The sequence below is a fragment of the Ruegeria sp. C5 genome, from assembly GCF_056537605.1.
In genome coordinates this window covers 1-225,250 of the sequence record NZ_JBQFRX010000005.1, presented here as the reverse complement: position 1 = coordinate 225,250, position 225,250 = coordinate 1, and the positions used below count along the sequence as shown (strand labels likewise).

Below are 225,250 nucleotides of genomic sequence, written 5' to 3'. Positions count from 1 at the left end.
GCCTCGCTGGGTCATCGCCTGGCGGAATCTACCGCAGCCCTGATCGTGGGTCTGGCCGATGGGTACGAGCATATCGTTGCCCCTGCCACCACCGACGCCAAGAACGTGATGCCGCGCGTTGCAGCTCTGCTGGACGTGATGGTGATTTCGGATGCATCCGGCGTGGTCGATGCCACGACCTTCGAGCGTCCGATCTATGCGGGTAACGCGATCCAGACCGTGAAATCGAACGACGCCAAGAAAGTCGTGACCATCCGGACCGCCAGCTTCGATGCGGCGGGCGAAGGTGGTTCGGCGGCGGTCGAGACCATCTCAGTCGGTGAAAACCCCGGCCTGTCGTCGTGGGTCGAGGACAAGGTTGCTGAAAGCGACCGTCCTGAACTGACTTCGGCTGGTGTTGTTGTTTCGGGTGGCCGTGGTGTTGGCTCGGAAGACGACTTCAAACTGATCGAAGGCCTGGCCGATAAGCTGGGAGCCGCCGTTGGTGCCTCACGCGCCGCAGTTGACTCGGGCTACGCCCCGAACGACTGGCAGGTGGGTCAGACCGGTAAAGTTGTTGCCCCTGACCTGTATGTTGCAGTCGGCATCTCGGGTGCGATCCAGCACCTGGCGGGCATGAAGGACTCCAAGGTCATCGTTGCGATCAACAAGGACGAAGAAGCGCCGATCTTCCAGGTCGCAGACTTCGGTCTGGTCGCAGACCTGTTCCAGGCCGTGCCGGAACTCACCGAAAAACTCGGCTGATTTCAGACAAAGATTTCTCGACGAAAAATCTTAGAAGGCCCGCCACTGGCGGGCCTTTGCTGTTTATACGCCCAGGTCGTTGATCACTTGGGCAAGTGAGCCAGCGATATTGCGATGTGTGGCTGGGCCGATCATATGCTCGGCAATCGGTTGTTGCAGGGTGCCAAACAACATGTCTTCAAGCTCATCGGATACGCCGGACACCTGAACCTGCAAGGACAAAATATCCGTACAATGGGGCCCCAAAGGCTCAATCATCTCGGGGTTGATTGCAAAGCCGACACCCGGTGTCGAATCCAAATCGCTTCTCTCCACTTGCAGATGCAAAAGCAGGACGGGCGGGCCTACTTCTGCAAGAAACTTGCCGAGCTTTTCGATCCAGACATTGCGCAACTCTTGTTCCACAAGTTCAATACGGGCATCCGAGCGTGACGACAGGCGGTTCAGCAAGTGCTGTACAAAATGGACATCCGTAAAATCTTCTTCGGGATACAGCGCAACCAGATCGGTATTTGGCGCAACGAAACGGTCATTGCGTCGTGGGTGCACCCGGTAGAATCGGTTCGATAGCCCCAGCATGCCGGGTAACTGCAGGACGCAGACATCAGACCGGTTTGCGATCTCCAGTAGCCCTTTGTCCTGCGTCAACGCTTCGACACCGCAGAACAGGCTGCCAAGGTTGAGGCATCGACGATCCAGACGACGTTCCAACTCATTGGGAAAGGGGGTTTCTACGAAACGGCCAAAAGTCTCTTCGCCCCCCAAACATGCCACATAGGGGTTGTTCAACGCCCTTTGAGGGCCCCTGAAACGTAGTTTGGAATTTTCATATTCGCACGTCGTTTCCTCGGAATGGACCGCATTGATCGATTGATAGCTCATCACACTCACCCAAATATTCACCCAACCGCCATTTTGCCGCCGCAAGTCTTGAGAAAGTCCTAATGCGCGCATTTGAAGCGAAATTGACTGTCCCCGTCCCCTTGCCGCCCATAGGGAACTGCCGATAATGTCGCCATATTCTGCGAACAAGGGCATCGAACAAATGGACGTAAAATCAGTCGGAGTGATCGGCGCTGGACAGATGGGCAACGGGATTGCTCATGTTATGGCGTTGGCAGAGTATGATGTTCTACTGAACGATGTCAGCCAGGACGCGCTAAACAGCGCGATGGCAACCATTGAAACCAACCTGGCGCGTCAAGCGTCGCGCGGCAAAATCTCGGATGATGCAGTGAAATCCGCGTTGGGTCGGATCACGACGACGCTGAATCTGCCGGATTTGGGGCAGACCGATCTTGTAATCGAAGCCGCGACCGAGCGGGAAACGGTGAAACAGGCAATCTTTGAAGACCTGTTGCCGCACCTACAGCCACATACGATCCTGACATCGAACACTTCGTCGATCTCAATTACCCGGCTGGCCAGCCGCACCGACCGGCCCGAACGTTTCATGGGATTCCACTTCATGAACCCGGTCCCTGTGATGCAGCTCGTCGAGTTGATCCGGGGCATCGCCACCGATGAAGCAACCTTTAATTCCTGTAAAGCCGTAGTGGACCGGCTTGGCAAAACCTCAGCCAGCGCCGAAGATTTTCCGGCCTTTATCGTGAATCGCATTCTGATGCCCATGATCAATGAGGCGGTTTACACATTGTATGAAGGTGTCGGGAATGTGCAGTCCATTGACCAATCGATGAAGCTGGGCGCAAACCACCCTATGGGCCCATTGGAACTAGCGGACTTCATCGGCTTGGATACCTGTCTGGCGATCATGAACGTGTTACATGACGGACTGGCAGACACCAAGTATCGTCCCTGCCCGCTGTTGACGAAATATGTCGAAGCCGGATGGCTGGGACGCAAAACCGAACGCGGGTTTTATGATTATCGAGGCGAGGTTCCGGTACCCACACGGTAGAATCTGAGAGGGCCAGCCCTCTCTTGAGCCTATGGCTCAATTCACTCCCGAGATATTTTTGGCCAGATGAAGGGGCGGATCAGGATTTGAGCGTCTTGCCCAGCGCCATGGTGTGATCACGGAGCCATGCCATGAAACCGCGGGGGTCGCGTTCCAGCAGGTCCATGTCTTTATCCGAAATCGGGTCACCGATCACCGGCGACTGGGGCCTGTTGCAGGATCGGACGATTTCGTGCAGCAGTAGGCCCTGGCGCAGGATGGGCGATATCCGGTTGGCAATTTGATACCAGCGCGAGTTGCTGCCAGGGAAGAAGATCGGCACGACCTTGGCACCCGACCTACGGATCATCTTCGCGGTGAAGACATTCCACTCCCGCTCGATGGCTGGTCCGAACCAATCATCCGAAGACATCACAACACCTGACGGGAATAACGCGACAACGCCCCCATCTGCCAGATGTTTCATCGTCTTGCTGCGCATCTCGAGCATCTTGGCCTGCGCTTCAGGATCATGCGGGAACGGCACCGGGATCATGAATGAGGTCGCAGCTTCATCCAACCCAGTCAGGACTGAGCGGGTCAGGATGCGATAGTCACTGCGGACCCGACCGATGAGTTCAGCGAAGATCATGCCATCAACCATGCCGTGCGGATGGTTCGCGACGACCACTACGGGGCCTTCTTTTGGGATGCGGGCGATCTGTTCGGCTGGGGTTGTCAGCTCGATACCCATGGTCTTGAGCGCACCGCCCCAGAACTTCTGACCTCGATAGCGTTCGTTCTGCTTCTCGAACTTGTTGACCATGCGCAAGATGGTCAGCTTGCCTGTGCACCATTCGATGGCGCGAATGGCCGTAGACGTCCAGGCATCGTCAAACGAGTTGGCGTAGGTCAGGGTTCTGCGGTCGTAGATTTCACCCTGATCGGTGTCGTGATCCACTACAGGACCTGTCTTGGTATCGTGCGTGGTTTCCGCCAATTGCCTTGTCTTTCCGTCCTTGGTGTCGTGGCTGTCAGAACCCTTCGCCGAACTTATCGTTCACCAATGTTTCCAAAGCCTCTGCCAACGCCTCAGCATCCGGGCCGGACGTCTCGACGTCAATAGTGCTTCCGCGCGACGCTGCCAACATCAAAAGGCCCATGATACTGTCGCCCGAGGCAGAAAGCCCGTCTCGTGACACCTCGGCGCGCGCATCAAAGCCTTCGACCACCTCGACCAGCTTGGCAGAAGCGCGGGCGTGAAGGCCCTTTTCATTGATAATTTTCAAACTCTTGGTCGTCATATGAATCTATCCGGTGTCAATCCAATGTCACATTTTGCGCATTGATGTACTTTCGTCCAGCTTCCAAAGCCAAACGCACGGCCTCGGCCAGTGGCAAGTGGCGACTTTTGGCCAGTTTGATCAGCATGGGAAGGTTGGCCCCGTAAAGGATTCGCCGGTCTTGTGGCGCACATGCGCGCAGGCTCAGATTCGAGGGGCTGCCGCCAAACAGATCGGTCACCACAACGACGCCATCGCCCATATCGACCTCGTCCGCCGCGCGGCAGATTTCAACTTGTTTCGCTTCGCGATCATGGTCGGCTTCTATCGGGATGGCCACCAGTCCGGGTTGCTTTCCAACCACATGCTGCGTGGCCGCAAGATACTCCTGAGCCAACCCACCATGTGCAACAATAACGATCCCGATCACTCCGGCCTCACATTCAACGCGCGTCGTTCCATTTCGCGATGCCTAATTGCCACCTGCTGCCCCCCTTCTGCAAGGGCCTTTGCAACTGCTTCAGCCACCGCGACCGAGCGGTGCTGCCCTCCGGTGCACCCAAATGCGACTGAAAGGTGCGCTTTGCCTTCCTCACGGAAGGCCGGAAGCAGTTCGATCAGCAGGTCGACCACCCGGTCAAAGAAGACGCCATAGTTTGCATCTGATTGAACATAGGCCGCCACATCCGAGTTTCGACCATCCGCATCCCGCAGTTCAGGCCGCCAGTATGGATTGGCCAGAAACCGGCAATCGAACACCATGTCCAAACCGCGCGGCAAGCCCCGCTTGTACGAGAAGGATTCGATCGACACCGCCAGATGCCGCCCGCCCTTTGGGGCGAACCAGCGTTCGACCTCTTCCCGCAGCTGATGCACATTCAACGCGCTGGTGTCGATCAGCGTGTCGGCAAACTCGCGAATTGGGGCTAACAATTCCTTTTCCTGACAAATGCCGGTTTCCGGGCTGGCATCAGTCGCAACCGGGTGACGGCGGCGGGTCTCCGAGAAGCGACGCAGCAGCACCTCGTCACTGCAATCCAGATAGAGGATTGTCAGGTCGACATTCTCCATCCGGCCCAGTTTGGCGGCAAGTTCGATAAACCCGGTGGTTGAAAAATCGCGATTGCGCGCGTCGATACCCAAAGCCATTGGGCGCGCAGGCTCCGAATTGTCGACGAGGCGAGCCAGCAACCCCATCGGCAGGTTGTCAATCGCCTCGAACCCCAGATCTTCAAGCACATGAATTGCGGTCGATCGCCCTGCACCGGAAGGACCTGTTATCAGAACGACGCGCTGTTGTGCTGTCATGTATTCGGCCATTCCGGGGCTACGCGCCCCATTTTCACAAGTTGAATAAGTCCTGCAGCCAAATTGGGCACGCCAGCCCCCCGAAGCAAGGGAACAGTTTGCTTCAGCACAAAAATTTCAGTGGGTTCAGGCAGCCGCGCAGGCTCGGCTTGGTCCATATCCACAACAAATGCCAATCGGACCGGCCTCGCGGCTTCAGCTCGCAGCAACCCAATGCCGCGCGCTTCAATCAGGCCGCGGATCTGCGGAAGTCCAGCTGCCATCACGTGATCGGCCTGTCCGGTCAATTCGACCCGGTCATCAGCGACAAGCTGCGCCCCAAGCGCCATCATCTGTAGCGCCAAAGAAGATTTGCCAGTACCCGAGGCGCCAATGATCAATAAGCCTTTTTCCTGAACCGCAACACAGGTCCCATGAATGCAGGCCGACCCTTGATCCGCTATCTCAGAAAGTGGGGTGGTCCTCATAACCTAGACGGGAAGCCCGACAACAAACCGCGCACCTAGCGGGTCCGAGGTGATATCGGCTTCGGTCGGACGGATGTTTTCTGCCCAGATCACACCACCATGCGCCTCGACGATTTGTTTCGAAATCGCCAATCCAAGGCCCGAATTGTTGCCGAAATGCTCTTCGGGGCGTTCGGAATAGAAACGCTTGAAGATCTTGGTCAGCGCCTGATCAGGAATGCCGGGACCGGTGTCTTCAACCACCACGAGCACGCGGTTGTCACGACGGCGGACCCAGACCCGGATGGCGTCTTTGTCTTCGCAGAACGAAATCGCATTGGTGATCAGGTTGACAAAGACCTGCGCCAGACGCGCCTCGAGCCCGTTGACCACGATGGGGTCCGAGGGAAGGTCTGTGATATATTCGATGCCTTTCGAACGGGCATCTTCACCCAGAAACTGGCTTATGTTCCCAAGCAAATTGAGCAGGTCAAAGGGCTGCTCTTCTTCTTTCACCAGTTCCGCGTCCAGCCGCGATGCGTTCGAGATATCGCTGACCAGTCGATCCAATCGCCGCACATCATGCTCAATCACGCCCAATAGCTTTTCGCGCTGATCATCGCGTTTGACCATGCGCATAGTGCCCACGGCGGATTGCAGGCTGGCCAACGGGTTCTTGATCTCATGCGCGACATCGGCCGCAAATTGTTCGTTCGCGTCAATGCGGTTATAAAGCGCCGTGACCATCCCGCGTAAAGCCTGGCTCAGGCGGCCGATTTCATCCGGACGCGCACTGAGATCCGGGATGCGGATACGTCCGGGGTTCACTCCGGCTCCGCGGTCCTTGCCCATCTCGGCAGCGGCGGCCAGATCAGCAAGAGGATTGGCAATCGTTGAGGCCAAAACGAGGCTCAGACCGATCGAGACCAGAAGTGCCACCACAAACATCTGAAGGATCCGCTCTTGCTCCTTGCGGGCCAGCGCATCGATCTCGCCTGCCGGGCCCGCCATAGCAACGGCACCCACAGGCGTATCGTCCAATAGGATCGGGGCCACGGCGACAATCACCGTCTTGCCTTTATCGTCGTGCACGGCCTGTACTTGCAATCCGCCGTTCAGCGCCTGCGGGATCATTTCCTGCACCCGTTGCGCCAGCGTCGGAGCCTCGCTTTCGGAAGAACCGCTAAAGACCGCAGACACACCATTCCAAACCGCATTCAATGCGTCGCTGATCAAAGTGCTTCCCGTGGCGCTATCGGCGTCCTGATGCAAAAGGCTGGGCAATTTGTCGGCCATGGACGCCCCGCGTGTCCAACCGATCAGAGTGCCCGTGCCGTCATAAACAAAAACCTCGCCGCCTTCGGGCAAGCTGAGACCCGCTAGCGTATCACGGACATCCAATGTGCCTGCACCATTGGCAGAGGGTTGACGCAGCTGGGTTTCAAAAACGTTGCTGACAAGTTGCGCATCACCGACCAGGTTCTGCGCGGTCTGTTGAACCCGTTCTTTTCGCGTGTCGTCCAGATACAGCAGCCCTGCAACCAAAATGACAAGGGCAATGAGGTTGAAGGTGATAATCCTGCGCGCCAGGGGCGAATAGCGCATCGAAAACAGGTTTCGTCGCGAACGCTTGGCCTGTAGCTCGGCAGCATCAGGGTCTTGGGGGATGACCCAGTCATCCCCAAGAACGACGTCTGCGTCGTGCACTTGGTTGGCTTGTTCAGTATCGCGCACGAGACCCCTTCGGCTTGATAAAACGGCCGCGCCTATTCTTCGTTATAACGATACCCGATACCGTACAGCGTTTCTATCGCCGAAAACTCGGGATCGGCTGCGCGCATCTTCTTACGCAGTCGCTTGATATGACTGTCAATGGTGCGGTCATCCACGTAGACCTGATCATCATAAGCGACATCCATCAGCTGATCGCGGCTTTTGACAAAGCCCGGACGTTGCGCCAAGGCCTGCAGCAGCAGAAACTCGGTAACTGTCAGCGAGACATCATTGCTTTTCCAGCTGACTGCGTGGCGCAGCGGGTCCATCCGCAGCTCGCCCCGCTCCATCACTTTTGTATCGCCCGAGGCCGCGTTGGTCACATCACCATCGACCGCTTCCTGACGGCGCAACAAGGCGCGAATCCGTTCAACCAGCAGCCGCTGAGAGAATGGTTTTTTGACGTAGTCATCTGCACCCATGCGCAGACCCAGAACCTCGTCAATCTCGTCATCTTTGGAGGTCAGAAAAATCACGGGCATCTGGGTTTTCTGCCGCAGCCTTTGCAGCAGATCCATGCCGTCCATCCGCGGCATCTTGATATCCAGTACGGCCATGTCTGGCAGCTTTTTGTTGAAAGCGTCCAGCGCAGCCTGACCATCGTTGTATGTTTCGACCTCAAACCCTTCGGCTTCGAGTGTCATGGACACAGACGTCAGGATATTTCTGTCGTCGTCCACCAGTGCAATCTTTGACATCGGGTTCACCCCTATTCCTGCTCACTCGCGCAATAATACGCTTTTTTGTAAGGCATTGTTGGCGGTTTTGAGCCACCGAATCAACTCGTAACCTCGAATCGTGCCATTCTTGCGGCAGGTATGCGGCAAATTTGCCTTGCTGCGCCCAAATAGCTGCCTTGATTTACGGCAGACAAATCGTGATGGCGCTAAACCTCAACTTGGTTGCGCTAACTACCCCCAACCCTCCTGTTCATGTCCCAAAATACCGTGATAAGAGGCGCTTGACCGCCGGCTCTTTCCGGTATCCGCCCCAATGGTGCACCCGGCCCAAGGCCCTCGCGCCGCCACAGGAGAAGACACACATGACATCTGGACGGGTTAACCCGCAATTCCGCCTCGAAGATCAGGGCATCGAGGGTCTGGGCAATGTCTATTACAACTTCATGGAACCGGCGCTGATCGAAGAAGCGCTGAAGCGCGGCGAAGGCACCCTTGGCAATGGCGGCGCCTTTCTGGTCACCACCGGCAAATTCACTGGCCGCTCGCCCAAGGACAAGCATGTCGTCAAGACAGACAGTGTTGCCGACAGCATCTGGTGGGAAAACAACGCCGCCATGAGCCCTGAAGGTTTTGACGCGCTCTATGAAGATATGCTGACCCATATGAAAGGCCGCGACTACTTCGTGCAGGACCTCGTGGGCGGGGCTGATCCCAGCTACTCGATCAATGTGCGCATGGTAACCGAGCTGGCGTGGCACAACCTGTTCATCCGCCACCTGCTGCGCCGCCCGGATCGTGAGGATCTGGATGATTTCACGGCTGACTTTACCATCATCAACTGTCCCAGCTTCCACGCGGACCCCAAAAAGCATGGCTGCCGCAGCGAAACGGTGATTGCACTGAACTTTGATCGCAAGCTGATCCTGATCGGCGGCACCGAATACGCAGGCGAGAACAAGAAGTCCGTCTTCACACTGCTGAACTACATGCTGCCCGAAAAAGGCGTGATGCCGATGCACTGCTCGGCTAACCACGCGGTTGGCAACCCGGTCGACACTGCCGTGTTCTTCGGCCTGTCCGGCACCGGCAAGACCACCCTGTCCGCCGACCCGTCGCGCACCTTGATCGGTGATGACGAACACGGTTGGTCGGATCGAGGCACCTTCAACTTTGAAGGTGGTTGCTATGCCAAGACCATCAACCTGAACGCCGAAGCCGAACCAGAAATCTACGCCACCACCTCGAAATTTGGCACTGTGATCGAGAACATGGTTTTTGATCCCGAGACCAAAGAGCTTGATTTCAACGACGACTCGCTGACCGCGAATATGCGCTGCGCCTACCCGTTGGAATACATCTCCAACGCGTCGAAAACTGCATTGGGTGGGCACCCTAAGAACATCATCATGTTGACCTGCGATGCGTTCGGCGTTTTGCCTCCGATCGCGCGGTTGACGCCTGCGCAGGCGATGTATCACTTCCTTTCCGGCTTTACCTCGAAGGTCGCCGGGACCGAACGTGGCGTGACTGAACCGCAGCCCACCTTCTCGACCTGCTTTGGCGCGCCCTTTATGCCACGCCGCCCCGAGGCTTATGGCAACCTTCTACGCGATAAGATTGCTCAGCATGGTGCGACCTGCTGGTTGGTCAACACCGGCTGGACTGGAGGTGCCTACGGCGTGGGCAGCCGCATGCCAATCAAGGCCACCCGCGCGCTGCTGACGGCTGCGCTGGAAGGATCACTGACCGATGCGGAATTCCGCAAGGACGCCAATTTCGGCTTCGATGTGCCGGTCTCTGTCCCTGGTGTGCCCGAGGTCTTGCTGGATCCGCGCCGCACCTGGGACGATCAGGAAGCGTTCGACAAACAGGCGGAAAAGCTGGTGCACATGTTCGCTGAAAACTTCGAGCAGTACCTGCCCTTCATCGACGAAGACATCAAAGCTGTCGCGATCGGTTGATCGAATTCAGGGGCCATCATGGCCCCTGACCCACCAAAGCTTACGCTTCGGCACCTTGTGTGCACACAGACAAGTTCATTGCGATAACGTGCAACATGCGCTATCGCAATTTACCCAAGACGCTTCGAAGCCCGGCGTCCTTTGGCAGCGGCTTCTGTTAAATTTGAACATCGGGCGATCCGGGCTAGCTTACTCACATCATGTCTCGGGCCGTTCAACAAGGTAATGATTATTTCTACACGGGGATGGGTGTCGGCGTGATGTGTTCCAAAGGTCAGCCTTTCGAACTGCCTCGGTCCGTCACGGAAACTATAGGCAAGTAATGACTGAAATCTCAAAACTCACCGAACTGCGCAAATTGATGCAAAGCATGGAGCGCACTCTTGGGCTGGAAGAACTCTCACCGGTCGAGCGCGACATCTACTATGCCGCCGAAGAACTGTCGAAAGATGATCGCGAAGTACGCACCTTTGGTCTGATCGAACACACGCTGGTCAAAAGCGTATCTCGCCCGACATTTTTCCGCGCGCTGAAGTCTCTGGTTCAAAAGGGTTATCTGTCGCAAAGCGGCAGCGCCAATCGCGGACGGTATCTGGTTCATGCGCCCAGGTGATCGCCACCCCAGATCTGTAATCGGCTGACCCCGTGCGCAGATGGGCCTCTGAAACATTCTATGCCTCTTTGGCCTATGTCGCTGCATCGTTCCTAACATTCCAGGTGCTGATGCCGCTTCAGAACGTGTTTTTTCCCGCATACCCCAGCTATGCCAGCTTATTGTTCCTGCCGCACGGCGTGCGGGTTCTGTCGGCTTGGTTGTTGGGATGGAGGGCGATATTCGCACTGTTGCCCGGCGTTGCCATCGTCTTTGCCCTTGTGGGCGGTTGGGATGTTCTTCTGCCCAGCAGATTGCTGGCGATCACTATCGCGGTCACCACAGTTCCAGCGGTTTTTTATGTCTGCAAGGCGTTGGGCTGGGATTTGTTTCCGCGCGTCGATCGGAAGCCATGCTGGCTGTGCGTGATGGGCGTTGGAATCATCACATCGGTATTGGTGTCCGTTCTCACCAACATGGCCTTCGGCAGCGCAACGGCCGAGTATATCGCCTATCTGATCGGTGATATCTCAGGTCTTTTCTTCCTAATGTTGGGCCTCTATTTCGCCTTTCGGTTTGCTGAAAGACGCAATTAACCCAAAAGACCCCTGCGCAGCAGGTTCAGCCCTGCAATCAGCAGTACAAGCAGAGTGAGTTTGCGGAACTGTGCCTGATCGATACGATCCTGCAGAAACTGACCGCCGCGCATTCCCAGCAAGGCAGGGATAATCAGCAGCGCTGAGAACACCGCTGTGTCAGTCCTTAGAATACCCGAACCCAGATGCGCCACAATAAGCGCTACAGCGCCCAGACCGTATATCACGCCCTGCACCCGCATCTGATCCTTCTTCGGTGTATTCAAGGCTGTCAGATAGGCCACGGTTGGTGGTCCCCACACGCCCGAGATGCCGCCGACAGCACCGGCCACCGCACCCACCATAGCCTCAACCCGCATTGAGGGCGCTTGCAGCGTCAGTTTCAGCCCCAGTAGTTGCATCAGAGCAAAGAACGAAACTGGTGCGCCTAAGATCAACAGAAATGCCTTGGGCGACAAGATGTTGATCAGCTGCGCGCTGGCCAATAGACAGACCAGTCCAACGCTCAGAAATACCTTGAACTTTCGAACTGACGCCACCGCCGCAGGTAAACCTTCCCGCAAGGCCTGCACCCCATTGGTCACCAGCGTGGGCAAGATTAGACCTGCCAGCGCCAGCTCAGGCGGCAGCATCATGCTAAGACCAGAAACAAGCACCATTGGCATGGCAAAACCGACCATGCCTTTGACCCAGCCCGCGACGAAGGCAACGACCAAAGCCAGACAGAAATCCTGCGGCGACATAAGTGAAAACAGTCCCATCGACCCTTCATACCAGTCCAAAAAATTTCTGCACTGCAAAAGTCACTAAGCAATTTTTGAACTTTTTATGGATGATTTGCGTATTTTTGTTGCGCTGCATGTGCAGCATGATATGACCAGACAACCCAGCAGAGGACGTGATTCATGGCCCATGACGGACAGGATGTGACGAACATGACGCAGCCAGCGGTTTTGCCCGATCTTCTATCACTCAGCGCAGCAGCCCTGCCCGGCGTTCAAGCGGTATTCGATAAGGCGGTCGAATCGGTTCGCGCGCAGGTGACAAGCGAAGGTCGCATATCGGGCGCACTGATCGAGGCCAATCAGACAGCCGCACATGGGCTGGCTTGGCTGGCCACATACCACCAGTCGCTGCAGCAGATGCAGCGCTGGGCCGAGGCGCTTCAGGCCGAGGGAAAATTCGGCGAGATGGAGCAGCTGTTGCATCAGATCGCCTTTGGGGAATACTTGCATCAGATCGCCGGTGGTATTCCGATGAACCAGGGCGAGGTTGTACGTTTGCAGGATCTTGGCCTTGGCTGGGATGCTCTGTCGGGATTCCAATGCAGCGAAGTGCAGACACTAATGGCGCAAGCCAACTCTCAGGCCGCGCGCACGCGTCTGGTTGAGTTGATGCAGGACCAGTCCGGTGCCACCATGTTTGGTGCGTCTGGTCTGGACGAAGAACTGGAGATGATCCGAGACCAGTTTCGCCGCTATGCCGTTGAAAAGGTTGAGCCTAATGCCCATGAATGGCACCTGAAGGACGAACTGATCCCAATCGAGATTATCGAGGAACTGGCCGAGATGGGCGTGTTCGGTCTGACCATCCCCGAAGAATTCGGCGGGTTCGGCCTATCCAAAGCCTCAATGTGTGTGGTCTCGGAAGAGCTTTCGCGCGGGTACATCGGCGTGGGTTCTCTGGGCACACGGTCCGAAATCGCCGCAGAACTGATCATCGCGGGCGGTACGGATGAACAAAAGGCCAACTGGCTGCCAAAACTGGCCAGCGCCGAGATCCTGCCAACCGCTGTTTTCACTGAACCCAATACCGGATCGGATTTGGGCAGCCTGCGTACGCGGGCCGTCAAGAGTGAAGATGGTAACTATAAAATAACAGGAAATAAAACATGGATCACACACGCGGCGCGCACCCATGTGATGACCTTGTTGGCGCGGACTAATCCCGACAGTACCGATCACCGTGGGCTGTCCATGTTCCTGGCTGAGAAGACACCTGGAACCGACGAGAACCCCTTCCCCACGCCCGGCATGACTGGTGGTGAGATTGAGGTGTTGGGTTATCGTGGCATGAAGGAATACGAGCTGGGATTTGACGGCTTCGAAGTGAAGGGCGAAAACCTGCTGGGCGGCGAAGAAGGTAAAGGTTTCAAGCAGTTAATGGAAACCTTCGAGTCTGCCCGCATCCAAACGGCTGCCCGCGCCATCGGCGTAGCGCAGAGTGCTTTGGACATTGCCATGCAATATGCACAAGACCGCAAGCAGTTCGGCAAATCTCTGATCAATTTCCCTCGCGTCTCGGGCAAGCTGGCGATGATGGCGGTCGAGATCATGATCGCGCGACAGCTAACTTATTATTCTGCTTGGGAAAAAGATCACGGTCAACGTTGCGACCTTGAGGCCGGGATGGCCAAGCTGCTGGGCGCTCGAGTTGCTTGGGCTGCGGCGGATAACGGGCTGCAGATTCATGGCGGCAACGGCTTCGCTCTGGAATACAAAATTAGCCGCGTGCTTTGTGACGCGCGCATCCTAAATATCTTTGAAGGCGCCGCAGAAATACAGGCGCAAGTCATCGCGCGTCGATTGCTGGGCTGACGCCCGAAGCGACGCGGTTTCCCCAACTGAACCCGGCCTTGCGCCGGGTTTTCTTTTTCTTCCGTGTTGTACGGACCTTCAGGCCTATTTCTTCCGAGTTGTACAACTCGGTTTCAGGGCTTAATGGGCGAAACTTCCCCCTCGGATCGAGCGCAGAAATCGGGTAAAGGGCGTCAACCAAACCCAGCGCCCAAGCTGGCCAGAGGAGAATCGAGCGTGAAGATCATCATCGCAGTTTTGGCCACCTGCATGGCCCTTGCCGGATGCGCCATGGCACCAAACACCGGGCCCGATGATGTGGACCAGTTGGCACAAGCGATCCAGCAGCTTGACCCCAAGGTTGACCCTGCCGAGGCGCGGCGTGCAGCCGAGATATCTTATGCCTATTCCAATCAACTGAAACAGGACTGGAACGTCACCGATCCAGCCATCATCCACAACGCAAAGGTCATCAACGGATTTCGCGAAAAAGGTCTGTGCAATGATTGGGCGCAGGCCATGACCACGCGTTTGAAGCAAGAGAACTTTCGCACGCTGGACCTGCACTGGGCCACGTCGCCTCCAACTGCGTTCCGGATCATCCACCATTCGGCTCTGATCAGCGCTAAGGGAGATTCAATGTATGAAGGCATCATCCTTGACCCGTGGCGCAACAGCGGGGTGCTTTACTGGGATCAGGTGCGCGAGGACACCAAATACAACTGGCGCCCCCGCCTTGAAGTGCGCGAAGAGTTAATCAGCGGTGTGAACCCCTACTGACAGGATATTGCGATGTTACGTCTGGCCTTGTTCCTGCCCCTTTTGACCCTGTTCCAATGCGACAAGGATGAGACTGTCGCCGCCTATGGCGCAGCGGATCAGACATGGGCTTTGCAAGAGATCGACGGGCAGCCTTTTGAGGCCAGCGCCCTTTTGCGATTCCCCGAAGAGGGTCGGATTGAGGGCAATGCCCCGTGCAACACTTATTCAGGTACACTGTATGCACCCTACCCGTGGTTTGAGATCACCGATCTTGTCGCCACCCGCGCGGCTTGCGCCGGGCTTGAAGCCGAGGGGTTTTATTTCGCCGCACTGATGGCGATGACCCAGTCCGAGGTGTCCGGCGATGTGCTGATCCTGCGCAATGAGGACGGGCACGAAATGGTGTTCAAAGCCGCCGAGTAAACTGCGCCACAAATCGCGCGCGTGCGTCCGGCAACGGCGTATGACCCAGCGACGGAGCCAGATGGTTTTCCAGAAAATACCCGGTTGTGCGTAAGGCTTCAGCAATCTCGGTATCCGGAGCCGCGCCTTCGCCGCGCAGGCAGGGGGGCAAAGGCAGCAGCTTATCGGCCCAGTCCCCTGCCCCCGCCGCACTGACCGCGCGACCGGTTTTCGGAGAGACATAGACCAACCCCTCGGTCGCCCCTGTCACTGCGCAGGCCGAAAGATCCAAGCCAAAGCCCAGCTCTTCCAGCAGCGCCAGTTCCCAGCGCAGATAGGCCAGTGGCCAGACGTCATCCTGCCCCAGCAGGTCCATCAACTGTTCTGTTTGCTGATAGATCGCCGGATGAGGCTCGCGTTCGGGCAGGCAAAAGGACAGCAGCGCCACCACCGCATTTAATCCGGCCAGCGCCAGCCGCCCTGAAAACGCCGCTGCAGCGCGCGAACGCAGGGGTTCGACCTGAAAGGTGCCAAGATGTTCTTCGAGCCGCGCCCGCCAGAGCACGTCCAGCTGCGCGCCGGGTTGCAGGATCGGGGCGATCTTGCGGCTGGTGCCACCGCGCACAATGCCGGCGTGACGACCATGGGCTTCGGTAAAGACCTCGATAATCGCCGCTGTCTCACCATGACGGCGAGAGGTCAGAAGAATGCCGTGATCACGCCAGTCCAAGTTTGGCCTCGTTAGGTCACCAGATATATACGCAGGAAATCTTATGGCCGTTGCAGGTTCAAGGTAGAAACGCGTTAGGTTGACCCTGTGGAACACCAAAAACACGTTGCGTGACATCTGTTCACGCAATAGTGTTCACTTTATGTTCTACACGGAGGAATTTAAGAAATGTCACTTAACTATGTCATGATCGGTTCAAATGATGTCGTCAAAGCGCGAAGCTTTTACGATGCGGTTGTACCCAAAATCGGCGGCAAGGTTATTGCTGAATATATGCCCCACGCTGTTTGTTACGAGCTGCGGGGCGGTGGGTCCATGTGGGTCGCGACGCCCTTTGACAAAGAGGCCGCGACGGTTGGAAACGGTAACATGGTTGGCTTGCTTTGCGAAAGTGAAGCGGAAGTTCGCGAGGTGCATGCCGAGGCTCTTGCCAATGGCGGAACAAATGAAGGTGATCCCGGAGATCGACCTCAATATGGCCCGAACTTCTATGGCGCTTATGCGCGCGATCCTGATGGCAACAAGATGAGCTTTGTCTATTTTAGCGATGCAGGCTGATCGCGCGCCCTAGAACGTCATACCTGCGTGAATCAGAATGCCGATAACCATCAGCAGGTTCAGCACCATTGAGATACCGTTGCCCACATAGATGGGCAACTTGCCCACCACCAGCCCATAGGCGAACCACAAAAACGACAGCCCAGCATACAGAGACCAGGACAGCAGCGACTGTCCGGTCGCGTGTTCGGAGTGGGTGAAATAAAGCTTGATCAGTTGTGGAAGCGTGGCGAAGGGGCCAACGACGCCGATGAAGACCATGAACCCCTCGAACCGCTGCATCCAGTGACCGAGATTTGAGTTTTCCAGTTTCTGGGCAAGCGTTTCAGCCACTCAACCCCCTCCTGTTCCTGCGGCCTCCGGAAGATTGGGCCGTTTCATTCAGCCGGTTGCAAAGCAAAATAGTCGCTTTGCGCCGTACGTCCAAGATCATTTGGCGCGGGTTAATCCAGACCTTCTTCACCCAGCAGGTGCCTGCCTCGGCGGTCTTCCACCTCGATCACCCAAAGGTCGGGGTCAAAACTGCGTTGGCGGGTGATGGCGGCATCTACGTCTGCCTCTTCGCCGGATGAGAGCTCCACCCATTTGCGCTCGCCGCTCATCAGATCAAAACTGCGCTGAAAGGCTGCGGCCCGCCCGTTGAGTGTGTTGAGTTTGATAAGCACCGCCCCTGCGGTGTCATCCCCATGCGCCACAACAAAAGCCGGTATTTCCTGAAACCGCAGCCGCGCCAGATAGGCATGCACCCAGAATTCAGCCGTCAACCGGGTCATGGTTCTGACCTTTCCGTAGGGGTTGAGAATTTTCGACGAAAATTCTTGGCCCGGGTCATGCGTTGCCGTCTTTGAAATCCAGACCCATTTCCGAGTAGCGCTCGGATTCCTCCAGCCAGTTGGGCCGGACTTTCACCTGCAAGAACAGGTGGATCTTGCGGTCCAAAAACTCTTCCAGCTCGGCACGCGCCGCCTGACTGACGGCCTTTATGGTCTCACCACGTTTGCCCAGCACAATCCCTTTGTGGCCATCACGCATAACATAGATGACCTGATCGATCTTGGCCGAGCCGTCCTTGCGCTCTTCCCAGTTCTCGGTCTCGACGGTCAGCTGGTAGGGCAGTTCCTGATGCAGGCGCAGGGTCAGTTTCTCGCGCGTCATCTCAGCCGCGATCATGCGCAGAGGCAGATCCGCAATCTGGTCTTCTGGATAGAGCCACGGGCCTTCGGGCAGTTCCGAGGCGAGCCATTTGCGCAGGTCGTCGACACCGTGGCCTTTTTCGGCCGAGATCATGAAGGTCTCGGCAAAGGGATAACGCGCATTCAGGTCACTGGTCAGCGCCAGCAGCTTTTCCGAGGGCACCTTGTCGATCTTGTTGATCGCAAGTGCGATGGTGCGGCCCTGTCCGATCTCTTCCAGGCCTTCGAGGATGCGTTCGACACCTTCGGTGATACCGCGATGCGCCTCGATCATCAGCACGACCACATCCGCATCTGCAGCCCCGCCCCAAGCGGCGGCTACCATGGCACGGTCCAGACGGCGGCGCGGTTTGAAGAGGCCCGGCGTGTCGACAAAGACCAGTTGCGCATCGCCCTCCATCGCCACGCCACGGATACGAGCACGGGTGGTTTGCACTTTGTGCGTCACGATCGAGACTTTGGCTCCGACCATGCGGTTCAGAAGGGTGGATTTGCCTGCGTTGGGCTCTCCGATCAGGGCGATAAATCCGGCGCGTGTGCTCATGTGTCCTGCGATCCTGTTTGCAAGTGCGCACCCCTATAGCAGAATGCGCGGACGGGCCAGAGGGATTTGTCGCATTGCGGATATCAGTGAGCGAAGGCCAGTCTGCGGCCCATAGGGCGACGCTGCCCGGTCGACCGGTGCCGGCATTGGCCGGGCTTGATCGCGCGATCAGGTTGTAGTGTTCAACGCCAGAACTTGGTTCGGATGGGCTTGGTCCCCGATCCGAAAATCTGTGACTCCGACCTGCCGGAACCCTTTGGCTAGATAGAAGTCGATTGCGGGCGTGTTCTCGGAATTGGTTGTCAGCCAAATCGACGGGCGCCCTTTTTCACGCATGTAGTCAATCGCGATGTCGAGCAGCGCTGAGCCGATGCCTTTACCTTGATGGCGGTGCTGGACATAGAACGTCACGATTTCTAGGTCAGAAAGCCCGTCCACGGGTGCGGCGCGACTTTCCGCAAGCCGAATATAGCCGTCGATCCCGTCTTCGTTTTCGGAAACCATCAAGAGGTCTTGGCCGTCCTCCAATATGGCTTCGAACCGGGCGGTCGTGAACTCGGACAGTGCGAACTCGGCAAGGAAGGCGTTCACACCACGCTTTAGATATGTTCCGATCCAGGCCTCAATCGACAAGGCGGCGAGGCTGGCGGCATCGGATTTCTGGGCGGGTCTGATCTTCATGATCTGGCCGCAAAACGGATCAAGACAACTGTCCCAACAACGCCTTTGCCGCGGCTTGTTCGGCTTGTCGCTTGGAGCCGGCGGTAGCCTGCGCCTCGGTCCCGTCCTGCAGGCGCGCGGCGATGGTGAAGATCGGAGCGTGGTCGGGGCCGGTGCGTTTGACCTCGACATATGCAGGGGGTTTCTGACCGCGGGCCTGCGCCCATTCCTGAAGCGAGGTTTTGGCGTCGCGGGCGTCGGCCTCGACCTTGTGGATGCGATCGCCCCAGAGGGCGAGGATCACGTCTCGGGCAGCCTCGAACCCTGCGTCGCGGTAGATGGCCGCGATGACCGCCTCCATCGCGTCGCCCAGCAAGGCCTGCTTGCGACGACCTCCGGACAGCATCTCGGACCGGCCCAGTTTCAGCACCGCACCCAGATCAATCTGGCGGGCCACATCGGCGCAGGCTTCCTTGCGCACCAGCGCGTTGAAACGGGGGGCCAGTTGGCCTTCGGAAGCTTTCTTGTCGGCCTCAAGCAAAGCAGTGGCCATGACGAGACCCAGGACGCGGTCGCCCAGAAATTCAAGACGCTGATTGTCGGGGCGCGTGGCAGAGGACACTGAGCCGTGGGTCAGCGCACGCACCAGCAGTTCAGGGTCGGAAAACTCATACCCCAAGCGCTGCTGGAACGCCTTTATCTCAGCCGATAGCTTCAATTGACCGCCTTGAAGAAACGATCACCGCGCCATGTCCAGAAGAACAGCATCGAGCGACCTGCGGAGGAGAACATGATCCGGTCGGCGCGACCGATCAGGTTTTCGTAAGGAACATAGCCCACGCCACCGGCGGATTGCGGCAAGCGGCTGTCGGCCGAGTTGTCGCGGTTGTCGCCCATGAAGAAATAGTGGCCCTCGGGTACAGTATAGACCCCGGTATTGTCCGATCCCTGATTGCCGATGTTCAGCACGTCGTAGGACACGCCATTTGGCAGGGTCTCGATCAGGCGGTTCTTTTCGCAAACACCGCCGATCCCGACGGGACCGTTGGAACAGCGCGGGCGCAGGCCTTGTGGGCCCTGCGGTTCAGCAACTTCGGTGAACACACCGTCGGGTTGCTGCGGCACAGGAGTGTCGTTGAGGATGATTTGACCTTCACGAATCTGGATACGATCACCCGGCAGACCGATCAGTCGCTTGATATAGTCGCGCCCTGTCACCGGATGGCGGAAGACGATGACATCGCCGCGCTCGGGATCGCCACCCAGCAGACGGGAGTTGTCATCACCCTGCATCCAACCGCACACATCCTCGGCATCGATGTTCAGGCCGACGCTGGGGATGATCAGGCTAGGGCAGGACGCGTAGGAATAGCCATAGGCCATCTTATTGACGAAGAGGAAATCACCGATCAGCAGCGTCTGCTTCATGGAGCCTGAGGGAATCCAGAACGGCTGAAAGAAAAGCGTGCGGAAAACGCCCGCGATCAGCAGGGCGTAGACGATAGTTTTGATCGTCTCCCAGACGGCGTTTCCGGATTTGGCTTCCTCGGCCATACTGCTCTCTCCAGTCTATGCGTGGTTGGGGTGCTACATGCGTGTCGGGTGGAGGCAAGTCAAGGCTGCGCGGGTGCTTCTTGCAGCGGACGGGCCTCGATCACCACAAAGGCCTGCGCCCAGGGGTGATCATCGGTCAGGGTGACGTGGATGATCGCCTCGTGGCCTTCGGGAGTCATTTCTTTCAGACGCTCGGCGGCCCAACCGGTGACATGCATGACGGGCTGGCCGGTGCGCAGGTTGGTCACCGCCATGTCTTTCCACGCGATCCCCATCCGCAGGCCGGTGCCTAACGCCTTCGAGCACGCCTCTTTCGCGGCCCAGCGTTTGGCGTAGGTGCCCGCAGTATCGGCGCGACGCTCAGCCTTGCGCTGTTCGGTTTCAGTGAAGACACGGTTACGGAAGCGGTCGCCGAACCGGTCGAGCGTGCCCTGAATGCGATCAATATTTGCGAGGTCGGTGCCGATGCCGAGGATCATGTCAGACCTCCAACACAACGGTCCCGAGCTTTTGCCCCGCCTCGACCATTGCGTGTGCATTTGCCGCATCCATCAGCCCTCCGCCAGGGACGACGGCGTGGGACAGTGCGCCTTGTTCCAGCCACTGGCCCAACTGCGCCTCGCCACGACGGCGGGCGGCGGCGTCGAGTTGGTAGACGATCAGCATATGCAGGCGGATGTTCTTGAACATGAAGCCATAGAAATCCAGTTCGGGCTTCATTTGCGAAGCCGAGGCATAGCTGGCGATGGTGCCACCGGGGCGGATCATAGAAAGGGAAGCGGGTTGGTTGGCGGCGAAATCAACCTCGACAATGCGGTCTATGCCTGCGCCGTTGGTCATGTCCATCGCCGCCTCGGCCACGTCTTGCGTGCGGTAGTTGATCCATTCGGACGCGCCGGAATGGGCGGCTTTTTCATCTGAACTGACCGTTGTGATAACGCGTGCGCCGCCCAGTGCGGCCATCTGGCAGGCGTAGCGCCCGACCGTTCCCGCACCGCCGGTCACAAGCACGGTCTGGTCGGTGATCGGTCCGTCACGATAGAGCGCGTACCATGCAGTCAAGGCGGGGATACCAAAACACGCGCCCTCGGCGAAGCCGGTCGTATCTGGAAGGAATACGGCCTGTTCGGAAGGTAGTGCGATGTATTCGGCCCCAGTGCCAAAAGCGCGTTGCCATTGGCCGTTCCAGATCCAGACACGTTCGCCGACGCGCGCGGGATCGACCCCTTCGCCTACGGCCTCAATCACTCCGGCCCCGTCCGAGTGGGGAACAACCATCGGGTATTGCATCACAGCGCCAGGGCGCGCGCCGCCGCGCAGCTTGACGTCGGAGGGGTTGATGCCGCTGGCATGGACCCGGACAAGAACGTCGCCTGGGCCGGGGTTGGGCGTGGGCAGATCGACCAACTCAAGGACATCCGCCGCCGCACCAAATCCGCGATAGGTGATTGCTTTCATGACATTCCCTCGTCTCCTATTGGTCAGCTATTGGTCAGCCGCGTCGGGCGTTTCCAGATCGAACACCAAGACGCCCTCGGCCCCATCCACGCACAGCGCGACAAGCCGCGCGCCAAGTTGCTGGTGGGTTTCGTCACTGGCATAGCGCTGTAGGTCGGCCTGAGCCGCGAAATCCAGTGTGAAGCCGTAGGGATAGCTTGGGGATTTTGCCTCAAAGTCGCGGTTGGGGCCGTGGATGAAGCCACCGCAGCCCGACAAACGGTCTGCGACCGCGCCCAGCCCATCCATCACAGCGGAAAGCTCTGCGGTGTCGTGATCGGGCTCGAGTCGCAGCATCACGCAATGTCGGATCATCCTTGCACCTCAGAGGTCATGACAGGCGCACCGTGAGGATCTTGTAGCTGGCCACGCCAAAGAAACCCGCGAAGGCAAAATCAAACCAGCGGCGGGCGCGGCGATAGGCGTTGACCATGCGCGCAGACGAAAACAAGAAGGCGTAGCCGATGAAGATCAGCAGTGAACCCGCATAAAGCATGGCGAAATAACCCAGCAGCATAGCAAGGCTGGCGTCATTTGGCGCAACTATGGCGTAGATCGAGCCCCAGCTGAGGATCGCCTTGGGGTTGGTCAGGTGGATCGCCGCACCTTTGGCAAATATCGTTCCCAATGAGCCGGTGACCGGATTGCCCAGCGCCACTTCATCCGAAGTCAGCGCGCGACGTAGCGCCTTGAGCGCCAGCCAGCCCAGATAAGCGACGCCGATATAGCGGATCACCTCGAACACCCAGACATTGGCCAGCATGATCGCCGACAGCCCCAGTGCGGCGGCGATGCCCCACGCGGCGGACCCGGCGCAGATGCCCAGCGCAAAGGCCAGACCGGCGGTGCGGCCTTCGTTCATGGCGGTTCCGGCGATGCCCATGGTGGCAGGGCCCGGAGAGCCTCCGGCCATGAGCCATGCAAACCAGATCGCCACAAAGCCGGGTGTGATCATGCCCGCGCCTCGTCCATCAGGCGGCGCATTTCGTGAACCGCAGGGGTGAGGCCGCGAAAGATGGCCTCGCCGATCAGGAAGTGGCCGATATTCAGCTCTCGCACTTCAGGGAAGGCCGCCACCGGTTGCACGGTGTCGTAAGTCAGCCCGTGACCCGCATGAACTTCAAGACCCAGCGAATGGGCATAGGCGGACATCTCGCGCAGGGCTTCCAGTTCGCGCGCGGCGTCGTCCAGTTTGCCTTCGGCGTGGAAATCGCAATAGGCACCGGTGTGCAGTTCGATCACCTCAGCCCCAATGCGGTGGGCGGCGTCGATCTGGCGCTGGTCGGCGGCGATGAAGATCGACACGCGGCAGCCCACATCGCGCAAGGGCGCAATGAAATGGGCCAGCTTATTTTCCTCGCGCGCGACTTCTAACCCCCCTTCGGTTGTGCGTTCCTCGCGCTTTTCGGGAACGATGCAGACGGCGTGCGGCTTGTGGCGCAGGGCGATTTTCTGCATCTCGTCGGTTGCGGCCATCTCGAAGTTCAGCGGCACCGACAGGATCTCCATCAACCCGTCGATATCGGCGTCCGAGATGTGGCGGCGATCTTCGCGCAGATGTGCTGTGATGCCGTCGGCCCCGGCCTCTTCCGCGATCCGGGCGGCGCGTAGTGGGTCGGGATAGGCCCCGCCGCGCGCATTCCGCACGGTGGCTACGTGGTCGATATTCACGCCCAGACGCAAACGGTTGTCAGACATCTTTCGAATCCTTCATTGTCCCTGAGGTCGAGCCTAGTGGTTTTGTCGGGGGAACGTCAGCCTCTGCCTGAGCAAGGCGTTTGATTTGTTCAAACTTCGCTTTGATTCTGGCGCGGCGGCGTTGCTGATAAGTACGGATAAGCGGCAGGCTAAGATAGGCGCAGATCACTCCGGCCACGATGCCTGGAATGACCCCGCCGATCATATAAGGAAAGAACACATCGTCATAGAACCGGCTAAGCCCGTGCCAGTCCGCCTCGCGATGGGTGAACATGGCGATGCAATTGTCCTTGAGATCGCCCATCGCATCCGCAAATTTCCCCATCAACCCATCGGTATCGTCTTTGCGGAACTTGGTCCCCAGCAGGAAATGCCCGGTTTGCAGGCTTATGACCGCGATCGGCACATAGGTCAGGGGATTGCCAAAGAACGTGCCGCTGAGCGCGGCAAGAATGTTGCCGTTCAGCAGCCGCGCCAGCACGGCGGCGACCAGGAAATGCAAGCCATAGAAAGGCGTGAACGAGGCAAACACCCCTGCCCCGATGCCACGCGCGATGCGTTCCGGGCTGTCAGGCAGGCGCCGAACCCGATGTTTGACATAGTGAAAGGCACGGGTCCATCCGCCGCGCGGATAGACGAACTCTGACGCGACTTGGACAGGCGAGCGGCGATCTCGGCGCTTGAAAACCACTCGTGATCACCCCTTCTCAGCCAGCCGCAACGGCGGGTTTCGCACTTTCCCGGTACCGTTCGACCGCAGCAACGTCGCTTTCAGCCTCGAGCATCAGCATCAGCGAATGCAGCTGTTCAAGATCGCGAAGTTCGACATTGATCATCAGCCGATAAAAATCCGGTTTGCGGTCGACAAATTCGAGGTTCGAGATATTGGCCTTTTTCTCGCCGATCAATGTGCAAATACGCCCCAGCACCCCGGCATCATTGCCGATGGTCAAATCCAGCGTCGCGCCATAGACGGCGGGGTGGGTGCCCGAATGCCAGTGCAGATCAACCCAACGCTCGGGTTCATTTTCAAACTCGGTCAGGCGATCGCAGTCGATGGCGTGCACGACAACACCCTTGCCGCGATATGTAATTCCGACGATGCGCTCGCCCGGCAGTGGCTGGCAACAGGGGGCACGATCGAATTTCTGGCCCGGTTCAAGCCCGATCACAGCGCGACGGGGCGAGATCGCGTCGCCATCATCCTTGGTGAGTTCGGGATATACCGCTTCGACCACCTCATGGGCGGTCAACTCGGCACTGCCCAGACGGGCCAGCAACTCGTCCCGATCTTTTAAACGCAGGTGTTTGGCAGCGGTTTCCAGCGCCTTGTCGGTGGCTTTGCGGCCCAGGTTTTCGAACCCGGCGCGGGCCAGTTCCTTACCCAGCTTGATGAAGCGTTCCCGGTCGACCTCGCGCAAGGCGCGGCGGATCGAGGTGCGGGCTTTGCCGGTAACCGCGATCTCAAGCCAAGTGACCTGCGGGCTCTGGCCATCGGCGGTGATGATGTCAACCGATTGACCGTTCTTGAGCCGGGTCCAGAGCGGCACACGAATGCCATCAACCTTGGCCCCCACGCAGGCATGACCAATGCGGGTGTGGATTGCGTAAGCAAAATCAATCGGCGTCGCCCCACGCGGCAGTTTCACCACATCGCCCTTGGGGGTGAAGCAGAACACCTGGTCCGAATACATCTCGAGCTTCACAGCTTCGAGGAAATCCTCATGATCATCCTCACTGTCGAATTGCTCGGTCAGGTTTGCGATCCACTTTGCCGGGTCGACCGCAAAGGGGTTTTCGGACCGCACACCGTCGCGATAGGACCAGTGCGCTGCAACACCGGTTTCGGCCACATCGTGCATCTGACGGGTGCGGATCTGGACCTCGACCCGTTTGCCGTCGCGCCCCGAAACTGTTGTGTGGATCGAGCGATAACCGTTCGATTTCGGTTGGCTGATATAGTCCTTGAATCGCCCTGGCACCGCGCGCCAGCGCTGGTGGATGGCACCGAGTGTGCGGTAACAGTCTTCCTCGGTCTGGGTGATGATGCGGAACCCGTAGATGTCGGACAAACGTGAGAAACCCTGATCCTTTTCCTGCATCTTGCGCCAGATCGAATAGGGTTTCTTGGCGCGACCAAAGACTTCGGCTTCAATGCCCGCCTTTTCCAATTCGTGCCGCATGTCGCCGGTAATGCGATGGATCACGTCGCCGGTTTCGCGTTGCAGAGTGATAAAGCGGCGGATGATCGACTGGCGGCCTTCGGGGTTCAGGACGCGGAAGGCAAGGTCTTCGAGTTCCTCGCGCATCCATTGCATCCCCATCCGGCCCGCAAGCGGCGCGTAAATATCCATTGTCTCACGCGCTTTTTGCACCTGCTTTTCAGGGCGCATCGCCTTGATCGTGCGCATGTTGTGCAGGCGGTCGGCGAGCTTGACCAGAATAACCCGAAGGTCCTTGGACATGGCCATGAACAGCTTGCGGAAATTCTCGGCCTGTTTGGTCTCACGGCTGGACAGCTGCAGGTTGGTCAGCTTGGTGACGCCATCGACCAACTTGGCGACCTCATCCCCGAACAGTTCGGTAACCTTGCCATAACTGGCTTTGGTGTCTTCGATCGTGTCGTGCAACAGGGCCGTTATAATGGTCGCATCATCCAGACGCTGTTCGGTCAGGATGGCGGCAACGGCAACGGGATGAGAGAAATAGGGCTCGCCGGAATGGCGGAACTGGCCTTCATGCATCTGTTGGCCAAATTCATAGGCCCTTTCGATGCGGTCGGCATTTGTCTTGGGATTGTAATTGCGGACCAGCGCAATCAGGTCTTCTTCTGAAATCATCCGGTCCGCACCTTTGTCGCTTGGGTTACCCCTGGCCCTGGGCCTCCATCAGAGCGCGCAGGAGCTTTTCTTCCGACATGTCGTCATCCGCAGGCTTGTCAGATTCCGCACCCATCAGCAGGGCCATCTGATCTTCTTCGGGCTCATCAACCTCGATCTGGGTCTGGTTGGCTTCGATCAGACGCTCGCGCAGCTCATCAGCGCTTTGGGTTTCGTCGGCGATTTCGCGTAGCGAGACGACAGGGTTCTTGTCGTTATCGCGGTCAACGGTGATCGGGCCACCAGCAGAAATCTCGCGCGCCCGGTGGGCTGCAAGCATCACCAGTTCGAACCGGTTCGGGACCTTGTCTACACAATCTTCGACCGTAACGCGGGCCATGGGGCGCTCTCCGTAAATGAATCCGTGGCAGGAAGGGGTTTATCTAAGCGCGAATCCCCGCCTTGACAAGCAAGAAATGCCGCAAATGCGAGGATCACAGAGGCTTGACCTCTGCCACCTCATCGGGCGGCAAGGCTGCAACCATCTGCGTCACTGTCCGGTCCAGAACGGGATGGCGCCAATCGGGGGCGACATCCATCATGGGAACAAGCACAAAAGCGCGGTCCTGCAAGCGCGGATGGGGCAGGATTAGGTGTTCCGGCGCAGATTTGGTCTGATCTTCGGGGGGAAGGGTCAGCCAGCGCTGGTATTCGGCGTCATCCGGCAGCACAAGTTCATCCCAAAAGACCAGATCGAGGTCCAGAGTGCGCATGCCCCAACGCTGTTCACGGGCGCGCTCAAAATCATGTTCGATGCGGTGCAGCAGGTCCAGAACACCCTGTGGCGTGAGGTCCGATTCGATCAAAACCGCTGCGTTGACATAGTCCGGCCCTGCCCCTGCCGGAAAGCATGGGGTGGCAAAAAACCGGCTTGTCTTGCGAATCACCAAGCCCGCCTCGGCCATCGCGATCAGCGACCGCTCAAGTGTCACCTTGGGCCCACAACCTCTCAGACTGAGATTTGCCCCTAGGGCAATGACCGCTTTTGACAAGGTTTTGTCCACTTCAGACCCCATATTCGGACCAGAGAATACTTGCGATAAAGCCTAAAACACCTATTTTAAGGACACCATTGCACTGACCTATTACTTTATCACTCACGGAGCTCACGGTGCGGTGGCTTATACCGGAAGGACCATTTTATGTTTTACAAGGACGAACGGCTAGCGCTGTTCATCGACGGCTCGAATCTTTATGCAGCCGCCAAAGCACTGGGGTTTGACATCGACTACAAGTTGCTGCGTCAGGAATTTATGCGCAGAGGCAAACTGCTTAGAGCTTTCTACTACACAGCGCTACTGGAAAATGACGAGTATTCCCCGATCCGGCCTCTGGTGGACTGGCTGCACTATAATGGCTTCACCATGGTCACCAAACCGGCCAAGGAATACACCGACAGCATGGGGCGTCGGAAGGTCAAGGGAAACATGGATATCGAGCTTACCGTCGATGCCATGGAACTGGCACCACGCGTTGATCATATCGTACTGTTTTCGGGCGATGGGGATTTCCGCCCGCTGATCGCAAGCCTGCAACGGCAGGGCGTACGTGTTTCCGTTGTTTCGACCATCCGTAGCCAGCCGCCGATGATCTCGGACGAACTGCGCCGCCAGGCCGATAACTTCATCGAGTTGGAGGATCTGCGCGACGTGATCGGCCGCCCTCCGCGCGAGATGCCGACTGAACCCCGCAGCGTCGCAGCTGCAGGCGGGCACTGACCCCACCAAACCCCACCACTCACCAATGGGGGTTGGCAAGAATATGCGCGGCCAGGGCCAGAAGCCCTGGCCGCGCGACTTTAAAGGTATAGGTGCTGAAAACACCCTTGTGCTAACAGCGATTCATGTCAGTGAAATGACGCAGTGCTGTCTGGACCATGGCAATGAAAAGACCTAGGTGTTCGGTCCAGGAGATCGCCGAATGACAAAGCCGCCGCTGACATTATATCTGGCCGCCCCGCGCGGGTTCTGCGCCGGTGTGGACCGTGCCATCAAGATTGTGGAAATGGCCCTTCAAAAATGGGGGGCGCCTGTCTATGTGCGCCATGAGATCGTTCACAACAAATTCGTCGTCGACGGTCTGCGCGCCAAGGGTGCCGTGTTTGTCGAGGAGCTGGACGAATGCCCTGATGATCGCCCCGTGATCTTCTCGGCCCACGGTGTACCCAAATCGGTACCCGCCACAGCAGCCCAGCGCGAGATGATATATGTCGACGCCACCTGCCCGCTTGTATCCAAGGTGCATGTCGAAGCGCAGCGCCACGCGGATGCCGGGCTGCAGATGATCATGATTGGTCACAAGGGCCACCCCGAAACCATCGGCACCATGGGGCAACTGCCCGAGGGCGAGGTGCTGCTGGTTGAAACGGTCGAAGATGTGGCGCAGGTCGCTGTGCGTAACCCCGAAAAGCTGGCCTTTGTCACCCAGACAACCCTATCGGTGGATGACACCAAGGACATTATTGCCGCGCTTGAGGCCCGCTTCCCCGCCATCGTCGGGCCGCACAAGGAAGACATTTGTTATGCCACCACCAACCGGCAGGAAGCGGTGAAAGCCGTCGCTCCGAAAGCCGATGCCTTGCTGGTGGTGGGTGCGCCGAACTCATCGAATTCACGTCGTCTGGTCGAGGTCGCCTCGCGCGCCGGATGCAGTTATGCGCAGCTGGTGCAGCGCGCGACCGAGATCGACTGGCGTGCGCTGGAAGGAATTTCCAGCATTGCGGTTAGCGCCGGGGCATCCGCGCCCGAGGTGCTGGTGAACGAGGTGATCGATGCATTCCGCGACCACTACGATGTCACCGTCGAGCTGGTCGAAACCGCTGTCGAGAATGTCGAGTTCAAAGTTCCCCGCGTATTGCGGGAACCAGCATGAGCGGCATCCCCCGCGCGCCGTTATTCCTTGGTTTGACTGGGCTGATCCCGTTTGTCTGGGGCGCGCTGACTTATCTGAACGGTGATTTGAACGATTGGGGTCGGCAGACGCTGGGGTCGCGCTTCGTGGGGCCGTATATTCAGCTATTCTATGGCTCGGTAATCCTGAGTTTCATGTCGGGCGTGCTGTGGGGCTTCGCCACCAAAACCTCAGGCAGCAAAGCTGCGGCCTGTTACACTTTGTCGGTGTTGCCTGCACTTTGGGCATTTTTCACGACCGGCGGCGGTCCGGTGAATGCGGGCACCAACCTGATGTATGGGTTTGCGGGCTTGCTTTTGCTGGACGCCATGTTCTCATATTGGCGGTTGACCCCGGTCTGGTGGATGCGGCTGCGCGTCCTGCTAACCGCTGTCGTGCTGACCTGTCTTGCTGTGGGAGTTTACCTGTGAGTGATGAACGGACCATCAAGGCCTACACGGATCGCGTTGCGGATTACCTAAGGATCCCCCTGCCCGCCGAGCAGCTAGAGGCGCGTCAGGCTTTTGTAGATGCGGTCCGCGAGGGTGGATATGTGCTGGATCTGGGCTCGGGTCCCGGATCAGACAGCGCGTTTTTGATGCGGCAAGGGCTGAAGGTACGGGCGCTGGATGCAACCCCTGCCTTTGTTGAACATGCGCGGAGCAACGGTGTTGACGCCCACCTTGGCACCTTCGATGACGTCACAGAGGTGGCAGAGTATGACGGCGTCTATGCCAGTTTCTGCCTGCTGCACGCCCCGCGCGCCGATTTCCCGCGTCATCTGAACGCGATCCACACCGCACTGAAGCCGGGCGGGCAGCTGTTTCTGGGAATGAAGCTGGGCACAGGCGAGCATCGCGATGATTTGGACCGTTACTATACCTATTATTCAGAGACCCAGATCAAGGACGCCCTGACCTCGGCAGGTTTCACCATTGATCGTACCGTGCAGGGAATGGGGAAAGGTTTGGCCGGGTCTTACGACGGGTTCATTCTGGTATTCGCTCATGCCTGATCTCTTTGCCTATACCGATGGTGCCTGTTCCGGAAATCCCGGCCCCGGCGGCTGGGGCGTACTGCTGCGCGCGATGGATGGCGAGACCATCCTGAAAGAACGCGAGCTGAGCGGAGGCGAAGCCGAGACAACCAACAACCGGATGGAACTGCTGGCTGCAATCAGTGCTTTGGAGACGCTGGAGCGGCCCTCGAAACTGACTATCGTCACCGACAGCGCTTATGTGAAGAACGGCGTTACGGGATGGATTTTCGGGTGGAAGCGGAACGGCTGGAAGACGTCGAACAAGAAGCCGGTCAAAAATGTCGATTTGTGGCAGCGGCTGGATGAGGCGCAAGAGCGGCATCAGGTGACCTGGGAATGGGTCAAGGGCCATGCGGGCCACCCGGAGAATGAAAAGGCCGACGAACTGGCGCGCGCCGGCATGGCCCCATTCAAACCTAAGAAGGCGCAGGCGTGAGCGGGCTTGCCCTGCTGGATTACGCCTCGGTTTTGGTCTTTGCGCTGACCGGTGCGCTGGTGGCCAGCCGAGCGCAGCTTGATCTGGTCGGGTTTGCCTTCATCGCCTGTCTGACGGCAGTGGGCGGTGGTACCGTACGCGACTTGCTGCTGGACCGACATCCGATCTTCTGGGTCGGTCAGCCCGCTTATATCCTGATCGCTTGCGGCGCTGCGGTGCTGGTATTTTTTACCGCTCATCTGGTCGAAAGCCGGTATAATTGGCTGGTCTGGTTGGACAGTTTCGCCCTGTCCATCGCGGTCGCTGCTGGCACTGGTGCAGCGTTGTCACTGGATCAATCCGGCATCATCGTAGTGCTGATGGGGGTGACCACGGGCTGTTTGGGCGGCTTGATGCGTGACGTGGTGTGCAACGAGGTGCCGCTGGTACTGAAACAGGGTGAGCTTTATGTATCCTGCGCCTTTATCGGGGCCTTGACCGCTGTGTTTGCCACTCGCCTCGGGCTGGAGGGCCTGCTGGCTTTGGGCTTATGTGCATTGATTTGCTGGGCGTTGCGCGCCGGATCTCTGCTGTTCGGTTGGCAGTTGCCGGTTTACAAGGCCCGACCGCCTCGGCAATAGGGTAGAAACGGACAAGAGATCGCGATGACCTACAGACTTTCGTTTCTGGCCACGGCACTGCTGCTAACGGCATGCGCAGGGCAATACGCCCCGGTCAGCTTCACAGCAGTGGGCAATCAGATCGTCGCGTCCGGAACGATCGACCATACAACGCTCAGCGCGTTTGAAGAAGTGATGGACGAGAACCCCGAGATTAAGACGCTGGTGCTGCAAAATATCGAAGGTTCGGTCGATGATGACTCGAATGTGGTCTTCAGTCGCGTAGTGCGTGAGGAAGGGTTCGACACGGTGGTTCCATCAAACGGGCTGGTGGCCTCGGGCGGCACTGATTTGTTTCTAGCGGGTAACCGGCGCGTGCTGGAACCCGGCGCCTGCGTGGGGGTCCACAGCTGGGGCGGCGGCGGCTATGTCGCTGCGGAGCTACCCGAAGATCACCCCGAGCATGACCGGTATTTGAACTATTTCGAAGATATCGGCGTCGATCCCGACTTCTACTGGTTCACGCTGGATGCAGCATCCGAGGAAGAGATGCACTGGATGACGGCGTCCGAGGCGAACCGGTTCGACATGACTACACGGTCCGCCCCTCGCCTTGGCACTGCCGCAATCTGCGACGAACGTTAGCGCGTCAGCAGTCGCGCGCCGATTTCCTTGACGAATTTCGCCGCCACCATGGCGGTCATGCCATAGGGGTCGCGATGCGGGTTCAGCTCGACAATATCCGCGCCAATCAACTGGCCCTTAAACCGGTGGATCAGCTCGATCACCTCACGCGTGCTGAGGCCACCGGGTTCGTGATGCGACACCCCGGGGGCAAAGGCGGGGTCCAGCGCGTCAAGGTCCAGTGATAGATAAACCGGGCCATCAAAGCTGATCTCAAGATCGGGGCTCCAGTTGCGCATGTCGATTACCTCGACCCCGAACTTGTCGGCCTGTTCCTGTTGGTGCTTGTTCATGGTGCGGATCCCGACCTGCACCAGACGGTTGATCTTGCCGGTTTCCATCACGCGGGCAAACGGGCAGCCATGGCCCAGCGGGCCGATCTTCTGACTGTCATAGAGGTCGGGGTGGCTGTCGATATGCAAGACATTCAGCCCCTCATACCGGTCCGCGTGGGCCTTGATCAGCGGATAGGCGACCGAGTGATCACCGCCCAATGACAGCAGCCGTGCGCCGGTTTCAATCCGGGCGGCGGCCCCTGCCTCGATCCGGTCGATGGGTTCCTGCCCCATCATCTCGAACACATCCAGATCGCCGGTATCCTTGAAACGGTCGGTTGCGCCCAGATCAGTGCCATCCTCGGCGGTCAGGTTGGCCGCGCCGGAATGCAACGCCTCGCGGATGCGACCCGGGGCAAAGGCGGGGCCTTGCAGGAATGAGGAATGCAGGTCCAACGGCACACCCATCAGGGCGACGTCTCCGGCGGTCAGATCATGCGACATGAGAGGCCTTTCAACAAAGAATTGACGGGACATTGGTCGCAGATCACGGTCGGGTCAAGCGATCAGCGGCGGATATATGTCTGCCAAATCCATATCACCAAAAGCGCGCCCAGAACGGCGCCGATAAACCCTGAGAGCCATCCCATCACGGTGATGAGCGTGCGTAGGACCAAACCGCCCACCAAAGCGCCGACAATGCCGATCAGCATGGTGGTTGGAATATCGGCCTCGATCCGCATTAGGCGGGTGGCGAGGAAACCTGCAGCGGCTCCGACGATGATCAGGGCGATGATCGGCATATCATTTCCTCCAATGCGTGGGAACGATGATCAGCGCACCGATCGAGGACAGCACCGCGTCCAACCCCGGCGGGCCAAAGCTGATGCCGAACATGATGCGCACGAAATAGAACAGGAAAGCACCACCCACGCAGATGATGATCGACTGCAGATAGCCGTTATGGGTAAAGCCAGTCTGTTCAGACAGATAGCCTACGATCCCGGCAATCACGACCGTGCCCATCATGATCATGATCATGTACGCCTACTCCGATGACAGGCGGGTCCCGGCCGACATGGGCCATCCCCGCAGAAAAGTTTCCCTATCCTGCGCGCCCTTGCCTGCCCGTTGCAAGCGCAGCAACTCAACTGCGCCTTCGCCGCAAGCCACGCGCAGGTGGTCGTCCAGCACCTCGCCCGGAGTGCCCCGTCCTTCGGCCAGCCGCGAAGCCAGCAGTTTGATCCGATTGCCCTCGACCTCGGTCCATGCGCCGGGGAACGGGGAGAGACCGCGGATTTTTCTGTCGACTTCGGACGCGAGGGCCGACCAGTCGATCCGCGCCTCGGATTTGTCGATCTTGGCGGCGTAGGTTACGCCGACCTCGGGCTGCGGTTCGGGGGTCAGGCTCGGCAGCGTGTTCAGCGCCTCAACGATCAGCGCCGCACCCATGCCCGATAGGCGGTCATGGAGTTGCGCCGTGGTTTCCTCAATCCCGATCTCGGTGGCCTCGCGCAGCAGAACGGGGCCCGTATCCAACCCGGCCTCCATCTGCATGATACAAACACCGGTTTGCACATCGCCTGCCATGATCGCGCGGTGTATTGGCGCGGCCCCACGCCAGCGCGGCAACAGGCTGGCGTGAATGTTCAGGCAGCCATGGGTTGGCGCGTCCAGAATAGGTTGTGGCAGGATCAGGCCATAGGCGACGACCACCGCGATATCGGCATTCAGCGCTGCAAAGCTGGCCTGTTCTTCGGGTGATTTCAGCGAGGTCGGATGGCGAACGTCTAAGCCCAGCGCCAAGGCACGCGCGTGCACCGAGGTTGGACGGTCTTTTTTACCGCGACCGGCGGGGCGTGGCGGTTGGCAATAGACGGCGGCGATTTCGTGCCCGTCACGGACCAGCGCATCCAGCACCGGCACCGAGAAATCTGGCGTTCCCATGAAGATGATACGCATCCGTCCCTCCGTAGGATGGGGTTTCACCCCTTCTTCTGTGCTTTGCGCAGCAGCATGTCGCGTTTGACCTTGCTGAGCCGGTCGAAATACATCCGCCCGTTCAGGTGGTCGATCTGATGCTGCACGCTGGTGGCCTCGATGCCGACAAAATCACGGCGGTCGATCTGGCCCTGTTCGTTGAGAAATTTCACGGTCACTGCGCGCGGTCGCTTCACCTTGGCGGACACGCCGGGCAAGTTCGGGCTGGCCTCGTCATGTCCACGCAGCTCAACCGAGCTGTGCAGAATCTCGGGGTTGGCCAGTCGCACAGCTTTGCCTCGCTGGGTCGAGCCATCCACGACAGCCAGCCGCAGCATCACTCCGATCTGCGGCGCAGCGAGGCCAACACCCGGCATCGCCTCCATCGTATCGATCATATCGTCCCAGATGGTGCGGATGTCGTCGGTGATTTCCGTGACATCCTCGGCCTTGGTGCGCAGGCGCTTGTCGGGCCACGGCAGGCAGGTCCGCACCGTCATGTACGGGCCTTTTCGCGCTTGAGCTTCTGCATTTTGCGCGTGATCATCTGACGCTTGAGCGGTTTGAGATAGTCGATGAAGAGCTTACCGTTCAGATGGTCGATCTCATGCTGCACACAAGTCGCCCAGAGATCATCAAAGGTTTCCTGCTGCAGATTACCGTCACGGTCCAGCCAGGTGACATCAACCGTCTTCGGGCGCGTGACTTCGGCATATTGCTCAGGGATCGACAGGCAGCCTTCTTCGTATACGTTGGTCTCGTCCGAGGACGCGATGACCTCGGGGTTGAACATCACCAGTGGGCGTGGGGCCTCGCCTTCTTCTTTGACGCAGTCCACCACGATCAGCCGGTCGAGCACACCGATCTGCGGCGCAGCAAGGCCAATGCCGGGCGCGTCATACATCGTCTCCAGCATGTCATCGGCCAGTTTGCGCAGATCGTCGGTGATGTCGGCCACCGGCGCGCAGACCTTTTTCAGGCGGGGATCGGGGTGGATCAGGATATTGCGTTTCATGGGGCTGATTTAGGCCATCGCGCCCGCCTCCGCAACGGCCCCCTTGCACCTTATGGATTTGTGGTTAGCTTTCGCCTCGACAGATGGAGATGACATGACTTTCAACGACCTGATCGACCGCCGGGGCACCAACTCTTCAAAATGGGACAAGATGGAGCAGCTTTACGGTGTCGCCCCCGAGGATGGGCTGGCCATGTGGACGGCTGATTCCGACTATGCCACGGCCCCTTGCGTGATCGAGGCGGTGCGGGAAGCGGCCGATCATGGCGCGTTTGGATATTCATGGATGCACCCGGATTATCTGAATGCAATCCAGTGGTGGATGAAGACACGCCACAACTGGGAGATCGACACCGATTGGATTCTGACCTCACAAGGGTTGGGCAATGCGATTGCCCTGTGTCTGGATGTTTGGAGTGAACCGGGAGATGGCGTCGTGATCTTCACGCCCGTCTACCATGAGTTTGCCCATAAGGTGAACAAATCCGGCCGCCGCGTGGTGGAATGCCCGCTGGTGCGCGATGGCGACAGCTATGGGCTTGATCTGGACGATGCGCAGTCGCGGTTGGACGGATCAGAAAAGCTGCTGCTGTGGTGCTCGCCGCAAAACCCGTCAGGTCGGGTCTGGACGCCGGATGAACTGCGCGCTGTAGCGGCGTTTGCGGAGCGCAACGGGCTGATCCTTGTGTCGGACGAGATTCACCATGATCTGGTTTATCCGGGCAATACCTTCGTACCGATGGATACGGCCGCCCCCGACGCGCGCCCGTGGACGGTGACACTGACCGCGGCGTCGAAAACATTCAACATCGCCGGTCAGCGTACCGGCAACATGATCATTCCCGACGCCAAGCTGCGGGCCGAGATGCGGCACCGGATCACCACGCTGGACTATGACCCCAGTGCGTTGGGTGTGGCGATGATCACTGCCGCCTATTCGCCGGAAGGTGCAAAATGGGTCGATGAACAAATTGCCCACCTGGACGCGAACCGGAAGCTGTTTGATGCTACCATAGCCGAGATACCGGGCCTGTGGTCGATGCCGCTTCAGGCGACCTATCTGGCATGGGTCGATTTTTCGGGCACGGGTATGAGCCACGATGAGTTTGTCCGCCGCCTACGCGAAGATGCGCGGATCGCGACATCCTCTGGCCCCGGTTTCGGCACCGGTGGAGAAACCTTCGAGCGCTTCAATCTGGCCACCCAACGCGAGCGGGTTGAAGAAGCCTGTGCGCGATTGAAAGCAGCCTTTGGCGATTTGCAATGAACCCCGTTCAAAAATAAACGGAGGCACGTCATGCCCAACCACCTTTTTACGCTTCCGGACATCCCGAGCATCCCGGTGCAGGGGGAACAGGCGACCTATCCGATCGGGCGGATTTTCTGCGTGGGCCGCAACTATGCGGCCCACGCTGCCGAGATGGGGCATGAGGTGGATCGTCAGGCGCCGTTTTACTTCACCAAATCCGCGCCCAACGCGGTTTTGACCAGAGCGCATGTGCCGTATCCGGCAGGGACCGAGGATTATCATCATGAAATGGAACTGGCCGTTGCCATCGGCAAGCCGGTTTTTCAGGCCACAGCCACTGAGGCCCGCAACGCGATTTTTGGCTATGGCTGTGCGCTGGACATGACGCGCCGCGACCTGCAGATCCGCGAGCGCAACAAACAGCGCCCCTGGGATCTGGGCAAGGATGTGGAAAACGGCGCGGTCTTCGCTCCGCTGACCCGCGCCGATGACTGGAGCCCATCTGATGACAAGCGCATCTATCTGAGCGTCAATGAGCGGGTCGTACAAGACGCCACATTGTCAGAGCTGGTCTGGAAGATCGATGAACTGATCTCCCATCTATCGGGTTTCTACCATTTGCGCCCCGGCGATCTGATCCTGACCGGCACACCCGCCGGGGTCGGGCCTGTGGTCGCCGGAGACCGAATTGAAGGCGGCATCGATGGTTTGGCTCCTGTGCACCTGACCCTGACGGCCTCCGACTAAACCGTCCGGCCTGATCCCTGAGAATCTTGAGGCCCCATTACCGCCCGAGCGCCGGTGGCGCGTCGGTGCCAAAGATCAAACGGTGCGCGCGTCAGTCGCGGTTTTCAAGCAATGCGATCGGTGCATCCGGGGCGCGGTAGAAATCCAGTGGAGCCTTGTCCGTCGCCACAGTGTTACGCTTGAACTCATAGCGCATTTCACCCACCGCTTCTTCGTCTGCGATTATCAGGCACTGATACATGTGGTTGGCACCGTCATAGATATCGACGAGCCCACGCAGGCGCGGCGTGGTTTCGGCCTCGACGGTGAAACCATCCTTCCACAATGTCAAAATTTTGAAGCTATTGTCGCCAACCTCCACCCGCAAACGGCTGGATTTCTTGAGGGTAGCGATTCGGGCCGCATCCAATTCGGCGCGAATTTCCTTGGAAACATAGGTACTCATAATAAACTTCCCCCCTTAACACTCATTAGTCTGACGCGATTCCTGTAAAAATCCAGTGAACGGCGTCACATAAGTTTTGGCATTGCGGTTCTGGTGCCCAGACACCGCATCCCACCTGTGCGCGCATGCAGGCCTGATGCGCGCCCGGTGAAATAGGATCGTGGCGCAAGACGGCCTATCTTTGACCCAATCGCAATGCGAAAGGAATAACGATGGGCCTGCTTGTCGACGGCGAATGGCATGACACCTGGTATGACACCAAATCCACAGGCGGGGCGTTCAAACGCTCGGCCGCACAGTTTCGCAACTGGATCACCGCCGATGGCGCGCCCGGCCCCTCGGGGCGCGGCGGGTTCGAGGCGGAATCGGGGCGCTATCACCTTTATGTCTCGCACGCCTGCCCTTGGGCGCACCGCACACTGATCTTTCGTGAGTTGAAAGGGCTGAGCGACCACATCTCGGTCTCGGTCGTGCATCCGGATATGCTGGATAAAGGTTGGACCTTTGAGACCGACGACCATGGCGCGACCGGCGACAAACTGTTCGGATCAGAATTTGCCCATCAAATCTACACCCGTGCCGACCCTCACTATTCGGGCCGCGTTACGGTTCCGATCCTGTGGGACAAAGTTGAGAAAATGATCGTGTCGAACGAAAGCTCGGAAATCATCCGCATGTTCAACTCGGCTTTCAACGGGATCACCGGCAACACAGACGACTACTGGCCCGAGGCAATGCGGGACGAGATCGAAGAGGTCAACGCGCGCATCTATTCCGATGTCAATAACGGGGTCTACAAATCCGGCTTTGCCACCTCGCAAGAAGCTTATGACGCCGCGGTTGAACCTCTGTTCGACACGCTGGACTGGCTTGAGGATCGTCTGGCCCGGAACCGCTATCTTATGGGTGACCGCGTGACTGAGGCCGACTGGCGCCTGTTCACCACATTGATCCGGTTCGACCCGGTTTATCATTTACATTTCAAGTGCAACAAGCGTCGGTTGGTGGACTACCCGAACCTCTGGGCCTTTACGCGGGAGCTATATCAATGGCCCGGCGTGGCGCAGACAGTGAACATGAACCACATCGTGCGCCACTATCACTTCAGCCATGACAGCATCAATCCGCACCGAATTATTCCAGTGAATCCAACGTTGGACTATTCAGAACCTCATGGACGAGATCAGCGCCCCGCCGCGTAGTGTTCGACCATGGCCGCCAGATCCTCGGGCGGGGTCGAGCTTTGGACATAGGCGCAGGCATTGGCGCTATGGGCAAAGATTGATCCGTCCGAGAAGAATGTGGTGTTGGTGACGAAGATCACTCGCGCCTCGGGCCTGCGATAGCTTGCGAAATCGGCAACCGCCAAGGCGCTGCCGGTTTCCAGAACCAGATCCAGCACGATGATATCGAATGCGGTACCATACAGTGCCAGGATCGCGGCCTCTTGCGTTTCGACCAGCGTGACTTCGGCCTCCTGCCTTTGCAGATGCCGCTGCCAGACCCGACCTAGATCGGGGTTACTCTCAACAATCAGTACTTTCATTTGCAACAACCTCGGCACGTGATATGGGTGAGTGGTGCCGACCCCTGTTGTCCGTGATCACGCGATTTCCTTAACAAAGTGTTAACAAGGCCCGCACAGCGCCGTGATCGGGCGGATTCGCTTGTAAGAACGGCAAAAATCCGCTTGAAGCATGAGAAATAGGCGATTCCGGCTGGGGCAGATGGTTGGACAGGATGACAGATTGAACCCTCGGGCTGCGCGCGATCATGGCGGAGGGCTGGATGGCGCGATGACGCGGTTTGGGGGCACGCGCGCAGGCTGGATCGATCTGTCCACGGGGATCAATCCGCATGCTTATGAGGTCTCGGGCCTGCAGCCTCCGGACTGGATGGAACTGCCGGATCATGGCGCGTTCGAACGCCTCTCGGACGCGGCGCGGGTGTTTTGGAACGTGCCTGATGGGGCCGAGATTCTGCCATCGCCTGGTGCCTCTGCGGTGATTGCCCGCGTGCCCGCGCTGACCAAAGCCGGCCGCGTGCAGATCACGATGCCCACTTATAACGAACATGCCGCTGCATTCACCGCTCAGGGTTGGACGGTGCACGAGAACGGCCCGGCTCAGGCACGTGTCATCGTACACCCCAACAATCCCGATGGGCGCATCTGGCAGGACGCGGATGTCGACGCGTCGCTGACGGTGATCGATGAAAGCTTCTGCGACGTAACGCCCGAAGCCTCGCTGATTCATCTGGCCCAGCGGCCCGGCATCGTGGTGCTGAAGAGCTTTGGCAAATTTTGGGGGTTGGCCGGGTTGCGACTGGGTTTTGCAATTGGCCATCCCGATCTGATTGCACGATTGAACGACCTGACCGGACCATGGGCCGTATCCGGCCCGGCACTGCGGATCGGCGCGCAAGCGTTGCACGATGTAAAATGGGCTGATGAAACGCGCATGCGTCTGGCAAATGAAGCAACACGGTTGGATCAGCTTTTAACGTCCAAAGGTGCGCGGCTGATTGGCGGCACCAGCCTGTTCCGCCTCTACGACGTTGATGGCGCGACCGCCTGGCAAGACCGATTGGCGCGGGCGCATATCTGGAGCCGAATTTTCCCCTATTCCCGGACCTACCTGCGCCTTGGATTACCGCCAGCAGATGGTTGGGCCCGGTTGGAAGCAGCGCTGTGAGCACCGCGTTCCTATTGGTCTGCGCTATGTGTCTGGACGCAGCATTGGGTGAGCCGGATTGGCTGTGGTCGCGGATTCGCCACCCTGCCGTACTGATGGGCAACGCGATTGGCTGGCTGGACAACCGGCTGAACCATGGGGCGTATCGCCGCCTCAAAGGGGTTGCGACGGTACTCATCCTGGTTGCGGTGGCACTCATCCTTGGCCGGTTGCTAGCGCTGCTTGGTCCGATCGTCGAGATCGTGGTCTGCGCCATCCTTCTGGCCCAGAAATCCCTGATCACCCATGTTCGCGCAGTTGGCGAAGGCCTGTTGACCTCGCTTGCCGAAGGGCGCGCGCAGGTCGCCATGATTGTCTCGCGCGATACGCGAGATATGACCGAGGCGCAGGTGGCGCGCTCGGCCATCGAAAGCGCCGCCGAAAACTTGAGCGACGGGGTGATTGCCCCAGCCTTCTGGTTTCTGGTCGCAGGTCTGCCGGGGCTTCTGGTTTACAAGGTCGTCAACACCGCCGACAGTATGATCGGTTATCGCAACGACAAATACCGCGCCTTCGGCTGGGCAGCAGCGCGGCTGGATGATTTGCTGAACCTTGTCCCGGCACGCCTGACCTTCGTAATGATCGTCGCGCTGTCCAGCCAATGGTCGCGCTGGGGAGAGATGGTTGAGGATGCACGCCGCCATATCTCACCCAACGCAGGCTGGCCCGAGGCCGCGATGGCACGTGCGCTTGATATCGCGCTGGCAGGACCGCGCAGCTATGACGGGCAGATGCGGGATCTCGCCTGGGTGAACGGGAATGCCCGGCAAGAAATCGACGCGGCGGAGGTTTTTCGCGCATCAGACATGCTCTGGCAGGTATGGGGGCTTGCGCTTGGGCTCGTGTCGGTGTGGGTTGGGTTCAACTTCATATTCTGACGGATCAGTCTTATGCGTTTCCTTTCCGGCCTTATTGCCGCCGCCCTCTTCGCCTCGCCTGCACTCGCCCAATGCGGCGGTGGGTTCAATGCCTTCGTCAAAGGGCTGAAAGCAGAAGCCATTCAGCAGGGTAACGACAAATCCACCGTCAACAGCTTTTTCAAGGGCGTGCAGCAGGACGGAGCCGTTCTGAAAGCCGACCGCGCGCAGGGCGTATTCCAGAAACCATTCATCGACTTCTCGCGGCGCCTGATTTCACAGAACCGGATCGACCGGGGCAAGGCCATGTCGGGCAAATACGACGCGGTGTTTGACCGGATTGAGCAGGAATACGGCATTTCGCGGGGTGTGCTACTGGCATTTTGGGCGTTCGAGACCGACTACGGGTCCTTTCAGGGTGATTTCAACACTCGCAACGCGCTGGTGACGCTGGCCCACGACTGCCGCCGCCCCGAGTTGTTCCGCCCGCAGATTTTCGCCGCGATCGAGCTGTACAGCCAGGGCAATTTTGACCCCGCCCGCACCACCGGGGCTTGGGCCGGTGAAATCGGCATGGTCCAGATGCTGCCCCGCGACATTCTGGAAAACGGCGTGGATGGGGACGGAGACGGCAAGGTTTCGCTAAAAACCTCGGCGCCGGATGCACTGATGTCCGGGGCCAAGATGCTGTCGCATCTGGGTTGGCAACCGGGTCAGCCATGGTTGCAAGAGGTCACCGTGCCCGCGCAGATGGACTGGTCTCTCTCTGGCCCCGGCAAGCCCCGCTCAGTGTCCGAATGGCAGGCGATGGGCGTGCAGGCGCGCAGTGGGTCGTTGGCAAATCTGCCTGCCTCGCTGATCCTGCCACAAGGGCACAAGGGCCCCGCCTTTCTGGCTTACCCGAATTTCGACGTCTATTTCGAATGGAACCAGAGCTTCGTTTACGTCCTGACCGCCGCCTATTTCGGCACACGGCTGGAAGGCGCGCAGATTTACGATGCAGGTAATTCTGCGCCGGGGCTGACGGGCGCGCAGATGAAGCAGTTGCAGAGCAAACTGCAGGCGCGTGGGCACGACGTGGGCAAGATCGACGGCATCCTTGGGGCCGGAACGCGTGCGGCTGTGCAGGCTGAACAACTGCGTCTGGGTTTGCCAGCCGATGCGTGGCCAACGACACAGCTGCTGAAGCAGCTATAAGGGTCAGCGCCTAGGCAACCTTTGCAGGTTCACGTTTCACTGACGGATCAAACGCATGGATAGATACCAGCGAGCCTTCTGTGACGATGGCGGTATTGGGCTGTATTTCAACCCAGCCGTCACTGTCTGCATCAAGCGGTTCGGACGATATCACTATCCCGTCTTCTGAGGTTCGGTAATGCAGACTGGGTGCATAACGATCAGACGCATAGCGCGCCGCAAATACACGCTTGCCGTCTGACCAGCACGCAGCAAACCGCATATAAGGCGACGATCCGCATTGACGGGACAGCGCTTCCACCCGCCCCACGGCCCGTGCCATTGCGTCGATCGGATTTGAATCCAGACCTTCGCCATGAGCAATCAAAAAGATCGCTTCACTTTCTGTCGCACCCATTCGGTGCCCGTATAAATGTGCCGGGATCATAGCATCGAGCTGCTGCCGGATTTGGTCATGCCCTCCAGCCTGGCCATTGTGCATGAAGCTCCATTTGCCAAATCCAAATGGGTGACAGTTGTTGCGCGAGGTCGCAGTGCCTGTCGACGCTCTTACATGGGCCAAAAACAGTCGTGATCGTGTGTGATGAGCCAGTTGTTTGAGATTTGCATCGGACCATGCGGGATGAGTGTCCTTGTAGAAACAGGGCGTTTCGCGATCAGAATACCAGGCCAGTCCAAACCCATCGGCATTGATTGGTGTCTTCCCAATCAACGCGTTGCGGCTTTGAATGACAAGCGATTGCTCTTGCTCCTGAATCAATTCATCCAGATATCGCTGCTCCCCAACCCAAGCCAAAAAACGGCACATTTGGCATCCCCATCAGTTTTTCGATCCAGGGCATTCTACAACTTGATTTGACGATGATTATCCCGTTTTCTTCCGTTTTTACTCAAAGCCTCTATCAAATTTACCAATTGATCGGGAAAAACAGATCAATTACTCGCTCTGACCGGGTAGCGATCGCCTTTCTCGTCGATCAGGATCAACCGCTCACCACTGCGGACATATAGGTCGCATCGGCTGAACCCATTGCGATACGCTATGCAAACACTGCCGTCCCCGGCGATGGAATAGGTGCCAAAGGCGGATTCTCCGCTGGCATAGGTATAAGAATAGGCCCCTCCAGCCGAGTATTTGGACTGGCCGTCGTCGTAGAAAGTGAGAGTGCGGCCGGCCAAAGCCTCCAATTCTTCTGGCGTCAAGGGGACGTCACCGGGTTTCGTGGGCCATTCGGCAGCCCAGAGGGGGTTGGCCGCGAGCAATGCGAGGGTGAAATATCGGATCATGATGCTAGCCTACCCTCATACACGGGTTATGGCTCATAACGTTGCAGTGATCGATCAAGCGACCATCTGCTCGGCCTTTTTCAGATCGACCGAAACCAGTTGGCTGACACCCTGTTCCTGCATCGTCACACCGAACAGCCGATCCATCCGCGCCATGGTCACCGCGTGGTGGGTGATGATCAGGAAACGCGTATCGGTCTGGCGGCACATCTCGTCCAGCAAGTCGCAGAAGCGGGTGACGTTGGCATCGTCCAGCGGGGCGTCGACCTCGTCCAGCACACAGATCGGGGCGGGGTTGGCAAGGAACACGCCAAAGATCAACGCCGTCGCGGTCAGGGTCTGTTCGCCGCCCGAAAGCAGGCTGAGAGTCGAGAGCTTTTTGCCCGGCGGCTGGCACATGATCTCAAGGCCCGCATCCAGCGGATCGTCGCTTTCGACCATGACCAGATTGGCCTCACCGCCACCAAACAGGTGCTTGAACAGCATGGCGAAGTTGGAATTCACCTGCTCGAACGCGGTCAGCAGGCGTTCGCGACCCTCGCGGTTGAGGCTGGCGATGCCGCTGCGCAGGGCCTTGATCGCCTCTTCCAGATCGGCCTTTTCGCCGTTCAGCGTGTCGAATTCTTCCTGAACTTCTTTGCTGTCCTCTTCAGCCCGTAGGTTCACTGCGCCCATGGCGTCGCGCTGACGCTTGTGGCGGTTCACTTCGGCTTCAAGTGCGTCGGCGGCGGGCATCTGGTCAGGGTTCACGTCCAGTTGGTTCAGCAGCTGGTTCGGCGTCAGTTGCTGATCCTCGGCAATGCGTTCTGCTGCGGCGACTACGCTTTCCTTGGCGGCGTCGCAACGCGCCTCAGCCGCCGCGCGGCTTTCGCGCGCCTCCGAGGCCAGACGTTCGGCTTCGCGCTCGGCAAGAACCACCTCGCGCTGCTGGGTCTCGGCCTCGGCCAACTTGTCGGCGGCTTCGGCGCGCCGAGACTCAGCGGTTTCGATCAGCTCGTTCAGTTCTTCCCGTGCCTCGGCGATTTCGCTGGGGGCCGCCATCGCCTCGGTCAGTTCTTCTTCCGAGCTTTCCTTGCGTTCGGCCAGTTCCGATATCCGCTTTTCCGCCGTTTCCAGACGATGCCGCCAACCGCTGAGGTCCTTAGTCACCTCCTGCGTGCGCCGGGTGCGCGCCTCGCCCTCGCGGCGCAATTCATCATGCGTCGAGCGGTGGGTCAGCATGGTGATCCGCGCCGCCTCGACCGTCTGCTTGATGTCCTCGACCTGCGCGCGGGCGCTGTCGAGATCGCCCAGGCCAGTCAACGCGCCTTCAGCCTCACGCAGTTGTGCGCGGGCGGACATGGCGTCTTCCTTATGACGGTCGACCGCGAGGGTCAGTGTTTCCAGCTTGCCTTGCGCCAGATTTCGATCCGCCTCAGCCCGGCTGAGCATCCGCGCGGTTTCCGCCATGCGCTGATCCGCGGCACGGCGGGCCTCGCGGGCGCGGCGGTCAGCCTCGGTTACATTGGCCAGTTGCTGTGACAGCGCTTCATGCGCGGCGCGCGCGCCGTCGGCCTGCGCCTCGGTGCGTGTCAGTTCCTGTTTCAGCGCCTCAAGCTTGTTGAGCTGTTCCAAACGCAGGGCGGCAGCGCTTGGTGCATCCTCGGCCCAGGCGCGGAATCCGTCCCAGCGCCACAGATCACCCGAGCGCGACACCAGTCGTTGACCCGGTTTCAACGACGCCTGCAGGCGCGCGCCCTGATCCGCATCGACCAGACCGATCTGCGCAATACGGCGACTTAGGCGGTCGGGGCCGGACACATGCAACGCCAGCGGCTCGGCCCCATCGGGCAAGGGCTGGTCGCTGTCATAGCCCGCTACCTGCACCCAACCTGAAGGTCCGTCGCCCTCGACCAATGGTGCACGCAGGTCATCCGCCAGCGCAGCCCCCAACGCCTTTTCAAAGCCCGTTGCCACCCGCAGCATGTCGAGCACTTGCCCACCCTCAGCCGTGTCGCGTTCGACCAGCTTGGCCAGCGCGGTGGTCTCGGCCCTTATCGCGCCCAGTTCACCCTCAGCCTCGGAGCGTTTGGCGCGGGCCTCGGCCTCACGCGCCTGCGTGTCGTTGCGCAGCTCGTCGGCGGCGGCCAGTGCTTCTTCCGCTGCCTCAGCAGCTTCGCGGGCTTCTTCCTCACCCTCTTGCGCGGTCTCGAACGCCTCGCTGGCACGGGAAAGGGCATTGCGCGCCTCGTCCACGGCGGCGCGGGCCTTTTCTTCCTCGCCCTCGGAACGAGCCAGTGTCTTGCGGCTGTCTTCAACCAGTCGTTGCGCCGATTGGTGGCGAGCCACCAGACGGGCCATGTCTTCGGTTTCCTGCGACAGGTGATCTTCGCGATCCTGCAACACCGACGCGGCCTCGCGCGCAACTTCAGCAGCTTCAGCGACCTTTTCGTCATAGCCATCGGCGGCTTTGGCAAGCTCGCGGGCCTCCCATTCGAGCCGTTCGATCATCTCGCCCGCGTCCCGGTTCAGACCGGATTCGCGTTCGATGTCGTTGCCCAATTGCTGGATACGGTTGGTCAGAGTCTCGATCGTCTGGCGTGCGCGGGTTTCCTGATCCGACAGCTGATCGCGCTGCACCTGTTGGCGTTGCAGGACGGCGGCAGCGATGGCCTCTTCCTCACGCAAGGGCGGCAGGGTTTCCTCGATCTCGGCGCGTTTGGCGGCGGATTCACGGGCGGATGCCTCGGCGCGAGAGGCTTCGGTGATCCGGTCGCGTAGCTTTTCCTCGGCCGCCTGACGGGCCATGTCGGCCTCTTTCCAACGGCGATAGAGCAGCATCCCTTCGGCCTGACGCAACAGCTCGCCGATCTCGCGATACCGCGCCGCCTGCCGGGCCTGACGGGCGAGTTGTGCCAACTGCCCGCCCAATTGTTCCAGCACGTCATCCACGCGGGTCAGGTTGGCCTCGGTGCCTTTCAGTTTCAGTTCTGCCTCGTGGCGGCGTTGATAAAGCCCGGAGATGCCGGCGGCCTCTTCCAGAATGCGACGTCGTGCGCGGGGTTTGGCGTTGATCAGTTCGGCAATGCGGTTTTGCCCCACCAGCGCAGGCGAATGCGCACCGGTCGAGGCGTCCGCGAACAGCATTTGAACGTCGCGGGCGCGCACGTCCTTGCCGTTGGTCTTGTAGGCACTGCCCACATCGCGGGTGATGCGGCGGACAATTTCCAACTGGTCGCTGTCGTTGAAGCCGGATGGCGCCAAACGTTCCGAGTTGTCCATCGTCAGGACCACCTCGGCAAAGTTGCGCGCAGGCCGAGTGGCAGCGCCCGCAAAGATCACATCCTCCATCGCGCCACCGCGCATGGATTTGGGACGGTTTTCACCCATCACCCAGCGCAACGCTTCCAGCAGATTGGACTTGCCGCAGCCATTCGGACCAACCACTCCGGTCAGCCCGTCCGCGATGATCAGATCGGTCGGGTCCACGAAGCTTTTGAAGCCGGTCAGTTTGAGTTTGCTAAAGCGCAATGGCTGCTCTTGGTATGATTCCTATGGGTAAGAAGTCTGCGCAACGGATGGGGGAGGTGTCAACGTGATTGCGCAGGATATGGGAGATTGGACCAAGTTATCCACAACATCTTGGCAAAACTACGCGGAGTCCCGCGTATCTCAGTAAGGCGAGCATTCAAAGACCTGATATCCGTAGTCTTCGTAATATCCGTAATCAACGCATTCATAGGGACGGCGAAGGAGTGCGCCGAAAATCAGTTTTTCCCCCAGTTCCTGGTCGCAGCCCAGCACGCCCACAGTGACGGCCGCATCGCCAAGAACATCCAGAAGCGGACAGCCCGAGACCTGCGCCATGGCCAGCGCAGCCCGATCGCGGATCGGACCCAGACGCGGCGCGTATTGCGGGTTCACGCGGACGGCCTCGGCCAGTTCATTGCGGACGCGGACGTCGAAGATACTGCCATTCACCGCGACGCGCGTTGCGGGCAAGTCGCGAAAATAGGGTGTACCACCCGAGCAGGCGGCGAGGCACAGGAAAGCGAGCACGCGGATCATGCTGCTTTATTAGCGACAATATGGTTAATGAAACCTTTCCCCGGTTCAGGCGCGCAACACTTCTCCTAACCGGCGTATACCCTCGCGGATCGTGTCCTCATCCGAGTTGGAGAAACTCAGTCGAATGGTATTGGACCCGCTGTCGTCGGGATAGAAAGCCTGACCGGGGACAAAGGCCAACTTGACCGTTTCCAGCGCCCTCGCCAGCAGGTCGGCGCCGTTCATTCCCTTGGGCAGAGTGACCCAAATGAACATGCCGCCCTCGGGTCGGGTCCAGTCGACGCCATTGGGCATGTGTTCTTTGAGCGCCTCAAGCATCGCATCGCGGCGCGCGGCATAGGTCTGGCGCAGCATGGGGACATGAGTGTCGAAGCGATCCCGCGCCACCTGATAAACCGCCATCTGGTTGATCGTAGAAGAATGCAGATCAGCCGCCTGTTTCAGAAGCACCAGTTGCGAGATCACCGGTTTTGCTGCAACCACCCAACCCAGCCGCAACCCCGGTGAAAGAGTTTTCGAGAAGCTGCCGCAATAGATCGTCCGGCAGTTCTCGATCGATCCCTTGCGCGCATGTTCTAACGCGAGGATCGGAGGGATCGGATCGCCGTCATAGCGCAGCGCCTGATAGGCTCCGTCCTCGATCACTGCGCAATCCAATTCATCTGCCAGATCGAGCAGCGCCTCCCGGCCCCGCAGATCGACCGTCTCACCAGTCGGATTTGCAAAATCGGCGGAGAGATAAGCGAATTTGATCGGGCTGTTGCCGGCGGCGGCCTGGTATTCGGCAGCCCCACGATTGCCATTGATGCTAAGCTGGTCAAAGCGCGGCTCATAAGCGTCAAACGCATTGAGCGCGCCCAGATATGTGGGCCACCCAACCAACGCAGTATCACCCGGTGACAAGAACAACTTACCCAAGTAATCCAGCGCTTGCTGCGAGCCCGAGGTGATCAGGATGTTGTCGATGCCGCATGTAACGCCGATCCCACGCATATGGTCGGCCAGCCATTCACGCAGCGGGGCATAGCCTTCGCTGACCGAATATTGCAGCGCCTGCGCCTGTTGATCTGGGCCAAGCGCATTTTGAAACGCTTCGGCGAAAGCCTCTGCTCGAAACAAAGCGGGGTCGGGAATACCGCCTGCGAAGGAAATGATACCGGGCTCGCCCAGCAGTTTCAGCAATTCGCGGATTTCGGAAGCCTTCATCCGAGCGGTTCGGGTGGCGTAGAGCTGATCCATCGTAGGGGGCCTCCTCCGCCCTTGGGTCGCAGATTAGGCAATGCGCCTCTTATGTCAATAATTCTGACCTAATGTTTCAACCTCTGTGAGCGACTTGAACGCCCCTTACAAACGTGGTCAAGTGACTTGACCAATTCCAAGTGATAGCCAGATGCCTTTTCAAAAAGTTCAAACCGAAAAACTGTCACTGGCTGTTGTGCGCCAGATCGAACTGCTGATCCTGCGCGGCATTCTGCGCCCCGGAGAACGCCTGCCCTCAGAACGGGAGCTGGCCGAGCGGATGGGCGTGTCGCGCCCGTCGCTGCGCGAGGCAATCTCGGACCTCCAGGAGCAGGGATTGCTGACTGCCAAGGCCGGATCGGGCATCTATGTGGCCGAGGTTCTGGGCTCGGCCTTCGCGCCAGCTTTGATCCGGTTGTTCGGCAATCACGACGAGGCAGTGTTCGACTATCTCTCATTCCGGCGTGACATGGAGGGTCTAGCGGCTGAGCGTGCCGCTCGCATGGGCTCGGGCAGCGATCTGAAGGTGGTGCAGACCATACTGGACAAGATGGAAGACGCCCACGCCCGCAATGCAGCCGAAGAAGAGGCGCATCTGGACGCCCAGTTCCATATGGCGATCATCGAGGCCAGTCATAACGTGGTGATGCTGCATATGATGCGGTCGATGTTCGATCTGCTGCGGCAGGGCGTATTCTACAACCGACAGATCATGTTCCAGCAACGCACCACCCGCGACGCAATTCTGGACCAGCACCGCGCCATCAACACAGCCCTGCAGGACCGCGACCCGAGAGGGGCACGGAAGGCGGTCGAAGATCATCTGAACTTTGTCAAAAGCTGCATGGCCGATCAGCAGAAGGCCCTGCGCAATGAAGAGATCGCGCAACAGCGTTTGAAGCACGAGACTGGAGAGGTCTGATCCTTCAAACTGGGAGCCACAAAAAGAAAAAACCCGAGAGCCTGAGGCCCTCGGGTTTTTCAAATCATATGATCCAGGCGATCAGTGTAGCTTTTCACCCACATCCGCGATGGATGCATCGATCAACTTATTCGCCTGCGTTGCGGTCATCTGTTTGGCCAGCACGGCGTTGGCTGCCGAAACCGCTACGGTGATGGCCTGATCGCGAACTTCTTTAACTGCAGAAGCCTCGGCCGATGCGATCTGATCCTGCGCCGCGGCCAAACGGCGCGCGATGGATTTTTCCAGATCAACCTTGGCCTGCTCTGCCGCCAAAGCCGCATCTTCTTTGGCTGCGGCTACGATGGCGTCTGCCTGAGACTGCACTTCACGCTGCTTGCGCTCGTACGAGGCCAACAGGCTGCGTGCTTCTTCATGCAGGGCGCGGGCTTCGTCCAGCTCGGCTTGAATACCTTCGGCGCGATTGTCCAGCGCACCACCAATCATACCGGGGACCTTGAAGTAGAACAGGACCGCGATAAAGACGATGAAGCCCAGAGTGACGACAAAGTCAGTGTTGGCAAGCGAGAAGAACGGGCCGCTTGCGGCCAGCGCGGGGCTGGCGGCACCAACGGTCAGGATAAGGGCAAGAGTGTTCCGCATGTCACTTATCCTTTCGTCTGCGCATCTACTGCACTGTTGATGGCTTTGGCATCCGCCTCGCCGCCCAGTGCTGTGACCAGTTCAGCCGCCGTATCCTTGGCAACCACTTGAATGCTTTCCAGCGCACCGGCACGGATTTCGGCAATTGCCTTTTCCGATTCAGCCGCCTTTGCAGCGATTTCCGCATCCGCCTTGGCAATCGCGTCATCCAGACCAGACTGGATTTCGGCGCGGGCTTCCGCTGCGATACGCTGAGCCTCAGAACGGGCATCGGCCAGCGCTTTGTTATAGGCCTCTTCGGCCTCGACCGCTTTGGCCTTCAGATCTTCGGCCGCAGCCAGGTCATTTGTAATGGTCCCCTGGCGTTCAGCCAGGATTGCCGCGATGCGGGGCAGAGCCACGCGGGACAGGACCAGAAAGATGACGACCAGCGTGATGACCAGCCAGAAAATCTGGTTGGGGAACCAATCGAAGCAGAGCTGCGGCATCCCGACGGCGTAGCCGCTGGAATCAACGCATGTGCCTACTACTTCTTCAGCAATGGGTTCAGTCGCCATGATGTCCTCCGTCGGAACGTTGTCTTTACAACAGATGGGCCGCTATGGCTTGGGCCCACCTGCGCGTAAGGATCAGGTTCCGCAGATTATACGGCGAACATCAGCAGCAGCGAGACCAGGAATGCGAAGATGCCCAGCGCTTCTGCGAACGCGATACCGATGAACAGGGTTGCGGTCTGCGAAGCAGCCGCCGAAGGGTTGCGCAGGGCGCCGGCCAGGAAGTTGCCTGCAACGTTGCCCACCCCGATTGCGGCTGCGCCGGAACCGATTGCTGCCAGGCCTGCGCCGATGTGTGCGAGATCGCCTTCCATGAGAATTCTCCTTACGATTTGGAAGTTTCGATGTTGGGGGTTCGGACCTTAGTGCGACGGATGCAGCGCATCTTTCAGATACACACAGGTCAGAATGGTGAAGACGTAGGCCTGAATGAAGGACACGAGAACCTCAAGGCCATACATTGCGGTGATCGCCAGAACCGACACGGGCGAGATCACGGCAATCGCGGCAAAGCCTGCGAACACCTTGATAACCGCGTGGCCTGCCATGACGTTACCGGCAAGACGAATGGAGTGGCTGACCGGGCGCACGAAGTACGAGATCAGCTCAATAATCGCCAGAACAGGGCGCAGCGCCAGCGGCGCGCTGGAGACCCAGAACAAGCCCAGGAACGCAGCGCCGTTCTTGACGAAACCCAAAACGGTCACGGTCAGGAACACGGCCAGCGCCAGCGGGATGGTCACGGCGAAATGCGATGTGGTGGTGAAGGACATGGGCAACATGCCCAGGAAGTTCGCGCAGACGATGAACATGAACAGGGTCATGACATAGGGGAAGTACTTGACGCCTTCCTTGCCGCAGATGTCTTCCAGCATCTTGTAGATGAAACCATAGGCTAGCTCGGCCACCGACTGCATCCGCGTCGGAACAATGGCGCGCTTGGACGTGCTGAGAACCAGCAGGGCAAAGATCGCCGCAATCGCCAGGAACAACCACAGGGTCACGTTGGTGGGCGTGTACCAGGCAATCGCACCGTCGCCGAACAACGGCTTGACGATAAACTGGTCCATTGGATGGAAAGCCAGGCTGCTGCCTTTTTCTGCGGTGGTCTCGGTTGCCACGTTCAGTCCCTCTCGTCCTTCTCGGTCGCGCTTGCGGCCGCTTGTTTCTCTTGAACCTCTTTCGCGCTGCGGAGCATAACCTTCACGCCCGCGACAAGGCCCAGCAATGTGAACAGCACCAGAAAGATCGGGATCGTCCCGAGCAGGCTGTCCAGCCCGTATCCGATGCCAAATCCGATCCCCAGACCGGAAACCATTTCGATGACCATCCTCCAGGCAAGCTCGCCTCCGGATACGTCAGCATCCGCACGAGGTTTCGGCGCTTTGGCCTTTTTCGCCGCTTCGATCTTGGCCTCCAGCTGCGCCATACGCTGCTTTTGGTCATCTTCGGTCACGGGCGTTTCCCTCGCACAGTCTTGGGTAGGGTGCTAAGGGGCTGAAGGCGCAGAGTCAACGGCAATGAAGCCGCAGCATGAACGTCGCTAAGTATATGATTTTTATAATAATATTACAGACCACGCGAAACCTGCCGATGGCGTATAATTCGCTGACCGGGCGGATAAGCCTGAATCCGCATATTCAACCAAATGGTTGACCAAACTCACAGGCTATGGTTCAGCGGAACCATGTCCAACGACCTCGACACTGTCTTCGCAGCCCTCGCCGATCCCACCCGCCGTGCCATCTTAGCGATGCTGCTGGAAGATGACATGGCCGTCACCGACGTGGCCGAACCGTTCGAAATGTCGCTGGCCGCGATTTCAAAGCATCTGGTGATCCTGACCAAAGCAGGTCTGATTTCTCAGGAAAAACGCGGACGGGTGAAGTGGTGCAAACTTGAACCCGACGCGCTTCGTGCGGCCTCGGTTTGGATGCAGGGGTTCGGACAGTTCGAACCGGTCAATCTGGATGCGTTCGAGCGGTTTCTAGAAGTTGAACTGCCCCCGGATGAGGCCTAACGCACAACTAAGACCGACATGCTGGCGTGTTTGGCCAGATATCCCGCGTGGCTGGACAGGATATAGTCTGTGATCCGGGGTGCGTGGGTTCCCACAACAATCAGATCGGCCCCCATTTCCTCTGCTGCGTGGGTCAGGTCCTTGTCGATCTCGACCGCGACATCAACCGAGTGAATGTTGCGTGTGTCCACACTTGTGCCGCTTTGCATCGCAATTTCACTGGCGCAGGTCAGCAATTCTTGTTTGATCGCGTCTGTTGTCAGGTGGCTATCCCCAGGCTGCGGGCCGGTGACGCTGACGATGGTCACTTTGGCGCCCTGCCATTTGGCCAATTGCGCCGCAACCTCGGTGGCTTTCTTGACCTCGGGCGGCAAGTGCAGGTCGACCGCGACCATGATGTGTTTGAACATATTGGCGTCCTCCTGATCCTGAGATATGTCGACCCGGGCGGTTCGCCAGTCTGACCCGTCGGGACGATCCAAACGGCAGGCTCAGCCCTCGCGGCTATATTCCACCCCGGTCACAACCCCCGTTGGGTCGGCACGACAGAGCCACGGAGCCTCGGCCCCCGCCACGAATACGCTAGTGACCGAGCCTGTCGGGCTGGACTGGGTCGACATCGCTTTGACACCATCAGGCCCTGTGCCGGTTTCGGCGCCTACCAGAGCTTCGCAGCTGGCTTGCAGGTCCACCTCTGCAGCGTCTTTCGCGCCACCGGGGGCACAGGCGGACAGCGCCAGCAATGCGGGAATAAGTGACAGTGTTTTCATGGCCCAGCTCCTTGGTGGTGACAGGCAGGCTGCCACATCAGGTAGAAATCACAAGCTTCAATTCGAGCGCACAGGAGTATTTGCAGGCGCGTCTTCTCCTTTCAGCAGCAACAACAGCGCAACAGCGGTGAGCCCGGCACCAACCAACACCAATGCCGTCGGCGCAGGACGTCCCAGGGCGATTTCCCACAGGATCACCCAGCTGGGCGTCAGGTAAGTGTAGGCCATGACCTTTGCCGCGGGCAAACGCAGGGCTGCAAACTGAACCAGTACAAAACTGGCGGCGGTCGCAAACAACGAGATATAAAGCAGCGTCACCCAGACAATCCCGGGAAGGTTGCCCCAATCTACTGCACGTATATCGGACCAGCCCCAGACCGTCAGGATCAAACACCCCGCAACCAACGTACCGAAGGTGAACACCACCGCAGGCTCGCCCCGGTTCAATCGCCGTATCATCGGCGTATAGACGGCGTGCGCGGCGCAACCCCAGAAATAGATGATCTCGCCGCCTCCGATCTCGAAGGCCTGAAAGGCTTGCCAATCCGCTCTGAAGATCACCCACAGCGCACCGACCGCACCGACCGTCAGGGCCAGCGCCATGCGTGGGGTGGTGATCTGGCGCAGCAGCACCCACCCGGCCAGCGCCGACATGACCGGGGTCAGCGTAAAGACCGCCGCCGCGCTGACCGGGGGAGCGGTTTTCAATCCGTAGAACATTAGGACAAAGTAGGCTCCGAACAATCCGCCAAGAACCAGATAGCGCCATGGTGCCCGAGCCGCGCTGCGCGGAATGCCCGTTGTGGCAATCGCAGCGATGCCGATCACAACCGCCGCAATCGCAAAGCGCGCTGCCGTGATCGCCGACGGTGCGATCTCATTTGCCGCCATTGAGCCAAGCGAGAAACTGCCCGCCACCAAAGCCGAGAATGTTAGCATGGCCAGATGGCCGCGCGCCTGCGGTGTCACGGCAGCCAGCCCTTGGATTGATCTTTCAGGAAGGATAGGAAAGCCTGCACCTTAGTGGTCCGGTGCAGATCCACATGAGTCACCAACCACAGCTTGCCAGACCACTCGGGCAACGGTGCCATCACCTCGACCAGATCGGGATCGCGCGCGGCCTCCCAACGGGCCATAAAGCCGATGCCTGCACCGGCCAGAACAGCCTCTCGCATACAGAAATTATTGGTGCAGCGGAAAGTGATCGCCTGCTCCGGCGCGTTGGCACGCAGCCAGCGGGAAAACGGCGCGCGGCTGTTTTCGTCATCATTGCCGACGAAGTGGTGATTGGCGAAATCTGCAACGTCCGCGGGTTTGCCGTGGCGCGCGAGATAGGCCTTGCTGGCGAATAGTCCGACCTCTTGTGGAATGAACGGCTGCACCACATTGTCCGGTTGATCCGGCGCGGCCCCGGCGCGGATCGCCACATGCGCCTCGCCATATTCCAACCGGAACAGGCGGTCGCCGGTCAGATAGCGCACGATCAATCCCGGGTGGGTCTGCTGGAACTCGGTCAGCGTCGGTACGATGAGCGGGGCCAGTGAGGCCAGTGAGGTGACCACGATCTCGCCCGAGACATCGTCTCCGCGCCCCTTCATGCGACCGACCAACTGGTTGAATTGATCTTCGGTTGCCTGCGCGACCCGCAACAGGTCCTCACCCGCTTCGGTTGGTGTGTACCCACGCGCGTGACGCTGGAATAGTTTGACGCCCAGCCGTGCCTCGATCGCATCGATATGGCGGATCACGGTGGCGTGGTGCACACCCAGCACATCCGCCGCGCCGCTGACCGTTCCCATGCGCGCCACCTGATAGGCGGTTCTCACTTCATCCCAATTGTCCATTGCATCTGATCCAATGTGCAAATTCTAACAATGCTTGTTGATATATCCGAGTTTTGTTCATGCACGCAACAGCCATATTGGGGCAACAGAAGGTAATTCCGCAACAAAGGACGCCCCGAAATGACCAAAACCATCCTGCATATCGACGCCTCGGCCCGCCGCACTGGATCTGCCACCCGCGATCTGTCCGACCGCGTGGTTCGCCACCTGAACGCCAGCCGCATCATCCGCCGCGATCTGGCCACCCCCCTGCCCCTGCTGACCGAGGACTGGATCGGCGCCAATTTCACCCCCGCCGACCAGCGTGACGCGGTACAGAAAGACCTGCTGGGCCTGTCGGACGAATTGGTGTCCGAGTTGCAAAAGGCCGACACGATCGTCATCGGCCTGCCGATCTACAACTTCTCGGTTCCCGCCGCGTTCAAGGCCTGGATTGATCTGGTCGCCCGTGCCGGTCTGACATTCTCCTATTCCGAAGAAGGACCGAAAGGTCTGCTGGAAGGCAAACGCGCCATCCTTGCTGTTGCATCGGGCGGTACGGCGGTGGGCTCCGAAATCGACTTTGCCACCACCTATGCGCGCCATGTTCTGAGCTTCATCGGCATCCATGATGTCGAGGTCATCGCCGCAGATCGCATGGCACTGGACCCCGAAACAACCCTGTCCAATGCGCAGAAAGCTGTCACCAAACTGGCAGCCTGATTGACCTGACCCCCTTGAACCGTCCAGTCTGCGCCGAGGCAAATCGGCAGACTGGGCGTTTCACATGAAAAAGATTGGAATATTGGGCGGTGTTGGCTGGGCCTCAACTGTCGACTACTACCGGGCGATCGCTGAAGGCGCGGGTCGGTATTTTGCTGAGCGCGGCCACGGATCGCCGCTGCCCATCCCACCCATGACCATCGAATCCGTCACCCAAGCCAAAACCCGCGCCTTGCGCGGCGTGGCCGGTGACGAAGACAGCTGGGCCGCTTTCGACGCAGTGTTCCGCGAAGCGCTGCTGACTTTGGAACACGCAGGCTGCGATTTCGGCATCATCGCATCCAATACGCCACACGCGCGGCTTCACGCGATCCGCGAAGGCGTCTCCATGCCTATTCTCAGCATTTTTGACGCAACCGCCGACGCGACCGCCTTGACCGGTGCCACCAATGCTTTGGTCCTTGGAACCGCAGTCACCATGCAGGCCACAAACTATGCAGACCGGCTGGCCGCCGAGGGTATCACGGCAAACACACGCCTGCCCGAGCCCGAGATCGCCGAGATGCAGGCGATGATCGACAGTGATTTCTACGGCGGCGCATCCGACACCGCACATGCGCACCTGCTGGCCTTCTGCAACAAACACGCCACACCCGGAACGGCTATCTTGCTGGCGTGTACCGAGTTGCCTCTGGCCTTCCCCGATCATCTGGACGATCCGGTGTTCGAGGCGGACGGTCACCTGTTCGTCAACCCCTCTGCCGCCCATGTCGCTGCCGCATTGAACGAAGCGCTTGAGGGGTGATCACGGCAGCCAGTTTATCTCGCACCCGATCTTATCAAAGAACACCATCAGGTCTTCGCGCGACAAAACGACGGTTCGGTCGTTGACCAAAGGGTGCATGTTGATGACATCGGCCTGTTGCGCGGCGGCGTCCATAAAGAACTTAACGTTGTTCTCAACGCCGTTGATCATCGCCAGCGGACTGACCGCGCCAGGGCGAATGCCGAGGTTCTGGAACAGCCGATCCGCCGAGCCGAAGGACAGGTTGCCAACCCCCAACTCCGCGCCCAGCGCCTTGAGGTCGATCTCGCGGCTCTGTTCCAGCGTCACCAGATAGTTCCGCTTTTTCTTGTCGCGCAGATACAGGTTCTTAAGCCGCAGTGTGTTTTCACCCGGCACCATGAACTGGCACTCCACCCCTTTGGCATCCTCAACGGTGCGCAGCAGGATATGAGTATGCAACCGATAGGGCAGCCCCCATTCATCCAACTGCGCCAAAAGCGCATCCGAGCTGAGCGGCAACGTATCCTGAAAGACAGATGATGCGTCCATGGGAACCTCCTCGTATGGCGCGCTCATCGCCCAACCGACAGGTAAATTCAAGCCACGACAGGCGCGGCATTCGGTGCTAGCGTGCCGCCATGAAAGTCACGCGTAACACTCCGAGCCAACTGATCCTGTCCAATACGCCATGGTTCATCGGCATCACGCTGGTTTTCTTCATTCTGGCATTTGTCGGCGCGGGCGTCTTCTTGGCCAGTGAAGGTGGCGAGGGTATCTTGTTCGGCATTTTCTTCGCACTATTCGGCGGAGGCATGGGTTTTGGTGCATTTTGCGCCTTCGTCCGCCGCGTGCAGGTCATACTGGATCGTAACAAAAACAGCATCCTGATCCGCAGACAGTCCGTATTTGGATATGATGCGGTGGAACATGAGCTGTCGAACCTCTCGCACGCGGAAACCGAAAGCACGACCTCACGTAGTGACAATGGCACATCGACCCTCTATCGCCCTGTCCTGATTCTGGATGAAGGCATGAGCGCCGGGCGACATCCCATTGTCGAGGCTTATTCCAGCGGGCGCGGCGCGCATCGGCTGGTTGATGCGATCAATGACTGGCTTCCGGCGCGCAAGGTTGACTCTGCCAGCCAATCGGCCTAAATCGCCGCCAACATCCGGAAGCGTATGATCTTCCGGTCCCTTGAGTCGTTCAGGGATCGCCCCCCACCAGCGAGTTTCGCCCGTGGGGGCGTTTGTGCATTTAACCGGCGCGTCCTATCTAGGGCACGCAACCAGATAACCGGCTAAGGAGGCCGAAGGCATGTTTGAAAATCTATCCGAACGCCTCTCTGGCGTCTTTGACCGGCTGACCAAACAGGGTGCCCTGTCCGAAGAAGACGTCAAAACCGCCCTGCGCGAAGTCCGCGTCGCCTTGCTTGAGGCCGACGTTTCGCTGCCGGTGGCGCGTGAGTTCGTCAAGAAGGTGCAGGAACAGGCGACCGGTCAGGCGGTGACCAAATCGATCACGCCCGGCCAGCAGGTCGTCAAGATCGTGCATGACGCGCTGGTCGATACACTGCGTGGCGAAGAAGACCCCGGCGCGTTGAAGATCGACAACCCGCCTGCTCCGATCCTGATGGTCGGTCTGCAGGGCTCGGGTAAGACAACCACCACCGGTAAGCTGGCGAAACGCCTAAAAGAGAAAGAGGGCAAGAAGGTCCTTATGGCCTCGCTCGACGTCTATCGCCCGGCGGCGATGGATCAGCTGGCTGTGCTTGGGACGCAGGTTGGTGTAGACACGCTGCCGATTGTGCCGGGCCAATCGCCGGTCGATATCGCCAAACGCGCCAAGCAGCAGGCGACGCTGGGCGGCTATGACGTCTACATGCTCGACACGGCGGGCCGTCTGCATATTGACGAAGTCCTTATGGGCGAGGTCGAACAGGTCCGTAATGTGGTTGACCCACGCGAGACCCTTCTGGTCGTCGACGGCTTGACCGGTCAGGTCGCCGTTGAGGTCGCCGAGGAGTTTGACGCCAAGGTCGGCATTTCTGGCGTAGTCCTGACCCGGATGGACGGTGACGGGCGCGGCGGTGCGGCGCTATCGATGCGCGCGGTCACTGGCAAGCCGATCCGTTTCGTCGGCCTGGGCGAGAAGATGGACGCGCTCGAAACCTTCGAGCCGGACCGGATCGCCGGTCGTATTCTGGGCATGGGCGACATCGTTGCTCTGGTCGAAAAAGCCCAGGAAACGATGGAGATGGAACAGACCGAGCGCATGATGAAGCGCATGGTCAAAGGTCAGTTCAACATGAACGACCTGAAAATGCAGCTAGAGCAGATGATCCAGATGGGCGGCATGCAGGGCATGATGGGCATGATGCCGGGCATGGGCAAGATGGCCAAGCAGATGGATCAAGCAGGTCTGGACGACAAGATCCTGCGCCAGCAGATCGCCATGATCCAGTCGATGACCAAACGCGAACGCGCCAACCCGCAGTTGCTGCAAGCCAGCCGTAAGAAACGGATCGCCGCCGGTTCGGGGATGGAGGTCAGCGACCTCAACAAGCTGCTCAAAATGCACCGGCAGATGTCGGACATGATGAAAAAGATGGGCAAGATGGGCAAAGGCAAGATGCTGAAACAAGCCATGAAGGGCATGTTCGGCAAAGGTGGCCCCAGCCCCGAGGAGATGGCTGCCGGCATGGACCCCAAGGCGCTGGAACAAGCCGCCAAAGCGATGGGCGGTAAGATGCCCGGCGGTCTGCCCGGACTGGGTGGCGGCATGGGCCTGCCCCCGGGGTTGAGCGGTTTTGGAAAGAAAAAGTGACGTCAGCACGCTGCACCCAGCCCCCGTCCGGAAAGGCGGCGATGGCAGCAGCGCAGTATCGCGCGGCCCTGCCGGTCATTGAGACCCGGCGGCTGGTTCTGCGTGCACCCACTCTGGACGACCTGCCGGTGTGGACATCGATCTGCAAGGACAGCTTTGGCGATACCGAGCAAGACGCCTGGACTGAGTTTTCCTACTACACATCAGGCTGGCTTTTGCATGGTCACGGCTTGTTCACCGTCACGTTTAAAGACGATGATCAGGTCATTGGCTTCGTCATTCTGGGCCTCGAATGGGACGATCACGAGCCCGAGCTTGGCTATATGTTTGATAGCAAGTTCCGCATGCAAGGTTACGCGACCGAAGCGTGCAGCGCCGTTCGCGATTTTGGGCTTGATCTGCTCGGATCCGGCCAGTTCGTAAGCTACGTTTCGCAGTCCAACGCTCGTTCGAACGCATTGGCACAGCGTCTGGGTGCAACGCGCGACGCCGTTGCCGAAAGCGCCTTTGGTCCAACACAGCATGTCTGGCGATACGGCGAGGTGCAGGCATGACACTTGCCATGGCCATACCAACGCTGGAAACCGAACGCCTGATCATGCGGGCCCCCTGCGAGGCCGATTTTGAGGCTGAGGCAGAGTTTTTTGCCAGCGACGCCTCGAAATTCGTCGGCGGCCCGAAACGCCCGGATGAGACATGGCGCGCTGTTGCGATGCTGTTAGGCCACTGGGCGATGCGGGGATATGGCTTCTGGGGTGTCGAGGAAAAAGACACGGGCACCTATGTAGGCCATGTTGGCTTGTGGAACCCGCATAGCTGGCCCGAGCCCGAAATTGGCTGGACCCTGATGAACCACGCCACCGGCAAGGGTTATGCGACCGAAGCGGCACTGGCTGCACGTGCACATGCCTATGACGTGCTGGGCTGGGAAACCGCAATCTCGCTGATCGATCCGGATAATCTGGGCAGCAAGGCTGTCGCGGAACGGCTGGGCGCGCAGTTCGAATATATGTTCGAACACCCGGCTTTCGGGGCGATGCAGGTCTGGCGTCATTCTGCGCCTGCCGATCTGGTAAACGGTGGCGTGGAGGCATACGCATGACCTCGTTCACTATACCCACCGTCGAAACCGATCGCCTGATCCTTCGCGCGCCGCATCTGGACGATCTTCCTGCGATGACCGCGTTCTACGCGACCGAGCGCAGCCATATGGTTGGTGGTCCCAAGGACGCGCTTGGAAGCTGGAGCTCTCTTTCGAACAGATTGGGTCATTGGGCGCTGCGCGGTTATGGTCTGTGGCATTTGACTGAAAAGACCAGCGGCGCATTCGTGGGATGGGCAGGCATGATCTACGTACCCGGCTGGGCGGAGCCCGAGCTGGGCTGGACGCTGATGGCCGAGGCCGAAGGCAAAGGTCTGGGCTTTGAGGCCGCCGCGGCTGCACGCGACTATGCAGCGCAGCATCAGGGGCTGAACGGTGTGATTTCTTACATCGCCCATGCCAATGATCGCTCGCGCGCGCTGGCCGAACGGCTGGGCGCAACGCTGGAGATTGAGAGAGCCGAACTTTTGGGCAAACACGCCCAGATCTGGCGTCATCCGCAGATTGAATTGACCACCGAAAGGACCGGCCAATGAACAACCCCGTGACACAAGCTGCCGCGCTGTTGAAGGATCACCGCGAAAGCATCGACCGGCTGGATGCGATCCTGGTCTATACGCTGGGCGAGCGGTTCAAGCACACGCAGGCCGTTGGCAAGCTCAAGGCCGCACACGACCTTCCCCCGTCCGATCCGTCGCGCGAGGCTGCGCAGATCGCACGGTTAGAAGACCTGGCGAAAGAGGCCGATCTGGACCCCGATTTCGCCAAGGCTTTTCTGAATTTCATCATTCAGGAAGTCATCCGACACCACAAGAAACACCAGAACTAAGCCGGTCTAGCACCGGATACGCCATTCAAAGGAGATACCACCATGGCAATGAAAATTCGTCTCGCCCGCGGCGGCTCGAAAAAGCGTCCCTTCTATCGCATTGTTGCGGCTGACAGCCGTATGCCGCGCGATGGTCGTTTCATCGAAAAACTGGGCACCTACAACCCGCTGCTGCCGAAAGACAGCGAAGAGCGCGTGAAAATGAACATGGAGCGCATCCAGTACTGGCTGGATCAGGGCGCACAGCCCACCGACCGGATCGCACGTATGCTGGAAGCTGCCGGCGCCCGTGACAAGGCCGAGCGCAACAACCCCAACAAGGGTACTCCGGGCAAGAAAGCTCAGGAACGCGCGGAAGAGAAAGCTGCCAAGGCTGCTGAAGCTGCCGAAGCGGCTGCTGCACCGGCTGAAGAAGCTGCTGCAGAAGAATAAGCAGTCGGGCGCGTGCAGGATCAGGCCTTTTCCGACGATTTTCGCACGCAGTTCGATCTGTTGATGCGGCTCCGGCGTGATGTGCGCCGGTTTCGCACCGATGCAATTGACGAGGCAGTGCTTACGCGCTGCCTCGACGCGTTTCGACTGGCCCCTTCTGTTGGGCTCAGCGAACCCTGGCGCGTGATCCGCATCGAAAGTCAGGCCGCGCGCGACGCGGCGCTGAAGAATTTCCAAGCGGCCAACGAGCGGGCGCTGAGCGGGTATTCCGGCGAAAAGGCGCAGCTGTACAGCCAGCTGAAACTGTCCGGGATGGAAGAAGCTCCGGTGCAGCTGGCCGTGTTCTGCGACGATGCCACCGACAAGGGTCAAGGTCTGGGCGCAGGTACTATGCCCGAGATGCGGCGCTATTCTGTGGTCTCTGCCATCACCCTGTTCTGGCTTGCCTTACGGGCAGAAGGGCTGGGGCTGGGTTGGGTCTCGATCCTCGACCCGGACCAGATGGTGCGCGATCTGGATGTCCCCGAGGACTGGCGGTTGATCGGATATTTCTGCTTGGGCTGGCCCGAGGCCCAATCCGATACGCCGGAGCTGGAGCAGGTCGGCTGGGAATGCCGCGACGCCTCTCTGCCGATCGAGGTGCGTTAGTCATGTTCGGTTTGTTACGGCTTCCCATCCTGCTGGCGATCGCATTTATTGTGGGCGTATTCTTCGAACGCTCGAACCAGCGCGAGGCGTGCGAGGTGATCGGACAATGGCGGGACGGGCTATGTGTGACGGATGGTCGAAATGAGTGATCTGATCTGCGTAGGCAGCATCGCGGGCTCGTATGGGGTGCGCGGCGAGGTGCGGCTGAAAAGTTTCTGCGCCGTCCCCGAGGATATCGAAGGCTATTCGCCGCTGACAGACGAAGAAGGTAAAGAGCGCTATCCCGTAGTCCTGACCCGCGCGATCAAGAACGGCTTTGCCGCCCGGCTGGGTGGCATTGAGACGAAGGAAGCGGCGGATGCGCTGAATGGCCTGCGCCTTTACGCGCGGCGCGATCAATTGCCGTCGCTGCCGGACGATGAGTTTTACCACACCGACCTTATCGGGCTTGAGGTTTATGACACCGGCGGCACCCTGCTGGGTCGGGTGAAATCGGTTCAAAATCACGGCGCGGCGGATCTGTTGGAACTGCACGGTCCGGGCTTAAAGGCCACCGTGCTGCTGCCGTTTACACTCGAATCCGTTCCGACCGTTGATCTGGACAAGGGCCGCATCATCGCCGACCCGCCCGAGGGCCTGCTGTAATGCGTCGCGTGTTGCTGCATCTGGGTCTGCACAAGACCGGGACAACGGCGGCACAGTCCTTTCTGTTCGAGAACCGGTCACTGATCTGGCCGCACCATGCGCTGGTGTTGCCCTATCGGACCCGCAAAACAGGCTTGTCCGAGGCCGCCACGCGCTATTCCGTCTACGGCACCCCCGGCGCGATGAGCGATTTCAAGGATCAGATGCGGCACTTTCTGAATTCGCTGGAATTCGGCCAGAAACGCGGGCTGGTTCTGAGCGAAGAGAATTTCTCAGGCCTGCGCCCCAGCCGCAATGTCGCGGTGGGATATGAGGCCGCGCCCGAGCTCGCCTCGTGCCTTGTCGGCCTGATCCGCGACCGGTTTGCCGGGGAAGAGGTGCATATCACGATCTACTACTCGCTGCGCCAACGCGGAAGCTGGCTGCGCAGCCTGTGGGCACATGATCTTCAACGCTCGCGCCTAATTCAGGATTTTGAGACTTTCCGCGCCCGGCTTGAACCGGTGCCGTCGCCTCAGATTGCTGCTGCGGCTGTGCGCGACCGTTTGCCCTCGGTCTCGGTCCGCACCGAATGGCTGGAAGACCTGCAGGGCCAGCGACATGGGCTTGGAAGCACTTTTGCTGAATTCCTTGACCTGCCTGCGGACAAAGCCGCCGAATTGGTAGGCCCGACCCGATCAAACCCACGCCTGCCCGAGGATGTCTTGCAGCAGATGCTGGAAATGAACCGATCCGATCTGGACGATGCTGCGCTGATCGATCAAAAGACGGCTTTGGTTCAAAGCACCCAGAATGATCTGATCGGCTCGAGATGACAGATAAACCCGGAAAGTCCCATGGCCGCAAAGCCATCCGTCCAACGTTGAAGCCGCGCGAGTTGATGACGCCGACGCCCGATCTGCACGGGGTGTGGAAGGCCAAGATCATCACGTTGTTCCCATCTGCCTTCCCCGGTGTTCTGGGCGAAAGCCTGACCGGCAAGGCCCTGCAAGAAGGGCTATGGCAGTTGGAAACTGTGGATTTGCGCCAATTCGGGATCGGCAAGCACAGCAATGTGGATGACACCCCGGCGGGCGGCGGTGCAGGCATGGTCCTGCGTGCCGATGTGCTGGGTGAGGCCATTGAGCATACGATGGCGGGCATCCGGGGCAATTGGCCGTTGATCTACCTCAGCCCGCGTGGGCGTCGGATGGATCAGAAAATGATGCAAAACCTGGCTCGCTGCGATGGCATGACCCTGTTATGTGGTCGTTTCGAAGGCGTCGATGAGCGCGTGCTGGAGCACTACGGCGTGCAAGAGATCAGCTTGGGTGATTTTGTCATGACCGGGGGTGAAATCGCCGCACAGGCCCTGATCGACGCCACCGTGCGGCTGATCCCGGGCGTTCTGGGCAACCAGGCCTCAGCCGAGGAGGAGAGCTTTTCCTCTGGCTTATTGGAGCATCCGCAATACACCCGCCCCGCCGACTGGAAAGGCCGCCCGATCCCCGAGATCCTGATGTCAGGCCACCATGGACGCATTGCGGATTGGCGTCATGAAATGTCGGAACAGATCACCCGCGAACGGCGGCCCGATCTGTGGGACGCCTATCGAAAATCAGAAGATAAGGGCTAAGACTAACGGGTTGCCTTCCACAACGCCCAGGTTTCCGGTGTGCCGTTGAAGGTGTTGATGTCCACCTTACCCTGAACCCCCGGCACCAGCCCGGTGCCGGTGTATTGCCAGAACCGCCAGACCGAGCCTGGATAAACGTTGCGCGGGTGGCCCGCGACCGAGCGCAGCCAGAACTCAGTTTTGGGAAGTCGTCCGATATCGGTGTCGCCGTAGAAATCTACCGTCGTGTAGACAATCGGGCGTCGGCCATAGTGGCGCTCGAGAATATCAAGGAACCGCTGCGCCTCGGCCCGAACGGTTCGGCCATCAGGGCGCAGGGTGCAGGTTTTGGAATGGGGCGTCCATTCCATATCCAGCACATGCGGCAGGTCGGCCCCTTTGGGCACGTTCTGGATGAACCAACGCGCCTGTTCATGGGCCGGACGGCAGAAATAATAATAGTGATAGGCCCCCCACGGCACTCCGGCAGCTTGTGCGCCGCGTCGATGCTCGTCGAACATCGGGTCGGTAAAATCTCCGCCCTCGGTGGCTTTGATGAAGGCAAAGCTGACACCGTTCTTCTGCGCGGTGCGCCAATCAATCGGCCCCTGCCAACGCGAGACATCCAGCCCATGCACCGGGTAATGGCCGGGATGACGTCCCTCCCACGGGTGCGGGTCAGCGTCACCAAAGGCGGGGTAGATGATCGAAGGCGGGGTCGTGTCCGCGAAGGCCTGCGGCTCAACCACCTGAGGTTGCGGGCCGCGGCGACCACATGAGACAAGTGCAAGCGCCATAACGGCCAACAGAAGTGCTTTGCGCATCTTATGATCCTGTATCAAATATCTGCTCTTATAATTAATCCCAGAATGCCTGATCTGGTGAACAAGGCAACGGTGGATTTGACGGGTGGCAAAAACTCACCTGTTTCACCAAGAATAAGGCTTGATCCCCGCCCGCAAAGCCCGTAAAGCAGCGCAATCCGGTGTGGCTTTGCGCGACTCCGGTGTTTTTGGTTTGCATCCTGACGTGACGCCCAGCTTTCTTCGGCACCGGCGCGACAGGGCGGACCGGACCAAAAGGAACATTCGATCTGACCTCTGGCGGGCTGTACGCAGGACCCGGTGAAGACCAAGAGCTCTCAGGCCGTGCCCAAACTTCGTGGACCAACCACGAGCAGATAGGAGTAACTGCGATGGACCTGATCGCACAGCTTGAGGCGGAACAGATTGCCGCCCTGGGGAAAGACATCCCCGATTTCAAAGCCGGTGACACCATCCGTGTCGGCTTTAAAGTGACCGAAGGGTCGCGTACCCGTGTGCAGAACTATGAAGGCGTCTGCATTGCGCGCAAAGGTGGCAGCGGTATCGCCGGTTCGTTCACCGTTCGCAAGATTTCGTTTGGCGAAGGCGTGGAGCGTGTGTTCCCGCTGCATTCGACCAATATCGACAGCATCACCGTTGTCCGCCGTGGCCGCGTTCGTCGCGCCAAACTGTACTACCTGCGCTCGCGCCGTGGTAAATCCGCGCGTATCGCAGAAGTCACCAACTACAAGCCCAAGGCTGGCGCCGAGGCGTAAGGAGCGGAAAGATGAAAAAAGACATCCATCCCGATTATCACGTCATCAACGTCAAAATGACCGATGGCTCCGTGGTTCAGATGAAATCCACCTGGGGCAGCGAAGGCGACCAGCTGGCTCTGGAAATCGACCCTTCCGTGCACCCCGCATGGACCGGTGGTTCGTCGCGCCTGATGGACGCAGGCGGCCGCGTGTCGAAGTTCAAGAAGAAATACGAAGGTCTGGGCTTCTAATCCCGACCTGGTTGAAATGCGAAAGGCCGTCCATTTGGGCGGCCTTTTTTTTATTCTCCTGCCGTGATTACTGCAGGCTCAGAAATCAAACCCGGTCTGGACGGGGGGCGTGTAAGGCTCGATCATGTCCTCACCCTCGGCCCCGCGCTTGATGGGTTTGACGGTGTGATATTCGAACCGGCCTTCGTACTGCGTGCCCAACGACTGCTGCGCCTCTTGCGCAGTTGTGACGCCCGATAGCCAGTTTTCGATCTCATCCGGGCTCAGGATCACCGGCATTCGGCTGTGAATATGCGCGATCTGAGGGCTGGGTGGCCGGGTCAGGATCGTACAGCTATGGCTGCCGTCATCAGTCCTGTAAAACCCCGCAAAAAACATCACCGGGGCATTGCGCTGAACCGTGATGTAGACCGGGCAATCATGGCCCTGGTCCTTGGGCCACTCGTAATATCCCAGTGCCGGAATTAGACAGCGCCCCTTGTTCCAGTATTGCTGCCAGAAGCTGACATTTTCGATCTTCGAATTGATCATCGGCTTCTTGCTGCGCGGATCCTTGATTTGCCAGCGCGCAGTAGCCAAATCGGCCTGATCGCCGTCCCAACGGACCATGCCAACCCGATTGGTCGGAGACACATTGTACCCACCCGAAGGCAGCTGCTCGGGCAGATCAGGCGAGACCTTGCCGTAGAGAAAATACTCGGTAATCGCCAGCATTTCCCGCTGCGTCAGGTTACCGGCTGCAAACTTTCCACACATGACAAAAACCTAGGCCGATTGAGTGCCGGTCACAAGTGGCCCCACCGACGATCAGTCCCTTGTCAGATCAACCGCGCTGTGCGGTGGAGGCACCGGGCCTCGCAGCATTACGGCAGCCAGGATCATCCCCAAAAGCGCAGCGATAGCGGCGACAAGCATGGCACTGTTAAATGCATCATCCTGCAAATCCCGCAGGGCACGCGCCAGCGTTTCGCCTGTGGTCGGATCAAGCCCAGCGATAAGCTGTTGCACCTGACTTGCAGTGCCATGTGTCAACGCATGGGCCAGATCAGCCCGTTGCTCGGACCCGGTGGGCAAGGCGTTGATCACTTCGGTCAGGCCGCGCCGGGTGGTGATCGCTTCAGCCAACCCGCCGACAACCGCACCAAGCGTGGCCCCAAAATAAAGGAACGCATTCACTACGCCCGAGCCCTGCCCCATATGTTCTTCCGGCAACAAGCGCAGCCCGAGACGCGGCAATAACGAAAAACCGATGCCAAGCCCGATCCCGATAATCACCAGCTTCCACCAAATCGCACCCATGCCTGTTGTGTTCGTCGTTGTCGTCAACAGCATGAACCCACAGGTCATGAACCCCATGCCCAGGATCACCGGCCATCGAAAACTGTAAGGTGCAAGAAAACGCGGAGCCACCACGGACACGACGAACATACTGAGGCTCAACGGCAGGATCGCCACCCCCGCCCCAACAGCGGACAGGCCAAACGCATCTGGCGATTGCACGAAGACGTTGAAATAGACGAAAAAGCTGAACAGCGCGAAGCCGGTAATGAACATCCCTGCCGCCGCCATGAAATAACGGGGGTGGCGGAAGTAGCGCAGCTCGATCAGAGGGTCCGCGCTGCGGCGCGAGGTGATGATCAGTGCAATCACCGCTACAGCCGACACGGCAAGCGGGATCAGGGTCGATCTTGTGGCCCATCCGTGGCTTTCTCCATTGCTGAGGGCGAAGGATAGCGGGCCAAGCAGCAGGACCAGTGCGACTGCACCCGCAAGATCGAACTTTGCGCCTGCAAGACGGGTGTCGGGGACGTAATGCTCTTTGCTGACCCGCAACCCGACCGCAAACGCCACGATCAGCAGCGCCAGATCTGTGGCAAACACGCCCCGCCAGCTGAGGTAATGCGCAAACGCGCCGCCAACGATCGGACCAACACCAATTGCCAGCCCGACGATCGCGCCCCAGGCACCGGTGACGCTGGCCCGTTGTTCCTCGGGCGTGGCGGCAGTTAGCAGCGAAAGCGAGGTGCCAAACAGCGCTGCCGCCCCGGCACCTTGGGCCCCGCGGCCTGCCAGCAACATGGCTGCATCCTGCGAAAACAACACAAGGGCCGAGCCAAGACCGAACACGATCATTCCGGCAAAGAAGACGCCCATCTTGCCGGTGATATCGCCAAGTCGGCTGACGATGGTAACGAGGGTCGCGCTAACCACCGTATAGATCGCCATCACCCATTGCAGGCTGGAAGGCGACAGATCGAACTCGGCCTTCAGATTTGGCAGGATCGTCGCAACGGCGGTTGTGTTGAAGCCAACAACCATCATGCACAGCGCGGTCATCACCAGAACCAGACGTGCCCCTCCCGCGCCGGATATGTCGTCAGTGACGTCTTTTGGCATCTGCCTGTCCCCCGTTCAGGAATAGCGCGCTGGCCCTTCGGGCACCGTGTTGTGCCTATTATTAAACGGTTTTTTGCTGATAGATACTGTTTTTAGCGCGCTGCGCGCGCAGCGCCTATTAGATCCAGTAGGACAGCGCCAATGGCAGCACCAGGATCGTGGACAGAGTCGAAACCAGAATGAACCCGGCCACATCGGGTCCGTATTCCGGCACATGCTGATCGATGAACAAATAGGTCGCGACAGAGGAGGGCATCAAACAGCACAGGATCACCGCGCCCCGCTCAGCCCCGGTGAAGCCGAAGCTCCAGACCAACGCGCTGGCAATCACCGCAGCCATCAGCAGGTGCAGCGCTGTCAGCAAAACGGCTCGGCCAAGGCTTTTGATCCGCAGGGTCGCCAGCGTGTGGCCCAGCGTCAGCAACATCAGCGGGATTGAAAGACCGCCCAGAATATCAAAGGATTTGGCCACCGGTTGCGGCAGGCTGGTGCCCGTCGCCATCAACACCAGCGACAGTGCGACCGCGTAAATAATCGGCGAAGTCGCCAGTTTCTTGGGTGAGAACTCTCCGGCCGGAATCCACATGCCGATCGTGAAGATACTGATCAGCACAACCACCACAAATGCCATCGTATAGGCCATTCCCGCATCGCCCAGCGCCAAAAGGGTAATGGGCAGGCCGATATTGCCGACATTGCCATGCATCAGTGGCGTCAGAAATGCCCGCACCGGCAGCCGCATCAGTTTGAGCGCGACAAGCCCCAACAGCCCAAAACCTGCAATCGCCAAAGCGGCGGCCATCATGACATCAAGAAAGGTGCCGACCGCAATCTGGGTGGTTGAAAGGTGCGAGATAATCAGCGTCGGATACCCGACCCGCGAGACGATCCCGCCAATGACCTTGTTGTCATAGGGGGCCTTGATCAAAGCCAGAGCGTAACCGATTCCAGCGCAAATCAGGACAGGCAGAACCACGTTCAAAACGTTCAGAAACAGATGATCCAATGGCTGCCCTCGATCACAAATCCATAGGATGGACAGTGAAACAGGGGTGTGTGTTTGGCAAGGATTTACCCTAACCCCCAAGTACCAAGCACTTTTCCAATTTGAGGCTTGATAATACCGCTCAAGACGGCCCGAGGTTCTTCCCTTCCCGGCCTACACAACATATAGTGGCTGCCAACAACGTGTAGGCAAACACGGCGGGACTTGGGAATACAGGCATGGCACATATCATTGTGGTCGGGAACGAAAAGGGCGGCGCAGGCAAATCAACCGTGTCGATGCATGTGGCCACTGCATTGGCACGGCTGGGGCACAAGGTCAGCACACTCGATCTTGACCTGCGGCAGCGCAGTCTGGGTCGTTATTTCGAGAACCGCTTGAACTTCCTGAACGGCTCGGACCTGTCTCTGCCCAGCCCACGCCACCACGACCTGCCCGAGATTGACGCCAGCGCTCTGCAACCCGGTGAAAACATCTATGACCACCGCCTTTCGGCCGCCGTGGCCGAACTGGAAAGCGATAGCGATTTCATCCTGATCGACTGCCCCGGTTCGCACACTCGACTCAGCCAGGTTGCACATTCGCTGGCCGATACGCTGATTACACCGCTGAACGACAGTTTCATCGATTTTGACCTGCTGGCGCGGATCGATTCCAAAGGTGAGAGAATCCTTGGCCCCTCGGTCTATTCCGAGATGGTCTGGAACGCGCGCCAATTGCGTGCACAGGCCGGGCTGAAACCCATCGATTGGGTAGTGGTGCGCAACCGGGTCGGGACCCAGCGCATGGTCAACAAGGAGAAGATGCAACGCGCGATCGAAATGCTGTCACAGCGCATCGGCTTCCGCGTCGCCTCGGGCTTTTCCGAGCGAGTGATTTTCCGCGAGTTGTTCCCGCGCGGACTGACTTTGCTGGACCTCAAGGATATCGGGGTCAAGCAGCTCAATATCTCCAACATCGCCGCACGCCAGGAATTGCGCGACATGATGAAGGAACTGAGCTTGCCGGGTGTTGAGATCGATTTCTGAGCGACCACAGCTCGAATTACCCAACATATCCGCCCAAGACCCCGGAAAATTTAAAAGTTTCCGGATCGATTTCATTCTATGAAATCGTGCGCAGCAGCAGTCGCACGCGTTGGCACGGGTGTCAGTGATCGGTTAGCCCGCCGTTCTGTAAATCGTAAACAGCTCTTTCGGCTCTGCCACGCCCCGCAACATATAGCGACCGACCGAGATCAGATCCTGATCGCAGGGATGGGCCGCGCGGGCTACATCGTCGGAAATCAGGATGCGCTGCCCCAGTGACCTGTGCATTCCCGCGATTCTCGAAGTCTGGTTGACCGCCGGACCAATTACCGTGAAATCCAGCCGACTTTCGGAGCCGATGTTTCCATAGAGGATCTCACCAGAGTGCAATGCCAGCGTATAGTTCGAAACCGGTTGCCCCCGTGAACTCCGCTGAGTGTTCAATTCGGCCATGCGCTCTTGCAGCATGGTCGCCGCAGCCAGCGCGGCGCGGGCATCGGCATCGATCTCGCCGACATCAAACATCGCCATGACACCGTCGCCCATGAACTTCAGGATGTTGCCTTCGCATTGATGAACAACATCGACCACCACACCCAGGTAGTCATTCAGCATATCTATGACTTCGATCCCTGGCATCTCTTCCGACAAGCTGGTGAACCCTTCCAGATCGAAGTTCCAGATCACCGCATCGATCTGCTGCAGTGACCCGCGACGGATTTCACCGGACAAGACCCGACGACCGGCATCGCGCCCCAGATAAACCCGCATCAAATCTTTCGACACCCGCGCGTTCGAGGCTGACTTCAGAGCCAGCCCCAGATGCGGTAGCGCCGTATTGATCACGTCCAGATCATCGTCGCAGAATCCTTCCGGCGCATTGCTGGACCAGGACATTAAGACACCGTCGATTGCCTCTTTCGCATCATAGGGGTTGCGTTGAGCCGGCACATCAAAGCTGATGCCAGTCGCGTAATAGTCCGTGGCTCCGTTTTCCCGCAACTCGTTTAGCAGGGGAAAACGGCTGGGTTCGTTCTGGTCGACCAGCCGTTCACGGATAGCATCGATATCTTCGTGCAATACGGCATACAGCGGACTTTGTGTCCAAACTTCACTGGGCTCTTCGGAATACTCGAAGGTTTCCAGATTACTTCCTTTGCTGCGGTACCAGCTATAGCCCGTTCCGCCATAGACGGGATGCAAGGCCGGTTGCGCCGCATGAAAGCGCATCAAGGGCACACCAAGATCAACTAAACGGGTGCAATACCCGTCCAGAAGTTCTTGTTTGTCGGCCCCTTCCAGGCCTCGGGTCACCAACCAATCTATCAGATCATGGGATTTTGCCGTTGGGGAATCCGGCGCTGTCATGTGTCGTTCCTGTGTCCGTTATGACGTTGATCTGGGGGCAGCTGTACCGGATTACCAGTACCCTAATCCATTCCGGCCAGACGTCGCAGCATCATGCGCAGCAAAGCGGCCTCACCCGTGGTGAAACGCGATGCCAGTTTCTGATCATAATCCTGCGCGATACCGCTTAGCTCACGATAAACCTTCTGGCCAGCCGAGGTCAGCGATAGCCGCTCAACCCGCCGGTCATTTTCATCCCGCAACCTTTGCAAATATCGGCGCTGTTGCAATCGGCTGACCGCACGGCTGACCTTGGTTTTGTGGATTTTGGCACGCTCAACAATGTCGCGTGCGGTCATCTCACCATGATTGCCCAGATGAAACAGCACCCTCCATTCGGTGCGCAGCATTCCGTAGCGATCCTTGTAAACGCGCTGAAACTCAAGCGAACTTTCCTCGGCCGCCTGATTCAACAGGAACGGCAGGAAATTTCGCAAATCAAACTCATCTTTTTGGTCATTTTTAGGCTGGGTCATCCTTGTTAGTTACAAAATCAACTATTATTCGACAAGTAACAAGTTGAAGGATCACCGGAGACGAGATGAGTTTTGATATCTGGATCACCTATGTGGCGACGGTGTTGCTGCTGATGAGCACACCGGGGCCAAGCCAGTTGCTGATGCTGTCGAACTCGGCAACCAATGGGCTGCGGCGAGGTTTTTTTACCGCTGCGGGTGATTTGACGGCCAATTTCTTTCAAATGTTGGCCGCCGGTCTGGGTCTGGCTGCCCTGATCGCCACGTCCGGGACCGCCTTTACCGTGATCAAGTGGTTGGGCGTGGCCTATCTGGTCTATCTCGGCGTCAAGCAAATCGTGAAGGCACGTGTTGCCGAAACCAACGATGCGCCACGTGCCAGCCGAAAGGTGCTCTGGATGCAGGGCTTCATCACCTCTGCCGCGAATCCCAAGGCGGTGGTGTTCTTCGCCGCTCTGTTTCCGCTGTTCATCGATGGCGCGCTGCCATTCTGGCCGCAATTCGCCATCCTCTCGGCCACATATCTGATCATAGACGGGTTGTTTCTGATGGCCTATGGCTCCACTGCCAGTTGGCTGGCCCGGCGCCTGCAGGGGCCGGCAAGGCTTTGGCTCGACCGGATCGGTGGCAGCTTCATGATATTGGCGGCAGCCCTGCTGGGCTTCAAATCCCTGCGCGCCGCCTCGTAACCGAAAGACATAAGGACGCAATATGCCTTTGAAGAAATCCTGGGTCGCATCAGCCAATTCCGCCGACCACCCCTTCCCGCTGAACAACCTGCCTTATGGCGTGTTCTCGACCGAAACCACCGAGCCCCGCTGCGGCGTTGCCATCGGCGACATGATCTTCGACATGACTGCTGCCGAAGCTGATGGATTAATCGCGCTTTCGGATGAGCCGCTGTTCGATCTGCCCTTCTGGAATCCGCTGATGGAAGAAGGCCCTGCCGTATGGGCTGCATTGCGCGACCGCCTATCTACGCTATTGGCTGAAGATTCGGACGAACAGCACAAGATTGAAGGTCTGCTGATCCCGCAGGACGAGGCCGAGATGCACATGCCCTTTGCCGTCAGCGAGTACACCGATTTCTACGCGGGCCGCCACCATGCCCAGAACGTGGGCACCATGTTCCGCGGCCCGGAAAACGCGTTGCCGCCGAACTGGCTGCACATCCCCATCGGCTATAACGGCCGCGCGTCGTCTGTTGTCGTTTCAGGCACGGATATCCGTCGCCCCTGGGGTCAGTTGAAATCGCCCGATCAGGACCTGCCTGCTTTCCTGCCCAGCCGTCGATTTGATATCGAACTAGAGATGGGTGCAATCGTGGGCACACCGTCTGACGGTCCAATTTCAGTGCAGGAAGCCGATGACAACATCTTTGGCTATGTCCTGCTAAACGACTGGTCCGCACGCGATATTCAGGCCTGGGAATACCAGCCGCTGGGGCCATTTCAGGCCAAGGCGACCGCGACCTCGATCAGCCCCTGGATCGTGACCAAAGCGGCGCTGGAACCGTTCCGCTGCGATACGCCCGACCGTGAGTTTGCCCTGCTGGACCACCTGAAGGATTGCGGCCCGATGCTCTATGACATCGATTTGGCCGTGACGATGGCGCCCGAGAATAAAGACGCCACGACCATCGCACGGACCAATTATCGCGAGATGTACTACTCGGCGGCGCAGCAGTTGGCGCATCACTCGACGTCTGGGTGTCCGATGAACACGGGCGACCTGTTGGGGTCCGGCACCATTTCGGGACCGAACAAGCCAGAGCGCGGATCACTTCTGGAACTCAGCTGGGGCGGGAAAGAGCCGCTGACGCTGGACACAGGCGAGACCCGCACCTTCATCGAGAACGGCGACACGCTGACCCTGACCGGCGCAGCCAAGGGCGACGGCTATTCCATCGGGTTCGGCGATTGCACCGGCACTGTGCTGCCCGCACTCGAAAATCCATTCGCCAGAGATTGATGCAGGTCCAGTCCGCATATTCAGAGCGCGCTCTGCCAGTCCTTAACGGCCTCGATGGGATAAAGCAGCATCAGCACGTTCAGCGTCAGACCATCGCGGATCAGCGTGGTGGTCAGGATCTCGAATCCCAGCGCAATGGTGACCGTCATCCAGATCGGCAGGCGACGCGCCAACCAGAACCCCAGCATCATCGCGCCAATATCGGCGATCGAGTTGACGACACTGTCGCCGTAGTAATCCAGCGAGATCGTAACCGCGCGGTAATGTTCGATCACGGCATTGGTGTTCTCGGAAATCTCCCACGCGACTTCTATCAAGGTGGCGATGAACAACCGCCAGCCAACCGCAAGGCGGCGCGCCACCAGCCACAGAAGACCGTAAAACAGAAAGCCATGAATGATGTGGCTGGGCGTGTACCAATCGGTCAGATGCTGCGAGCTTTCGGAACTGAAGGTTTCACCATGCCACAGCTTGACATAACCGCATTTGCAAATCGGTTCGCGGCCCATCCACAGCAGGATGATGGCGCAGGCAATGACAACACAAGCGGTTGCCCAATAAGGCAAAAATCGACGTTCAAACATATGGCGACAACATCATCAAAGCCAGTCGCTGTCCAGAAGGGAAATCACTGATATGGCCAAGGCATTTGCGTCCCAGGGGGACATGTCGGAAAAGAAAATCAGCTTCACTGAGGTGGGCGAAGGGCTCTATGCCTTCACCGCCGAAGGCGACCCGAACTCGGGCGTGATCATCGGCGATGACAGCGTGATGATTGTCGAGGCGCAGGCGACCCCGCGTCTGGCCAACAAGGTGATCGAATGCGTGCGGTCGGTGACTGACAAGCCGATCACCCATGTGGCGCTGACCCATTACCACGCAGTACGCGTGCTAGGTGCCAGCGCCTTTGGTGCGCAACAGATCCTGATGTCGGATATGGCGCGCGCCATGGTGGTTGAACGTGGTCAGGAAGACTGGGACAGCGAATTCCAACGCTTCCCGCGTCTCTTTGAAGGACACGAAAGCATCCCCGGCCTCACATGGCCCACCACCACCTTCAGCGACACAATGACGGTTTATCTGGGCAACCGCCGGATCGACCTGATGCATCTGGGCCGTGCGCATACCGCTGGCGATATCGTCATCCACGTGCCCGATCAGAATGTCATGTTCACCGGTGACATCGTCGAATACCACTCGGCCTGCTATTGCGGCGACGGGCATTTCAGCGACTGGGGCGATACGCTGGATGAGATCAAGTGGTTCGACGTAGACGCTATCGCGCCGGGGCGCGGCGACGCTCTGGTCGGTAAGGACATGGTCAACGCGGCCATCGAAAACACCCGCGATTTCGTGGAAAGCACCTACCGCCCGGCAGCAAAGGTCGCGGCGCGTGGCGGTTCGCTGAAAGAAGCCTGGGACGCCGTGCGCGCAGAATGCGACCCAAAATTCGCCGACTATGCGATCTACGAACACTGCCTGCCCTTCAATGTTGCCCGCGCCTATGACGAGGCCCGCGGCATCGACACGCCCCGTATCTGGACCGCCCAGCGCGATCTGGAGATGTGGGAGGCCCTGCAGGGCTAAGAATTCCGGGCCGGATTTGATCCAGATCGTGGCGGCCCGGATTTGACGGTGAAACTCTAACGCAAGACCTCCGGCGCAACTGTGCCGGGGAACAGATGAGGTGCGCCCGATGCGCCAGAAATGGGAGAGAGAGAGTGAACAAGATCTTTGAAGTTCCACTTTATGCCTACGAGGCCAGCCCGGATCAATCCGCGCCAGCGCCCGTGCGCCACAAGGTCATCGTTGTTGGGGCCGGTCCGGTGGGTCTGGCCGCCGCCATCGATCTGGCCCAGCAAGGGGTCGAGGTGCTGGTGCTGGACGACAACGACAAGGTCAGCTTCGGCAGCCGCGCCATCTGTTTTGCCAAACGCCCGCTGGAAATCCTCGACCGTCTGGGTTGCGGGCAGCCGATGGTGGACAAGGGCGTTCTTTGGAACAAGGGCAAAGTGTTCTTCGACGAACGTCAGGTTTACGAGTTCGACCTGCAGCCCGACAGCGGCGATCAGCGCCCGGCCTTCATCAACCTGCAGCAATACTATTTCGAGCAGTTTCTGGTCGACCGCGTCCGCGAATTGCAAGCGCAGGGTGCACCGATCGAAATCCGCGGCCGCAACAAGGTCGAAGCCGTTGGAACCCACCCCGATCACGTCAAGCTTGAGGTCGAAACGCCTGAGGGTTCATACACCATCGAGGCGGATTGGGTCATCGCCTGCGACGGCGCGGGCTCACCCATGCGCGCCATGATGGGTAAGGATTTTGTGGGCCGCGTGTTCGAAGACAACTTCCTGATCGCTGATGTGATCATGGAGGCCGATTTCCCTTCGGAACGCTGGTTCTGGTTCGATCCGCCGTTCAACAAAGGCCAATCTGCGTTGCTGCATAAACAACCCGATGGCGTTTGGCGCATCGATCTGCAACTGGGATGGGATATCGACAAGGAACGCGAAAAGCGCCCGGAAAACGTGATCCCGCGCCTCAAGGCCATGCTGGGCGAGGAGGTAAATTTCGAGCTGGAATGGGTCAGCATCTACACCTTCCAGTGCCGCCGGATGGAGCAATTCCGCCATGGCCGCGTGATCTTTGCCGGTGACAGTGCCCATCAGGTCAGCCCGTTTGGCGCACGGGGCGCAAACTCGGGCGTGCAGGATACCGACAACCTGTGCTGGAAACTGAAACTGGTGATCGATGGCAGCGCACCTGAATCTTTGCTGGACAGCTACGATCAGGAACGCATTCACGGCGCGGACGAGAATATCCTGAACTCGACTCGCTCGACCGATTTCATCACCCCGAAATCGCAGATGTCACGCATCCTGCGCGATGCGGTGCTGGACTTGAGCGAGCACTATGACTTCGCCCGCCCGATGGTGAATTCTGGCCGCCTGAGCGTACCTTGCGTCTATGACGGCTCGTCGCTGAATTCGGCGGATGCGTTGAACGGGCCGACGCAGACGCGTCCCGGAGCGTCCTGTCCCGATGCGCCTTTGGGTGATGGCTTTCTACTGCCTAAACTGGCTGGACAGTTCACGCTGCTGACCATCGACGCCGATGCACCAGATGAGATCGAGGTCGATGGCATCATCGTCAAACGCCTGGCACTCTCGGTCAAAGACGACCCGACCCTGACGCTGAAGCGCCGCTATCTGGGCGATGCCAGCGGAGCGGTCTATCTGATCCGTCCCGATCAGCACGTGGCCGCCCGCCGCGACACCTACGAAGAAAATGCATTCCGGCACGCGGTGCGCCGCGCCACAGGCAAGGAGTAAGCGACATGGCTGATCTGATCCTCTCATCCAATCTGACCCAGGCAGACGATTTCTATGCCGATCTGGTGGCCGCCCATGAAGGGCTTGAGAAAGCCGAAAGCGATGCGTTCAACGCGCGCCTTGTGCTGGTTCTGGCAAACCACATCGGCGACAACGCGGTGCTGAAGCAGGCGTTGGACGCCGCAGCCCTGAAACAGGAGTAAGCCCATGAAAATCGAACAGATTCACCACGTCGCCTATCGCTGCAAGGACGCGAAAGAGACCGTTGAATGGTATGGCAAGATGCTGAACATGGATTTCATTCTGGCGATTGCCGAAGACCATGTGCCCTCCACCCATGAACCTGATCCCTACATGCACCTGTTTCTGGATGCCGGAAATGGCAATGTGCTGGCGTTTTTTGAGCTGCCTACCAAGCCGGAAATGGGGCGCGATCCCAACACGCCGATTTGGGTGCAGCACATCGCATTCAAGGTGAAGGACCGTGATGAGCTGATCGCATTCAAGGACCATCTCGAAGCCAACGGCGTCGAGGTTCTGGGTGTCACGGATCATTCGATCTTTCATTCGATCTATTTCTTCGATCCGAACGGTCACCGGGTGGAACTGGCTTGCCCCGACCCCGAGGAAGAGGCCATGCTGGCCCGGCTGGATTCGGTCAAATGGGATATGCTCGAAGAATGGTCGCGCACCAAACGAGCCCCTCAGCATGCCGACTGGCTGCATGCCAAGGAACTAAGCAAAGGCTAACCATCGTATGTCCGAAGTGGTTCTGTTTGATTACTGGCGTTCGTCCGCCAGTTACCGGGTGCGGATTGCACTGAATCTGGCTGGGATCACCTACCGCCCGGTCGTCGTGGATCTAGTGAACGGGGCGCATCGCGCCCCGGATCATTTGGACCGCAACCCGCAAGGTCTGGTCCCGGTGCTGGATATCGATGGGGTTCGGTTGACCCAATCGCTGGCGATCATCGACTATCTGGATGAGACCCGCGAACTGGGTCTGCTGCCAACCGATCCGGCCAAGCGAGCCGCGGCGCGGGCATTGGCGCACAGTATCGCGGTGGATATCCATCCGGTCTGCAATCTGTCGGTTGCCAAACATGCCACCGCGCTCACCCAAGGTGCAGGCGACATGCCCGGCGACTGGATGCGTCACTTCATCCGGCCGGGTCTGCTCGCGTTTGAATCGCTGCTGGGCGGCTTTGATCAATCCCCGTTCTGCACCGGTGAAACGCCGGGTCTGGCCGATATCTGCCTGATCCCACAGCTTTATAATGCGCGCCGGTGGGAAGTTGATCTATCCGATATGCCACGCCTGACAGCAGTCGAGGCCGTCTGCGCCGAGCATTCGGCCTTTGCCGCAGCCCATCCTGACCTGCACGCTCCGCTCTGAACCGGCGCACAGAGTCTGTGTGGCGGTGCGGGTGCACAAATCCTCGCGCCGTCCTTAGGTTTCTATGCAACGACAGATGGAGAACCCCATGCCCAAGATCACCGGCTACCACGCCCATGTCTATTTCGACGCCGACACTCAGGACACGGCACGGCAGGTCTGTGAAGAGGCCGCGCGCCTGTTTCCCGCTGTCCAGATGGGCCACATGCATGCGCGTAATGTTGGCCCGCATCCGCGATGGAGTTGCCAGCTGGGCTTTCCCGCCGAAGCCTTTGATCAGGTCTTTCCCTGGCTGATCCTGAACCGGCAAGGGCTGACCATCTTTACGCATCCAGAAACCGGCGATCACTTGGCTGATCACCGGGATCGCGCTATCTGGATGGGCGAGATGCTGCCGCTTGATTTGTCGATCTTCGATTAACCCAATTCACGCGCCCGGTCGCGCAGGATGAACTTCTGAATCTTCCCCGTCGACGTCTTGGGCAACGCCCCAAACACAACCGTCTTGGGTGCTTTGAAATGGGCCATATGATCCCGGCAGAAAGCGATGATCTCCGCCTCATTCGCCTCTGCCTGCGGTTTCAACTCAACAAATGCACACGGCGTTTCACCCCATTTCTCATCCGGGCGGGCCACCACCGCCGCCTCCATCACAGCCGGGTGTTTATACAGCGTATCTTCGACCTCGACCGACGAGATGTTCTCACCGCCCGAGATGATGATGTCCTTGGACCTATCCTTCAGCGCGATATAGCCATCCGGATGCATCACCCCCAGATCGCCCGAGGCAAACCACCCGCCCTTGAAGGCCTTGTCTGTCGCCTCAGCGTTCTTGAGATAGCCCTTCATGACAATGTTGCCCTGCATGAAAATCTCACCCATGGTTTCGCCATCCGAAGGCACGGGTTCCATCGTCTCGGGGTCAGCCACCATCAACCCGGACAGGGCGACGTATTTCACCCCCTGACGCACCTTCAGCGCGGCGCGATCTTCCGCGCCTTTCTCGTTCCATTCGTCCTTCCATGCACAGACAACGGACGGACCATAGGTCTCGGTCAGGCCATAGACATGGGTAACCTCAACACCCATCCCTTCCATCGCTTCGATCACCTTGGCCGGCGGTGGAGCGCCAGCGGTCATCGCCTTGATCTGCTGCGTGAAATCCTTGAGATGATCGGGCGCGTTGGCCAGCATATTCAACACGATCGGTGCGCCACAGAAATGGGTCACACCCTCTTCTCGGAAGGCGCGATAGATCGGTTCGTCCCGCACGGCGCGCAGGCAGACGGAGGTGCCCGCATTGGCCGCCATCGTCCACGGGAAGCACCAGCCATTGCAGTGAAACATCGGCAGCGTCCACAGATAGACCGAATGCTGCGGCATCCCCCATGTCAGGATATTCGACGTTGCGTTCAGCGCCGCGCCGCGGTGGTGATAGACCACACCCTTGGGGTTGCCGGTGGTGCCCGAGGTATAGTTCAGCGTGATCGCATCCCATTCATCTGCGGGCAAAGACCAGTCGAACTCTGGATCACCCTCGGCCAACAGAGCCTCATAGGTCAGATCTCCCAATCGCTCGCCACCGTCAAAACTGGCGTCTTCGATGTCGATCACCAGAATGTTGTGATCCACCTGCGCTAACGCTTGTTTCACGACGCCTGAAAACTCGGGATCGACCAGCAGAACCTTGGCTTCGGCATGGTTCAGAATGAAGGCGATGATCGGCGCATCTAGCCTCGTGTTGATCGCGTTCAGCACCGCCCCTGCCATGGGCACGCCAAAATGCGCCTCATACAGCTCGGGGATATTGGCCGCGATGATCGAGACTGTATCGCCCACGCCTACGCCACGCGTAGTCAGCGCGCTGGCCAGACGTCGGCTCCGCGCATAGGTTTCTGCCCAGCTATACCGGCGCTCGCCATACACAACGGATGGGTAATCCGGATACACTGCCGCCGTCCGCTCAAGATAGCTCAGCGGAGACAACGGCGTGAAATTCGCCGGGGTTTTATCCAGATGTTGCTGGTAGATAGGTGTGGCTGTCATCCGGCGATCCTCCCAAACTCGTCAGATTGTCGTATTGAGCACAAAGTTTACGTCATAACAAACCCGTATTAATACGAGTTTGAGCTACACTGGAGATATCCTATGGGCTAATCTGGCCCTACTTCACGCGCACCATTCGCGTTGATCTGCAGTATCACGTCACTTTGCGCCCGCCGGGACCTACTGATTCCCCGCGCGCCCCACTTTTGAAAGGACATGTCATGGACGGCACGTTCAACGAAAACGATCTTTCCCGCGTCGTCGAAGCCGACCGCGCCCACCTCTGGCATCACCTGATCCAGCACAAGCCGTTTGAGACCAACGATCCCCGTATCATTGTCGAAGGCAAAGGCATGCGCGTGTGGGACCAAAAGGGCAAAGAGCACCTGGATGCCGTGTCAGGCGGTGTCTGGACCGTGAACGTGGGCTATGGTCGCGAATCTATCTGTAAGGCGGTTTATGACCAGCTGATGAAGCTGTGCTACTTCGCCAACACCGCAGGCTCGATCCCCGGTTCCAATTTCGCGGAAATGCTGATCGACAAGATGCCGGGCATGAGCCGCGTGTACTACACCAATTCAGGTTCTGAGGCGAACGAGAAGGCGTTCAAGATGATCCGCCAGATCGCGCACAAGAAATATGGCGGCAAGAAAACCAAGATCCTGTATCGCGACCGCGACTATCACGGCTCCACCCTGGCGACCATGTCGGCAGGTGGTCAGGACGAGCGCACCGCACAATACGGTCCCTTTGCACCCGATTTCGTGCGCGTGCCTCACTGCATGGAATACCGCAAGCACGAGCTGGACGGCGCACCGGAAGAGAACTTTGGCGAATGGGCTGCAGATCAGATCGAAGAGGTCATCCTGCGCGAAGGCCCTGACACTGTTGGTGCCCTGTGCCTTGAGCCCGTGACCGCAGGCGGTGGCGTCATCGAAGCGCCTGAAGGCTATTGGCCCCGCGTGCAGGAGATCTGCAAGAAATACGACATCCTGCTGCACATTGACGAGGTTGTCTGCGGCGTAGGTCGGACCGGCACCTGGTTCGGCTATCAGCAATACGGCATCAAGCCGGACTTCGTGACCATGGCCAAGGGCGTTGCCTCGGGTTATGCCGCGATCGCCTGCATGGTCACCACCGAGGAAGTCTTTGACATGTTCAAAGACGACGCGGCAGACCCGATGAACTATTTCCGTGATATCTCGACCTTTGGCGGCTGCACTGCCGGTCCGGCGGCAGCGGTTGAAAACATGCGCATCATTCAGGATGAAAACCTGCTGCAGAACTGCGTGGACATGGGTGATCGCATGATGGGCAACCTGCAGGCGCTGATGGAAAAGCACAAAGTCATCGGCGACGTGCGCGGCAAGGGCCTGTTCCTTGGCGCCGAGCTGGTAACCGATCGGACCACCAAGGATCCGATGGACGAAAAGCGCGTTCAGGCCGTTGTCGCAGATTGTATGGCGCAGGGCGTCATCATCGGTGCCACCAACCGCTCGATCCCCAGCCGCAACAACACGCTGTGCTTCTCGCCAGCGCTGATTGCAACAGCGGACGATATCGACCAGATCACCGACGCCGTCGACGGCGCGCTGGGACGTGTGTTCGGCTGATCCGACCACTGTAGTATTGCTAAAACAGATGAAACCCGCCAGCTTTTGGCGGGTTTCTTTTTATGTGGACACCATCCAAGCGTATTAGCTGATGCCAAGGATACTCAGTTTACATTCAAATTGCAGGAACGAGCCCGAAGATGACATTGGTTTTCTTTCCGCCTAGCTTGCAGCCCATGCACTAGTTGGAGGGATTACTATGTCGACGCCAGAAAGCAGGCTTGAAGAATTGGGCTTGAAATTGCCTGCGCCTACGAAGTTACCGGATGGCCTGCACATACCCTTCGAATTTGTTAATGTCAGAGGTGACCGAGCACTTTTCTCAGGTCACCCAAAAAACGCATTGGATGGTAGTCTGGCCGGGCCTTTTGGAGTTGTCGGAGCCGAAATTACTACGGATCAAGCGTATGCTGAGGCCCGCGAAGTGGCATTAACGGTACTGGCTAACCTGAAAGCAGAAATAGGCGAGCTATCAAGAATTGTTGGATGGGTCCGCGTCTTTGGTATGGTGACATCTGCGCCCGGATACTCGGATCAACATGTTGTGGTAAATGGCTTTAGCGATTTGATAATTGAGGTGTTCGGCCCAGACATCGGTCGCCATGCGCGTTCTGCTATCGGTGTGTCTGGACTACCGCTCGGTTTCGCAATGGAAATTGAGGGCGAAGTCATGATCTCTGCCTGACAGGCCTGCGACGGCTTAGTCCGCCCTGCAGTCATTGATCATGTGTCAAAGTAAACATACCCGCCACCGAACACACGCGCCCGGATGACAGCGGCACGTCGGACGCTCGGCTTCACCGTACCAGCTACCGGCGGGGGCGCGGAGAGCTTAGATTACTCACCAAAATTCGGATAGATAAACCCGTTCACCGGGTACGAACTGCCGTACCTGCCCGGCCGGCTTTCAACCCGGACAAGCGTCCAATCATTGTTTTTGGACACGTCCCTCACGCCCATCTGCAATGACACCTTATTCCGGAGCCAGTTTGCGTGGTTCACAATGACTTCCCGCTCGGTGACAATATCGGACACGACAGCCACATGTCCCAGGGGCATCCCTCTGGTGGCCCGAAACGACATCACCGCACCGACCTCCGGTTCATTACCCCGGTCAAACCCATTGCGGGCCTTGCCCCACCAATCCTTGGCGTTGCCACGAATTTCGATGCCGCTGAGGTTGCGTGCGTAGGGCACGCACCACACCCTTTGTCCCAGCGCATGTTTTCTTGAGACCTCTTGCAACGCCATGGCCTGACGTTCGGGATCCAAGTCCACCTCATTCGGATTCTTGGCACAGGCCGAGATCAGACTGAAAAGTCCCAAAACAACGGCAATTCGCGCGACGCCGGGCAGGCGCGACCAGATCGTATCGGTATTGCGTGCGTTGTACTGCAAGAAGGTTCTTTGCCGGTTTGAGTGGTGAAGCAGTTTTAATAATATCTTTAGGAAAAAGAAAAGAGCCCAACTGTTCCCCGGCAGAATATTGCCAGTTCCTGCGCCGCATTCCGGCCGTTGGCCGAGCGTGCGGTCACTTATGCAACAGGTTTCCTCCCTGTGCCGTCCCTGGGATTCATGGCAGGCGAAGAGACCGGCACAATGTCATCGGACACATGAACGCCAACCCGTCCCGCAGGTCGACGATCAAGCATCCGCTGGACAGTCGGGTTAGGCAGAATTACTTTGACCGCAACCCAATCCAACAGGAGGTTTGTATCGGATGTCCAAGACACTCTCGATCGCGGCAACTTCAATTCTGTTTTTGTCAACAGCGGCCTATGCGCAAGAACAATGCGCTGCTGGCAAAACGCTGACAGACGGCAAATTCACCATCGCAACGGGCAACCCGGCCTACTATCCGTGGGTGATCGACGACGCGCCAGAAAGCGGCGAAGGGTTCGAGGCAGCCGTTGCTTATGCCGTGGCTGAAGAAATGGGGTTCGCAGCTGATGATGTCGTTTGGGTCCGCTCGTCCTTCGACGAGGCGATCCAGCCCGGCGCCAAGGAATTTGACGTCAACATGCAGCAATATTCGATCACGCCTGAACGGGATCAGGTGGTCGATTTCTCTACCCCTTACTACACCGCCCCGATGGCAGTTCTGGTCAGCCCCAATTCGACCGACACTGCCCCGACGCTTGAAGCGCTGAAAGGCCTGCAATGGGGGGCCGTCGGCTCGACCACGGCGGTGCCGAAACTGGCCAGCATCATCCAACCCGACAGCGACCCGTTGCTGTATGGCGACAATGCTGACGTTAACGCCGCCATGTCGGCCAACCAGATTGATGCGGCCCTGTTCGATCTGCCCACCGCCCTGTTCCTCAGCGCGGTGATGATCGAAGGCTCAAAGGTCATCGGTCAGTTCCCGGCGGATGAAAATGATAATCCGGATCATTTCGGCATGTTGATGGAAGAAGGCAACCCGCTGAAAGCCTGCGTGGACGAGGCGCTGGCGGCACTGACAGCTAACGGCAAACTGGCCGAGATCGAGGCCGTATGGCTGCAGGACACCACCGGTGTCCCTCTGATCAAGTAACATGGCAGATCACAAGGCGGCGGGGATGACCCGCCGCGAACGGTACGAGGCGCACCAACGACGCCGCTCGTTGGTGATCGCCACGATTAGCACGGTCACAGTTGTGGCCGCGATTTACTTTCTGGTGCCGTTGGCTCCGGGGTGGTCGAAGGTTCAGCAGAGCTTTTTCAACGGCGAGACGCTTGTCAAAACCTTCCCGAAACTGCTTGAGGCGTTTCGGATCAACGTGATGATTTTTTTGTGGTCCGCACCGGCGATCGCCGTGCTTGGCCTGTTGATTGCATTGGCGCGGGATGCCAAATCACCTGCCTTGTTTCCGCTGCGCATCTTTGGCGCGGCGTTCACTGATATTTTCCGAGGCGTGCCCGTTATCCTGACGGTCTATTTGATCGGCTTCGGCATTCCGGGGCTCGGCCTGCCGCGCCCGTGGAATTCGCCCTATATCTGGGGCTCGCTGGCGCTGATCTTGACCTATTCGGCCTATGTGGCTGAGATTTTCCGCTCAGGCATCGACAGCGTCCACCACAGCCAGCGCGCCGCCGCATTGTCGCTGGGTCTGTCGGAACGGCAAGTGATGCGCGACGTGGTGTTGCCGCAAGCCATCCGCAACGTGGTGCCCTCACAGATGAACATGCTGATTGCGCTGCAAAAGGATGTCTCGCTGCTCAGCTTCATCGGCCCGGTCGAAATCTTCCGTCAGGCCGGAGTGTTCAAGTCGCTGCTGGCGAATTTCACCCCTTATGTGGGCGCGGCGATCATTTTCCTGATCGTCACTATCCCCGCCACCCGCTACGCCGATCACCTGATGGCCCGCCAAATGCGAGAGAGGCGCTGATGCCCAAACTGGAACTTCAGGGCGTAGTGAAACGCTTTGGCGACCGCACGGTCTGTGACGGGATCAACCTGACCGTGGATGAGGGCCAGATGGTCTGCCTGATCGGCGCATCCGGGTCGGGCAAGTCGACTCTGCTGCGTTGTATCAACCTGCTGGAACCCATCGAAGACGGCGCAATCTTTCTGGACGGCGAGGATATCTCGATCCCCAGTCTGAACCCGCAATCGGTACGCGCCCGGATCGGGATCGTGTTCCAAAGCTTTAACTTGTTTCCGCATATGACCGCGCTTGAGAATGTCATGCTCGCCCCTCGCCGGGTGCGTGGACTGACGCGCGCCGAATTGCAGCCCGAGATCGAGGCGCTGTTCGCACGGTTCGGACTGGCCGATCGGATGCACAACTATCCCGATCAACTCTCGGGCGGTCAGCAACAGCGCGTCGCCATCGTGCGCGCCTTGGCCATGCAGCCTGAGGTCATGCTGTTTGATGAAATCACCTCGGCCCTCGATCCCCAACTGGTGGGCGAGGTGCTGGATGTTCTGCTGATGCTCAAAAAACAGGGCATGACGATGGTGATGGCCACGCATGAGATGGGCTTTGCCCGCGAGGCCGCCGACAAGATCTGTTTCCTCGACAGCGGTCGGATCATCGAAGAAGGCCCGCCCGAAGCGGTGTTTGACCACCCTTCGCACCAGACCACGCAGGCCTTTCTGGCGCGGGCGCTGAAGTAAGCGCCCGGGCTCTGAATCCCTGACGATCTGGCCCTCAAGGACTCGACTCTTTGAGGGTCAAGAACATATAAGAACAAATGTAGAACATTTGAGGGTTTTATATGTTCGGCGGGACGCAGCGCCGCATCGTTTCACTCTGGTTTCCCCGGCTGGCAAGCGACCGGGCTTTGCGCCTGCGCCCAGTCGATGGGCCGTTTGTTCTGACGCTGAAACAGAATAATGCAAACCGGGTGTATTGCCTGAATGTGCAGGCCCAGCGGCAGGGCCTGCACAGCGGCATGCCCTATTCCGATGCCCGCGCCTTTTGCCCCGATCTGCAAAGCCATCCCGCCGACCCGCAAGGAGATCAGCGGTTTCTGCACGCCCTGCGCCGCTGGGCCACGCGCTATTGCCCCTGGGTCGGGCTCGAGGGTGAGGATGGGCTGGTTCTGGACATCACAGGATCGGCGCATCTTGCGGGCGGGGAAGAGATGATGCTGACCGACATGCGCAGGCGTCTGGCCCGGGCCGGGCTGACGGTGCAGATCGGTCTGGCCCCGACACGCGGCGCGGCCTGGGCCTTGGCACATTATGGCGAGGGGGTCGCAACCCAAGATACGCTGAAGGCCATCCGCGCCCTGCCGGTGGCAGCGCTGCGGCTGGATGAGGATACCTCGGTCGCGCTGCAACGGCTAGGCCTGCGCCGGATTGGTGAGCTGGCGCAAACCCCGCGCGCGCCGCTGACACGCCGCTTTGGCCCCGAGGTACTGATGCGGCTGGATCAGGCTTTGGGGGATCAACCTGAACAGATCACCCCGTTGGCCGATCCGCCCCATTACGGCGTGCGCATGACCCTGCCCGAGCCCATTGGCCTGCTGTCCGACATGATGGCCGGGGCGGAACGGCTGCTGGAACGGCTCTGCGACAAGCTGAAAGCGCAGGAAATGGGCGCGCGCAAGCTGTGCATGATCTTGCGCCGGGTGGATCAGGACCACCAGCAGGTCGAACTGCGGCTGGCTCGCCCTCTGCGTGATCCATATCGCATCCTGCCCCTATTCGAGCGTGGATTGACCGAGGTGGATGCAGGCTTTGGCGTCGATCAACTGCGGCTCGAGGCCACGCTGGTGGAACCCCTGCCGGTGCGCCAGATCAGCCGCGCCGCAAGCCGGGGCAAAGATCAACTGGATGACCTGATCACCCGCATCGGCACCCGGATCGGGTTGGAACAGATCCACCGCTTGCTGCCCGCGCAAAGCCATATCCCCGAACGCAGCTTCATCATCTCGCCCGCCGCCTATTCCGACCCTGCAGGCGGGTGGGTCGCTCTGCGCCCTCGCCCTCTGCAGCTGTTTCCGCCAGAACCTATCGCCGGATCAGGCCCGCACCCGCCGCGCCGCTTTCGCTGGCGGCGGATGTCGCTGACCACAGGTCGCTCAACCGGGCCCGAACGCATCTGCCCCGAATGGTGGCTGGAAGATGAGAACTGGCGCACGGGCTTGCGTGATTACTGGCAGGTTGAAACCCGGCAGGGGCGGCGGTTGTGGCTGTATTACACGCCGCAAAATCCGGGATGGTTTGTGCATGGGGAATTCGCATGAGCAAACCAAACCCGCACAGTTCCCACGCGCAGGACCCCGGCTATGCCGAGCTGGGCGTGACCACTAACTTCACCTTCCTGACCGGAGCCTCACACCCAGAAGAGCTGGTGACCCGCGCGGCAGAGCTGGGCCTGAAGGCCATCGCGATCACCGACCGGAACTCACTGGCCGGGGTGGTCCGGGGCTGGAGCGCGTTGAAAGAACTGCGGCGCGAGGCGGAAGGCGCAGTTCAAATCCGCTCGCAACACCGGCTCGATTCCTCGTCCCGGCAAGAGGTCGGGCATGTGCAGCCAATCGACAAACCGGATGTGCCCGCTCTGCCCAAGCTGATCGTCGGCTGCCGTCTGGTTCTGCGCGACAGCGCGGTGCACTGGCTGGCCCTGCCCCGCGACCGCGCCGCCTATCAGCGGCTGACCCGGTTGCTGACGCTGGGCAAACGACGGGCCGAGAAAGGCGACTGTCATCTGGACCTGAAGGACATGCTGGGGGCCTGTCAGGGGATGATCCTGATCGCGCTGCCTCAGGCGGGGTTGAAACAGGCCATCCCCGACATTCAGACCGTCCGGCGGCAATTCCCCAATGCGGTGTTTCTGGGGGCCGTGCCGCGTTATGACGGCAGCGACCGGGCCTATCTGACGGCCTGTGCGCAGGCGGCGCTGCGGGCCTCGGCCCCGATGGTGGCGGTGGGCGATGTGCTGATGCACCGTGGCAGCCGCCGCCAACTGGCCGATGTGCTGACCTGCATGCGCGAACACATCACGATTGACCAGATCGGCACCCGCGCCCTGCCCAATGCGGAACGGCGGCTAAAAAGCTATGCGGATATGGCCCGGCTGTTTCAGGACCACCCCGGCGCGCTGCGCCGCACGCTGGAAATCGCCGACCGCTGCAGCTTTGACTTAAATGAGTTGTCTTATGAATACCCCGACGAGATCGCCAGTTCTGAGACCCCGCTGGCGCGACTGGAACGTCTGGCGCGCGAGGGGTTGAAACGGCGCTATCCCGATGGCCCGACCGAGAAGGCCATCAACCTGATGGAAAAGGAACTGGCCCTGGTCGCCGATCTGGATTTCCCGGCCTATTTCCTGACCGTGCATGACATTGTGCAATTCGCCCGCTCGCAGGGCATTCTTTGCCAGGGGCGCGGATCAGCCGCCAATTCGATCCTGTGTTATCTGCTGGGCATCACCGATGTCAGCCCCGACATGATCGCCATGGTGTTCGAGCGTTTTGTCTCGAAGTACCGGGGTGAGCCGCCGGATATCGATGTGGATTTCGAACACGAGCGGCGCGAAGAGGTGATCCAGTGGATTTACGAGCAATATGGCCGCCACCGCGCGGGCCTCTGTGCCACGGTCATCCATTTCCGATCCCGCGCGGCAATCCGCGAGGTGGGCAAGGTGATGGGCCTGTCTCAGGACGTGACCGCGGGCCTGTCCGGCCAGATCTGGGGGATGAGCAATGGCGGCGTTGATGCCGAGAGGTTGCAGGAACTGGGCCTCGACCTCAAAGACCGGCGCCTGATGCAGACGGTTCGCCTGATTGGCGAGATCATCGGCTTCCCGCGCCATCTGTCGCAGCATGTGGGCGGGTTCGTCATCACCAAAGGGCGGCTGGATGAGCTATGCCCGATCGAAAACGCCGCGATGGAAGACCGCACCGTGATCGAATGGGACAAGGATGACATCGACGCGCTTGGCATTCTGAAGGTGGATATATTGGGGCTGGGGATGCTCAGTTGCATCCGCAAGGCGTTTGACTTGATGCAACAGCACAACAGCGAAACCCTCAGCATCGCGACCGTCCCGCAAGAGGACACGGCGACCTATGACATGCTGTGTGCCGCTGATGCGGTGGGCGTGTTTCAGGTCGAAAGCCGGGCACAAATGAATTTCCTGCCCCGGATGCGACCGCGCGAATTCTACGATCTGGTGATCGAGGTTGCCATCGTCCGCCCCGGCCCTATCCAGGGCGATATGGTGCAGCCCTATATCCGACGGCGCAACGGGCTGGAAAAATCCGAACCCTTCGGCCCTGCCTTGGAAGAGGTGACGCGGCGCACGCTGGGCGTGCCGCTGTTTCAGGAACAGGCCCTGCAAATCGCCGTGGTTGGTGCAGGGTTTTCGGCGGAAGAGGCGGATCACCTGCGCCGCTCGCTGGCCTCATTCCGGCGCATGGGGACGATTGGCACCTATCGCGACAAGTTCATCGCGGGGATGCTGAACAACGGCTATACGCCCGAGGTCGCCGACCGCTGCTTTGGCCAGATCGAAGGCTTTGCCGATTACGGCTTTCCCGAAAGCCACGCAGCGGCTTTTGCCATGCTGGCCTATGTCTCGGCCTGGATGAAATGCCACCACCCGGCGATCTTTGCCTGCGCGCTGCTGAACTCGCAGCCCATGGGGTTTTATGCCCCCGCCCAAATCGTGCGCGACGCGCGCGAGCATGGGGTCGAGATCCGTCCGGTCTGCGTCAACGCCTCGGAATGGGACAATCTGCTGGAACGCCGTGCCGATGGGGCGCTGGCCCTGCGGCTGGGTTTTCGTCAGATCAAGGGATTCAAGCAGGAAGACGCAGACTGGATCGTGGCCGCGCGGGGCAATGGGTATCCGGACCCCGAAACGCTGTGGCTGCGGGCCGGGCTGCGCCCGGATGTTCTGACCCGTCTGGCCGAGGCAGATGCGTTCTCCGGCATGGACCTGACCCGGCGCGACGCCCTGTGGCATGTCAAAGCCATCCGCAGCCGAACCGCCCTGCCGCTGTTCAATGACCCGATCGATGGCGAAAGCATCAGTGAGCCGCAGGTGAACCTGCCGGTCATGCATCTGGGCGAGGAGGTGGTCGAGGATTACGTCTCGACCCGTCTGACCCTGCGCTCGCACCCGATGGAGCTGTTGCGCCCGTCCCTGCCCGGCCTTGTGCCGCATGCCACGCTGCAGGACATCCCGCTGGGTCGCTACAGCGTCTGCGGGCTGGTGATCACGCGCCAGCGGCCGGGAACTGCCTCGGGTGTGATCTTTCTGACGCTCGAGGATGAAACCGGGGTCAGCAATGTGGTTGTCTGGCCCAAGGTCTATGAACGCTTTCGCCGCATCGTGATGGGCGGGCGGTTGCTGCAGGCCCGCGGGTATCTGCAGCGCGAGGGGATCGTCGTGCATCTGATCGCGCAGGAAATCACCGATATGTCGCACAAACTGTCCGAGCTTGGGCATCCTCTGGACGAGGCCATCGGCATCACCCAACCGCAGGCGGATGACACCCCGCGCCCCCGGCAGAACGGCCCGAGCGCCCGCCATCCGCGCGAACAGGCCAAGCGTCTGTTCCCAAGTCGGGATTTTCACTAGAACCCGCGCCAGCATAAGGCCAGTTTCAAAGAAACATCCGGCTAGCGTGATCCGGTCACCTCTTTCCCTTGCCCTTGCCCGCAATATGTTGCACCACACACGGGTTCAAACCCGGTGAACGGGCCAAAGGATAAGGACAAGGCGCATGGCTGACGGATCGATCGACATCAACGCAAAACCCACCGAGGACATTTCGGTTCGCGAGGTGTTTGGCATTGACAGCGATATGGCAGTCAAAGGCTTTGCCGAACGCAGCGACCGCGTGCCGGTGATCGATCCGACCTACAAGTTCGATCCCGAAACCACGCTGGCGATTCTTGCGGGCTTTACCCATAACCGCCGGGTGATGATTCAGGGCTATCACGGCACCGGGAAATCGACCCACATCGAACAGGTCGCCGCCCGCCTGAACTGGCCCGCCGTGCGTGTGAACCTCGACAGCCATATCAGCCGGATCGACCTGATCGGTAAGGACGCGATCAAACTGCGCGACGGCAAGCAGGTCACCGAATTCCACGAAGGCATCCTGCCCTGGGCTCTGCGCAACCCGGTTGCAATCGTATTCGACGAATATGACGCGGGCCGTGCGGACGTGATGTTCGTGATCCAGCGCGTGCTGGAGCATGACGGCAAGCTGACCTTGCTGGACCAGAATGAAATCATCACGCCGAACCCCAACTTCCGTCTGTTTGCGACTGCCAACACCGTCGGTCTGGGCGACACCACCGGCCTCTATCACGGTACACAGCAGATCAACCAGGCGCAGATGGACCGCTGGTCGCTGGTCTCGACGCTGAACTACCTCAGCCACGATGCCGAGACTATGATCGTTCTGTCGAAAGCGCCGCATTACAACACCGCCGAGGGCCGCAAGACCGTCAGCCAGATGGTCACCGTCGCCGACCTGACCCGGACCGCCTTCATGAACGGCGATCTGTCCACCGTGATGAGCCCCCGGACCGTGATCAACTGGGCCCAAAACGCAGAAATCTTCCGCAACATCGGCTATGCCTTCCGCCTGTCGTTCCTGAACAAATGTGACGAGCTAGAGCGCCAGACGGTTGCTGAGTTCTATCAGCGCTGCTTTGATGAGGAACTGCCGGAAAGCGCGGCGAGCGCGAGCTTGGGCTAAGCAATATGAATTGCGCCCTGCGGGGCGCAATGCCTCCGGCGGAGGTATTTTTGGCCAGATGAAGGGGGATCCGGTTTCGCATTGATGCGGCGGGTCACTGCAACACAAAGGGCGATTGAACATGGTGCAGAAGAACGACAATCCTGCTGATCCGTTCAAGAAGGCTCTGGCCGAGGCTACTAAAGTTATGGCCGACGACCCCGAATTGTCGGTGAGCTACACTGTTGATCCATCGGGCCTGTCGGGCGAGTCGATGCGTTTGCCGCAGGTCTCACGCCGGATGACGCGCGAAGAGGTTCTGTTGGCGCGCGGGACGGCAGACGCATTAGCTTTACATCGCAAATATCATGATGACGCGACCCATGCGCGATATGCCCCTCCGGGTGATATGGCACGGGATCTTTATGAGGCGATGGAGACCGCCCGGTGCGAGGCGATGGGTGCGCGGGACATGCCCGGCACCGCGTCGAATATCGACGTCAAGATCGGGCATGAGGCGATCCGGCGCGGCTATGATCAGTGCAAACAGCCTGCGGATGCGCCATTGGCTGTGGCGGCGGGTTATCTGATCCGGCATCTGGCCACCGGGCGCGACATGCCGCCTGCCGCCGAGAATGTCATGAACCTGTGGCGCGGATTTATCGAGGAACAGGCCGGCGGGACGCTGGAAAACCTTGACGAAATCCTTTCGGACCAGGCCGAATTTGCCAAGTTTGCCCGACAGATGATCAAAGATCTGGGTTACGGCGATCAGCTGGGTGATGACCCGGATGAACTGGACGACGAACAGGAAGATCAGGCCGAAGAAGACGCCGAAGAGCAGCCCGATCCCGACAGCACCGGGCAGGATGATCAGGACGAACAGGACGCCGATGCAACCCCTGAACAAACTCAGGAAGAACAGCAGGACCAGTCTCAGGCCCAGGTCTCGATGGACGAGATGGCCGAGGATGAGATGGGCGATGAGGCTGAAATGCCCGAGGGCGAGGCTCCGCTGGAACCCCCTGCTCCTCCGCCCGCATCCGAGGCTGATCCGGACTACAAGGTCTACCTGAACACCCATGACGAAGAGATTGCTGCCGAGGATCTGGCGGAACCGGCTGAACTGGAGCGCCTGCGGGCGTACCTTGACCAGCAGCTTGAACCGCTGAAAGGCGCAGTGAGCCGTCTGGCCAACAAGTTGCAACGCCGCCTGCAGGCGCAGCAGAACCGGTCTTGGGAATTCGACCGCGAGGAAGGCATTCTGGATGCCGGACGTCTGGCGCGTGTCGTGGCCAACCCGACCACGCCGCTAAGCTTCAAGGTCGAAAAAGATACCGAATTCCGCGATACAGTGGTGACGCTGCTTCTGGACAATTCCGGCTCGATGCGGGGCCGTCCGATCTCGATTGCCGCGATCTGTGCAGATGTCCTGGCGCGGACGCTGGAACGTTGCAACGTCAAGGTCGAGATTCTGGGCTTTACCACCCGGGCCTGGAAAGGCGGTCAGGCGCGCGAGGCGTGGCTGAACGATGGCCGCCCGCAACAACCGGGGCGACTGAACGATCTGCGCCACATCATCTACAAAGGCGCCGATGCCCCATGGCGTCGCGCGCGACCCAATCTGGGTCTGATGATGAAAGAGGGCCTGCTGAAGGAAAACATCGACGGTGAAGCGTTGGAATGGGCGCATCGCCGGATGCTCGCGCGGCGTGAGGCCCGCAAGATCCTGATGGTGATCTCGGACGGCGCGCCGGTGGATGATTCCACGCTTAGCGTGAACCCGGCAAACTATCTGGAAAAGCACCTGCGCGACGTGATCGCCATGGTCGAAAAACGCAAGATGGTAGAACTACTGGCCATCGGCATCGGCCACGACGTGACGCGCTATTATGACCGCGCCGTCACGATCACCGATGTCGAGCAGCTTGCAGGTGCTATGACCGAGCAGTTGGCCGCACTGTTCGACAGCGACCCGCGCGCCCGCGCGCGCGTGATGGGGATGAAGCGGGCCAGTTGACGGCCCTGCTTCGACAGTGCAGACTTAGTGCCATCCAAGCCAGTTTTTGCACCGCTGAAGGCGACTTTGCTTATGGTGGCGCAACGGATAGCGCATAAGCGCTATATCGAAGGGCAGGAACATCATTCGTTCTCCTGTTTATCTGCTTGGATAGTGTCCCAACCCTGCCCGGCCTGCTTGTAGCTGGTCCTGAGATACGCCCTAGAAACCCTTGAGATTGTTGTTGAACCTTGTCGTTCCGCGAGAAACGGAGTGTATTTGCCGCATGCGCTATGAGTTTGCAGACTGTATTCTGGATGTGGATCGACACGTCCTGACCCGCCGGGGTGAGCCCGTCGCAATCGAACCTCAGGTATTCGATCTGTTGGTCCTCTTGGCCCAGCACCCAGGTAAGCTGGTGCCCCGGGACGAGATCATCGCGCGGGTATGGAGTGGCCGCTTTGTCTCGGATTCTACCATCAGCGCACGTATCGCAGCGGCGCGTAAAGCAGTCGGCGATGATGGCAAAGCGCAACGGATCATTCGGACAGTCGTACGGCGCGGGTTGCAAATGGCGGCGGATGTGACCTGTGACGCCGACACCGATTCAGGCGTAGAAAACCATACGCAACGGCTGCGTTACGCGCGCGGTGCGAAGGGCCGCGCTGTTCCATACACGCTTTCCGGTGATGGGTTGCCGGTGCTGCGCATCGGTTCGGTCGTGCACGATCTGGAGGCGGAATGGCGCATCCCGTCCGAGCGTACCCGGTTGCAGGACATGGCAAACCGTTTCCGCCTGTTACGCTACAACAAGGACAATGACGTCAGCTCAAACATCGACCATCAGGCGGTGTATGACCGCAGAATAGAAGAAATCCTGACCGTCGTGAATGCAGCGGGGTTTGACCGCTTTTCCATTCTCGGTGAAATGGGCGGCACCTTCCCTGCCCTACACTTCGCCGCAAGGCACCCCGAGCGGATTGACAAGCTGATTATCTCCGGCGGATGGGCAGAAGGGCGAGATTACCGGGAAGATACCAAACAACCCGACTCGATCCGGTCACTGATCGCGGAAGGCTGGAACACGCCGGGCAGCGGCTATGCTATGGGCGCTGAATTCAGCTATTTTCCAGAAGGTCCGCTGGATAGCGTTCGGCACATGGTCAATGAATTGCAGACACTTTATTCAAGCGAGGAAAGACTTCACTACCGTGACATCGCCAATAGCACCTCGGTGCTGCAACTTCTTCCGATGGTGCAATGCCCCACTCTGGTTCTGCACGGGCGGCACACAGCCGTTCACCCCCTGTCCGAGGCGCGCAAACTGGCGGCTGGAATCCCCAATGCCTCGCTTGTGATCCTTGAGACCGGCAACCAGATACCATTGCCTGGAAATGAGGCCTACAACCCGTATATCCAGGCCATTCAACGCTTTCTTGAGACAGAAGAATAGTGTGCGCCGAGGCGCTGGACATTTCCTACCGCAGGCCGCAGGTTTGCGCGCAGCAAGACCGACGAATGAGGCCGCCCATGTTCCAGAGTTTCGAAGTGACCGCACGCCCCGAACAAGGCCCACCACGACTGGCCGCTTTGCGGGACGAGCTGGCGCGCGAAGGCCTGCAGGGCTTCCTGATCCCGCGTGCGGATGCGCATCAGGGTGAATATGTGGCCCCTCGGGATGAAAGGCTGGCCTGGCTTACCGGGTTCACCGGTTCTGCGGGGTTTTGCGCGGCGCTCACGGACATTGCCGGGGTTTTCATCGACGGGCGCTATCGCACTCAGGTAAAGGCCCAGGTCGCACAGGATTACACGCCGGTCCCATGGCCAGATGTCAGCCTGAGCGCGTGGTTGAAAGAGCAATTGCCAAATGGCGGCAAAGTCGGGTTTGATCCGTGGCTCCACGCTGCAGGACAGATTTCGTCTGCACAGAAAGAGCTTGAAGGCAGCGGCGTCGAACTGGTGCGCTGTGATAACCTTGTAGACCGAATTTGGGCGGATCAACCCGACCCTCCGATGAATCCTGTCAGGGCACATCCGATTGAATTTGCAGGTGAAAGCGCCGAGCGCAAAATCAAGCGCCTCGCGAGTGACCTGCAGAGCGCAGATCGCGCGGCAGCGGTGATCACCTTGCCGGATTCGATCATGTGGCTGTTGAATATCCGCGGCGCGGACATCGCATACAACCCTGTGGCCCATGGCTTTGCCATCCTGCACGGTGATGGGCGGGTGGATCTGTTCATGGCCGCTGCCAAACTGACCGGGATCGGGGATCATCTGGGCCCGCAGGTCACCCAACACCAACCCGACGCGTTCCTGACAGCGGTTGAGGCACTTGAAGGCAAGGTACAGGTCGATCCGGGAACGGTTCCGCAGATCATAGCAGATGCGTTGGGGGACCGTATGGTCGATGGCGGCGATCCCTGCGCCCTGCCCAAAGCCCGCAAGAACCCGGCCGAAATCGCAGGCACGGCCGAGGCACATCTGCGAGATGCCGCAGCGGTGATCGAACTGCTGTGTTGGCTAGACGCGCAGAAGCCCGGCACCCTGACCGAGACACAGGTAGTAACGCGGCTGGAAGAAAGCCGCCGCCGGGACAACGCGCTGCAGGATATCTCATTCGACACCATCGCGGGCACCGGGCCGAACGGGGCCATCATGCATTATCGCGTGACCGAGGAAACCGACAGCAGGCTGGAAAACGGTCACCTGCTGGTGCTGGACAGCGGTGGGCAATATCTGGACGGCACCACCGATATCACCCGCACAATTGCAATCGGCGATGTTGGGGATGAGGAGAAGGCCTGCTTTACACGCGTCCTCAAAGGCATGATCGCCATGTCGATGCTACGCTGGCCTGTTGGCTTGGCAGGACGCGATATCGAATGCGTAGCGCGGCTGCCGCTGTGGCTGGCCGGGCAGGATTTCAACCATGGGGTTGGTCATGGGGTCGGTACCTATCTCAGCGTGCATGAGGGCCCTCAGCGCCTGTCTCGGGTCAGCCATGTCCCGCTTGAGCCGGGTATGATCCTGTCGAACGAGCCGGGATATTACCGCGAGGGTGCTTTTGGCATCCGGCTTGAGAACCTTGTCGTAGTGGAAGAGGCCCCAAACCTGCCCAGCGGTGACGATGAACGCGCCATGCTGAACTGGCGTACGCTGACTTATGTCCCAATCGACAGGCGTTTGATTGTAGTCGATATGCTGACACGAGAGGAACGTGCTTGGCTGAACGCCTATCACCGCGACGTGGCGGAAAAAGTCCGGCCAAGGCTGGGCGACGCCGCTCAACTGTGGTTGGATGCCGCAACCGCACCGGTCTGACACCGGATTGTTACATAGTTTGGGCAGAGGAGAAGCCCTGACACGACGAGGGAAGGAACAGGAATGACAGACACCATCACGATCCGCAAAGCACCGGGCAAATGGAGCGTCCGTTCAGGCGGCGCGATTTTGGGTGAAACCAACAACGCGCTGGAACTCCTGGAAGGCGACAAAGATCCGGTTATCTACTTCCCGCGTGCGGACATTGCGATGGCCTTTCTGGATCGGACCAACAAAGTCACCCAATGCGCAGGCAAGGGAGACGCCACGCATTTCTCGATCGTAAACAAATCCTCAGTCACCGAAAACGCCGCTTGGAGTTATGAAAACCCGATCGACGCGGTGGCCGAAATCAAGGATCACTTGGCCTTTTATCCCGCAGACTCGATCAAGGTGGAACAACTCTGATCCAAGTATCCGTGCAGGACCGGATCGATCTGCAAAACGGCGAAAATCCTCAGAACCTGCCCTGTCCACAATGTTGCGAGGTGACCATGACAAAGCGTCTATTGAATTCCGCAGGCCCGATTGCGGCCCTGACGATGGCCTTTTCAATGGCCCTGCCCGCCGCAAGCTCTGCCAACACCGGTCTGGCCAATCCCGCGGCAACATATTGCATCGCGCAAGGCGGGCTCTACGGTATACATGACGGCCCGGACGGTCAGAGCGGTATCTGCCAATTACCCGACGGCACCCGGATCGATGCCTGGACCTATTTTCGTGAACACCATGCGGGCGCGGATGGCGGTAAGCCAGTCGGCCTTGCAAATCCCGCCCCCGTGTACTGTGGCTCAATTGGAGGCGAATATGACCTGACCACGTCTCGCTGCGCACTGAGCGACAGTACGTCCGCCGATGCGTGGGAGCTGTACCGCAAGGCACATGGAAAAACGCATCAGGTGGTGAACCCAGCAGCAGCCTACTGCCTTGAGATCGGCGGCAGCTACAAGATCAAAGTCACTGGTTCGGGTCAGGTGGGTATATGCACCAAGCCGGACGGCACCTCGCAGGACGCATGGGCCCTGTTCCGTGCGGAAAATCCCGAGTGATCCGATCCGGTAATCAAGCCCGACATCCACACCCAAAATGAACCTGAAGCCCCGATTGAGCCGCAGTTTATCGACGATCAGAGCGCGTGTTAGTGACCGTTTTGCAACAGCCTGATCGCGTCCATTAAGTCGCCTTGGCTAATTTTCAGGTTTTCCTGCGACGGAAGCACATCATCTGGCTGTAGATTTCACTAGGATTTGCCTTCCTCGCTTTCGATGAAGGGTTCGAGATTCACGAAAGTCTGGACAGGGCATTTCACCGCTTTTTCGGGATTGCACAAACCAGCCTGACCGACCGGATCGACGACATACCTGATCTCCGGATTTGCCCTTCAGACCGCATCCTTGGTGCTCGATGCCGTTACAAATGACAACGCCTTGTTTCTGTGAGTCGATATCCCCGGGGCCAATGTTCTTGATGTAAAACTACCCCTTCGCGCGCTTGAAGAAGTTGCAAAGTTGATGCCCGAGGTGGAGTTCCTTGCCTGTTTCGTTCAGGTTCTTCGATAGGTCAAAACGACCTCTGATCAGCCATTCGATGCAATCTCTGCACCGGCGGCCGAGAAAGCCTGCCAATAAACACACACCCGCCTCGAAACAGTAAGTCGCAACATAGGTTTCAGAACCACCCGCGCCGCGATTGCAGTAGCCCTGGACGATCTGCTGTTCTAGTGTCGCGCAGCGACCAGACATAGGACTCGGGAATGAAAATCGCCACCGCCGCCTACGACCTCGATTGGCTCGATAGTTGGGCTCAATATGAAGACAAGCTTGAGGAATGGGTTTCCGAGGCCGCAGGACAAGGTGCCGACCTTCTGGTCTTTCCCGAATATGGCGCAATGGAGTTGTCGACGCTCGACGGCCCTAAGGTGGCCGGTGATCTCGAACGCTCAATCCGGGCGGTTTCCGACCGGATGGAAGATGTACAAGTTGTGCATTCGCGCCTTGCAAAGATGTACGACACATACATTCTGGGGGCTTCCGCCCCGGTCATCGACGGACCAGGGCGCCCGGTGAACCGCGCAGTGTTCTACGCTCCTGACGGTCGTCTCGATCATCAGGACAAGCAGATCATGACACGGTTTGAACGCGAGGCCTGGGACATCGCCCCGGGCGGTCCGTTGAAACTGTTTGATACCGCATTGGGTAAAATCGGCGTTCTGATCTGCTATGACAGTGAATTCCCTCTCTTGGGTCGGGCCCTGAGCAAGGCCGATTTAATCCTCGTACCATCCTGCACCGAAGCCCTGTCCGGGTATTGGCGTGTGCGGATCGGCGCCATGTCTCGTGCCCTTGAAAATCAATGTGTTACGGTAATGTCATCGTTAGTTGGCAGCAGTGAATGGTCCGAAGCAGTCGACATGAATACCGGCATGGGTGGCGTGTTTGGCCCGCCCGATATCGGGTTCCCACCGACGGGAGTGCTTGCCGAGGGCACGCTGAATACCGCCGGCTGGACCTATGCCGAGGCCGACCTGTCCACAATTGCAAACGTCCGCGCAGACGGGTGGGTGTTGAACCGCACACATTGGACCGAGCAAGACGCTCGGGTCGATTCAGTCACAATATCACCCCTTTAGGTGACTTCGCCCTTGAAATAAGGCCGAAATAGGCTCATTTAAGCGCACGATCTGCAGATTCTGCAGGTGCAACCTAATGATGGAGACAACATGGCCAAGGAAGATACGCTCGAATTTCCCGGTGTCGTGAAGGAACTCCTGCCTAATGCGACGTTTCGGGTCGAGCTGGAAAACGGCCATGAGATCATCGCACATACGGCAGGCAAGATGCGCAAGAACCGCATCCGTGTTCTGGCCGGCGACAAAGTTCAGGTCGAAATGACCCCATATGATCTGACCAAGGGTCGGATCAACTATCGCTTCAAGTAACGCTTCGTACATGGCGTTTATCCTCGGATCGGGCAGCCCGCGGCGGCTGGACCTGCTGGCGCAGCTTGGCGTTCGGCCCGATGCGATCCGTCCGCCGGATATCGATGAAACGCCGCTGAATGGCGAACTGCCGACCCCCTATTGTAGCCGCATTACCCGGCAAAAAGTTCAGGCTGTTCAAGCTGATAGCGATGATATCACCTTATGTGCTGACACTACGGTCGCACTGGGTCGCCGCATTCTTGGCAAACCCGAAGACGCGGGACAAGCTGCTGAGTTTCTGCACGCCCTGTCCGGCCGACGCCATCGGGTGATCACTTCGGTCGCTGTGCGGCGCGGGGATAAAATCCTCCAGCGTGACGTGGTTTCTCAGGTAAAGATGAAACGTCTGTCTGACAGCGAAATCAATGCCTATCTTGCGACGGATGACTGGCAGGGCAAGGCCGGAGCCTATGCAATACAAGGCCCTGCCGGTGCATTCATCCCGTGGATTTCAGGCTCGTTCACCGGTATCGTCGGCCTGCCCTTATCCGAAACGGCTGCACTGCTGCAAGGCATCGGTTATCCCTTATATCGCGAGGTATCATGAAGGGTCGTACCATCATTCTGGATCATATTCAGGAACGCGAAGCTGCAGCTCTGATGGTGGATGGTATTCTCGACGATTTCCTGATCGCCACAGATGCCCCTGCGCCAGGTACGATCTACCGCGCCCGCGCCGATCGCCCGGTCAAAGGTCAGGGCGGCATGTTTCTCACCACACCCGACGGCCCGGCTTTTCTGAGGCAAGTCAAAGGGTTGGCACCCGGCGCTTTGCTACTGGTGCAGGTGACCGGATATGCCGAGCCCGGCAAAGCCATACCCGTCTCGAACCGTATTTTGTTCAAAAGCCGCTTTGCGATCGTGACACCTGACGCGCCCGGCCTGAACATCTCGCGCCGTATCCGTGATGAAGATATGCGCGACCAACTTCTCGAAATCGCGCATGAGCAAATGGGAGACAGCACGCACGGCCTGATCCTGCGCTCGTGCTGTCAGACGGCGGATGCAGATGAAATCGCTGAAGATATCTCTGCCATGTTGGCACTTGCCGAGCAGGTATTGGCTGATACGGGCAGTGAACCAGAATTGCTGAGCGAGGGCGATGGTCCGCATATCCTGGCCTGGCGTGATTGGACGGACCCGGCAGAGGTCGTGACCGCATCCGGCGGATTTGAGGACCACGGTGTCGTTGATGCGCTCGATACAGCAAAGGGGATTTCCGAAACGCTTCCCGGTGGAGGACACCTCTATATCCAACCGACCCGCGCGCTGGTTGCGGTGGATGTGAACACCGGCGCCGACACATCTCTCGCGGCGGGAACCAAAGCTAACTTCGCCTGCGCCAAAGCCCTGCCGCGCGCCCTGCGCGTGCGTGGGTTGGGGGGGCAGATCACTCTGGACCTTGCACCGATGCCCAAGAAAGACCGGAGGGGTTTCGAGTCGGCCTTGCGGTCGGCATTCAAGTCCGATCCTGACGAGACGATCCTGGCCGGTTGGACCCCGCTTGGCCATTTCGAACTACAGCGCAAACGTGGTCGTATCCCATTGACGGAGATCCTGAAATGAGCTGCCCGTTCTGCGGAGAAGATACCCAGCAGGCCTTTCGACCATTCTGCTCCAAACGCTGCGCGGATATCGATCTGGCAAAATGGCTAAACGGTTCTTATGCGGTGCCATCGCAACGTGAAGAAGACGCCGAGACGACCTCGGAACCAACCGAAAGCCCCACGTCCCTCCCGCATTGAAAAAATGTCAAAAAGCCTCTGGACACCGCCTGTGGCAAGTCATAGAAGGCCTCCACCCAATGGCAAACGCCATTCCCGTGCCCGGGTAGCTCAGGGGTAGAGCAGTGGATTGAAAATCCTCGTGTCGGTGGTTCGATTCCGCCCCCGGGCACCACAAAAATCCAAAAAGTATAATATTATCAATCTATTGGTATGGTGTTTTGTTTGTGCATCCACCATTGTATCCACCAGAATGATCTGCATCAAGGAAGCTGGCGCCCGAGGCTATAGCTTCGGGGAAAGTGCAAAAAGAATGAACTGCGATAATTTTCGCCTTTGAAAAAGTGGAGTTGTTGGATGGCAGATTTTTTTCATGATGGCATCGAGGCTCTTAAGGCTCGTATTTCAGCCGGTGGAGTTATTGGTAAGTGGGCTGAAGAAGCGGGCGGCACAAAGCATGTGTTTCGGTCCCGCGAGCGAGGTATTCTGAACTATTGGCCGAGCAAAGGGACCGTGCAATTTCAAGGTAGGCCCGAGGCTCAGGCTCCTCTACGGGCAGTTCTGGAAAGCGATGCTAATGCGTTTGAACCTCAACCCACCGCAGTTAAAAAGGATGAACGCACAAAAATATTTGTCGTGCACGGCCATGACACGCAAGCTCTTGAGCAACTTGAATTGATACTGCGTCGCCTCGACCTCGATCCCTTTATTTTGCAGAATAACGATGGCGGTGGAAATACAATCATCGAAGCGCTGGAGCAGCAGATTTATCAGGAAGCGGCCTTCGGGATCGTCCTGATGACACCAGACGACTACGGCTATGCTAAGATCAAGGGAGATGAGGCGACCCAGCCTCGGGCTCGTCAGAACGTCATCCTTGAGATGGGTATGGTATTGGCGTCGCTTGGTCGGGATCGTATGGCAATCCTGAAGAAGGGAGCATTGGAACATCCGAGTGATGTTGATGGAGTGCTGCGCCTCGATTTTAACGATCATGTCAAAGAAGTGGCGGTTCGGCTTGCAACTCGGATGAAGAAGGCGGGCATTGAGATTGACGATGGATTGATCGCAGGTTGCGGAGCCTGAGCACGTGGCAGGTCTCGCAGAAACAGAATTTGAGGCGGTGATAATGCGCGAGTTGACCCTGCGCAGTGAATGCGACCCCTTCTTTGTGTAACTGCTTGCAAGTGCCTTTGTATTTACTTGAACCGACAAGAGCATAGGATCTTAAAATGACTGATTTGGCGAGGTTGAACGTTTCGTTAACCAAGCAAGGCGCATATCGAATTTTTCCGCTTCTACGCGACAACGATCCTGTAGATTGGGAGGCGCAAGCACAGGCATTGAGCACGGATGCTCCTCGCGGGCAAAAAATTGATTTACCTCAATTCAGAAAGACTTTGGCAGCCCAACGCGACGGCGCAAATTGGATCGTTCCCGATGTCTGGCAGCAGGCACGCGAAAGCGGAGTGGGCACCTTAAGGGACCTTTTCCTAATTGGAATGCTGCTTAGCCACCATACCTTCATTCGGGCGATGAGAAATTCACAGTTGGGTCGCGGTGAAGGGAGACTTGATAGAGAACGGGATTTCAATCAACAGAAAGATTTCACCAATTTCCGTGGAAACCTCAGGGAATTGGGGTTTGTTAGAGATGAGCCAGATGGTTCAGTAACATATGACTTTAGCTCGTTCTTTGAAAACAATGATCTCCCGCCTCTGGTGGCCGAGTTATTGCGTTTGAAGTTACTGTCCGCAAATTGGGGTGAAGGCGACGAGGATTGCGACGACCTTGTCGATGAATGCGTACGGCTAGGACTGTACGAAGTCTTTGGATTGTCGCCCGACGAATTTAGGGACTGGTTGCAAGGTCATGGTGTGCTACCCGCTCCTGTGGCGCAGGAAGAGTTGGCCGCTCCAGATCGTGATCAGGAAGAATACCCCGAGTTCAACTTTGTTGCCGGACACAGGCCAGGACAAGAAGGTCAAGGGAGGAGAAGGGCCGCGAGAAATGGTCGCGTAGAATACATTCACAACCAACTGCAAACATCGCTTTTTAATCACCTTGTTGGAATTCACGGCGAAGACAGAGTGGGTACCGAGCAGCCCGCAGGTGTGGGGCAGACTTTGATCGACATTGCTGTGCGGGAAGCAAACGAGGAACTTACATTTTACGAGATAAAGACAAATGTATCAGTACGTTTGTGCATTAGGGAGGCCTTATCCCAAGTTTTGGAATACGCGTATTGGCCCGGAGAAGAGCGAGCATCTAAGCTCGTAATTGTATCGCCCCATCCGGTTACCACAGATGCAGCTAATTACCTTCGCTCACTAAGAGAGAGGTTTCATATTCCAGTCTACTACAGATCATTCAATGTGGCACAAGACGTTCTGTCCGAGGAGCACTAACCTCTGAACTTAGCGAGCAGAAGCGCTTCTTTGACGACTCTGTGCCGATCTTGTCGGCGTCCCATTGTCATGTGCTTATGGTTCTTCAGCAATACATTTACTTCGTGGCTGTCTCCGAGCGCATCCAACGCTAAGTCTGTCATCTCTGTAAGATCAAATAGGCCAGTGTCGCTGTAGCTCAGGACCAAACTTGAACCGCTCGATTTGGTTAGCTCGAACATCTGCCGAAAAGCACTAGGTACTTGGGATCGTATGCTAAAGGGCGATTGATGACGGTTCTCTCTGTAGCGTCCTTTGACAATTGCTCCACCTTTTACCTGAAGTTGAGGATAATCGTACAACACGAGCGTCTCGATTGCGTGATAAAAACGGCTGTAGTGGACGAACGCGTAGGGTGGGTCCGCGTAGACAGTACCCCCTGAGAAGCTTTGTAGTCGGTCAGCGAAATCCATCGACGAGGTGGAGTATTCACCTCCACGCGGTACAGATGACGCGTTCCAATTTATTAAAGATTGAACTTTTCGTAGGAAAAGATCAGGGAAAGACTTCTTCCTATATATTGCGATGTCGCGCATTGAAGAGGTCGTTTTCGCGTCTCGATATTGTGCATAGTGCCCAGTTCCTTGGCTGCAATAAGCCATTGCGTGCATTATTGCGGTCAAAGTGACGGCTTTATCGGCTGAGGTTAGCTTGCCCGAACGAAAGAATTCGTCAGTAGCTTGCCGAAGCGCATCTATCCATAGACACTGTTCAGCTGACCACCACGTACCGGAGTAATAGCGTACGAATAGATGATATGGGGCCAAGAACTCTGTTTCGATTAGCTTTCTATTGCGCTGTTCTATGTCGTTAAATGTCTCCAAGGTCTCGAAGTCATTATGACTGAGCCCGCTTGGAAGCTCTTGTCTAATTTTCCCTGCAAGTTTGCTAGCTGCCTCAAAGAGTGACTTGGCTTTATCGCGCGCGAACTGATCGGATACGCGGTCAAGATAGGCCTGTGCAATTACAGCCGAATAGGCTTGAATATCGTTTGAAACAAATGATGTAGAATGCCCGACAGCGCCTGCCAAAGAGCATGCTCCAGCAAAAAGGTCGCACACCTGTCCGCCCTGATGGACTTGAGTGATGCCTTCAACAACAAAGTCAATAATTCCGGCTTTCGAGCCCATGTATTTTATGACCTGCGGATATTCTCTTCGCGCTATTTCTTCAGTGCAAGAGACTCTTTTCGCTGCGATGTTCATATGTTTGTTGAGCCTGTATGACCGTAGTTGTTGCATTGTTCGGTTTTGGTCTATCCCAACCTAACACCAATATTGGTCGAAGGGGACCTTATTTACGACTGGAAACCCGTAGATTTACCTATGAGCGTGCCCCGGGGAACAGAAGATTTCTTTCGGTTCGGTCACAAAAGTTGAGTCTACAAAGATGCCGTCCGAAAGTAACCACATTCCTCTACAAGAGTTCATTTGATTTGCTCTTGGCCGTCGATACGCATGACAGATTGTGCCACACTGGCACGCTCTAGTTGCCGATAAGCCGTGCATTGATGATCCCGTAAGTCACGAATATCGGCCACGCTACTAGGAAGACGACCTTGCATAGAAGGACTGCAAGATTGCCGGATTGTTCACCTGTGAGCAGAAAACGCTGATCTTCGCGTAGGGTTTCTAGTTCTTCATCCGTTCGGAAATCAGATTGTTTCGACGCAGAGAGGTCTCTGTAAAAGACCAACCTCCAAAGAAACGCCCCAGCAAGTAGGTATCCAGCGGCGGCGGCAAGGCGCCTTTGTTCAAGTGGCAGGTCGTCCATTCACCAACAAAAGGGCGCTATTTCTAAAGAGATTATAGCTGGCTGGACGACGTTGAACGGTTGGACTAGCCTATATTGAATTGGACAAAAACGGACGCAGAAGGACGATAAATGCGATTCCAAGAAGCGGAATCATATAAATAAATCAAATGCTTGAAATGACATGAGAAACCTCGTGGGGGTAGTTATTGGGGTATGGGGTGATGTTTTGTATGATTTTAGTGAGCAATTTGAAGAGCTTGCAGATTATGTGGGATTCCGCCCCCGGCACCACTTCCTCAGGTAAACTCTTGGTTTCACTCCAGCTTTTAACGTAGGTTGGAGCGGTAGACCATCTCAGAGACCATTTCGCCGAAGTACACCTTTGTGAAAGAAGGTGTTTTTTTCTTCAGTCACCGCATCCACAAGGAGCTTTGCCGCTATTACTTTTCTTCTTGGATCGCATTTTCTTTGCGTGCTCACTCGGCAAACGTATAGGCGACGAGAACAAGAAGAGCAGTTGATCAACTGGATGAATATTGGTTTCATCTGAGGTCGCAGGATATGCAAGTGCCTGGAAAGCACATGTTACGACTCGGCGCAGCCAATTCTGCCGCAACGCCAGTTGTACTGAACGAGACTTCTGTTGCCTCTATACTGTTGTCAGAGGCAGTCGAGATATACCTTACACAGAGGGGCCAAGGACGCCCCGTAACATTTCACAAGGGTGCTGAGAGAGCGTGTGGTTATTCATAGCTTCCTAGTCTGATGACCCTCTTCTTCAGCAACACAGTGATTACATTCGCTATGGCGTTGCAAATTCGATGCCAGTTGTACGGCGCTAACCGTTACATACCTGCACCTACAGCTCGCATTGACCGAGAGCCTCGGGTGAGCGGCGATAGCAAAACAAAGGTGATCGCGCCTTCCGGCTTAGCGGGCAGATTTTTGCGGGAATCGACAATAAATGTTACGATAGCTTTGTTGGCAGGATCGCCGCTGGGTCTCTCCGGCCATCGCGCTTCGTTATTCTTTTTTTATTACAACAAGTTCTTTTTTTGCCGTTCGGCCGGGCGATCCGGGGCCTCTGGGCCAGCGTTTCAGAATGCTTTTGAACGGAGGCAGACATGCCGGAAACAGTATTTGAACGCGCGCCAGACGGCGCAATCATTGGACTTCAGCATCATGGCGACCCTCTTCGAGGGCGTTCTAAAGGAACCAGTGCGCTGGATGTGGCGCAGGCTTATGCCGCCGAAGTGGCGGGGCTTTACCGGATAAAGCCCGATTTTCTTGACAGGCTCGGCGAGAGTGTTTCAGGCAAGTATAATCGCGAGGAGGGCAGCAAGCTGCGGCTGGAAGAAGCCAAGGCAGTACAGTCCTTTCTGGTCTACACATTTCGTCAGACACATCACGGCATCCCGGTCTGGGAGCGAGGTCTGACACTACGCATGGCCGGCCCAGACAATGTGGTCACCGGTTCGTCCTCAAGTGTTGCTGCCGATATCGAACTCAGCAACGCCCCTACTCCGCCTGCTGGCCGCGACAAACAAGCTGGCGCGATTCTGCGCGAAGCTGTGAAAGGGGCCAAGTTTACAAAATTTAAGGTTAATGACACCCGGGACTTTGTCTATCGCTACGACGCAGAACATCGCCTGCCACACAAAGAACCGGGCGAGATCGAAGGGGCCGAGTTAACCCCGCTGCCAGAGATCGGTCGTGTACCAAAGGGCATCAAGGACGGCGAATGGCGTTTCGTAAGCCTTGTGCATTTTGGCTGCAAAATTCCCGACTACGGAGAGCTGAACTGGCGAGCATTGGTCGATTGGGAGACCGGCGCGGTGCTTTACATCCGGCCATTGGTGGGGTGTGTTTCGGGTTACGTCTTCACAGACGACCCGATATCACTTTCAGGAGATTCAGAGCTTGATCCGACGGCCCCGGTTGCGCTTTTGGATGCGCAACGCGAACTGGTGGCGCTGGAACGGTTGATATTACCGGGCGGAGGCGCACCGGTGGAACTAAGCGGCGAATTGGTGGCGGTACGTGATCTCGATACACCGAACATCGCCCCACCGACTGAAAACGCCGGTGCCGCATCGATCTTTGATTATCCCGCCGACAGCGACGATTTCGCGGCGGTCTGTGCGTACTACAACCATGATTTCCTGTATCGCTTCGTCCAGTCTTTGGGCTTCGATCTGCCCAGCTATTTCGACGGGGTGACCTTCCCGGTGGATGTTGATCACCGCTGGTTCAATCCCATTGCAGGACCGGTGAATGCTCAGGCGCCAGGCAATGCCATAGGCAATGGTGTACTACGCTTTCGTTATGCGCTTGCGGCAAATGGGTCCACAGTCGGCATGGCCACAGACTCGCGCGTATCGGCGCATGAATTCGGGCACGCGGTGCTATGGGATCATCTCAATTGGCCCAATTTCGGCTTTTGTCATGGCTTTGGTGACGCGCTGGCGGCAATACTTTACGATCCTCAAGGTATTGCGCCGGATCGTTTCCGTACCTTCCCCTTCAGCAACCTAATCACCCGGCGATGGGATCGGTCGGTCGCCTCGGGTTGGGGCTGGGGTGGCACGATGGACGTGGGCGGATATCGGTCGACCGAGATCAATGCCACTACTTTGGGCCGAATCTATCGATCTCTCGGAGGTGATTCCACAGAACTGGACGACAGGCTGCATGCCAGCCGCTACACGATCTATCTGATCCTGCAGGCGGTGCCGCTTTTGGCCGGGATCGTGCCCAACACAGTCGAAGGTTTTTCCCGCGCCTTGCAGGAATCAGACGAGAACACTGCTCAATTCGACGGTGCAGCCGGAGGCTGGGCACACAAAGTGGTACGCTGGGGCTTTGAGAAACAGGCGCTCTACAACGGATCCCCGCCTGATGTTGACGTCTTCATTGATGACGGACGACAGGGTGAATACCCTTGGCACCAACCGGGCAACAATGCTCCCGGCATCTGGAATCGGCACCGCCCTGACGGCGGCACCGACCACGAGACTCCGCGCCGCTGCGTCGAGAATTATCTGTATGTCCGGATCGGCAATCGCGGCAACTCCCCAGCCCAATCAGTGACTTTGTCATTAGCCCGCGCGATGGAAGGCAAGGGCACCACATGGCCCGATGACTGGAATCCGCTGATCGTAGGCGAACCTATCGGCCAGTCAGTGCATTATGGCGACGAAGTGATCGTCGGCCCGATCCCATGGTGCCCCGAGGACCTGTGCGAGGAATACATTCTTGCCAGCGTGGATACGCCAGAAGACCGCAGCAATGTCGAGACGATTGCAGGCAGTCTGCCTGTCGATCGACTGGCGCTTGGTGACAACAACGTCGCCCTTCGCCGAATGGAGGTGAACCGCGACGAAGATGACACCCCTTGCTGCGAGGAGGAAGAAACGAAGATGACCTATCGTTACGCCGTCAAGTTCGTCTGCGGCTGTTCCAAGGGCCGCATTTTGTCCCAGGGCCGCTATCACACAGCAATCAACATCGGAAACGGCAGCGGCGATGCTGTGCGTTTTCGTAAACGGGTGTCGTCGGCCTTGCCAAACGAAAAACCGGGCAATGTCTCGGCCAGAACGAAGAACAAACTCGGTCCCTGGGAATCGATGGAGATCGATTGCGAAGATGTGGCACGACACCTGCGGGTGGCCGAATGCTGTTTCTTAAAAGGGTTTGTCTTTATCGACAGCGAAACACCGCTGGACGTGGTCGCGGTCTACACCGCCGCCCATGGTGAAGGCGAAGTGGAAACCATCGATGTCGAACCGGTCGTGCCTCGGCTGATCAAAAAGGTACCGCCCCCGCCACCGCCACCTCCGCCGCCGCCCCCACCCGAGGACAAGCCGGACCTAATCCCGGTGCAGCCCTTCCCGCCCGGCCCGCCGCCCTTCCCGGCTTGGTATTGTGAGGAGCCGCGCAAGTTGAGGATAATCGTGCGTAACATTGGTGCAGGGGCTGCCGGGCCTTCGACCACGCGGGTCGATTTCTTCCAGAGCGGCGTGGTGGTCGATCTGCCGACACCAGCACTGGGGCCAAACGGGGATGAGACCACGCTATCGCTCGAATTCCCGGACGAGGTCAAAGGTGGCGAGCAGATCCCCTTCAAGATCACCGTCAATGCCAATCCGGCCGATGGTGTGACGGAGACAGACACCACCAACAACAGCGACTCTTCCTCCTGCGGCCTGGCCAGCTAAAGCAAACTGGGGGTGGCCCGGGCCATTATCGGCCCGGGCTGCGCGATCTAGAGGTGCCGGTCGCTAGGCTGAATCATGATCGTGATTGCGCTCTACATTCAGGAGGGCAATTTGCTTCAACGACACCAAGGTGGGACCGCCCTGTCTGATCCCAAAGTCAGACCTCAAGCTGCGATTTAAGTATACTTTTCTACCGCTTCCCAAGGGGCGACAGGGTCGCCGCAGCCTAGTAACTATCACTTTTCCGTTGCGCATCTTTGATAAGAGCAGCAAGCCGATAGAAACCGTGGGCCATCTTGGTGTAGGGCGTTAGCAGGAAGAATGTCAGGACCGATCCAAGATGAATAGCAAGCAACGCGGGCATCAAAGCCGTTGATCCGAAAGCGTAAAGAGCAAGTCCGCTAAAACCGACGAATCCCAGCAACAGGATGAAACCGATATCGCCGCCCCATGCCGAAGCATCACCGAGATTGCGATCGGACCTTTGCTTGAGAATTGCCATGGCGCAGCAACCCACTGTCAACAACACACCGCCGGAGATTCCGAATAGTTTGGGCAAAGACCAGAACCCGTACGGCGCATGCATTCCAAAGCCATAATGCATAACCGTTGCAATCGAGGTCGACGCGAAGCAAAGCAGGAAGCCATACATGATCGCGTGGTGAATATGACGTCGCGCCTGACTGAACCGGTCTTCGTCTTCAAAATTACAGCCTTCACCATGACCTGCGGCAAGATCCTGCATTTTACCCGCTCGTTTGAAGGCGGCCAGCAGGTCCGCCATTTTGATGGGTTTTCCCCCCACCTCGGCCCAATAGCGCCTTAGGCTGATGGCAATGCTAAAGAGTGGCAGCAAGAATGCCGGAGCAAAAATCGCAACCATCGCATTATGCGATAGAACGGCATAAAACCCGTCCCCTCCGCTAGAACCTATCGCGCGAATTGCCCAGAACAACAGGGCAAATCCGACCACAAGTGCCAGCGCAATCGCCCCGCCCTGGGTGTGAAATCGGCGCGCCAGCGGCTGCGGCCATGCGAAGCTTTCCCAGCTGTCCCTCCGTACCTCGGCCAGAGCTTTCGGCAAATTCAGGTCGAACTCGTGCGGGGCTGTGTACTGGCAGGCGTAGTAGCAGCCGCGGCAGTTGTGGCACAGGTTGGCCAGTTGCGTGATGTCCCCATCCGAGAACGCGCGTTCCGCATGAAGCGACGGAAAGACCGAACAATAGCCCTCGCAATAGCGGCAGGCGTTGCAAATTTCAGCCTGACGGCGGGCTTCCTGTATCAATTCAGTTTGCATAAGCGGCGGCCTCACGTCCTGCGATGCGTCCAAAGACGGTTCCGATGGTCATGCCGAAACCGGCTAGATAGCCTTGCCCAAGGATCGAGCCCGCCATGGTTTCGCCAGCCGCCCACATGTTTTTGATCTTGCCGTCGGCGCTCGAACATTGCGCGGCATCGTCGACTTTGAGGCCCAAATAGGTGAAGGTTACGCCCGTACGCAGCGAATAACCGTAAAATGGCGGCTCGGTGATCGGACGCGCCCAGTTGGTCTTGGGCGGGTTCAAGCCAGATGTTGAAACGCCGTCCAGCTCTGTCGGATGAAAGGCGCTTGTATCTCCGCAGGCGGCGTTGAATTCAGCGATTGTTGCGGTCAACTTTCCGGCAGGCAGGCCCATCATCCCGGCCAGTTCTTCCAACGTATCTGCCTTCAGCGGTGGAAACACCGACGGCATGAACAGATTCAACGAATTGGCGTCGATGATCACATAGCCAACTTGATCTGGTTGGGCTGCCACCAAGCGCCCCCAGATTGCATAGCGCTTGGGCCAGACATCCTCGCCCTCATCGTAGAAGCGCTCGGCATCCTTGTTCACGACGATCGAAAACGGCACGCAATCCAGACGGGTGACAATACCACCGTCAAATTTCGGTGCACGCCCATCAATAGCAACGGCGTGGCATTGGGTCGGGTCGCCAACACTCTCGACGCCTTGGTCCAGAAGATCAGCCAGGACCACGCCTCGGTTATAAGGAGTGCCTCGGATCAGAAAGTTTTTTGCAGGCTCACCCCATGCACGGGTCAGCCAATCCGTATCGGCCTGAAACCCGCCCGAGGCGACGATGACTGCCTTTGGCATTATCCGGTGGTTTTGACCTTCATAGGTATAGTCGACCCATTCGATCCGATCCCCGTTCAGCTCCAAATGCGTGACGGCGGCTTCATACAAAACATCGATACCCAAACCCGCCGCAGTTCGGTAATAAGCATTCACCAGAGACTTCCCGCCTCCCATAAAAAAGGCATTTGTCCGCGCCAAAGAAAGTGTTCCGGAAAGAGAGGGTTGAAACCTGACACCGTGCTCTTCCATCCATGGCAGGCATTCCTCGGAAGTGCGGATCGCGAGGCGGGCCAGATGCTCGTCAGTTTTGCCGCCGGTGACCTTCATCAAGTCCGCGAGATATTCGTCTTCGCTATACTCTTCGATCAACGGGCCCAAAGGGCCACCATGCATGCAGCGAAAATTGCGCGTATGGCGCGAGTTTCCTCCGCGATAGGGTTTTGGTGCGGTTTCCAGTATCAGAACGCGGGCACCGGCTTCCGCGGCGGTCATCGCGGCGCACAAAGCAGCGTTCCCGCCACCGATCACAGCGATATCGTAAGCTTCCTTTTGGGTGGCCATATCCTGTCTACCTAGTGATTTTCGTCGGTTGTCCGATCGCGTTCCTGCAACGCCCGGATACGCATTCGTTGTGCGGCCTGAATATGCCCGCGCATTTCTGTCTCGGCCGCCGCGCCATCACGTGCCTTCAGCGCGGCCATGATACGCCGATGTTCAGCGACTGCCGCTTCGGCCCGATCTCCGTCCAACAATTGCGACGGCCCAAGGATCAGCAGCGCCTTCTGCAAGGACAACATGGATTTCGCGAGAAATCGGTTCTTGGCTGCATCCAAAAGTGTGGCATGAAATATCCGGTTGATCCGAGCCGCGTCTGGACCTGTGCCAGCCTCGGCCAAACGATCATTCAAAACGTCCAACTCGTCCAATTCGACATCCGACGCCGCACGCGCTGCTAGACGGGCCGCAGTGCCTTCGAGCACTGCGCGCATCTCATAGAGCTCCATCACCTCGGCGTAATCCAGACTGCGGACGGTCGCGCCCTGCCGTGGTACATGCGTGACCAGGCCGTCGGTCTCCAGCTGCCGGATCGCCTCGCGCACCGGTGTTCGGCTGACACCCAACCGTTCAGACAGCTCAATCTCGCGCAGGCGCTCGCCGGGCAGAAGGGTGCCCTCGCGAATCTCATCCAACAGGCGTTGATACGCCGAATTGCCTTGTGGGCCAGGCTGTAAGGGGTCGTCCTGAATGGTCATCGCGTGCTCACTTGTCTTCTTGCGTCCATTTGTATACATTTGGATACATAGTGAGTCAATATTGTCGGAAGCTGCACTTTGCCCACCCAGAACAAAACACCTTCTCTCCTCGCAAAGCGGGCCTTAACACTGGGCTTGGCACTTCTTGGCACAGGGCTATTCTGGGCGTTGGATCTGCCATTACCTTTTCTGTTCGGCCCGATGAGCGCGTGTCTGATCGCGGCTCTGGCTCATGCTCCAATGGAAGGCTTTGGTCAGGTCTCGATTGCGGCGCGAACCATACTTGGCGTGGCTGTGGGGGCTTCGATTACCCCAGCCCTATTTGCAGAACTGCCGAAGATGGCAGCGTCGATTGCACTGATCCCGTTCTTTATCCTGCTGATCGCGCTGGTCGGAGTGCCTTTCTTCCGCAAGGTCTGGGGCTTTGATACCACGACCGCGTTTTACGCGGCCATGCCCGGCGGATTGCAGGATATGATCATCTTCGGGGCCGAGGCTGGCGCTAACCCGCGAACGCTGTCCCTGATCCACGGAACCCGCGTTCTGATTATTGTAACGCTGGCCCCTCTGTTTCTTACGGTGTTTTACGACGCCCAACTCACCAACCCAATCGGAGAGCCCGCGCGCAACCTGCCGATACATGAATTGGCGCTGATGGTTCTTGCTGCCTTTGTCGGCTGGAAAGGCGGTGAGCGGATCGGCTTGTTCGGAGCGTCGATTCTAGGGCCAATGATCTTGACGGCTGCGTTGTCACTGGGCGACTTCATTCACACCCGACCGCCTCGCGAGGCCATCCTTGCAGCTCAGTTCTTTATCGGCTGCGGTATCGGCGTGAAATTCGTAGGTGTCACATGGGTCGAACTACGCCGTGTGGTGGCGGCGGGCTTCGCCTATGTCATTGTCCTCGCCGTTCTGGCGGCCGCTTTCACTGCCGTTGTCACCACCTTGGGGCTGGGCCAACCGGTCGAGGCATTTTTGGCCTTTGCCCCCGGCGGGCAGGCAGAAATGACAGTTCTGGCCATCGTCTCAGGCGCGGATCTGGGCTTTGTGATCACGCATCATCTGACAAGGATCGTGTTGGTAATCATCGGTGCGCCGATAGCGGCCAACCTTATCCTGCGCTGGTCCAAACCTCGGGGTTGATCATGTGAACCGGAGCGCCTGCAGCGTAGGCGTTCACTTGATCGAAAATGTCCGAAAATTGCAGATCGAACTCATCCTCGGTCACAAAGCCGATATGCGGCGTCGCAATCAGATTTGGATGCGAAAGCAAGGGGTCTTTCGGATCATTGAGGGGTTCGGAATCGAAGACATCGATTGCGGCCTTCCCGGGATGGCCGGCATTCAGCGCCCCAAGCAATGCCCCTTTTGCAATAAGGCCAGCACGAGATGTATTCACAAACAGTGATCCCGGCTTCATGTGCGCGAAGTCTGACGCAGTAATGATGCCGTTTGTGCCTGGCTTTAGGCGAACATGGATCGAGACAACATCGCTGTTCGCAAAGAAAGCTTCGCGGTTCGCGGCGACCTGAACACCATCTGCCTGCGCCCGAACCCGGCCTTCATCTGAGGACCACCAGACTACATTCATTCCAAATGCCTCGGCGTAGCCCGCGACAACGCGTGCGATACGGCCATAGCCGTACAGTCCCAGCTGCCGCCCTCTCAGCGTCTTGCCAACTCCGGCCTGCCACCGCCCCGCTTTGACCGAGGCCATCTGCGCCGGTAAATCGCGCATCCCAGCCATGATCAGCGCCCAAGTGAGTTCGGCTGCAGCATATGAAGGCGTTCCACCATGCATGTTCGAACACAGCAGAACACCGTTGTCCGAGCATGCCTGCACATCAACGTGCGGATACACGCTGCGCTGACTTATCAATCTCAGGTTCGGCAGCTTTTCGATCAACTCGCGGGTAACATTGGTGCGTTCGCGAAACAGAACCAACGCTTCGGCCTTCTGCAACCGTGCTGCCAATTCATCGGTATCCTCGACATGATCTGTCCAGATCTTCACTTCATGGTCGGATAGCTTTCCAAAACAAGGCAAGCCCTGCAGAGTATCAAACCAATCATCCAGAATGTGAACCTTCATCGACTTTCCAAACCCTGCCCGTTGTTCAGTTTTCTTGGCGTCGGCACAAAATGCAGCGTATCGAGTGCTGCAAGCGCATTGCGGACCCGCTCGCTTTGATCCAGCAAATGGTTGAACTGCTCATCGCACCCGGCGATCGGCGTCGGGTATTCCGCAATATCCCGCCGCAGGACCGACTGCGCCAGCCTGAGTTCCTGACGCGCAATATCGAGGCATTCAGAATAATTGTTCATCGTGGCACCTTCATATTGTATACCTTAGTATACATAACGGAGATCCCAGTTTCAACTGCCGCTCCACACAGATCCGGGTATGTAAACATGCCCATCTGCAAGCTTTCGCGCAGTCCGCACCAGACCAGCAGAGTTTACGTTGAAGTCACCGTCATTCGAGAAGTCCACCAGCACATCAATCTTCCCAGAAGCGTGTTCCAGCACAACTTCAGCCGGGCTTGCCTTAGGTCGGTCCAACAACCCATCAGCGACGGTTCCGGGCGTCAAAGCACAAGACGCCATGCACTGCGCACCCGTAACGGCCATTGTCGGGTGAGTTTTCCATGGCATGAAATACCGGACTGCAAGGGTTCCGCCCTCTTTGGCTGGTGCCAACAGCCCGAATTTGGGGGTTACCGATTTCGATACATCCCCCATACCCATCAGTTCCCCGGCTTCGATCCGAACTGCCTCCATCCGGGCAAAGAAAGAGCGGTTGGCGTCCAGTTCTTCCGCGCTTTCATACCCAGTTAGTCCAAAATCGGTGGCGCGGGCCATAGCCATAGGCATCGCGACATCCATACAGGTCAGTTCGACCCCTTGCACCGTATCGCGCAGATTTCCGGTGGGCAGAAATGCACCCGTTGCCGAACCCACAACTCCCATAAAACTCAGTTGTACCGGTGCAGATTGCCCGGGAACTCCGGCAATCTCGGCATCGCCCTCATAGGCCAGTTCACCACCCGGGGTCTGCACTTTGGCAACCACTCGCGCACCCGTATTAACTGCGCGTATCCGGACCACGGTCTCATCGCCTTGAGGCTGAAACAAACCCATTTCAATTGCGGCCGGAGCGACGCCGGAAAGAATGTTTCCACAAGTTGGCTTGAAGTCGACCAGCTTTTCCTCAACCGAAACCTGCGCGAAGAAATAATCGATATCGGCCCATTCATCATCGCTGACAGATAACATGGCTACCTTGGTCGTCACAGCAGTACCGCCACCGATTCCGTCAATGTTAAACGCCTGCCCAGCCCCTAGGGCAGCGACCAGCACATCAGCCAACGTGTCCATATCCACGGGCAGGTCAGAGCGACGAAAATAGGGCCCCCGCGAAGTGCCGCCACGCATAAAAATATACGGGATTGCTGTCTGGGTCATCTCGAACCCCTCCTCTACAAACCGTCAAAAACTGTTGTGTTTTCAGCTTTGTCCGACCTGTCTGCTTCGCAGGCCGGACCTCAGTGGAGCATTCATTTCAGTGGCCATGGCAGGCTCACCATGTCTTGCAACAGTCCCGGTGGGAAATCCCGGTTCAGAGCGCCTGCCATGATGCACATGAAACCGATGCCGCAGGCTGTCAGGATCAGCGTCATCTGCCAGCTTGAACCGGCTCGAATGCGGAAGAAGGCAATCAGAAACCCGATCAGGGCTAGGATGAAACCAACAACCCACGTTGCCGCGATAAGACCTGCAAACCACGCCAACGTCGACCAAAGCCCATGCGGTGCGCTCGCATCTTCACCGGCAATTTCCTTATCGGCAAAGATTGCATCACCCTCGGGTCTCCGCATCATCTGGATCAGCAGGATCACGCAGCAGAACAAGGACACACCGCCGATCACCAACGGGATGATCTTGTCGGTCATGTTGTAGTCTGGGATCATGTTGGCGTTGATCAATGCCGCGATTAGGTAGGCCATGATCACCAGCAGGAAGATCAACGGCGCGCGCTTGCTGCCAGACTGGACTTCACCTTCGGCCATGATCATCTTAGCCTGCCGAATTCCTAAAATGACCGAAGCCACAGTGACCAAGATCAGAACAATCACGATCGGGCTGAAGACATACTCCATGCCCTCACCAAAGCTTTTGCGGAACCGGAATGAGGCAATCTGGAACGCCTGATTGGTAAACTTCTCAACCGGGTTCGACAGCACGAACCCAATAAGAAAGGCCGGACGCGACCAATCGAACCGGCGCAGGAAGATCCCAATCAGGCCGATCACGAACAGCGCCAGAAGGTCTTCGAAGTTCTGACCGGACTGGAAGGCTGCAAAGCTGATCAGCATAAACAGGAAAGGTGCCAGATAGGTGAAGCGGATCGTTGTCAGCTTGGCGATGCCTCCGGAAGCCGCGATGCACAGGATGGTGCCCACGACGTTAGCAAGCGCCAAAAGCCAAACGATCGAATAGGTGATGTCGAGATTGTCCTTGAGCATGCTTGGACCGACCTCGATGTCGCCAGACCCCAACAGAGCCACTGCGCCGATGAAGATCGCCATCGAGCCCGAGCCGGGAATGCCGAACAGTAGCGTAGGCACCAGCCCGCCGCCTTCCTTGGCGTTGTTTGAGCTTTCCGGCCCGATGACGCCACGCACTTCGCCCTTGCCGAAGTTGCTTTTATCTTTGGTCGATTGAACCGAATGGCCGTAAGCGATCCAGTCGACGACCGAACCGCCTAGGCCGGGAATGACGCCAACGACCACCCCGATGATCGAGCAGCGAACAGACAGCCAGATATTCGCGGCCCAGTCTTTGACGCCGTCCAGCCAACCCGCCCCCAGCGAAGCCCCTTTGGCAATCGATCGATCCTGCCGCAGCAGCGAGACGATTTCGGGAACGGCAAAGATGCCCAATCCAACGATGACCAGCTTCAAACCATCTGTCAGATACGGAATGTCATAGGTTGCCATACGGAGCGAACCGCCAGCGTCCGCCTCACCAATTGTGCCAACCATCAACCCAAGCCCAGCAGCTGCGACGCCCTTTAAGGGGATGCGCCCAGCCAGAATGGCAACCATGGAAAGGCCGAGGATGGTGATCATCAACATCTCTGGTAGACCAAACGCCAGAACGATGGGCCGCGCGACCAGAATGAACATTGTTAGGAAGGTTGCGCCGACCAAACCGCCAAACAGCGATGAAGCGAACGCGGCAGATAGTGCCCGCGCAGCCTCACCCTTCTTCGCCATTGGGAAGCCGTCCAGGACAGTTGCCTGAGAGGCGGAACTGCCGGGGATCCCCATAAGAACAGAAGCAAAGGTGTCAGAGGTCGGAACAACGGCGACCATCCCGATCATCAGCGCCAAACCAAGGATTGGGTCCATCCCGAACATGAAAGGCAGCAACAGGGACAAACCGGCAATACCGCCAAGTCCCGGGAAAACACCTACGGCCAGTCCCATAACGACACCGAGAACAAGATATCCCAGTACGATAGGTTGCAGGATCAAACCCCACGCATCATTGAGCGCAGGAAGAGCGGTGGCGAAAACCTCCATAGCGGCCGCCTTTCATATACTGTCTTGTGTTTAAAAAAAGCGCGCACCCGACATTGGGGTGCGCGCTGTGGTGTGTGGGCTTAGTTCAGCTCGACACCGTAGGCTTCTTTGAGCCAGTTAAGAACGTAGCCTTTGGCATTGTCGTCGACGTTTGTCGCGGTTTGCAGCGCCGCCTTGGAACCGTCGCCCACAAATACCGGGTACTTACCGACGCGTTTGGACGAAATATCAGCAAAGTCGCCGCGCTCGGTCACAGCCTGAAACGCTGCGGTGTAGGCGTCGACCACTTCCTGTGGTGTATCGCCAGGCAGAAAAGCCAACTTCTGAACCGGGAAACCTGCGACAAAGAACGCTTTCCAAGCGTCCCACGCCTCGCCACTGGTTTCACAGCCATCCGTTGCCTCGCAAACCTCTTTGAAGGTTGGAATATCAGGGAAGGTCGGGTCGCGGACGATGTTTCCATCGGCATCCAGCGCCCCCCAGGTCATCATCGGCACAGCCTGACCGGCCTCAACCAGCGGGGCCGATCCACCCAAATAGCCGGATGAGGTCTGATAGTCGATGTTAGCTTCGCCACGTTCGAACATCAGACGACCATCGCCACGGCCTTTGATGCCAAAGACTGGCTCAACGTTCATACCCAGCATTTGCCATGCCAACAGCGGCACGAGATCCAGACGCGTTGCGCCCTGCGAGCCGTAGATGAAGTTCGTGTCTTTCAACGCATTTGCGGAGCCATCAAACTTGGCACCATCTTCTGCGTTCAGATAGGCGACACCTCCTGTCCCGGACGCCATAACCGGGATCCAGTCGTTGTATTCATAACGCACGCGCGGATCGCTCAGCAGATAAGGGAATTGAGTTGAACCGGAAGTGCCGAACAACAAGGTTCCATCATCGTGGCTTTGTTCCTGGAACCAGTTTGCGCCTTTGGTCGAACCAGCACCCGGCATGAATTTCACGACCACGGTCGGTTGACCCGGAAGAGCTTCGGACAGAAGCGGCGCAAAGAAGTTGGCCCATTTCGCCGAACCACCCGTTTCCGAGAACGGGATGACCCATTCGATGGTCTTGCCCGAGAAATCAACCTCGGCAGCGGCAGGTGCAGCGATACCGGCGGCGGCGATCAGCCCCACGACGGCGCGACGGGTGAAGTTGGAAATGGTCATTGGTTCCTCCCTGTTGACCAGACAATCACGTCATCGCCCCCGGCGCTACCGTGATCGCAAATAGAACTGTGGGGTTGATTCCCCCTCCCATCTGGCAATCATGGAGCGCCAACCTTGCGCGAAACTTGCGGGAGACCCGATGCGGATCGTCATAGTCGAGGACAATGAGCCACTCGCCAATGCCATTGCTTATCGCCTTCGTGACCGAGGTCATGCGGCAGATATACTGACTGACGGAGATGCGGCTGACCTTTACCTTCAACAAGAAGGCGCGGATTTGATCGTTTTGGATATCAACCTACCCGGCCGGTCAGGGTTGGACATCCTGAGGTCGCTTCGCGAACGTGGTGACAGTGCGCCCGTGATCCTGCTAACAGCGCGCACCGAAACAAGCGACCGGGTGACTGGCCTGGATATGGGCGCAGATGACTATCTGGTCAAACCCTTCGAAATGGACGAGTTAGAAGCACGCGTCCGAGCACTTTCTCGGCGCAAAGAGCTTGACTACGGAGCGCGGGAGAGCATCGGTAGCCTCGAATTCGACCGCGCATCGCGTCAGGTTAGTGTTCAGGGCGAAGTCATGGATATACCACGGCGGGAAATAGCGGTGCTTGAATGCCTGTTGGAGCGTCGGGGCAGAATTGTTCCTAAAAGCCGACTCACAGATTATGTCTATGGCGTTGGGGCCGATGTCGATGACTCAGCTGTTGAACCTCATGTGTCGCGGTTACGAAAACGCCTTCAGAATCTCGGCATTAAGATCAAGACAGCGCGCGGTCTGGGGTACCTTCTTGAGGTGCAGAAGTGATCAGGCACGGCTCCCTCAGGCTACGACTCTTCATTCTTATCCTGACGCCCTTGGTGTTGCTTGCGATCCTTCTTGGGCTTTGGCGCTTCATGATTGCCCAGGAAACGGCTCAGGAGCTGTTTGACGACAGCCTGCTATCTGCCGGTCTTGCAATTTCACGAGATGTCGCGATTTCAGGAGGTGACGCACTTTCGCCCACCACGCGCAGCTTGATCCGCGACGCGTCGGGCGGAGAGATCTTTTATCATGTTACGGGCCCGGGTGGCATCTACGTGACCGGCTATGCATACCCTCCGGCACCCGCGAACCCGTCTGCTCAAGAGGCGAACAGGCCGCAGTTTTTCGAAGCACTCTATCGCGACGAGCCGGTACGAGTTCTTAAGCTGACAGAACGTGTGACCATAGAAAATTTGATAGGAGATGCGACGGTCACAGTTTGGCAACGTATGGCGGATCGCAACGCGTTTGCAAATGAGCTGTCAATCCGCGCAGGAATTCTCATGGGAATCCTACTTGCCACTCTTGCATTTGTGGTATGGTTCGGAGTTGCTCGCGGCCTGCGGCCCCTCCTGGATTTACAGGACGCAATCGACCAGCGCTCCCCAGATGACCTGAGTGAGATCAAACGCCCTGTACCGGTCGAAGTTCAAGGTGTCGTCAAAACCTTGAACCGACTCTTTGGACAGGTGGAAAAAAGTATCAATGCCCACCAGGTGTTCATATCCGAAGCCGCACATCAGCTACGGAACCCTGCGGCCGCCGTTCAGTCGATGGCCGAAGCGCTTCGAGATGCGAAAACCGATGAAGACCGCGATAAACGCATCATCGAGCTTGTCGCAGCGGCAAAGAACTCTGCAACAGTCGCTGAACAACTGCTATCACTTGAACGGCTCAGGCAACCGACGCACCAAGGTCAAATGGTTGAAATTGATTTCCGCTCGGTTGTCGAAGAAGCCTGCGCAGAAATGGGAGTTCACATTCTTGCAAAAGGCATCGAGTTTGATGTCACTATGCCCGAGACGGCGGTCATAGTATCAGGTGATCGGGTGTTTCTAACTGAAGCTCTAAAGAACCTGTTAGACAATGCTGTTAAGCACGGTGGCGCTAAACTGAGCCGCATTTCAGTCGTGCTGCGTTCTGACGGCGGAAACGTTAGGCTTACTGTCGCTGATGACGGCGCTGGCCTTTCGCCCGACCAAAGCGAAGCTGCATTTAGTCGGTTCTCCCAGCTGGAATATTCCGAAGGCAGTGGTCTGGGTTTGTCAATCGTCTCTGCGGTGGCGCAGCGCCACGAAGGATCAGTCTTAATCAACCAAGTCGAAAGAGGAGCGAGCGTTACGCTTGAGCTTCCGATAATCCTCTGAATTGTTTCGTTTTTGACAAGTCCGACACCTATAAGGGTTGAATTGCTCCTCGACTAAATCCGGCGCTCGAGAGATTGAAACAGAGTCCCCGCAGGTCAAATAACTGTCGAAAATGATCAAACTAGCGGCCGATTAAGCATATCCCCAAATCTCACTTGAAATAGGTTTAAGTTTAACGGGAGAGGGCAGCATGACCGATTCAGAAACAATTTCCTTGGGCTATCACGTCGATCCATCACGCTCTAGCTCGTTACAGGCTGCGGCATACACACAGAACAAGTGGTTTGACACTGACCTTCGCTCCATCCTCTCCAAAACTTGGCAATGGGTGTGTCATGTCGAGAAAACACGAGAGCCGGGGTCCTTTGTAACGGTGGAAGTTGCCGGTCAACCTATTGCGGTTGTGCGCGACAAAGAGGGTAAGCTTCGCGCCTTTTACAACGTATGCAAACACCGTGCCCATGAACTGCTATCAGGCGAAGGCAATACCACACGGATTATGTGCCCCTATCATGCCTGGGTCTATAAACTTGACGGGCAATTGGCGCGTGCGCCACATACTGAAAACCTCGAAGACTTCAACAAGGATGAGATTTGTCTCGATGCTGTACAGGTTGAAGAATTTTGCGGCTTTGTTTTTGTCAATTTGGATCCGACGGCTGCCTCTTTGTCAGAGCAATCCGGAAACCTGGAAACCGAGGTGCGCCATTGGGCACCGGATGTGGATCAACTCACTTTTGGCCACCGTCTGACCTACGACATCAAGTCGAATTGGAAGAACGTCGTGGACAATTTCCTTGAGTGCTATCATTGCCCTACGGCCCATAAGGATTTTTGTGACCTCGTGGATATGGATACCTACAAGGTTACAACCTACGGCATCTACTCCAGCCATATGGCTGACGCAGGCAACAGTCCAAATACCGCCTATGACGTCTCGAACGCCACGGTGAAAACTCACGCGGTTTGGTGGCTCTATCCCACCACTTGCCTGATGCGATATCCCGGACGGTCCAGCATGATCGTGTTGAACATCATACCTGTTGGGCCAGATCGGACGCTTGAAACTTACGACTTCTTCCTTGAGACGCCGGAACCCGACCCGATGGAGTTGGACGCAATTCGCTATCTGGACGAAGTTCTTCAGGTCGAAGATATCAGCCTTGTCGAAAGTGTGCAGCGCGGGATGAATACACCTGCGTTCACCCAAGGTCGGATCGTCAATGACCCGGACGGGTCCGGCAAGTCCGAGCACGCCGTTCATCACTTCCATGGCTTAGTCTTGGACGCTTACGCAAAAGGTGCCACGTGACGCGGCCAAACATCCTTGTGGTCATGGCGGACCAATTGGCTCCGCATTTCACAGGGGCGTACGGGCATAAGGTCGCCAAGACGCCACATCTTGACGCGTTGGCCGCGCGCGGCAGGCGCTTCGATGCAGCTTACTGCAATTCCCCTCTCTGTGCGCCTTCACGGTTTTCCTTTATGTCGGGTCAGCACATCAGTCGCATCGCAGCTTACGACAATGCATCCGAGTTCAAGGCTTCGGTGCCGACATTTGCGCATTATCTGAAATCGCTGGGCTATCGTACATGTTTGGCAGGCAAGATGCACTTTGTCGGGCCGGATCAGATGCATGGATTTGAGGATCGTGTGACAACCGACATCTATCCTGCTGATTTCGCGTGGACCCCGGATTGGGAGGCCCCGGACGAGCGGATCGACAAGTGGTATCACAACATGCAAACGGTCAAGGAAAGCGGCGTTGCCCACGCGACTTTCCAGATCGACTATGACGACGAGGTCGGTTTTGCTGCCAAACGCTGGCTGTTCGATGCGGCCCGAGACAAAGCGCTTGGCAATGACGCGCCTTTTGCGATGGTTGCAAGCTTCATTCACCCGCACGATCCATATGTAGCCCGACCAGAATGGTGGAACCTGTATGCGGATGATGAAATTGACTTGCCCGCGTTTGTGCCCGCGTTGGAGGATCAAGACCCCTTTTCACGACGTTTATTGGATGGGATCGAAGCGTCTTATGTGCCACTGACCGAGGAAGAAATCCTGCGCGCGCGCCATGCCTACCTGGCAAACGTCAGTTACTTCGACAGCAAAATCGGAGAGCTGGTTCAAACCCTCGAAGAAACGGGCGAGTTGGACAGCACCATTGTGATTGTCACAGCCGACCATGGCGACATGCTGGGTGAACGTGGGCTGTGGTACAAAATGAACTTCTTTGAGCACTCCGCGCGAGTTCCGTTAGTCATGGCCGGGCCGGGCATAGCGATTGGAACGGCGCAGAATGCAGTGTCACTGGTCGATCTGTTGCCGACATTTATCGACCTCGGTGGCGGTGATGAGGCGATGATCGGAGAGCCGATCGACGGTCGTAGCCTTATGCCTCTGGCTCGGGGTGAAGATGATCCAGTTGATGAGGCGATCGGAGAATACTGTGCCGAGATGACGGGCTATCCTGTGATCATGATCCGGCGCGGGCCCTTAAAATATATTCATTGTGATAGCGACCCACCGCAGCTCTATGACCTGAGTGCTGACCCGATGGAAACGAAGAATTTAGCTTCGGACCCAAGCTACTCTGACGCGAAAACTCGTTTTGCAGCTGAAGTCGTCGAGCGTTGGGACGGCAGTGCTTTGCGAAAGAAGATAATCGCCACGCAAAAATCGCGCCGTGCATTACATGCCGCGATGGAGGCCGGTGCCAGCGAGCCTTGGGACTACAACCCGCCGTCCGATGCAAGTCAGCAGTATGTACGCAACAATTTGGATTGGACAGTGGCTGCACGCCGCTACCGCTATCCGCCATTGAAGGATTGAAACCAATGATGCTGAACGGAAAAGTTGCTCTCGTGACTGGTGCCCGCGGTGGAATCGGGCGCGCGATTGTCGCTCGGTTTCTAAGAGAAGGCGCAACGGTATTTGCCGCTGACCTCACACCGGAAGGGTCGTTAGATCAGCACGATGATGATGGCAGTCATTTTGTTAAGCTGGATGTGACTCAAGAAGCAGACTCGGTTGCGGCGATGGATCATGTGCGCGCCGCACACGGAAAGTTGGACATCCTAGTGAACGCGGCGGGGATCGAGATCGAAAAAACGGTTGAAGAGACCACGTTGGAGGAATGGAATCAAAGCTTTGCGGTTAATTCCACGGGCACGTTCCTGACCTCGAAATACGCCATCCCATTGATGCGCGAAGCGGCGAAGACAGGGAATAGCGCAAGCCTTATCAATTTTGGCTCCTACGACGGGTTCATCGCAGACCCTGGGCTTGCGGCCTATTGCGCGACCAAGGGTGCAGTTCACGCTTTGACCCGCGCAATGGCTTGCGATCATGGCCCAGAAGGTATCCGGGTGAATGCCATCTGCCCTGGCTATATCGACACTCCAATGCTGCAGAGCTTCTTCAACGGCGATGGATCCGGCGGAGGAGGTGGCAACATTGAAACGCTGCAAAAGGCCGTGCGCGATGTTCATCCAATGCGGACCTACGGGACGCCCGAGGATATTGCAAATCTGGTCAACTGGCTTGCCTCGGACGAGGCGCGCTATGCCTCTGGCCAGTTGTGGGTTCTGGACGGGGGGCTGTCTGCACAAGTGCAGCAGATGAAACTCTGATGCCCAAGCCAGTCATTATCACTTGCGCGCCGACCGGAGGCATCCATACGCCGTCAATGTCACCGCATCTGCCGATTACACCGGCCGAGATTGCGACGGCCAGTATTGAGGCGGCCCAGGCAGGGGCATCAATCATTCACCTGCACGCACGGCACCCGGAGACAGGAAAACCCGATCCCCGACCTGAGCTGTTCAAGCAGTTTCTACCCGTAATCAAGCAGTCCACCGATGTTGTGATGAATGTCTCGACCGGCGGCGGCTTGGGGATGTCGATGGATGAGCGGCTGCTGGCGGCGACATCTACCAGCCCAGAGATGGCATCGCTCAACATGGGATCCATGAACTTTGGTATCTTTCCGATGCTGCAGAAATACACCGAGTTTCAGCACGACTGGGAACGGCCATTTTTGGAGATGACGGAAGACTTTATCTTTCCCAACACTTTCAAAACAATTCGTTACGCCATCGAAAAACTTGGTGGAGATCACGGCACCAAGTTCGAGTTCGAATGCTATGATCTTGGACATCTCTACAACGTCAAATGGTTCGTGGATCAGGGCCTGATCAAACCGCCATTTTTCATTCAGATGGTATTTGGCATCTTGGGTGGCGTTGGCGCAGATGCGGACCATCTGACTCACATGCACAACACAGCCGATAAGCTGTTCGGAGCAGAGAATTACGAATGGTCGGTCCTTGCCGCTGGTCGTCACCAAATGCCATTTGCGACCCAAAGCGCCATGCGGGGCGGTAACCTGCGTGTCGGTCTCGAAGACAGCCTGTTCATCGGCAAGAGTGAGTTGGCAAAATCTAACGCGGAACAGGTCACGCGCATCCGATCAATCGTTGAAAACCTTGGCCTTACGGTCGCGTCGCCAGCAGAAGCCCGCATGCGGCTCGCACTAAAAGGCGGCGATCAGGTTGGCTTCTAAGGAGATGCATATGCAGACGAAGATGTTGATCAATGGCGAAATGGTCGAAGGGATCGGAGAGGCCTTGGACGTCCTGAACCCTGCAACAGGCGAGGTAGTCGGTGCTGTAAAAGAAGCCAGCGATGCACAGGTCGAGGCGGCGGTGCGCGGCTCAGCAGAGGCATTTGAAACCTTTTCGGTTACGCCCCCTGCAGAACGCGCTGCAATCTTGCTTCAGATAGCTGATGTTATCGAGGCGAACAGCCATGAGTTGGCAGAACTTGAGAGCCTAGATGTGGGAAAACCCTGGCCATCGGCTCATGATGATGAAATGCCGCTTACGATTGATGTCTTTCGCTTTTTCGCCGGGGCTGCGCGCACCATGATGGGGTCTGCCTCTGGAGAGTATGTCGCGGGTCATACGTCGATGATCCGGCGCGACCCCATTGGCCCTGTCGCCGCCATCGCCCCTTGGAACTACCCGCTGATGATGGCGTCCTGGAAGATTGCTGCACCAATTGCGGCAGGATGTTCGGTGGTGTTGAAACCGTCCGAGATCACGCCGCTATCTACTCTGCGACTTGCAGAACTGTTACAAGATGTTCTGCCAAAAGGCGTGCTTAACGTGATCCATGGTCGCGGGCCCGGCGTGGGGAATGCCCTTATGAACAGCCCACAGATGGAAGGGATCAGTGTTACGGGTTCTCCGGCGACAGGCATGGCTGCAATGCGGGCTGCTTCCCAGAAAATTAAACACGTTCATCTGGAATTGGGCGGCAAGGCGCCAGTCATTGTCTTTGATGATGCTGATCTCGATGCAGTGGCCGAGACGATCCGATATGGCAGCTACTTCAATGCCGGTCAGGACTGCGCACAGCCTTGCCGCGTGATGGTTGCAGACAGAGTTTACGACAAACTTGTGGCCGCGATTGCCGATCAGGTTGGCCAGATCCAGATCGGTGCACCGAAAGCTCAAGGAACGGAAATGGGCCCGCTTGTCTCTGCGACACAGCGGGATCGTGTAGCGGGTTTTGTGGATCGCGCGCGCAGCAGCTCTGAAATCGTTTCCGGTGGGGTGTCTGGCGAAGAAGACGGCTTTTTCTACCAGCCGACAGTCATCGCCAATGTCGACAACAATGCAGAGATTGCCTGCAATGAGGTTTTTGGACCCGTTGTAACTGTCTCTCGGTTTTCTGAGGCAGAAGATGCGTTGAAGACCGCCAACAACGGACCTTACGGGTTGGCCTCATCGGTTTGGACACGAGATGTTGGGAGAGCAATGCAAATGACGTCCAAGTTGCGCTATGGATTCACCTGGGTAAACACGCATGGGATTGCGACCCCCGAGATGCCATGGGCCGCGATGAAGGGCTCAGGCACGGGCAGCGATATGTCGGTCTATGCGCTGGATGCTTACACCGCAGTCCGTCACGTTATGGTGGCACACTGATGCGGTTAGCTGGGAAACGCGCCTTTGTTACAGGCGGCAAACAAGGCATTGGTCGCGGCATCGTTGAGGCCTTCATGGCTGAGGGCGCGGGTGTCGCAACATGCGGGCGCGGCCCTAAGCCAGATGATCTACCGGATCAAGTAACCTGGTACACGCTGGATGTATCCAATCCCGAAGCGGTTGCACGTACTGCCCGAACAATCGGCCTGGTAGATATCCTGGTAAACAACGCCGGCGTTCAGGTCGAAAAAACAGTGACCGAAAGCTCAGACGCGGATTGGGATTTGGTGATGGGAGTAAACGCACGAGGCGTTTTTAACTGTTGCCGCGCCCTCATTCCGAAAATGTCTCAGGGTGGTTCGATCATCAACATTGGTTCGATCTCGGGCAATGCCGCTGACCCATCGATGGCGCTCTACAATGCTTCAAAAGCCTTTGTGCATGGGCTTACACGCTCTATCGCGGTGGACCATGGACCTGCGGTGCGCTGCAATGCAATCTGCCCGGGATGGATTGAGACGGGCATGCTGGACGCAGCATTCGAACTCGCCCATGACCCAGAAAAGGCTAGATCAGACGCGCTGGCACGCCATGCGGTCAAACGCTTTGGTAAGCCCGCAGACATTGCTGGGATGGCTGTTTGGCTAGCTTCTGACGAGTCGTCTTTTGCGACTGGCCAACTGTTCACTGTAGACGGTGGTATGACTGCGGCATCCCCCCTGAATCCGGGACTGTTCTGATGTCGGAAATCGAAAGAACCGCCATTCTCGGAGCCGGTGTCATCGGGGCAAGCTGGGCAGCGCTGTTTCTCGCGTCGGGTCGCAGTGTGACCGTATTTGATCCCGATCCGAACGCTGAGGCATCCGTCCGTAAATACATTGAAAAGGCGTGGCCTGCGTTGGAAGAATTGGGCCAAGTTGGCCACGCCACCCGAGATGCGATCACCTTTGCACCGACCGCAGCTGAGGCCGTGCGAAACGCGCAGTTCATTCAGGAGAATGTGCCGGAGCGGTTGCCGATCAAACATTCCACCTATGCGGAAGTTGAGCCAGAGTTGAGCGCTGATGCAATAGTTTCAAGCTCAACATCCGGCCTAACACTCGAGGCTCTCCAACAGGGATGGCGCGATCCGAGTAAGCTCATCTTAGGTCATCCGTTCAACCCGCCACATCTCATTCCGCTGGTCGAGTTGACGGCGAACGACGCCACCGGTTCAGATGTTCTGAACCGAACAGAGACGTTCTACGAAGACCTGGGCAAAGTCACGATCCGGATCAAGAAGGGCATGCCCGGACACGTCGCAAACCGCTTACAAGCTGCAGTATGGCGCGAGGCCGTCCATATGGCGATTGAAGGCGTTGCCAGTGTCGAAGACATCGATAAAGCGATGTGGGCCGGCCCCGGATTGCGGTGGGCCGCGATGGGTCCGACGACGCTTTTCCACCTGGGTGCAGGCGACGGCGGTCTGCGGGCCTTCTGTGACCATTTCAAGGATACATTCAATGGCTGGTGGGATGACCTGGGCAACCCTCGTCTTGATGAGGATGTCATCAATAAACTGGTCGATGGCATTAACGATCAAACTCAGGGGCAAAGTACCGAAGAGTTATCCGCGCAACGCGACAAGATGCTTACGGCGATGCAAAAAGCTACCCAACACCTTCGGACTTAATATCAGGCTTGAACATTGGCCACGCGCGGAACTCGAATGGAGTACGGCCTTCAATACGGTCTGCAGTTGGTGTGAGGCCAAAACGGCTTCGATATGCCCGGCTGAAATGAACTTGCCCGTTAAATCCTGATGCTTCTGCAATCTCGCTGAATTTCAACTCTGTTTGGGTTACTAGTCCACGCGCGCGATCAAGGCGTATGTCACGGTAGTACTCGATCGGCGACTTCTGGACATATTGCTGAAACAATCTGCTAAGTTGTCGTTGCGAAATCTTCAACCTCGCTGATATTTCAGGGATCGACAAAGTGGCTTCCAAATGTGCCTCCATCAAGTCGATTGCGTCCCTTACCACCCCAGAGGTGACATACCCCAGTGGCTCCACGTCTTTGGGGTTCTGTGATTGGCCCTCACCGCGTACATTGTGATGAAAAAGATATCGCGCAGATGCATTGGCGATACTCTCACCATCGACAGAATGCACAAACCGCAAACCCAGATCGGTCGCTGCGGAACCCCCGCAACAAGTGAACATCTTTCCATCCATAACAATCATGTTCTCTGACACCGTGGTATCATGGGCCATTTCAGCAAAGGCATCGATGTGCTCATAGTGAACCGTCGCTGTCTTGCCTTTAAGCAGTCCAGCAGCCGCAAGAACAATCGCACCAGTATCCAAGCCGCCAACGATTGCTCCGCACGCCTCCCACTTCTGAAGGGCCACCTTAAACTGAGATGTTCCGTGACGTTCAGGTGACCAACTTGTACTCACCAGAACCAACCAGGGCTTGCGCCCCGTCACGGCCGCCAATGGGGCAGTATCAACGACTAGGCCGCTGCTAGACTCGACTGGTCCACCGAGGTCCGAGACATAGGTCCAAGAAAATCGAGCCGAACCTGTCAGGTAATTGGCTATTCTGAAAGGATCCACGAAAGACGTAGTCGCCGAAACATTGAAATGCGGACTCACCAGGACAACGATATCTAGCTTGCGATCAATTGGATGGATCATGGCCGATTCTGTAAAATGGAGTCCAAAATTGTCAATTGTGTTTCGCAGGAGTGCAAAAGTTACCAATTCACGGGCTCAGTGTCGTGATGCACACCATAACGGAATGCCTCAAATACATTGATGACGTGAAAGCGTTTGTTTGCACGCAACCCGCGTCCATCAATGTCATGTCAAAGGTATCGATGGACGCGATGGGGCTGGCCGCGTTTCATAACGTTCTGGCCGAAGAGATTGAAAAGATTAGAGGCTTGCCCTTGGACAAAATGACCCCTCATCTTCACGCCAAAAACGTCACCATGCCGACGTACATTGTGCAGAACAAAGATGATGCCTGGACGATCCCCGAAGACGTTCAGACCACTTTTGACCTGATTCCGGGTGAAGAAAAGAAGCTACACTGGATTGAAAACGGCGATACGCGACGCTTCATTGGATACAATTTCTTCGGTGAACATCCTGAAACAACGATTGAGTTTTTCGACAAGCACATGCGGTGACGTCAAGGTTCTTTCGGAACCGGCCAAGCGATCCCGAAATTCATCATTCAAAATGGCAGAGGTCACGTAGTGACCTCTGCCTTATCAGTTTATCTGCCAAAGAACTCAGCAACTGCATCGGTCGACGCTTTCACAGCCTCCGGCTTGTAGTAAAAGTCCACGTGGCTGAATTCATCGAAAGCCAACTCCTCATGTTCATTCGTCAACTTCGCGACAAATTGGGTGGAGCACGGCGCTGTAAAGGCCGTGCTGCTGTAAATTGTCAGGGACGGTTGCACGATCTTATCGGCATAAGCCTCTCCAATGGAAATCAGAGACTGCATGCCCTGATCGCCGATATGCATGTTGGTATAGGTCGGAACCGCAACCGGGCCTTTGACTCCATCGCGTCCGTAGTAGTCATAGGATTCTCCGGCCATCGGGTTGACACCCGATCCAACAAATTCTTCTCGGGTTTGCTCATCATTCAGCCCAAATGGTGCGACAAATTCCGGCTCGCCGGTTTCATACATCTTCTGCATCGAGGCGTTCGAGTCTGCGATCTGCTGGTTGACCATATCGCGGTCGGTCCACTGGAAAGCGTCTGCGGCCATCATGCCGGAAACCATGGCAATCTTCTTGATCCGGTGATCGGTCACGGCAGCCGATGCGATGATCGAGCCGCCTTGGCAAACACCCAGACCGTAAATCTCGTCAACGAACGGCAGAGTGCCGAGGTAAGACACGGCGTCCCAGGTGTTTTCGATGAGCCGGAACATGTAGCGGGATTGCTTGTACTCTCCGGGCAGCGCAGGGGACGAGCCCATGCCGAGGTAATCGAAACCGAGGTAGATGAAACCCCGCGCGGCCATTTCCGGCCCGTAAGTAGCCGGGATCTGATCTTTGACCTGAGGGAACGGGCTGGCCCCCACGATGGCCTTGTAGGTCTTGGTCTCATCAAAGCCTTCGGGCAGGTAGAGATCGCCCGCCAGATCCACGCCAAAGGATTTGAAGGTAACTTCGTTTTTGCCCGCGGTGAGATTTTGGGTCGTCATGGTCTTGGTCCTTTCGGGGTCAGGTAGCTTTGCGCCTTGCTAAAGTAAATTGTTTTGTTTACTTATGGTGGAGAGGTAGCGCTTGTAAACACGTCTTTTTACTTATTGAGGTAGAAATCTTGAAACGCACTGAAAAAAAACGAAAAGATATTATCGATGCGGCCATCGATGAGTTCAAAGAGCAGGGGTTTCTGGGGGCAAAGACCACTTCAATCGCCAAAAAAGCCAACGTATCGAGTCGCACGCTCTACAATCACTTCGAGAGCAAGGAGGCCCTTTTCGAGGCGATCTCACAGATCATGCTGGAGCAAAACCGGAGCATGGAGCCAGCGCCCTATGATCCGGATCGTGACTTCGTCGAACAATTGAAGGAAGCCTTGTGGCGTTACATTGGGGTGATCACCGATGAGACCGCCATCGGATTGAACCGGATGGTCATCTCAGAATTGATCCGTGACCTTGACCGATCCCGGCAATTCTTCACTGAAACAGCAACTCACGATTACCCAATAACGAGGCTGATCAGCGAAGCCATGGATGCAGGCGTGATCCGCAAGGCGGATCCGGTTTTTGCGACCAACCAGCTTTTGGCGCTCATCAAAAACTTCTTTTTCTGGCCAGAGTTCTTCCTTGGCGAGAACCCGACGCCCAAAGATATATTGGACGATTGCGTCGCGATGTTTCTGGCACACTACAAAGCAGACGTTTGATCGATCATCACCGAAACAGATCTTGGATGGCGGGTTCTTGCACCCACCGGGTGAATGACGGCATAGTGATGAACCGAGTAGCTCGCTGGTCATAATGTCTGATGCGAGATCTGGTTGTACCTCAGGTAAAGAGCAAGGCATCTGAAAAGCACCCCCAGTTTGAACGCTTAGCGTTTAGTTCCAAAAGGGTTACACTCCCTTTTTGCGATGCGTGTCGTGCCAAGATCATCGTCCTCAGGCCTACCGGAACTTTCAACTGCGACAAATGCGAGACCCTTTGGGATCAAACACTTGATCGATGAACATTTGACTGGATTTCGATCAAACGACTGATAACTTGCCTCGCAGCGGTTTTTGGTTGCAACAGCGTTGCACAGAAAATCTATTGGAGCGTGCTATTGGTAATTCCGTTTCATGTCCGGGAAATGCTTCAACGCATAAAAGCACGATTTGATGCTGACCAGATACCTCAGCAGATGGCGCCAAGCGATGCTGAGTTTTCAACCTTACGCCCATCTCGCAAGCCGACCAAGGAGATGGTCGCACGATTCTGGGAAAAGTTGAAACCAACGGCCAGCGACAAGGATCAGGCACAAATTGCAGATTTGGCGGCTATCGAAGATGCCGAAACCTATGGCGCCAATATCGAGAATTTCATCGGGACGGTTAAGCTTCCAGTCGGGGTTATTGGCCCCTTACGCCTGAACGGAATGAACGCCAACGGCGACTTTCATGTCCCCCTCGCAACAACCGAGGCAGCGCTGGTCGCATCTTATGCCCGGGGTGCCTACGCCGCCACTCGGTCGGGCGGTATCAGTACCGCTGTTTTATACGAAGGCGTGCTGCGGACCCCGGCCTTTGTGTTCGATAGCCTGCTAAGAGCGGGGCAATTTGTGGATTGGGTGGTGACCAATGTTGACAGGCTCAAATCTGCGGCCGAAGCGACGACCCGTCATGGCAAGCTTGTATCGCTGGAGCCATTCATTGACACCAACGTCGTTTTCCTGATTTGCCGCTATACCACTGGTGATGCTGCAGGTCAGAACATGGTGACCATCGCCACCGACGCCCTTTGCCACGCAATCACGGATAGCTGTCCTGTTGCGATTGAGAACTGGTATGTCGAAGGTAATTTCTCGGGCGACAAGAAGGCCTCGGCGCTGGGGTTGGTGACGGGGCGCGGGCGGAAAGTCAGCGCCTCGGTTACGCTTCCGGCTGAGATTGTCGAAAAGACACTGGGAACGACGGTCGAGGCGATGCTGGACTATGGCCGTGTCGCCAATCTGGGCGCACATTTGTCTGGCCAGTTTGGCGCACAGGCGCATTATGCCAACGGGCTGGCTGCGTTCTATATCGCAACCGGACAGGACGCGGCCTGCGTTGCCGAAAGTGCAATGGGCGTCACGCGTATGGAACCTAGGGGCGGCGATCTATTCTGCTCGGTCACGCTTCCGAATATCCTTGTCGGCTCGGTCGGCGGCGGAACCGGTTTGCCAAGCCAGGCAGCAGCGCTGAACATACTCGGTCTACGGGGCAGCGGGTGTGGCACGGCTTTAGCCGAAGTTGCTGCGGCCACGTGCTTATGCGGCGAAATCTCCATTGTCGCCGCGATTGCTGCCGGTCATTTCACCCGCGCCCATGAGAGTCTGGCCCGCCACAGATGAGCTTTCAGAACCGATTTTGGATTTACCAATCCGAGCGCTTTCCGCTTAAGAAAACCGTCCCCCTGCTGCTGGTGTTTTCCTCGGCCAGCATTTGTGTGTCTGCCCGTCTGGCAGACCGCCCCTTGCCCGAGTGGCCTGCCTTTGCCGCCGGTTTTGTGCTGGCCATGGCGCTGTTCTTCCAGATGCGGGTCTGTGACGAGTTCAAGGACGCCGAGGATGACCGACGTTACCGGCCCGACAGGCCGATCCCACGCGGATTGGTCTCACCAGGCGAAGTTTTGAGCTTGGGCTTACTGACCATTCCAGTTGCACTTGCGGCTTCCTGGTTCTGGCACCCGTCGGTTTTGTGGCTGTTGGGCGCGGTTTGGATCTGGCTCGCTGCGATGACAGTTGAATTCGGTGTCCCGGCCTGGCTGAAGGCCCGGCCGGTTCTGTACCTGCTAAGCCACATGGCAATCATGCCCTTGATCGATCTATTGCTGACTGGCCTCGAATGGCTGCCGGCAGGCGGCGCAGCACCCTCACTATGGCTGTTCCTGGCGTTGTCCTTTGTGAATGGCTGCGTCCTTGAGATCGGGCGGAAATTGTGGGCGCCCGAAAACGAGATTGAAGGGGTCGACACCTATTCCTCCCTATGGGGTCCGCGTACGGCGGGACGTATCTGGATCGGCTGCGTTCTGTTATCCTACGCGCTTCTCGCCGGCACAGGAAGCGCCACCGGGGTTGGCTGGCCAAGCGCCCTGATCGGCACACTGGCGCTGGTTCCCTGCGGGGTTGCTGTATTCCACTACAGTCAGACACCCACTGAGAAAGCACAAAACAGGATGGACGCTGTTTCCGGTCTGTGGGTATTTTTCAGCTATGCCACGGCTGGTTTCCTACCCTACCTGATCGGAGCCGTAGCATGACTTTCATCGTCGACCAAATGGATGCCAACGACATCTCTGTGGTTGGAGGCAAAGCGGCAGCCCTGTCGCATCTGTCACAGCACGGGTTTTCCCCGCCCGCATTCTTTGTCATCACAAATGACGCGTTTCGTATGGGGCAATCGGGCCCGATCGCGCAAAAAGGCCTGCGACCGGCGGTGTCCACCGCGCTTGAAACACTCGGGTCCGGGCCTTACGCGGTACGCAGTTCTGGCCAGTCCGAAGATGGCGTGGACCACAGCCATGCAGGACAGTTCGCAACGGTCCTGAATGTTCCCGGCAAGAGTGTGATCGCGGCGGCCAAGCAGGTTTGGCAATCCGGTTTCTCATCAACGGTCGAAACCTACCGCGCAGTCAAATCCGGTGGCGAGGCCGAGGCCCCCGCAATCATCGTGCAACGCATGATCGATGCCAAAGCGGCCGGGGTAGCCTTTTCCGCCGATCCGGTCAGTGGCCGGCGCGATGTGGTCGTGATCTCAGCGATTGACGGGCTTGCAGAGCAGCTTGTGTCGGGGGAAGCGGACGGAGAAGACTGGGTCATCGATGCAGATGGCGTACCGGAAAGCGCTCCTGACGCCCCTGCACATTTGACCGTCACGGAGGCGCGATCCATCGCAGCCCTAGCCCGAAAGGCCGAGGTGCTATTCGTTTCTCCTCAGGACATCGAATGGGCCATTGATGCGCAAGGGCTGCATATTCTGCAGGCCCGCCCGATCACCACGACCCTGCGCCCTGCCCCGCTCGAAGATCAGACGCTTACCATTTTCGACAATTCCAATATCGTCGAAAGCTATCCGGGCATCGTCAGCCCGCTGACTTATTCCTTTGCCCTGCACGTGTATTCTCAGGTATATCGCGCTTTCGTTAGGCTGCTGGGCGTGTCCCGGCACACGGTCGCGCTGAACCCCACTGTGTTTGACAATTTACTGGGGCGGGTGGACGGGCGCGCCTATTACAATCTGATCAACTGGTATCGCGCGCTGGCACTGTTGCCCGGGTATTCACTGAACCGCGACTATATGGAAACGATGATGGGCGTTTCTGAACCGATGCCGCGTGAGGTCACGGATGCTCTTGCCCCACCCCCCACCACCGGCTGGCGCAAGGTCGTGGAGTACGCGAAACTGGCCAAGGTTGCGGGCGGCCTGATCTGGCAGGCCATCCGCCTACCGCAGACCCGGCGTGATTTTTACCGCAGGCTGAACGACATATTACAGACGGGGCTGAACGTGGATGCCTCTAACGCGACCCAACTGGCTGCGGAATACCGGCGCATTGAAAGCACTCTGCTGGATCGGTGGGATGCCCCGCTGATCAACGATTTCCTGTGCATGATTGCCTTTGGCGGCTCGCGTAACCTGCTGCAAAAGTGGCTGGGCGAGGCCGGGTTGAGCCTGCACAACGACCTCATGATCGGGCAAGGTGATATCGTTTCGGCGGAACCCGCGCAACGCATCGCCCGGATGGGAGAGTTGGTTCGGCAGGCAGGGCTTGCCGCTCCTTTGAAGGCCAATGCACATCTGTCGGTTTTGTCAGAACACCGGCAAATCGAAGCTGAGGTTGATGCGTATCTTGAGAAGTTCGGCGACCGGTGTACGGAAGAGCTCAAGCTGGAAAGCGTTCCGTTACGCGATGACCCGACCAGTCTGTTGCTGGCCATTGCAGCCAGCGCTGAACGTCCACCTTCCGGGCGTCAGGACGGCGATGAACCGGACTGGAAGGCTCAGTTTCCGTCAAACCCACTCAAACGGCACTTCGCCAAATGGATTTTAAGCTGGACCAAGGCGCGGGTGCGCGACCGTGAAAACCTGCGCTTTGAACGCACGCGCATATTTGGTTATGCGCGGCGCGTGTTTCTGGGCATCGGCCGCGAATTCGCTGCCCGTGACCTGCTTTCATCGCCAAAGGATGTATTCTTCCTGACAACACATGAAGTTCTCGGAGCAGTCGAAGGTTATAGCCTGTCACCTGATCTGAAAGGCATCGTTGCGCAGCGCAAACTGGAAGACGAAGCCTCGTCCCGACGCCCAGATCCGCCGGAACGCATCGAAATCCGTGGCCCCGCCATCGCCCCGGTTTGGTCCGAGAACGCAGAAGCGGAGGCGGACACTGCTCGGATGAAGCACGGCACAGGTTGTTCTGCAGGTCAGATCAAGGCGCGCGCGCGCGTGATCCGCGACCCGCGCACCGAGGCCTTAAACCCCGGAGATATACTCGTGGCGCGCCACACCGATCCGGGCTGGATCGCCGTATTCTCGAACGCATCCGCCATCGTCGTCGAACGGGGGTCTCTGTTGTCACATTCTGCGATTGTCGCACGCGAACTGGGTATCCCCTGCGTGGTTGGCTTGAAAGGCGCAACCAACTGGATCGAAGATGGTGAGATGATCCGGGTCGACGGGGCAAGCGGCGCGGTGGAGCGGTGCGATGGATAGCAGTGAGATTGAGAAAAAGGCGGATTTCGACCATATCCGCTATGCCCAACTGTGGGAAGACGCGGATGTTCTCACCTCCGCCCTGGGCGATTGTGCGGGCAAGACATTGGTCTCCATCTGCTCTGCCGGGGATAATGCGCTGGCAATGCTGACACTCGATCCCGCGCGCATTGTCGTTCTGGATCTTTCACCGGCCCAGATCGCCTGCCTTAAGCTCAGGATCGCGGCCTATAAAATGCTGACCCATCCCGAATTCATTGAACTCACCGGCTCGCGGCGAAGTACCCGACGGGGCGCATTGCTGAACCAGGTTTTGGAAGCCACAGATGCCGAAACGCGCGCTTTCTGGCGGACTCTGATCACGGATGTCGAAAAACACGGCATCGGTGGCGTCGGCAAGTTCGAGCGCTATTTTCGCATCTTTCGAACTTGGCTACTGCCTCTTGTGCATTCACGCCGAACCATCGACGCAGTGTTTGTTCCCCGCTCGCCCGAAGAGCGACTGACATTCTTCGACACGCGGTTCAACACGGTGCGATGGCGTCTTTTGCTGAACATCTTCTTCTCTCGCCTCGTCATGGGTCGCATGGGCCGGGACAGTGCGTTTTTCGACCATGTAGAGGGTAGCCCGGCCCAACATGTCTCCCGCCGCATCCGTCATGCGGGAGTCACCACCGATCCCTCGCAAAATCCCTATCTGCACTGGATTCTCAAAGGCGATCATGGCGACGCGCTGCCAATGGCGTGGCGTCCCGAGCATTATGAGACAATCCGATCCCGGTTGGATCGTCTCGACATCCGCCTTGGATCGCTTGAGGCTTTTGTGTCGACCGACGAAAAAGCCAGAGGATTCAACCTGTCCGACATCTTCGAGTACATGTCGCCCGAGACCTTCCATCAGGTTTACGGGTCGATCCTGACCGCTGCGGAGCCAAATGCCCGACTAGTCTATTGGAACATGATGGCACCCCGGAGGGTTCCGCCGGAATTCAGAAACAAGGTTGAAACCCTGACCGACATCGAAACACAGCAGAAGGCCCGCGACATGGCATTCTTCTATTCGGATTTCGTCGTCGAAGAGTTTCAACCGTGACTGTTATTGGGCAGATTCTGCTGGCGGCGGGGTCGGTGCTGGCTCTGGTCGGCGTAATGATGGTCATACGCAATCTGGCCAATACAGCGGGCCTGAAACCCGAAGTGCAGCGCAAGCTTATGCATGTCAGCACCGGCCTCTTTGCGTTGCTGCTGCCCTGGTTGTTTCCCGATCGCTGGCCGGTTTACATGCTGATTGCGGCCACAATCCTGGTGATGCTGGTGCTGCGCCTGCCTCGTTTTTCGTCGGGTCTGGGTGCAACTTTGCATGGTGTGGATCGTACGTCCTACGGCGACTTTCTGCTCGCCCTGTCAGTTGGGCTATGCTTTCTGCTAGCCGGGGAAAACACGCTGTTCTACATCCTGCCAATCGCCGTTCTAACACTGGCGGATGCAGCCGCTGCGCTTGCCGGGACTACGTATGGAACCAAACGCTACGTGGTAGAAGATGGCGACAAGAGCTTAGAAGGGTCCGTGGTGTTTTTTGTCGTAACGCTATTGGTTGCGATCATCTGCTTCTTGTTCTTATCGAAACTCCCGCCATCTAACATCATGATGTTGTGCCTTATGGTTGCGGCTTTTGGCACATTGGTCGAAGCACAAAGCTGGCGCGGGTTTGACAACCTTTTCCTGCCGCTTGGCTTGTTGATTTTCCTAAACGGCCACTATTTCAGCTCTTTGGCAGAGCTCGCCCTGTTGGCCGCCATGTTCTTTGCCGCCCTTGCCAGTTTTGGCGTGGTGGGAACCAAACTGGGCCTGACCAAACATGCGACCCGTGTGTATGTTGTCGCGGTTTTTTTGCTGCTGGCCGCCGCAAAATTGCAGAACACAGTACTGCCGATCATGGTTCTTGCCGCACATGGCTGGGCGCGTACCGCTTCTCCTTGTGACAGTAAGTACCCCGATCTGGATATCATAGCCGCCTTGGGGCTATTGGGGTTCGGTTGGCTTGCGGCTGGAAATGCAACGGGATGGGATGCAGTTTCCTTTTTTGGGCTCAGTGCGATGGGGTTAGCTATGGGGCTCACTGCTGTGGCGCTGCGTCCCATTCCTGTTGTTATACCACTTGCTGCGGTTGTCCTGTTTCTTATTCGGACATGGGCTGTTTCCCAGAATTCTGAACAGTCGAACTGGGCCGAGCCGCTGACGGTACTGGCCCTGTTCTCATTAACTTGTTCAGTCGCAGCGCCGTTGCTCCGACCAACTTGGTTCGAAAAAGATCGGGTGCTCAGGCTGACGCTGTTGGCCCTCGCGCCGCCGTTGCTTTACTACGTTTGGATCGTTGCTGGATCGCTAAGTGCTGGGTTCTTTGCCGGAGTTTTTTCATGACCAAAGAGATCATCAGAACGGCGGATGCAAAGCTGACCGTTTATCTGAACGGTCCGATCTGGGACGGCGCGCGCGCCGCGACCTTCGGCGATTTTTCCTGCAAAACGCCCGAAGCCGGTGCCGAAATCCTGCGCAAAGGGATCGAGAGGGTGCAAGACGCAGGCCTGGATCGCATCATCGGGCCGATGTCGGGCGACACCTGGCACAGTTACCGGTTCGTCTCGGATAGCGACGGGTCCGCTCCGTTCCTGATGGAGCCTACCAACAAACTTCATGAGCCGGGGGTTTTCCAGTCGGCAGGATTTACAGAGATCAGCCGGTATTTTTCGGCCCGGGTGCCGTTGCGGACCGCCGCTGGATCAGCACCGCCAGAAACCGATGGTTTTGTCGTGGAAGAATGGGATGGAACAGACCCCGAGGCCCTGTTTCGTCAGGTCTTTAAACTTTCAACCCGTGCGTTCTCAAACAACGCGTTCTACAAGCCGATTGCTGAGGCAGATTTTCTGGCCATGTATATGCCAGTTGTGCCGATGATGAAGCGCGATCTGATCCTTTTTGCGCGCCGCCATGACGGGACATTGGCCGGGTTTCTGTTTGGCATTCCCAATTATGCCGAAGGCCCCAATCCGGCATCCGCAATCCTCAAGACCTATGCAAGTCTCGAACCGGGCGCCGGACGGCATCTGGCTAACCGGTTTCACAAGGCGGCGCTCAGGATGGGGTACGAAACCGCCATTCATGCGCTGATCCATGATGACAACACCTCCGCCGAGCGCAGTGCAGCGGAAGGCGCGACAATATTCCGGCGCTATACTTTGCTTGGACGGAAGCTGAATGGCTGACCTGCTGTCCCAATTCGCCGCGGCGGTTAAACGGGTTCCTGACCGGACAGCCATAGTGGACGGCAAGGGCCGCGAGATCACCTTTCAAACCCTGCACACGCGCGTTCAGCACTTGGCAGGTCGGTGGCAGGACAAGGGTATCCAGTCAGGTGATCGCGTGTTGTTGGCCATGCCTGTCAAAGCGGACCTATATGCGAGTCTGGCTGCGCTTTGGACCCTTGGCGCAACCGTTGTCTTACCAGAGCCAGCCTTGGGGCTGGCCGGTCTGCGCCACGCCGCCCGAACAACGAAGCCAAAAGCGTTCTGTGCAGCGGGTGCGTATTCTTTGCTGAAGTTTCTGGTTCCGGATCTCTGGGCCCTGCCCCTGCTGACGCCTGGTAAAAGCCGCAGTAACCCGGTGGCGCAAAAGGTACAACCGGACGATATCGCCCTTATTTCCTTTACCTCTGGTACAACTGGCCTGCCCAAGGCCATTCCGCGCTCACATGCGTTTCTGATGGCGCAGCACGATGCCATCGCACCCCTCCTCGACAGCCGCAAGGCCGAGCGCGATCTGGTGGCCTTTCCGGTGTTCACCCTGATCAATCTGGCGGCCGGGCGCACAAGTGTTCTGCCCAACTGGAGGTTCAGCAAGCTGGACCAATTGTCGCCCGTGCAGTTGGAAAGCTGGCTTCAAACGCAACAGATCACCCGGGCCCTCATCCCACCATCGCTATGTGAAAAACTGGTTCAATCTGAGGATACCGGGCCGTTGCACACGGTGTTCACCGGCGGCGGTCCGGTGTTTCCGAATCTTGTCGAGGCGTTGAGAACCCGGCACAGTCTGTCGGTTGTGTGCATTTATGGGTCGACCGAGGCTGAACCGATTGCCCATCTCGACGCCGCGGATATCTCGGTGAAGGATCACCGCGACATGGCTGTTGGAAGGGGTCTTCTTGTGGGATACCCGGTGCCCGAAATCACGCTCCGCATCCGCGACAATGAAATTCAGGTCGCCGGCGCACATGTGAATGACGGGTATTTGGACCCGACCCATTCGAAGAACAACAAAATCGAAGAAGGTGGTGTCATATGGCACCGGACCGGTGACGCTGGCGCGCTGGATGATGACGGGCGTTTATGGTTATGGGGGCGCGTCGGGTCCGAAATTGAGTTCTTTTCAGGTACGCTCTTCCCCTTTGCTATCGAAGTCGCGGCACAAAGATGGCCAGGTGTAGATCGATGCGCGCTCGTCAATACCAAAGCAGGCCCCACACTTTGCGTCCAAGGTTCCGCGGATCACATCGACGATTGGACTAAATCTGCGCTTGGTTTTGGCGTTCCAAATGTGATTTCGATTAAGAACATCCCTATGGACAAGCGTCATGCCTCCAAAGTCGATCGTACGAAACTTGCACGCATGATGGAAACCTGACGCAATATAGCTCGTAGGCCACTGAGCCTGCACGCCACTACCCAAATTGCGATACAAATTGGGAGAAAGGCCAAGCTTAACCTCAGTACGATATGAAGTCCTTCACTTGATCAAAACTATTCTCCGCTCAAGGCTGGGGCCAGCGAACGACGGTATCTCAAAAGGAAAAACTGTTAGTACTTAACATGTTCGTAGGGTCAAACTATATCCCGAACTAAATCTGGATTTCATCCTTCAATTCCGAAAGCAATTTCAAGTATCAGCACTAGACTGTTACAGCCTGCAGCAACTCATCGCGTGTCACGTCTTCCCTGGTGCCGTTGATTATGACTTCTCCTCGTCGCAACGCGATAAATCTGTCGGCAAGTTCATAGGCAAAGTCAAAGTATTGCTCCACTAGAATGATTGCCATTCCGCTCGTGGTTCTGAGGTGTCGGATGACTTCGCCTATCTGTTGGATGATGTTGGGCTGAATACCTTCGGTCGGCTCGTCCAACAGAAGCAGGCCTGGTCGTGTTATCAATGCCCGTGCGATCGCCAGCTGTTGCTGCTGACCGCCAGAAAGGTCACCTCCGCGACGGTTTTGCATCTGTTTGAGGACCGGGAACATATCAAATATATCACCTGGAATGAAATGTTCGCTGGCAGGCAGACAGACATACCCCGTTTCAAGATTTTCGCGAACTGTGAGCAAAGGAAATATCTCACGACCTTGTGGGACATAGGCCACACCTTTCCACGCCATTTGATGAGCAGGCAGGACGCCCAGAATTTCCCCGTCCAGTTCCAGACTGCCGCCCGATCGCGGATGCGTACCTGATATTGCTTTCATCAGGCTGGTTTTCCCGACACCATTGGTCCCCATCACGCAAGTCACTTCACCTTGTCTGGCTTCCATGGAAATCCCGTTGAGGATTTGCGAATGCCCATAATGCAAAGTCAGATCTGTTAGCTTCAGCATTGTTTAGCGCCCTAGATATACGTCGATGACGTCCTGGTTAGATGTCACGTGTTCAAGACTGCCTTCAGCCAAGGCGGACCCTTCGTGTAGAACCGTGACTTTGCAATTCAGGCGTCGGACAAATTCCATATCGTGTTCCACCACAACAACGGCACGGGTTCTGGCGGCTTGTACTAGCAAGTCGGTTGTGTGTTCGCGCTCCTGCGGTGTCATGCCGGCGGCGGGTTCGTCCACGAGCAAAAGTCGTGGCTCCTGAGCCAGCAGCATGCCAATTTCCAGCCACTGCTTTTGACCGTGGCTCAGTTCACCAGCTTTGCGGCTTAGATTCTGATACAGGCCGATTTCGACAGCCAGATCTTCAACTTTCTGCAAATCGTCAGTGGAGGTTCGATAGAAAAGCACGTGAAGCCAGCCACGTTTGTTCTGAAGCGCCATCAGCAAGTTTTCCTGCACGGTCTGGTCTTCGAAAACCGTGGGTTTCTGAAACTTCCTTCCGATCCCAGCCTGCGCGATCTTTGCCTCGGACAGCCCCAACAAAGATACCGATTTCTCCCCCCAGATGACACGTCCTTCATCGGGCCGGGTTTTACCTGTAATGATGTCCATGAACGTGGTCTTGCCTGCCCCGTTTGGGCCGATCACGGCGCGAAGCTCGGCCTCGCCGATCTGAAACGACAAGTTGTTGATAGCTCGGAAACCATCGAAAGTGACCGAAACGCCGCTAACCTCAAGCAAAGTGCTCATTCGATGGCCTCCTTCTCGCGCAGAGCGCCGTCATCCGGTCCCAGATTTGCCCCATGCCTGTCCGGGTGGCGGCTGTCGGTCCACAAGTCGAACAATCCTCCGATGCCCTGCGGAGCGAACAACGTAACCAACACAAAAGTTACGCCCAGTAGCACCTGCCACCAGTCGACCCATTTGATCGTGTAAAACCCAAGCGGAATATCGGGGGCCTGCCCACCCGTGAACCACGTGCTCAGAAGGCTTACAAAAGCTGCACCAATTACCGCACCATACAAGCGGCCTCGTCCACCGATGGCGACCCAGACGGCCAAATAGATCGAGGCGATGGGGGCCATCTCCTCGGGATTAATGATGCCAGCTTGCGGGTAATAAAGCGCGCCAGCAATGGCTGCGATACAAGCAGTCAGGGTGAAGACAGCCAGCTTGAATACCTCGACTGAATAGCCAAGGAAGCGCACCCGTGCCTCGTTATCGCGAATGCCACGGATGACCGATCCGAACTTGCCTGACACGATCCACGCCGCCAGCATATAGCCCAGACCCAAGGCCAGCGCCGAGGCCCAGAGGAACCAGATCGACACCAAGTCCTGCGAGGCGGTAACACCTGGCAGGTTCTGCAGGCCGGACAAGCCGTTGTTCCCACGCAACCCGCTGTCGTTCTGAAACAGATACAGTGCCAGTGCCAACGTCATCGCCTGTGTCAGGATCGATAGGTATACACCGGTGACACGGCTCCGGAAAGCCAACCATCCGAAGACCAGCGCCAACAGACCCGGGACCAGCACAACCAGGATCAGTTGCAGGGTCAGGCTGTGGGAGAACGCCCAGATCAACGGAAACTCCGACGATCCGACAACGCCAAAGACTTGTGTTCCAATCGCGTCCACCACTTCGGACGACGTCGGTGGAATTTCGGCCTGTGCCAGCGAGTCGACCACGATCAGGCGGGTGCGTTCGTACATCAGCCACATGCCGATCATGTAGCCCCCCAGCCCGAAGAAGGCGAAGTGACCCAGTGACAGGATGCCGGTGAAGCCCCAGACCAGATCCATCGCCACTGCGATCAGGCAAAGGCACAGGGTTTTGCCCAGCGTTTTGACGAAACTGGTCGAGATTACACCGATCCCGAAACCCTCGGACAGGATGGTTACGCTCAGGGTGAACAGGGACAGGATGGCAAGAAAGACCAGCACGGATGGGTTCTTGGCGATAAAGCTGCGTTCCATGGCTCAATCCCCCGCCGCGCGACCCTTGAGGGCGATAATGCCCCGCGGCCGAAACTGGATGAAAATGATGATGAAGATGATCATGTAGGTTTGGGCCGCGAGGGTGTTCGACGGGTTCATCCACTCGATCCCCTTCTGCAAGAAGCCGATCATGCCCGCACCTGCAAGCGCGCCCCAGATGTTACCAACACCACCCACAACCACTGTCATGAAACTTTGCACGATATAGTCGCTGCCCAGATCGGACGTGACCTTGGCGAATAGGCCAATCGCGACCCCGGCGATGCCGGCAATGCCGGAGCCAAGCCCAAAGGTCAGCATATTCACTCGCCCGGGATTAATCCCCATTGACGCCGCCATGCGAGAGTTCTGCGTTACTGCACGCATCTCAAGCCCTAGCCTCGTCCGCTTGATGATGTAGAGGAAAAGTCCCAGAAAAATAAGCGCCAGAACGAAGATCGCAATGCGGATGTAGCTGATTGAAACCACGTCATTCAGCATCCACGAACCATCCAACCAACCTGGAGCAGTCAGCGGGCGCGCCTGCGTGCCAAAGATGTTCTTGGCCAGTTGCTGTAGGGCAATTGAGATGCCGAACGTCGCCAGCAACGTCTCTAACGGGCGAGCGTAAAGCCAGCGGATCACCAACCGCTCCATAGCGACGCCCATCGCGAAGGTGACGGCAAAAGCCATTGGAATAGCAACCATGATCGAAAGCGTATGATCAGGGATAATCTGCTGCACCACGTAGCCGGTATAAGCACCCATCATGATGAACTCGCCATGGGCCATGTTGATCACGCCCATCACGCCGAAGGTGATGGCCAGACCGATGGCGGCGAGGAAATAGATCGACGCCAGTGAGATCGCGTCCAGCGTCAGGTCGAGTGTTTGGCTCAGGCCGACCTTCAGTTCGATCTGTTGCAGGGCTTTCTCTGCTGCTTCAGTGACCTCGGCAGATGGCTCACTGTAGGTTTCGAAGAATACATGCGTGTTAACTGCAGCGTTGACATCCGCCTTCGTGACCAAGGCTGGCACAGTCCCCGCCTCTGCCAGAGAGGTATACGCACGCGCGCGCATTGCATCTGAATTCAGCTGTGCGACGGGAGTACCACCTACACGACCACCTTCTATATTGGCCGCCAGTGCCGATCTGATATCTTCCGCCGAAACACGCGGTGCGGCCAGGTTTCCTGCAACGAGCAAGTCATATGCTTCGTCAGACGTTAAGGCGTCTGAGCCCGCTTCAAGAATAACGGCGACGTTCAGGTCCTGGGGCAATTCGGTAGCGGCTTGGCGGGCAGTGACGAGCAACGGGTTCAGAGCCGCACGAACGTCTACGCCCAGATCGCCGGACATTTCTTTGATCGCCGCCACGCGGGCTGCGGTATCTTCGTCAAAACCAATCGTCAGCAACCGTTCCAGCCGCTGCTTTTGCGCCTTCAACTCTGCTTCGGGTTCATCCCCTATCGAAGCGCGAAGTGGCTCCAAGAGTGCACTTTCGGGATCACGTTGGATGGATTGCAATGCGGCCAGACGTTTTGTGCGATCCGGATCGGTCAATTGAAACTGGACCAGAGCGGTCCCGATCATCGCGCGGATACCGCTGTTGGGCTTCAGCTGCCTAAGCTCGGATTTCTCAAATGTACCGACGACTTCTCCGGTATCGAAGTCGGTCAATTCATACGACCGCCCCTCTCCTTTCTGGCCAGAAAAGAACAGACCGTCCGACTTGCGCATCCACATGTTCTTGGCTGCCCATGTCTCAAGCATCACTTGCGCCTGAGGCAAGCCGCTTGATGCAATCGCATCAATCGCCGGTTTGATCGTCTTGCGCGAGCTTTTGGCGATGATCTCCTGATGCTCTTGCAGGATCGGTTGTAGACCGACCTCTTGAGCGTTGGCAGTCAGGCAGGCGCACAGGATTGCGAGGCCCGCAAGGAAAAGTCGTACCATGTGGTGAAACCCGAATGTCTTTATTTTAGCAAGGCGGGCAAACAAACCCGCCTTGCGTGTCGGTTAGTAGTTCGACAGGGTCTGAACGCAGGTCTTGGTCTCGGTGTTGTACATACCGCAACCCAGCTCTTTCCAATCGGAGACGAGCACAGCCGACTCCGGCAGGAAGTCGGTCCAGGCGTCACCCGGCACGACGTCGGTTTCGCTGATGATATCGAACTGACCGTCTTCCTGAATTTCACCGATCAGAACCGGTTTCGCGAGGTGATGGTTCGGCAGCATCACAGCGGTGCCTCCGGTCAGGTTCGGGAATTCCTGCCCATACATCGCGGCGCGTACAGCATCGACTTCGGTCGAACCGGCCTCGGTCGCGGCGTTTACCCACATGTTGAAGCCGATGTAATGCGCCTCCATCGGGTCATTGGTCACACGTTCATCACCCATGGTGGCTTTCCAGGTGTCCACAAATTCCGCGTTGGCCTCAGTATCCGCCGACTGGAAGTAGTTCCAAGCGGCGAGGTGACCGACGAGGTTGGTGGTGTCCAAACCGGACAGTTCTTCCTCACCGACCGAGAAGGCCACGACCGGAATGTCATCTGCCGAAACACCAGCCGCTGCCAATTCCTTGTAAAAACCAATATTGGCGTCACCATTGATGGTCGAGATCACACCGACTTTTTTACCATCCGCGCCCAGCGCGACCACGTCCGCCACGATCTTGGACCAGTCGGAATGGCCGAAAGGCGTGTAATTGACGAAGATATCTGCTTCCGCGATACCTTTTTGCTTCAGATAGCTTTCCAAGATATTGTTGGTGGTCCTGGGGTAGACATAGTCTGTGCCGAGCAGAGCGAATTTCTCGACCCCCAGTTCCTCCAGGAAATAGTCCGTGGCGGGGATGGCCTGTTGGTTCGGAGCGGCACCGGTATAAAAGACGTTTTTAGAGCTTTCTTCGCCCTCATACTGGACCGGATAGAACAGAAGGCCGTTTAGTTCCTCGATCACTGGCAGAACCGACTTGCGGCTCACCGAAGTCCAATTGCCAAAGATTACATCCACCTCGTGGACGGTTAGCAGCTCACGCGCTTTTTCGGCAAACAGAGGCCAGTCAGAGGCCGGGTCGACCACGACAGCTTCAAGCTGTTTACCCAACAGACCGCCCTTGGCGTTTTGCTGGTCAATCAGCATCAGCATGGTGTCTTTCAACGTCGTTTCCGAGATCGCCATCGTACCGGAAAGCGAATGCAGCACTCCTACCTTGATCGTGTCTTCGGTCGACAAGGCGGCGGTGGCCATGACAGCAAATACTGCCGATCCGGCGAGTGTGGATTTGAGCGATTTCATGTGATCCTCCTGGCGGGGCCGGGAGAGAGGGCTTGCACAAAGGCACACTCTTCTTCTACCTGATCCCCGCAACTGTTGTTGCGTTCCGTGTGGCGGTTGTGTTCGAGGTCCAATTCGCGCAGCCGTCACACACCCCCGGGTCATCTCCGCGGTGGCACCCATACGGTTTCTGCATCGCAGCAAGCTTGGCAACTTACCTTTAACCCAATTCGGAAAATCGGCGCGATCCGCCTATTTTTTCATCCAAGACCGAGGTCGCTGTCTAAAATTTAGCCGCGCGATGTCGAATTAAGCAGATTTCGACACTGTAGATTAGTGTTCCGCCCCTTCAACAGAGAAACAAGTGGCACCAATCAAAGCTCCATAGGTGCCCTATTACACACGTTGCAGCCATATTGCCTACGCACAGTGCTATTCCACCGCGCGCTGCAGGTGCCGTCAGTTTGAGTACCAAGCAATTGGGTGACAGGACGGTGCTGAACAAGTTTCGCCAGTCCGGGTCTTATAAATGTCTGTTCCCCAGAACCAACACACCCGATCTTGACGCGGTTCTTCTTAACACGGCAGGCGGCGTAACCGGAGGCGACTCATTTCGACTTTCCGGTAAGGCAGCAAAAGGAACGGCGCTGACTTTGACAACACAAGCCTGCGAGCGCGCCTACAAGGCCAAGCCGCAAGAATGTGGCCAGATTACCAATCATCTGACTGTTGAGACTGAAGCCCGGCTGAACTGGTTGCCGCAAGAGACTATTCTGTTCAATGGCAGCGCTCTGGAGCGACGCCTGAAAATCGAGATGGCGCCAGATGCCGAGATGCTGATGGTAGAGCCGCTGGTCTTCGGCCGCATTGCGATGGGCGAGACGCTGACCGATATCCGTCTAAACGATCGGATCGAGATACGGTACCAAGGAAAAAAGGTGTTCCTTGACGCGATCCAGTTCTCGGGTGATTGGCACAAACATCTGTCCAAACCGCATATTGCAAACGGCGCGGGTGCGATGGCGTTGATCGTCTTTGTATCGGGGTCAGCCGAAGGTCATCTGAATGCCATTCGTCAGATGCTGCCCGACACCGCAGGTGCGACTATGATCCGCAATAACCTGTTGGTTGCTCGTGTTCTTGCCGAAAACAGCTTTGCCCTCCGTGGCACATTGATGCCGATCTTACGTCGGTTGAACAAAGACACGCTGCCTCGATGCTGGATGCTTTGACATGAACCTGACCCCTCGCGAAAAAGACAAACTGTTGGTCGCCATGGCCGCCGAAGTCGCCCGCAAACGGCTGGACCGCGGCGTCAAACTGAACCACCCCGAGGCGATCGCCCTGATCACCGATGCCGTGGTCGAAGGTGCACGCGATGGGCGTTCAGTTGCTGACATGATGCAAGCCGGGGCCGAGGTGATCACCCGAGAGCAATGCATGGAAGGTGTGCCCGAAATGATCCACGAAGTTCAGATCGAAGCCACCTTTCCAGATGGCACCAAGCTGGTGACCGTCCACCACCCCATTCGCTGAAAAAGGAAACCAATATGACACGCATGCTTTTCCCCGCCCTGATCTTCGCTGGCCCGGCAGCCGCCCATAATGGAACGCATATCCACGCGCACGGCACCGATTATGCGGCGATGGGCGTTGGGCTGGCGGTTGTTGCGCTGGCTGCTGTCGCGCTGATCACAAAGCTGAACAAATGATCCCCGGGGAGCTGTTCCCGGCTGATGGTGAAATTACCCTGAACCCCGACACTGATGCGATCACTTTGATGGTCGCCAATACCGGCGACCGCCCGGTTCAGGTCGGCTCACACTACCATTTCGCCGAAACCAACCCGGCGCTCGACTTTGACCGAACTGCCGCGCGTGGCCTGCGCCTGGACATTGCGCCAGGCACCGCTGTGCGGTTCGAACCGGGGCAGGCCCGCGAAGTTTCGCTGATCCCGATCAGTGGTGCGCGCAGGGTCTACGGCTTCAATCAAAAGGTCATGGGGGCACTCTGATGCCAGCAAAAATCAAGCGCTCAGACTACGCCGCGATGTTCGGTCCCACCACCGGGGATAAGCTGCGGCTGGCCGACACCGATCTTGTGATCGAGGTCGAACGTGATCTGACCAGCTATGGCGAAGAGGTCAAGTTTGGTGGCGGAAAGGTAATCCGCGACGGGATGGGGCAATCTCAGACCACGCGCGCCGAAGGCGCTGTGGATACGGTCATCACCAATGCTCTGATCGTTGATCACTCGGGCATCTACAAGGCCGACGTTGGCCTGAAAGACGGGCGGATCGCCAAGATCGGCAAGGCGGGAAACCCCGATACACAACCCGGTGTCGACATCATCATAGGACCCGGAACCGAGGCCATTGCTGGCGAGGGTCGTATCCTGACGGCAGGTGGGTTCGACAGTCATATCCACTTCATCTGCCCGCAACAGATCGAAGACGCGCTGCATTCCGGCCTGACCACCATGCTGGGCGGTGGCACCGGTCCTGCGCATGGGACATTGGCCACCACTTGCACCCCCGGTCCATGGCATATCGGGCGGATGTTGCAGGCGGCGGATGCTTTCCCGATGAATCTGGCCTTTGCAGGTAAGGGCAACGCTTCGCTGCCTGCCGCGCTCGAAGAACAGGTCAAAGCCGGAGCCTGTGCCCTGAAACTGCACGAGGACTGGGGAACCACCCCGGCCGCCATTGATTGCTGCCTGTCGGTGGCCGACGCGATGGACGTGCAGGTGATGATTCACACCGACACGCTCAATGAATCAGGCTTTGTTGAAAACACCGTGGCGGCCATGAAGGGTCGCACTATCCACGCCTTCCACACCGAAGGCGCAGGCGGAGGCCATGCCCCGGATATCATCAAGATCTGCGGCGAGAACCACGTTCTGCCGTCCTCCACCAATCCCACGCGGCCCTTCACCGTGAACACGGTTGAGGAACATTTGGATATGCTGATGGTCTGTCACCACCTCGACAAATCCATCCCCGAGGACGTGGCCTTTGCCGAAAGCCGCATCCGGCGTGAGACGATCGCAGCCGAAGATATACTGCACGACATGGGCGCATTCAGCATCATCGCGTCTGACAGTCAGGCTATGGGTCGGGTCGGAGAGGTTTTGATCCGCACGTGGCAAACCGCTGACAAGATGAAGAAACAGCGCGGGCGCCTGGCCGAAGAAACCGGTGAGAACGACAACTTTCGCGTCCGTCGCTATATCGCCAAATATACGATCAACCCTGCTATTGCCCATGGGCTCAGCCACGAGATCGGGAGTATCGAGGAAGGCAAACGCGCTGACCTCGTCCTTTGGAACCCGGCCTTTTTCGGCGTGAAGCCCGAGATGGTTCTGCTAGGCGGCACCATAGCTTGCGCGCAAATGGGCGATCCCAACGCGTCGATCCCTACACCGCAGCCGGTTTATAGTCGGCCGATGTTTGGCGCTTACGGACGGTCGGTGGAAAACTCGGCGATCACATTTGTCTCGCAGGCGGCCCATGCGGATGGGATCGGTGATACACTGGGATTGGCAAAGCAAACCGTCGCCGTCCAAAACACACGAGAAATTGGCAAGCAGGATCTTCTGCTGAACAACGCGACACCGCATGTCGAGGTCGACCCGGAAACCTACGAGGTGCGTGCGGATGGCGAATTGCTGACTTGCCAACCCGCCGAAACGCTGCCGATGGCGCAACGATATTTTTTATTCTGATCAAAAAATGTGCTGCGTTGCGGCGCGTGCAAGGCAGCAATGACCAAATACGCACTTCTAAGTGAGGCCAATATGACAGATATAAAAACCCATGGGAGGACCAACGTTTACGAGGGTCCAAATGGCACACTCAGCAACACATACAAACACGCGCTTTTCGCTGGCCGGTTTAATCGTATCCATCGGGTCGTCAATTTACTCGGCCCTGATCAGCGTAGCCGAAGCTCAATCTCGCGTCCGGCAAGTCGAATTCCTGCAATCGCTCAGCGACGAAGAGCTAAAAAACCGCGGTCTGACGCGCGAACGGATCGTGCATCGGGTGTTCTCGGACTCAATCTGGCTCTGACTATTCCCGCTGCAGAGGAGGTGATGGTATGACCGCCCTGCTCTGCACTGCGCGCCAGTATTCGGATCACACGCATGGCGATCCGGCAGACTGTCTCTCGTTGACCTACGACGACCGTTTTTTGCGGCGTAAGGTTCTTACCTGCGAAAGCGGCGAACAGATTCTCATCGATCTCGCGCAAACGACCTCACTGAACCACGGTGGCGCGTTGGTTTTGGACGACGGTCGCGAAGTGGAAATACAGGCAGCGCCGGAAGTGTTGCTGGAGGTAACAGCCCCGGACCTGACACGTATCGCCTGGCATATCGGCAATCGGCACACGCCTTGTCAGATTGAAAAGACTCGCCTGTTGATCCAAGTCGATCACGTCATCCGTGATATGCTTCTTAAAATCGGAGCAAAAGTGCGAGAGGTGAATGAACCATTCACCCCCGAAGGCGGGGCCTATGGCCACGGCAGGACCCATGGCCACACCCACTGACGCCAATATCCTGACGCTGACACAATGGTTGTCCCCTGCCTATCCTGTTGGGGGGTTTGCCTACTCTCACGGGCTTGAAGCTGCGATTGACGGGGGAACTGTCGCGAATTCTCGGGATACTGAAGCCTGGATTTCAGATGTGCTTGAACATGGCTCTGGGTGGAATGATGCTGTGTTCGTTGTGGCGGCCTTCAACGCGCATGACAAAGAAGAACTGATCGACGTCGATATCGCGGCGCGCGCCTTTTGTGCGACATCCGAAAGGCTCATGGAAACCGAGTTGCTGGGACAGGCCTTCGGAAACGTCACTAAAGGTGTCTGGGAATTGGACCTTGGGCAATTCACCTACCCCGTCTCGATTGGACGGGCTGCAAGACTAGAAAACCTTCCTTTGCTGCTGACGACCAAGATGTTTCTGCAAGCATTCGCAAGCAACCTTGTCGCCTGTGCGACGCGCCTTGTACCACTGGGACAGACCGATGCGCAGCGGTTGATCCGCCAGCTGACACCGTTGTGCGCCCAGATTGCTGAAAGGGCAAAAAAGGCGAGCCTGGACGAGTTAAGCTCTACCGCGTTCTTGGGGGACATTGCGGCCATGAAGCACGAAACACAATATTCGAGGATTTTCCGCACATGACCAGTATGAACGGGCCGCTTCGCGTAGGTATTGGAGGCCCAGTAGGAGCCGGAAAAACCACTTTGACCGCCGCCTTGTCTGAAGCGCTGCGCGATGTCTGTTCGGTGGGAGTTATTACTAACGACATATATACGCATGAAGATGCCGAAGCGCTGATGCGCATGCAGGTCCTGCCGCGGGACAGGATCATCGGCGTCGAAACTGGCGGTTGCCCGCATACAGCAATTCGCGAAGACGCCTCGATCAATTTGGCCGCCGTCGCCGAGATGCAGACACGTCATCCGGACCTCGATATTGTTTTGATTGAAAGCGGAGGCGACAATCTATCAGCCACATTCAGCCCGGAACTGGCGGATCTGACCATCTACGTGATCGATGTCGCTGCAGGCGAAGAAATACCCAGGAAAGGCGGGCCGGCGATTACGAAATCAGACATCCTCGTAATCAACAAGACCGACCTTGCACCGCATGTTGGCGCTTCGCTGCAGGTTATGGAACGTGATGCGAAAATGATGCGTAAAGGAAGGCCATTCTTGTTTTCGTCACTTCGTCACAGAAGCGGGGTCGACGCAATTGTGGATCTGCTTGTGAAAGGCGGAGGTTTAAGAATTTCGGAAGCGAATTAGTCCCAGAGACGAAGAGGCTAAGATAGCTCGCCAATTAGCCCATTCCCAAGCCCTTTACACCAGTGCTTTATTAAGAATCCTTGGAGAGCGTGACCAAAAACGCAACTAAGTCTGCAATCTCCTGCTCAGATAAATTCAATTCCGAAAGAATGGCTTCACCGTCGGCGTGCAGCCTTTCAGTATCAATTTTGCTGTAATGCCGTATCACAGATTTCAGATCATCTAAGCTGCCGTTATGCATGTAAGGAGCGGTTTCAGCCACTCCCCGCAGGCTGGGCGTCCGAAAGGTTCCAAAATCAGAATGGCTCCTGCGTACATTTCGCACGGCCCAGGCACCTTTCTTTTCCGGATCGTCGTTCCAGTCGCTGTCCAGTGTGTAGGGGCTTGAGAGTAAATTGTTCAATCCTCCGAACCGACCTTGGTCAACCTCGGTTTCATTCAGAAAATATGGCACACCAGCGTCATGGAACTCGTTGTTGGAAAACCTCGGACCGTTGTGGCAAAATACGCATTTCCCGCGCCCTAAAAAGAGCTGAAGACCTCGCTGAGCTGCTTCGGGGTATTCCTTAGCCGCTGCAATATCTCGGCGCTCCAAAGCATCGCGAAAATCGTCAAATACCGTCCGGTCGGTGGCTAAGGTCTCCAAGTAAGCAGAAAGAGCTTTTGCGGTATTCACCAGAAAAAGTTCAGGGCTTTGATCCTGGAGGTGACCAAATATGGCTTCAAAATCATCAATGTAGGTACTTTCAGAGATAGCTATCTTTAGGCTTTCGGCACTATGCGCCATCTCTTGTTCTTCGATGATCGGATGCAGGCTGGCTGCCCAAAGATTATCGCTTTTGCCGCCCCAACCATACCAGCGCAGCCCGGCAAGGTTTCGCAGTGATGGTGTGTTTCGATTTAACAAATCACGACCGAGTGCCCGCGCCTCCGGCGTCGTAAATGCCTGATCAGGATCATGACAACTTGCACATGAAAATGCACCATCGACTGACAATATCGGATCGTTGAATAATGCCTGTCCGAGCTTGATTGCCGTGGCGTCTTTGGAAAATCTATTGCTTGGATCCGGCTGGAAGGATGGTGGCCACGGCCCAAAGGGCAACGTTTGTTCAATTTCGTCTTCGGTCAACAAGACATCTGCACGTACTGCCCCGCTCAGAAAAATTAGCGCAGCTGTCATCCACAGCTTCATTTCAGCGCAATTTCTGACGTGTAAAAAACCGATTGGCCACTGACGTCGACATCGATTTGCAGCTCCCACAAACCCGGCATGTGAAACAACATATCATCAATTCGGAACACTCCGCCGTCCAATGCAGTAACCTTGGGAGTATAGTTCATACCATGTTGATGAGCGGGCATGATTGCATCCACACGCATTTGGCCCACAGCAGTTTCACTACAAACTGAAACCAACACCGAAAACGGTTGGGCCAACGGAATTTCGTCGACCGCCAGATAAACCTTGGGTGCGTTTTGAACTTCCGAATTCATGCGTTGCCCCGTCGCTTCACAAGCAACCGCCGCGCTGGACCATATAAGAAACCAAGCAGCGCCGTGGGTCATTCTGATGCCAGCAAACGTTCTGCGTTAGCATAGGCAATGTTGTCTGCGATCTGGTCCGGCAGCAAATCCAACCATTCACGCGAAAAATCGGCATGAGGGCCTACGTAGTACCAACGTTCAGGTGCGAACGTATCCGTACCGACCATGAACCTATCGGGATGGGCTTGGAACGCAGCCCTCCAATCCGGGTCGACACGGCCTCGCGAAACCATGTCCGAACGAAATGCCAGATCGGCCCATAGCCCGGGATAGATGTCTAGCGCATCGACCACGCTGGCTGGATCGTCAAACCCAGAATGGGCCCACAATACCCGAGCTTCCGGCCATGTTTCGAAGATCAAGTCAACGGCCTCGCGATCACCATGGTGGTGCAGGATCAGGTTCCGCTCTTTCGCCAGTGCAATCATACGCTGGATGACCGGCGTCTTGATGTCATCTCCGTAAGCGTGAAACTCGCCGATGGCCTCGTAGTTGTTTTTTGCCAGGTTTGTTTCCAGATACTCGATTACAGTTTCATCGTGCATCCAGGTGTTGATCTCACCGCGACGACGATAAGGGCGAAGCGCCGGAACAACGATGTCCGGTGCCACGGCCAACAATAGCTGAGTGCCATTGTCATCCGAGCTGGAAATCAGCGCTTTACGCACGCCTGCATCTCGAAGGATTTCGGCCACCTGTTCAGGCGGAACCAGTTTGACGGCATCGTGGCTGTAGTGAATATGTGCGTCAAAGATCGGTCGCTGTTCTGCGACGGCGGTACTGCAAAATAACGCTGCACTTAAAATGGAGATATGTTTCAGCACCTCAAGCCTCCTCAATATCATTCAGACCCTGGCAAGCGTCACGTCGAAATTCACGTGCAAGAAAGGTTCGGCAATCTTACCAGAAAGCTCCATGCCATCGGGAAATTCTGATGCAGGTCGTTCAACATATGTCATTACCAGATCGTCTCGAACGCCAAAGACAGTATCCTGATCTAAATAGGGATCATTGTCCGGAAAAATCTCCGTCACGAGGGAGCGATACCCGGGGGCTTTGACGATAAAGTGCAAGTGTGAGGGCCTCCATGGATGGCGACCACAAGCGCGCAGAATATCACCGACTGGCCCGTCAGACGGCACGGTGTATTCAACTGGTTTAACCGTGGTGAACGCATATCTGCCATCATCGCCAACTGACATCAGCCCGTGGAAAGAATAGGTGTCCTGTTCTTCATCCTGACTGGCGTAGAGGCCGTTGGGTGCCGTTTGCCAGATATCCAGTTCTGCCCCGGCGATAGGGTTACCTTCGGTATCGCGGATCACGCCCTCTGCAAGTAGAACCGGCCCGCCGTAGTGACGCTTCATATCGCCACCGATTGGCAGCGGGGGGGCGCCCGAGACGTGAAATGGACCTAAAACGGACGAACTGGTCGCATCGGCACTGGAATGCAGCATATCAACCAATGACGACAGGCCCAACACGTCCGAGGCTAGCACGAATTCATGCCTATCCTCGGTTTCCACCGCAGCGCAGCCTTCCAGAAACGCAATCCCGGCCCGCCACTCGTCATGCGTCAGGTTGGTTTCCCGCGCAAAGTCGTGGAGGTGTTTGACCAGGGAGCCCATGATTTCACGCATCCGTGGATCAGTATCTTTGGACAGGTACCCCATGAAGACGTCGGTGATATTGTCTTTGGTGACAGAGCGCATCTTGTCCTCCTTAAATCAGGGCAAGGCTGAGGATCGGGAACTCGATCAGAATGAACAGAACGATCAGCATTACGAACGCAAAGGGAAGTGCGCCCATGAACACGTCCTTAAGTGATATGCGGTCATCGTTAATCGTGGATTTGATAACGAAGCAGGATATACCCAAAGGTGGTGTCAAAAGACCGATTTCAGCCCCAACCACGGTGATAATGCCAAACCAGATCAGCGACATATCAAGCGCTTCGGCCATGGGTAAGAACAGCGGTACTACAATCAGAATGATCGACGCGGTGTCGAGCAATGTTCCCAGAAATAGCATCAACAGAACATAGAGCAGCATTATCGACCAGAAAGATGCGGAATTCCCCGCAAGCAGATCCTGCAGTTGATTGGGTAGCCCGGCCAGTCCCAGCATGCGGCTGTAGATTGAAGCGGCCGTGATCAGGAACAGGATCGCCGCTGTGATGTGACCGGTTTCCAGCAACGCGTCCCAGAATGCGCGTGGAGACATCGACTTGCGGGCAACCGCGATGATTAGCGCAACGAGAGCTCCGGCGGCCCCTGCTTCTACGGCAGTCAACCAACCTGTGTAGATACCACCAAGGACGATGGTAATGATGAACAGTGTCGGCAGTGTTTTGGAAGCTATCTCGCGCCCTGACATCCACTCGGTGTCTTCGACAACGCGGCCACCGACGAATGCAGGGGTGAAACGACCCATAACCCAAATCGCGCCTACATAAGCGATCGCCAGCATGATCCCCGGAATAACCCCCGCAAGGAACATGTCCCCTACAGATTGCTCGGCGACAAAGGAATAGATGATCAGCATCGCCGAGGGCGGGATGATCATCCCCAAAACCGAAGACCCGGCGACCACGCCAACAGCAAAGCGTGGGTTATAAGCCTGCGCCATCATCTGCGGGACCGAGACCTTGGTGAACACGGATGCGGAGGCTATTGACGACCCAGTCACTGCGGCAAAGACGGCGTTGGCTCCAACGGTTGCCATACCGATACCGCCTTTGACCTTGCGAAATCGCATGGTCATGACTTCGTAGATGTCCCTGCCCAACCCGGCTTTTGAGACAATGAGCCCCATGAAAGTAAACAATGGGATTGTTGCAAAGCTGTATTCCATCGCGCTGTCGCCGACCGCCACTTTCAGCAGGTTGAGCGCAAGCGTGAAATTGTCCCGCATCAGCCAGATCGACACGAACGAGACCACGCCCAATGCGATGGGAATGTAAACGCCTGCGTAAATCAGAAAGACGATGGCTATGACCGAGATCAGGCCAATCTCAATCGGCGTCATTCTGTGGCCTCGTCATGTTCAGGGGTGCGAATTAGATGCGGGCGGTCCTGCGCCGTGACAACCTTGAGAAGGAAGATCACGCAGGCAAGCGCAGTACCGCACGCGATGACCAGTTTGACCGGCCACCATGGCAGAGTAAAAAGACCCGGAACTCCGAAGTAGTCCTGTGTCTCCCACATATGCAGGAACTCGGGAAAGGTTACATAAGCAATCAGACCCATGAAGATTGCGGAGATGGCATTGATAATGCGCCTCAGGTTGGCCGTTAGCCCAGGACGGCGGTGGTGTAGCAGGTTCAGAAACCCGTCCGAGCGCGTCAGCCGATCCACTCTGACTACGTCGGCCAGCTGCAAAAAAACGATCATCACGACCGAAAACTGCACCATTTCATAGGTGCCACGCAGAGGTGCCGAAAACAGACCGCGCGCAATGACGTCGACATTCAGAATGACCACCAACGCAAGGACGACAAGCGTACCCAATGCGTTGGCGGCGATAGCAAGCGAATTGGCGACCCGCGACAAGCCAGCGACTGCGGTCTTCAGCATGAAAGGCCCCTTTCGTGGATCGCCAGACTGTTACTCGGCCGTCCAGTCACGCACTCCGGTAAAACCGGCGTCCTGCAGCTTGCCGAGATAAGCGGCCAGTATCGCGTCGCCTTGTTCACCGTTCTCATTCAGCGTGGCTGCCCATTCCTGTGCTACATTTGGCATTGCGTTGGCCCAGGCCGCTCGGTCTTCGTCCGAAACTTCGACAATCGTCCCGCCGGCTTCGGTGTATGCGTCCCTTGAGGCCGCAGCCCGGTCCATAGCGATGCCAGCCACATGATCACGGTAGTCAATTGCGACGGCCTGCAGAACGCCTTTGACTTCATCCGGCAACTTTGCCCAATAGTCAGAATTCACTGTGATCGTCTTGGAGTTCACGGCACCCAAGTCAGCTTTGAGCATGTAAGGAGCTACTTCGGCGATCTTGAAGGTCTTGGCTGCTTCAGGCCACAGCATCGCACAATCAACAAGGCCGGTTTGCAGCATATTGTAGAAATCGGTCAGGCCACCACGAACCCCCGCTGCATCTTTGATACCTTCGAGATATCGGAGGTTCAGTCCCGCCCCTGCCACTTTTCGGCCTTCCAGATCAGAAACAGCCGAGACCGGCTCTGTACAAAAAACCTGATACGTATCGAGTACTACACCGGTCGCCAGATAGACTTGGTTCTGCGCAGCGAACTCATTTTGCATCGCTGGGTATTCGCGCGCGATCTCATCCACGGCTTTGGCTACCGCGCGAGAGTCCGATGACACGAACGGGGTCGACCCCGATATCCCCTGACTGGGCAACTTGGACGAATGGAAGATAGTTGTGACAATGCCGATGTCGCCAAGGCCAAGCTGGATCCCTTCCAGCACGCCCTTCGGCTTTACGATCGAACCGCCATAGTTCTCTTGCCAGTTCATCTTGTAGTTGCCGGAGTCGGCCAGCCGCTTGTCCACTTCTGGAATGAAGAAGTTGGTGAATTCTTTCACCCACAAGGCCCGATCGGGATAGCCATCAATCACGACGGCGGAAATGGTCTCTTCTGCTGCAAGAGGCAACGCCATGGTGCCTGCCAGAGCAAATCCCATTAGGCTGCGTTTAGTCCAGTTTTTCATTTCTCTCCTCCCAGAAAGTCGGGTCCTGTCGATTTTTATTGGTTGGTTTTGACCCAGTTGACGGTCAGGTCCGTGCCTGCCGCTTGAAACAGTTTTGCGATGGCGCAATACTTGGCTGTCTCCTCGCCCACGCGTGTCAGATCCTCCTGACTGGCGGGCGTATCGCACTTCACAGTGAGTTCGATTTCGGGAAACGGAACATCGATCTCCTCTTCCATCAGGACACCGCGCCGATCCAGCCTGCATTTCGCGTCGATTGTCACGGTGCCAAGATCAATTCCCAAGCGGTGCGCATTCTTGTGCCCGATGACATTCGTGCAGGCGATCAGGGCTGCCATTGCGGCTTCAGTCGGAGACGGACCAAGATTTGTTCCGCCTCGTTCGACAGGCTCGTCGATAATCACGTCCAGATCGCGAATTGGGATCTCGGTGCGCGCGTGTGTCGGGCATTGAGCTGTCGTACGGTAGGTCACGACAGGTTTCACTTTCATCGCCACAGCGTCACCTCCTCATGCATAAGAGCAAACCTTTTCGAATGAGAAGCGAGGCAGCTTGTGAAACAATCCTGTTTCGTCTGCGTAGCCCAGATTGCAAAGAAAGTTCGACTTGAGCGTCGTGCCCGCGAAGAATTCCTCGTCGACGATCTTGTTTGAAAAGCCAGACATGGCGCCGACGTCCAACCCAACCGCACGCGCGGCGATCATGAAGTAAGCGCCCTGAAGCGTTCCATTGCGAAACGCTGTATCGGCTACATATTCGGGATTATTTTCGAAAAGTGGCCGTCGATCTTCGTGCGGGAAAAGAAAAGGTAATTCCTTCCAGAAGTCCATGTCATAAGCAATGATCGCAGTGACCGGCGCATCCATCATCTTTGGCACGTTCTTCGGCTTTAACGACTTAGCTAGGCGCTCTTTTCCTTCCGCACTTTTAACGAAAACGAAGCGGGCGGGCAGCGTGTTCATGCTGGTCGCGCCGTTGATCGTGATGTCATAGATCTCTTCAAGCAATTCGTTAGAAACAGCCTTGTCGGTCCAGGCGTAATGAGATCTGGATTCGCGGAGGATCAGAGCAATTGCGTCGTCTGAAAGACGTGGAATGCGCTCGCGCAGATCGCGATGATCTTGCTGCGCCTTTGCGCGAAGTGCCTCCAGCTCTGCCCCGGTTGGTGCGCTCATGCTGCGGCCACCTTAGTCTCGGCGTCCTTTTCGTCGATGACGGGGCTGGCGCATATGCCGATGCCCTCAATCTCGACCTCGACGGTTTCACCCGGCTTCAACCAACGTGGATTGGGCTTTTTGGCGTGACCAACACCCGGCGGCGTACCCAACGCAATCAGATCACCGGGTTCGAGAGTGGTATATTCCGAGATCGTGGCGATGACCTGACGAACCCCCCAGATCATGTTGGCGGTGTTCGAGCTTTGCAGGATTTCGTCCCCCACTCGGCTTTCGATTTTCAGGCCGGATGCTCCCTCCGGCAAGTCTTCCGGCGTTACAGTGAAAGGGCCGATCGCGCCTGTGTCATCGAAGTTTTTGCCGGGCGTCCATTGAACGGTTTTACGCTGATAATCCCGCAGCGACCCGTCGTTAAACACGGTGTAGCCGAAGACATAATCCAATGCGTCCTCTTCCGAGATATGACGGCCGCGTTTTCCAACGATCAGCATAAGCTCGGCTTCGTAGTCGAGTTTCTCGGAACAGGTAGGCCGCACCATAGGTTGCCCTGCCGCCATGATCGAATTCTTCCCACGCATAAACAGCGTCGGATACTCCGGGATATCATACCCGCCTTCCTTGATGTGGTCCGTGTAGTTCAACCCCATGCAAATGATCGTTCCGGGAGCGGCAACGGGCAATGCCGGAGTGATGGAAGACACGGGCACACTGTCTGCCGCGTCAATTTTGGGGGCAAGTGAGTCGGCCAGTTCAGGCTTGGCTATCAAACCCATCAAATCCGAACCGATTGCAGGATGCAAAGCCGTTAGATTCACTGCATTTTCGCCGTTTACAGCAAAAACCGCTGTGCCATCCAAAGTCTCTCCCACCAGGTATTTCATTTTCACCATCCATGTCAGTTCACTTGATTTTTGCCGACTATTTTGCAATATGTCAAATAATATCGATATTTTTGGAGGACGCAAATGGTTGCCTGGGCGAACTACAAATCAGAAGCAAAAAGCCGTGGTGCACTTGCTTTGGAACTCTACGTAGTACTCAGCACACCTGCCAAAAAACCCGAAGATGTAAAGGCGACACTTCCTGACCACCTGGCCTATCAAGCACAGCTTGAACGCGCGGGACAGCTGGCTTTTGCAGGGCCAATGTCGGATGAGACTGGTGAGCACATGCAGGGGATGGGCCTGATTATCTATCGTGCTGACAGTCTTGAGGCTGCCCGAAAACTGGCCGAGGACGATCCGATGCACCAAAGCGGTGCGCGCGAATTTGAACTTCGGCGCTGGATGATCAACGAAGGCTCGCTGAGCCTTTCAGTTGGCCTATCGACTGGAACGAGTGCCCTCAGTTAAGAGCAATCAAAAGTTTTGCCGCGAACAAAGGAACGGTCGGATATGGACGCCATGCTTGATACTGAGGGCAAAGAGACATCAGCCACGCATGGCGCGTATCGAAGGCTGCGCGACATGATATTGACCGGAGAATTACCTCCGGGACAAAAACTCAAGATCGAGCAGCTTCGGGGGCTTTTGGACACCGGCGCTAGTCCGGTTCGCGAAGCGCTTAGCCTTTTGACATCGGACATGTTGGTCGAGCGGATTGATCAGCGCGGATTTCGGGCAGCACCGGTCAGCAAGTGTAACTTCGAAGAAATACTTCTGTTGCGATGCAACCTTGAGGAAACCGCGTTGCGCGCCTCTATCACCAACGCGGATGAGGCCTGGGAAGATCGGCTTGTTTTACGTCACCACCATATGAAAAAGGCCGGCCAGAACGGCGCGCGTGACTTTGAAGACGCTCACAAGGAGTTTCATATGGCCTTGTTGGACAATTCGAATCTGCCGTTGCTGATGCGGTATTGCTCGCAGCTTTACGACCTGAACATTCGCTATCGCTATCTGGCGGCTGGCGGTTCGAGCTACAAGAAGCGGGACATTGCCGCTGAGCACCAGCAAATCTTGGACGCCGCACTGAACCACGACGCGGACAGCGCAACTCGTCACCTGGTTGATCACTATCGTCGAACAGGCGAATACCTTAGTAGCCAGATGGAGCCCTGAAATGCAGCGGAATTAGTTTCTAGGTGACCTATTAAACCAACTGCTAGACCGTCCTGACAAAACGTGAGGTAAGGATGATAAACGATCCATTGCCTAGTTATGTGAGGCGCTTCTGTCCGCAGACGGTGAAGTATCAGGTTTCACGATGGTGTCTACGATTCTTGATCGCTTCCAAACCCTGGATGATGCGGAGAAACTAAACTTATTTGCCTGTTTGAAGGGCTATCTAGAGCTAGACGCCGATCAGCTTTTCCAAACGGCGCGCCGCTACGACACTGATCGAAGTGTGAGTCTTTATAAAGGCTTAGTGAAGTTTCAGGGCCAAGGCGGCAAGAGTTGTTGCGACGGTTGAACCAGCCGTCTGGTGCGACGCAGGAACTTGTGGCCATGCACGTCGACATGCTGCGCTTTCTCCAATCCAACCCGGAACTCAAGCGAACAGATATTTATTTCGTCCATTTGTTGCGCAACCGATTCAATTGGGGCTTCTTTGTCCTAAAGTAAATCAGCCGGGATAGCCCCACCCGTTTTCTTTACAAAATCATCACCTATGAGGCGATGCACGAGATCAACGATCTGGACGATTTGGGGCGAATGCGCTATCAGTCAGATTGTCGTTATTTTGCGGCCTTTCATCCTGCGTTCTCGGATGCGCAACTGATATTCGTTGAGATCGCTCTTACTGCTGTTATCCCAGATACGATTGACACGCTTCTATCAACGCTGCTGCGACACTAACCACGGCCAAGAAAGGCAGCAATGTAATGTTAGCCGGTTTACCGTTCTGTTTTTACTGCTTGTTGCCGCTTTCAATTACGCCCTTGCGACCGGATTTTGTTTTTCTGCTAATAGCTGCCCCGGTTAGGTTCCCGGGCCGTAGCTTCCGTCTTCGCGGTGCACTTCACGCCCGCTGAGCGGTGGAGTGAAGACACAGACAAGCCTCAGATCGGCCTTTGTGGCTTGCACCACATGCCTGTCATGTTGATCCAACGCGTAAAGGGTGAATGGCACAAGGGCATGCCAGGTTTCAACGTCGGCTGCTCTGATTCTGCCCTTACCCTCGATACAATAGCACGCCTCCAGATGATGGGTGTATTCAAGCTCCAACTCTGCACCATGGTTGATGAGTGTGTCAGTGAGCGTGAACTCCATACCATCTGAGGCCAGAAGCAGCCGTCTGCTGTTCCAGCCCGGGCCAAAGACGTCCCGCTCTGTTCCAAGAATATCTTTGAGTGCTCTGACAATCATTTCACTGTTCTCTATCGGACCGCGCGGTTCATGCCTCCGTCAGATAGTATGCTCTGGCCGTTGATATAGCGAGCTCCTTCGCTGGCGAGAAACACGCACGCCTGTCCGATTTCCTCAAAAGTTGCCGCACGCTGTGCTGGGATTTCCCGGCGAGCCTGTTCGGACAGGTTCACGTTCTCGCAGAACCCCGGCAGCAGGTTGTTCATGCGAATGTTGTGCCGTGCATATCGGTCCCCGTAGAGCTTTGAGAAACTATGCAATGCTCCACGCAGCATGCTCATGGGATAGGGCGCACGTGGCTCGATTGTGTTCATGGATGAGATATTAACGAATGCACCACCGCCTTGTTCGATCAGAATGGGCGTGACGATACGGGCGATCTTGACGACATTTAGCACATACATGTCCAGACTTTCGTGCCATAACTCGTCGCTGAGTTCCAAAAGCGGTCCGTCAAAGTCAGGATCGAAGCCAACGGTTTTGATGGCCTCAGGCACGGATCCGCCATGCCCCATGTTACTGACAATGGCATCAATCCGGCCGTACTCGCGCATCGTGTCGTCAACCAACGCCTGCAGATCATCCGCATCAAGAACCGAGCCTCGACGGCCAATGCCGCCAAGCTCTTCCGCCAACGCTAACGAACGATTGGACGGGGACATTAAAGAGAGTTTGTAGCCGGCTTTAGCCATTTCAACGGCGCACCCTCGACCGATGCCTTGCCCCGTACCTGTCATGAGCGCAACTTTGAAAGCTGACATGTGACCTTCGTCCAAATAAACCCGTGAGATTTCTTAGAGTCACCCCGCTATAACTCTTTGTAACCAATAAATCCTATCGATTTTATTTGATAAGCCTGTTAGTTTTTCTCACATGTCGAAAAGCCTTAGACATCTTCGCGCCCTTCAGGCCTTTGACGAGACCGCGGCACATTCCAGCCTGACCAAGGCAGCGGGCGTGTTGAACGTAACGCACGGGGCGATCAGCCGGCAGATCAAATTGCTGGAGCAGCATCTTGGCGTAACGCTCTTCCACCGCCACCCCAATGGCGTAAATCTTACCGACGCCGGAGAACGCCTGCATCAATCAACGCGTGGAGCGTTTTCTGCGTTGCAGATGGGCGTGACAGAGGTGAGACGCATTCATCAACGCCAGTCGATCACAGTGTCTTTGTCGACGTCTCTGGCCCTGAAGTGGCTTGTGCCATTGCTGAGTTTGTTTCAGCAAGAGCACCCGGAAATTGCGCTATTGCTGGATACAAATGATACCTTTGCAGATTTCGACAGGTCCGATGTCGACGTTGCGATAAGGTTTGGAGAACCCGGTTGGGACGGGCTCTATCATGAGCAAATCAGACAAGAGGAATTGATCGTCGTCGCTGCACCAACGCTCGTCGAAAAATCACAGCTTCCGATGCGCGCCGAGGATGTGGCAAACTTCCCATTGTTGCATGACAACTTCAACGCAGGTTGGGACAGTTGGATCATACAAGTTGGGCTGGACGCGGATCACATTAAGGCGCGGAACATCAATTTTGTGGACAGCGCCGTCCTTCTAGAAGCGGCGATCGACGGCCAAGGCGTCGCCTTGGCGAGACACCTCTTGGCGGAGAGAGACCTTAAGCTTGGCCGGCTAATTCGCTTGGACGAAAGCCGCGTTCCATTGAACCGGGGCCTCTACTTAGTCTGTCGCCCAGGAGATCAAGATCGGGTCGCAGTAAGAGCCTTCAAGAATTGGCTGATGTCTATTTAGAGCTTGGGCTATTTTGATGGCAGCAAAAACGGTCCCTGGTTCGTGTGTCACACATAACCATTTTGCAACTCATCTAATGTGCCCAACAGATTTGTAGTCGATGTACTGTCCAATAAACCGCAAACATCTCTGAACGGATGTATTGCGAAGCGATCTCTAGTTGAATGATCAGCTTCCTTGCGGACCAAACGAAACACTACTTCAATAGCCAGATAGCAGTAATTGATCCTTCACGCGAAGAATGTCTGTTTCTACCCCCTACACCTTTGACTGCCGCAATCCAACCGAATGGCGGCAAACAGAGATGCAAGTCAGTGAACGATAACATCTATCAATTCAGAATGTCGGCGATTGCCCCTATCAGGTTCAGCACTTCATGTGTTTCACGGTTTACTTCGTAAACATAATCTCCGGCACGCACGTAATATCCGTTGCGCCGTAGTCCCCAACGGCTGGGATCATCAATGCGGACATACCCATCATAGATGTAATCGCCACGTCGATATTTCTTTGCCTGTCCAGGCGGTACGCACGGGATTGCCTTTTTTGCCAAGCCCGGCGGACAATGTCCGGATTTGGATTTCACATGGATCGGCGAGGTAGCGCCGGTTCCGCTAACGTGCCCCGTGCTAAGGCTCCACAAGCTGACACTGGCGTTCGCAAATGACGCGCCTTGCACGGTCAGTGCCACCGCCAGAATCCCAACAATCTTTTTCATTCCCAGCGCCTTTTTCAGCTTCTTAGCTTAGATATGATCTTGAATGGGCCTTGGCGAGTTCATAAGCGAAGAGTTGCTTTCCGATGCAGCAGTTTGTTCACGAGCTGAAATCATCGGCTGCGATTGTCATCGCAAATTCAACTAAAGCATCAAAACGGGATGTTCTTCCTCCATCTGGTCGCCCGCCTATTCGTTTGTCTTTATTTCGCGAACAACATTAACTGAACGTGAACAATGTATTCTCAGAGTGTTCAAACAGTCTCAGGCATAGTGACGGTGTTAGATCATACGGGACGTTGTTCCGTTTGATCGCTGACAAGGGGAAACGCATGATCAAGTCTGCCTTTGTGACTGAAGAGTCCAGCACAACAGCTGTGATGCAAACCTCCGGCAAAATCGCCGGAGAACGTTTGTCAACCACGACCAAATCGAGCAGTGGTCGCTTCCCTCCTATCGAAAATGCATTAACACAGATCGTCAAAAACAAGCGGCTTTCCGAGGCACATAACAACGTCTGAAGGCAGTTCAGCAGACCCCCACACAATTCCCGGTATTCGTCCTAGATATTGGAATTGAAAACTAAATCCCGCTCCAGTTATGGGGCGGGGTTTCTTTCTTATGCCTTTGGGAAAAAGGGCGTAGCCCTTGATTTGCAAAAGTATCCGGCCAGCCGCTACCCATCCTGTGAAGCCTTTGGCTGACCCGGGCTTTAGTACTTCCGTGAGTGGTCAGTACTGAGGGTTGATTGACGCAGAGAGCCGTTGTCTTTCGTTACAGACCCAACAGCGCCTTTACCTCATGTTCAACGGCGTCGGTCACGGGTTTGTTGGCGGCGGCTTCCAGGGCTTCCCGTTCGGTCAATTCCTGTTCCTCGACCTGGTCAGCCAGTTCTTGCACCTGTTCAGTCGCTTCTTCGTATTCGACGGCAGCCTGACGTTCATCGTTCAGCTCCTGCGCTGCTTCGATCGAAGAGTCCAAATCAGCGCGGGCTTCATCCAATTGCTCCTCAATCTCTGGGTCCGTTCCGCCTGCGTCTTCCAGCGCTTGTTCGAGATCCTCGACGCGTTCCTGGTTTTCCTGGACTTCACCCAACGCGGCTTCCAGGTCTTCTTCAATCTCAGGAACAGTCCGCTCCGGCGGCTCCAAGCCAGCGAGCTCTTCCAATTGTTCCTCAAGCTCTTCGCGCAAGGGTTCTCCGGCCAACACAGTATCTCGATAATTGGCAATTCGGCCTACGCGGGAATTGGGCGCTGCATTTTCTAATGCAGTTGCGCTGGCGTTGGCGGCATTGAGCGCCCCTAACTCAGACGGGTGGGCACCAAGAAGTGCCGCCATCTTGTTCCCCTTTTCCCTGACCGCTGGGCGAATGGACTCTTCGACAATTACTGTTTTCGAAGGCTTCTTGTACGTCCTGGGCTTTTGTTTGCTACCGCTGGTGGTCGAGCGTTTTCCAGATGTGGCAACCGTTCTCGACTTGCCTTTGCCGCTAAAGATATCCTTCAAGGAAAAACGACCGCCCTTGCCCAAAGCAGAGCGCGAAGATTTTGTCTTGGATTTCCCGGTGTTTCGGCCACCAAAACTTTTGTCGGCACCTTTCTTTCCGCCTTTGTTACCGGCGAAACTGTGGTCATCACGATCTCCGCTGGCGGAGTTCCCCTTGCCACCGCTATTGCCTTTTCCGCCGCCGTTGCCTCCACCGTTTCCTTTATCGCCGCCTTTGCCGTTGCCTGGACCGTTACCCTTTCCACCGCCATTGCCTTTGCCCTCCTTTGCAAATGCAATATCCGGCACCGCAACGGTGGCTACGATGGCTGTAGATCCCAACAACGCGATTGCCAGGGTCGATGCTTTTAGCAGTCTCAAACTGGTGATTTTCATATCGACCTCCTCGGTGGAAATCAGCGGGTATCAGTTTTCTGAAACAACTCGCTATGTTCAATAGTCTCGATTCACGCACGAATCCCCAATGCTTCTTGCCATTTAACTTGAGGGTGCTTGAACGCAGGGCTAACTGCTTGTTCATCATCGGTTCATGTCGAAAGACGTAGTCTCTAGCCGCGAAATACGAGGACTTTCATGCGCGCGAAGGTGATCTTGGTGGTAGCAAGCCTGATTGTTGCTTTGCCTTTTGGGGAAGCGGCTGCCCAGACACGCGAGCTCAAGCAAGGTGAACTGCGCAAAGCGACCCTGACCGGGGACACCATTCGTTTGAAACGGGTTATCAAAGGTGTCGAAAAAGCCTATGGCGGGACTCCAGTCGATGCGCGCGCGTTTCAGGCTGATCAAATTTACTATCGTATTCTAGTCAAAAAGCCCGATGGAAAAATTGTCAGTGTCATTGTGAATGCACAGACCGGTACAGTCGTTTCCAATCGATCCAGTGTTGGGCGTCAAATATCGAAAGCAGCCCGTTCGAACCCCGCCAACGCCAACAACAGCCGCGACACCAACAGCAATCGTGGAGCTTCTGCGAGCCGTGGAAACAACGGCAAAAGCAGTGGCAATAGCAATGCTGGTGGAAACGGCGGTGGCAATGGCAACGGCGGTGGCAATGGCAATGGTGGCGGCAACGGCGGCGGCAATGGAGGTGGAAATGGTGGTGGAAACGGAGGAGGTAATAGCGGTGGTAACGGCAGCGGCAATGGTGGCGGAAACAGCGGTGGAAACGGCGGCGGCAACTCTGGCGGGAACGGCAAGGGCAACGGTAAAAAATAGGGCTTAAACCAAAGCAGTTGTGACTGTAGTTTTTGAATATGAGAGTACTTCTGGCCGAAGATGAACCGCAGCTATGCGAGCAGATTAAGAAACTTCTTAGCGCAGAAGGCCGCGTGGTAGATGTGGCCAAGAATGGTACTGACGCCCTGCACCTGGGTGCGACCGAACCTTACGACATGATCATCCTCGACATCGGGTTGCCGGAACGCGACGGTATTTCTGTCCTGCGCGAATGGCGCAGCGCGGGCGTCAAGACACCCGTGTTGATCCTCACCGCCCGCGATGGGTGGAGCGAGCGCGTGGATGGTCTTGATGCAGGTGCTGATGACTATATGACCAAGCCATTTCACATGCCCGAGCTGGCCGCTCGTGTACGGGCCATCCTGCGCCGACAAAGCGGTCAGTTAAACCCGGTTATCGAAATGGGGGACGTTATGCTCGATACACGAAACGGTCGCGTCAGCGTGGGCGGCATTCCTGTTGATCTGACGGCGCAAGAGATCGCAGTTCTGACATACCTTGCCCACAACATCGGACGCATGGTGTCACGTACCGAGTTGTCAGAGCATATCTATGAATATGACGGTGACAGGGATTCGAACACCATTGCCGTCTTCATAACCCGGCTGCGAAAGAAACTGGGCTCTGACCTTATTACAACGGTCAGAGGACGCGGCTATATGATCGATACGGCCTGATGTTATCGCTGCGCCAACGCGCTTTGCTTGGCGGCCTTGCGACAGGCGCGCTTTCTGTCGGCGTCGGAACGTTGATTGTGTTTTCGTACATCAACACACGTGTTCTGGAACAATTCGACCAGACGCTACGTGACCGGCACACCCAACTCGTTGTCGGTTTGAGCGCAACGACGCATAACCCTGAGGCACTGCGCGAACTGATATTCGATCCAGCCTATGGAACGCCGTATTCAGGCAGATACTGGCAGGTTACCGATGGAAACGGGGCTACATTCACATCAGCCTCGCTCTTTGACGAGACAATTTCCGAACCTGTACGTGTGAGCGAAGAGGCAATCGTTTGGAACACCACAGGTCCGGAAAGCGAAGCCGTTCGTAGCGCATATCAGAGAATCACATTCGAAGACGGAACCGAGTGGGGCGTAACTGTCGCCGAAAGCAGGCGAGAGCTGATAAGCGAACGCAGAGCCGCGCAAAACAACTTGCTACCGGTTTTTGGATTGGTTGGTTTGATTGGAGTTGCCGGCTCGTTGTTGTTGATGTCAGCAATTATCGGCCCCCTCAGGAAGTTGCGTGCAGATGTGGCGCATCGCTGGGACAAGGGAGATGACTTGATTCCTGAAGATTACCCAGAAGAGGTTTCGCCGCTTGTTGAGGACCTAAATAAATTGTTGCACAGGAATCGTGAAATTGTGTCTGGTTCTCGACGACAAGCTGCGGATCTGGCACATGCGCTCAAAACACCGACGGCAATTCTCAGAAATGAACTGGCGACTTTGTCGGACGCGGGTGCAGATATCGAACCTGCAGATGACGCGTTAAATCGAATTGATGCTCAGCTAAAGCGCTCACTTGCGCGTATGCGTGCGTCGAACACCGCAGAACTTACGCATTCACGAACTGACCTTACCAATTCCGTCAACAGGTTATCCAGACTGTTTTCGGTCATGGCAGAACGCGAAGGAAAATCTCTGACGACAGATTGCGAGGATGGGATTCAGGTTCGAATGGATACTCAGGACATCGAAGAGGTGATTGGAAACCTTCTCGACAACGCGCTCAAGTGGTGTCGGACAACAATTCACATCGCCGCAAAGCGTGTAGAGGGCGGCATTGAGATTTGCATTGAGGATGACGGACAAGGAATTCCGGAGGATGCACTTGACGGAGTAGTTCGATCCGGAGGTCGGTTGGATACCTCTGTCAGCGGCACAGGATTGGGTTTGGCAATCTGTGTTGATCTGATGAACGCTTACGGCGGCAAACTAAAACTGGAGAAATCAGAGGACCTTGGCGGCTTGGCCTGCCGAGTACTTATATCAAGCTAAAGGTGGCTGCATCTGGTTAGAAATAGTCGTTGATCGCAAGCAATCAAAAGACGACATTCGCCCGCAAAGTATCGATCGCTCAAGATCCAATCCATTGTCAGCTTTGAATTATCTCTGCACCTCTGCTGGTAGCGGGGCTATGGTAGTCCCAACGTCGATATTGCACGAATTGCGGTTGTGGCTGCACGGCATCAAAATTGCCTAGTTTCGCAAGCGCTGAGCGATTTGACCACATCGAAGGGAAGCGCGAATGTCTCTAGGGATGTTAAGTGAAGCGATCTTTGTTTGAGTACCTGACATGCTGTCACATACCCTCGTCAATGGCGGTTTGGGTCTCAGCATATTCCTTAACGAAGTACCCCAGCAATTTAGGCTGGTTTGGACCCTACTAGTTACTATTTAGCTCGCCCAGCCGCTCCTGTTTTGGGCCAGCGGGATTTGGACGAGCCAAACGCCTCTGGCCGTAAGGGACAAGGCTCTGCCTTCCCCACGGGCCCCCCTATTAGACAATACTGTGTCCACGGCTATGCCTGCGGGCCGCACTTCCCCTGTCGAATAGCATAGCCTCGCCCTCTCCCTCGTTCGCCACGTGGCAGATCAGCGGGAACAGGCAGCTTCGCTGTCTGATCTGCAAATCAGACCTGATCCTCCAAAAGGAAAGCCAGATCACACGTAACTCTCTGCTGGAGTATTAACATGGGGAACTTGGGTCAGTTTAAAACGCGAAGGTCAATATCAGTTAATGTCCAACATCTGGGGTGCCTTCCGATATCGAACGCTCACTTCGTTTCTGGTCCAACTGAGACGGTAGGGTCAGGTTGGTGCGACGTTCACCAGGAATTTGGGGCGACACATAGTTTTTGCCATTCGGCGACACGCAAACCATTGAATTTGAGGCATTCGATCTTTTTTTGGGCGCACTGGTTTTGCCTTTTGCAACTCAAAGGTTTTTCATCACAATCAGAGCAGCCCGATATTCCGGTCCGCACGGTCCTCAGGCAGTTCGCCAACCATATCAAGACCGAACAAACCGATTTAATTCGGTTCGGGTACTCGATGTCAATCGCTGGGACGTTTCCAATACGCTGAACCTGAAGAACACTCGATCAATCGAGGCCCGACGACCAGCGGGCCAGAGAAGGTGCTGTCAAAGCCATTATCAGGATCAAGTCGTACAACGTCAGATCCGACTCAGCTCGTTTCAGCAGTTCGTCCTTCTTCTTGAGCCAATTATGGTCCACTAATTGATCCACACCACCGCGCCGAATTACCCGATTACATCAAAGCGGGACATCCCTCGCCCTGTCAGCACCTTAAATTAACGCTGTTTCGAGACAATTTCGCCCGGCCTCGATCGTTTGACTACCTTCTATGGCCCCATGTTTCATAAGTACCAAGTTAGCTTCGCTCACTTATTATGTGTCACCACGCAACTTCGAATTGAATTGAGACAGTCAACCCAGTTGAGTTATTTGTAGTCGATAAGAGCGATGAATGATGATATGCGATAGCTTTCAACAGCGCCAATCCCAAACCATTCCCAACACTGTTCCGTTCACTTTCTAGTTTATCGAATGGAATAAAAAGCTTACCCAGTGTGTTTTCGGGAACGCCAGGACCATCGCCAACAACCGAGAGCGTAATGGTGCTTTCTTCTTGCTCAACAATCAGGACAGTTTTGGACTGTTCTGGACAATGACCGTTTGAGTTCTGCAAAAGGTTTGTGCAGAGCTGTTTCAGCATCCCTTCATTGCCTTCGGTTAACCGAAAATACACTCGCCTTGCTCGTCGATCACCTGTTTCGCCTTGGTGATGCTAAAGCTCTCGGCCTGATCCCGGCTTTCGAAGACATCCGCCCGGATCAGCGCATAGGCCTTACGATCTCCGTTGATGTTTTTTTCGATACGGGCCGATAGGCGATACTTTCCGCCCTCGGCAATCAAAACGGGGAAGATGTCGAACCCTTTGTACGAGACCGGTTGCATCTCCGACTTTTCACCGCCACCAAAGAGTTTTGAGAAGATTGACATTATGCGGTCCCTTTCTACTTAGGAAATTTAACCCCTATGAGTTTCGACTACATCCCAGAAAGCCCAGCATTAGTGTTCAATAGAAACTGGCGGAAAATCGGGCTGCTTGCCGCCCCAATCCCGCGGGCGTTTTCTCCGACAGCCGCAGCTTCTACAACCGGAGGAATCAAACCGCGTTTATCTTGGTTGACTAGGTAACGACGAACTCGTGAGACCAACTCCTCCCGTATTTCAGATGGGAATGCGCCGTCGATAAAAATTGCCTCAAAGTCGATGACCGCGCAAATAGACAGCGCAGCTTTGGCCAGTTCCTGCGCGGTGGTACCGATCCATGGTTCGACATAGCGAGAAATGCTGCTCCAGTCCTGCGGCTTTTTCCACAAAATTCCCGGATCAACACCCGCTTCTATCAACCTGTCCTCGAGCAGGAACAGCGATGCAGTGTCAATCAGTTGCTGGCTTTCACCCAAAGGACCCGTCGTTCGCATGGCACCCAAGGCACCGGCATTGCCTTGGTTGCCCTCAAATACGGTGCCATTCAATGCAACGCCTCCGCCAATCATTGAGCCTATGAAGAAATAAAAATAGTCTCGATACTCAGCCCCGCGGCCATAGAGGTGCTCCGCGTGACACGCGGCAGTAGCATCATTGACCACAAAGACCGGCAGTTCGCTGAACTTGGCCACCTCGGAAAAGAAGTTCACGTTTCTCCAGGACCTGAATTTCTGAGCCGCAAGCCCAGAAAGGTCGTGCCACTTCCACAGCTCGAACGGTGTTCCGATTCCAATCCCGCATACACGGTCCCGAAGTTTCTGGGGTTCATTGGCCAGAAGCTCTTCCAATCCTACCTCCAGAAACCCGAACACTGCTTCGGGTAGCGGGTAGTCATAAGTCGTCGAGAGCTGTTGGCGTGGCTTACCGGTGAAGTCGATCAAAAGAAGATCGGCGCTGCGGCGACCGATCTTCATTCCCACCGACAGAATGCCTTCGGGATTGAGCTCCATGGGGATCGAAGGTTTCCCAACTTTGCCCTTCAACGGCGTCCCACGTTTGAGAATCTCGTCCTTTTCGAGCTTACGCAGAATGATCGACACGGTCTGGGGTGACAGGCCCGTCAGCCGCGCGACGTCCGCCCCGGCAGCAGGTCCATGCCGTTGTAAAACCGTCAGAATGAGGCGTTCGTTATGATCACGAACACCGCTTTGGCTTACCCCGCCGGTTAGTATTTTCAACGCCTCTCTTTCCATAACCTTAAACATAAACACCTTGTTTTCTTATGAAAAGATACGTGGGCAAATTAATAAATAAACTTTATTTATTTATTGACACAGAGGCTAGAATCACGGTTTCTTGAACGGGACCTTCATTGGAGGATGGAGGCCCGCCTTGTCGCTATTCCGCGCGGGGCCACAACAATTTTCTGGGAGGACAACATGAGAAATCTACTCAAGCTCGCCGCATCCGCGACTGCGCTGACTTTGGCCGCTGCATCCGCGCAAGCGGCTGGTGAAACCGTCTGCCTGATTACCAAGACCGACACCAACCCCTTTTTCGTTAAGATGAAGGAAGGCGCAACCGCCAAGGCAGAAGAGCTGGGCATGACGCTCAAGGCGTTTGCCGGCAAGGTCGATGGCGACCATGAAACTCAGGTTCAGGCTATCGAGACATGTATTCTCGATGGCGCAAAAGGCATTCTGCTGACGGCATCCGACACCAGCTCGATCGTTCCTGCGGTTAAACAGGCGCGAGATGCAGGCGTTCTGGTCATTGCGCTGGATACGCCGCTGAGCCCGATTGACTCGGCGGATGCGACATTCGCGACGGACAACTACAAGGCCGGCCTTCTGATCGGTCAATGGGCCAAGGCCAAAATGGGCGACGCCGCAGCCGATGCCAAGATCGCGACGCTGGATCTGAACGTCAGTCAGCCGACAGTAGACGTTCTGCGCAATCAGGGTTTCCTCGACGGGTTCGGCGTGGACCTGGCGGACCCGAATGTCATCGGTGACGAAACCGATGCGCGTCTGGTTGGCAGTGACGTGACCGACGGCAATGAAGAAGGCGGGCGCCGCGCGATGGAAAACCTTCTGGCTAAGGATTCATCCATCAACGTTGTTCACACGATCAACGAACCGGCTGCTGCGGGCGCATATGAGGCGCTGAAATCCATCGGGCGTGAAAACGACGTACTGATCGTTTCGGTTGACGGGGGGTGCCCCGGCGTCCAAAACGTCGAAGCCGGTGTGATCGGGGCGACAAGCCAACAGTACCCGCTGTTGATGGCGTCGCTTGGCGTTGAGGCCGTGAAAAAATGGGCCGAAGAGGGCGTGAAGCCCGAAAACACACCCGGCAAAGACTTCTATGACACGGGTGTGGCACTCATCACCGACCAGCCGGTTGATGGGGTCGAGTCGCTGTCTGTCGCAGAAGGCCTGGATCTCTGCTGGGGCTAAAGGCAGCCCTACAAGGTGAGGCGCGCCGCAGCGCCTCATCAATCCTTTCACCAGCAAACCTAAACTTCCTGTAAACTGATTTCGTGGACGCAATGCCAGCCACGAAAAGGGGGAGAGATGTCTGAAGCAAACCAAAACGCCCAGGAATTCGAAACCGCCGCCAACGCGTCAGAAACCGTAGCGGAATTTGAAGATCACCGGCGTGGTGTTCTGGGGAAGTTGCAGCATCTTCTCCATGTCAACCCTTCCTTTGTGCCGTTGATCGTTCTGGTCGGCGCCATCGTAATTTTCGGCCTGCTGCTGGGGTCCAAATTCTTCTCACCCTTTGCGATGACGCTGATCCTGCAGCAGGTTCAGATCGTGGGCATCGTGGCCGCAGCGCAAAGCCTTGTCATTCTGACCGCCGGCATCGACTTGAGCGTCGGTGCGATCATGGTGTTTTCATCCGTCATCATGGGTCAGTTCACCTTCCGCTACGGTATCCCCGTGCCCATTGCTGTGATGTGCGGGCTGGCAATGGGAACGCTGATCGGGGCTCTTAATGGCTGGCTGGTCAGTCGCGTAAAGCTGCCGCCCTTTATTGTCACGCTCGGCATGTGGCAGATCGTTCTGGCGACAAACTTCCTGTATTCCGCAAACGAAACAATTCGCAGCCAGGATATCGAGGCCAACGCCCCGTTCCTGCAATTCTTTGGCACCAAATTCAGCATCGGTGGCGCGACCTTTACGGTCGGCGTGATATTCATGCTCGTACTGATTTTCGTGTTGGCTTACGCGCTCAAACACACGGCCTGGGGCCGGCATGTCTATGCAGTGGGGGATGACCCTGAGGCGGCTGAACTATCCGGTGTGAACGTGCACAGAACGCTGATGTCAGTTTATATGTTATCCGGTTTGATCTGTGCCTTTGCGGGCTGGGCCTTGATCGGGCGCATCGGGTCGGTTTCACCTACATCCGGTCAATTAGCCAATATCGAAAGCATCACCGCGGTTGTGATCGGGGGCATCTCTTTGTTTGGCGGGCGGGGATCCATCCTGGGATCGCTGTTTGGCGCGCTGATTGTTGGCGTGTTCACTTTGGGGCTTAGGCTTCTGGGCGCAGACGCACAATGGACCTTCTTACTTATCGGACTTCTCATTATCGCTGCGGTTGCCGTCGACCAGTGGATTAGAAAGGTATCGGGCTAATGTCAGACTCAACTCCAGTCGTCCAAGGCCGCGGGATCGTAAAGCGCTATGGCCACGTTACCGCCATCGACCATTCCGACTTTGAACTGCGCCAGGGGGAAATCCTGGCAGTGATCGGAGATAACGGCGCGGGCAAATCATCCATCGTGAAGGCGATCTGCGGCGCCACAATCCCGGATGAAGGCGAGATTCTGATCGAGGGCAAAAAGGTTAACTTCACCTCTCCGATCGATGCGCGGAATATGGGGATTGAGATTGTCTATCAGCAGCTCGCCATGTCTCCTGCCCTTTCGATTGCGGACAACATGTTCATGGGGCGCGAAATCCGCAAGCAGGGGTTCATGGGTAAATACATGCGTAAGCTTGACCGTCCAGCGATGGAGAAGTTTGCCCGTGAAAAACTGACCGAGCTTGGGCTGATGACTGTACAGTCGATCAATCAGGCGGTTGAGACTCTCTCTGGTGGCCAACGCCAAGGTGTTGCCGTTGCTCGTGCCGCTGCCTTTGCAACCAAGTTTATCATCATGGACGAACCGACGGCTGCTTTGGGCGTCAAGGAAAGCCGCAAGGTGCTTGAACTGATCCAGGACGTGCGTGCGCGTGGCATTCCGATCATCCTGATCAGCCACAACATGCCTCATGTTTTTGAGGTTGCCGACCGCATTCATGTGCATCGGTTGGGTAAAAGGCTCTGCACAATTGATCCCAAGGATTACACGATGTCCGATGCAGTCGCCTTCATGACCGGTGCCAAAGAACCCCCAAAAGAGGACGCAGCGTGATCGAGCAGGACGTACAGCGCGTTTGCGACCTGATCTCCTCCCGGCGGCAAGTTGGAGTCCGGACGATTATCGCAATCGCCGGCCCCCCCGCATCCGGAAAGTCGACCTTAGCGGAAGCCGTTGTGCAATCGCTGAACACACAACAGAGCTCGGCGGTTCCGTCAGCCACACTTGTACCAATGGATGGTTACCATTTGGACAACCGCGTGCTGGAAACGCGTGGATTGCTGGCGAGAAAAGGCGCGCCAGAGACTTTCGACGGGGTCGGGTTTTGCGCTGCAATCAGAGAGCTTCAAGTTACGCGCCACGAGTGCTTTCATCCCAAATTCGATCGCACAATGGACCTAGCTATTGCCAACGCCATTGCGGTTCACCCGGCAACTCCGGTCGTCGTCGTTGAGGGTAACTATCTTCTGATGGACAGCGACCCATGGAGAAACCTGACGGATGTTTATGCCGCGACGGTTTTTATCAGCCCAACTTTGGAAGAGCTTGAAAACAGGCTGCAACACCGCTGGATCAGCCATGGCTTTGACCCGGTCACGGCATTGAAACGTGCAAAAGCGAACGATCTGCCAAATGCAGAACTCGTCATCAGCACTAGTCGAAATGCCGACCTAAGATTAAACCAGAACTGCACCGAATTCGGGACGCGCCACGCGTTCTGAATTTACGCCCTGGACCCCGCCATCCGTCGATGCAGCGCCTCTAAGCGAATTCACGTGCAACCAATATTAGCTCACACACGATGAGGAAAACCATGAAATTTTTCGTGGATACTGCAGAAGTAAGCAACATCAAAGATCTGTTAGACTTGGGGCTGATTGACGGCGTCACCACCTGCTGTTGGAAAGCAGGCCGGAGCGCACGGTCGTAATCCCGGCGCATGATAAAACGAATTGATACCTACGCCTGGGCTCTGATTCGGGGTTTTGAATTCGTCATTGTGGATGACGGCAGTACAGATGGAACATTTGCCGATGCGATGGTATTTGCACTTGACCACCCAATGCCTTAATCACCAGGTCTGTTGTGGCCACCAAGCAGACCTTCGTTTCGAGTGCGGCACCTATCATCACCAATGGCAGCAACGCGCGGTTCGGAACCTGCTGCACGAGCAAAACTGTTGGTGCTGGCGAGGGCCCGCTCAGAGCTCAGATAAACGATTGGGATGCCCGCGGAGCGCAACTGGTTAGAGCCTAACGTAAGCTGCTAGTCGCCAAATTTCATCGCGACAGGGGTGCCCATCGAAAGCTTCGCAAAGGGCTTTGCGAACCATTTCTTGAGCAACCTCCAATTCGAAGCATGAGAAACTATGCTTCTTGCATCCGTTCCATCCTGTTAATTGACCTCCCAATTGTGTTGGGGAGATTTCTAAAATTTATTCTAAATGAAAATGATAGAAAGTAGCGGTAGCGTTATTCTCGCTTTGTTTCTTACCCACTCGAAGCAAACAGCCATGGATCTCCCGATCCTTAAGCGTGGTACAGAAGCGGATGTTGGGGTGGCGTCGGTTTGCCTCGCCCGCATCCGCGTTCGCCACGTGGTAGATCAGCAGGATCAGGCGCCCTCGGCGACTGAACTGCAAATTAGCCCAGATTTTCCCATAAGGAACTCAGGATCGATGAAATCGGGCGAGGTGATGGATGATGGAAGTGAGGCGAAAATGGCAAGTTTATGTCGCTGGTGGCAGAGCTATGTGTCGCTCACGCTTAACTAAGCTATTGATTTTACTTTAGCTGCCATTTCAATAGTGCACACGTTTTTCCATTTGCGTCTCACAGTCCTTACATCATGTCGGCTGAACTCTAAGAGAGTTTCCATTCAACTAAAGTGTGGAATACATCGAGAGAAAACCCAAAGCAAAGATCGCATCCTGAAAGCGATGTCATTCTTTTTGAACTTTATTTGTGTTCTTTTGTCGACTGCCTTCGCCACTACTGCAGTTGTAAAATATCCGGAACGCAGAGTTTTCTTTTTGCCGGCATTTTGTCCGCACCATCCGATCGTTTCAGTCGCTTGGGACCGTCTTTTACCTTGATCTTCGGCTTTTCTAGTGGGCCCTTCAAGGTCACGGGCCAGGGGCTCTTTGAAAGCGGTTCGCCAATCTTGCGGGGCTGCAGATTTAGGTCCAAAACCTTCCCCGCCACATTAACACCGCCAAAGACGACGACTTGGACATGATCTGTTTCCAATGTGGTTTGTTTCGTCGAAATACTTCCATTGGAAATACTAATCGGTGCACGCAAACATATGATCGGAGCAACCTTTTGTTTCTCTTTGGTAAACACCCAAGGTAGTATCCCTAGCCCTGCCAGATCCAAAAGCTGGGTCTCGATCGAGCCGTCACGCATTGAGACCGTGGCATTGCCGTTCATGCTGTTGGCAAAATGCTTAGGTGAATCGGTTCCGCCGGTCACCGAAAAATCTGCATAGATGGTACCGCTTGCGCCCTTTTTGAAGTTCAGGTTGTGAAGAATTTCATCCAGCTGCCAGCCGCCTGCTGTGCCGGTCAGCGTGAGCAGATGCGCGTCGTTCGATAGATCCATTTGTCCGCTGACATCGAAATGAGCACCTCCGTATTCAAAATTCAAAGGTCCGGCCTTGAGTTCATTTTCGTTGAGCGTCAGTTCACTCTGCAAACTGCTGATGCCTTTGGCACCCTCTATGTGCCGAAGGTCAACGTCGACATCCATATCCATACCGGACAAGAGAATTGAACGCCCAATAGGTTTAAGTGTTACGTCTCTTAGAGGACTAGTGTCGCCGGATTCCTCAATGACGTCTTCCTCGTCGGGCTCTGGACCGCCTATTTTCCTCAATTGTGCAGCGGCCTGAACGATGGTTCGGATCTGATCTATCTTTATCAAGTCACTCTCTATGGAACCCTGTAGTACAGGATCACTCGTTGCATCATCAAGATCGGCCATAATTTGCAGGACAGAGTCGGCAACCTTGACTTTGGCATTCGCATCCCAATCGGTTCCTTCGCTGGCAAGGCCAATTTCAAAGATAGCCTGTCCAGTTTCCACCCGTTCAAGCGATAGGGCTTCTAACAGGTCCGCTCCGGAGGGGACTTCTACTTGAATTGCCAAATCCAGGTTCTCGAATTTGAGCACATTTTTTACAGAGCCATGCACCTCAAGGTTCCAAAGTTCCGTTTTGCTTGTCTGGCCACCCAAATTTGTCAGCGAAAGCTGATTGATGTCGCCGTTCAAATGAAAGTTACCAGAAAATCGACCAAGTTGATCATCCGGTCCCAGAAGCTCTGATGAGATCAAGCTGCTTGCGGGTATATCCATTAACCCGTCGGCCGATATGCCTTGTAATTGCAACGCGTCTTCGACCGAACCGTCCAAAATGATAAATGGATCAGCAGGGTTCCCAATTCTCAAATTGATGTTTCCAACACTCAAGGCGCCTTCGGGTGTTCTGGAAAGCTCGGAAAACTTAATCGGGGGCGGCCCTTCACCAGAGGTATCCAATGTGAACCCGTTGGTTTCAATGACCATTTGCCGCTGCGGGACCTGCCCGGGTACGCTATCGATAACCATGTCAACTGCTATTAGTTTTAGATCATACCGCGACGCGGCTGGGGCGGGTTCAGCATCTTCAGGGTACAACCGAATGCGGGTTGTCAGGGATACGTCTTCTGGGTTTCCCAACTCTCCGATTTGTCCCGTCAGCGAAAGGCTTTGCCCACCATCCAATTCAGTCAATACAGCTAGGTCATCAATCCGGGCTACGCCGTCGATTGATTTGAATGTTGCACTAATGCTTCCTGAACCCTCCAGAACGCGGTTGAGCTTCAGGATATCAAGAAGCTGACCAAGTTCGGCAACCTCTATGGTCGTATTCACTTGTAGCCCGTTCTCTTGAGGGACTTCTTCGGCGGCAATCGCAATCTGTTCGAAGTTCACCGCGACCTGAAACGGGTCGTCCGCGGGAATGCTCGCGTTCAGATCAAACTTCTCTCCATTTAGTGAACCAGCCCCAACCGCGGTCACAACGTCGGTTTCTGTATCACGCTTTAAATTCAGCTCAGGAAGCTGCAGATCCAGACCAAGCCCGTTTAGATCGTTCTGGTAAAGAACGGTGACATCGGTCAGGTCAATTTCGTGGTCCGTTAGAATTCCAGCCACAGACAGGTTTGCAGGTTTGGCCGGATCCCCGGCTTTAGCGCCCGTTTGGGAAGTGGACTGCCAGTTTCCGACACCGTCTTTGTCCGTGAGCAAGTTGAGGTGAACACCCGAGATAGAAAGCTTACTCAGCGACAATTTGCTGTTCCAAAGGTCGCGGGCGGAAATTTTGAACTCAAGTTTGTCGATTGCTGCCAGGTTCGCTTCGGTCTTGATCGCGCCGGGTAGTACTAATCCCGCTGCGGATACCTGCAGTTGCCGACCAAAGCCTAGACGCACTTCATCTTCTATTAACACGTCCTGACCAAGTTTCTTCGAGATCAGGTTTTCAACAAAAGTGGTTCTGAAAGAAGAAAACAACGCAGAGGACAGGAAAAGCCATGCCACAACAACCGCGACGAACGCGACAGCGCAACAAACCATTACACCTCTTGTGATGAACCGCACGCTTTTCTCCTAAGGTTCTGATTCCTTTCTTGGGCAGACTAGACCATTAAAGCATCATGTTAATGGAATATGTGGCTTCTTATTTTGCTGAACCCTAAATGACCTTGACCATTTAGCCGACTTCTCTTGCGGAATTGGTCGGGCGGCCAAGAAACGGTTAAAGGACTAAATTTAGGATGTGCTGCTGATCCAGTTTCAAAATAACTGGCTTGAAACGCGTTTAACGTTTCATAAACGAGCACATTGCATTAGCTTTGACGACTGCGCCTGGACGCCCCAATTAAACTAGACGCGGTTAAAATGCTTCAATTTCCCACATCCATCTAATTACTGTTATATGTGAATTCTTCAAACGACGGGGACACAATGAATTCGCTAACTAGAATAACACGTGGGATAGGCGTCGCTTTCAAGGACGGTAGAGTGAAAGGCCTTCTTGCCTTCACAGTCGGAATGATTTTATGGGCCTCGGTCTTCTACCACTTTGTCGAAGGTTGGAGTTGGTTAGACTCGATCTACTTTTCCGTAGTGACAATTTCGACCGTAGGGTTCGGTGACTTCTCACCTGAAACTGCGGCGGGGAAAATCTTCACAATGGTGTATATCATTGTAGGCTTGGGTGTTTTCGTGACTGCGGCGACCACAGTGGCAGATACAATCTTGTCCCAAGACGACGAAAAAACGGACAAATAGATTATCCCAAATTAAGGCAATTTGAGTTCATGCGCAGGTATCAGTGCGACCGCGCATCTGAAACCGTGCCTCGGATTCACTCGTACCTTCAAACTGATAGATGATCGCCGAAAACTCAAAAAATATACATATTACGTTTTTTGAGTGTATTGTTTGGAAAACAGATAGTGGAGGGATGGAATGGAAAAGACCCAGGACGCGAAGATTGTCGACCTCGCGATACGATTGCTCTTTCTCGGATTATTCCTCTACAGCGCCTTGGTAATGGTGGCTCCGCTTGCAAGCATAGTCATCTGGGCGACGATCCTCTGCGTCGCGCTTTACCCGGCATTTGATTGGCTACAATCAAAGCTAGGAGGGCGGAAAAAGCTTGCCACAACGATCTTGGTTTTGTTGGGCCTTGTTCTGACCCTCGGGCCAGTCGCAACTGCGGTATCTGGAGCCGCAGAACTTGGGTCTGAATTCGCTGAACAAGCAGACAAGGGTGAATTGAAAATCCCCCCTGCGCCCGAGGGGATCAAGGAATTGCCGTTGGTTGGAAATAAAATCTCCGATGTCTGGGGAATGTTTGAGCGCAATCTTGACGGCGCGCTTGCAAAATACGGCGCGCAAATCCTTGAGATAACCAAATCGCTCTTCGGAAAGGTGCTGGGCATTGGTATCGGGCTTCTTGGCTTAGCTCTGTCCGTGTTGATTATGGGGGCATTGTTCAGCCCGGGGCCAAATTTGGTCCAGGGTCTTCAGCGCTTTGCCAACCGTGTCTTTGCACCACGCGGCGGTGAATTCGTGACACTGGCAGGCGCAACGATCCGGAACGTTACAAAAGGCGTGATTGGCGTAGCAGCCATTCAGGCTGTTTTCGTTTGGATACTGCTGGCGTTGTTTGGGATTTCTTCGGCCGCCACGCTGGCATTTGTCTGCCTCATACTCTCGATTATCCAAATCGGGCCCGGACTGGTTCTGATACCCGTTATTATCTACGCTTGGAGTTCTATGTCCGGCGGAACTGCTCTGATCTTCACCATATTGGCCGTTCCCGTCATGATAATGGACAGTTTCCTAAGACCCGTGTTCATCTCAAAAGGCCTTGAGACTCCCATGCTGGTCATCCTCATCGGTGTTCTCGGAGGTATGATGGCGTATGGTTTGATCGGCGTTTTTATGGGGCCGGTTCTCTTTGCTGTCTTCTATGAGCTGTTCAAGGTTTGGATTGATACCTCACCTGAAGCCGAGGGCACTGTTGAAGGTGCGGCGAAATGAGGAAAACGATATGGACAACCCTGGCTGTCATTCTGATTTTTCTTGTCTGGTATCTGGTCGCTGATCGAAAAACGCCATTTACCGGGAACGCCAGAGTAAAAGCGGTGGCCACCCAAATCGTGCCTCAGGTGACCGGAACGGTAACGGAAGTTTTGGTAGAAAACGGCCAAGTCGTTTCGGCAGGTGATGTTCTGGTTCGAATAGATTCCAGACCCTACGAAATCGAGCGTTCAAAGGCGGAAGCTGATCTTGAAGCGGCGACCCAAGAGGTGGGTGCGTCTTCGGCAGAGGTAAGTGCGGCACAAGCCAAACTCGCAAGGGCGCAGAGCGATCTGGATACGATGCGCATTCAGACGGAACGTGTATTTGCGCTTGAAAAGAAAGGGTTGATTGCCGTCTCAAAGGCCGATGATGCACGAGGACAACTGGCAGAATCTGAGGCAAACTTTGAGAACGCAAAAGCTGATTTGGAAAAAGCGAAGCAAAGGCTTGGTGACGATGGGATTGAAAACCCGAAAATCCAGCGCGCACTGGCGGCCTTGGCGGATGCGGAATTGAACCTTGAATGGACCGAATTGCGTGCTCCGGCGACAGGTGTCATTTCTAATCTGCTGATTGCCCCCGGAACGTATGCGCGATCCGGTCAGGATCTTTTGACGTTTCTGGATGCAACCGACGTCTGGATAGAGGCGTATTTTACCGAGAACAATCTGGGAAGAGCTTCAATAGGGTCTCCGGTTGATGTGGTGTTGGATATGCATCCAGGTAAGATTGTTCCGGGCGTCATTGAGAGCTTTAGTGCTGCTGTTTCTTTGAGTGGCGGTGATGAGCCGGGGCAATTGGCGAGCCCGCCAAGCACCAAGGGATTTTTGCGGGAGCCTGAAAGGTTTCCGGTCAGGATTGTTTTACCCGGCTATGAAGCTGGAAGTGCCGAAGACGATCTTCGCTTTCAACTGAACGGGCAGGCCGATGTGATCATGTATCTAAGCGACAACTCGTTGCTGAACCTCGTAGGCCGCGCCTACATCCGCGTGGTTTCAATCTTCTCCTATGCGTACTGAGGATCAAAGCTCTGTCACCCGGCTTGCACTGGGTGTTACGGGTGTCTTTGCATTGGGCCTATTTCTTGGGTGGCCCCTTGCCGTTGTTGGGGCGGTGTTCACTGCCCTTTTCCTTCAAGCACCTGCGGCACTACCTATGGCAGCATTTGGTAAACTGTTTGTCTTCTCGATTGGATTGATGTTCATTTCATTCCTTTTGTCGTCAATCTTCTCACCTTATCCTCTTGTGTTTCTAATTCTGGTGGCCATTGGAATAATCCTGTCTTTCATTTGGTCAGTTTCCGGTGCCGGAGTATTGCCGGGTGTCATCGCTCTCATGGGGGCGTTGATGATTCCGAATTTGGTGCTGCAATCACAGGATCTGGCTCTGGTGCTCGTGTATTGGATCCCGTTGAACCTGCTGTTTGCTGGCTTCGTATCGACGCTGATGTTCGTGTTGATACCCGCTGCACCTCAAACGGCACCTAAAAAGAAAGCGGCAACATCGCCGGACTTCGACTCACATCGCCGAATAGTCAGGATGTCTCTGGTCACAGTGCCCTTTGCTATGGCGTTCTTTATTTCCGGCGCTTCTGCTTTGTTGGTTCTGTTTTTTGTCGCCCTGCTGAGCCAGCAACTTGCGGCAATGCCTGCTGCAGGCAAAGCAGTTGCAAAAGCAATGCTGACGGCAAATCTACTTGGGGCGGCAGTCTCCATCATATGCTATGAAATAAACGTAATAGCTCCGGTTATTCTAACCCCCATTCTGCTGTGTTTTTTCTTTTGCCTAACACTCGGAGCACTTGGAAAGTCAAAAGTCCCGCTCGCCGCCGCCGCCGGTTCCGCTATTACAACAGCTCTGATTGTATATGGCGGTTCGGTTGCGCCGTTTTCAGACGAGGCTGACGTCAAGAGCATCACTCGCGTATTGCAAGTCGCCAGCGCCGCTTTTTTTGTAATCATCGCATATGTCGTGGTGGATGAATTCTGGCCAGAAAAAGAGCGCCAGGCGAGTCAATGACGTTAGTTGCGACAAAGCTTGGCGCTGAAACCAGCAGAGTTCCAGTTTGACCGATTTTTGCAACCATCGCTCGAATTGCAGCCCCGTATATGGTCCGATATCCAGCTTTGACTGCCCAGCTTAGTCTGATTCGTACGAAGCCGGTCGATACAGCCTGTTGCCATAACCCCAAATTGAGTTTCTGAGAAGGTTCATGGCACAAAACGACGAAATTCTTGCTGCGTCTGAAGAAATTTGTTCGGCGCTGAATAGCGTGTTCAACAAGAATCCGAGACCAATGATCAGCGTATGGTTACTTAGCCATGGCGTTACAGCGATGCGCCCCAATGGTGGGAGCGAAGTGGGCTTGGATACTATTTGGATTGCGTAGAAGAATGCCGCAGAATTTTTTGAATGTGGGATGGTTGAAATGAAGGAACGCATCATCTTCACATTTGGTGACTTTGTTTATGAAGTTGGGTTAGAAAAAGGGATTTTCCTCCCTTGAGGCAAACGGATCGAAGTCGCACACAGAGCCACAAACGTATTTCGCCGTATTGGGGGCAGTTGGACGATTGCCCATCACCACACAGACAAATCAGATGGCGCCATCAAAGCTTTTGAGAGCTTGGAAACTTGACTCTAATAGACTTTCGGTGATTGGAAGAGCCAAGACAACTCACCGCTTTTTGTCAAATGACTGGTCAGGTTGTCCGACCAAACAGTTTAGCACCCATGGATAGCTTGTAGTGACATAGTATCCATACTCACCATCCACAGTCATGCCATTGCACTCATCCAGATCGCCAGCCCCGGTGAACTCGTAGTCGTCGATGTATGTCCCGTCCGGAGTGCCACCCGGCCCTTTAGGCGGAGCAGGTCTCGGCGTGGTTTTAAGTTCATAGCCAGAGATCGCCGGTCTAATTTTGCCATCGCTGTCTTTGAATATCGTCCCGTAGATCGGAAAGCCGTCAGCTGCGAAGCCAATAACTGGTGACGGCTTATCAAGGTCGTGATCCAAAAACAGAGCATTTGGATTGGAATGGTAATGATACCTTCCGTCGGGCTGGGCGTGGGCATTGTGAAGATCCACACCAAAATACTGATCGTAGGACGGGGGATCGAGCAACCAAGGATCCGTGTCTCGACACCCCGCCAAAACGTTGCCATTCTTGTCTGCTCGCGGCCCGCTTGGGCGATAACACCCGGCCGAGAGCAAATCGACCGGCACGCCATTCAACAAAATGGCATCATAACTCCGTTGCGACAGTGCGGTTTGGTTGGGGGCTTTTTCTGGATTTCTGGGAACCCGAAAAGTGCCTGACAATTCCCTTACATCGTTGGCGAAGTTGGCTGTAGGCCCGTTGAAATCATGATTAGGAATGCCATTGGTCTTAAGAGTACACTGCTGACTATCTGCCGAGATTTCGAGTTCGGAGTTAAAATGTTGCTGGCGGGTGACGTCTTCCACTGAAGCGGAATACACGCCAGCATAGTCTGCACAATCTGCTGATCGGTTACTGAGCAAGAGATTGGTAATGTCCCGAGATGCGTTTTGCGCATGAGCCTGAACCGCCGTAAATCCTGTCAGAAGCGCACTGATTGTCAGAACTTTCAATCGCATGGCTCAAACTCCTTGGGCTTTCGTAAACTCCAAAAAAATGTCGGTCGAAGAGAGTAGTCATTGGTCATCCTACCTTCAGAAAGCGACGCGGTCTCCGCCTTTCAAGTCCAGAATTTCCCTTGCTTCATCTGGGGTTGCGACCTGACTGCCCAGATCTTCTATAATACGTCGGATTTTAACGACTTGCTGAGCGTTGCATTCGGCCAGTTTTCCACGAGAGATAAATAGGCTGTCTTCAAGACCGACCCGAAGGTTACCACCCATCTGGCTTGCCGTCGTGGCAAGAGACATCTGTGCTCCACCTGCTCCCAAGACCGACCACCGATAGTCGTCACCGAACAGCCGGTCAGCAGTACGTTTCATGAAGATCAGATTGTCGACTTCGGGTCCAATGCCCCCGAGAATGCCAAAGATGAACTGAATGAAAATGGGTGCCTTAAACAGCCCGATATCCATGCAGAATTTCAGGTTATACAAATGGCCCACATCGTAGCATTCATGTTCGAACTTGATGTCGTGCGGCGCAAGCGTTTCCGCCGCCTCGCGAATGTCCCGGAACGTATTGCGAAAGATGTTCTGATCGGAGTTCGCGACATAGTCTTTCTCCCAATCAAATTTCCAATCATCATCGCCATATCGGTGAGCCAGCGGATGAAACGAGAAGTTCATCGAACCCATATTCATCGAGCACATCTCGGGGCTGAAAGTCTTGGCCGGATTGATCCGGTCCTGAATGGGCAATGTCAGGGATCCACCGGTCGATAGGTTCACAACAGCGTCCGTTGCCTGTTTTATACGAGGCAGGAATGGCGCGAAGTCATCCGGATCGACCGATGGCGACCCGTTCTCAGGGTTGCGGGCATGGAGGTGTAGGATCGACGCTCCGGCCGCGGCGGCCCCGATCGCCTGCCGTGCGATGTCGTCGTAAGTGTACGGGAGCGCATCCGACATGGTTGGTGTGTGGATCGCTCCTGTTACAGCACATGTAATGATGGTCTTTTTCTGACGGGCCATAGGTTCAGTTTTCCTTGGATTGTCCGGTGTGCTTTACGCGATAGCCCAGCGGGAAAAGTTGCAGATCATAGCGGCTACGGATCACGCCCCAAATGCCTTTTGGCGCCTTGAGCATGACGACAATTGCGACCACGCCGAGAACGATCAGGTAAGTTGTTCCTAGGTCGGCCAGCGTTTCGCGCAGCGCAAAGAAGACGAGTGTGCCGATGATCGGGCCTTCGATGGTACCGATGCCGCCGATCACTACGATGAAGATGACGAAGGCAGTCCAATCATTGACGCTGAACGCCGCATCCGGCGATATGCGCAGCTTTTGCAAGAAGATCAGCGCGCCGATCATCGCCGTGAATGCCGACGTGACGACGTACACTATGAACTTCGTTCGCCAGATATCGATGCCAAGGCTACCGGCGGCCAGTTCGTTGTCCCGAATTGCCGTCAACGCCAAACCTTGGCGCGAACGCAGGAAGAGATACACGGCGGTTACAACCAGCACGGCGGCCCCGAGTGCCAGCCAATAGCTCAGCGCCTCACGCATCGCGCGCCCGGACGCCAGTGATTTCACGATGGCAACGGGCAGCGAAGATCCTGACCCTCCGCCAAGCGCTGAGATTTGCGCGAAGCTCAGCCGGAAGACTTCAGCGATGACCCAGGTGCCTATTGCAAAATATGCCCCCCGAAGCCTGAAGATCAGGACGGCGACCGGGATCGAGATCAACGCTCCCAGGACCCCTGCGGCTGCGATAGCAACCAATGGATGCAAACCGCCCAGCATCGTCAGTGCAAACAGCATATAGCCACCGAAGCCGACATAGGCCTGCTGACCGACCGACACGAGACCAGCGTAACCCGCCATGAGGTTCCAAATGGTGGCGAGGGATAGGTAGAGGAAAAGTTCACCCATCAGGCGCATGTCCGCGCGACCTGCCCACCAAGGGGCTGCAATTAAAACAAGCAAGCTGATTGCGGCCAGGATCGCAGCAACGCGGGCTGGTTTCGAAGAACGGGAAACCGAATATTCTTGGAGTTTCATCCGGATACCCTCGGGAAAAGGCCGTTTGGGCGCACCGCGAGAATGACAAGAAAGGCGATATGGCCGGCTAACAGTTGCCAACCCGGATCGATCTTGGCCCCAATAGTTTGCGCGACACCAAGGATGACGCCACCAATGAGTGTGCCCCAAAGATTGCCGAGCCCACCGATGATAACGGCCTCAAATCCAAAAATCAGGCGACCGCCACCGATGGACGGATCAAAGCTGGTCCGAATGCCAAGCAGGATACCGGCAATTGCGGTCACGCCCAGCGCCAGCGCCATGGCCAGTCCAAAGATATGCCGTCGATTGAGGCCCATAAGCTGTGCAATGTCTTGATTGTCGGACACAGCCCGAAAAGCTCGGCCAAGCGCGGTGTGATAGAAGGTCCATTGTAGCGCCCAGATCACCACGACAGCGATCCCGAAGGTCAGGAGCGGAAGAAGCCCAAGCGTCAACCCTCCAACAGCGACGCCCGCCGTTTCCAATGCGCCTGCATCAAGGTCCTGTGGGTCAGCAGTGAAGACCTCTAGCAACCCGTTCTGGACAATCACGCTCAGTCCGAAGGTGACAAGCAAGGGCGGAAGGATATCGTCGCCCAGAGTTTGGTTCAGCAGGCCGCGTTGAAGGGCGTATCCGATCAGCCCCATAGCAGGCACCACGACCACCAATGCGGCCATCGGATGCATCCCTGTGGCTGTCGTCACAGTCAGCCCCAGATACGCGGCCAGAACAATCAAATCGCCATGGGCGATATTGACGAGCCGCATGACTCCAAAGATCAACGACAGACCTGCGGCAAACAGCGCGTATAGCCCACCCAGCAAAGTTCCCTGCACGATAGCGTTCAGCCATTCCATATTATTCGATCCCGAAATACGCGCGCGAAATGTCTTCGCGCGAAACGGTGTCAGACGCGCTTTCCAGCGAAACGCGGCCCTCTTGCAGGCAATAGACCCGGCTTGAAACTGACAGTGCCTTGGTTATGTCCTGTTCGACGATGATTGCACTCATGCCCTCGCCGATGATGCCGGGCAGCGCTTCGTAGATGTCTTTGATGATGATCGGTGCCAGTCCGAGGCTGATTTCGTCGAAGAGGATCAGATCGGGGTTGGCCATCAGCGCACGCCCAATTGCAACCATCTGTTGCTGGCCACCCGAAAGCGATGTTGAGGCCTGATCTTTGCGCTCATCCAGGATCGGAAACAGGTCGTAGACAGCTTGCAGATCCCAGGGACCTTTGCGCCCAACCTGAGCACCGATCATTAGGTTTTCTTTGACCGATAAAGACGGAAACAGCTGACGACCTTCGGGCACCATCGCCAGACCTAATTCGGCGACTTCATCTGCGCGAAGGCAGCTGATGTCCCTGCCCCTGTATTGGATCTGCTCCGGTTGGTTCGCAAGCAACCCGGTGATGGAACGCATCAGGGTTGTCTTGCCTGCACCGTTCGCACCGATGATGGCCAGAACCTCGCCCTCGCCGACGTCCAGATCGACCTCATAAAGCGCTTGGAAATCACCATAGTAAGAATTCAAACCGCGTGTCTGGAGGATCGGATCAGGCATCAGCTTCGATCCCCAGATAGATTTCTTTGACTTCGGCGCTTTCCATGATTGCCTGCGGCTCTCCCTCGGCGATCTTCTTGCCAAAGTCGATAACGATCAGGCGGTCAACAACGGCCAGCAGCGCATGAACGACATGTTCGATCCAAATGATGGTAACGCCAGAGGCATGGATATCTTTGATGGTCTGAACCAGTGACTTGCACTCGGCTTCGGTCAAACCACCTGCAATCTCATCGAGCAACAGCAGTTTGGGCTTGGCACACAAAGCACGTGTCAGTTCCAGGCGTTTCCGTTCCAGCAATGTCAAGCTACCGGCAAGAACGTTTGCCTTGGGCAGCAGCTCTGTCTGGTCCAGAACTTCCAGACAAAAACGTTCTGCCTGATGTCCACGCATGCCCGCCGACTGCGTGGCGGCGATCATCGCGTTCTCAAAAACGGTCATGCCCGAAAACGGCTGCGGGACCTGAAAAGAACGCGCGATGCCTGCATGGCTGCGCTTTGCGGCGCTCCATTTAGTGACGTTCTGCCCATTGAATTCTATGACACCCGAGTTCGATCTGAGCGTCCCGGTGATCAGATTAAACATCGAGGTTTTACCGGCACCGTTCGGGCCGATTACCCCAAGTGCCTCGCCTTGCCGGACCTCATAGCTCATAGCATCGGCGACTGTGACCGCGCCAAATGCCTTGCTCAGGTCTTGGAGTCTCAAAATTGACGTCATGCTTCTCTCGGATGGAGGGTTCGGCGCAAGATCTGCGCCGAATGTCTGGTCAGCCCAGCAGTTTCATATCTGCCGTAATCGGAACTTCGGGCGCGGTGCTGTTTGCAACGATCTGCAACTCATACCCGTCACCGGACTTCTGCCACTGACCGCCGACTAACGGCGTTTTGGTGACGTTGTTCATCGGCCCATCACCCCAATTCACCGGCCCGACGATTGTGTTCAGGTTCGTGGACGTGATTGCCGAAATGATCGAAGACGGGTCTTCCAGATCATCCGCCCGCTTGATGACATCCGCGACGACCTCGAACAGAGCGTGTTTAAAGCCAAGGGGTTGGGTCCAAGGTCGACCCGACTCTGCCGTATAACCTTCGGCGAGGTCTTTCGAGGAAATGCCGGTGAGTGAGGACGAAAAAGGATGGTGTGGAGACCACCAGACCTCAGTCGACAACCCGTCACCACGGTCGCCCAGCGATTCAATGACCGACGGGAACAGCAGTGCTTTGCCAATGGTCACGACCTTCGGGTTGAACCCTTGCTGGGCAGCCTGGCTCCAGAACGTAGCGAAATCGGGTGGGATCATGTTGCCAGTAACGATTTCGCAACCAGCAGCCTTGAACGCAGCGATCTGGTTTGAGAAGTCGTCGGACAGAGGCTGATAGCGACCGGGATCGGTCAACGTGTACCCGGCGGCAGCGAGCGGTTTAGGCAGGCCCAGTTCCGCATCGCCCCAGGCATTGCCGTCGGCATCGTTGGGGAAAAGACCACCCACTGTCTTGGTCACGCTAGTCTTGTCCCACATGTCGAGGAACGCTGCGATCACGTCCTCCAAACCCCAAAAGAAGTGATAGGTCGTTTCAAAGCCCTCACCCGGAATACCGTTGCGGCCGAAGAAATACGGCTGCCACGGGCAGTCGGTCGTGATGCAAGGAACTTCGTTTATCTCTGCCTGATCGGCGACCGGGTTCACTGTGTCCGGGGTAGAAGCGGCGACAATGATATCGACCTCATCACCCAGGATCAGATCTGCGGCAACCTCGGCTGCGCGGTTCGGGTTGGACTGGCTGTCTTTTGAGATGATCTCGACATTCCAAGTCTTGCCGTTGTTCTCCATCCCGGCTGAGAATTCTTGTTGGATGGCCTGAAGCACGTATTCATCAGCCTCGGCAAAACCAGCCAGCGGTCCGGTGCGCGGGCTGACATTGCCGACACGCAAGGTCGGGTTCGCAGCATAAGCACGCGTCGCCTTCAGGATTGCCGGTGCCGCAATTGCTGCCGTTGCCCCGGCGATGAAACCACGTCTCGTGGCCGTTTTGAATGTCCTTGTCATTACGTCCTCCCTTCACCGGCCTCCCGCCAGTGTTTGATTGATCTTACAAAGTCTTTTCGAGATCTTTCAGATGTTTCGCGACACGTTGGCGAACCTGATCTGCCTCGCCCTCGGCCCATGTCCTGAACCCTTCGCCGGATTTCATGCCCAGCTTGCCCGCTTCGACAAGCGACTTAAGATAGGATGAAGGGCCCCTTTGTGCCTCAAGATCGTGCAGCACGTTTTCGTGGATATCGAGCGTCAGGTCAGTGCCGACCAGATCCGCGTTTTCCAGCGGACCAAGAACAGCAAGCCTGCGCCCAAAGCTGGACTTGATTACGGTATCGACGGCTTCGGCGTCACAAATACCGTTTTCCACCAGACTGACCGCTTCGCGCCACAACGCGTGCTGAAGACGATTGCCTATGAAACCAGGCACATCTTTTTCGACCATAACCGGCGTTTTCCCGGCATCTTTCAGCAGATCGAACATCGTCTGTGCGATCTCAGGGTCTGTCCACTGGGTCTTGATGACCTCGACCAAGGGGATCATGTGCGGCGGGTTCCACCAATGGGTTCCCAATGCCCGGTTTTTCAGCCGCAAACCGGACATGATCTGAGTGATCGGCATGACCGAGGTATTGGATGCGAGTATGCAAGTTTCTGGTGCATGCGCCTCGATCTCAGCAAAGATCGCTTGCTTGAGCTCCAACTTTTCCGGCGCCGCTTCGAACACTACGTCAGCGTTTCGAACAGCGCCTACTGTTGACCCGAAAATCTCAATCATCTTCAGGGCTTTTGTGATTGTAACCTCATCATCTCCCATTGCAGCCATACTGGTGCGAATGCGATCAGGCACGGTGGCTCGTGCCTCTTCAACGGGATCTGTGATGGCGACATATTGACCTGCCTTTGCCAACGTCAGTGCAATGCCGTGCCCCATTAGGCCCGCGCCAATTACGGCGATCTGCTGCTTCTTTCGCACCATCCGTTAACCCGCCGTATATCCGCCATCGGCATGCAGAATATGCCCGGTGTAAAAATCCGATGCGCGCGACGCGAGAAACAGGAGCGGACCCGCAAGGTCTTCTGGCTCACCCAGCCGCCCCTTTGGAACACGGGTCAAGAAGCCATCGCGCACTGCCTTCGCTTCGTCGGTGTCTTCAAACATCCAAGCCGTCAAAGGCGAACGGAACACTGTCGGTGCGATCGCGTTGACGGTGATCCCTGTCGGACCCAGCTCACATCCCAAGGCTTTGGTTATCCCGTTCACGGCGGCCTTTGACGCGCAATACGCCGTGTATCCGGCAGGGTGCCCAAGGATGCTGCGCGCGGAACTGACGAATATGATCTTGCCATATTCGCTTTGCTTCATGTGCGCTGCCGCTGCGCGCGCCAACAGCCAGCTTTGGTTCACGTTGGCGTCCATCACTGCACCAAAGGTTTCCGGCGCCATGTCGTTGATCAGAGCAACTTTGTTCATACCGGACGCGACAACGAGAATGTCGAGCTTGCCAAAGGTGTTGACGGCCTCATCAACCAATGCGTCACACGATGCTTCATCGGTCGGCCGGGTATTGATGGTCACGACCGTTGCGCCAAGTGCCTCGCACTCTTTGGCAATGCTATCGAGCGCCTCTTGGTTTCCCGCCGCCAAAAGAAGGTTGCAACCAGCCCCGGCCAAGACGCGTGCCGCAACCATTCCAAATGCGCCCGAAGCTCCGGTGATCAGTGCGACGTTGTCTCTGACGTCAAACATCTTGAGTGGATCAGACATTTTTTTCGTCCTTAGCTTTCTGGCGGATACGGAATGACAACCAGCATTTTGCAGGTGTGGTTGGCACGGTTTTCAATTTTACGCACTTCGCCCGGTGCGATCGTGCAGCTGTCCATGGGTCCAAGACTGGTTTCGGTGCAATCAACGATGACGGTCATCTCGCCCTCCAGAACGACGTAGACTTTCTCAAAAGGTGTAGAGTCTGGGCCTGCGCCACCACCTGGTAGGAACTGGCTGAAGCCAATCCACTGATTTGTCGGCCCACCTTCCTCAAACCCCTGCAAACGAAGCCCATGACACCCAAAGTGGTTCGGTGCTTCGTAGGGTAAGGCGTCTTGAAACCGCTTCAGATGCATGTCCATCTCCGCTCAGGTTTAGTGGCGGCCGCCGGTGAACCGGCGACCGGTCCGTGAGTGTTCAGAAGTCTTCACCAGCCTCGATGCGGTAGGACTGGTTCTTGTCGATCATCGCAACCAATCGGATGATACATCCGTCGCCACGGTCCCAATTCCAGGGGAAGAACGCGAAGGTACACCGCTTGCCGGTCACTGCATCCAAATCGCCGCCGACGTTTTCAATTCCGAGAATGCCCTTTGAGAACAGCATGTTGTGCACAGGCTCCCACTCTGGGAAATCAACTTCCCACGGTGTCCCGCCAGACCACTCAAGATACTCTTTTTCGAGATGAGGCATGATCGGACCATTTCGCTGCGGACCAATGGCCGTGGCCAGTGGGTGATCGTTCGCCTGGGTATCGTGGCCAACGACTTTAACGCCTTTCTCGATCATCCATTCAGCAGCGGAAGGAACGAGACCCGGGCAATAAGCAAAATAGTCGCCATCCTCATACTGCTTGTGCCAGCCGGTGTTGATGATCAGCACATCGCCTTTGCGGATTGCATGACCACAAGCCTTCTCCAGATCATCTCCGGTGATTTGCTCCCACTTCTTCTTGGGAACCGAGACGACCAATCCCGAACCGAAGAAATGCGGCAGCGGCACCTCGTCGATGAACGGCGTTCCCTGAACAACATGGGCCGGTGCATCAATATGAGTGGTCACGTGCATCGTCGTCGTAATTGTCTGAGACAACACGCCTGACTTGGCCATGTAGTGCTTTCGGTCGATCTGGACGTCCTTGAAATACGGCCAGTTGGGGCACTGAAACCCGTATCTGTGGCTCAGGTTATAAAACTCAAGCCCCATGTCGTTGTCGGTGTTTGCCTGAAACTCAATGCCACGGATATTGACCATTGGGCACATCTCCTCTGTTCGCCGACAACGCGGCGGTGTTCGCTTTTTAATTGTCTGGGTGGCCTCTCCACCTGTCCCGTATGATGATGCATACGCACCGCATTATGGTCAACCAAAAAACTCACTATACGGTTGACTTGCACCGCATTGTGATACAACAATAAAAAATCGCTAGGTATCCAGAGCTACGATACCAAGACAGGATGAGGTAGGTTAAATGTCTGAAAAAGCGGATAAAGGTGGCATTCAGGTTATTTCCAGAGCGGCCTCGATTTTGCGTGTTCTGAAAGAAAACCAATCCGGAATGAGCTTGGGAAAAATCGCCGAGCGTGTTGACCTGCCCCGCTCTACGGTACAGAGAATCACCAGCGCTCTTGCCGAGGAAAACCTTGTCATAGCGGATGCAAATGGGGGTGGTTTGAGGCTCGGTCCCGAACTAAGCGCTCTCGCGGACGCGGCGCAGTACAGCATCGTCGAACACTGCCGTCTGCTTTTGACGGAACTGACCCAAAAGACCGGGGAAACCACAGACCTAGCCGTCATGCGTGGGATTGGCATGGTTTTTTTAGATCAGGTCCCAGGTGTCTATCGATTAACGACCGTTTCGCAAGTGGGTGAGGTTTTTCCACTGACCACCACTGCAAATGGGAAAGCTTGTCTCGCTCAACTCGATGAAGGAGATGCAACAAAGCTTATTCAAAACGAATGGGAACGGAATGGTATCCAAAGAAACTTGGATGAGTTCCTTTCCGAACTGGACATGGTCCGCGAACGGGGCCTAGCCTATGATTTGGACGAGCATTCTGCTGGTGTATCGGCTATCGGCTTTTCTTTCGTCGACTGGGTCGGAGATCTACACGCGATCTCAATTCCAGTACCAACGACGCGATTTGCACGGCAAAGAGCAACCATCGAACAAGCGCTAATTGAGACGTCCACAAACATTCATCAAACCTTCCAGTGAGCAAAATAAGCTGATTTGGGACAGGTTGAAGTCGATGAACTACCTTTTCTAACAGTCCGCACTTCTGTCGGGGAAAGTCCAAACATGCCGCCTACCGGATGGCTGTTAGTTCAACATGGCCGCCAAGATTGATATCCGCCTCGAATTGCGATTTTCACAACCATTGGGTGTTTGCTGGCGTCATACCCAACCACGATCGTCGTTGAAGCGGTTTTATGTGAAACGATCTTTGGTTGGGTTATGGCCGTTCTGTGGAACAAGTGCGAAAGGCTGCCTCGGCGGACAAAACCGACATTTGCTTTATCTGGCTGAATGACCCCTTAAATCCCCGCCGCGGACATTCAAATTTCGGTAGATTGTGCGAATATGAATGCTCCGTCCGCTTCGACGGTTTAAACGTTAGCCGCGCACACCATTAGCGTCGCGCTTGCCGCGTTGATGGCCAGCGTAGTGTTATACAGCGTGGCCGGTCGTAGCAGCGACTTCTCATCCACATCATGAGGCAGTGCAGAAAGCGGGTCGATGAAAAAGATCAGCGCATCAAGGCGCCTTAAGCGATCATCGCACCGATTTGTGCGTCACCTCCGAGAGGACCATTTTTCAAACAGGTGATCTATAACCCGACTTCGGTAGCGATACGCCCCCCGGTCGTGCCGATGCCGGACAATTCCATTACGGCCACCGTAGGTTTTCGTATGCGTCTCAGGGGCATTCTAGCAGACCTAGAAAACTCTTGGTTCGGCCCTAAGCAGTCATCTGAAAACAGTCTTCGATGCTGCGCAGCGGCGCGCCAAAGAAGACATTCGCGGTCAACGCGAAATTCGAACACCGGGGAGGTCTTGAGCGTAGAGTGACGCCATCCTCGGACTGAACCGCCAGAACCGTCAACCAAGCTTAACCAGGTATGTGGTGTCGAGCGAAGGGATCCCGCATGTTCTTTAAAAGCCCACCTAAGCACACCGCCGTAATACTCGAGAACCGCGATTCTACCCCAGTAGTTCTTGCAGGGAATTCTTCGTTTTGTCGTGACTCAATTTCGAATGCTCGGCGATTAAATCAGCCAACTCTGGCCGACATGAACCGCAGTTCGTTCCCGCATTAAGGGCGCCTCCGATATCGTCCACATTGATCAAACACTTGTCGTGAATGGTGCGGATAAGGGTTTTTAGCCCGACCTCGAAACACGAACAAACGATTGGGCCGCAGTCCTCAGAATCAACAGAGGAATGGCCAGCCAGAATCTGCTGAGGCGTTACCTCAGGCAAAGTTGCCAAATAGTCTCGCATCAGGGTGATAGGTCGGCGCGAGACGAAGAGCACTGCCAGAATGCGCTGACCGTCTGACAGCGCAATTCTATAAGAGCCGCGTTTGGGATCTTCTACTGAAGTCGCCGCTGCATCCGGTAAACTAAACCAAACGCGAGCGGTCTTTTCCCAGTCTTCAATAATCTGGTTCCCTGCCAACTCCATCCTGTAGCCGTTGGTTGTTCTGGCTGTCGCCGAATACTCTGCTTCAGGGAACGCTGCATCGGCTGAAACGGCGAAACCGTACCATGCTGCTCTCATACGTCGAACAGATACCGCTGTTGATTTGCTTTCCGGCTGACCAGAAATCGGGTCAGTTACACTAGGAATTATCTCGTTTACACGGGCCGACGGTGCCGTTTCTCCGGTCCAATGAATGGGCGCAAACACATTGCCACGCGCAATAGATTCCGTAATGCGAAGCCGAAATATGCCGCTTCCGACTGAACTACTAACTTCGACCAAATCGGCAGGACCAAGCCCCAGTTGATCAACGTCCTTTGGGTTCATTTCCAAATAGGGCTCGGCAAGGTGGGCCGATAAACGAGGCGACAATCCGGATCGGGTCATGGTGTGCCACTGATCCCGATTTCTCCCTGTGTTCAACAGGAAAGGGTAGCGTTCTGATGGCTCTGCCTTGGGCGTTCGATGGGTGACCGGCACAAACCGCGCCTTGCCATCAGGATGAAAAAACTGCCCGTCTCCGAAGAAACGACCGTCAGTTTTCCGCGATGCCGTGGGCCATCGTGTCGGGCGCATCGCATCATAATCTTCGTCGTTGATGTCCGAAAAGCCAGCAATCTCAAAGTCTTTGCCAAATGAGACGGCAAGGGAGGACATGTTCGCATATTCCCTAAAAATCTGCGCCGCAGACTCATAGCTGAAGGCCTCGGCCCAACCCATGCGGCGGCCAACCTCGGCCAAGATATCCCAATCCGCTCGTGCCTGTCCCGGAGGGGTCAGAACGGCGCGTTGCCTGCTGATCATGCGGTCGGAATTGGTTGCTGTGCCGCTTTTTTCGCCCCATCCTGCTGCTGGAAGCAATACGTCTGCGAGACGCGCGGTGTCTGTTTGGGCAGTCAGGTCGCTTACAACGGTGAATGGGCAGTTTTTGATCGCCGCCTTGACTCGATCGGCGTCCGGCATCGTGGCCGCTGGATTGGTGTGGATGATCCAAAGTGCTTTGATCTGTCCATCTTTAACGTCGCGAAACATGTCGACAGCTTTGAGCCCTTGCTTTTCTGGCAGGATGGGCGCTTTCCAAAAGTCCCGGACGGCTGCTCTGTGGGCCTCGTTTTCGATATCCAGGTGACACGCAAGCATGTTGGCCAGACCGCCGACCTCTCGACCACCCATGGCGTTCGGTTGGCCGGTAACCGAGAACGGGCCCATCCCTGCGCGTCCGATGCGCCCCGTAGCCAGATGGCAGTTCAGGATCGCGTTGACTTTGTCTGTTCCGCTGGAGGATTGGTTTACGCCTTGACTGAAAATCGTAACAACCCGCTCGGTTCCAATCCACAGATCGCAAAACGCTTCGATTTCACCTTGGGTAAGTCCGGTCTCATCCGGATCATCAAGCTGTGCGAGTTCGAGGGCTTCAGTGTACCCTACGCTGCGATCCAGAAAATCCGGTGCCACATGCCCCGATTGGTGAATTCTGGTCAGCAGACGATTGAACAACGCCACGTCGCTGCCGGGTTGCAACGCCAGATGGAGATCGGCCTGATCGCAGCTGGCTGTTCGGCGCGGGTCGACAACCACAATCTTCGTACCGCGCGCCTGACGCGCAGCTATGATGCGTTGATAGAGAACGGGATGGCACCATGCGAGGTTTGAGCCAACCAAGACAACCAAATCAGCCTCATCCAGATCCTCATAAGTCCCGGGCACGGTATCTGTGCCAAAGGCGCGTTTGTGTCCGGCCACAGTTGACGCCATACACAGTCGAGAATTGGTGTCGATGTTGGCCGACCCCATAAAACCCTTCATCAGCTTGTTGGCGACGTAATAATCCTCTGTCAGCAACTGCCCCGAGACGTAAAATGCCACGCTGTCCGGTCCATGGTTCTTGATTGCGGCAGAAAACCGATCTGCGACCAGTTGCAACGCGTTGTCCCAGTTTGTGTCTCGGCCGAAGGCGCGAGGAGCCAGCAACCGATGTTCCAGCCCAACTGTTTCGCCCAAAGCCAATCCTTTCGAGCACAAACGCCCAAAATTCGCTGGATGATCCGGATCGCCGCGAACGGTCAAGCCTCCGGCCCCATCGTGCCGCAAAAGCACACCGCAGCCGACCCCGCAATAGGCGCAAGTCGAGCGAACTTCAGGCAGACCACTTCCGTCCATCAGGCGGCGCTCCGCCGGGTAACTGCGCTGTCGTCTAACAGGATACGGTCGTCTTCAATGCGCACGGGATAGATGGTGATGCGGCCATCATCCGCGCCTTGCGCCTCGCCCGTATTCAGGTCAAATACCCAATTGTGCAAAGGACAGGTCACCGACTGCCCGTGCACGATACCCTCAGACAAAGGACCGCCCTTGTGCGGACAGCTGTTGGTCGCGGCATAGACCTCCACCTCGGCAGTACGGAAGACAGCGATGCAGCCGATATGCGTCTTGACCAGACGCGCCCCACGCAAGGGAACCTCGTCGATATGTCCGATGTCGATCCAGCTCATTCCGCGGCCTCCAATGTGAAATCTGCAATTGGCGCGTAGGTTTGCGCTTTTTCTTTGACGTGTTCGGCCCACGGGTCTTTGCGGTAGATGTTTTGCGACAATTCGAACCGCGCGACGAGGGCCGCGCGATTTTCAAGGTCGTCCACGACCTGCACCTTGACCCAGTCCATGCCCACCTTACCCAGCCATTTATACAGGCGATCCAGATATTTACCGCCTTCTCGATAGGCCTGCGTGACGGCCATCACGATCTCGATCGCTTCTTCTTCGGCAGGAATCTGACAGAGTAGCTCGGTCTCTTTGACATCCATCCCTGCGGCCCCGCCGATGCTGATCTGATAGCCAGATTCGACGCAGACTACGCCGATATCCTTGCAGGTCGCCTCGGCACAGTTTCGAGGGCAGCCAGATACGGCCAGCTTCAGCTTGTGCGGCGTCCACGACCCCCACAGGATTCTTTCAAGCTTTATGCCAAGCCCGGTGCTGTCCTGAGTACCAAACCGGCAATGATCGGTGCCGACGCAGGTTTTGACCGTGCGCAGACCTTTGGAATAGGCGTGGCCAGAGACCAGCCCGGCTTTGTTCAGGTCTGACCACATGGCGGGCAGATCTTCGCCTTTGACGCCCAGCAGATCGATCCGCTGACCGCCCGTGACCTTGACGGTGGGAACATCGTATTTATCCGCCGCATCTGCAATCGCGCGCAGTTCGTCGGGCGTGGTGATCCCGCCCCACATACGCGGTACAACGCTGAACGTGCCATCCTTCTGGATGTTGGCGTGTTTGCGTTCATTGACGAAACGGCTTTGTGGGTCGTCTTGGTATTCCAGCGGCCAGTCGGCCAGCAGGTAGTAGTTGATCGCGGGCCGACAGACATGGCAGCCATTTGGCGTCGTCCAACCCAGTTCCTGCCAGACGGCAGCCTGACTTTTTAACTCCTGCCCTTTGATCAGGCGTCGCACATCCTCATGAGTCAGGTCGGTGCATCCGCAGACCGGCTGCGCGGCAGGCATCTGGAACGCGTCGCCCAGAGTGACCTGCAACAATTGCTCAACCAATCCTGTGCAAGTTCCGCAGGATGCGCTAGCCTTTGTGGTCGTGCGCACCGCGCCCAGATCACCCGCCCCCGCATTGATCGCCTCGACGATGTCACCTTTGCATACGCCGTTGCAGCCGCAAATCTCCGCCTCATGCGGCAATGCTGCAACGGCTGAGAGAGGGTCCGCAGTGTCGCCCCCCTGATATGCGGGTCCAAAGATCAGCGTCTCGCGCATTTCTTCTACGCTGGCGCCGTCTTTGATGAGGCCAAAGAACCAGCTGCCATCAGTGGTGTCACCATACATGACCGCGCCGACCAGCCGATCCTCTTCAATCACAAGCCGTTTGTAGACCCCGCGCGAGGGGTCGCGGAACACGATATCCTCGCGCCCAGGCCCATCCGCAAAATCCCCCGCACTGAACAGATCGCAGCCGGTGACCTTCAACTTGGTCGATAGGGTTTTCTGAGCAAACGCAGCCTCTTCACCCAACAAAGCCTGCGCAGCCACTTTCGCCTGATCGTAAAGCGGCGCGACAAGACCGAAGACCGCCCCGTCATGTTCGACGCATTCACCTACCGCAAAGACATCCGAATCCGAAGTCAGCATCTGGTCATCCACATGGATACCGCGCCCGGTGGCCAGCCCAGCCTCTTGCGCCAGAGCTGTGTTGGGGCGGATACCCACGGCCATGACAAGCAGATCACAGGGCAATTCGGTCCCGTCGTCCAGAAGCAGCGCGCGGACCTTTCCGTCCTGTCCGAGGATTTCTTTAGAGTTCGCCTGCAGGCAAATCCTGATGCCTTTGTCTTCCAGCGATTTCTTCAGCAGGTAGCCTGCGGCCTCGTCCAGCTGTCGCTCCATCAGGTGACCCATGATATGCACCACCGTCACGTCAACGCCATGGGCAGCCATACCCGCGGCGGCCTCGAGCCCCAGCAAGCCGCCGCCAATCACGACCACCTTGTTGTCAGGGCCCATGCCCATCATCTGCATGGTGTCTTCCAGATCGCGGTAGGCAATCACACCCTCCAGATCATGCCCTGGCAGAGGGATCATGAACGGGTTAGACCCTGTCGCAATCACCAGCTTGTCATAGGGAACGTGGCCGTTCTGACCTTCGACCACCTTCATCTCGCGGTCGATCTTCGCGACCTTTTCACCAAAGCGGCAGGCAATGCCCCGCGCGGCATACCAGGCGTCGTCATGGGTGACGATCTCTTCATAGGTTTTCTCGCCCGACAGTACCGGGCTGAGCATGATACGGTTGTAGTTCCCGCGCGGCTCGGCATTGAACAGGGTGATGTCGAACGCATCCGGCGCGGCGTCGGTCAGGTGTTCCAACACCCGGCCTGAGGCCATACCCGCGCCTATGACAACAAGTCTTTGCTTCATGATTTCACTCCGCTGCAATCGCCTTGGGGGCGGGTGTTTTTGGCATGGCGCCATGTTCATATTCTTCGAGGAAATCGAGGACTTCCTGCCGGTAAGCATAGTAATCCGGGTGCTCCAGCAGGGCTTTGCGCGTGCGCGGACGCGGCAGCTCAACCTTGGTGATCTTGCCAATCGTTGCCTGCGGACCGTTGGTCATCATCACCACGCGATCGGCCAGTAAGATCGCCTCATCCACGTCGTGGGTAACGCAGATCGCAGTGACCTTGGTGCGGGACCAGACCTCCATCAGGACTTCCTGTAATTCCCATCGGGTCAGGCTGTCGAGCATGCCGAAGGGCTCATCGAGCAACAGCAGTTTGGGGGACAAAGCAAAAGCACGGGCGATGCCGACGCGTTGCTTCATGCCGTTCGATAGGTCGCTTGCGGATTTGTCCATCGCGTCAGCCAAACCGACGCGTTCCAGATAGTATTCAACAACATCTTGACGCTCGGCCATGCTGGCCTTTGGATAGACCTTGTCCACCCCAATCGCGACGTTCTCCATGGCGGTTAACCATGGGAACAGGTTGGGGGATTGGAACACCACCGCGCGTTCGGGATCGGCCCCTTCGACGTGACGGCCATCCAGCTTGATCGCACCCTTCGAGATGTCGTTCAGCCCCGCCGCCATGGTCAAAACCGTGGACTTGCCACAACCCGAATGGCCGATCAGCGAGATGAACTCGCCCTTGTCGATCTTCAGTTCGAAATCCTCGACCACGGTCAGAGGGCCTTTGGGCGTCGGATACACCTTGTGAAGCTGCGAGAAGTCGAGGAAGCGGTTGTCGATCAGCCCCTTTTGCGCCTCGGCCACTGCCGTTGGAACACCGTGGATTGGGGTGACATCCGGGAGAATACGCGAGCCTTCGACCTTGGCCTCGATCCCCACATCCATCAGGTATTTGGTAACGTCCGCGCGCAGGCGTTTGAAAGTCTCGTCATTGTTCATCGCAGCGCGTTCGCGCGGACGCGGGATTGAGACAGGGAATTCCTGCCCCAGCGTGCCATCCGGGTTCAGGGCAATGATACGGTCGGCCAGAATGATCGCCTCATCAACGTCATTGGTGATGAGGACACAAGTTTTCTTGTCGGCTTCCCAGATATGTTCGATCTCATCGGCCAGATTGGCGCGGGTCAGCGCGTCTAGCGCCGACAGAGGCTCATCCAGCAACAAAACCTCGGGGTTCATCGACAACGCACGCGCCACGTTGACCCGCTGGCGCATCCCACCCGACAGCTCTGCCGGTCGGCGCGTCGCGGCGTGACTGAGGCCGACCATCTTGACGTAATGCGCGACTTTTTCGGCCTTCTCGGTCTTGCTGAGACCCGGAAATACCGTATCCACCGCCAACCCCACATTGCCACTGACCGTCAGCCAGGGCATCAGCGAGTAGTTCTGGAAAATCACGCCACGCTCAGGGCCCGGCCCTTTGATCGTAGTGCCTTTGAAGGTGACCTCTCCGCCGGTTGGGGTGTCCAGCCCGGCCATTAGATTGATAAGGGTGGTTTTGCCGGTGCCGGAAAAACCGAGGATCACCAGAAACTCACCCTCTTGCACGTTAAGATCGATGCCTTTCAGCACATCCGTGCGAGCGGTGCCTTCACCGAAGGATTTCGAGGCGTTCTTGAAACTTAGGATGCTCATCGCACTCACCGGTTGTTTGTGAAGGTAAACAGGGATTGCAGCGCGTACATCACTCGGTCCAGCAGGAAGCCGATGATACCGATGGTGAAGACCGCAACCATGATCTTGGCGAGCGAACTGGAGGAACCGTTCTGGAACTCATCCCAGACAAATTTGCCCAGACCGGGGTTCTGCGCTAGCATTTCCGCCGCAATCAGAACCATCCAGCCGACGCCCAGTGACAGGCGCAGGCCGGTGAAGATCAGAGGCAGGGCAGAGGGCAGCACCAGTTTGGTGATCTTGGTATAGGTGTTCATTTTCAGGACTTTGGAGACATTCACCAGGTCCTTATCGATGGAGGCTACACCCAAAGATGTATTGATCAATGTGGGCCATAGCGAACACAGGGTCACGGTAATGGCCGAGATCAGGAAGGATTTCGCGAACCAACCGTCATTGGTGACGTAAACGGCCGAGACGATCATCGTGACGATCGGCAACCAGGCCAGAGGCGAGACCGGTTTGAAGATCTGGATTAGCGGGTTTAGGGCTGCATTTGCAGTCGGAGACAGGCCGGCCGCGATACCAAGTGGGACCGCGATGACGGTGGCGATCAGAAACCCAAAAAACACTGTTTTGATCGAAGTCCAGATTTGCTGGTAATAGGTCGGAGCACCCGTGAAGGCGACCTCTTTCACTTTCTCCGGCTGGCCAGCGTCAATGAATTTCTGATTGCGCTTCTCGACCATGGCCTCGAACCTCGCGCGTTTGGCCGCTTTGGCCTTGGCATCCTGGTTCAGGCTGACCATCTCTTCCCAAACCTGCGCCGGCCCCGGAACCGCGCCGAGAGAGGTCTGCACCTTGGGGGCCAGCGTTCCCCACAGCAACAAGAAGGCGCAGATCGACAACAGAGGCACGATCAGCAACCGCCAGATCTCGGTCATCTGTGCGCGCGGGTTGTCCCCGGCGGCGGCTTTCAGGACCGGGGTAGCCCAGCTGAGACCCAGAACCTGGAACCATTTGTCGGCTGCATTGATGCGGGTGAAAAGGCGGGCGCGACGTTCCTCTCGGGCAGCGTCTGCGTTGAATTCGGGATCGACCGTTGTCATCTGATGTGTCCTTGCGATGGCGGGGCACTTTGGGGGCTGCGCCCGGCGCGGGCCGGGCGCAGGATTTGGGGAATTAGCCTTGCACGTCCGAGCCGATGATCTTCTGCTCGCCCTTCAGGCCTATGGACAGGCTTTCGAGATAGGCGTTGGGTGTGCGTCCGTCGTAAGCGACGCCGTCAATGATATCCTCGGCCGGGGTCGGCGCTTTGTAACCATCGCTGTCCCAGGGGAAGTCGGCTTCATTCGCCAGACCTTCGTCGACCAGCAAGCGGGCGGCTTCCAAATAGATCTCGGGTTTGTAGACGGACTTGGCGACCTCGTCATACCAGCTGTCGGGCTTGGACTCGGCAATCTGCCCCCAGCGGCGCATCTGCGTCAGGTACCAAACGGCGTCCGAGTAGAACGGATAGGTCGCGTTGTAGCGGAAAAACACGTTGAAATCGGGGACCTCACGCTTGTCGCCCTTCTCATACTCAAACGTGCCGGTCATCGAGTTGGCGATAACCTCATAGTCCGCACCCACATATTCAGCCCGGCTCAGAATCTCGACGGCTTCAGGGCGGTTGGCATTTTCGTTCTCGTCCAGCCACATCGCTGCGCGGATCAGGGCCTTGGTCACGGCCAGAGTGGTGTTGGGGTACTGTTCTGCGAACTCGGCATTGAGACCAAAGACCTTTTCGGGGTTGTTCTTCCACAGCTCGTAGTCGGTAATAACCGGAACGCCGATACCCTTGAACACAGCCTGCTGATTCCACGGCTCACCCACGCAATAGCCATAGATCGTGCCGGCCTCCAACGTGGCAGGCATCTGCGGTGGAGGGGTCACCGACAGGAACACATCCGCACCAATCTGACCGGTCACGTTTTCAGGGCTGTAGTAACCCGGATGCAGACCACCGGCGGCCAGCCAATAGCGCAGTTCGTAGTTATGGGTCGAAACTGGGAAGACCATGCCCATGTTAAAGGGCTTGCCTTCTGATTTGTACTTCTCGACGACCGGGGCCAGAGCCTCGGCGCTGATCGGATGCTGGGGACGGCCGTCGTCCATCACCGGGATGTTCGGCTTCATCTCTTCCCAAATCTCATTGGACACGGTGATGCCGTTGCCGTTCAGGTCCATTGAGAATGGCGTGATGATATGGGCTTCGGTCCCATACCCGATGGTTGCGGCCAATGGTTGTCCAGCCAGCATATGTGCGCCGTCAAGCTGTCCGTCAATCACGCCATCCAACAGCACCTTCCAGTTTGCTTGTGCTTCCAGCGTCACGAACAGGCCTTCGTCCAGAAAGTACCCATTCTCATAGGCGACAGCCAGCGGCGCCATGTCGGTCAGTTTGATAAAGCCAAAGGTCAGCTCGTCTTTTTCCAGTTCCAATTCGGCCAGTGCTGGAGACACAAGCGCCGTCGTCGCGGCGAGGCCTAAAAGAAGCTTTTTCATCTCGATCCCTTTCGGTTCAGCCCAACCCCATGGGCAAACAAAAAAAGCCGCCGACACAGTCCGCCGGGAGGAGGTGGCGGATGGTCGAGCGGCTTTGCTCTTCTAAGGTGCCCTGGATTGTGGGCGAATTCCGTCGGTGGGCGTCGTTGCCTTCCGATGTCCCGATTAAGTCAGACGCGCAGTGCGACGTCATCATTTTTTGACATCTTCACTTCGAGAATTCTGCAGCGCAGCAAAAAGAGATGCTGCGCTGCAAAAAAATTGTGCAATCTTACCCTGCGGGCTCGAAAATGCGCCGGTCGAAGAAGACGTTCCGAGACAGAATCAGGCTGCCATTGGCTGAGGCAACGGCCGTCGACTCAGACAAATCTCCTTCAAGTTTCTCGGATGCGCCGGGTGTTTCCACACCAAGCCCTTGCAACTCCCGACGATAGAGATCACTTCGAAAGACCTTGGCTGCTTGTCGTTCCGCTGTCCCGACGTCCAGCCCGTTTCTTAGCGCCAATTGATGCGCGACCCATTTTGCCTGACTACGCCACGGGAAGGTGGCAGCACCGTCAAAAAACTCGACAAACCCTTCCACACTGCGTTGCTCGCCGCGTGTAGATATGGCGAACTCACCCATTAACGCTCGGTCGATCAGCTCAGGTGAGACATTGAGGTAGGTTTTGCGTGACAGCATCTCGGACGCGGTTGTTCGGCTGTCCGTGTTTGACAGCCAGCGTCCCGCACGCCATACGGTCCGCATGAGACTTCCCAGCAAATGCGGTTCCGTCTCGGCCCAGTCGTTTCTGACTGCCAACACCTTTTCAGGTGCACAAGTCCAGATCGCCTTTCCGGGCAACAGCAGTGCGCCAACACTGTCGTCCACTGCGAAGGAGCCCCAAGGCTCGCCCACGCAAAAGGCATCGATCTCGCCTCCCGCAAGCGCCTGCGCCATGAGTGGCGGCGGGACGGTACGGATTTCGACCTGTTTTGAGGCCAGTTTGGTTCCCGCAATCCAATAGCGCAGCAGCTCGACATGCATTGAAAATGGGAAAGGCACGCCAAACACCAAGACTTCATCGGCAGCTTTTGCCAGTGCAGCCCCAGCTGCAGCGGCATCAGTGAAATCAAAACCATAGCCCTGGTCGATCAATCGCTCGGCCAATTGCGTTCCAACACCGATAACATTGCCATTCAAAGACAGGACAGATACCGCGGATAGCGGTGTCGCGATTCCACCAAGACCCAAAGCCATCGCAACAGGGACAGGCGATAGTAGATGCGCCGCGTCCACATGCCCAAAGGCCAGCATATCGCGCAGAGAGGACCACGATGGCGCCGGACGCAGGTCCAGCGAGATGCCTTCAGCATGGTCGAACCCCATCTCGCGCGCGACGATCAATGGGGCCGCGTCGACAAGCGGCATATACGCGACGGGCAGTGTTACGGTTCTCATGACAACAACCCCGAAGCAGTGACCAAGGCTTCGGCCACCTCGGCGACGCGGCGGTTTTGGTTCATCGCGGTTTTTCGGAGTAGCGCATAGGCTTCATCTTCCGAAATGCCCTTGGCTTTCATCAGCAAACCTTTTGCGCGGTCGATCACTTTACGCTCTTCAAGCGCACGGCGGGTTTCTGCAAGTTCAGTCCGCATCTGGCGCAGCACCTGAAACCGAGCGATGGCGGTATCGATAACAGGTTTAATTCGCTCAGCTTGCAATCCATCGACAACATAGGCCGATACACCGGCCTCAACAGCAGCTTTTGCCAATCCGCCTGCGGCGCCTGAGACGAACATAGCCACGGGTCGTTCCAATGGGCCCGAAGCAACGGTAAGTTCTTCCAACATATCTCGAGAGGGGTTGTCGATATCAATCAGGACAATATCTGGGCTATGAGTAGCAATTTTCCTTGCCAGCCCGGAGACATTGCCGATTACAGAAACGTCTACGTCTCCGGCCTCTTTAAGAGCATCTACAATCGCAAAGGCTCGTTCTTGGTTCTGCTCGACTACAACGACAGTTAGATGTTGGTTCATAGGGTCACAAGTGAGGCCAAGGCGCATTGGTAGCAATTCCAGCGCCATTTAATGCTTCATCAGGCTGCCGTTCGCCCAATTTTTCAGCTTGATTTCACACTTAGCGGAATACCTGCACAGTTTTTCTACATGCCATCAAAGAAATCCGTGATAGCACATCGCATCATTTTTTGGTTTTTCAGTTACGCTACTAGTTTGCTTGAGGCACCAGATTCCACTTCCATTTGCAGATCAAAACCGAAGGTCCGCTTTGACAACTAAAACAATGTGTTCCCGCGCCTGCAGCAAATGACCGCTTTCCGCCGATTCTTTAGAAAAGCAACGTGTTCTGGAGCAGACGTAACGGCACAGCCAACTCAGCCGCACTTGTTTTTGGGGCTAGTGGGATTTGGACAAACCAAACGCCTCTGGCGATCAGGGGTAAGACGCTGCCTTCCCCCTCAGGCAACCCTATTAGACAAAACCGGGTCTTCGGCTGCGCTTGCGGGCCGCACCACTATTGTCGAATAGCATTGCGTCGCCCCCAAGCGTGTTCGCCACATGGCAGAGCAGCAGGAACAGGCGCCTCCGGCGTCTGATCTGCAAATCAGCCCTGGTTTTCTCGAAAGGAAGTCAGGATCAACTAAATCGGTCTGGGTTCTGGATGAAGGAAGCGACGCGAAAAAATGGCAAGGCTCTGTCGCTGCTGGCAGAACTATGTGTCGCCTTACAACAAGGAAATGTGGAACTTCACTGATCGTGGACTCAATCGACAACCAAAACCTCAACAAAGCGATCGATCACGTCATTCAATTCTGACCCAAACGTCAAGCATTTCTGACCCAATACGAGTAACCGCCATTCAACGACGCTGCTGTTAGTGTCTCAAAAGAGTACAGTTTACCGTCCATCTTTCCGGATAGAATAACCGCTACTCCCGCTTCGAGGTTCCCGAAACCCAGAACTCGTTTCGCCTAGACCTGACCCGCTCGGACATAAATTCGACGAAGAGCCGGACACGCTTGGTGTTTCCAAGATCACGATGCAGCAATAGCCAAATGTTTCGGTACGGTATTGGCTTTTGGAAGGGTGCACGGATCAGATCGGGATCGCGGTCGCCAAGATTGCACGCAAGATAGGCCATGCCGAGACCGGACGCCGCCAATGTGATCAAAGGCACAAGTTCTGAAACACGATGCTTGAGCCGGGCTTTCGGATGGTAACTGTCTTTGATCCATTTGGCCGTAATGGCCTCTTCTGGCTCATGCCAACCGATGAACTGCAACCCCTCGCCGCCATTGTCGCAGATCCGTTTGGTGTAGTCTCGCGTGCAATAGGCTGCTTGAGACATCTGGACCAACTTTCGCCCGACCACATCGTCCGTCCCCACAAGAGTTTTTCGCATTGAATGAACCCCAAGACGGCTTCATCGAGTCGCGCGACGGACATTCAACCTTGATTGAACACTAGTGCCTTGACGTTTGAACGTTCGCAGCAAGAATCCAGTCTTTCTTGCCATCCATCGGACAACCTTTCGGCATGATCCAACGTCCCGTGTCACGCGACGTGATTAGAAGGACCTTAAGGCGGTCCCCGAACAATTGCAGAGGCAACGCTGCATTTATTTAGTACGCTGAACCACTATTCTTTTCGCCTAGCTGGCCAGATTAAAGCGGTGATGTGATTTATCCTTTTCGATTATGACAGGAAGAAACAAAAAAGGCGTCAGGCTCTTGCGACTCAGAACTCACTGGTTTCTGACGCGCCACCTCATACACAAATCCGATAAATGCCTTTGAACCCGACCGGGGTAGTCAGATACAATTGCATCCACGCGCAGGTCGATCATCCTGTCTATTTCTTCGTGCTCATTGACCGTCCAAACGGCAACACATAGGCCCAGTTCTTTTGCGCGCGCCACATTTTCAGCCGTTACATCCGTGTAGTATGGGCACCAAAGCGAACCGCCAGCTTGCTTGACCAAATTTGGAATTTCATCACGACGACCACGAAAGTCAGGGCAAACCGCTTTCGAGGAATCCTCACCAACATCCGCCGCGTTTTCCGGAAGCTGCGTCAGGTAGGAAGACGGCATGTCAGGAGCCTGCCGCTGACACTCCTCCAACAGGTTCCAATCAAAACTGTGGAGCACCGCGCGCGAAGACAATCCTTTGTCACGTACTTCTTGAAGAACCCGCTCGACAAATTTCCTCCTATAAAGCGCATCGTGAGCCAAATCCGGATCCGACTTCAGTTCGAGCATCAGATAGGCATCGCCGTACTTTGGATCATCAACCAAATCCAGCAAATCCTGCAACTTTGGAACACGGATGCCATCCAGTTGAGCTTGGTCCGGAAACCGTTGGCCATAAGCCGAATGACCATCCAACCGCCCGATGTCAAATTGCTGGATTTGCTCGAACGTCAATGACGAGACCTTCGGCTCTTCTCCGGTTAGAAACAGGCCCTTTGCGTCACGAAAGCTGGGAGCGTGCAACCGATGGTTGTGGGTTATGACCGGCACGTCATCGGCCGTCAGGACAACATCAAACTCAAGCAGCGGGACGCCGATAGAGAGCGAAAAGTCAAAGCCAATCATACTGTTTTCGGGCAGCACACCCCGCGCACCTCGATGCCCCACAACCCGGATCAGGTTTTTGCCACCACGAAAGGCTTCAACCTGTGGAAAGACCATCAGCCTTCCAACCTCTTGCCGGATGAATGGTCAAACAGATGCATGTGCTCTGAGGCAACTGAGAACCGCATGCTCGGATGCCGGCCTTCGATTGGGTGGACACCCGGAAGGCTTATCGTGATCGCGTCGCCTCCATCCGTGAGCTGGCCATGCAACAAGGTGTTTGCGCCTAGCGGTTCCGCCATCTGAATAGCGGCTTCCAGCGGACCATTGTCGTCCAGAAACAGATGCTCTGGTCGGATTCCAAGCTTTAGTGGGGTATCAGGCCCCGTGGATGGGCCAATCTCTAAGCCCCCTATCTTAACCGTTCCGTTTTCACGCTGAGCATCAAAGATATTCATTGCAGGGCTACCAATAAACTGAGCCGCGAAAAGGGTTCCTGGTGTTTCATATACCTCCAATGGCGTCCCAATCTGCTCAGCGATGCCTCCGTTCATCACGATCATCCTGTCTGCCATCGTCATCGCTTCGACCTGATCGTGAGTCACGTAAAGCGATGTAATTCCTAGCTTTTCCTGAAGCTCGCGGATTTCTAAACGCATCTGAACACGCAGCTTGGCATCAAGATTTGAGAGTGGTTCATCAAACAGGAAAACCGCCGGCTCGCGAACAATTGCCCGCCCCATTGCCACCCTTTGGCGTTGACCGCCTGAAAGCTGCCGGGGTTTGCGGTCCAACAAAGCTTCCAGCTGCAACAGTTTGGCGGCCTCGGTCACCTTCTGGTCAATCTGGTTCTTTGGAAGCCCCGCGATTTTCAGCCCATACCCCATGTTCTGGCGCACCGACATATGTGGGTAGAGCGCATAATTCTGGAACACCATCGCGATATCGCGATCCATCGGCTCTTTGTCGTTGGCTCGTTCTTCTCCAATCCGGATTTCACCGGACGTTACGGTTTCAAGGCCCGCAACCATTCGCAAAAGCGTGGATTTTCCGCAGCCCGAAGGGCCAACAATCACAATGAATTCACCGTCCGCAATATCTATGTCGATGCCATGGATAACGTCCGTCGGGCCAAAGCTCTTTTTGACATTCTCTAAGTTTACTGTTGCCATTTTTTATTTCTCGCTATCGACAAGGCCGCGGACAAACAGCTTTTGCATAGACACCACCACGATGACCGGCGGGATCATTGCCAAAATCGAAGTGGCCATGATGACCGGCCATTCCGCCACGTCGTCGCCGGATGGGAACATCTGTTTGATACCCATCACGATGGTGTTCATTTCAGGATCGGTAGTGATGAGCAGCGGCCAGAGATATTGATTCCACCCGTAGATAAAAAGGATCACGAACAGCGCCGCGATATTCGTTCGGCTCATGGGGACCACGATATCAATGAAGAACCGCATCGGGCGGGCACCATCGACGCGTGCAGCTTCGGCCAGTTCATCCGGGATCGTCAGAAAGAACTGCCGGAACAGGAACGTTGCCGTGGCCGAGGCGATTAAGGGGAAGATCAGACCATAGTAGCTGTTGAGCATGCCGAACCCGGCGACAACTTCGAACGTCGGCACAATACGAACCTCGACCGGAAGCATCAGCGTTAGGAAGATCAGCCAAAAGAACGTCGTTCGCCCGGGAAAACGGAAATAGACGATCGCAAAAGCTGACAGCAGCGAAATTATGATCTTGCCCACTGCGATTCCGATGGCCATCACAAGACTGTTGAACAACATTGTGGCGACTGGGACGTTCACACCGGAGAACAGCGCGGCCTTATAGTTTTCCCAGAATTGATCGCCGGGGAGAATGGGCATGGGCGGCGAAACGATTTCTGGCTGGGTCACAGTCGATGCCACGAACGCCAGCCAGATCGGGAAAAAGATGATTAAGACGCCAAGGATCATCATGGCATGGGTCAACCAGATCCCCATTCCACTTTTTTCGACCATTCCGTGTTGTTGGGCTGCCATCAGTAGTGCACCCTTTTTTCCACGTATTTGAATTGGATGACGGTCAGCAGACCAACGACAATAAGCAGGATGACGGACTGAGCGGAGGACGAACCGAGATCTTGTCCAACGAACCCATCCGAGAAGACTTTGTAGACTAGAATGGTCGTCGCCTGCTGTGGGCCACCGCCAGTGATCGTGTGGATGACGCCAAAGGTCTCAAAGAATGCGTAGACAACATTCACCACCAACAGGAAGAAAGCGGTTGGTGACAAAAGCGGCAGCACGATTGTGAAGAACCGGCGCCAGAAGCGCGCGCCGTCAATTGCCGCAGCCTCGATCACCGATCTTGGGACCGACTGTAGCGCTGCGAAGAAGAACAAGAAGTTATAGCTGATACGCCCCCAGGCCGAGGCTACAACCACCAGGCCCATGGCCTCGGTGCCGTTCAGAACGTGGTTCCAGTCATAACCAAGCTGGCCGAGGTACCACGACACGACACCAACACGCGTGTTGAACATGAACAGCCACAGCACGCCTGCAACAGCGGGGGCAACGGCGTAGGGCCAAATCAGCAGCGTCCGGTAAACACCCGATCCTTTGATCAGGCGGTCCGCTATGACCGCCAGAAACAACGCCGGGATCATTGAACACAGTGTTACGAGCGTTGAAAACACCGCCGTCGTCACGAAAGAAGCACGGTAGAATTTATCGCTCAGCAGGAATTCAAAGTTGCCGAACCCCACGAATTGGGACGACAGCCCAAAGGGGTCAGGTATGAACAAAGACTGCCACACCGCCTGCCCGGCCGGATAGAAGAAGAAGACAGCGGAGATGATGACCTGCGGGGCAATCAGCGCCAATGGCAGAAGCCAGCCGCGAAAGGTGACGCGTTTTTCCATCCCGATAAACCACCGAATAAAGAAGATGCGGGCCCGAAACAGGTCCGCATCAAATTAGGACTTATTGATTGGCAGACTCGAACCGGCGCAGCAGGGCATCGCCGCGTTCTTTCGCACTGTCCATTGCTTCCTGAGCGGTCTTTTCACCGGACCAGACAGCCTCGAGCTCTTCGTCGATGATGCCGCGAATCTGGTCAAACGACCCCAGACGCAGACCCTTCGAATTCGCAGTCGGCTCTTTGGCGGTCATCTGTATGACAGCAATGTCAGTACCTGGGTTTTCTTCATAGAAACCAGCATTTCGGGTCGCGACGCCAGCTTCGGCGGTGATTGGAAGATACCCTGTGTTCTGGTGCCAGTTCGCCTGAACGTCCGAAGATGACAGGAAGCTCAGGAATTCACCGACACCTTTGTATTCTTCAGGATCGTGACCCTCCATCACCCAAAGCGAAGCGCCACCAATAATGGTGTTTTGCGGCTCGCTTACGACCGCCTCCCAATAGGGCAATGGGCGCACGTCGAATTCGAACTCAGCCTCAGAGCTAATGCCGGCATAACCTGCCGAACTTTCGGTGAATAGTGCGCATTCACCTGCCCGGAAGTTCGCGCCACCTTCATTTCTGCGGCCGGTATAGATGAATTTACCATCTTTGGCCCAATCACCCATCGCGGTCAGGTGCGCCACCTGCGTCGGTCCATTCAACATCAGTTCGGTATCAAGACCGGCAAATCCATTGTCCTTCGATGCGAATGGGACGTCGTGATAGGCCGAAAGGTTCTCAAGGTGGATCCAGCTTTGCCAAGCAGTGACCAGCGGACAGTCTTCACCCCCAGCCTTAAGCTGGTCAAGAACGTCACCAACCTTTTCCCAGGTCGACAAATCCGTGTCAGGGTCAACACCCGCCGCTTCCATAGCATCGCGATTGACCCAGAGAACGGGTGTGGACGAGTTGAAGGGCAGCGACAGCATGTCCCCGTCAGTGGTCGTATAGTAGCCTTTGACGGCACCAATGTAGGCATCAGGATCGAATGATGCACCGCTTTCAGCCATCACTTCATACACTGGTTTGATAGCCCCTTCGGCCGACATCATCGTTGCCGTGCCTACTTCGAAAACCATCAGGATATGTGGTTGTTCACCTGCTCGGAAAGCAGCAATACCCGCATTCAGTGTTTCCGAATAGTTGCCTTTATGGCTTTCTACTACAGTGAACTCATCTTGGCTGGCATTGAACTCTTCAACCTGAGCCTTCACAAGATCGCCTAGTCGACCGGTGAAGGCATGCCAGAACTGAATTTCGGTTTGCGCCATAGCCGCCACCGGCGACAGAGCAGTTGTTAAGGCGAGAGCGCCTAGAAAATTCTTTTTCATGATTCCTCCCATGCATCAGGGGTTGATGCTTCGTTGAATACCGACCGCAACGCGTAATCAGCACACATGACGATTTCACGACGTTAACGTTACAATTTTATAATTCAAGCATTTAATTTTTGAGAAAAACATAACATTACATTATAAACCAACCAGGGAAACAACGAACCAGGTTCAAAATATGAGTCAAACTTTGCGGATCCGGCAATTGGAAGCGCTCATGGCCGTTTCCATCAATGGGTCGGTCACTGCTGCAGCTACGGATCTTGGGATAAGTCAGCCTGCAGTCAGCAGACTACTTTCTGATCTGGAAAAATCACTTGGCTTTCAGCTTTTTGATCGTCGCGAAGGTCGCTTGGTGCCCTCGCAGGAGATACGATATCTGCAACCCAGCGTAGAGCGCGTTCTGGAATTGATGAAGCAAATCTCGGATGTCAGTCAGGACATAACGCAACGCAAAGCGGGACACATCCGCATCGCATGTTTGCCTGGGTTCGCCACCAGTCATCTTCCCAACGTCATCGCCAAGTTTCTAGAAGATCGGCCAGGTGTAACAATGACGATCGAGCCAGACAGACCGGAACGCATTCTCGAGTGGATGATCGGTGAGCAATATGATTTCGGAATCACAGATAGTTTTAACGGGCATCCGGCCGTCGAAAGCAGAGACATCGATGTCCGTACAGTTTGCGTGTTTCCTACCGGACATGAATTGGAAGAACTCTCCGAGGTGTCACCTACGGATATTGCGAATGCCAGGATTATTCACACAAGGCGCGACAGCGACTTTTTTGGAAAACTCTCAAAAGCGTTTCAAAATGCCAACGTCAAACTGAATTCCCACATCGAAGTCAGACAGTTCACGGCGGCTTGTGAGTTGGCTGTGAAGGGTGTTGGGATTTCCGTGGTCAGCGAGTTGGACGCCGTCCAGTATTTAGACGACGGATTGAGCTACCGACCCTTCAAACCGCTCTTGTCACATACGCTTTCCCTTGTTCGCCCGGTTTTGAAACAACCGTCACTGGTGACGCTTGAGTTCATCGAGCAGTTCCGAGAGAGCCTAGCCCCGTTCAAGGTAGATAAACACCATCACTGATTGTAGGGCTGCAAACGCTAATGTTCGGTGACAACAAGCCGTACACTTTCTTTCTTCATAGCCAGAAACCCTCTCTTATCAAATCGACCTAAACTGTCCCATGGGCGCTGACGTCAGACATTCCAAAACTTGCGTTGAAACACACAGCCGAGCAAAATGTCTAATTGGCTGGCGAAGCCTAGAATTGAGGTGAAGTAGTTAGCGCGTTTCGCGTTACTAACAAAGGTTCACTTTGCAATATCCATTCTGAAAGTGTCAGCCCGTTGCTCTCTTCATCTGTGACCGATGGCGGCCCGAAGCGGAACTTCGACTCTGAGCTTTGCAAAATCTAACAAGCGGACGGCAGCTACCATTAGTGTGAATGGCTTGAAGGTATCGAGCGCTTCGCCACGGCGACAATTTAAGAAAAAAATGACTGCGAGAAACAAGGTGGCTGAAACTGCTCTCTGATAGAAAACAGGCGTCCCCGCACACTTTCGCGCAATTCGAGCTTAGCCCAAGGTGTTGCCGGTGATGAAGGTGTACGAGCTTTCTACCAGATCGATGACGACATCCAACTCTTCTGGTGTGGTCGGTGTGTAAATCATGACAAAGCCGCTCCACCCAGGACGTTGCTTGGCCCAAGGGTGAGCTACGGCCCAGCCAGCTTCAATTGCCCGTCGCGCCATTGCCGGATGCAGCGACGCGTGCAAGCTGCCATCAGGATGCATATGCGCAAACTCAAACCCACCCACGATAGAGTTCGGTTGAGACAGCAGCATGTCGGGATCAAGCTGAAAACCAATCGCGCCAGGAAGCGATATGCGTGTCGGGCCAAGTGTGACCCCTGGGAGTTGCGCAACACGCTCCAGCAATAGCTTGGCCAAGTCGGTATCAATTTCGACACCAATCTGAGTATGCGGTACGCCGCTTGTCGTTTCAGGACGGGGTGAGGTGCGCTCCGGCAAGGAACGCTCTTGTGCGGAAGCCATCGGGCACATCAATGCCACCACCGTCGCAGCAAACGCCAATGTTCTCAGGATTTCATTCATCGTGTTGACCATCCGCCAAAATCAAGGAATGAGCGTTCAGCGCAGTATCGGCGCCCTTGAACACATCATTCAGCCTTTAACGCTTCGATATTGATCAAGAGCTCTATCTCGTCGCTCACTGCTGGCGCAAATGCCCCAAGTCCGAATTCAGACCGCACTATGGTCGCCGTGGCTGCTAGGCCCAGGGTCGGCGTGCCCTCTTTTGGGCCAAACGGGTATGGAGCTGACTTGTTAAGCGTTGTTTCTAAAACAACAGGTTTGGTGATGCCATTCATGGTCAGGTCGCCAGAAATACTCGCGGTATTGTCCCCGGTGACTTCAATGCTGGTCGAGGCGAATGTGACCACGTCACTGTCACTCGCGCTAAAAAAGTCATCGGACATGAAGTGTTGCAGACGGGCGTCCCAGCCCGTGATCATGGATTTTACAGGCATAGACACTAAGACAGATGATGATGACGGATCATCTTCGTTGAACTCTATCTCACCGCTAAAACCTGAGAACATTCCAAATGTTTCTGAAAAACCGATGTGGTCGTAGCTGAACAATACCTGGCTATGTCCAGGATCCAGCTCGTAGGTGCCACTCTCGGACAATGCGTTTGTCGCGCCCATCGATAAGAGTACCGCCAGCGGGGTTGCTGCCACTTTGAACATTGATACGCTCCCGTTTTGACAAGACGTATTTGTGGGATTTAGGTTTTGCGATTTAGGTATTGGCTGACCATACTTTTAGGGCATAATGTTCTACAGCGCAACAAAATGCTCTATAGGAGGGGCGATTGAAAGAAGATCCCAGGCTGATCGCCACACGACAGGCCGCACTTGATGCGGCGCAAAGGATACTGATGGATGAGGGCGTGCTGCACGTAACTCATGGCGCGGTTTCAAAGGCAACGGGCATTTCGCGCAGCACACTTTACAGGCACTGGCCAGATGCGCGCGGTCTGCGTGATGCAGCATTCAGGCGCATCGCAACACCGCCTAACATACCACCCAAAACAGATGGCCCGCTGCGATCTGACCTGCGCTGGTTACTCGGAGTACTGATGGGAGCCTTGAATGACACACCATGGGGCCAAATTGCGCCTCAAGTTGTCGCTGCTGCGTCCACCGATGCAGAAGCGCGCTTGGTGATCACTGAATTCATGAAAGACAGGTTTGCAAGTGTTGAAGCCGTGCTTTCAGCCGCAATAGATCGGGGTGAGATCGCCGCCGACGTTCCGGTTGACCAATTCATAGAACTGGCAGTCGCTGCACCTTATTTCCGCAAGCTCATTCGTCACGAGGCGCTGAACGAAGAATGGTTGGACAAACATGTCGATCTGCTTTGCAGTATCGCGAAAACCAATTCAGGACAGTGACCATCGCCTGACTTTGCAATCACAGCGACCTTCAACTGGCGCGAGATTTCGACAGAACAGCAAGTTATGATCAATAGCCTGTCCAGCCGGTTCCTCATAACTGCTGCTCCAAAAGCTCTCGGCAAACGTTCGCTATGATCGTTCGTTGAGGTTTGCAAAGTCTGCTTTCTGCGCATTTCTGTAATTCGGCCATCCTCAGTTTTTTGGCAAGTACCGATCCAAAAGAGCGTCGACCAACCCTTCCTGAAGTTGGTAACCAGTTGCTTCGTCTACACGCAGAATGTCTTCAAGAATGATAAGTTGTTCCATTCCCGTCGTCATGGATAACCGCTTCGCCAGGTCGTCAACGTCCTTCGGCTCCATCAATGAATGAATTGGCGCTAGTGCTTCAGAAAAAGCCGTCACTCTTCTAGCGCCACGCATTTTGACCGTTCCTTCCTCAAGTGATGCCTTGAGTGATTCAGCCAGAAACTGCCTGAAGTGCGCCTCATGAACCCGAGAAAAATCCAGATAGTAACGCGCAACGACATGTACACGGCTCCTGACGTTATTCAGCCCAAAAAGAAGTTCTGACGTTGGAGTAACTTCAAGATCGAGCGTCGCGTCCAAAGCCAAAACACTTGGGTCAGAAAAGTAGCGATAGACCGTCGCACGGCTGGTTTTGGCGCGTTCAGCGACTT

General features: G+C 56.5%; 244 protein-coding genes and 1 tRNA gene (1 of these 245 cut by a window edge). 125 read left to right on the top strand and 120 right to left on the bottom strand.

What is annotated here, in order from left to right; translation table 11 throughout:
* Positions 1-744, top strand: partial view of an electron transfer flavoprotein subunit alpha/FixB family protein gene (locus ACR0AW_RS17105; protein ID WP_170402252.1) — the 3' portion only. The gene continues 186 nt to the left of window position 1, outside the view; 744 of the gene's 930 nt are visible here — the last part of the coding sequence; the start codon falls outside the window, past its left edge; the stop codon is at positions 742-744.
* A 63-nt stretch (positions 745-807) separates the two neighbouring features.
* On the opposite strand, the gene ACR0AW_RS17100 is transcribed toward ACR0AW_RS17105, so the two are convergent.
* Complete coding sequence (locus tag ACR0AW_RS17100) at positions 808-1,626, bottom strand: DUF6473 family protein (RefSeq protein ID WP_480439339.1); 819 nt, start codon at positions 1,624-1,626, stop codon at positions 808-810.
* A 163-nt stretch (positions 1,627-1,789) separates the two neighbouring features.
* Between ACR0AW_RS17100 and ACR0AW_RS17095 the strand changes: the two genes are divergently transcribed.
* Positions 1,790-2,665: a 3-hydroxybutyryl-CoA dehydrogenase gene (locus ACR0AW_RS17095; RefSeq protein ID WP_170392931.1), complete on the top strand. Its 876-nt coding sequence runs from the start codon at positions 1,790-1,792 to the stop codon at positions 2,663-2,665.
* A 79-nt stretch (positions 2,666-2,744) separates the two neighbouring features.
* Here the strand turns inward: ACR0AW_RS17095 and ACR0AW_RS17090 are convergent, their stop codons facing one another.
* Genes ACR0AW_RS17090 through ACR0AW_RS17060 form a run of 7 tightly spaced genes read right to left on the bottom strand, consistent with a single transcriptional unit; the run spans position 2,745 to position 8,152 of the window.
* Positions 2,745-3,644: a lysophospholipid acyltransferase family protein gene (locus tag ACR0AW_RS17090; protein ID WP_170392592.1), complete on the bottom strand. Its 900-nt coding sequence runs from the start codon at positions 3,642-3,644 to the stop codon at positions 2,745-2,747.
* Positions 3,645-3,678: 34 nt separating this feature from the next.
* On the bottom strand, positions 3,679-3,948 hold the full coding sequence (locus ACR0AW_RS17085; protein ID WP_170392593.1) for an HPr family phosphocarrier protein: 270 nt from the start codon (positions 3,946-3,948) through the stop codon (positions 3,679-3,681).
* A gap of 16 nt (positions 3,949-3,964) precedes the next feature.
* Positions 3,965-4,357 (bottom strand): PTS sugar transporter subunit IIA, encoded by a 393-nt coding sequence (locus tag ACR0AW_RS17080; protein WP_170392594.1) that lies wholly within the window; start codon positions 4,355-4,357, stop codon positions 3,965-3,967.
* Complete coding sequence (gene rapZ / locus ACR0AW_RS17075) at positions 4,354-5,235, bottom strand: RNase adapter RapZ (RefSeq protein ID WP_480439341.1); 882 nt, start codon at positions 5,233-5,235, stop codon at positions 4,354-4,356. Before rapZ ends, ACR0AW_RS17080 begins: the two co-directional genes overlap by 4 nt.
* Complete coding sequence (locus ACR0AW_RS17070; RefSeq protein ID WP_170733745.1) at positions 5,232-5,702, bottom strand: phosphoenolpyruvate carboxykinase (ATP); 471 nt, start codon at positions 5,700-5,702, stop codon at positions 5,232-5,234. Before ACR0AW_RS17070 ends, rapZ begins: the two co-directional genes overlap by 4 nt.
* Before the next feature lie 3 nt (positions 5,703-5,705).
* Positions 5,706-7,415, bottom strand: a complete 1,710-nt coding sequence (locus ACR0AW_RS17065) for a sensor histidine kinase (protein WP_170392597.1) — start codon at positions 7,413-7,415, stop codon at positions 5,706-5,708.
* A 32-nt stretch (positions 7,416-7,447) separates the two neighbouring features.
* Entirely contained in the window at positions 7,448-8,152 is a 705-nt protein-coding gene (locus tag ACR0AW_RS17060) for a response regulator transcription factor (RefSeq protein WP_170733744.1), read from the bottom strand.
* A gap of 344 nt (positions 8,153-8,496) precedes the next feature.
* Between ACR0AW_RS17060 and ACR0AW_RS17055 the strand changes: the two genes are divergently transcribed.
* The 3 genes from ACR0AW_RS17055 (at position 8,497) to ACR0AW_RS17045 (ending at position 11,283) form a co-directional block, all read left to right on the top strand.
* The gene (locus ACR0AW_RS17055) at positions 8,497-10,095 is read left to right on the top strand and encodes a phosphoenolpyruvate carboxykinase (RefSeq protein ID WP_170402270.1); all 1,599 of its coding nucleotides are present in this window, start codon (positions 8,497-8,499) and stop codon (positions 10,093-10,095) included.
* Positions 10,096-10,417: 322 nt separating this feature from the next.
* The gene (locus ACR0AW_RS17050; protein WP_170392600.1) at positions 10,418-10,708 is read left to right on the top strand and encodes a hypothetical protein; all 291 of its coding nucleotides are present in this window, start codon (positions 10,418-10,420) and stop codon (positions 10,706-10,708) included.
* A gap of 32 nt (positions 10,709-10,740) precedes the next feature.
* Positions 10,741-11,283, top strand: coding sequence for a hypothetical protein (locus ACR0AW_RS17045; RefSeq protein ID WP_255611805.1), 543 nt, complete (start codon positions 10,741-10,743; stop codon positions 11,281-11,283).
* Here ACR0AW_RS17045 and ACR0AW_RS17040 read toward each other — a convergent pair.
* Positions 11,280-12,044, bottom strand: coding sequence for a sulfite exporter TauE/SafE family protein (locus tag ACR0AW_RS17040; RefSeq protein ID WP_170662871.1), 765 nt, complete (start codon positions 12,042-12,044; stop codon positions 11,280-11,282). The genes ACR0AW_RS17045 and ACR0AW_RS17040 overlap by 4 nt on opposite strands.
* A gap of 144 nt (positions 12,045-12,188) precedes the next feature.
* On the opposite strand from ACR0AW_RS17040, the gene ACR0AW_RS17035 reads away from it, so the two are divergent.
* The 3 genes from ACR0AW_RS17035 (at position 12,189) to ACR0AW_RS17025 (ending at position 15,044) form a co-directional block, all read left to right on the top strand.
* Positions 12,189-13,880: an acyl-CoA dehydrogenase family protein gene (locus ACR0AW_RS17035; RefSeq protein ID WP_170733743.1), complete on the top strand. Its 1,692-nt coding sequence runs from the start codon at positions 12,189-12,191 to the stop codon at positions 13,878-13,880.
* A gap of 216 nt (positions 13,881-14,096) precedes the next feature.
* Complete coding sequence (locus ACR0AW_RS17030; RefSeq protein WP_170402284.1) at positions 14,097-14,639, top strand: hypothetical protein; 543 nt, start codon at positions 14,097-14,099, stop codon at positions 14,637-14,639.
* Between the two features lie 12 nt (positions 14,640-14,651).
* Complete coding sequence (locus tag ACR0AW_RS17025) at positions 14,652-15,044, top strand: META domain-containing protein (RefSeq protein WP_170597410.1); 393 nt, start codon at positions 14,652-14,654, stop codon at positions 15,042-15,044.
* Here ACR0AW_RS17025 and recO read toward each other — a convergent pair.
* A complete protein-coding gene (recO, locus tag ACR0AW_RS17020; protein WP_170513454.1) occupies positions 15,028-15,753 on the bottom strand; it encodes a DNA repair protein RecO in 726 nt (241 codons plus the stop codon). The two genes, ACR0AW_RS17025 and recO, sit on opposite strands and share 17 nt — an antisense overlap.
* Positions 15,754-15,921: 168 nt before the next feature.
* On the opposite strand from recO, the gene ACR0AW_RS17015 reads away from it, so the two are divergent.
* Complete coding sequence (locus tag ACR0AW_RS17015; RefSeq protein WP_170402289.1) at positions 15,922-16,311, top strand: VOC family protein; 390 nt, start codon at positions 15,922-15,924, stop codon at positions 16,309-16,311.
* Between the two features lie 9 nt (positions 16,312-16,320).
* Here ACR0AW_RS17015 and ACR0AW_RS17010 read toward each other — a convergent pair whose 3' ends face one another.
* The 15 genes from ACR0AW_RS17010 to folK form a co-directional block, all read right to left on the bottom strand.
* Complete coding sequence (locus ACR0AW_RS17010) at positions 16,321-16,644, bottom strand: SemiSWEET transporter (protein WP_170392607.1); 324 nt, start codon at positions 16,642-16,644, stop codon at positions 16,321-16,323.
* 110 nt (positions 16,645-16,754) lie between these two features.
* Complete coding sequence (locus tag ACR0AW_RS17005; RefSeq protein WP_170733742.1) at positions 16,755-17,084, bottom strand: DUF1491 family protein; 330 nt, start codon at positions 17,082-17,084, stop codon at positions 16,755-16,757.
* A gap of 55 nt (positions 17,085-17,139) precedes the next feature.
* Positions 17,140-18,048 carry a GTPase Era gene (gene era / locus ACR0AW_RS17000; protein ID WP_170392609.1) on the bottom strand — a complete coding sequence of 303 codons (909 nt, stop codon included), beginning with the start codon at positions 18,046-18,048 and terminating at the stop codon, positions 17,140-17,142.
* A gap of 168 nt (positions 18,049-18,216) precedes the next feature.
* A complete protein-coding gene (locus tag ACR0AW_RS16995; protein ID WP_170733741.1) occupies positions 18,217-18,729 on the bottom strand; it encodes a GNAT family N-acetyltransferase in 513 nt (170 codons plus the stop codon).
* Positions 18,730-18,748: 19 nt separating this feature from the next.
* Positions 18,749-19,426: a ribonuclease III gene (rnc, locus tag ACR0AW_RS16990; protein ID WP_170733740.1), complete on the bottom strand. Its 678-nt coding sequence runs from the start codon at positions 19,424-19,426 to the stop codon at positions 18,749-18,751.
* Positions 19,423-20,262, bottom strand: coding sequence for a signal peptidase I (gene lepB, locus ACR0AW_RS16985; protein ID WP_170392612.1), 840 nt, complete (start codon positions 20,260-20,262; stop codon positions 19,423-19,425). Before lepB ends, rnc begins: the two co-directional genes overlap by 4 nt.
* Before the next feature lie 59 nt (positions 20,263-20,321).
* On the bottom strand, positions 20,322-20,741 hold the full coding sequence (gene acpS / locus ACR0AW_RS16980) for a holo-ACP synthase (protein WP_170392613.1): 420 nt from the start codon (positions 20,739-20,741) through the stop codon (positions 20,322-20,324).
* Between the two features lies 1 nt (position 20,742).
* Complete coding sequence (locus tag ACR0AW_RS16975; RefSeq protein WP_170733739.1) at positions 20,743-21,720, bottom strand: NADPH:quinone reductase; 978 nt, start codon at positions 21,718-21,720, stop codon at positions 20,743-20,745.
* 27 nt (positions 21,721-21,747) lie between these two features.
* Positions 21,748-22,074 carry a Dabb family protein gene (locus ACR0AW_RS16970; RefSeq protein ID WP_170587919.1) on the bottom strand — a complete coding sequence of 109 codons (327 nt, stop codon included), beginning with the start codon at positions 22,072-22,074 and terminating at the stop codon, positions 21,748-21,750.
* 16 nt (positions 22,075-22,090) lie between these two features.
* Positions 22,091-22,714 (bottom strand): LysE family translocator, encoded by a 624-nt coding sequence (locus ACR0AW_RS16965; RefSeq protein ID WP_170425202.1) that lies wholly within the window; start codon positions 22,712-22,714, stop codon positions 22,091-22,093.
* Positions 22,711-23,457 (bottom strand): pyridoxine 5'-phosphate synthase, encoded by a 747-nt coding sequence (locus tag ACR0AW_RS16960; protein ID WP_170392617.1) that lies wholly within the window; start codon positions 23,455-23,457, stop codon positions 22,711-22,713. The genes ACR0AW_RS16965 and ACR0AW_RS16960 overlap by 4 nt, the downstream gene beginning before the upstream one ends.
* Positions 23,450-24,148, bottom strand: coding sequence for a DUF2062 domain-containing protein (locus ACR0AW_RS16955; RefSeq protein WP_170392618.1), 699 nt, complete (start codon positions 24,146-24,148; stop codon positions 23,450-23,452). The genes ACR0AW_RS16960 and ACR0AW_RS16955 overlap by 8 nt, the downstream gene beginning before the upstream one ends.
* A gap of 16 nt (positions 24,149-24,164) precedes the next feature.
* On the bottom strand, positions 24,165-26,297 hold the full coding sequence (locus tag ACR0AW_RS16950) for a RelA/SpoT family protein (protein WP_170392619.1): 2,133 nt from the start codon (positions 26,295-26,297) through the stop codon (positions 24,165-24,167).
* A 25-nt stretch (positions 26,298-26,322) separates the two neighbouring features.
* Complete coding sequence (gene rpoZ / locus ACR0AW_RS16945) at positions 26,323-26,676, bottom strand: DNA-directed RNA polymerase subunit omega (protein ID WP_010437681.1); 354 nt, start codon at positions 26,674-26,676, stop codon at positions 26,323-26,325.
* A gap of 94 nt (positions 26,677-26,770) precedes the next feature.
* Entirely contained in the window at positions 26,771-27,352 is a 582-nt protein-coding gene (gene folK, locus ACR0AW_RS16940; protein ID WP_170597420.1) for a 2-amino-4-hydroxy-6-hydroxymethyldihydropteridine diphosphokinase, read from the bottom strand.
* Between the two features lie 126 nt (positions 27,353-27,478).
* Between folK and ACR0AW_RS16935 the strand changes: the two genes are divergently transcribed.
* The 7 genes from ACR0AW_RS16935 to ACR0AW_RS16905 all read left to right on the top strand — a co-directional run bounded on the left by ACR0AW_RS16935 (position 27,479) and on the right by ACR0AW_RS16905 (position 31,944).
* The gene (locus ACR0AW_RS16935; protein ID WP_039541714.1) at positions 27,479-28,054 is read left to right on the top strand and encodes a LabA-like NYN domain-containing protein; all 576 of its coding nucleotides are present in this window, start codon (positions 27,479-27,481) and stop codon (positions 28,052-28,054) included.
* A gap of 202 nt (positions 28,055-28,256) precedes the next feature.
* The gene (gene ispH, locus ACR0AW_RS16930) at positions 28,257-29,207 is read left to right on the top strand and encodes a 4-hydroxy-3-methylbut-2-enyl diphosphate reductase (RefSeq protein ID WP_170402316.1); all 951 of its coding nucleotides are present in this window, start codon (positions 28,257-28,259) and stop codon (positions 29,205-29,207) included.
* Positions 29,204-29,656 (top strand): DUF3429 domain-containing protein, encoded by a 453-nt coding sequence (locus ACR0AW_RS16925; RefSeq protein ID WP_170402319.1) that lies wholly within the window; start codon positions 29,204-29,206, stop codon positions 29,654-29,656. Before ispH ends, ACR0AW_RS16925 begins: the two co-directional genes overlap by 4 nt.
* The gene (locus tag ACR0AW_RS16920; protein WP_170508484.1) at positions 29,653-30,240 is read left to right on the top strand and encodes a class I SAM-dependent methyltransferase; all 588 of its coding nucleotides are present in this window, start codon (positions 29,653-29,655) and stop codon (positions 30,238-30,240) included. The genes ACR0AW_RS16925 and ACR0AW_RS16920 overlap by 4 nt, the downstream gene beginning before the upstream one ends.
* A complete protein-coding gene (gene rnhA, locus ACR0AW_RS16915) occupies positions 30,233-30,700 on the top strand; it encodes a ribonuclease HI (protein ID WP_170733738.1) in 468 nt (155 codons plus the stop codon). Before ACR0AW_RS16920 ends, rnhA begins: the two co-directional genes overlap by 8 nt.
* Positions 30,697-31,320: a trimeric intracellular cation channel family protein gene (locus tag ACR0AW_RS16910; protein WP_170392625.1), complete on the top strand. Its 624-nt coding sequence runs from the start codon at positions 30,697-30,699 to the stop codon at positions 31,318-31,320. Before rnhA ends, ACR0AW_RS16910 begins: the two co-directional genes overlap by 4 nt.
* Positions 31,321-31,344: 24 nt before the next feature.
* Positions 31,345-31,944, top strand: coding sequence for a Clp protease/crotonase-like domain-containing protein (locus ACR0AW_RS16905; protein WP_170733737.1), 600 nt, complete (start codon positions 31,345-31,347; stop codon positions 31,942-31,944).
* On the opposite strand, the gene speB is transcribed toward ACR0AW_RS16905, so the two are convergent.
* From speB to def (ACR0AW_RS16875), 6 genes are all read right to left on the bottom strand, one after another.
* Complete coding sequence (gene speB, locus ACR0AW_RS16900) at positions 31,941-32,762, bottom strand: agmatinase (protein WP_480439348.1); 822 nt, start codon at positions 32,760-32,762, stop codon at positions 31,941-31,943. The genes ACR0AW_RS16905 and speB overlap by 4 nt on opposite strands.
* 62 nt (positions 32,763-32,824) lie before the next feature.
* Entirely contained in the window at positions 32,825-33,061 is a 237-nt protein-coding gene (locus ACR0AW_RS16895) for a GlsB/YeaQ/YmgE family stress response membrane protein (protein WP_170392628.1), read from the bottom strand.
* Position 33,062: 1 nt separating this feature from the next.
* Positions 33,063-33,299, bottom strand: a complete 237-nt coding sequence (locus tag ACR0AW_RS16890; RefSeq protein ID WP_170392629.1) for a hypothetical protein — start codon at positions 33,297-33,299, stop codon at positions 33,063-33,065.
* Between the two features lie 6 nt (positions 33,300-33,305).
* Positions 33,306-34,220 (bottom strand): methionyl-tRNA formyltransferase, encoded by a 915-nt coding sequence (gene fmt, locus ACR0AW_RS16885; protein WP_170733736.1) that lies wholly within the window; start codon positions 34,218-34,220, stop codon positions 33,306-33,308.
* Positions 34,221-34,243: 23 nt separating this feature from the next.
* Positions 34,244-34,738 carry a peptide deformylase gene (gene def, locus ACR0AW_RS16880; RefSeq protein ID WP_170733735.1) on the bottom strand — a complete coding sequence of 165 codons (495 nt, stop codon included), beginning with the start codon at positions 34,736-34,738 and terminating at the stop codon, positions 34,244-34,246.
* On the bottom strand, positions 34,735-35,253 hold the full coding sequence (gene def, locus ACR0AW_RS16875) for a peptide deformylase (RefSeq protein ID WP_170392632.1): 519 nt from the start codon (positions 35,251-35,253) through the stop codon (positions 34,735-34,737). The genes def (ACR0AW_RS16880) and def (ACR0AW_RS16875) overlap by 4 nt, the downstream gene beginning before the upstream one ends.
* Before the next feature lie 94 nt (positions 35,254-35,347).
* Between def (ACR0AW_RS16875) and ACR0AW_RS16870 the strand changes: the two genes are divergently transcribed.
* Both ACR0AW_RS16870 and ACR0AW_RS16865 read left to right on the top strand, forming a co-directional pair.
* Positions 35,348-36,520, top strand: a complete 1,173-nt coding sequence (locus tag ACR0AW_RS16870) for a MalY/PatB family protein (RefSeq protein WP_170508492.1) — start codon at positions 35,348-35,350, stop codon at positions 36,518-36,520.
* Between the two features lie 30 nt (positions 36,521-36,550).
* Positions 36,551-37,249 carry a fumarylacetoacetate hydrolase family protein gene (locus ACR0AW_RS16865; RefSeq protein WP_170733734.1) on the top strand — a complete coding sequence of 233 codons (699 nt, stop codon included), beginning with the start codon at positions 36,551-36,553 and terminating at the stop codon, positions 37,247-37,249.
* Between the two features lie 91 nt (positions 37,250-37,340).
* On the opposite strand, the gene ACR0AW_RS16860 is transcribed toward ACR0AW_RS16865, so the two are convergent.
* A complete protein-coding gene (locus tag ACR0AW_RS16860; RefSeq protein ID WP_170392635.1) occupies positions 37,341-37,694 on the bottom strand; it encodes a hypothetical protein in 354 nt (117 codons plus the stop codon).
* Between the two features lie 212 nt (positions 37,695-37,906).
* Here ACR0AW_RS16860 and ACR0AW_RS16855 point away from each other — a divergent pair, with 212 nt between their 5' ends.
* Complete coding sequence (locus ACR0AW_RS16855) at positions 37,907-38,896, top strand: glutathione S-transferase family protein (RefSeq protein WP_170733733.1); 990 nt, start codon at positions 37,907-37,909, stop codon at positions 38,894-38,896.
* Here ACR0AW_RS16855 and ACR0AW_RS16850 read toward each other — a convergent pair.
* Positions 38,878-39,240: a response regulator transcription factor gene (locus tag ACR0AW_RS16850; protein ID WP_008756687.1), complete on the bottom strand. Its 363-nt coding sequence runs from the start codon at positions 39,238-39,240 to the stop codon at positions 38,878-38,880. The genes ACR0AW_RS16855 and ACR0AW_RS16850 overlap by 19 nt on opposite strands.
* Positions 39,241-39,421: 181 nt before the next feature.
* Between ACR0AW_RS16850 and ACR0AW_RS16845 the strand changes: the two genes are divergently transcribed.
* From ACR0AW_RS16845 to ACR0AW_RS16835, 3 genes are read left to right on the top strand one after another with little or no spacing between them, the layout of a single operon-like run.
* The gene (locus ACR0AW_RS16845; protein ID WP_170733755.1) at positions 39,422-40,387 is read left to right on the top strand and encodes a threonine-phosphate decarboxylase; all 966 of its coding nucleotides are present in this window, start codon (positions 39,422-39,424) and stop codon (positions 40,385-40,387) included.
* A complete protein-coding gene (cbiB, locus tag ACR0AW_RS16840) occupies positions 40,384-41,304 on the top strand; it encodes an adenosylcobinamide-phosphate synthase CbiB (protein WP_170508498.1) in 921 nt (306 codons plus the stop codon). Before ACR0AW_RS16845 ends, cbiB begins: the two co-directional genes overlap by 4 nt.
* Positions 41,305-41,316: 12 nt before the next feature.
* Positions 41,317-42,480 carry a lytic murein transglycosylase gene (locus ACR0AW_RS16835; protein ID WP_170733732.1) on the top strand — a complete coding sequence of 388 codons (1,164 nt, stop codon included), beginning with the start codon at positions 41,317-41,319 and terminating at the stop codon, positions 42,478-42,480.
* Between the two features lie 10 nt (positions 42,481-42,490).
* On the opposite strand, the gene ACR0AW_RS16830 is transcribed toward ACR0AW_RS16835, so the two are convergent.
* The 5 genes from ACR0AW_RS16830 to ACR0AW_RS16810 all read right to left on the bottom strand — a co-directional run bounded on the left by ACR0AW_RS16830 (position 42,491) and on the right by ACR0AW_RS16810 (position 49,053).
* Entirely contained in the window at positions 42,491-43,288 is a 798-nt protein-coding gene (locus ACR0AW_RS16830; protein WP_170648503.1) for a class II glutamine amidotransferase, read from the bottom strand.
* A 125-nt stretch (positions 43,289-43,413) separates the two neighbouring features.
* Positions 43,414-43,767: a hypothetical protein gene (locus ACR0AW_RS16825; protein ID WP_170392640.1), complete on the bottom strand. Its 354-nt coding sequence runs from the start codon at positions 43,765-43,767 to the stop codon at positions 43,414-43,416.
* Between the two features lie 54 nt (positions 43,768-43,821).
* Positions 43,822-47,277 (bottom strand): AAA family ATPase, encoded by a 3,456-nt coding sequence (locus ACR0AW_RS16820; RefSeq protein ID WP_170733731.1) that lies wholly within the window; start codon positions 47,275-47,277, stop codon positions 43,822-43,824.
* Positions 47,278-47,418: 141 nt separating this feature from the next.
* Positions 47,419-47,814, bottom strand: a complete 396-nt coding sequence (locus tag ACR0AW_RS16815; protein ID WP_170392642.1) for a hypothetical protein — start codon at positions 47,812-47,814, stop codon at positions 47,419-47,421.
* Between the two features lie 45 nt (positions 47,815-47,859).
* Positions 47,860-49,053 (bottom strand): aminotransferase-like domain-containing protein, encoded by a 1,194-nt coding sequence (locus tag ACR0AW_RS16810; RefSeq protein ID WP_170733730.1) that lies wholly within the window; start codon positions 49,051-49,053, stop codon positions 47,860-47,862.
* A 151-nt stretch (positions 49,054-49,204) separates the two neighbouring features.
* On the opposite strand from ACR0AW_RS16810, the gene ACR0AW_RS16805 reads away from it, so the two are divergent.
* Positions 49,205-49,975: an FCD domain-containing protein gene (locus tag ACR0AW_RS16805; RefSeq protein WP_170733729.1), complete on the top strand. Its 771-nt coding sequence runs from the start codon at positions 49,205-49,207 to the stop codon at positions 49,973-49,975.
* Positions 49,976-50,056: 81 nt separating this feature from the next.
* Here the strand turns inward: ACR0AW_RS16805 and ACR0AW_RS16800 are convergent, their stop codons facing one another.
* The 5 genes from ACR0AW_RS16800 to ACR0AW_RS16780 form a co-directional block, all read right to left on the bottom strand.
* Positions 50,057-50,617 (bottom strand): F0F1 ATP synthase subunit B, encoded by a 561-nt coding sequence (locus tag ACR0AW_RS16800; protein WP_170609767.1) that lies wholly within the window; start codon positions 50,615-50,617, stop codon positions 50,057-50,059.
* A 5-nt stretch (positions 50,618-50,622) separates the two neighbouring features.
* A complete protein-coding gene (locus ACR0AW_RS16795) occupies positions 50,623-51,174 on the bottom strand; it encodes a F0F1 ATP synthase subunit B' (RefSeq protein WP_170392646.1) in 552 nt (183 codons plus the stop codon).
* Between the two features lie 86 nt (positions 51,175-51,260).
* Complete coding sequence (locus tag ACR0AW_RS16790) at positions 51,261-51,485, bottom strand: F0F1 ATP synthase subunit C (RefSeq protein ID WP_005981269.1); 225 nt, start codon at positions 51,483-51,485, stop codon at positions 51,261-51,263.
* 48 nt (positions 51,486-51,533) lie between these two features.
* Positions 51,534-52,292: a F0F1 ATP synthase subunit A gene (locus ACR0AW_RS16785; RefSeq protein ID WP_170392647.1), complete on the bottom strand. Its 759-nt coding sequence runs from the start codon at positions 52,290-52,292 to the stop codon at positions 51,534-51,536.
* A gap of 2 nt (positions 52,293-52,294) precedes the next feature.
* Positions 52,295-52,627: an AtpZ/AtpI family protein gene (locus ACR0AW_RS16780; RefSeq protein WP_170392648.1), complete on the bottom strand. Its 333-nt coding sequence runs from the start codon at positions 52,625-52,627 to the stop codon at positions 52,295-52,297.
* A gap of 231 nt (positions 52,628-52,858) precedes the next feature.
* On the opposite strand from ACR0AW_RS16780, the gene ACR0AW_RS16775 reads away from it, so the two are divergent.
* On the top strand, positions 52,859-53,191 hold the full coding sequence (locus ACR0AW_RS16775) for an ArsR/SmtB family transcription factor (RefSeq protein WP_170392649.1): 333 nt from the start codon (positions 52,859-52,861) through the stop codon (positions 53,189-53,191).
* Here ACR0AW_RS16775 and ACR0AW_RS16770 read toward each other — a convergent pair.
* From ACR0AW_RS16770 to ACR0AW_RS16755, 4 genes are all read right to left on the bottom strand, one after another.
* On the bottom strand, positions 53,188-53,601 hold the full coding sequence (locus ACR0AW_RS16770; RefSeq protein ID WP_170733728.1) for a universal stress protein: 414 nt from the start codon (positions 53,599-53,601) through the stop codon (positions 53,188-53,190). The two genes, ACR0AW_RS16775 and ACR0AW_RS16770, sit on opposite strands and share 4 nt — an antisense overlap.
* Before the next feature lie 81 nt (positions 53,602-53,682).
* Complete coding sequence (locus ACR0AW_RS16765) at positions 53,683-53,961, bottom strand: hypothetical protein (RefSeq protein ID WP_170625091.1); 279 nt, start codon at positions 53,959-53,961, stop codon at positions 53,683-53,685.
* 57 nt (positions 53,962-54,018) lie between these two features.
* Entirely contained in the window at positions 54,019-54,930 is a 912-nt protein-coding gene (locus ACR0AW_RS16760; protein WP_170597451.1) for a DMT family transporter, read from the bottom strand.
* Entirely contained in the window at positions 54,927-55,805 is an 879-nt protein-coding gene (locus tag ACR0AW_RS16755) for a LysR family transcriptional regulator (protein ID WP_170513380.1), read from the bottom strand. The genes ACR0AW_RS16760 and ACR0AW_RS16755 overlap by 4 nt, the downstream gene beginning before the upstream one ends.
* A gap of 120 nt (positions 55,806-55,925) precedes the next feature.
* On the opposite strand from ACR0AW_RS16755, the gene ACR0AW_RS16750 reads away from it, so the two are divergent.
* Both ACR0AW_RS16750 and ACR0AW_RS16745 read left to right on the top strand, forming a co-directional pair.
* Entirely contained in the window at positions 55,926-56,507 is a 582-nt protein-coding gene (locus ACR0AW_RS16750; protein ID WP_170733727.1) for an NAD(P)H-dependent oxidoreductase, read from the top strand.
* Positions 56,508-56,571: 64 nt separating this feature from the next.
* Positions 56,572-57,312: an aspartate/glutamate racemase family protein gene (locus ACR0AW_RS16745; RefSeq protein ID WP_170733726.1), complete on the top strand. Its 741-nt coding sequence runs from the start codon at positions 56,572-56,574 to the stop codon at positions 57,310-57,312.
* On the opposite strand, the gene ACR0AW_RS16740 is transcribed toward ACR0AW_RS16745, so the two are convergent.
* Positions 57,313-57,843, bottom strand: coding sequence for a prolyl-tRNA synthetase associated domain-containing protein (locus ACR0AW_RS16740; RefSeq protein WP_170733725.1), 531 nt, complete (start codon positions 57,841-57,843; stop codon positions 57,313-57,315). It abuts the gene before it with no gap.
* Between the two features lie 89 nt (positions 57,844-57,932).
* Between ACR0AW_RS16740 and ACR0AW_RS16735 the strand changes: the two genes are divergently transcribed.
* From ACR0AW_RS16735 to trmD, 12 genes are all read left to right on the top strand, one after another.
* Positions 57,933-58,451, top strand: coding sequence for a hypothetical protein (locus ACR0AW_RS16735; RefSeq protein ID WP_170402388.1), 519 nt, complete (start codon positions 57,933-57,935; stop codon positions 58,449-58,451).
* A gap of 160 nt (positions 58,452-58,611) precedes the next feature.
* Complete coding sequence (gene ffh, locus ACR0AW_RS16730; RefSeq protein ID WP_170733724.1) at positions 58,612-60,120, top strand: signal recognition particle protein; 1,509 nt, start codon at positions 58,612-58,614, stop codon at positions 60,118-60,120.
* Positions 60,117-60,674 (top strand): GNAT family N-acetyltransferase, encoded by a 558-nt coding sequence (locus tag ACR0AW_RS16725; protein ID WP_170733723.1) that lies wholly within the window; start codon positions 60,117-60,119, stop codon positions 60,672-60,674. Before ffh ends, ACR0AW_RS16725 begins: the two co-directional genes overlap by 4 nt.
* The gene (locus ACR0AW_RS16720; protein WP_170392660.1) at positions 60,671-61,222 is read left to right on the top strand and encodes a GNAT family N-acetyltransferase; all 552 of its coding nucleotides are present in this window, start codon (positions 60,671-60,673) and stop codon (positions 61,220-61,222) included. Before ACR0AW_RS16725 ends, ACR0AW_RS16720 begins: the two co-directional genes overlap by 4 nt.
* Positions 61,219-61,758: a GNAT family N-acetyltransferase gene (locus ACR0AW_RS16715; protein WP_170733722.1), complete on the top strand. Its 540-nt coding sequence runs from the start codon at positions 61,219-61,221 to the stop codon at positions 61,756-61,758. The genes ACR0AW_RS16720 and ACR0AW_RS16715 overlap by 4 nt, the downstream gene beginning before the upstream one ends.
* Positions 61,755-62,051, top strand: coding sequence for a chorismate mutase (locus tag ACR0AW_RS16710; RefSeq protein WP_170392662.1), 297 nt, complete (start codon positions 61,755-61,757; stop codon positions 62,049-62,051). Before ACR0AW_RS16715 ends, ACR0AW_RS16710 begins: the two co-directional genes overlap by 4 nt.
* A 42-nt stretch (positions 62,052-62,093) precedes the next feature.
* Positions 62,094-62,483 carry a 30S ribosomal protein S16 gene (rpsP, locus tag ACR0AW_RS16705; protein WP_010437590.1) on the top strand — a complete coding sequence of 130 codons (390 nt, stop codon included), beginning with the start codon at positions 62,094-62,096 and terminating at the stop codon, positions 62,481-62,483.
* Between the two features lie 12 nt (positions 62,484-62,495).
* Entirely contained in the window at positions 62,496-63,131 is a 636-nt protein-coding gene (bluB, locus tag ACR0AW_RS16700; RefSeq protein ID WP_170425126.1) for a 5,6-dimethylbenzimidazole synthase, read from the top strand.
* 2 nt (positions 63,132-63,133) lie between these two features.
* Positions 63,134-63,280, top strand: a complete 147-nt coding sequence (locus ACR0AW_RS16695; RefSeq protein ID WP_170392664.1) for a hypothetical protein — start codon at positions 63,134-63,136, stop codon at positions 63,278-63,280.
* Positions 63,273-63,776 (top strand): ribosome maturation factor RimM, encoded by a 504-nt coding sequence (rimM, locus tag ACR0AW_RS16690; protein ID WP_170392665.1) that lies wholly within the window; start codon positions 63,273-63,275, stop codon positions 63,774-63,776. The genes ACR0AW_RS16695 and rimM overlap by 8 nt, the downstream gene beginning before the upstream one ends.
* Positions 63,776-64,591, top strand: a complete 816-nt coding sequence (locus ACR0AW_RS16685) for a hypothetical protein (protein WP_170425117.1) — start codon at positions 63,776-63,778, stop codon at positions 64,589-64,591. The genes rimM and ACR0AW_RS16685 overlap by 1 nt, the downstream gene beginning before the upstream one ends.
* A complete protein-coding gene (trmD, locus tag ACR0AW_RS16680) occupies positions 64,588-65,391 on the top strand; it encodes a tRNA (guanosine(37)-N1)-methyltransferase TrmD (protein WP_170733721.1) in 804 nt (267 codons plus the stop codon). Before ACR0AW_RS16685 ends, trmD begins: the two co-directional genes overlap by 4 nt.
* 2 nt (positions 65,392-65,393) lie before the next feature.
* On the opposite strand, the gene ACR0AW_RS16675 is transcribed toward trmD, so the two are convergent.
* Positions 65,394-66,194: a glycoside hydrolase family 25 protein gene (locus ACR0AW_RS16675; protein ID WP_170648527.1), complete on the bottom strand. Its 801-nt coding sequence runs from the start codon at positions 66,192-66,194 to the stop codon at positions 65,394-65,396.
* Positions 66,195-66,565: 371 nt separating this feature from the next.
* Between ACR0AW_RS16675 and rplS the strand changes: the two genes are divergently transcribed.
* Positions 66,566-66,949: a 50S ribosomal protein L19 gene (gene rplS, locus ACR0AW_RS16670; RefSeq protein ID WP_170328369.1), complete on the top strand. Its 384-nt coding sequence runs from the start codon at positions 66,566-66,568 to the stop codon at positions 66,947-66,949.
* Between the two features lie 11 nt (positions 66,950-66,960).
* Positions 66,961-67,182, top strand: coding sequence for a 50S ribosomal protein L31 (gene rpmE / locus ACR0AW_RS16665; protein WP_170392669.1), 222 nt, complete (start codon positions 66,961-66,963; stop codon positions 67,180-67,182).
* A 78-nt stretch (positions 67,183-67,260) separates the two neighbouring features.
* On the opposite strand, the gene ACR0AW_RS16660 is transcribed toward rpmE, so the two are convergent.
* From ACR0AW_RS16660 to ACR0AW_RS16650, 3 genes are all read right to left on the bottom strand, one after another.
* Complete coding sequence (locus ACR0AW_RS16660; RefSeq protein WP_170733720.1) at positions 67,261-67,938, bottom strand: SOS response-associated peptidase; 678 nt, start codon at positions 67,936-67,938, stop codon at positions 67,261-67,263.
* Between the two features lie 51 nt (positions 67,939-67,989).
* The gene (locus ACR0AW_RS16655; protein WP_170733719.1) at positions 67,990-69,579 is read right to left on the bottom strand and encodes an MFS transporter; all 1,590 of its coding nucleotides are present in this window, start codon (positions 69,577-69,579) and stop codon (positions 67,990-67,992) included.
* A 118-nt stretch (positions 69,580-69,697) separates the two neighbouring features.
* A complete protein-coding gene (locus ACR0AW_RS16650) occupies positions 69,698-70,585 on the bottom strand; it encodes an AEC family transporter (protein WP_170402414.1) in 888 nt (295 codons plus the stop codon).
* A 218-nt stretch (positions 70,586-70,803) separates the two neighbouring features.
* Here ACR0AW_RS16650 and ACR0AW_RS16645 point away from each other — a divergent pair, with 218 nt between their 5' ends.
* Positions 70,804-71,613, top strand: a complete 810-nt coding sequence (locus ACR0AW_RS16645; protein ID WP_170402416.1) for a division plane positioning ATPase MipZ — start codon at positions 70,804-70,806, stop codon at positions 71,611-71,613.
* Positions 71,614-71,745: 132 nt separating this feature from the next.
* Here ACR0AW_RS16645 and ACR0AW_RS16640 read toward each other — a convergent pair whose 3' ends face one another.
* On the bottom strand, positions 71,746-72,981 hold the full coding sequence (locus ACR0AW_RS16640; RefSeq protein ID WP_170392675.1) for an adenylate/guanylate cyclase domain-containing protein: 1,236 nt from the start codon (positions 72,979-72,981) through the stop codon (positions 71,746-71,748).
* A gap of 62 nt (positions 72,982-73,043) precedes the next feature.
* A complete protein-coding gene (locus ACR0AW_RS16635; RefSeq protein WP_170392676.1) occupies positions 73,044-73,496 on the bottom strand; it encodes a MarR family winged helix-turn-helix transcriptional regulator in 453 nt (150 codons plus the stop codon).
* A 65-nt stretch (positions 73,497-73,561) separates the two neighbouring features.
* Here ACR0AW_RS16635 and ACR0AW_RS16630 point away from each other — a divergent pair, with 65 nt between their 5' ends.
* Positions 73,562-74,185 carry a LysE family translocator gene (locus tag ACR0AW_RS16630; protein WP_170733718.1) on the top strand — a complete coding sequence of 208 codons (624 nt, stop codon included), beginning with the start codon at positions 73,562-73,564 and terminating at the stop codon, positions 74,183-74,185.
* A gap of 22 nt (positions 74,186-74,207) precedes the next feature.
* Positions 74,208-75,467, top strand: coding sequence for a fumarylacetoacetase (fahA, locus tag ACR0AW_RS16625; RefSeq protein WP_170513345.1), 1,260 nt, complete (start codon positions 74,208-74,210; stop codon positions 75,465-75,467).
* 20 nt (positions 75,468-75,487) lie between these two features.
* Here fahA and ACR0AW_RS16620 read toward each other — a convergent pair whose 3' ends face one another.
* Entirely contained in the window at positions 75,488-76,051 is a 564-nt protein-coding gene (locus ACR0AW_RS16620) for a DUF2585 domain-containing protein (protein ID WP_170402422.1), read from the bottom strand.
* Between the two features lie 52 nt (positions 76,052-76,103).
* On the opposite strand from ACR0AW_RS16620, the gene ACR0AW_RS16615 reads away from it, so the two are divergent.
* From ACR0AW_RS16615 to ACR0AW_RS16590, 6 genes are all read left to right on the top strand, one after another.
* Complete coding sequence (locus ACR0AW_RS16615; RefSeq protein ID WP_039541551.1) at positions 76,104-77,054, top strand: MBL fold metallo-hydrolase; 951 nt, start codon at positions 76,104-76,106, stop codon at positions 77,052-77,054.
* 134 nt (positions 77,055-77,188) lie between these two features.
* Complete coding sequence (locus tag ACR0AW_RS16610) at positions 77,189-78,799, top strand: FAD-dependent oxidoreductase (protein WP_170402424.1); 1,611 nt, start codon at positions 77,189-77,191, stop codon at positions 78,797-78,799.
* A gap of 5 nt (positions 78,800-78,804) precedes the next feature.
* Positions 78,805-79,002: a DUF2783 domain-containing protein gene (locus ACR0AW_RS16605; protein ID WP_170392682.1), complete on the top strand. Its 198-nt coding sequence runs from the start codon at positions 78,805-78,807 to the stop codon at positions 79,000-79,002.
* A 4-nt stretch (positions 79,003-79,006) separates the two neighbouring features.
* Entirely contained in the window at positions 79,007-79,549 is a 543-nt protein-coding gene (locus tag ACR0AW_RS16600; RefSeq protein ID WP_170392683.1) for a VOC family protein, read from the top strand.
* A gap of 7 nt (positions 79,550-79,556) precedes the next feature.
* On the top strand, positions 79,557-80,195 hold the full coding sequence (gene maiA, locus ACR0AW_RS16595; RefSeq protein WP_170402426.1) for a maleylacetoacetate isomerase: 639 nt from the start codon (positions 79,557-79,559) through the stop codon (positions 80,193-80,195).
* Positions 80,196-80,283: 88 nt separating this feature from the next.
* Positions 80,284-80,616, top strand: coding sequence for a DOPA 4,5-dioxygenase family protein (locus ACR0AW_RS16590; RefSeq protein ID WP_170402428.1), 333 nt, complete (start codon positions 80,284-80,286; stop codon positions 80,614-80,616).
* Here ACR0AW_RS16590 and ACR0AW_RS16585 read toward each other — a convergent pair.
* Positions 80,613-82,241: an acyl-CoA synthetase gene (locus ACR0AW_RS16585; protein WP_170392686.1), complete on the bottom strand. Its 1,629-nt coding sequence runs from the start codon at positions 82,239-82,241 to the stop codon at positions 80,613-80,615. The genes ACR0AW_RS16590 and ACR0AW_RS16585 overlap by 4 nt on opposite strands.
* 221 nt (positions 82,242-82,462) lie before the next feature.
* Between ACR0AW_RS16585 and ACR0AW_RS16580 the strand changes: the two genes are divergently transcribed.
* Both ACR0AW_RS16580 and ACR0AW_RS16575 read left to right on the top strand, forming a co-directional pair.
* Complete coding sequence (locus ACR0AW_RS16580) at positions 82,463-83,854, top strand: aminotransferase class III-fold pyridoxal phosphate-dependent enzyme (protein WP_170392687.1); 1,392 nt, start codon at positions 82,463-82,465, stop codon at positions 83,852-83,854.
* A gap of 199 nt (positions 83,855-84,053) precedes the next feature.
* Positions 84,054-84,539, top strand: a complete 486-nt coding sequence (locus ACR0AW_RS16575) for a RidA family protein (RefSeq protein WP_170733717.1) — start codon at positions 84,054-84,056, stop codon at positions 84,537-84,539.
* Positions 84,540-84,691: 152 nt separating this feature from the next.
* Here the strand turns inward: ACR0AW_RS16575 and ACR0AW_RS16570 are convergent, their stop codons facing one another.
* Entirely contained in the window at positions 84,692-85,252 is a 561-nt protein-coding gene (locus ACR0AW_RS16570) for a CHAP domain-containing protein (RefSeq protein ID WP_170733716.1), read from the bottom strand.
* A gap of 322 nt (positions 85,253-85,574) precedes the next feature.
* On the opposite strand from ACR0AW_RS16570, the gene ACR0AW_RS16565 reads away from it, so the two are divergent.
* The 19 genes from ACR0AW_RS16565 (at position 85,575) to ACR0AW_RS16475 (ending at position 106,420) form a co-directional block, all read left to right on the top strand.
* Positions 85,575-86,390, top strand: coding sequence for an ABC transporter substrate-binding protein (locus ACR0AW_RS16565; RefSeq protein WP_170733715.1), 816 nt, complete (start codon positions 85,575-85,577; stop codon positions 86,388-86,390).
* A 1-nt stretch (position 86,391) separates the two neighbouring features.
* The gene (locus tag ACR0AW_RS16560; RefSeq protein WP_010437538.1) at positions 86,392-87,225 is read left to right on the top strand and encodes an amino acid ABC transporter permease; all 834 of its coding nucleotides are present in this window, start codon (positions 86,392-86,394) and stop codon (positions 87,223-87,225) included.
* The gene (locus ACR0AW_RS16555; RefSeq protein ID WP_170733714.1) at positions 87,225-87,956 is read left to right on the top strand and encodes an amino acid ABC transporter ATP-binding protein; all 732 of its coding nucleotides are present in this window, start codon (positions 87,225-87,227) and stop codon (positions 87,954-87,956) included. The genes ACR0AW_RS16560 and ACR0AW_RS16555 overlap by 1 nt, the downstream gene beginning before the upstream one ends.
* Positions 87,957-88,057: 101 nt before the next feature.
* Positions 88,058-89,533 (top strand): Y-family DNA polymerase, encoded by a 1,476-nt coding sequence (locus ACR0AW_RS16550; RefSeq protein ID WP_170733713.1) that lies wholly within the window; start codon positions 88,058-88,060, stop codon positions 89,531-89,533.
* Positions 89,530-92,877 (top strand): error-prone DNA polymerase, encoded by a 3,348-nt coding sequence (locus ACR0AW_RS16545; RefSeq protein WP_170733712.1) that lies wholly within the window; start codon positions 89,530-89,532, stop codon positions 92,875-92,877. Before ACR0AW_RS16550 ends, ACR0AW_RS16545 begins: the two co-directional genes overlap by 4 nt.
* 145 nt (positions 92,878-93,022) lie before the next feature.
* Positions 93,023-94,009 (top strand): cobaltochelatase subunit CobS, encoded by a 987-nt coding sequence (gene cobS, locus ACR0AW_RS16540; protein ID WP_010437533.1) that lies wholly within the window; start codon positions 93,023-93,025, stop codon positions 94,007-94,009.
* 121 nt (positions 94,010-94,130) lie between these two features.
* The gene (cobT, locus tag ACR0AW_RS16535; protein WP_170733711.1) at positions 94,131-96,008 is read left to right on the top strand and encodes a cobaltochelatase subunit CobT; all 1,878 of its coding nucleotides are present in this window, start codon (positions 94,131-94,133) and stop codon (positions 96,006-96,008) included.
* 265 nt (positions 96,009-96,273) lie between these two features.
* Positions 96,274-97,440 (top strand): alpha/beta hydrolase, encoded by a 1,167-nt coding sequence (locus ACR0AW_RS16530; RefSeq protein ID WP_170733710.1) that lies wholly within the window; start codon positions 96,274-96,276, stop codon positions 97,438-97,440.
* A 77-nt stretch (positions 97,441-97,517) separates the two neighbouring features.
* Entirely contained in the window at positions 97,518-99,308 is a 1,791-nt protein-coding gene (locus ACR0AW_RS16525; RefSeq protein ID WP_170402453.1) for an aminopeptidase P family protein, read from the top strand.
* A gap of 63 nt (positions 99,309-99,371) precedes the next feature.
* Positions 99,372-99,716 carry a DUF427 domain-containing protein gene (locus tag ACR0AW_RS16520; RefSeq protein WP_170392698.1) on the top strand — a complete coding sequence of 115 codons (345 nt, stop codon included), beginning with the start codon at positions 99,372-99,374 and terminating at the stop codon, positions 99,714-99,716.
* Between the two features lie 86 nt (positions 99,717-99,802).
* Positions 99,803-100,357, top strand: coding sequence for a DUF333 domain-containing protein (locus tag ACR0AW_RS16515; protein WP_170733709.1), 555 nt, complete (start codon positions 99,803-99,805; stop codon positions 100,355-100,357).
* 704 nt (positions 100,358-101,061) lie between these two features.
* Positions 101,062-101,937: a carbon-nitrogen hydrolase family protein gene (locus ACR0AW_RS16510; RefSeq protein ID WP_170733708.1), complete on the top strand. Its 876-nt coding sequence runs from the start codon at positions 101,062-101,064 to the stop codon at positions 101,935-101,937.
* A 90-nt stretch (positions 101,938-102,027) separates the two neighbouring features.
* A complete protein-coding gene (gene infA, locus ACR0AW_RS16505) occupies positions 102,028-102,246 on the top strand; it encodes a translation initiation factor IF-1 (protein ID WP_005978431.1) in 219 nt (72 codons plus the stop codon).
* Positions 102,247-102,256: 10 nt separating this feature from the next.
* Positions 102,257-102,835: a Maf family protein gene (locus ACR0AW_RS16500; protein ID WP_170513311.1), complete on the top strand. Its 579-nt coding sequence runs from the start codon at positions 102,257-102,259 to the stop codon at positions 102,833-102,835.
* The gene (locus tag ACR0AW_RS16495; RefSeq protein ID WP_170733707.1) at positions 102,832-103,854 is read left to right on the top strand and encodes a ribonuclease E/G; all 1,023 of its coding nucleotides are present in this window, start codon (positions 102,832-102,834) and stop codon (positions 103,852-103,854) included. The genes ACR0AW_RS16500 and ACR0AW_RS16495 overlap by 4 nt, the downstream gene beginning before the upstream one ends.
* Positions 103,851-104,033, top strand: coding sequence for a DNA gyrase inhibitor YacG (locus ACR0AW_RS16490; RefSeq protein WP_170733706.1), 183 nt, complete (start codon positions 103,851-103,853; stop codon positions 104,031-104,033). The genes ACR0AW_RS16495 and ACR0AW_RS16490 overlap by 4 nt, the downstream gene beginning before the upstream one ends.
* Before the next feature lie 79 nt (positions 104,034-104,112).
* Positions 104,113-104,187: transfer RNA gene (locus tag ACR0AW_RS16485), tRNA-Phe, on the top strand.
* A 182-nt stretch (positions 104,188-104,369) separates the two neighbouring features.
* Complete coding sequence (locus ACR0AW_RS16480; RefSeq protein WP_170733705.1) at positions 104,370-105,098, top strand: nucleotide-binding protein; 729 nt, start codon at positions 104,370-104,372, stop codon at positions 105,096-105,098.
* Positions 105,099-105,244: 146 nt separating this feature from the next.
* The gene (locus ACR0AW_RS16475) at positions 105,245-106,420 is read left to right on the top strand and encodes a hypothetical protein (RefSeq protein WP_170733704.1); all 1,176 of its coding nucleotides are present in this window, start codon (positions 105,245-105,247) and stop codon (positions 106,418-106,420) included.
* On the opposite strand, the gene ACR0AW_RS16470 is transcribed toward ACR0AW_RS16475, so the two are convergent.
* Both ACR0AW_RS16470 and ACR0AW_RS16465 read right to left on the bottom strand, forming a co-directional pair.
* Positions 106,417-107,664, bottom strand: a complete 1,248-nt coding sequence (locus ACR0AW_RS16470; protein ID WP_480444241.1) for a DNA adenine methylase — start codon at positions 107,662-107,664, stop codon at positions 106,417-106,419. The genes ACR0AW_RS16475 and ACR0AW_RS16470 overlap by 4 nt on opposite strands.
* A gap of 280 nt (positions 107,665-107,944) precedes the next feature.
* The gene (locus ACR0AW_RS16465; RefSeq protein WP_170733703.1) at positions 107,945-108,232 is read right to left on the bottom strand and encodes a hypothetical protein; all 288 of its coding nucleotides are present in this window, start codon (positions 108,230-108,232) and stop codon (positions 107,945-107,947) included.
* A gap of 1,106 nt (positions 108,233-109,338) precedes the next feature.
* Between ACR0AW_RS16465 and ACR0AW_RS16460 the strand changes: the two genes are divergently transcribed.
* Positions 109,339-112,431, top strand: coding sequence for a hypothetical protein (locus ACR0AW_RS16460; protein WP_480439360.1), 3,093 nt, complete (start codon positions 109,339-109,341; stop codon positions 112,429-112,431).
* Positions 112,432-112,657: 226 nt separating this feature from the next.
* Here ACR0AW_RS16460 and tcuB read toward each other — a convergent pair whose 3' ends face one another.
* The 3 genes from tcuB to ACR0AW_RS16445 are packed head-to-tail and all read right to left on the bottom strand — an operon-like array spanning position 112,658 to position 115,804.
* Complete coding sequence (gene tcuB / locus ACR0AW_RS16455; protein WP_170733702.1) at positions 112,658-113,728, bottom strand: tricarballylate utilization 4Fe-4S protein TcuB; 1,071 nt, start codon at positions 113,726-113,728, stop codon at positions 112,658-112,660.
* Positions 113,718-115,112, bottom strand: a complete 1,395-nt coding sequence (gene tcuA, locus ACR0AW_RS16450) for an FAD-dependent tricarballylate dehydrogenase TcuA (protein ID WP_170625053.1) — start codon at positions 115,110-115,112, stop codon at positions 113,718-113,720. The genes tcuB and tcuA overlap by 11 nt, the downstream gene beginning before the upstream one ends.
* A gap of 11 nt (positions 115,113-115,123) precedes the next feature.
* On the bottom strand, positions 115,124-115,804 hold the full coding sequence (locus ACR0AW_RS16445) for a GntR family transcriptional regulator (protein ID WP_170392730.1): 681 nt from the start codon (positions 115,802-115,804) through the stop codon (positions 115,124-115,126).
* Between the two features lie 78 nt (positions 115,805-115,882).
* Here ACR0AW_RS16445 and ACR0AW_RS16440 point away from each other — a divergent pair, with 78 nt between their 5' ends.
* Positions 115,883-116,947, top strand: a complete 1,065-nt coding sequence (locus tag ACR0AW_RS16440) for an AbrB family transcriptional regulator (RefSeq protein WP_170424977.1) — start codon at positions 115,883-115,885, stop codon at positions 116,945-116,947.
* On the opposite strand, the gene ACR0AW_RS16435 is transcribed toward ACR0AW_RS16440, so the two are convergent.
* The 5 genes from ACR0AW_RS16435 to ACR0AW_RS16415 form a co-directional block, all read right to left on the bottom strand.
* Positions 116,916-117,896, bottom strand: coding sequence for a D-2-hydroxyacid dehydrogenase family protein (locus ACR0AW_RS16435; protein ID WP_170733701.1), 981 nt, complete (start codon positions 117,894-117,896; stop codon positions 116,916-116,918). The genes ACR0AW_RS16440 and ACR0AW_RS16435 overlap by 32 nt on opposite strands.
* The gene (locus tag ACR0AW_RS16430) at positions 117,893-118,129 is read right to left on the bottom strand and encodes a hypothetical protein (RefSeq protein WP_170733643.1); all 237 of its coding nucleotides are present in this window, start codon (positions 118,127-118,129) and stop codon (positions 117,893-117,895) included. The genes ACR0AW_RS16435 and ACR0AW_RS16430 overlap by 4 nt, the downstream gene beginning before the upstream one ends.
* Positions 118,130-118,180: 51 nt before the next feature.
* A complete protein-coding gene (locus ACR0AW_RS16425) occupies positions 118,181-119,269 on the bottom strand; it encodes a 4-oxalomesaconate tautomerase (RefSeq protein ID WP_170597544.1) in 1,089 nt (362 codons plus the stop codon).
* A 92-nt stretch (positions 119,270-119,361) separates the two neighbouring features.
* Entirely contained in the window at positions 119,362-121,392 is a 2,031-nt protein-coding gene (locus ACR0AW_RS16420; protein WP_170513284.1) for a tripartite tricarboxylate transporter permease, read from the bottom strand.
* Between the two features lie 80 nt (positions 121,393-121,472).
* The gene (locus ACR0AW_RS16415) at positions 121,473-122,561 is read right to left on the bottom strand and encodes a type 2 periplasmic-binding domain-containing protein (protein ID WP_170402506.1); all 1,089 of its coding nucleotides are present in this window, start codon (positions 122,559-122,561) and stop codon (positions 121,473-121,475) included.
* Between the two features lie 139 nt (positions 122,562-122,700).
* Between ACR0AW_RS16415 and ACR0AW_RS16410 the strand changes: the two genes are divergently transcribed.
* The 9 genes from ACR0AW_RS16410 to ACR0AW_RS16370 all read left to right on the top strand — a co-directional run bounded on the left by ACR0AW_RS16410 (position 122,701) and on the right by ACR0AW_RS16370 (position 132,401).
* Positions 122,701-123,369, top strand: coding sequence for a response regulator transcription factor (locus ACR0AW_RS16410; protein WP_170733700.1), 669 nt, complete (start codon positions 122,701-122,703; stop codon positions 123,367-123,369).
* Positions 123,366-124,733, top strand: coding sequence for a sensor histidine kinase (locus ACR0AW_RS16405; RefSeq protein WP_480444238.1), 1,368 nt, complete (start codon positions 123,366-123,368; stop codon positions 124,731-124,733). Before ACR0AW_RS16410 ends, ACR0AW_RS16405 begins: the two co-directional genes overlap by 4 nt.
* Positions 124,734-124,923: 190 nt before the next feature.
* A complete protein-coding gene (locus ACR0AW_RS16400) occupies positions 124,924-126,045 on the top strand; it encodes a ring-hydroxylating oxygenase subunit alpha (protein ID WP_170733699.1) in 1,122 nt (373 codons plus the stop codon).
* Positions 126,042-127,568, top strand: a complete 1,527-nt coding sequence (gene betC / locus ACR0AW_RS16395) for a choline-sulfatase (RefSeq protein ID WP_170776218.1) — start codon at positions 126,042-126,044, stop codon at positions 127,566-127,568. Before ACR0AW_RS16400 ends, betC begins: the two co-directional genes overlap by 4 nt.
* A 32-nt stretch (positions 127,569-127,600) precedes the next feature.
* Complete coding sequence (locus tag ACR0AW_RS16390; protein ID WP_480444236.1) at positions 127,601-128,368, top strand: SDR family NAD(P)-dependent oxidoreductase; 768 nt, start codon at positions 127,601-127,603, stop codon at positions 128,366-128,368.
* Positions 128,368-129,300 carry a 3,5-dioxohexanoate:acetyl-CoA acetone transferase gene (kce, locus tag ACR0AW_RS16385; RefSeq protein ID WP_170733697.1) on the top strand — a complete coding sequence of 311 codons (933 nt, stop codon included), beginning with the start codon at positions 128,368-128,370 and terminating at the stop codon, positions 129,298-129,300. Before ACR0AW_RS16390 ends, kce (ACR0AW_RS16385) begins: the two co-directional genes overlap by 1 nt.
* 10 nt (positions 129,301-129,310) lie before the next feature.
* Positions 129,311-130,729 (top strand): gamma-aminobutyraldehyde dehydrogenase, encoded by a 1,419-nt coding sequence (locus ACR0AW_RS16380; RefSeq protein WP_170733696.1) that lies wholly within the window; start codon positions 129,311-129,313, stop codon positions 130,727-130,729.
* Positions 130,729-131,469 (top strand): SDR family oxidoreductase, encoded by a 741-nt coding sequence (locus tag ACR0AW_RS16375; protein ID WP_170733695.1) that lies wholly within the window; start codon positions 130,729-130,731, stop codon positions 131,467-131,469. The genes ACR0AW_RS16380 and ACR0AW_RS16375 overlap by 1 nt, the downstream gene beginning before the upstream one ends.
* Complete coding sequence (locus ACR0AW_RS16370) at positions 131,469-132,401, top strand: 3-hydroxyacyl-CoA dehydrogenase NAD-binding domain-containing protein (protein WP_170408433.1); 933 nt, start codon at positions 131,469-131,471, stop codon at positions 132,399-132,401. Before ACR0AW_RS16375 ends, ACR0AW_RS16370 begins: the two co-directional genes overlap by 1 nt.
* Here the strand turns inward: ACR0AW_RS16370 and ACR0AW_RS16365 are convergent.
* A complete protein-coding gene (locus ACR0AW_RS16365; protein ID WP_480439367.1) occupies positions 132,379-133,476 on the bottom strand; it encodes a GlxA family transcriptional regulator in 1,098 nt (365 codons plus the stop codon). The genes ACR0AW_RS16370 and ACR0AW_RS16365 overlap by 23 nt on opposite strands.
* A gap of 101 nt (positions 133,477-133,577) precedes the next feature.
* Between ACR0AW_RS16365 and ACR0AW_RS16360 the strand changes: the two genes are divergently transcribed.
* On the top strand, positions 133,578-133,907 hold the full coding sequence (locus tag ACR0AW_RS16360; protein ID WP_170648597.1) for a hypothetical protein: 330 nt from the start codon (positions 133,578-133,580) through the stop codon (positions 133,905-133,907).
* Positions 133,908-133,996: 89 nt separating this feature from the next.
* Here ACR0AW_RS16360 and ACR0AW_RS16355 read toward each other — a convergent pair whose 3' ends face one another.
* Positions 133,997-134,941 carry an alpha/beta hydrolase gene (locus tag ACR0AW_RS16355; RefSeq protein ID WP_170733694.1) on the bottom strand — a complete coding sequence of 315 codons (945 nt, stop codon included), beginning with the start codon at positions 134,939-134,941 and terminating at the stop codon, positions 133,997-133,999.
* Positions 134,942-134,970: 29 nt separating this feature from the next.
* Between ACR0AW_RS16355 and ACR0AW_RS16350 the strand changes: the two genes are divergently transcribed.
* From ACR0AW_RS16350 to ACR0AW_RS16315, 8 genes are all read left to right on the top strand, one after another.
* The gene (locus tag ACR0AW_RS16350; RefSeq protein ID WP_480439369.1) at positions 134,971-135,651 is read left to right on the top strand and encodes a TetR/AcrR family transcriptional regulator; all 681 of its coding nucleotides are present in this window, start codon (positions 134,971-134,973) and stop codon (positions 135,649-135,651) included.
* A 425-nt stretch (positions 135,652-136,076) separates the two neighbouring features.
* Positions 136,077-137,315 (top strand): hydroxymethylglutaryl-CoA reductase, encoded by a 1,239-nt coding sequence (locus ACR0AW_RS16345; RefSeq protein WP_480444234.1) that lies wholly within the window; start codon positions 136,077-136,079, stop codon positions 137,313-137,315.
* A complete protein-coding gene (locus ACR0AW_RS16340; protein ID WP_170733692.1) occupies positions 137,312-138,223 on the top strand; it encodes a UbiA family prenyltransferase in 912 nt (303 codons plus the stop codon). The genes ACR0AW_RS16345 and ACR0AW_RS16340 overlap by 4 nt, the downstream gene beginning before the upstream one ends.
* The gene (locus ACR0AW_RS16335; RefSeq protein WP_170776214.1) at positions 138,220-140,676 is read left to right on the top strand and encodes a PEP/pyruvate-binding domain-containing protein; all 2,457 of its coding nucleotides are present in this window, start codon (positions 138,220-138,222) and stop codon (positions 140,674-140,676) included. The genes ACR0AW_RS16340 and ACR0AW_RS16335 overlap by 4 nt, the downstream gene beginning before the upstream one ends.
* Positions 140,669-141,769, top strand: a complete 1,101-nt coding sequence (locus tag ACR0AW_RS16330; RefSeq protein ID WP_170733690.1) for a DUF3419 family protein — start codon at positions 140,669-140,671, stop codon at positions 141,767-141,769. Before ACR0AW_RS16335 ends, ACR0AW_RS16330 begins: the two co-directional genes overlap by 8 nt.
* Positions 141,766-143,097, top strand: coding sequence for a hypothetical protein (locus ACR0AW_RS16325; protein ID WP_170733689.1), 1,332 nt, complete (start codon positions 141,766-141,768; stop codon positions 143,095-143,097). Before ACR0AW_RS16330 ends, ACR0AW_RS16325 begins: the two co-directional genes overlap by 4 nt.
* Positions 143,094-143,939, top strand: coding sequence for a hypothetical protein (locus ACR0AW_RS16320; RefSeq protein WP_170733688.1), 846 nt, complete (start codon positions 143,094-143,096; stop codon positions 143,937-143,939). Before ACR0AW_RS16325 ends, ACR0AW_RS16320 begins: the two co-directional genes overlap by 4 nt.
* A complete protein-coding gene (locus ACR0AW_RS16315; protein ID WP_170733687.1) occupies positions 143,932-145,353 on the top strand; it encodes an AMP-binding protein in 1,422 nt (473 codons plus the stop codon). Before ACR0AW_RS16320 ends, ACR0AW_RS16315 begins: the two co-directional genes overlap by 8 nt.
* 265 nt (positions 145,354-145,618) lie before the next feature.
* Here the strand turns inward: ACR0AW_RS16315 and urtE are convergent, their stop codons facing one another.
* The 5 genes from urtE to urtA all read right to left on the bottom strand — a co-directional run bounded on the left by urtE (position 145,619) and on the right by urtA (position 151,584).
* Positions 145,619-146,314 carry an urea ABC transporter ATP-binding subunit UrtE gene (gene urtE, locus ACR0AW_RS16310; RefSeq protein WP_170733686.1) on the bottom strand — a complete coding sequence of 232 codons (696 nt, stop codon included), beginning with the start codon at positions 146,312-146,314 and terminating at the stop codon, positions 145,619-145,621.
* Between the two features lie 3 nt (positions 146,315-146,317).
* Complete coding sequence (gene urtD, locus ACR0AW_RS16305) at positions 146,318-147,058, bottom strand: urea ABC transporter ATP-binding protein UrtD (protein WP_170636293.1); 741 nt, start codon at positions 147,056-147,058, stop codon at positions 146,318-146,320.
* A complete protein-coding gene (gene urtC / locus ACR0AW_RS16300; protein WP_170733685.1) occupies positions 147,055-148,284 on the bottom strand; it encodes an urea ABC transporter permease subunit UrtC in 1,230 nt (409 codons plus the stop codon). The genes urtD and urtC overlap by 4 nt, the downstream gene beginning before the upstream one ends.
* Positions 148,285-148,287: 3 nt before the next feature.
* Entirely contained in the window at positions 148,288-150,240 is a 1,953-nt protein-coding gene (gene urtB / locus ACR0AW_RS16295) for an urea ABC transporter permease subunit UrtB (RefSeq protein ID WP_170733684.1), read from the bottom strand.
* 63 nt (positions 150,241-150,303) lie between these two features.
* Positions 150,304-151,584 (bottom strand): urea ABC transporter substrate-binding protein, encoded by a 1,281-nt coding sequence (gene urtA, locus ACR0AW_RS16290; RefSeq protein ID WP_170392782.1) that lies wholly within the window; start codon positions 151,582-151,584, stop codon positions 150,304-150,306.
* Positions 151,585-152,027: 443 nt separating this feature from the next.
* Here urtA and ACR0AW_RS16285 point away from each other — a divergent pair, with 443 nt between their 5' ends.
* The 9 genes from ACR0AW_RS16285 to ureG all read left to right on the top strand — a co-directional run bounded on the left by ACR0AW_RS16285 (position 152,028) and on the right by ureG (position 157,376).
* Complete coding sequence (locus ACR0AW_RS16285; protein ID WP_480439375.1) at positions 152,028-152,795, top strand: urease accessory protein UreD; 768 nt, start codon at positions 152,028-152,030, stop codon at positions 152,793-152,795.
* A gap of 1 nt (position 152,796) precedes the next feature.
* A complete protein-coding gene (locus ACR0AW_RS16280) occupies positions 152,797-153,099 on the top strand; it encodes an urease subunit gamma (RefSeq protein ID WP_170733683.1) in 303 nt (100 codons plus the stop codon).
* 14 nt (positions 153,100-153,113) lie between these two features.
* Positions 153,114-153,275, top strand: a complete 162-nt coding sequence (locus ACR0AW_RS16275) for a peptidase M23 (protein ID WP_170392785.1) — start codon at positions 153,114-153,116, stop codon at positions 153,273-153,275.
* Complete coding sequence (locus tag ACR0AW_RS16270; RefSeq protein WP_170402578.1) at positions 153,272-153,577, top strand: urease subunit beta; 306 nt, start codon at positions 153,272-153,274, stop codon at positions 153,575-153,577. Before ACR0AW_RS16275 ends, ACR0AW_RS16270 begins: the two co-directional genes overlap by 4 nt.
* Positions 153,577-155,286 carry an urease subunit alpha gene (gene ureC / locus ACR0AW_RS16265; protein ID WP_170733682.1) on the top strand — a complete coding sequence of 570 codons (1,710 nt, stop codon included), beginning with the start codon at positions 153,577-153,579 and terminating at the stop codon, positions 155,284-155,286. The genes ACR0AW_RS16270 and ureC overlap by 1 nt, the downstream gene beginning before the upstream one ends.
* 121 nt (positions 155,287-155,407) lie before the next feature.
* Positions 155,408-155,632 (top strand): DUF1127 domain-containing protein, encoded by a 225-nt coding sequence (locus tag ACR0AW_RS16260; RefSeq protein ID WP_170392788.1) that lies wholly within the window; start codon positions 155,408-155,410, stop codon positions 155,630-155,632.
* 28 nt (positions 155,633-155,660) lie between these two features.
* The gene (gene ureE / locus ACR0AW_RS16255) at positions 155,661-156,113 is read left to right on the top strand and encodes an urease accessory protein UreE (protein ID WP_170565436.1); all 453 of its coding nucleotides are present in this window, start codon (positions 155,661-155,663) and stop codon (positions 156,111-156,113) included.
* Positions 156,097-156,750, top strand: a complete 654-nt coding sequence (locus ACR0AW_RS16250; protein WP_170733681.1) for an urease accessory UreF family protein — start codon at positions 156,097-156,099, stop codon at positions 156,748-156,750. Before ureE ends, ACR0AW_RS16250 begins: the two co-directional genes overlap by 17 nt.
* Positions 156,747-157,376 carry an urease accessory protein UreG gene (ureG, locus tag ACR0AW_RS16245; protein ID WP_170733680.1) on the top strand — a complete coding sequence of 210 codons (630 nt, stop codon included), beginning with the start codon at positions 156,747-156,749 and terminating at the stop codon, positions 157,374-157,376. The genes ACR0AW_RS16250 and ureG overlap by 4 nt, the downstream gene beginning before the upstream one ends.
* Before the next feature lie 70 nt (positions 157,377-157,446).
* Here ureG and ACR0AW_RS16240 read toward each other — a convergent pair whose 3' ends face one another.
* From ACR0AW_RS16240 to ACR0AW_RS16195, 10 genes are all read right to left on the bottom strand, one after another.
* Complete coding sequence (locus tag ACR0AW_RS16240; protein WP_170776209.1) at positions 157,447-158,559, bottom strand: cytochrome c peroxidase; 1,113 nt, start codon at positions 158,557-158,559, stop codon at positions 157,447-157,449.
* Positions 158,560-158,567: 8 nt separating this feature from the next.
* Positions 158,568-158,873 (bottom strand): hypothetical protein, encoded by a 306-nt coding sequence (locus ACR0AW_RS16235; protein ID WP_170733678.1) that lies wholly within the window; start codon positions 158,871-158,873, stop codon positions 158,568-158,570.
* Between the two features lie 68 nt (positions 158,874-158,941).
* Positions 158,942-159,748, bottom strand: a complete 807-nt coding sequence (locus ACR0AW_RS16230) for an amidohydrolase family protein (protein ID WP_170513215.1) — start codon at positions 159,746-159,748, stop codon at positions 158,942-158,944.
* A 21-nt stretch (positions 159,749-159,769) separates the two neighbouring features.
* Positions 159,770-160,636 carry a dioxygenase family protein gene (locus tag ACR0AW_RS16225; RefSeq protein ID WP_170392795.1) on the bottom strand — a complete coding sequence of 289 codons (867 nt, stop codon included), beginning with the start codon at positions 160,634-160,636 and terminating at the stop codon, positions 159,770-159,772.
* A gap of 10 nt (positions 160,637-160,646) precedes the next feature.
* Positions 160,647-161,951: a TRAP transporter large permease gene (locus ACR0AW_RS16220; protein WP_170565456.1), complete on the bottom strand. Its 1,305-nt coding sequence runs from the start codon at positions 161,949-161,951 to the stop codon at positions 160,647-160,649.
* Positions 161,948-162,499 carry a TRAP transporter small permease subunit gene (locus ACR0AW_RS16215; protein WP_170733677.1) on the bottom strand — a complete coding sequence of 184 codons (552 nt, stop codon included), beginning with the start codon at positions 162,497-162,499 and terminating at the stop codon, positions 161,948-161,950. Before ACR0AW_RS16215 ends, ACR0AW_RS16220 begins: the two co-directional genes overlap by 4 nt.
* A 30-nt stretch (positions 162,500-162,529) precedes the next feature.
* Positions 162,530-163,603 (bottom strand): C4-dicarboxylate TRAP transporter substrate-binding protein, encoded by a 1,074-nt coding sequence (locus ACR0AW_RS16210; protein WP_170392798.1) that lies wholly within the window; start codon positions 163,601-163,603, stop codon positions 162,530-162,532.
* Between the two features lie 35 nt (positions 163,604-163,638).
* On the bottom strand, positions 163,639-164,094 hold the full coding sequence (locus ACR0AW_RS16205; RefSeq protein ID WP_170424878.1) for an OsmC family protein: 456 nt from the start codon (positions 164,092-164,094) through the stop codon (positions 163,639-163,641).
* A gap of 18 nt (positions 164,095-164,112) precedes the next feature.
* Complete coding sequence (locus ACR0AW_RS16200; RefSeq protein WP_170733676.1) at positions 164,113-164,778, bottom strand: malonic semialdehyde reductase; 666 nt, start codon at positions 164,776-164,778, stop codon at positions 164,113-164,115.
* Positions 164,775-165,659 (bottom strand): fumarylacetoacetate hydrolase family protein, encoded by an 885-nt coding sequence (locus ACR0AW_RS16195; RefSeq protein ID WP_170733675.1) that lies wholly within the window; start codon positions 165,657-165,659, stop codon positions 164,775-164,777. Before ACR0AW_RS16195 ends, ACR0AW_RS16200 begins: the two co-directional genes overlap by 4 nt.
* An 84-nt stretch (positions 165,660-165,743) precedes the next feature.
* Here ACR0AW_RS16195 and ACR0AW_RS16190 point away from each other — a divergent pair, with 84 nt between their 5' ends.
* From ACR0AW_RS16190 to ACR0AW_RS16170, 5 genes are all read left to right on the top strand, one after another.
* On the top strand, positions 165,744-166,130 hold the full coding sequence (locus ACR0AW_RS16190; RefSeq protein ID WP_170625007.1) for a YciI family protein: 387 nt from the start codon (positions 165,744-165,746) through the stop codon (positions 166,128-166,130).
* Between the two features lie 51 nt (positions 166,131-166,181).
* The gene (locus ACR0AW_RS16185) at positions 166,182-166,838 is read left to right on the top strand and encodes a GntR family transcriptional regulator (RefSeq protein WP_255611858.1); all 657 of its coding nucleotides are present in this window, start codon (positions 166,182-166,184) and stop codon (positions 166,836-166,838) included.
* Between the two features lie 148 nt (positions 166,839-166,986).
* Positions 166,987-167,190, top strand: a complete 204-nt coding sequence (locus ACR0AW_RS16180; RefSeq protein WP_170733642.1) for a hypothetical protein — start codon at positions 166,987-166,989, stop codon at positions 167,188-167,190.
* A complete protein-coding gene (locus ACR0AW_RS16175; RefSeq protein WP_170733674.1) occupies positions 167,175-167,342 on the top strand; it encodes a malonyl-CoA decarboxylase N-terminal domain-containing protein in 168 nt (55 codons plus the stop codon). Before ACR0AW_RS16180 ends, ACR0AW_RS16175 begins: the two co-directional genes overlap by 16 nt.
* A gap of 54 nt (positions 167,343-167,396) precedes the next feature.
* Complete coding sequence (locus ACR0AW_RS16170) at positions 167,397-167,576, top strand: malonyl-CoA decarboxylase domain-containing protein (protein WP_170733752.1); 180 nt, start codon at positions 167,397-167,399, stop codon at positions 167,574-167,576.
* A 123-nt stretch (positions 167,577-167,699) separates the two neighbouring features.
* Here ACR0AW_RS16170 and ACR0AW_RS16165 read toward each other — a convergent pair whose 3' ends face one another.
* Both ACR0AW_RS16165 and ACR0AW_RS16160 read right to left on the bottom strand, forming a co-directional pair.
* A complete protein-coding gene (locus ACR0AW_RS16165) occupies positions 167,700-168,086 on the bottom strand; it encodes an ectoine synthase (protein ID WP_170733673.1) in 387 nt (128 codons plus the stop codon).
* 11 nt (positions 168,087-168,097) lie between these two features.
* On the bottom strand, positions 168,098-168,823 hold the full coding sequence (locus tag ACR0AW_RS16160; RefSeq protein WP_480444244.1) for an SDR family oxidoreductase: 726 nt from the start codon (positions 168,821-168,823) through the stop codon (positions 168,098-168,100).
* Positions 168,824-168,959: 136 nt separating this feature from the next.
* On the opposite strand from ACR0AW_RS16160, the gene ACR0AW_RS16155 reads away from it, so the two are divergent.
* Positions 168,960-169,838: a LysR substrate-binding domain-containing protein gene (locus ACR0AW_RS16155; protein ID WP_170733672.1), complete on the top strand. Its 879-nt coding sequence runs from the start codon at positions 168,960-168,962 to the stop codon at positions 169,836-169,838.
* 331 nt (positions 169,839-170,169) lie between these two features.
* Here ACR0AW_RS16155 and ACR0AW_RS16150 read toward each other — a convergent pair whose 3' ends face one another.
* Positions 170,170-170,556 (bottom strand): excinuclease ABC subunit A, encoded by a 387-nt coding sequence (locus ACR0AW_RS16150; protein ID WP_255612012.1) that lies wholly within the window; start codon positions 170,554-170,556, stop codon positions 170,170-170,172.
* Positions 170,557-170,885: 329 nt separating this feature from the next.
* On the opposite strand from ACR0AW_RS16150, the gene ACR0AW_RS16145 reads away from it, so the two are divergent.
* Complete coding sequence (locus ACR0AW_RS16145) at positions 170,886-171,074, top strand: hypothetical protein (RefSeq protein WP_170395992.1); 189 nt, start codon at positions 170,886-170,888, stop codon at positions 171,072-171,074.
* 253 nt (positions 171,075-171,327) lie between these two features.
* Here ACR0AW_RS16145 and ACR0AW_RS16140 read toward each other — a convergent pair whose 3' ends face one another.
* On the bottom strand, positions 171,328-171,891 hold the full coding sequence (locus ACR0AW_RS16140; RefSeq protein WP_170566463.1) for a coiled-coil domain-containing protein: 564 nt from the start codon (positions 171,889-171,891) through the stop codon (positions 171,328-171,330).
* A 31-nt stretch (positions 171,892-171,922) separates the two neighbouring features.
* On the opposite strand from ACR0AW_RS16140, the gene ACR0AW_RS16135 reads away from it, so the two are divergent.
* From ACR0AW_RS16135 to ACR0AW_RS16120, 4 genes are all read left to right on the top strand, one after another.
* A complete protein-coding gene (locus ACR0AW_RS16135) occupies positions 171,923-172,498 on the top strand; it encodes a hypothetical protein (protein WP_170733671.1) in 576 nt (191 codons plus the stop codon).
* A 134-nt stretch (positions 172,499-172,632) separates the two neighbouring features.
* Positions 172,633-173,271 carry a PepSY domain-containing protein gene (locus ACR0AW_RS16130; RefSeq protein WP_480439385.1) on the top strand — a complete coding sequence of 213 codons (639 nt, stop codon included), beginning with the start codon at positions 172,633-172,635 and terminating at the stop codon, positions 173,269-173,271.
* Between the two features lie 38 nt (positions 173,272-173,309).
* Complete coding sequence (locus tag ACR0AW_RS16125; protein WP_170395997.1) at positions 173,310-173,969, top strand: response regulator transcription factor; 660 nt, start codon at positions 173,310-173,312, stop codon at positions 173,967-173,969.
* 320 nt (positions 173,970-174,289) lie between these two features.
* A complete protein-coding gene (locus ACR0AW_RS16120) occupies positions 174,290-175,297 on the top strand; it encodes a sensor histidine kinase (RefSeq protein ID WP_170733670.1) in 1,008 nt (335 codons plus the stop codon).
* A 1,422-nt stretch (positions 175,298-176,719) separates the two neighbouring features.
* On the opposite strand, the gene ACR0AW_RS16115 is transcribed toward ACR0AW_RS16120, so the two are convergent.
* The 3 genes from ACR0AW_RS16115 to ACR0AW_RS16105 are packed head-to-tail and all read right to left on the bottom strand — an operon-like array spanning position 176,720 to position 178,574.
* Positions 176,720-177,040: an ATP-binding protein gene (locus tag ACR0AW_RS16115; RefSeq protein WP_170636310.1), complete on the bottom strand. Its 321-nt coding sequence runs from the start codon at positions 177,038-177,040 to the stop codon at positions 176,720-176,722.
* Positions 177,041-177,057: 17 nt separating this feature from the next.
* Positions 177,058-177,327, bottom strand: a complete 270-nt coding sequence (locus ACR0AW_RS16110; protein WP_170733669.1) for an HlyU family transcriptional regulator — start codon at positions 177,325-177,327, stop codon at positions 177,058-177,060.
* A gap of 47 nt (positions 177,328-177,374) precedes the next feature.
* Positions 177,375-178,574, bottom strand: coding sequence for an ROK family transcriptional regulator (locus tag ACR0AW_RS16105; protein ID WP_170402926.1), 1,200 nt, complete (start codon positions 178,572-178,574; stop codon positions 177,375-177,377).
* 186 nt (positions 178,575-178,760) lie between these two features.
* Between ACR0AW_RS16105 and ACR0AW_RS16100 the strand changes: the two genes are divergently transcribed.
* The 5 genes from ACR0AW_RS16100 to ACR0AW_RS16080 all read left to right on the top strand — a co-directional run bounded on the left by ACR0AW_RS16100 (position 178,761) and on the right by ACR0AW_RS16080 (position 183,470).
* Complete coding sequence (locus ACR0AW_RS16100) at positions 178,761-179,780, top strand: sugar ABC transporter substrate-binding protein (RefSeq protein ID WP_170392952.1); 1,020 nt, start codon at positions 178,761-178,763, stop codon at positions 179,778-179,780.
* Positions 179,781-179,897: 117 nt separating this feature from the next.
* Positions 179,898-180,968 carry an ABC transporter permease gene (locus tag ACR0AW_RS16095; protein WP_170392953.1) on the top strand — a complete coding sequence of 357 codons (1,071 nt, stop codon included), beginning with the start codon at positions 179,898-179,900 and terminating at the stop codon, positions 180,966-180,968.
* Entirely contained in the window at positions 180,968-181,750 is a 783-nt protein-coding gene (locus tag ACR0AW_RS16090; protein ID WP_170402609.1) for an ATP-binding cassette domain-containing protein, read from the top strand. The genes ACR0AW_RS16095 and ACR0AW_RS16090 overlap by 1 nt, the downstream gene beginning before the upstream one ends.
* Positions 181,747-182,418, top strand: a complete 672-nt coding sequence (locus ACR0AW_RS16085) for a nucleoside/nucleotide kinase family protein (protein WP_480444231.1) — start codon at positions 181,747-181,749, stop codon at positions 182,416-182,418. Before ACR0AW_RS16090 ends, ACR0AW_RS16085 begins: the two co-directional genes overlap by 4 nt.
* Positions 182,419-183,140: 722 nt before the next feature.
* Positions 183,141-183,470, top strand: a complete 330-nt coding sequence (locus ACR0AW_RS16080; protein WP_170733668.1) for a hypothetical protein — start codon at positions 183,141-183,143, stop codon at positions 183,468-183,470.
* Positions 183,471-183,687: 217 nt separating this feature from the next.
* On the opposite strand, the gene ACR0AW_RS16075 is transcribed toward ACR0AW_RS16080, so the two are convergent.
* Positions 183,688-186,336 carry an AsmA family protein gene (locus ACR0AW_RS16075; protein ID WP_170733667.1) on the bottom strand — a complete coding sequence of 883 codons (2,649 nt, stop codon included), beginning with the start codon at positions 186,334-186,336 and terminating at the stop codon, positions 183,688-183,690.
* 423 nt (positions 186,337-186,759) lie between these two features.
* Between ACR0AW_RS16075 and ACR0AW_RS16070 the strand changes: the two genes are divergently transcribed.
* The 6 genes from ACR0AW_RS16070 to ACR0AW_RS16045 all read left to right on the top strand — a co-directional run bounded on the left by ACR0AW_RS16070 (position 186,760) and on the right by ACR0AW_RS16045 (position 190,969).
* Positions 186,760-187,029 carry a potassium channel family protein gene (locus ACR0AW_RS16070; RefSeq protein WP_480439390.1) on the top strand — a complete coding sequence of 90 codons (270 nt, stop codon included), beginning with the start codon at positions 186,760-186,762 and terminating at the stop codon, positions 187,027-187,029.
* A 180-nt stretch (positions 187,030-187,209) separates the two neighbouring features.
* Complete coding sequence (locus tag ACR0AW_RS16065; RefSeq protein ID WP_170733666.1) at positions 187,210-188,289, top strand: AI-2E family transporter; 1,080 nt, start codon at positions 187,210-187,212, stop codon at positions 188,287-188,289.
* The gene (locus tag ACR0AW_RS16060) at positions 188,286-189,350 is read left to right on the top strand and encodes an HlyD family secretion protein (protein WP_170403695.1); all 1,065 of its coding nucleotides are present in this window, start codon (positions 188,286-188,288) and stop codon (positions 189,348-189,350) included. The genes ACR0AW_RS16065 and ACR0AW_RS16060 overlap by 4 nt, the downstream gene beginning before the upstream one ends.
* Entirely contained in the window at positions 189,340-190,350 is a 1,011-nt protein-coding gene (locus tag ACR0AW_RS16055; RefSeq protein WP_170733665.1) for a DUF2955 domain-containing protein, read from the top strand. Before ACR0AW_RS16060 ends, ACR0AW_RS16055 begins: the two co-directional genes overlap by 11 nt.
* Before the next feature lie 193 nt (positions 190,351-190,543).
* Positions 190,544-190,720, top strand: a complete 177-nt coding sequence (locus ACR0AW_RS16050) for a hypothetical protein (RefSeq protein ID WP_170733664.1) — start codon at positions 190,544-190,546, stop codon at positions 190,718-190,720.
* 126 nt (positions 190,721-190,846) lie between these two features.
* Positions 190,847-190,969: a nuclear transport factor 2 family protein gene (locus ACR0AW_RS16045; RefSeq protein WP_170733750.1), complete on the top strand. Its 123-nt coding sequence runs from the start codon at positions 190,847-190,849 to the stop codon at positions 190,967-190,969.
* A gap of 39 nt (positions 190,970-191,008) precedes the next feature.
* On the opposite strand, the gene ACR0AW_RS16040 is transcribed toward ACR0AW_RS16045, so the two are convergent.
* From ACR0AW_RS16040 to ACR0AW_RS15990, 11 genes are all read right to left on the bottom strand, one after another.
* Positions 191,009-191,953 (bottom strand): YHYH protein, encoded by a 945-nt coding sequence (locus tag ACR0AW_RS16040; RefSeq protein WP_170733663.1) that lies wholly within the window; start codon positions 191,951-191,953, stop codon positions 191,009-191,011.
* Positions 191,954-192,028: 75 nt separating this feature from the next.
* A complete protein-coding gene (gene kce / locus ACR0AW_RS16035) occupies positions 192,029-192,967 on the bottom strand; it encodes a 3,5-dioxohexanoate:acetyl-CoA acetone transferase (protein ID WP_170733662.1) in 939 nt (312 codons plus the stop codon).
* Between the two features lie 4 nt (positions 192,968-192,971).
* On the bottom strand, positions 192,972-194,000 hold the full coding sequence (locus ACR0AW_RS16030; RefSeq protein ID WP_170733661.1) for a branched-chain amino acid ABC transporter permease: 1,029 nt from the start codon (positions 193,998-194,000) through the stop codon (positions 192,972-192,974).
* The gene (locus ACR0AW_RS16025; protein ID WP_170733660.1) at positions 193,997-194,860 is read right to left on the bottom strand and encodes a branched-chain amino acid ABC transporter permease; all 864 of its coding nucleotides are present in this window, start codon (positions 194,858-194,860) and stop codon (positions 193,997-193,999) included. The genes ACR0AW_RS16030 and ACR0AW_RS16025 overlap by 4 nt, the downstream gene beginning before the upstream one ends.
* A gap of 1 nt (position 194,861) precedes the next feature.
* Positions 194,862-195,569 (bottom strand): branched-chain amino acid ABC transporter ATP-binding protein, encoded by a 708-nt coding sequence (locus ACR0AW_RS16020; protein ID WP_170424709.1) that lies wholly within the window; start codon positions 195,567-195,569, stop codon positions 194,862-194,864.
* Positions 195,562-196,290 (bottom strand): ABC transporter ATP-binding protein, encoded by a 729-nt coding sequence (locus ACR0AW_RS16015; protein ID WP_170733659.1) that lies wholly within the window; start codon positions 196,288-196,290, stop codon positions 195,562-195,564. Before ACR0AW_RS16015 ends, ACR0AW_RS16020 begins: the two co-directional genes overlap by 8 nt.
* Before the next feature lie 49 nt (positions 196,291-196,339).
* Positions 196,340-197,620, bottom strand: coding sequence for an ABC transporter substrate-binding protein (locus tag ACR0AW_RS16010; RefSeq protein ID WP_170733658.1), 1,281 nt, complete (start codon positions 197,618-197,620; stop codon positions 196,340-196,342).
* 43 nt (positions 197,621-197,663) lie between these two features.
* Complete coding sequence (locus ACR0AW_RS16005) at positions 197,664-198,587, bottom strand: 3-hydroxyacyl-CoA dehydrogenase family protein (protein ID WP_170733657.1); 924 nt, start codon at positions 198,585-198,587, stop codon at positions 197,664-197,666.
* A gap of 3 nt (positions 198,588-198,590) precedes the next feature.
* On the bottom strand, positions 198,591-199,376 hold the full coding sequence (locus tag ACR0AW_RS16000; protein WP_170733656.1) for an SDR family oxidoreductase: 786 nt from the start codon (positions 199,374-199,376) through the stop codon (positions 198,591-198,593).
* An 11-nt stretch (positions 199,377-199,387) separates the two neighbouring features.
* Positions 199,388-199,732, bottom strand: coding sequence for a cupin domain-containing protein (locus ACR0AW_RS15995; RefSeq protein ID WP_170733655.1), 345 nt, complete (start codon positions 199,730-199,732; stop codon positions 199,388-199,390).
* 61 nt (positions 199,733-199,793) lie between these two features.
* Positions 199,794-200,630, bottom strand: a complete 837-nt coding sequence (locus ACR0AW_RS15990; protein WP_480439395.1) for a cyclase family protein — start codon at positions 200,628-200,630, stop codon at positions 199,794-199,796.
* Between the two features lie 217 nt (positions 200,631-200,847).
* Here ACR0AW_RS15990 and ACR0AW_RS15985 point away from each other — a divergent pair, with 217 nt between their 5' ends.
* Entirely contained in the window at positions 200,848-201,594 is a 747-nt protein-coding gene (locus ACR0AW_RS15985; protein ID WP_170733654.1) for an IclR family transcriptional regulator, read from the top strand.
* A gap of 986 nt (positions 201,595-202,580) precedes the next feature.
* Here ACR0AW_RS15985 and ACR0AW_RS15980 read toward each other — a convergent pair.
* From ACR0AW_RS15980 to ACR0AW_RS15945, 8 genes are all read right to left on the bottom strand, one after another.
* Positions 202,581-205,241, bottom strand: coding sequence for a nitrate reductase (locus ACR0AW_RS15980; protein WP_170733653.1), 2,661 nt, complete (start codon positions 205,239-205,241; stop codon positions 202,581-202,583).
* The gene (gene nirD, locus ACR0AW_RS15975; protein ID WP_170392822.1) at positions 205,241-205,573 is read right to left on the bottom strand and encodes a nitrite reductase small subunit NirD; all 333 of its coding nucleotides are present in this window, start codon (positions 205,571-205,573) and stop codon (positions 205,241-205,243) included. Before nirD ends, ACR0AW_RS15980 begins: the two co-directional genes overlap by 1 nt.
* Positions 205,570-208,005 carry a nitrite reductase large subunit NirB gene (gene nirB, locus ACR0AW_RS15970; protein WP_170733652.1) on the bottom strand — a complete coding sequence of 812 codons (2,436 nt, stop codon included), beginning with the start codon at positions 208,003-208,005 and terminating at the stop codon, positions 205,570-205,572. The genes nirD and nirB overlap by 4 nt, the downstream gene beginning before the upstream one ends.
* A gap of 4 nt (positions 208,006-208,009) precedes the next feature.
* Positions 208,010-209,689 (bottom strand): ABC transporter ATP-binding protein, encoded by a 1,680-nt coding sequence (locus ACR0AW_RS15965; protein WP_170733651.1) that lies wholly within the window; start codon positions 209,687-209,689, stop codon positions 208,010-208,012.
* A 5-nt stretch (positions 209,690-209,694) separates the two neighbouring features.
* Positions 209,695-210,777 carry an ABC transporter permease gene (locus ACR0AW_RS15960; protein WP_170733650.1) on the bottom strand — a complete coding sequence of 361 codons (1,083 nt, stop codon included), beginning with the start codon at positions 210,775-210,777 and terminating at the stop codon, positions 209,695-209,697.
* Positions 210,778-210,850: 73 nt separating this feature from the next.
* Positions 210,851-212,215, bottom strand: a complete 1,365-nt coding sequence (locus ACR0AW_RS15955; protein WP_170392818.1) for a CmpA/NrtA family ABC transporter substrate-binding protein — start codon at positions 212,213-212,215, stop codon at positions 210,851-210,853.
* 271 nt (positions 212,216-212,486) lie between these two features.
* Entirely contained in the window at positions 212,487-213,656 is a 1,170-nt protein-coding gene (locus ACR0AW_RS15950; RefSeq protein ID WP_170636328.1) for an ABC transporter substrate-binding protein, read from the bottom strand.
* A complete protein-coding gene (locus tag ACR0AW_RS15945; protein ID WP_170513598.1) occupies positions 213,653-214,237 on the bottom strand; it encodes an ANTAR domain-containing protein in 585 nt (194 codons plus the stop codon). Before ACR0AW_RS15945 ends, ACR0AW_RS15950 begins: the two co-directional genes overlap by 4 nt.
* A 540-nt stretch (positions 214,238-214,777) precedes the next feature.
* Here ACR0AW_RS15945 and ACR0AW_RS15940 point away from each other — a divergent pair.
* Positions 214,778-215,035, top strand: a complete 258-nt coding sequence (locus tag ACR0AW_RS15940) for a hypothetical protein (RefSeq protein ID WP_170733649.1) — start codon at positions 214,778-214,780, stop codon at positions 215,033-215,035.
* A 112-nt stretch (positions 215,036-215,147) separates the two neighbouring features.
* Here ACR0AW_RS15940 and ACR0AW_RS15935 read toward each other — a convergent pair whose 3' ends face one another.
* The 6 genes from ACR0AW_RS15935 to ugpB all read right to left on the bottom strand — a co-directional run bounded on the left by ACR0AW_RS15935 (position 215,148) and on the right by ugpB (position 221,080).
* Positions 215,148-215,621 (bottom strand): LysR substrate-binding domain-containing protein, encoded by a 474-nt coding sequence (locus tag ACR0AW_RS15935; protein ID WP_170733648.1) that lies wholly within the window; start codon positions 215,619-215,621, stop codon positions 215,148-215,150.
* A gap of 342 nt (positions 215,622-215,963) precedes the next feature.
* A complete protein-coding gene (locus tag ACR0AW_RS15930) occupies positions 215,964-216,911 on the bottom strand; it encodes a glycerophosphodiester phosphodiesterase family protein (protein ID WP_480439399.1) in 948 nt (315 codons plus the stop codon).
* A complete protein-coding gene (gene ugpC, locus ACR0AW_RS15925; RefSeq protein ID WP_170733647.1) occupies positions 216,911-217,966 on the bottom strand; it encodes a sn-glycerol-3-phosphate ABC transporter ATP-binding protein UgpC in 1,056 nt (351 codons plus the stop codon). The genes ACR0AW_RS15930 and ugpC overlap by 1 nt, the downstream gene beginning before the upstream one ends.
* 3 nt (positions 217,967-217,969) lie before the next feature.
* Positions 217,970-218,806, bottom strand: a complete 837-nt coding sequence (gene ugpE / locus ACR0AW_RS15920; protein ID WP_170733748.1) for a sn-glycerol-3-phosphate ABC transporter permease UgpE — start codon at positions 218,804-218,806, stop codon at positions 217,970-217,972.
* Between the two features lie 20 nt (positions 218,807-218,826).
* Entirely contained in the window at positions 218,827-219,708 is an 882-nt protein-coding gene (gene ugpA, locus ACR0AW_RS15915) for a sn-glycerol-3-phosphate ABC transporter permease UgpA (RefSeq protein WP_170513075.1), read from the bottom strand.
* Between the two features lie 61 nt (positions 219,709-219,769).
* A complete protein-coding gene (gene ugpB / locus ACR0AW_RS15910) occupies positions 219,770-221,080 on the bottom strand; it encodes a sn-glycerol-3-phosphate ABC transporter substrate-binding protein UgpB (protein WP_170392713.1) in 1,311 nt (436 codons plus the stop codon).
* Positions 221,081-221,261: 181 nt separating this feature from the next.
* On the opposite strand from ugpB, the gene ACR0AW_RS15905 reads away from it, so the two are divergent.
* Positions 221,262-222,176: a LysR substrate-binding domain-containing protein gene (locus tag ACR0AW_RS15905; protein WP_170733646.1), complete on the top strand. Its 915-nt coding sequence runs from the start codon at positions 221,262-221,264 to the stop codon at positions 222,174-222,176.
* A gap of 491 nt (positions 222,177-222,667) precedes the next feature.
* On the opposite strand, the gene ACR0AW_RS15900 is transcribed toward ACR0AW_RS15905, so the two are convergent.
* The gene (locus tag ACR0AW_RS15900) at positions 222,668-223,207 is read right to left on the bottom strand and encodes a luciferase domain-containing protein (protein WP_480439402.1); all 540 of its coding nucleotides are present in this window, start codon (positions 223,205-223,207) and stop codon (positions 222,668-222,670) included.
* Positions 223,208-223,272: 65 nt separating this feature from the next.
* Entirely contained in the window at positions 223,273-223,863 is a 591-nt protein-coding gene (locus ACR0AW_RS15895; RefSeq protein WP_170733644.1) for a YceI family protein, read from the bottom strand.
* A 125-nt stretch (positions 223,864-223,988) separates the two neighbouring features.
* Here ACR0AW_RS15895 and ACR0AW_RS15890 point away from each other — a divergent pair, with 125 nt between their 5' ends.
* Complete coding sequence (locus ACR0AW_RS15890) at positions 223,989-224,570, top strand: TetR/AcrR family transcriptional regulator (protein ID WP_170408611.1); 582 nt, start codon at positions 223,989-223,991, stop codon at positions 224,568-224,570.
* Positions 224,571-224,765: 195 nt separating this feature from the next.
* On the opposite strand, the gene ACR0AW_RS15885 is transcribed toward ACR0AW_RS15890, so the two are convergent.
* The coding region (locus tag ACR0AW_RS15885) for a hypothetical protein (RefSeq protein WP_480439404.1) at positions 224,766-225,250 on the bottom strand (485 nt) is incomplete at its 5' end.

Coding starts and splice junctions, on each gene's coding strand:
- ACR0AW_RS17100 (WP_480439339.1), bottom strand. CDS start 1,626: ATGAGCTATCAATCGATCAATGCGGTCCATTCCGAGGAAACGACGTGC.
- ACR0AW_RS17095 (WP_170392931.1), top strand. CDS start 1,790: ATGGACGTAAAATCAGTCGGAGTGATCGGCGCTGGACAGATGGGCAAC.
- ACR0AW_RS17085 (WP_170392593.1), bottom strand. CDS start 3,948: ATGACGACCAAGAGTTTGAAAATTATCAATGAAAAGGGCCTTCACGCC.
- rapZ (WP_480439341.1), bottom strand. CDS start 5,235: ATGACAGCACAACAGCGCGTCGTTCTGATAACAGGTCCTTCCGGTGCA.
- ACR0AW_RS17070 (WP_170733745.1), bottom strand. CDS start 5,702: ATGAGGACCACCCCACTTTCTGAGATAGCGGATCAAGGGTCGGCCTGC.
- ACR0AW_RS17060 (WP_170733744.1), bottom strand. CDS start 8,152: ATGTCAAAGATTGCACTGGTGGACGACGACAGAAATATCCTGACGTCT.
- ACR0AW_RS17055 (WP_170402270.1), top strand. CDS start 8,497: ATGACATCTGGACGGGTTAACCCGCAATTCCGCCTCGAAGATCAGGGC.
- ACR0AW_RS17050 (WP_170392600.1), top strand. CDS start 10,418: ATGACTGAAATCTCAAAACTCACCGAACTGCGCAAATTGATGCAAAGC.
- ACR0AW_RS17040 (WP_170662871.1), bottom strand. CDS start 12,044: ATGGGACTGTTTTCACTTATGTCGCCGCAGGATTTCTGTCTGGCTTTG.
- ACR0AW_RS17035 (WP_170733743.1), top strand. CDS start 12,189: ATGGCCCATGACGGACAGGATGTGACGAACATGACGCAGCCAGCGGTT.
- ACR0AW_RS17025 (WP_170597410.1), top strand. CDS start 14,652: ATGTTACGTCTGGCCTTGTTCCTGCCCCTTTTGACCCTGTTCCAATGC.
- ACR0AW_RS17015 (WP_170402289.1), top strand. CDS start 15,922: ATGTCACTTAACTATGTCATGATCGGTTCAAATGATGTCGTCAAAGCG.
- ACR0AW_RS17005 (WP_170733742.1), bottom strand. CDS start 17,084: ATGACCCGGTTGACGGCTGAATTCTGGGTGCATGCCTATCTGGCGCGG.
- era (WP_170392609.1), bottom strand. CDS start 18,048: ATGAGCACACGCGCCGGATTTATCGCCCTGATCGGAGAGCCCAACGCA.
- ACR0AW_RS16995 (WP_170733741.1), bottom strand. CDS start 18,729: ATGAAGATCAGACCCGCCCAGAAATCCGATGCCGCCAGCCTCGCCGCC.
- lepB (WP_170392612.1), bottom strand. CDS start 20,262: ATGGCCGAGGAAGCCAAATCCGGAAACGCCGTCTGGGAGACGATCAAA.
- acpS (WP_170392613.1), bottom strand. CDS start 20,741: ATGATCCTCGGCATCGGCACCGACCTCGCAAATATTGATCGCATTCAG.
- ACR0AW_RS16975 (WP_170733739.1), bottom strand. CDS start 21,720: ATGAAAGCAATCACCTATCGCGGATTTGGTGCGGCGGCGGATGTCCTT.
- ACR0AW_RS16970 (WP_170587919.1), bottom strand. CDS start 22,074: ATGATCCGACATTGCGTGATGCTGCGACTCGAGCCCGATCACGACACC.
- ACR0AW_RS16965 (WP_170425202.1), bottom strand. CDS start 22,714: ATGATCACACCCGGCTTTGTGGCGATCTGGTTTGCATGGCTCATGGCC.
- ACR0AW_RS16960 (WP_170392617.1), bottom strand. CDS start 23,457: ATGTCTGACAACCGTTTGCGTCTGGGCGTGAATATCGACCACGTAGCC.
- ACR0AW_RS16950 (WP_170392619.1), bottom strand. CDS start 26,297: ATGATTTCAGAAGAAGACCTGATTGCGCTGGTCCGCAATTACAATCCC.
- rpoZ (WP_010437681.1), bottom strand. CDS start 26,676: ATGGCCCGCGTTACGGTCGAAGATTGTGTAGACAAGGTCCCGAACCGG.
- folK (WP_170597420.1), bottom strand. CDS start 27,352: ATGGGGTCTGAAGTGGACAAAACCTTGTCAAAAGCGGTCATTGCCCTA.
- ACR0AW_RS16935 (WP_039541714.1), top strand. CDS start 27,479: ATGTTTTACAAGGACGAACGGCTAGCGCTGTTCATCGACGGCTCGAAT.
- ispH (WP_170402316.1), top strand. CDS start 28,257: ATGACAAAGCCGCCGCTGACATTATATCTGGCCGCCCCGCGCGGGTTC.
- ACR0AW_RS16925 (WP_170402319.1), top strand. CDS start 29,204: ATGAGCGGCATCCCCCGCGCGCCGTTATTCCTTGGTTTGACTGGGCTG.
- rnhA (WP_170733738.1), top strand. CDS start 30,233: ATGCCTGATCTCTTTGCCTATACCGATGGTGCCTGTTCCGGAAATCCC.
- ACR0AW_RS16905 (WP_170733737.1), top strand. CDS start 31,345: ATGACCTACAGACTTTCGTTTCTGGCCACGGCACTGCTGCTAACGGCA.
- speB (WP_480439348.1), bottom strand. CDS start 32,762: ATGTCGCATGATCTGACCGCCGGAGACGTCGCCCTGATGGGTGTGCCG.
- ACR0AW_RS16895 (WP_170392628.1), bottom strand. CDS start 33,061: ATGCCGATCATCGCCCTGATCATCGTCGGAGCCGCTGCAGGTTTCCTC.
- ACR0AW_RS16890 (WP_170392629.1), bottom strand. CDS start 33,299: ATGATCATGATCATGATGGGCACGGTCGTGATTGCCGGGATCGTAGGC.
- fmt (WP_170733736.1), bottom strand. CDS start 34,220: ATGCGTATCATCTTCATGGGAACGCCAGATTTCTCGGTGCCGGTGCTG.
- def (WP_170733735.1), bottom strand. CDS start 34,738: ATGACGGTGCGGACCTGCCTGCCGTGGCCCGACAAGCGCCTGCGCACC.
- def (WP_170392632.1), bottom strand. CDS start 35,253: ATGAAACGCAATATCCTGATCCACCCCGATCCCCGCCTGAAAAAGGTC.
- ACR0AW_RS16870 (WP_170508492.1), top strand. CDS start 35,348: ATGACTTTCAACGACCTGATCGACCGCCGGGGCACCAACTCTTCAAAA.
- ACR0AW_RS16865 (WP_170733734.1), top strand. CDS start 36,551: ATGCCCAACCACCTTTTTACGCTTCCGGACATCCCGAGCATCCCGGTG.
- ACR0AW_RS16860 (WP_170392635.1), bottom strand. CDS start 37,694: ATGAGTACCTATGTTTCCAAGGAAATTCGCGCCGAATTGGATGCGGCC.
- ACR0AW_RS16855 (WP_170733733.1), top strand. CDS start 37,907: ATGGGCCTGCTTGTCGACGGCGAATGGCATGACACCTGGTATGACACC.
- ACR0AW_RS16850 (WP_008756687.1), bottom strand. CDS start 39,240: ATGAAAGTACTGATTGTTGAGAGTAACCCCGATCTAGGTCGGGTCTGG.
- ACR0AW_RS16845 (WP_170733755.1), top strand. CDS start 39,422: ATGGTTGGACAGGATGACAGATTGAACCCTCGGGCTGCGCGCGATCAT.
- ACR0AW_RS16835 (WP_170733732.1), top strand. CDS start 41,317: ATGCGTTTCCTTTCCGGCCTTATTGCCGCCGCCCTCTTCGCCTCGCCT.
- ACR0AW_RS16830 (WP_170648503.1), bottom strand. CDS start 43,288: ATGTGCCGTTTTTTGGCTTGGGTTGGGGAGCAGCGATATCTGGATGAA.
- ACR0AW_RS16825 (WP_170392640.1), bottom strand. CDS start 43,767: ATGATCCGATATTTCACCCTCGCATTGCTCGCGGCCAACCCCCTCTGG.
- ACR0AW_RS16815 (WP_170392642.1), bottom strand. CDS start 47,814: ATGATCCGCGTGCTCGCTTTCCTGTGCCTCGCCGCCTGCTCGGGTGGT.
- ACR0AW_RS16810 (WP_170733730.1), bottom strand. CDS start 49,053: ATGGATCAGCTCTACGCCACCCGAACCGCTCGGATGAAGGCTTCCGAA.
- ACR0AW_RS16805 (WP_170733729.1), top strand. CDS start 49,205: ATGCCTTTTCAAAAAGTTCAAACCGAAAAACTGTCACTGGCTGTTGTG.
- ACR0AW_RS16800 (WP_170609767.1), bottom strand. CDS start 50,617: ATGCGGAACACTCTTGCCCTTATCCTGACCGTTGGTGCCGCCAGCCCC.
- ACR0AW_RS16795 (WP_170392646.1), bottom strand. CDS start 51,174: ATGGCGACTGAACCCATTGCTGAAGAAGTAGTAGGCACATGCGTTGAT.
- ACR0AW_RS16790 (WP_005981269.1), bottom strand. CDS start 51,485: ATGGAAGGCGATCTCGCACACATCGGCGCAGGCCTGGCAGCAATCGGT.
- ACR0AW_RS16775 (WP_170392649.1), top strand. CDS start 52,859: ATGTCCAACGACCTCGACACTGTCTTCGCAGCCCTCGCCGATCCCACC.
- ACR0AW_RS16770 (WP_170733728.1), bottom strand. CDS start 53,601: ATGTTCAAACACATCATGGTCGCGGTCGACCTGCACTTGCCGCCCGAG.
- ACR0AW_RS16765 (WP_170625091.1), bottom strand. CDS start 53,961: ATGAAAACACTGTCACTTATTCCCGCATTGCTGGCGCTGTCCGCCTGT.
- ACR0AW_RS16755 (WP_170513380.1), bottom strand. CDS start 55,805: ATGGACAATTGGGATGAAGTGAGAACCGCCTATCAGGTGGCGCGCATG.
- ACR0AW_RS16750 (WP_170733727.1), top strand. CDS start 55,926: ATGACCAAAACCATCCTGCATATCGACGCCTCGGCCCGCCGCACTGGA.
- ACR0AW_RS16745 (WP_170733726.1), top strand. CDS start 56,572: ATGAAAAAGATTGGAATATTGGGCGGTGTTGGCTGGGCCTCAACTGTC.
- ACR0AW_RS16740 (WP_170733725.1), bottom strand. CDS start 57,843: ATGGACGCATCATCTGTCTTTCAGGATACGTTGCCGCTCAGCTCGGAT.
- ACR0AW_RS16735 (WP_170402388.1), top strand. CDS start 57,933: ATGAAAGTCACGCGTAACACTCCGAGCCAACTGATCCTGTCCAATACG.
- ffh (WP_170733724.1), top strand. CDS start 58,612: ATGTTTGAAAATCTATCCGAACGCCTCTCTGGCGTCTTTGACCGGCTG.
- ACR0AW_RS16720 (WP_170392660.1), top strand. CDS start 60,671: ATGACACTTGCCATGGCCATACCAACGCTGGAAACCGAACGCCTGATC.
- ACR0AW_RS16715 (WP_170733722.1), top strand. CDS start 61,219: ATGACCTCGTTCACTATACCCACCGTCGAAACCGATCGCCTGATCCTT.
- ACR0AW_RS16710 (WP_170392662.1), top strand. CDS start 61,755: ATGAACAACCCCGTGACACAAGCTGCCGCGCTGTTGAAGGATCACCGC.
- rpsP (WP_010437590.1), top strand. CDS start 62,094: ATGGCAATGAAAATTCGTCTCGCCCGCGGCGGCTCGAAAAAGCGTCCC.
- ACR0AW_RS16695 (WP_170392664.1), top strand. CDS start 63,134: ATGTTCGGTTTGTTACGGCTTCCCATCCTGCTGGCGATCGCATTTATT.
- rimM (WP_170392665.1), top strand. CDS start 63,273: ATGAGTGATCTGATCTGCGTAGGCAGCATCGCGGGCTCGTATGGGGTG.
- ACR0AW_RS16685 (WP_170425117.1), top strand. CDS start 63,776: ATGCGTCGCGTGTTGCTGCATCTGGGTCTGCACAAGACCGGGACAACG.
- trmD (WP_170733721.1), top strand. CDS start 64,588: ATGACAGATAAACCCGGAAAGTCCCATGGCCGCAAAGCCATCCGTCCA.
- ACR0AW_RS16675 (WP_170648527.1), bottom strand. CDS start 66,194: ATGCGCAAAGCACTTCTGTTGGCCGTTATGGCGCTTGCACTTGTCTCA.
- rplS (WP_170328369.1), top strand. CDS start 66,566: ATGGACCTGATCGCACAGCTTGAGGCGGAACAGATTGCCGCCCTGGGG.
- rpmE (WP_170392669.1), top strand. CDS start 66,961: ATGAAAAAAGACATCCATCCCGATTATCACGTCATCAACGTCAAAATG.
- ACR0AW_RS16660 (WP_170733720.1), bottom strand. CDS start 67,938: ATGTGTGGAAAGTTTGCAGCCGGTAACCTGACGCAGCGGGAAATGCTG.
- ACR0AW_RS16655 (WP_170733719.1), bottom strand. CDS start 69,579: ATGCCAAAAGACGTCACTGACGACATATCCGGCGCGGGAGGGGCACGT.
- ACR0AW_RS16645 (WP_170402416.1), top strand. CDS start 70,804: ATGGCACATATCATTGTGGTCGGGAACGAAAAGGGCGGCGCAGGCAAA.
- ACR0AW_RS16640 (WP_170392675.1), bottom strand. CDS start 72,981: ATGACAGCGCCGGATTCCCCAACGGCAAAATCCCATGATCTGATAGAT.
- ACR0AW_RS16635 (WP_170392676.1), bottom strand. CDS start 73,496: ATGACCCAGCCTAAAAATGACCAAAAAGATGAGTTTGATTTGCGAAAT.
- ACR0AW_RS16630 (WP_170733718.1), top strand. CDS start 73,562: ATGAGTTTTGATATCTGGATCACCTATGTGGCGACGGTGTTGCTGCTG.
- fahA (WP_170513345.1), top strand. CDS start 74,208: ATGCCTTTGAAGAAATCCTGGGTCGCATCAGCCAATTCCGCCGACCAC.
- ACR0AW_RS16620 (WP_170402422.1), bottom strand. CDS start 76,051: ATGTTTGAACGTCGATTTTTGCCTTATTGGGCAACCGCTTGTGTTGTC.
- ACR0AW_RS16615 (WP_039541551.1), top strand. CDS start 76,104: ATGGCCAAGGCATTTGCGTCCCAGGGGGACATGTCGGAAAAGAAAATC.
- ACR0AW_RS16605 (WP_170392682.1), top strand. CDS start 78,805: ATGGCTGATCTGATCCTCTCATCCAATCTGACCCAGGCAGACGATTTC.
- ACR0AW_RS16600 (WP_170392683.1), top strand. CDS start 79,007: ATGAAAATCGAACAGATTCACCACGTCGCCTATCGCTGCAAGGACGCG.
- maiA (WP_170402426.1), top strand. CDS start 79,557: ATGTCCGAAGTGGTTCTGTTTGATTACTGGCGTTCGTCCGCCAGTTAC.
- ACR0AW_RS16590 (WP_170402428.1), top strand. CDS start 80,284: ATGCCCAAGATCACCGGCTACCACGCCCATGTCTATTTCGACGCCGAC.
- ACR0AW_RS16585 (WP_170392686.1), bottom strand. CDS start 82,241: ATGACAGCCACACCTATCTACCAGCAACATCTGGATAAAACCCCGGCG.
- ACR0AW_RS16580 (WP_170392687.1), top strand. CDS start 82,463: ATGGACGGCACGTTCAACGAAAACGATCTTTCCCGCGTCGTCGAAGCC.
- ACR0AW_RS16575 (WP_170733717.1), top strand. CDS start 84,054: ATGTCGACGCCAGAAAGCAGGCTTGAAGAATTGGGCTTGAAATTGCCT.
- ACR0AW_RS16565 (WP_170733715.1), top strand. CDS start 85,575: ATGTCCAAGACACTCTCGATCGCGGCAACTTCAATTCTGTTTTTGTCA.
- ACR0AW_RS16560 (WP_010437538.1), top strand. CDS start 86,392: ATGGCAGATCACAAGGCGGCGGGGATGACCCGCCGCGAACGGTACGAG.
- ACR0AW_RS16555 (WP_170733714.1), top strand. CDS start 87,225: ATGCCCAAACTGGAACTTCAGGGCGTAGTGAAACGCTTTGGCGACCGC.
- ACR0AW_RS16550 (WP_170733713.1), top strand. CDS start 88,058: ATGTTCGGCGGGACGCAGCGCCGCATCGTTTCACTCTGGTTTCCCCGG.
- ACR0AW_RS16545 (WP_170733712.1), top strand. CDS start 89,530: ATGAGCAAACCAAACCCGCACAGTTCCCACGCGCAGGACCCCGGCTAT.
- cobS (WP_010437533.1), top strand. CDS start 93,023: ATGGCTGACGGATCGATCGACATCAACGCAAAACCCACCGAGGACATT.
- cobT (WP_170733711.1), top strand. CDS start 94,131: ATGGTGCAGAAGAACGACAATCCTGCTGATCCGTTCAAGAAGGCTCTG.
- ACR0AW_RS16530 (WP_170733710.1), top strand. CDS start 96,274: ATGCGCTATGAGTTTGCAGACTGTATTCTGGATGTGGATCGACACGTC.
- ACR0AW_RS16525 (WP_170402453.1), top strand. CDS start 97,518: ATGTTCCAGAGTTTCGAAGTGACCGCACGCCCCGAACAAGGCCCACCA.
- ACR0AW_RS16520 (WP_170392698.1), top strand. CDS start 99,372: ATGACAGACACCATCACGATCCGCAAAGCACCGGGCAAATGGAGCGTC.
- ACR0AW_RS16515 (WP_170733709.1), top strand. CDS start 99,803: ATGACAAAGCGTCTATTGAATTCCGCAGGCCCGATTGCGGCCCTGACG.
- ACR0AW_RS16510 (WP_170733708.1), top strand. CDS start 101,062: ATGAAAATCGCCACCGCCGCCTACGACCTCGATTGGCTCGATAGTTGG.
- infA (WP_005978431.1), top strand. CDS start 102,028: ATGGCCAAGGAAGATACGCTCGAATTTCCCGGTGTCGTGAAGGAACTC.
- ACR0AW_RS16500 (WP_170513311.1), top strand. CDS start 102,257: ATGGCGTTTATCCTCGGATCGGGCAGCCCGCGGCGGCTGGACCTGCTG.
- ACR0AW_RS16495 (WP_170733707.1), top strand. CDS start 102,832: ATGAAGGGTCGTACCATCATTCTGGATCATATTCAGGAACGCGAAGCT.
- ACR0AW_RS16490 (WP_170733706.1), top strand. CDS start 103,851: ATGAGCTGCCCGTTCTGCGGAGAAGATACCCAGCAGGCCTTTCGACCA.
- ACR0AW_RS16480 (WP_170733705.1), top strand. CDS start 104,370: ATGGCAGATTTTTTTCATGATGGCATCGAGGCTCTTAAGGCTCGTATT.
- ACR0AW_RS16475 (WP_170733704.1), top strand. CDS start 105,245: ATGACTGATTTGGCGAGGTTGAACGTTTCGTTAACCAAGCAAGGCGCA.
- ACR0AW_RS16470 (WP_480444241.1), bottom strand. CDS start 107,664: ATGAACATCGCAGCGAAAAGAGTCTCTTGCACTGAAGAAATAGCGCGA.
- ACR0AW_RS16465 (WP_170733703.1), bottom strand. CDS start 108,232: ATGGACGACCTGCCACTTGAACAAAGGCGCCTTGCCGCCGCCGCTGGA.
- ACR0AW_RS16460 (WP_480439360.1), top strand. CDS start 109,339: ATGCCGGAAACAGTATTTGAACGCGCGCCAGACGGCGCAATCATTGGA.
- tcuB (WP_170733702.1), bottom strand. CDS start 113,728: ATGCAAACTGAATTGATACAGGAAGCCCGCCGTCAGGCTGAAATTTGC.
- tcuA (WP_170625053.1), bottom strand. CDS start 115,112: ATGGCCACCCAAAAGGAAGCTTACGATATCGCTGTGATCGGTGGCGGG.
- ACR0AW_RS16445 (WP_170392730.1), bottom strand. CDS start 115,804: ATGACCATTCAGGACGACCCCTTACAGCCTGGCCCACAAGGCAATTCG.
- ACR0AW_RS16435 (WP_170733701.1), bottom strand. CDS start 117,896: ATGAAGGTTCACATTCTGGATGATTGGTTTGATACTCTGCAGGGCTTG.
- ACR0AW_RS16430 (WP_170733643.1), bottom strand. CDS start 118,129: ATGAACAATTATTCTGAATGCCTCGATATTGCGCGTCAGGAACTCAGG.
- ACR0AW_RS16425 (WP_170597544.1), bottom strand. CDS start 119,269: ATGACCCAGACAGCAATCCCGTATATTTTTATGCGTGGCGGCACTTCG.
- ACR0AW_RS16420 (WP_170513284.1), bottom strand. CDS start 121,392: ATGGAGGTTTTCGCCACCGCTCTTCCTGCGCTCAATGATGCGTGGGGT.
- ACR0AW_RS16415 (WP_170402506.1), bottom strand. CDS start 122,561: ATGACCATTTCCAACTTCACCCGTCGCGCCGTCGTGGGGCTGATCGCC.
- ACR0AW_RS16410 (WP_170733700.1), top strand. CDS start 122,701: ATGCGGATCGTCATAGTCGAGGACAATGAGCCACTCGCCAATGCCATT.
- ACR0AW_RS16400 (WP_170733699.1), top strand. CDS start 124,924: ATGACCGATTCAGAAACAATTTCCTTGGGCTATCACGTCGATCCATCA.
- kce (WP_170733697.1), top strand. CDS start 128,368: ATGCCCAAGCCAGTCATTATCACTTGCGCGCCGACCGGAGGCATCCAT.
- ACR0AW_RS16380 (WP_170733696.1), top strand. CDS start 129,311: ATGCAGACGAAGATGTTGATCAATGGCGAAATGGTCGAAGGGATCGGA.
- ACR0AW_RS16375 (WP_170733695.1), top strand. CDS start 130,729: ATGCGGTTAGCTGGGAAACGCGCCTTTGTTACAGGCGGCAAACAAGGC.
- ACR0AW_RS16370 (WP_170408433.1), top strand. CDS start 131,469: ATGTCGGAAATCGAAAGAACCGCCATTCTCGGAGCCGGTGTCATCGGG.
- ACR0AW_RS16360 (WP_170648597.1), top strand. CDS start 133,578: ATGTCAAAGGTATCGATGGACGCGATGGGGCTGGCCGCGTTTCATAAC.
- ACR0AW_RS16355 (WP_170733694.1), bottom strand. CDS start 134,941: ATGACGACCCAAAATCTCACCGCGGGCAAAAACGAAGTTACCTTCAAA.
- ACR0AW_RS16345 (WP_480444234.1), top strand. CDS start 136,077: ATGCTTCAACGCATAAAAGCACGATTTGATGCTGACCAGATACCTCAG.
- ACR0AW_RS16340 (WP_170733692.1), top strand. CDS start 137,312: ATGAGCTTTCAGAACCGATTTTGGATTTACCAATCCGAGCGCTTTCCG.
- ACR0AW_RS16335 (WP_170776214.1), top strand. CDS start 138,220: ATGACTTTCATCGTCGACCAAATGGATGCCAACGACATCTCTGTGGTT.
- ACR0AW_RS16330 (WP_170733690.1), top strand. CDS start 140,669: ATGGATAGCAGTGAGATTGAGAAAAAGGCGGATTTCGACCATATCCGC.
- ACR0AW_RS16320 (WP_170733688.1), top strand. CDS start 143,094: ATGACCAAAGAGATCATCAGAACGGCGGATGCAAAGCTGACCGTTTAT.
- ACR0AW_RS16315 (WP_170733687.1), top strand. CDS start 143,932: ATGGCTGACCTGCTGTCCCAATTCGCCGCGGCGGTTAAACGGGTTCCT.
- urtE (WP_170733686.1), bottom strand. CDS start 146,314: ATGCTGAAGCTAACAGATCTGACTTTGCATTATGGGCATTCGCAAATC.
- urtD (WP_170636293.1), bottom strand. CDS start 147,058: ATGAGCACTTTGCTTGAGGTTAGCGGCGTTTCGGTCACTTTCGATGGT.
- urtC (WP_170733685.1), bottom strand. CDS start 148,284: ATGGAACGCAGCTTTATCGCCAAGAACCCATCCGTGCTGGTCTTTCTT.
- urtB (WP_170733684.1), bottom strand. CDS start 150,240: ATGGTACGACTTTTCCTTGCGGGCCTCGCAATCCTGTGCGCCTGCCTG.
- urtA (WP_170392782.1), bottom strand. CDS start 151,584: ATGAAATCGCTCAAATCCACACTCGCCGGATCGGCAGTATTTGCTGTC.
- ACR0AW_RS16280 (WP_170733683.1), top strand. CDS start 152,797: ATGAACCTGACCCCTCGCGAAAAAGACAAACTGTTGGTCGCCATGGCC.
- ACR0AW_RS16275 (WP_170392785.1), top strand. CDS start 153,114: ATGACACGCATGCTTTTCCCCGCCCTGATCTTCGCTGGCCCGGCAGCC.
- ACR0AW_RS16270 (WP_170402578.1), top strand. CDS start 153,272: ATGATCCCCGGGGAGCTGTTCCCGGCTGATGGTGAAATTACCCTGAAC.
- ureC (WP_170733682.1), top strand. CDS start 153,577: ATGCCAGCAAAAATCAAGCGCTCAGACTACGCCGCGATGTTCGGTCCC.
- ACR0AW_RS16260 (WP_170392788.1), top strand. CDS start 155,408: ATGGCACACTCAGCAACACATACAAACACGCGCTTTTCGCTGGCCGGT.
- ureE (WP_170565436.1), top strand. CDS start 155,661: ATGACCGCCCTGCTCTGCACTGCGCGCCAGTATTCGGATCACACGCAT.
- ACR0AW_RS16250 (WP_170733681.1), top strand. CDS start 156,097: ATGGCCACACCCACTGACGCCAATATCCTGACGCTGACACAATGGTTG.
- ureG (WP_170733680.1), top strand. CDS start 156,747: ATGACCAGTATGAACGGGCCGCTTCGCGTAGGTATTGGAGGCCCAGTA.
- ACR0AW_RS16240 (WP_170776209.1), bottom strand. CDS start 158,559: ATGACAGCTGCGCTAATTTTTCTGAGCGGGGCAGTACGTGCAGATGTC.
- ACR0AW_RS16235 (WP_170733678.1), bottom strand. CDS start 158,873: ATGAATTCGGAAGTTCAAAACGCACCCAAGGTTTATCTGGCGGTCGAC.
- ACR0AW_RS16225 (WP_170392795.1), bottom strand. CDS start 160,636: ATGCGCTCTGTCACCAAAGACAATATCACCGACGTCTTCATGGGGTAC.
- ACR0AW_RS16220 (WP_170565456.1), bottom strand. CDS start 161,951: ATGACGCCGATTGAGATTGGCCTGATCTCGGTCATAGCCATCGTCTTT.
- ACR0AW_RS16215 (WP_170733677.1), bottom strand. CDS start 162,499: ATGCTGAAGACCGCAGTCGCTGGCTTGTCGCGGGTCGCCAATTCGCTT.
- ACR0AW_RS16210 (WP_170392798.1), bottom strand. CDS start 163,603: ATGAAAAACTGGACTAAACGCAGCCTAATGGGATTTGCTCTGGCAGGC.
- ACR0AW_RS16205 (WP_170424878.1), bottom strand. CDS start 164,094: ATGAAAGTGAAACCTGTCGTGACCTACCGTACGACAGCTCAATGCCCG.
- ACR0AW_RS16200 (WP_170733676.1), bottom strand. CDS start 164,778: ATGAGCGCACCAACCGGGGCAGAGCTGGAGGCACTTCGCGCAAAGGCG.
- ACR0AW_RS16195 (WP_170733675.1), bottom strand. CDS start 165,659: ATGAAATACCTGGTGGGAGAGACTTTGGATGGCACAGCGGTTTTTGCT.
- ACR0AW_RS16190 (WP_170625007.1), top strand. CDS start 165,744: ATGGTTGCCTGGGCGAACTACAAATCAGAAGCAAAAAGCCGTGGTGCA.
- ACR0AW_RS16185 (WP_255611858.1), top strand. CDS start 166,182: ATGCTTGATACTGAGGGCAAAGAGACATCAGCCACGCATGGCGCGTAT.
- ACR0AW_RS16170 (WP_170733752.1), top strand. CDS start 167,397: ATGCACGAGATCAACGATCTGGACGATTTGGGGCGAATGCGCTATCAG.
- ACR0AW_RS16165 (WP_170733673.1), bottom strand. CDS start 168,086: ATGATTGTCAGAGCACTCAAAGATATTCTTGGAACAGAGCGGGACGTC.
- ACR0AW_RS16160 (WP_480444244.1), bottom strand. CDS start 168,823: ATGACAGGTACGGGGCAAGGCATCGGTCGAGGGTGCGCCGTTGAAATG.
- ACR0AW_RS16155 (WP_170733672.1), top strand. CDS start 168,960: ATGTCGAAAAGCCTTAGACATCTTCGCGCCCTTCAGGCCTTTGACGAG.
- ACR0AW_RS16150 (WP_255612012.1), bottom strand. CDS start 170,556: ATGAAAAAGATTGTTGGGATTCTGGCGGTGGCACTGACCGTGCAAGGC.
- ACR0AW_RS16145 (WP_170395992.1), top strand. CDS start 170,886: ATGATCAAGTCTGCCTTTGTGACTGAAGAGTCCAGCACAACAGCTGTG.
- ACR0AW_RS16140 (WP_170566463.1), bottom strand. CDS start 171,891: ATGGCGGCACTTCTTGGTGCCCACCCGTCTGAGTTAGGGGCGCTCAAT.
- ACR0AW_RS16135 (WP_170733671.1), top strand. CDS start 171,923: ATGGACTCTTCGACAATTACTGTTTTCGAAGGCTTCTTGTACGTCCTG.
- ACR0AW_RS16130 (WP_480439385.1), top strand. CDS start 172,633: ATGCGCGCGAAGGTGATCTTGGTGGTAGCAAGCCTGATTGTTGCTTTG.
- ACR0AW_RS16125 (WP_170395997.1), top strand. CDS start 173,310: ATGAGAGTACTTCTGGCCGAAGATGAACCGCAGCTATGCGAGCAGATT.
- ACR0AW_RS16115 (WP_170636310.1), bottom strand. CDS start 177,040: ATGCTGAAACAGCTCTGCACAAACCTTTTGCAGAACTCAAACGGTCAT.
- ACR0AW_RS16110 (WP_170733669.1), bottom strand. CDS start 177,327: ATGTCAATCTTCTCAAAACTCTTTGGTGGCGGTGAAAAGTCGGAGATG.
- ACR0AW_RS16105 (WP_170402926.1), bottom strand. CDS start 178,574: ATGGAAAGAGAGGCGTTGAAAATACTAACCGGCGGGGTAAGCCAAAGC.
- ACR0AW_RS16100 (WP_170392952.1), top strand. CDS start 178,761: ATGAGAAATCTACTCAAGCTCGCCGCATCCGCGACTGCGCTGACTTTG.
- ACR0AW_RS16095 (WP_170392953.1), top strand. CDS start 179,898: ATGTCTGAAGCAAACCAAAACGCCCAGGAATTCGAAACCGCCGCCAAC.
- ACR0AW_RS16090 (WP_170402609.1), top strand. CDS start 180,968: ATGTCAGACTCAACTCCAGTCGTCCAAGGCCGCGGGATCGTAAAGCGC.
- ACR0AW_RS16080 (WP_170733668.1), top strand. CDS start 183,141: ATGAAAATGATAGAAAGTAGCGGTAGCGTTATTCTCGCTTTGTTTCTT.
- ACR0AW_RS16065 (WP_170733666.1), top strand. CDS start 187,210: ATGGAAAAGACCCAGGACGCGAAGATTGTCGACCTCGCGATACGATTG.
- ACR0AW_RS16060 (WP_170403695.1), top strand. CDS start 188,286: ATGAGGAAAACGATATGGACAACCCTGGCTGTCATTCTGATTTTTCTT.
- ACR0AW_RS16055 (WP_170733665.1), top strand. CDS start 189,340: ATGCGTACTGAGGATCAAAGCTCTGTCACCCGGCTTGCACTGGGTGTT.
- ACR0AW_RS16050 (WP_170733664.1), top strand. CDS start 190,544: ATGGCACAAAACGACGAAATTCTTGCTGCGTCTGAAGAAATTTGTTCG.
- ACR0AW_RS16040 (WP_170733663.1), bottom strand. CDS start 191,953: ATGCGATTGAAAGTTCTGACAATCAGTGCGCTTCTGACAGGATTTACG.
- kce (WP_170733662.1), bottom strand. CDS start 192,967: ATGGCCCGTCAGAAAAAGACCATCATTACATGTGCTGTAACAGGAGCG.
- ACR0AW_RS16030 (WP_170733661.1), bottom strand. CDS start 194,000: ATGAAACTCCAAGAATATTCGGTTTCCCGTTCTTCGAAACCAGCCCGC.
- ACR0AW_RS16025 (WP_170733660.1), bottom strand. CDS start 194,860: ATGGAATGGCTGAACGCTATCGTGCAGGGAACTTTGCTGGGTGGGCTA.
- ACR0AW_RS16020 (WP_170424709.1), bottom strand. CDS start 195,569: ATGCCTGATCCGATCCTCCAGACACGCGGTTTGAATTCTTACTATGGT.
- ACR0AW_RS16015 (WP_170733659.1), bottom strand. CDS start 196,290: ATGACGTCAATTTTGAGACTCCAAGACCTGAGCAAGGCATTTGGCGCG.
- ACR0AW_RS16010 (WP_170733658.1), bottom strand. CDS start 197,620: ATGACAAGGACATTCAAAACGGCCACGAGACGTGGTTTCATCGCCGGG.
- ACR0AW_RS16005 (WP_170733657.1), bottom strand. CDS start 198,587: ATGGTGCGAAAGAAGCAGCAGATCGCCGTAATTGGCGCGGGCCTAATG.
- ACR0AW_RS16000 (WP_170733656.1), bottom strand. CDS start 199,376: ATGTCTGATCCACTCAAGATGTTTGACGTCAGAGACAACGTCGCACTG.
- ACR0AW_RS15995 (WP_170733655.1), bottom strand. CDS start 199,732: ATGCATCTGAAGCGGTTTCAAGACGCCTTACCCTACGAAGCACCGAAC.
- ACR0AW_RS15990 (WP_480439395.1), bottom strand. CDS start 200,630: ATGGTCAATATCCGTGGCATTGAGTTTCAGGCAAACACCGACAACGAC.
- ACR0AW_RS15985 (WP_170733654.1), top strand. CDS start 200,848: ATGTCTGAAAAAGCGGATAAAGGTGGCATTCAGGTTATTTCCAGAGCG.
- ACR0AW_RS15980 (WP_170733653.1), bottom strand. CDS start 205,241: ATGGACGGAAGTGGTCTGCCTGAAGTTCGCTCGACTTGCGCCTATTGC.
- nirD (WP_170392822.1), bottom strand. CDS start 205,573: ATGAGCTGGATCGACATCGGACATATCGACGAGGTTCCCTTGCGTGGG.
- nirB (WP_170733652.1), bottom strand. CDS start 208,005: ATGAAGCAAAGACTTGTTGTCATAGGCGCGGGTATGGCCTCAGGCCGG.
- ACR0AW_RS15965 (WP_170733651.1), bottom strand. CDS start 209,689: ATGAGCATCCTAAGTTTCAAGAACGCCTCGAAATCCTTCGGTGAAGGC.
- ACR0AW_RS15960 (WP_170733650.1), bottom strand. CDS start 210,777: ATGACAACGGTCGATCCCGAATTCAACGCAGACGCTGCCCGAGAGGAA.
- ACR0AW_RS15955 (WP_170392818.1), bottom strand. CDS start 212,215: ATGAAAAAGCTTCTTTTAGGCCTCGCCGCGACGACGGCGCTTGTGTCT.
- ACR0AW_RS15950 (WP_170636328.1), bottom strand. CDS start 213,656: ATGAGAACCGTAACACTGCCCGTCGCGTATATGCCGCTTGTCGACGCG.
- ACR0AW_RS15945 (WP_170513598.1), bottom strand. CDS start 214,237: ATGAACCAACATCTAACTGTCGTTGTAGTCGAGCAGAACCAAGAACGA.
- ACR0AW_RS15940 (WP_170733649.1), top strand. CDS start 214,778: ATGGCAGAGCAGCAGGAACAGGCGCCTCCGGCGTCTGATCTGCAAATC.
- ACR0AW_RS15935 (WP_170733648.1), bottom strand. CDS start 215,621: ATGCGAAAAACTCTTGTGGGGACGGACGATGTGGTCGGGCGAAAGTTG.
- ACR0AW_RS15930 (WP_480439399.1), bottom strand. CDS start 216,911: ATGGTCTTTCCACAGGTTGAAGCCTTTCGTGGTGGCAAAAACCTGATC.
- ugpC (WP_170733647.1), bottom strand. CDS start 217,966: ATGGCAACAGTAAACTTAGAGAATGTCAAAAAGAGCTTTGGCCCGACG.
- ugpE (WP_170733748.1), bottom strand. CDS start 218,806: ATGGTCGAAAAAAGTGGAATGGGGATCTGGTTGACCCATGCCATGATG.
- ugpA (WP_170513075.1), bottom strand. CDS start 219,708: ATGGAAAAACGCGTCACCTTTCGCGGCTGGCTTCTGCCATTGGCGCTG.
- ugpB (WP_170392713.1), bottom strand. CDS start 221,080: ATGAAAAAGAATTTTCTAGGCGCTCTCGCCTTAACAACTGCTCTGTCG.
- ACR0AW_RS15905 (WP_170733646.1), top strand. CDS start 221,262: ATGAGTCAAACTTTGCGGATCCGGCAATTGGAAGCGCTCATGGCCGTT.
- ACR0AW_RS15900 (WP_480439402.1), bottom strand. CDS start 223,207: ATGAATGAAATCCTGAGAACATTGGCGTTTGCTGCGACGGTGGTGGCA.
- ACR0AW_RS15895 (WP_170733644.1), bottom strand. CDS start 223,863: ATGTTCAAAGTGGCAGCAACCCCGCTGGCGGTACTCTTATCGATGGGC.